The organism is Methylocella sp. CPCC 101449 (assembly GCF_031921685.1).
Taxonomy (GTDB): domain Bacteria; phylum Pseudomonadota; class Alphaproteobacteria; order Rhizobiales; family Beijerinckiaceae; genus Terripilifer.
Map to the genome: position 1 here is coordinate 449500 of NZ_JAPDHU010000004.1, position 164982 is coordinate 614481.

Sequence of the window (164982 nt, forward strand, 5' to 3'; positions counted from 1 at the left end):
AAGAGCGATCTGGCGCTGGCTGCCATCGGCTTCGCTTTCATCATCCTGATGGCGTTTCTCTATCAGCAGGTGTTTTCGGCGCGCGGCGCCTTCATCCACACCGGCGCTTTGATGGCGACGATGATGACCGGCAATGTCGCTTTGGTGATCATCCCCAATCAGTACAAGGTGATCGACTCGCTGATCAAAGGCGAGAAGCCCGATCCGGCGCTCGGCAAGACCGGCAAGCAGCGCTCCACCCACAACAACTACCTGACCCTGCCGGTGCTGTTCCTGATGATCTCAGGGCATTATCCGCTGTCCTACTCGAGCCCGCATGCCTATGTGGTCATCGGCCTCGTGCTCGTCGCTGGCGCGGTCGTGCGCCATTTCTACAACGAGCGTCACGCCGGTCGTGGCAATCACTGGTGGGCTTGGCTCGTCGCCGCGCTCGCCATGTGGACGGCGATCTGGATCAGCATGCCGCAGACCTCTGCCGGTCGCGAGACGTTGGGCCTCTCCGAGATGAAGCCCGATACGCCGGTCGCCGGCCTGCCCAAGGCGCCGGAAAAGATTGCTGACATCGTCAGCTCGCGCTGCGCCATGTGCCATGCCCAGCAACCTGTCTGGCCGGGCATTTCCATCGCGCCCAAAGGCATCCGTCTCGATCATCCCGAATTCGTCGAGCGCTATCGCGAGGAAATCCGTATGTTCGCTGGGATGACCCGTGCCATGCCGCCCAACAATCTCACCGGCATGACGGATGAGGAGCGGGCGCTGATCCGCGCATGGGGCCGCACGCGCGCCGCTCAAAGCGACTAGCAGCTTGCCTCCAGCGGTGGCGCTCGCCTACCTTCGCTGCAATGATGCGCGTCAAGGCATCGAAAGCGGAGGAAACCATGCTGCTGAATTTCGGCCAGCCGGTGGACGGCATTATCCAGATGGCTTTTGTCGTCGAGGATGTTCACGCTGCCATGCGCGAATTCACACGACTGACCGGTGCAGGTCCTTGGTTTCTACGCGAAGGCGGCAAGTTTCCGGTTCAGACCTATCGCGGCCAGCCGACCGATGTCGAACTCGCCATTGCCATGGGCTATTCCGGCTCCATGCAATATGAACTCATGCAACAGTTGAACGACGCGCCGTCGGTTTATACCGAGGTCATCGCGGCGCGCGGCTACGGCTTTCACCACTTCGGCATATCGGCGCCTGATTATGAGGCAGGCGTGGCGAAATATCGGGCCGAGGGATTCGACCTTGCTTATGAAGCCACCGTCCCGAGCGGTGCTCGCGTCGGCTATTTCGATACGGTGTCGCTGGTCGGGGGCATGGTGGAAGTCATCGAGATGACTCCGATCACCGAGCGTATGTTCACCCAGATGCAGCAAGCCTCCGTGGGGTGGGATGGTTCGAACCCGGTGCGGAGCCGCCCACCCATGAAGGCGTGACGTCAGTTTGCCAGTTCTGCCTGCTGAATCCGGCTGTCGCTCTCGGTGGCATGCTCGTTTTCGATCAATCCTCGCAACAGGCGGCGCGATTGTACGCCGCCGGCATCGGCGAGAATGTCGACGCTGGCAGGGTGATTGAATTGCACGATGGCTTTCTGTTGCAATTCGAGAATCGCCAGATCTTCGTCGAAGGTGCGTGAAATCTCGTCATGGATGAAGGCCGTCGCCTGCTCGCTGTCGACGTTGAAATCACGGCCGACGCCCCAGAAATAATGGGTCGTATGCTCATCGATGGGCGTCATCGCGTTCATGATCCAGAGGCCGACACCGCCTTGCCGATGGCCCTGGGGTGCGCCGGTGCCCGTCTCGACACTGCCGACATAGATGTTGACGTAACAGGGCGGCTCGAAATCGATGATCTGCCAGCGGTCGACGCCTTTGTCCGTCGGCACGAGGCCGGTCTTCGCATGGGTCGGCGGTGCCGGCACGTCGATCACCCATCGGGTGACGCGCACGCCTTGTTCGGAGCGATCCACCTTGATCACGCCTTTCTCGCCCATTTCGGTCGTGCCGATGGTTTCGCGATGGACGAAGCCGACATGGGAGAGATCCATGAGGTTGTCGGTGATCAATTCGTAATTGGCGCGCACCAGTTTCGTGCCGCCAGTCGATGCGAAGCCTTTGTCGGAGAGGCGGGAGAAGTCGGGCACTTTGGAGGCATCGGCCTCTTCCACCGCGCCCATCCAGATCCAGACCCAGCCGTAGCGCTCGACAATAGGATAGGCGCGCACCCGCGCCTTGCCAGGAACCCGCTCCTGCGAGGGCACGCGCGTGCAGATGCCGTCGCTGTTGTAGCGCAGGCCATGATAGGCGCATTCCACATCGTCGCCGGAGATGAACCCGGCGGAGAGCGGCACATGTCGATGGGCGCAACGATTCTCAAGCGCGGCGACCTCGCCATTGGACTTGCGATAAAGCAGAATGGATTGGCCGAGGAGGGTATGCGCGCTAAGCGACCTGTCGATGTCGCGCGACCAGGCGGCCACATACCAGCTGTTGTACATGTACATAGTTATGCTCCGCTTTATTGCTGCGCCAGGGGCGGTAGTTCGATCGCCTTGACCACGCGGCCCCAGGCTTCCCGTTCGGCGGCGATATAGTCGCCGGTTGTTGCCGGCGTGCCGGCGCCTTCGGTGAAGAAGCCCAGTTCGACGAGCCTGTCTTTCATGTCGGGCATGTCGAGGATGCGCGCGATCTCGCGATTGAGGCTCTGCACGACGGCGTTGGGCGTGCCGGCGGGTGCCATCATGGCGAACCAGCCGATCATGTCGACGCCGGGAAGCGTTTCGGCGATCGGAGCGATGTTTTCGAATTTCGGCATCGGCTTGATCGAACTCACCGCCAGTGGCCTGAGCTGTTTGGATTCGATGAAGGGAACGGCGGAAGTGATCGGCAGCGCGATCACCTGCACGCGACCTTCGATCGTGTCCTGAATACCTTGCGTGATCGATTGATACGGCACTTCCACGCTTTGCGTGCCGGCCAGCTTGTCGAGCCAGGCAATGAGAAGACCGCCGAAATAGCGCGGACCATCGGTGGCGACGGAGAATGTCCGTGGCGCGGCCTTCTGCAGGCTGATGAGTTCTGGCAGGGTTTTCGCAGGGACCGATGGATTGACCAGCAGGAAGAATGGGCCTTTCGCGATCATGGCGACAGGCACGAAATCCTTCACCGGATCGTAGGGCAGCGTGGCGAAGGTATGCGGATTGGTGGCCAGGCCGGCAGTAGTCGCGAACAGAAACGTATAGCCGTCCGGCGTTGACCGCGCGCCGGCCTGGGTGCCGAGGATATTCGCAGCGCCAGGCCGGTTTTCGATGACGAATTGCTGTTTCAACTGTGTGGTCAAGCGATCGGCGATAAGTCGCGCGATAATGTCGGGCGTGCTGCCGCCGCTCTGCGTGACGATGATCCTCACCGGGCGGTCGGGCCAAGTCTGTGCAGGTGAAGTCTGCGCCGTGACCATACCGGTCAGCGCCAGCAACACGGCAAGCGCGAAACGAAAATGCATGTTGTCCCCCTCCCAAGTGACAAACCAAGCGACAAACGGTCAGGCAGCTTTCCCCTCAGCGGCCATCGATCGAACGGGCGGAGGTTGACGAAGTTCATCTATCCAAGTCAAATATGAAAAATCACCATTTCCATAATCAAAATCTATGAATATCGAGCACCGTCAACTTCGTCATCTTCTGGCCATCGTCCGCAGCGGCTCGTTCAGCTTGGCGGCACGAGAGCTACGGATTTCGCAACCGGCTCTGTCGGCCAGTATCGCGCAGCTTGAAGCGAATATCGGTGGCAAGCTGCTCGAGCGTGGGCGCAACGGCGCCGTTGCCACCACCCTTGGTGCGGCGATGGTGCGGCATGCCGAAATTATCGACATGCAGATGCGACGCGCTGTCGAGGAGGCCGTCCACAGCCGCGCAGATGCGCAAGGCCCGCTCAATCTGGCGGTGACACCGGTCGCGGCCGCCCATGTGCTGCCGCGCGCCATTGCCGCCGTGAAAGCCGAATGGCCTGACGCCGCGATCCATATTCGCGAAACGGTTTTTGCCGATGCCATGCAGGGGCTTTTGCAGGGCAGTTTCGACATCAGCCTCGGCCCGATCGGTGTCTATCCGTCGTGGAAAGGCGTGATCGAGGAGCGATTGTCGAGCGATACGTTCTGTCTCATCGCTCGCGCCGGCAATGACATCCTTCAGAAGCGCAGCCAGTCTCTGCGCTCACTGGCGGACGCCCAGTGGGTTTTGCCAAGCGATCAAAGTGCCTATCGCCATCAATTGGAAGCTTTGTTCATCGTCGGCGGTGTGCCTTGGCCCGTGCGTGCCGTGCTGACGGATTCCATGGTCGTCATCAAGACGATCGTCATGCACAGCGATTGCATCGCCATCATGCCGCAACAACTCGTGCAGCTTGAGATCAAGGCAGGCGCGCTCCAGCGCAATGGCCTCAAGGAAGCCGGCACCGTGCGTGCACTCGGGCTCGCTTATGCCGCCGACCGGTCGCTGACGCCTCTGGCACAGCGCTTTATCGATATTTTACGCCAACACGCCCGCGCACCGATCTCGAACAAATCTAGCCGTCGTTGAGCGGTTCGGGCAGAGCGACACCGAGCCGACGGGCGAGCGCCGCCAATTCGTCCCAAAGCGCTGTTGGCAGCGGAATGCCGTCGCGCTGTCGCCGCATGGCTTCGCGATCGCCACGCTCGCCTGGCATCAAAATCTCGGCGAAACCGGCGGCGATCGGTTGATCCTTCACGCCGTCCACCAGCCGCTCGACCTCCCCGGCGAAGGCGCCAGGCGCTAGGAACAGTTCGGGATCAAGCGCGATACAGACGCCGTTCTGCACGTGCTCATGCCGGAGCGCTGGATCGTCGAAGGCCGTGTTCAACAGCGGCGCGCCGGCCAGGAGGCTTGCCAGGCATTCGATCATCAAAGCCATGCCGGCACCTTTCGGGCCACCGACGGGCAGAGGCGTTACGGCGCGCGTCGGATCGGTGGTGACATGTCCGGTGGCATCGAGCGCCACGCCTGCGGCCAGGGGCGTTCCGGAGAGGCGCGCCTGCGCCAAATTGCCAATGGTGATGGCGGCGTGAGCCATGTCGAGGACAAGGGCGCCGTTGCCCAGGCGCGGCACGCCGATTGCCAGCGGCGCGGTGCCGACGGTTGCCGCGCGGGTGCCGTGATAGGCCATCAGGGGACGGGACGACGAGAAGGCGATGCCGATCAAACCGGCCTCGGTTGCTTGTCGCACATAGAAGCCGAGTGGCCCGGTGTGGGTGCCGTTGCGCAGCGTCACCCAGCCGATGGCATGGTCGCGCGCCAAAGCGATGGCTTCTTCCATCGTCTTGCGCATGGCATAGAGCCCCGGCCCGCGATCGCCCTCGACGACGGCCAGAGCGCCTTTCTGAAAAAGGACCCGAATATCGGCATCGGGGCGGCGCAGCCCGTGGCGCATGCCGGCGACATAGCCCGGGACGCGCAGAACCCCGTGCGAGCCAAGGCCGCGCAGATCGGCCCAGACCAGAACTTCGGCTTCCATCTGCGCCCAGTCCCCCGGCAGGCCCGCCGCTTTAAAGATCGCAGCGGTCATGGTCTCCAGTTCGGCAGCCGCGATTCTGATAGCTTTTTGCAATCGGTTTCCTCGGTTTTCCAGCCGATAAGCTTGGTAGATCGACGGGACATCCGGCAAATGTGGTTAGTTGTGGGATACTGCGGTATTTAGATTTGTTCAGGCGATTAAGATGGCTTGACAGATGCCGTCCGTATGTTGAGCAATAAGCACCTGATCATACAGTATGATCAATGCCCCTCCGAACGGCTTGAGCTTCTCAAGGGGATAGCAAGCAAACCGTTGCCAGTAAGAGCGAATTTCCGTGCGGTAACCGTCCGGTAGTGAATCGGTCCTAGCGTTTAATCCCAGGTTTTATCGTTCCAATTTCCTCCGACGACGGCGGCCTGGTCTGCACGGGATACCGGTTGGCTGAGCAACGGACGGGAACAAGAAGAACGAGTGGCGTCTACAGCGTGATTGTCTCCGGTCAGGGAGCGCGACGTGACAAGAGTTGCCAGGGGCATCTTCGTTCCGGTTATCGGACTTTACGTGCTTGGCGCGCTCTACCTCCTTTTCACTGAATCGCAGCTTTCGGTCCCGGTTATCGCCCATATCTTGATGGGCTGCCTACTTCTGCTGGCCGTGTGGTGGACGGGCCGGGCAGCCATGGGGGAGCAGCCCGCAGCGGATCGGCCCCTGGACGCGGCGTTCAACGATATGCCCCAGGCTCTGGGTCTGTTTGATGCCGGCGGCAATCTGACGGTGTCCAACCGGGAATTTGCCGAGTTTTTCGACCTTCGCCATGGCCACCACCAACCGGCCGTCCCTTATAATGAGTTGGAGCGGCGGCTCTCTGACGATTTCAACATGCTGGGCATTCTGCGCCGGACGCGTGAACGCATGTTGGCGGGGGATGTCGACTACGCCTACGAGACCCGCGACGACGGGCGTGTCTTGTCGATCACCCATCGCCCGACCGAAGGCGGCGGGGCGATCGTGACGTTTCATGACATCACCGAGCGCCGCTTTGCCGATCTGCGCGTCGGCTTCCTGGCCTCTCACGACATGCTGACCGGCTTGCTGAACCGCCGGGCTTTTCGCGACAAGATCGAAGCCACTTTGATGGATACTGAAGCGGTAGCACCGGAAATTGCTGTCCTGTTCATGGACCTCAATGGCTTCAAGGCGATCAATGAGGAGCAAGGGCATCTGGCTGGCGATGCGTTGTTGTGCATGCTGGCCGGGCGGATCAAGACGGCTCTGCCCGACAATTGCACGGCCGCCCGCGTCGCGCCTGATGTTTTTGGCGTGTTGCAGGTGGGCACGGAGCAACCGTTGGGAATCTCGACGGTCGCCAAAACGTTGAGTGAGCGTATCGCGGCGCCGTTGGAGCTGGACGATACGGTGCTGCGCATGACGGCGTCTTGCGGCATTGCCCATCTCAAGGTCGCTCACGCCGATATCGATGCCGTCGAGGCGGATGATCTTTTCAAGATGGCCGAACTGGCGCTCAGCCATGCCAAGGATGAAGGGCGGGGCACGCTGCGCATTTTCGAACCGCAGATGGCGACGACGGCTGACAAACGCCGGCAGATGGAAATCGCGATCCGTGAAGCGATCGCGATGGATTTGTTCGAGGTCTACTATCAGCCCTATATGAACATCCGCCAGGGCGGCGTCGCCGGTTGCGAGGCCTTGCTGCGCATCCACCATCCCTCGCTCGGGCTGATCTCCCCGCTCGACTTCATTCCCGTGGCGGAAGAGATCGGTGCGATCGGTGAAGTCGGCGCCATGGTTCTGCGCCGCGCCTGTCAGGCGGCCGTAAATTGGCCACGCGACATCAAGCTTTCGGTCAACGTGTCACCGCTGCAATTCACAGGCCGCGACTTTCTGCATGACGTCAGCGACGCATTGGCGATGAGCGGTTTGTCCGCCAGCCGGCTCGATCTCGAAATCACCGAATCGGCCTTACTGGCCGATACCGAGCAAACGCTGACCCTCCTGCACAAACTGCATGCGTTGGGCGTGCGCATCTCGATGGATGATTTTGGCGTCGGCTATTCGTCGTTCAACTATCTGCGGCGTTTTCCCTTCGACCGGATCAAGATCGACAGGTCGTTCGTCCGCGATGTCGCCAGCCATGAAGATGCGATCGCCATCGTGCGGGCCGCAACGAGCGTCGCGGCGAGCCTTGGCATGATCGTGACGGCTGAGGGGATCGAGACCCAGGAGCAATTGGATCGGGTGCGGGCAGGCGGCTGCGCCGAAGCGCAAGGCTATTTCTTCTGCCCGCCGATCCGCGCGGAAAATCTGCCTGGCGTGCTACGAGAGCTTGCCCGCGATACCCGCGCGGTGGCGTGAGCTACCGCCGCTTATTTTGCCGCCGCGGCCGCCGGAGTGAAGAACTTCCCATAGCGGGCCGCATCGCTCGCCAGCAGTTTATCGAGGGCTTCCGGCGTGCTGCCCACAAGGTCAACGCCGAGCGTCGTGAAGCGCTTCCTCTGCTCCGGATCGGCGATCACCGTCGCGAGATCCTTGTTCAGTTTGGCGATGATCGGCTTGGGCGTCTGAACCGGCGCGAACACGCCGAACCAGCCGTCGAAGTCGACGTCCCCATAACCGGCTTCTTTCATCGTCGGCACATCAGGCATCACCGGCATGCGCTTGGGGGCGGTGACGGCGAGCGCGCGCATCTTGCCCGATTGCACCAGATCGCCGGATGCATTGTAGAAGCTCATGAAGATCGCCGTGTCGCCACGCATGATGCTGATGTTGGCTTCCGGCGTGCCGCGATAGGGAACATGCACCAGATTGACGCCGGCCACCTGTTTGAACAGTTCCGAGGCGATATTGCCGGCGCTGCCAACGCCCGCGGAGGCATAGTTGAACTGGCCCGGTTTGGATTTGGCGAGGTCGACAAGGTCTTTTACCGTCTTCGGGCCTTCGATCGGCGCGAGCATCACGACCGGCTGGGAAGCCACTTGCGTAATGCCGGCGAAATCCTTGATCGGATCGAAGTTGAGCGATTGATTGAGACTGCCGATGATCGAATGACCATTCGAGGTCAACATGATCGTATAGCCATCGGGCGCCGCCTTGGCGACGCTGGCGGTGCCAGGCAGGCCTGGACGATTTTCGATGACGACGGCTTGCTTCCACATGCCTTCGAGCTGCGCGCCGAACGCACGCGCAAGAAGGTCGGTGTTGCTGCCGGCGCTAAACGGCACGACGATTCGTACCGGTTGATTGGGGAAGGCTCCGCTTCCCTGAGCTGCAGCAGGTGCTGCAGCGAATGCACACATTGCAATGCCGATGCTGAACGTCAGCGCGCGGACCATATGTCCCTCCCTGGATACCGATCTCCCGATATCAAAGGTCGCACGGCGATGAAGTCTTTGGAAGAGTGGAGAGAATAAAAAATGCCCCGGCTGAGCGCCGGGGCATTGATCGCCAATATTGCTCCCAATACAGAACTGGTGCTCGGAAATGTGGTTGAAATACAGGGAGAAGCTGATGCCGTCGTGTGCGAAAAGTCACATACATGCGTGACCAAAGTCACTTGAGGTGCAATGTTTTGCAAATGCAATGATTTGCAGTTGTTCTTTGCCGCATCTTTGATAGGTGAATGCAGGCATGAGCGAAGCCACGACCGCACTCGCCATCGATAGTCTGCTGCGTGAAGATCTCATCGGTCTCGCCACACTCTCGGCTGATCTCGATGTCGTCTCCCGTCGCGGTCATCTCAGCGCATGGCTGCCCGTCGGCGGCTCTTGTCTGCAAAGCATGCCACTCTTCGGTCTTAAGGACGAGATGCTCGACATGCAGCGTACGGGATCGATCCTGTCTCTGCCGACATTGCATCTCGACGAAGTGAGTACCGAAAATCCGGTGGCGATTTCGATCCTGTGGGATGGCAGAGCCGGCGCTTACACCGTGTTGACCTTCCCCGATCGTGGCGCCGGTCAGATCGAGCAATTGCTCGAAGGCGAACGGCGCAGCAAGCAGGTTGCCGAAGAGCAGATGGCCGCCGAACGCCAAGCCGCCCGTCGCGGCGAGGCGCGCTATCGCGACATCGTCGAAACCAGTAGCGACTTCGTCGTCCGCCTCGACGACACCCTGGCCGTGACCTTTGCCAACCAGCGTCTGCGCGAATTTCTTGGACGCGATGAAGGCGCTCTGCTGGGCCGATCCATCGATCATCTGCTCGGCGGGGCGCAGGAGCCTGGATGGACGCGTCTCCTCGAAGCGGAGCGTCCACGTGACGAGGCCGTGTCTTTCGAAGCGGAGGCTCATTCCACGGCGGCCGCATCCGTCTGGATATGGTGGAGCGTCAATTGGCTGCCGGGGGAGGGGGCACCGGGAGAATTTCAGGCGATTGGCCGCGACGTGACGCTGCTGCGCCAGTTGCGCGCCCATGTGCAGAAGGCCCACGAGGAGGCGCGGTCGGTGGCGATCGTCCGCGAACGGCTGCGCATCGCCCGCGATCTGCACGACACGCTGGTGCAATCGATGGTGACGGTGCTGGCGCAGCTCCGTCTCGCCCGCCGGCTCGTTATCAGCCGCCCGGACGATCTGCCGGAGGAATTGGCCACCGCCGAGGCCGGCGTGGAGAAGGGGCTGAACGAGGCGCGCAATGCCCTCACCCAGGTCCGCCTGCAACTCGTCGACGAGGAGCGGCTGGGCGGCGCCCTGCAGCGCCTGAGCGAGCGGGTGGCGCGCCGCTCCGGCCTCGACTTCGCTTTGGCGGTCGATCCGGACTGCGCGGATATGGCCGGCCCTTCCGCGGAAGCCATTTTTCGGATCGCGGAGGAAGCGGCACGCAACGTGGAAATTCATGCCTGTGCGCGAAATCTGCGGATCGCGGTACGGCGTGAGAATGACGGGGTGGACGCGGCGGAGCGGATCCATGTCGAGATCGCCGATGACGGGATCGGCTTCGATCCGGCATTGGTACCGACCCGGCACTTCGGTATCATTGGCATGAAGGAACAGGTCGCCCTGCGCGGCGGAGAATTCGACATCTGGAGCAAACCGGGGCAGGGCGTGCGTCTGACCCTGTCCATTCCAGTCGACAGCAAAATGGAACGCTGAGATGAATGCCCAAACCTCGCGCATCCGCGTCATGTTGGTCGAGGACCAAACCTTGCTGCGGCGCGCCTTCGCGAAATTGCTGTCGCTGGAAGAGGACATCGAAATTGCAGCGGAAGCAGCCGATGGCGAAGAAGCCATTCGCATGGCGCGTGCCCATCGGCCTGACGTCATTCTGATGGATCTGCAGATGCCGCGCCTCGATGGCATCGCGGCGACCCGCCGGATCATCGCCGATTTGCCAGACACCCATGTGATCGTGTTGACGACGTTCGAAGATGACGAGCAAATCTTCAACGCGATCAACGCCGGCGCCGCCGGCTATCTGTTGAAGGATTCGCGCGAGGCGGAAATCATCGAAGCGATCCGCGTAGCGGCGAAGGGCGCGTCGGCGCTGTCGCCGCGCATTGCCCATAAGCTGCTGACCGCCTTCAAGACGATGAACGCGCCCGATCCGGATCAACCGGTCGTGGCCGACGGCAACGATCTGACTGATCGCGAGGCTGGTATTCTGGCTCTGCTCGTGGCCGGCAAGAGCAATCGCGAAATCGCCGACGAATTGTCCCTGGCGGAAGGGACGATCAAGAATTATGTCAGCCGCATCCTCTCCAAACATGATGCGCGCAGCCGCACGGAGCTGGTCGCCCGTTCGCTCCGTCGGCCGACACGTTAACGCAACCTGTCAAGCCGGTGGCGGCAGAAAGTGGATGTTGTATTGTGCTGCCAAGGCGATGACTTCGTCGGGCTTCTGTTCCTTCATGTTGTGAATGGCCCAGAACAGATCGTAAAGCCGTTGTGACGGCGTAACCCAGAACAGCGTTTTCGCCGTTTGTCCTGATTTGTTGAAAATGCCATGCGGCTTGCCGCGCGGCAGGCGTACGGTGTCGCCGGGCGTCGCGAATGCATCGCGGCCATCCAGCATGAAGTCGAGACGTCCTTCGAGAATATAGAGATATTCGTCCTGGTCGGGGTGAATATGCGGCGGCACGAACGTGCCGTCCGGAAAGGTTGCATGCCAGGAGAAGGAATCCTGCGTGTAGGATTTCGGCACATAGGTCTGGCCGAGAATATGCCAGCGAATATCCTGCAGACCATCGTTGGCGCGGGTGATGTCAGCGGTTTCAAGCGGGAACGTCATGGCCTGATCTCCTGTCGGCGGACCAAAAACCGAAATGAACGCGGCTCACCTGGCAAAGCCACATCAGCCACGAAAGTTTGTCAACCGAGGATCAGCACGTGCGGAATAGGGCGGTTGCCTTCCGTGCCGTCAGGGTTGATGGTGGCGATGAAAGCGAGCCAGGAGAGAGCCGATGAAGGCCATCATCGTTGGCGGCGGGATCGGCGGTCTGACCACCGCATTGATGCTGCATGCGCGCGGTATCGCCTGCGAAATCTATGAGCAATCCGAGAAAATCCAGGAACTTGGTGTTGGCATCAATACGTTGCCGCACGCAATCAAGGAACTCGCCGGTCTTGATCTGCTGGACCGCCTTGATGCGGTCGCCATTCGCACCGAGGAATTGTTTTACCTGACGCGTCACGGGCAACAGGTCTGGCATGAGAAGCGTGGCTTGAGCGCGGGTCATGACGTACCGCAGTTTTCAATCCATCGTGGTCGGCTGCAGGGCGTCATTCATGACGCGGTGATCGAGCGAGTGGGCGCCGCCGCCGTCCACACGGGCTGTCGGTTGGGCGCTTACCATCAAGACGAAGGCGGCGTGACGGCCTATTTCTTCAATCGCTCCGGTGTGCACGTGGCGAGTACGAAGGGAGATATTCTCATTGGTGCCGACGGCATCCATTCGAAGGTCCGTCAAACGCTGTTTCCGGAGGAAGGGCCGCCGTGCTGGAACGGTTTGATGCTTTGGCGCGGCGCGCATGACTGGCCGGCGTTTCTCACCGGCCGCTCGATGATCATCGCGGGCGGCTTGAACGCCAAGGCTGTCATTTATCCGATCGCGAAAGGCGGCTCCGGGCAGCAACTCACCAATTGGGCGATCATGGCGCGGATCGGCGATGGCTCGAAACCGCCACCACGCCGCGAAGATTGGTCGCGTGTCGGCCTGCGCGAGGAGCTACAGCCTTTCATCGACGGTTTCGCCATCCCGCAGGTTGATTTCGCCGCCTTAATCGACGCTACGCCGGAGTTTTGGGAATATCCCTGTTGCGATCGCGATCCCTTGCCCTATTGGTCAAGCGGTCGCGTCACTTTGCTCGGCGATGCCGCGCATCCGATGTATCCGGTCGGTTCCAACGGCGCTTCGCAGGCGATCCTCGATGCACGGGCGCTGGGCGATGCTCTGGTGCGGGCAGAACATCCACGGCAGGCTTTGGTCGCCTACGAGACGCAGCGCGTACCCATGACTGCCGACATCGTGGCGTCCAACCGTCGCGGCGGTCCCGAGGGCGTGATCGATGTAGTCGAAGAGCTTGCGCCGAAAGGGTTTGACGACATCGATACCGTCTTGAGCTTCAAAGACAGGGAAGCCATCGTCAGAGGCTATGCGGCGCGGGCTGGCTTCGCCGTGCGTTAGGCAATTATCGTTGCGCGCGCCGCCATAGATCCGTGCCGAGGCTCTGAAAGAGTTCGATAACACCGGCACCGGTCTTGGCGCTGGTCGCGAGCACCGATCCGTCGGCCAGGCCCGGTACGGTTGCGTCATCAACCTCCGGCGCAAGGTCGATCTTGTTGACGATGGCGCGGACAGGGCGGCCTGGAAAGCGTTCGTTGAAGGATGCGACGAGGCCGTTCATTTTCGTGACTGTGGTCGGACGCGTCGCGTCGCTGACGACGATGGCGCCCGATGCGCCGCCGATATAGGCGGTGTCGAAAATGCGCTGGCCGAATTCGCCATCCGTATCCCAGATGATCAGTTTCACTGGGCAATTGTCGCACTCCGGCGAAAGCGTGAATTCGTAGGTCATGATGTCGACGCCGATCGTCGTCTTATAGTCGGCCTCGAAACGGCCAAATACCATTCGCCGCGCCACGGACGATTTACCGACGCCGATATCTCCAAGCATCATGATTTTGGCGGTAATCACGCGGCGCTCACCTAGCTTCGTCGCTGGCGTTCAGCATTTCGAAGGAAACGCGCCGGTCCTGATCCTGCGCTTTGTCCGCTGCGATCGGGCTATAGGCACGCGACGCCAGGATCAACTGGCGCGAGGGAATGCCCGCTTGCTGGAAGAGTTTCGCGACAAACTCGGCCCGCTCCCGCGCGATGCGCCGGTTGATCGCAACCGTTCCCGTCTGATCGGCGTAGCCGACGACGCGAAGGCCGAGCCCTGTCTCGCGCAGGATCGGCGCGATTGCCGCGATGACATTGGCGGCATTCGGATCGTCCGTGGTCGCTTCACCTGTGTGGAAGAAGACCGCTCGGCCGGCGATGGCGGCAAACAGCCGGGCACGCGGCGTATTGAGCTGTGCCTTGATTGCCTCCAGCTCCTTGTCGGTCGCCGCGCTGGTGGTGGCCAGTCGCTGCGAGATCGACTGGCTGGTCTGGCTGGCGTTGCGGCTGGCTTCCTGCACAGTCGCTTGCACATCCGCCAGTTGCTTCTGCAGCGCGGCGATACGTTCGTCCGCTTTCACGCCTTCAGCCCGCAGGTGTTCGATCGTATTCTGACGTTGTTCGGACTGCGCCAGCGTGGTGACGGTCTGCACGTTAGTCGTCAGCTTGTAACTCGGCGCGGCGGCTTGCACGGCTTCAGCCAGTGTCTTCGTCGCCTGGGAATCATTGGAGAGGCCGCGCAGCGACATCGTGCCGGATGCGTGATCGAAAGTGAGATCGATCGGGAAAGCGCTTAATTGCGGCGTGCGAGCGATATTGTCTTCGAAAGCCGTTCGCGCGCCGCGTTCGATATTCCAATGCATCACCGAACGCATGCCAAAAAACAGCAGCAAAGCGCCGATCGCCGCCGCCAGAACCCAGAAGCCGAAGCCATTCCTGCGGGGTGTCGACGGGTCGTCGTGGAGAATGCTCAACGCGACCTGTTCAACCTGGCGGCCGGTCGTCGGCTCGCCCAGCCGCAGTTCATTCAGGTAGCGCACGAAGGCGGCATCGGCCTCGCGCTCATCGGCGGGGCTCATGACGCCCGTGACTTCGCCGGCGATGATAAAATTCGGCGACGCCCGCATGATGATCTGGCTGACACCGAGATCAAGCGTGCGCAACTCGCCATGCTGCGCTTCGAAGACGCTGGAAGCGAATTCGGTAATGGCCGCGATCAGACCGCTGACCAGGTCGGCATTCTGCATCTGGACGGGATCGCGCGCCCAGCTTCCCACTAGGACGCCGCTTTTGCGCTCCAGCAGCAGCAAGCGGCGCAGCATGGGGCGCGCCGTTTCAGCCAGCGCGATTTCACTGATCGGCCGCCCGCTCGTCCAGGATTTGAGCCGCCAGCGCCATTGGCGCGCGGACAGCATCGTGTCGATACGTTGATTGATCGAAGCGACAAGTTCGCGGAAGGCGTTCGCCACCGCCGCCGACACCAGCCGGCCGGTGATCGGATAGAGCGCCTCGACCATCATGTCGCGCGAATTGCGGATTTCCGATTGAATCGCGGCGACGACGACCGGCGCGATCGCTTGCGCCAATTCGCGATGACGCGCCACTTCGGCACGCCGAAGGGCTTCGACCAGAACATCCGCTGTTGCTTGTTCGAGCCGATCGGGCGAGCCAACTCGGCGATCGATACGCTCGTAGCCTTGCTCCAGCCGGTCGAGCCGGTTGGTTTCCGGCTCCAGCAGCAAGGCTTTCAGGCGTGCCAAATCACCCGTTTCGGGGTGTCCGTTCGCGCCTGCGTTAGCTGGACTTTCTTGAGGCACTGAGGTTCCTGACGGTAGCGCCCAGGTCGGTGATCGCCTTGCCAATATCGTCGATCGTGCTCAGGCGACGCTCTTCCGTGTCGCGTTGCAATTCATCGAGCCGTGTCTCGATCTGCTGCAAGCGCGCCAGAATTTCGGCGTGAAGCGCATCGACCTTCGCTTCTAACTTGCCGTCGAGCTGAGTGAGCCGCTGGTCGATGCCGCGGTTGCTCTCGCCAAACAGCAGTTCACGAACCTGGTCGATCGTCGTGGGAGCAGGTGCAGCGGCGCCGCCGTTCAACGCCTCGCCCTGAGCCTCTTTTCTCACCGCCATACCGCCTCCGAACTCAAATCAATAGCGCGCGTGCGCGACGCCGAGATGATGGGCGGCCAAACATCACCACCCATCCCTCAAAGTTATTTTATCCAGGTGAGAAAAGTCATGTTTTTATTCCCCAAGCAATGGCTTTTTGCGGCCATACACGTCGTTTGTCATTGTTTTTAACCGAACTTCCATTGCTGAAGCGGGGGCTGCTCCGTCTTTTACTCGTGCAAGGATGATGAAATCATTGTTGAATCTTAAGGGAATAAGGCTCTCTGATTAGGGCTTGCACGCGTGACGGCTGACGTGACACATGCAGGCCACCAACAACGATATAAAGGGGAGAGGAACGCATGGGCGTAGCGACAGCATTGGCGAAATCTCGCTGGTGGCCAGCGGTCGTCGTTTCGTTCTTGGCCTCGCCGGTCATCGCGCAGGACGTGCCAGCGGGGCGCCCGCTCGATATGTACATCGGCTATGCGGCCGGTGGCGGCTATGATGCCTATGGCCGGCTGGTCGCACGCTTCCTGGGTGATTTCCTGCCCGGCAAGCCGAAGCTTATTCCAAAGAACATGCCCGGCGGCGGCGGGCGGGTCCTGGCGGGTTTCATCTACAATGCGGCTCCGCGCGACGGCTCCGCGCTCGCCATGGCCGATCAGTCCCTGGTTCTGCAGCAAGCCATTGGCGATCCGACCATTCTCTTCGACACGACGAAGCTCAATTGGATCGGCAATCCGGCGGCCGACAACAACACCATCGCGGTCTGGCACGGTACGGGGGTGAAGACTTTCGAGGATGCGAGGCGGCGCGAGGTCGTCATTGGCGCGACGGGCCCGAACACGTCGTCGCAGATGGCGCAGCTCACCAACGCGCTGCTTGGCACCAAATTCAAAATCGTCACCGGCTATCCTGGCGGCAACGACATCAACCTCGCCATGGAAAACGGCGAGGTCGGCGGTCGCGCCAGCGCGCCCTGGGCGACATGGAAGGCGACACGCCCCGATTGGGTACGTGACGGCAAAATCGTCGTCATCGCGCAGATCGGCCTGAGCCGGGCTCCCGATCTACCAGACGTTCCCTTGCTGACCGATCTCGCCGGCAACGACGGAGACCGCGCCGTCGTCAAGCTCGTCTCGGCACCAGCGACCATCGGGCGCCCGGTGTTCACCGCGCCTGGCGTGCCGGCGCCTGTCGTGGCGACGTTGCGCAAGGCTTTCACGGCGATGGTGCAGGACAAAGTCTTTAACGAGGAAGCGGCTCGCGAAAAGCTCGACATCAATCCTGTGTCCGGCGAAGAATTACAAAAGATTGTCGACGATCTGGTCGCGACACCAAAGCCGGTCGCCGACCGTCTCGCCACCATCTTCAAGTCGCAATGATGGGTCGGCGTGTGGTGTCTCCCATTTCCGACAATCTGTTGCGCCGCCTTGCTGCTTTTGGCGAAGCCTGTCGCCACCGGCCATTGAGCGAACCTGAAACCGAGGCCATGGTCACGCGCCTCATCGATGCCATGGCCTGCGCCGTGATCGCTACGGGCAGCGCCGAATTTGCGCACCTGAAAGCCGCGTTTTCCGATGCCCAGCAGCCGTGCCACATCATCGGCGGCGGGCAGGCCTCGCTCGAACATGCGGCCTTTCTGAACAGCTTCCTCATACGCCAGCAGGATTGGAACGACACTTATATCGGCCGCAACGGCGGTCATCCGTCCGATCTGATCGGTGGTGTGCTGGCCGCCGGTGAGTATACGGGGAAATCCGGCGCCGAAGTGTTGCGCGCCATGGCCATTGGCCAGCATGTCATGCTCGATCTTTGCGACACGGGTGACCTCCTGGCGCGTGGCTGGGACCCCTCGACCTATCTCGGCATCGCCTCGGCGGTGGCTGTCGGTGTCGCGCTTGATCTGAGCGAAGCGCAGCTTGCTCAGGCAATTTCCATGACGGTGGTGTCAGGCAACATTCTGATGGGACGCACCGGCAAAGTGTCGTCCTGGAAGGCTTTGTCGTCGGCCGCCGCCGTGCGCAACAGCCTGTTCTACGGCGTGCTGGCCAAGAACAATATGACGGCGCCTGATCCCGTCTTCGAGGGACCTTACGGTTTCACGCGTCATATCTCGGGCGATCTCGATCTGGAACTGAATACGCGACGGGATCGGACCGGTGACAGCCATCTCAAGCTTTATCCCGCCGTCTACCACGCCCAAGGCCCCATCGAAGCGGCGATGAAGATTCATCGGCGCATGATCGAGGCGTTCGGCGAGACGTTGTTGCCGACGATCGAAAGCGCGCATCTCGATATTTATGAGTTCGCTTTACGCTACGCCGCCGATGCGCCGGACAAATGGGCTCCTGAGAACGTCGAGACCGCCGATCACAGCCTGCCGTTTCTGAGCGCCCATGTCCTTATGACGGGCGAATACGGGCCGGGCAGCATCGAGCGGACTTTGCATGATCCTAATGTGCGAGCTCTGGCCAAGAAGGTCACGGTGCGTGCTTCGCCTGATTTCAGCCAAGTCTGGCCGAAACAAACGGCGTCACGGCTTACCGTTGTCGCGGCGGGTCGGACATTCAGCGAGGAGATCGCTGCGATTATAGGTCATCCAATACGGCCGATGAGCCGGGAGACCGTGCTGGAGAAGTTCATGACCTGCGCTGGCGAGCCTTCGCGGGCAAAGCACTGGGCCGACTGTCTACTTGAATTTCCGCGCCTGGCATCGATCGCAGAGGCCGTAACCGGCCCCTGATCAGCGGACGAAAGCCGGCCAGTTCAGGTCTTGCGCGCCGATCACGGCGGGCTCAGCCGGCCAGTCGATGGCGAGCGTTGGATCGTCATAGCGCAAGCCGCGTGCCTGGCCGGGCACGTAAGGGCGACCCATCTGGTAGAGAACGTTCGAGCCGGGCTCCAGCGTCAGGAAGCCATGCGCGAGCCCTTCGGCGATGAACAGCGCATCGCCACGTTCCGCCGACAGTTCGAACGCCACCCATTGACCATAGGTGGCGCTGTCGCGGCGCAGATCGACGGCCACGTCATAAATCGCCCCCGTCATCGGCCGCACCACTTTCGCTTCCGCGTAGGGCGCATCCTGATAGTGCAACCCGCGCAACGTGTGGCGGGAGGCATTGTGCGACAGATTGATTTGCGTTGACGTGAAACCGATGCCGGCGGCGGAAAATTCTTCCGGGCAATAGATGCGGGCGAAAAAGCCGCGCTCGTCCTCGTGCGGTTCGAGCGTGATCAAGGTGACCCCGGCGATTTTCGTCGCGGCAAAGCGCATCAGAAAATCCCGATCTGTGGAATGGCGGTGACGAACTGGCCACCCCATCCTCTGATCTTCGCCATCTGTCCGGAAATCTCCGTCGCCAGATTCCACGGCAGGATCACGAGATAGTCCGGGCGCGTCTCGCCGATACGCTCAGGCGCCAAGATCGGAATATGACTGCCCGGCAGCAGATGATTCTGCTTCTCGCGGCTGCGATCATAGACGCAGACGATGTCGGCGTTGCTGACGCCGCAATGATTGAGGAACGTGTTGCCCTTGGCGGCGGCGCCATAGGCGGCGACCTTCTTGCCCTCGGCTTTTGCCTTGGCGAGGAACGCCAGGAATCCGCGCTTCACCTCGGCGACTTTCGGCGCGAAACCCTCGTAGCCGGCGAGACTGTCGAGATGCGCTGCCTTTTCCTCGGCTCGAAGATCGCGCAGCCGCTGCGTTTCCTCATGCTGTGCATCGGCGCGGCAGGCGAACAGGCGCAAGGACCCGCCATGGGTCGGCAGCTTCTCCACGTCGAAGACACGCAGGCCCGCTTCGGCGAAGACCTTCTCCACGGCGAAGAGCGAGAGATAGGAGAAATGCTCGTGATAGATCGTGTCGAACTGGATCTCGCGGATCAGGTTCAGCACGTGCGGAAATTCGAAGGTCGAGACGCCCTGTGGCTTCAGGATGGTCGCGAAGCCCCTGGCGAAATCGAGAATGTCGGGCACGTGCGCAAGCACATTGTTGGCGGCCGTCAGGTCGGCGCTGTGGCCGCGCCGAACCAGGTCTTGTGCGCAAGCTTCGCCAAAGAAGGCGACGTCCGTTGGCACATCGATGGCGATCGCAGCCTTGGCGACATTGGCGGCCGGCTCGACGCCGAGCACCGGAATACCGGCAGCAACGAAGTGCTTCAGGAGATAGCCATCGTTGGAGGCGACTTCGACCACGAGCGAATCCTTGCCGAGACCGAAACGCTCGGTCATCGCCTGCGCATAGCGCTTGGCATGCTCGACCCAGGAATCCGAATAGGACGAGAAATAAGCATAGTCGGAGAAGATCGCATCCGGTGGCACGGAATCATCGACCTGCACTAGAAAGCAGGACGGGCAAACGCGCGCATGCAGCGAGAACTTGCGATCCTTGCCGGCATCGACGTCGGCCTGGGTCACATAGGAATTGGCCAAGGGCGTCGGCCCCAGGTCAACGAACGTGTGGGTGAGGGGCGTCGCGCAGAAGCGGCAGTTCGGCACGGAGGAAATATCAGCAGACATGAATGATCAAAGGTCCGTATAGCGGTCGATTTGTTGCAGGGTGATGTCGCGCGCATCGGCATCCTGACTGATGGCGCGATACCAGGCGGTCGTCCATTCGAGCAGTCTGTCGCCGGTCAGCCGGTCGGACCAGCCGAGCGCTTGGCGCGCCTTGCTGGAATCGACAGCGAGCGTCGTCATTTCGATATTGCCATCGAGCGGCACATGCTCCCAGCGCGCTTCGCCGGTGAGCGAACGCAGCACCGTCTCGGCGATCGCGCCGACGGTGAGGTGCTGTTCCGCTTTCGGTCCGAAGTTGAGGGCACGGGGTAGGGCGTCGCGCTCTTCGACCAATTGTTGCGCGTAGACGAAGTAGCCGCACAGGCAGTCGAGCACGTGTTGCCAGGGCCGCGTCGCTTGCGGCATGCGCAAAACCAGTTTTTCGCCGCGCGTCGCCGCGCGCACGATATCGGGCACGATGCGGTCCATCGCATAGTCGCCGCCGCCGATCACATTGCCGCCGCGCGCCGTGGCGACCTTGACGCCATTCTTCTCGAAATAGCTCTTGGCGAAAGCCCGCGTGATCAGTTCTGCCGCGGCTTTCGAGGCGGAATAGGGGTCCTTGCCACCGAGCGCGTCCTGCTCGCCGAAGGCCAGGCCTTGATCGTCGTTGGCATAGACCTTGTCGGAGGTGACGACGAGAACGGCTTCAAGCCCTTCGACCGCGCGCAGGGCGTCAAGCACCATCGCGGTGCCCAGAACGTTGGTGGAGATCGTATCGACGGGCTCGGCGATCGCGCGCCGCACGATCGGCTGCGCCGCCAGATGCAAAACGATCTGCGGCTGCGCCCGGGCGACGACGCTTTCCACCATGGAACGGTCGCGCAGATCGCCAACGATCGAGGTGATTTCATCACCGACCTTGGCGAGGTCGAACAAGGATGGATCGGTGTCGGGCGGCAGCGCGAAGCCGGTAACCTTGGCGCCGAGCTTCGTCAGCCACAGCGCCGCCCAGCTTCCCTTGAAGCCGGTGTGGCCGGTCAGCAGAACGCGTTTGTTGCGCCAGAAGGCGGGATCGGGCAGCACGGATCGATCGGCGGCCATCACGCCCACACTTTCCACGGTGGCTTGCCGCTCGACCACAACGTCTCAAGTTGTGTCTTGTCGCGCAGCGTATCCATCGGCTGCCAGAAGCCGTGATGACGCCAGGCCATCAATTCGTTGGTCGCGGCGAGGGCTTCCAGCGGCTTGCCTTCCCACGCCATGGAATCCTCTGTAACGAGATCGACCACGTCGGGGTTGAGCACGAAGAAGCCGCCATTGATGAAGGCATTATCGCCCGGCGGCTTTTCGACGAATTCGGTTACCTGATCGCCGTTGAAGCGCAGCGCGCCGTAGCGGCCCGGCGGCACGACGGCGGTCAGCGTCGCGCGCTTGCCGTGCTGGCGATGGAAAGCCACCGTTTTGGCGATGTCGACATTGCCGACGCCATCACCATAGGTGAAGCAGAACGGTTCGTTCGGATCGAGGAAATGTGCCACCCGCTTCAGCCGTCCGCCGGTCATCGTCTGCTCGCCCGTATCGACCAGCGTCACGCTCCATGGCTCGGCCGTGGTCGAGTGATGGGTGATCGTATTGGCTCGGGCGTCGATGGTGATGTCGGAATTATGCAGCACGTAATTGGCGAAATATTCCTTGATCATATAGCCGCGGTAGCCAAGGCAGATGATGAAATCATTGATGCCATGATGCGAATAGATCTTCATGATGTGCCACAAGATCGGCCGTCCGCCGATCTCGATCATGGGCTTGGGGCGCAGGTGGGATTCCTCGGAAATCCGGGTGCCCATGCCGCCTGCGAGTATGACTGCCTTCATGTGTGCGAAAACTCGTTTGAAATTCGAGTTTGTCTATAGCGGCTTGCCCATGCCATTACAAACCGGGCAGGGCGTCAGCCGGCCGCGAGAGCTTAAGCTAACTGTCTGAATTCATGGCCGGAAAAAAGTCGGTATTACGTCGCACCCTGAATGCGCGCTGGCTCCGCTGGGCTGGCACACGGGCGCTCGTGCATATCGTGCCGCCCTTGGGGCGGGCTCTGTCCTTCCCGCTCGTCTCCCGCGCTGCTGTGGATAATGCCGCGCGCGTGATCGAGAATATCGCCGAACCCTTCGGTCTTTCGGCCACCCCTGTCGAGGTGGAAACCATCCTGCGGCCGGCCATGGCCAATGACCTGGGCGACACCTCCACCTATCCCGAAGGCCGCTCGACCCTGTTCACTCAGGCGGCGATTCTCGAAGGCTGCGACATCGCCGGCCACACAAACACGATCCTGCGCCGATCCGATACCGCTCTGATGCATTTTCGCGATGGCACGCCCGATTGGAATCTGGCCAAGCCCGTGCGTTTGCGCGAGCGCCATGTTTCGCCCGGCCTCTACACCGTATGTGAGAGCGGCAGCCATTATTTCCATTTCATCGCGAATGATGTGCTGCCGCTGCTGCATTATCTCGATCATTGGCATCCCAAGGGCGAGATCCTCAACGTCGTGCATTCCAGCGGCGAAGCGGCCTTCAAGCGCGAGGGATTGCGCGCTTTGGCCGCCGCGTATCCGGATATCCGTCTCGTCGAGATGGAGCGTGATGAAAAGCTCACCGGTGGTTCGGTGCTCTGGCTCATCCGCATCGCCGCAACCCATGAATGGTTGCCGGTCGATCGGGCGCAGGCGGACCGTTGGCGCGACATTCTCCTCGCACATTATCCGCAACGTGCGACGCCATCGGCCGTCAAGCGGCTCTTTGTTGGGCGGCAGGGCAGCAAGCTGCGGCGGTTGATCAACGAGGACGCGATTGCCGCCATGCTGGCGGCCGAGGGATTTGAAAGTTTCGCGCCCGATGCCAACGATCAGCGCGGCCAGATCGAGGCATTCCGGGATGCCGACGTCATCGTCGCCGTTCATGGCGCTGCGCTCACCAATCTGTTGTTTTGCCGGCCGGGCACGCGGGTGGTCGAAATCTTCCCCGAGAACTTCATTAAGAGCCCTTATTTTTGGCTGTCGCGGCGTTTAGGGCTCGAATATTCCGCCGTTTTCGGCGGCAAGGGCGACTATTGGCAGGCTTTTTCCGTCGATCCGGTGCGCCTTCAGGCCGAAATCCGGCAGATTCTCGCCGGTTTGCCTCCGGCGGGCGGGTTGAGTAAGGAACCGTCCGCAGCGGCGATGCCCCAAAGATCGAAATTCCCAGCAACGCCGCCGGATTGATGGATCATGGCTGCAATCACCATAGGCGTTCCCGTTTATAATGAGGAAGTTCTGCTGGAGCGGGCGCTGGAAGCGCTGCGCACCCAGCCGTTCACCGATATCGAAGTCCTCATTTATGACAACGCCTCCACCGATGCGACGCCGGAAATCGCTCAGCGTTTTGTTATCAGTGATTCGCGTTTTCGCTATTTTCGTCAGGCCGAAAACCGTGGCGCGCTTTTGAATTTCAATGACGTGCTCAACGCGGCAACGTCGCCTTATTTTCTATGGCGGGCCTGCGATGATCAGGTCGAGCCTGATTTCGTCGGCAAACTCCATGCGGCGCTCGAAGCCAACCCCGATAAGCTGATGGCGGGGGCGCGTGTCGTTTCCTGCGATCTCGATGGCGCCCATCCGCGCACGTTTCCCGTGCCGCAGGTCGGGCAGGGCACGGGGCCGCTGACGCGCTGGAAGTTACTCTTCCACTCGCACCCAAGCTGGATCTACTGCCTGTTCCGTCGCGAGCCTTTGGTGGAACGCATGCGCACGGTGGTGACGCGCTATCGCCATCAGTGGGCGGCCGATCATCTCACTTTGTTTCCCTATCTTTTCGACAATACGGCGCTGGGCGTCGATACGGTGACCTTCAATCAGGTTCTGCGGCGCGTCCGCCCCGGTGGAGCAAAACGTCGTCCACGTGTCGAAGCCGAATTGGCGCTGATGGAAGATTTGCGCGGCCGCTTTCTCGCGGTGCTGCGCGATGATCTGGCCGAGCGCAAGATCGGCGGCGTGTCCGGCCTGTTCTATCGCTGGATGCTGTGGGTCTACACGGGCAAACGCGTCTACAAGTTCCGCAAGGTGATCCGCCGCCGCTTCAAGCGCGATGTGCTGGGGATCGCCGAAAAGGGCGGGCTGGTTTCGCAATGAGCGCCGCCGACTTTACCGTTCTTGGCGCTTCGGGCTTCATTGGCAGCGCCCTGGTGCGCTATCTCAGCGATGAGGGCTATGGCGTGCGGGCGGTCGGACGCCATGATCACGGTGACGGACTGCCGCTCGATGAACCTCTTGGCCATGTCATCTACGCCATCGGGGTCACCGCCGATTTCCGCACGCGCCCCTTCGACACGATGGAAGCCCATGTGGCGCAGGTCCTCAAACTGTTGCGTCAAGGCACGTTCGCATCGCTGACCTATCTGTCATCGACGCGCGTTTACGAAAGCAACCAGCGGACGAACGAAGAGGCGGCGATTTCGGTGAGCCCGGCGTCCCCGAGCGCTCTTTACAATATCAGCAAGATTGCCGGCGAAAGCGTCTGTCTCAACAGCGGCCATCCGGCGGTGCGGATCGTTCGCCTGTCCAATGTGATCGGCGGAAATGGCAAGCAGGATTCGTTTCTCGACCAGTTGTTGCGCGAGGGATTGGACAGCGGCGCCATCGCCTTGCGCAGCCATCCGGACTCGGCCAAGGATTATATCGCTCTTGACGATGCGCTGGGCTTGATCGCTGCCATTTCCGAACGCGGCCGCCACGCCATCTATAATGTCGCCAGTGGCGTGCAGACGAGCCACCGCCAGGTGCTGGACGTGATCACGCGCCAAACCGGCTGGCCGATCAGAGTCGACACCAGCGCGGCCCCTACCGATTTCCCGCCGATCGATGTCTCGCGGATCACCACCGAGTTCGGATTTGTGCCGGCTCCTTTCACCGCTTATTTTTCGGATCATATCAAACGGACGTTGCAGTCCCGGAAGGATCAACAATGACCTATTTCGAAACCACGCCGGGCGCCCATGCCGACTATCGCGAGGAGAAGCGTCAGCGCATCGGCGCTCTCGCCAAGGATGAAGAATTCCGCCGCCTGTCGAACCAATGGCGGGCCATGGCGCTCGACCGCAAATATATGAACAACTTCTCCTGGTGGTCGCGTCCGCTGATCCAGCTTCCAGGCGACATGGTCGCCATGCAGGAGATCGTGCTGGCGGTTCAGCCTGACATTATCGTCGAATGCGGCATCGCCCATGGCGGCGCCGTGCTGATGTATGCCTCGCTCCTGGAAATGCTGGGCAAAGGCGAGGTGGTCGGTGTCGACGTGGACATCCGCGCCCATAACCGCCAGGCGATCGAGAGCCATCCGATGGCCAAGCGCGTCACCTTGATCGAAGGCTCGTCGACCGATGCGTCGACCGCCGCCAAGGTGAAGGAGCGGGTGGCCGGCAAGAAGACGGTGCTGGTCTGCCTCGATTCCAACCACACCCATGATCACGTCTTGAAGGAGCTGGAGCTTTACGCGCCGCTCGTCACCAGCGGCAGCTATTGCGTCGTCTTCGACACGTTCATCGAAGACATGCCCGACGATTTCGTCTGGACCGACCGGCCATGGAGCAAGGGCGACAATCCGAAGACGGCGATCCACGCCTATCTGAAAAGCCATCCGGAATTCGAGATCGACAAGTCGATCGAGGATAAGGTTCTGCTCACCTCGGCGCCGGACGGTTTCCTGCGTCGCAAGTAAAGCCGGACGGGCCCATGATCGAGATCGCCGCCACCGCCCGCGTTTCGCCGCTCGCCGATATCGAGGATTCGGTGCGCGGCACGCGGATAGTCATCGGCGATCATGCGGTCATCGATTCTTTTGTGAAGGTGAAGCCTGCCGGCGGGACGGGCGATCTCGTCATCGGGCCGCGCACGGTGATCAATTCCGGCTGCGTGCTCTATACCGGCAACGGCATCATCATTGGCGCCGATTGCGCGGTGGCTGCCAATTGCACCTTCGCACCGACCAATCATAACTATATCCGCCGCGATGTGCCGTTTAACCGGCAGGGCTTTCTGCAGTCGCGGGGCGGCATCGTTATCGAGGACGACGTCTGGATCGGCGCCAATTGCGTCTTGCTGGACGGAACGGTGATTCGGCAGGGTGCTGTGATCGGCGCCGGTTCCCTGGTGCGCGGCGAGGTTGAGGCCTACTCGATCATGGCGGGCAATCCGCTGCGGCGAATCGGTTGGCGCGGGAACTGAGGGAAGAAGCGGTCCCAAAGCGGGGCCGCGGGTTCGTTGGTTGGCGGGTGAACCACGCGGCCCCTTTGGCGGTGTTATGTCAGCGGGCTTTGGGGACGGGGTTGTTCCCGCTGACAGAGGCATCCTTGCACGGGGCCACCTAAGCGACGGTTGGGTCGACCTCGGGCGAGGCGTTAAGACCTGGCAATCTTAATAAGGGGTTAAAATGCTCGCCGGCAGGCGGGGCGGCCGGCTTTCGCAGGAAAGCTGCGACCTTCCAGCGCAGGCTCGGCCAAAAGTTAACAAAACCGGGTGCAAGTCACGCGATAAATTAACCACACTTGCTACCTTTAATCCGGTGTGTCCAAGTTAGGATTTCGGTAAGTATCGAAATTAACTAGATTTCTTCCGCAATATCCGACAGTGAAATGACGCTGGACCGTCGAATCCCGTCTGGCGCGTGACGAGTGTCAGTGTTAATGCAGGCGCGGTTAGTTTGAAGGGACTCATGAGAGTATTTGGTCTGCTTGTTGTAGCCGTCGCACTGGCGGGCTGCTCTTCTTCGAATCCAACCGCTGGCCCGAGCGCGGAGGAGGTCATGGCACAGTCCACGGCCCCCGTGTTGACCGCCGAAGGGCAGGTCTCTGGGCCAGTGACGCGTTATGAACTCGTCGATGTCAGCGACTCGGTGCTCGCCAGCTTGGCCCGCCGGGGTCCCGACAGCCTGCGCAGCAGTTTTGGCGATTACCGCCCCTCAGCCGAGCCGACGATCGGTGTTGGCGACTATATTTCCGTGACGATCTGGGAAGCGGCCCCCGGCGGTCTGTTCTCCGGTCCCGCGGTTCTGGGCCCGGTCAATGCCGGCTCCAAGAGCGCCACCATGCCGGATCAGCCGGTTGGCCGTGACGGCTCGATTACTGTCCCCTATGCCGGGCGCATTCATGTCGCCGGCCAGTTCCCCCGAAACGTCGAAAAGACCGTCGAGCGGGCGCTTGAAGGCAAGGCGATCCAGCCGCAGGTCATCGTCAACATTACCCGGCCGGTCAGCAGCTCCGTGACGATCACCGGCGAAGTCGCCGGTGGCGCCCGCGTGCCGCTGAGCGTGCGCGGCGACAAGATTCTCGACGTGATCGCCACGGCCGGCGGTCTGCGTGGCCCATCCTACGAGACGTTCGTGCAGTTGACCCGCGGCAGTCGCACGGCGCGCGTTCCGTTCACGCGCGTCATGAACGACCCGCGCGAGAACATTTATCTGCGCCCCGACGACGTGTTGGCCGTGCTGCGTGAACCGCAATACTTCATGGCGGTCGGCGCGACCGGTGCCAATGCGCAGGTTCCGTTCGAAGCCGGTGGCGTGACCTTGTCGCAGGCGATCGCCAAGGTCGGTGGTATTCAGGACTTCCGCGCCGATCCGAAAGGCGTGTTCGTCTTCCGCTACGAGCCGGATGCCGTTGCCCGTCTCATCCGTCCTGGCAGCCCGCTGCTGGGGCAGGGCGCGGTGCCGATCGTCTATCGAATCGACATGAGCGACGCCAACAACATCTTCCTGGCGCAGCGGTTCCGCATGTTCCATCGCGACGTGTTGTACATCTCGAACTCGCCGAACTACGACACCCGCAAGACGCTGGATATGATCAACGCGGCTCTGACGCCGGTGGCGAATATCGCCTCGGTCGCCTCGAGCGGTGCGGCGGTCTACAACATCACGCGCCGATAAGCGCGGTGGCGACCGGCCTGGGCCGGTCGCCTGTTCCAACGAAAGTAAAACGGCCGGCTTTCGCCGGCCGTTTTATTTTGTGAATGGATTGGGCGGCTAGCTGAAGGCGCGTGAACGCACGTCGGGCGTCTTGCTGGGGATTTTGCCGGGTGCCGCTTTACCCTTGTGGCGCAGATTGTCTGCCACCCGCGTCACGCCAGCCAGCAGGTCGTCTGTGACCATCGCCCAGCTGCGCACCTTGAAATTGCGGCGGACCATCTTGGTCCATTCCGCCAGATCGACACGATCCATGATGGCGCGCTCGATGGTGGTCTGCGCCGATTTGGTGTCGAACGGATCGATATAGCGCGCCAGCGCACCGCCGACTTCCGGCATCGAACTCTGTTTCGAGGTGATGCAGGGCTTGCCATAGGCCAGGCTTTCGCTCACCGGCAGGCCCCAACCCTCGACGAAGCTCGGAAACACGGTGAACAGGCAGTTGCGGTAGAGATGGGCGAGGCGGGCTTCCGAAATGCCGCCCATGACGACGATCTTGCCACCGACGAAGCCCGAATTTTCCAGCGCCCGGCGAAACGGTTTGATCTTCCAGCCCCATTTGCCGACGAGCACGAGGGTTGGAACCTTGCCGTTGTACTTGCGGTTGAGCGCCGTCCACACGTCGAGCAGCAGCATGTGATTCTTGCGAATCTCCAGGGTGCCGACGCTGAGCACATATTCCTTCGGCAATTTGGCGATGAATTCCGCATCCGCATCCGCCACGGCATGCGGCAGTTCCTGCGCCAACGGCACAGAAACCACCGGGACGGAGCGGTTCAATTTGCTCGACATCGCTTTTTTCAATTCGCTCGCCACGTAGCCCGAGGTCGCGCAAGCGAAGTCGATGATCGACATGACGCGATGGAACTGCACGCGATAGGCGATGGAATGAACGAAGACGAAATAGTCGGGATGGGTGAGTGGAATGACGTCGTGGACGAACACGCCGACCTTGACGCCCTGCGCCTTCAATTCGGCGATCGTCTTGGCGTAGGAGGTGAAGATCCAGAATACGCCGAGGGTCAGGAAAACGTCGCCGGGCTTCAGGCTGGTCTCGGGCGACTTTTCGGTGATCGCATGCAGCAGCTCGTTGAGCTTGCTGCGGGAAATTTTCGGATGGTTGATCTCGTCGATGAGATCGGAGAGCAGATCGAGCGGCACTGCATGGGCCGAGCCGATCTTGCGGCCGCAGAAGCCCATCTGCACGCCTTCGGCCATATGCGACTGCAACACCGAGACGATGATGCCGACCTGAACCCGCTGAATGCCCGTCAGGTTGAGATTGCGGCGCAGGAATCGCAGCACGTCGGAAATGTCGAGGAAGATCGTGTGCTCGCCATTGTCGCTCAGCGCCGCGCGCAGACTGTCGATGCTGTGGGCGACGCGCAGGCGTTCATCAGTGCTCAGTTCGATGCGTGGTTTCAGCGTCCTGGCCGTACGCCATTGATAGAGCGCACCGAGCCGGCGGCCATCGCGATCGAGCGCGCGCCCCAATTGCAGGCGGGCGCGGGCATCACTGGGGCGTAAGGCCACCGCCTTGCGCAGCATCTCCTGCGCACGCACGGGCTCGTCCAGATTGAGCCAGCATTCGCCGAGGCCCAGCCAGTTCTTGAAATTGTCGCCGTCCTTCTGGACGAGCTGTTCGAACGATTTCTTGGCCGCCGCCCATTTGCCGTTGGCGTGCGAGACCGTGGCCTCGCGACGCAACTGGGAGAGATCGTCAGTCCAGGAAACAGGCGCCTGCGGTTTGGCGACGGGCGAAACAGCCTTCATGGTGCAACCTTGGACAATGGCCGATCAGGCCAGTGTTGTGGGGTGAACGCTACTCTCCCGGTGCGGGCACCGGTGGTTGGTCCTCGTTGGCGATCTGCTTGGCCGTGCTGATGGCGCCCACGAAGACCGACACCACGCCAATAACAAACAGAAGTAAAGCTCCCATGTCGAAAATCGACAGGGGGCCGATCATCGGCACCTGATATTGTTTCGGGCCGACCGTATAGGCCACCACATGCATGCCGAGCATCAGGATGCGCAGTTCCGTGGGGCCGAAGCCGGCATAGGAAATCTGCATCACCCGCGTCGCCTGCATGCGGATGTAAGTGTAGACGGAAACCATCAGATAGGCGATCAGCACCAGGCAGGCGACGTCGAAACGCATGTAGATCGACAGGCCCAGGCCGAAAGAAACGACCATCTGCGAGAAGATATCGGACGTATGGTCGACGAAGAAACCGTAGCGCGGCCGTTCGATCCCGCGATAGCGCGCCAGATTGCCGTCGAGAGAGTCGCCGACCCAGTTGATGAACAGACCGAGGCTGGCGCCAATCAGAAACAATGGCGAAAAGACGGTGGCGGCATAACAGGCCCCGGTGAAGGCCGCGCCAGCGACGCCGAGCGCCGTCAGGTGATCGGGCATGATCCAGGCGGGCGTTCGCGCAGCCATTGCCTGCAACAGAGGCTTTTCCCAGCGACCCACGGCGCTATCGTGAATTCGGTTATAGCTCCGTGAGGCGGGGCCGGTTTTGTCAGTCATAAAGAATCGAGCCTTGTCCCGGTCGCCTATCGCACCCTGGGTTACGCGGCTTTCTAAATGCTTTCCCTCGCGATGGGAAACGCAAACCGACACTTTGCCGCTGCCTGTTAAATTGGCATGATTTGCCCTGAATCTACAGGAGAAAATGGCGGTTTAGCCTTCATTAAGCCTAACGAATGATGATCGCCTGTGAACGGTGATCACGAGTAGGCGGTCATGAGCGGTGTACTGGACGACGATTTGATGCGGATTTTCGCCTCGGAAGGCGCCGCACGGGGCCAGAAAGGCCCATTTAAGGCCAAGCTTCTACGGATGGACGGTGCGCCAGGCGCCGAGATCCCACCTTATGCCTTGGCGCAGCCCCCCGCGGCACGGTCGTGGTTGTGGCTATCCCTGCAGGTGGTGACGATCGCGGTGGCGGCTGCCGCTGGCTGGTATTCCGCCGGCGGCCGCGCCCAGGTTCCCGCCCATATCGCCACCGAGGCCGATGTGTCCCAATTGGGTTCCCGCCTGGCCGTGTTCGAACAGGAAGCGCGCGAACGCGAGGCGACCTTGCGCCAGCAGCACGCGACGGATCTGGCCGCGGTGCGCAAACTGGTCGAAGGGGTCGGCAAGGACATGGAGGCCTTGCGGAACGGCCAGCGCCTCGTCCAGGCCCAGCGCGACGAAACCAATCTGAAGCTGACCCAGCTCACCGAGCGGCTCGAAAAGCTCGAGGCCGCTCAGATGACGACTGGCACCATCCCGAATACAGCACCTCAGGCGCAGGCGCCGAGCGCGCCGCAGGCCGCGCGATCGGTGACCGCTAAGGCCATCCCGCCGGCTCCAGCGCCGCGGTCACGACCGAGCCCGCCACCGGGCGGCTATGTGTTGGGGGAGGTGCGCGAAGGCAGCGCCGTGGTTCACGGCCATCGCGGTCCTGTCGATGTGGCACCAGGCACTTTTTTGCCTGGAGCAGGGCGCGTACAGGCAATCCTGCGGCGTAACGGCCAGTGGGTGGTCACCACCACCAATGGCGAGATCGACGCTGAAGGCTACTGAAGTCTAGCTGCCAGTTTGCGCCGGAGCGGTTTCATCAGGCCGTAGCCGGCTCAGCAGGTTCAACAGCGAGCGATCGTGCAGCACGATCATGCGCTCACGCGGCTTCAGCCAATCCGCTGCTTCCGTGATCGTCTCCGCGTCGTTGAGCTTGGCTTCGGCAACCGCGCGATGCGGATCAATCACGCCGCGTTTATGACGATCGAGGCTCGGAAGCATCGATTCATGCAGGGCGCGGAACTTGCTGTCACCGTGCACGGCTTTGATGGAATCGACTTCGACCGTCTCATCGGGCGTGAGTTCCGCCGTCAGTTCACCGGCGCGCGTGGCGACCCGAGGCGGCGTTGTTTCTTCCGGCGTCACCAGAATGCCGAGGCGGCGCAAGGCCAGGCCGATCCACAGCTGGCCGCTGGCCCAGGAGATGAAGATCGCCAGGATCAAGCCGGCGATCGTCGGCGACATCCAGGCGACGAGCGAGGGGGAAATCAGATAACCGGCGATCAAAGTCAGAAAGCCCAGCGCCACATGGGAGCGGTGTCGCCGCACGATATGCAGAAACGGGATCGAGCCGTCGTCACGACGCTGCGGCTGCCAGCCGGTGTCGCGGCCTGACACGATCTGCAGGACCGCGCCCGTCTGGATGACCATCATGATCGGCGCGATCAGCGCCGAGAAAATCAGCTCGATGAAGAAAGAAGCGGTAAGACCGATCACGCCACCCGTTACACGTCGCGTCGGCGCGCGGAAAAGCGCGTAGAGCAGCCCCATGAATTTCGGCGCCAACAGCACCGCCATGGTCACGCCGAACAGCTTCAAGGCGCGTTCGTAGTCGAACACCGGCCAATCCGGGAACATGGCGAATTCATGGGTGAAATATTCGGGGCGGATGAAGCTTGCTTGCAGAACGAGCGCGATACCGACGAGCAGTTGTGCCATCCAGACCGGCGAGGACAGATAGCCCATGATGCCGGTGGCGAAATGTTGCCGGCTGGAGAGCTTGAGCTTCTTGGTCAAAAGCAGGCGGCTGTGCTGCAGATTGCCCTGGGCCCAGCGCCGGTCGCGTGCGGCGATGTCGATCAGCGACGGCGGGCTTTCTTCATAGCTGCCGCCGAGCGCCGGCAGCATGTAGACGGCATAGCCGGCGCGCACCAGCAGAGCCGCCTCGACGAAGTCGTGGCTCAGGATGTGGCCGCCGAAGGGCGGCTTGCCGCGCAGATTGGGCAGGCCGCAGCTGGCGGCGAAGGCCTTGGTGCGGATGATGGCGTTGTGGCCCCAGTAATTGCCCTTGCGGCCGGACCATAGCGCGAGACCTGCGGCGATGATCGGGCCGTAGATGCGGGCGGCGAACTGCTGCAACCGTGCCAAAAACGTGTTGCGGTTCATGATCAGCGGCAGCGTCTGGATGATGCCGGCATCGGGGTCGGCTTCCATGGCCGCCGCCAGAGCGACGATCGTCGAACCGGACATCAGGCTGTCGGCATCGAGCACGACCATATGTTCGTAATGGCCGCCCCAGCGGGTGACGAAGTCGGCGATATTGCCGGCTTTGCGCGCCGTATTGTTCTGCCGGTGCCGATAATAAACGTTGGCGCTCGTGCCGATCCGCGCGCGTAGCGCCTCGAAGGCCCGCTCCTCGGCGATCCACACATCGGGGTTGGTCGTATCGGACAGGAAGAACCAGTCGAAATGATCGCCGCGGCCGGTGCGCTGCACATCCTCGATCATCGCCTGCAAGGCGCCGAAAACGCGCTCCGGCGCTTCGTTGTAGATCGGCATGACGACGGCGGTGCGGGTCGACAGCGTGGGCGCGACGCCCGGCTTGTTGCGGCTATGCAGGAACAGCCAGATGAAGCCGCCGATCGCGCTCGTGAATGAGAGCGAGATCCAGGAAAAGTTGATGGTGAACAGCACCAGCAACGCCCATTTCAATGCGGTGATCGAGCCGACATTGACGACGCCGTACATTTCGTTGGCGCCATAGGCGGTGAGCGCCAGGCCGCCGCCGAACACCAACAAACGTGCCGCCCACGTGCTCCAGTCCTCGCCCTGCCGGGCCGGCTTGTGCGCGGTAGTTGAATCGAAGGTTGCCAGCGACTGTTGCGGCATGGCGAGGGGGGCTTCGGCCGGCATCGCCGGTTGCAAACGGGGATCTTGCACGCTGCTGCTGACTTGGTCCGTGGTCGTGGAAAGAGATTCGGTCACGGCGTCCATCTGAATAACCAGGTTTCGCTGACAGGCTTGCCGTTGGACTCAAGCAGCAGCCGCAGTTCGCACGATTGTTCGCTGCCGGCATCTACGTCGATGGTGACACGCGACGCTTTTTCATCGCGGGCGAGAACTTGGCGAACGGCGACGATTGAGCCGGTGGCGGCGGTGGCCTGCGGTGTCACGTTCGGCGAGGCTTTTTCGTCGCCGAGGATATCGCCAGTGAACTCGATTTGGAACCGCCGCCGGCGTGCATTGGCCGGAGTTCCCGGCGAACGGCCGGAGCGGGAACGTGCCGCAATGGCAAAGGGCGGCCGTTCGGGCGGCGTCCAGCACCAATATTGGCGGTAGGCGAACGAGGGTTCAGCGCCGGGCGCCAGGCTGTTACGGGAGCGCCAATAGGCGACAATGTTCTGATTGGTCTGCGCTTCCGCCGGAATCTCCAGCAGGGTGACGAAGCCCGGTCCCCAGTCGCCGATCGGCTCGATCCACAGGGAAGGACGCCGTTCCCAATGCTGGTCGTCATCCATGAAGGCGTCGAAATCGCGGTCGCGCTGCAACAGGCCGAACCCGCGCGGGTTTTCATCGACGAAGGCCGAAACCTGCAGCGTCTGCCGGTTGGACGCCGGCCGCCAGATCCATTCGCCCTTGCCCGAGAGCATCGACAGGCCGGAAATATCGTAGACGCCTGGACGCACATCGTCGCCGCGACGTCGGTCGATCGGCCCGTAAAGATAGGTTCCCTGCATCGTCGCCAGGCCATAGTGATCGACCGCGGCGCGCGGAAAGAGCGTGCATTCCGTGTCGATGATCGTCATCTCGCCCGGCCGGATCGTGAAGCGGTAGGCGCCGACGATGCTGTCTGAATCGAGGATGGCGTGAACGGTGATCAGATTGGCGGCCAGCACGGGCCGTTCGATCCAGGTCGCGACGAAATTGGGAAATTCCTCGGCCTTGGTTTCGGAGGTGCGGATCGAAAGGCCGCGCGCCGCGACGCCGGGAATCTGGCCACGGGCGATCGTCTGATAGAAGCCGGCGCTATAGAAAATCGCGGCCTCACGCGTGCCGTCGCTGCCGGTCTGGAGAATACGGAAACCGGCGAAGCCGAGATCGCGTTTCTCCGTCGGCGCCGTGTTCTTGCCAAAGGTGAAGTCCGACGGATCGTAATTGACGCGGACCGAATTGCCGTTTTCGACGACGAAGATTTGCATCGGCGCGGTGAAAATGAAGCCGCGGTGCAGGGGCTCAATGGCATAGCCGGTCTGGGCATTGGCCCAGATGTTGGAATCGGGCAGGCGCCGGATCTGGGCATATTGTTCGTAAGTGAGGTTCTGCAGGTTTTCCGGCAGCTCGATCGGCGTGCGCCGCATCGGCTGTTTCGACATCGCCCGCGCCAGGTCGATGACCTTGGCGGGATCGAACGGCCCGGTAGCGAGCAGCGCGGCGGCGGCTTCAACCCCGTTCTGGGTCTGGGCGGTGGCGGAAGCGGGAAGAAGCGCATGGGCGGGGAGGGCGGCCCCGGCGGCCAGTTTTAGAAAATCCCTACGCCGATACATGAATGCACTTCTATCCTAGTCGTCTGGCGATCCTGCACGCCTTGATCTCCATATATCAAATCGCTACGTCAATGCGACGACTTTTGACCGGCGAACCCTCGAATTAGGGTTCCCGCTGGGCTGGACGCGGTTCCCGCGGTAAATCTGCCCAGAATCTGTCGAGAATGTGTGGAGACGTGCCGCCGATGGCAACCGCCAGCGCCCAACGAACCTGCCTGTCCGTCGTTCTGGCGGCGGGTGAGGGAACCCGGATGAAGTCGGATCTACCGAAGGTCCTGCATCGGCTTGCCGGGCGGTCCATGCTGGGGCATGCGATCTCAGCCGTTCACCGCGCCGAGCCGGGCAATGCCCTGGCGGTGGTGATTGGGCCTGGTCGTGACGACGTGGCGGCCGAAGTGCGCCGCTCCGTCGAGGGCGCGGAGAGCTTCACCCAGAGCGAGCGGCGCGGCACGGCCCACGCGGTTTTGGCCGCGCGGCCGGCCCTGGAGCGCGGTTTCGACGATCTCATCGTCATGTTCGCCGATACGCCGCTGGTGCGGGCCGAGACCATCGACCGGATGCGGGCAGCGCTTGCCGAGGGTGCCGCCGTGGCCGTCATGGGGTTCGAGGCGCAGGACCCGAACGGCTACGGTCGGCTGATCGTCGAGAACGGCGAACTGGTCGCCATTCGCGAACAGAAAGATGCCAGCGAAGCGGAGCTCGCGGTCCGTCTGGCCAATGGCGGCATCATGGCACTCGACGGTCGCAAGGCCCTGGGCCTTCTCGACGCGATCGGCTGCAACAACGCGCAGAACGAATATTACTTGACCGACGCCGTGGCCGTGGCCCGTGCGCAAGGCCTGCACTGCGCCGTGGTGATGGCGGCTGCCGATGAAGTCATGGGCGTCAACGATCGCGTTCAGCTCGCGGCCGCCGAAGCCGTGATGCAGGATCGGCTGCGTGAAGCCGCCATGCGCGCTGGTGCGACCTTGGTGGCGCCACAGACCGTTTTCTTTTCTAGCGATACGCGTCTGGGCAAGGATGTGTTGGTTGAGCCGAATGTCTGGTTTGGCCCCGGCGTCTCCATCGCCGATGGCGTCGTCGTTCACGCCTTCTCTCATCTGGAAGGCGCGCAGATCGCAAGTGGCGTTCACGTCGGTCCATTTGCGCGACTGCGGCCTGGCACGAAATTGGGTGCCGATGCCAAGGTCGGCAATTTCGTCGAGGTGAAGGCCGCTGATGTCGGGCCTGGCGCCAAGATCAGTCACCTCAGCTATATCGGCGACGCCAAGGTCGGCGCCGAAGCCAACATTGGCGCGGGCACGATCACCTGCAATTACGATGGCTTCGACAAGGCGCTCACGGAGATCGGCGCCGGTGCTTTCATCGGCTCGAATTCGGCTTTGGTCGCACCCGTTAAAATCGGTGACGGGGCCTATGTCGGGTCGGGTTCGGTGATTACCGATGAGGTCGAGCCCGACGCTCTGGCTGTGGCCCGGGGCCGGCAGGCGGTGAAGCCCGGCTGGGCGGCGAAATTCCGGGCTGCGCGGGTCGGGCGGCCGAAAAAGCGTTAATTTCAACGTCATTCGACCGGCTCAGGCAATAAATGGTCACGTAATGTGACTTCGGCGCGGCCCGTTCCCTGCTTATTCAAGCACGGGCTTCAGAGGATCAGTCTCGATGTGCGGCATTGTGGGTATTATTGGCACAACTCCCGTCGCCGGGCAGATTGTCGAGGCGCTCAAGCGTCTCGAATATCGCGGTTACGATTCCGCTGGCATTGCCACCCTGGAAGGCGGTCAGCTTGAGCGTCGGCGTGCCGAAGGTAAATTGCGCAATCTGGAAACGCGTCTGGGCGAACAGCCGCTCAAGGGCGTGATCGGCATCGGTCACACCCGCTGGGCCACCCATGGCCGCCCCACCGAAAACAACGCCCATCCCCATGCCACTTCGAAAGTGGCGGTCGTGCATAACGGTATCATCGAAAACTTTCGTGAGCTGCGCGATGAGCTGGCTGCCCGTGGTCATGTCTTCGCCACCGAAACCGATACGGAAGTGGTGGCCCATCTCGTCACCGACGAAATGAACAAAGGCAAGTCGCCACGCGAGGCGGTGGCGGCGGCCTTGCCGCGTCTGCGGGGCGCCTTCGCGCTGGCTTTTCTCTTCAATGGCGAGAACGACATCCTGATCGGCGCCCGCCAAGGTGCGCCGCTGGCCGTTGGCTATGGCGACGGCGAAATGTTCCTGGGCTCGGACGCCCTGGCGCTCGCGCCGTTCACCGACACGATCACCTATCTGGAAGATGGCGACTGGGCGGTGCTGACCCGCTCGGGCGCGGAATTCTTCGATGCCGAAAATCGTCCGGTGCAGCGGGCACGGCAGAAGAGCCAAGCTTCGGCCTTCCTGATCGATAAGGGCAACCATCGCCACTTCATGGCGAAGGAAATTCACGAGCAGCCGGAAGTGGTCGGTCGGACGCTCGCCCATTATCTCGATATGTCGGCTGGCCGCGTGCGTCTGCCGTTTGAATTGCCTTTCGATCCGGCGAACCTGTCGCGCATCACCATCACCGCTTGCGGCACGGCCTATTACGCCGGGCTTACCGCGAAATACTGGTTCGAGAAATTCGCCCGCATTCCCGTCGAGATCGATGTCGCTTCGGAATTCCGCTATCGCGACGCGCCGATGCAAGAGGGCGGTCTCATGATCGTTGTCTCGCAATCGGGCGAGACGGCCGATACGCTGGCGTCGCTACGCTATGCCCGCGCCAACGGCCAGCATGTTCTCTCGGTGGTCAACGTCCCTACTTCGACCATCGCGCGTGAGAGTGATGTCGCCGCTCTGACCTTGGCTGGCCCTGAGATTGGCGTTGCCTCGACCAAAGCGTTCACCTGCCAGTTGTCGGTCCTTGCCTGTCTGGCGCTGGCTTTTGGCCGGGCGCGCGGCACCTTGCCCGAAGGGCTTGAGCAAAGGCTGGTCGCCGATCTCATCAACGTGCCGGGCTTGATGGCGGAGGCGATCAAACGCGAGGTCAAGCTGGAACAGCTCGCCGGCTCCTTGTCGAAGGCCAAGGACGTTCTCTATCTCGGCCGCGGCACCAGCTTCCCGCTGGCGCTCGAAGGCGCGCTCAAACTCAAGGAAATTTCCTACATTCATGCGGAAGGCTATGCAGCGGGCGAGTTGAAGCATGGTCCGATCGCTTTGATCGACGAGGACATGCCGGTCATCGTCATCGCGCCGCATGACACGGTCTATGAAAAGACCGTTTCCAACATGCAGGAAGTCGCCGCGCGCGGCGGCCGCATCGTTCTGATCGCCGATCAGCGTGCCGCCGAGGAGGCGGCCATCGTTTTCGAGGCGGTGGTGCCGATGCAGGCCATGCCGAGCGAATTCGCGCCCATCGTCTATGCGGTGCCTGTGCAGATGCTCGCCTATCATACGGCGGTCTTCATGGGCAAAGACGTCGACCAGCCCCGCAATCTGGCCAAGAGCGTTACCGTCGAATAGCTGTTTGCACCAACGACGCGAACGTCGTTGGTGCTTCAGCCGTTATTTCTTCCGATAGACGAGCAAGGTCTCGTACATGCCGACCTTCTCGACCGGACTTTCCTTTTCCCATTCGGCGACGATGCGCAGGGCCGCGTCGTAGGCGAAAGAGCCGCTGTAGAACAGGAGATAGCCGCCGGATTTGGTCTTCTGCGTGAACATGTCGAGGACCTGGCGATCGGTCAGCGCGCCATAGGCGTCGTTCTTTTCGGTGCGGAACTCGCAGAGGTGGAACAGGGTCACGACCTCGAATTGCGGCAGCAGCCGCGCGTCGAGCTGGTAGATATCGCCGAAGAAAGTCTTGTAGGTCTTCTCGACATCTGGCCGCTCGATGGCGAGTTGCACGAAGGTCTCGTATTCCTGCGGCGAAGCGGTGATGCCCATCACGGCATTGTTGCTGCCGTTTTCGGCGGTGCGGATGCCGACGATGTGGTGGCCGCCGGTGCCGAAGTGGAAGATCGCCGCATTGGTGATCTTTTCCTTCTCCAGCCAATCGCAAAATTGGACGTCGCACGGGCATTCGTCCACCCGCAGATCCCAATAGGCGTCCCAGATATGCAGTTTCGCTTCACCCGCCATTCAAAACTCCCTTTGGCTTTTCGGGTTTAGATTTGTCTCGCACCGCTGCTGACCACGGATAGCACGGCCGTTTCGGCTGTCGTCTCGCGTAGCATCATGCCGGCACCTGAATTGCCGATGAACAAATGCCGCTCGAAGCGGCGGGCGACGCCGCCATGGCCGCCGGTGTTGATGATGGTCGTATGGGGGCAACACGCGATCAAAGTATCGATAATCTCGACCTGACCGGCTTCATCGAACACGGACAGTGTATCGTCGAGAATGATGATGTCGGGCTGCTGCAGAATGATGCGGGTGAAGGCGATGCGTTGGCGCTCGCTGGCAGAAAGCGCCTGATCCCAGCGCGCGCTCTCATCGAGCCGCAAACGCAGATATTCGATGCCGCAGCTTGCCAGTGCTGCATCGAGGGCTTCGACGCTGATGTCGTTGGCCATGGCAGGAAAAGCGACGGCCTCGCGCAACGGACCGGTGGGCAAAAATGGCGTGGCGGGCAGGAATTGCACCCGTGCATTTTCGGGCAGCAGAATGGCGCCGGCACCCCAGGGCCAGAGGCCGGCAATGGCGCGCAGCAGCACGCTCTTGCCTGATCCTGCCTCGCCGGACAGCAAGATTCGGGAGCCTGCCGGAAGGACCGCTTCAGCCTGTTCGATAACGACGCGACCGTTGCGATCGGTCAGCCGCACACCGGCGAGATGCAAAGCGCCATCGGCGCCGACACCGCGCGAAACCAGCGGCATGCCGTTGGCGGTGACGAGATCCTGATCGTCGAAGGCATCGGCGAGCTCCATCACGCGGCGGGCGGAGGCGAACCATTCGGCTATGGCGCGGTAATTGTCGACCAGCCAGGCGATGGCGATCTGTACCTGCGCGAAGGCGGAGGCAAGCTGCATCACCTCGCCAAGGCTCAGTTGGCCCGACAGATATTTGGGCGCGGCCAGCAGCAGTGGCACCACGGGAATGAGGGCGCTATTGGCGTTCATCACCCAGGTGACGTTGCCGTGCTGGCGCACAAGCTGCAGCCATTGCCGCACTAGCCCGCCATAGGTTGTGTCCAGCCGTGCCCGTGCGGCCTTCTCGCCGCCGGCCATGATGACGCCTTCGGCATTTTCGCGCAGCCGGATCATTTCGAAGCGAAAGCGCGCTTCGGCTTCATTCTTTGCTGCCGCGACGCCGGCGAGTTTCCGTCCGACGATCGGAATGAGGGTCGAAACGGTGACGCCATAGAGCAGGGCGCCGAGAACCATGAAGGCGGGGATGCGATAGCTTTCGCCCGCGATCGTGACATCGAGCGAACCGCCGACCGACCAGAGAATGCTGAAGAAAGCCGCCGCCGCGAGGATCGCCGTGAACAGGCCGATGGCGAAGTCGGTCAACGGCTCGGTCGCCATGCGCACGTCGTCGGAAATGCGATATTCCGGATTGGGCATGCGTGTGCCCGTCGCCAGTCGGTAGAAGCGCTGCCGGCGCATCCAGCGATCAAGCAGGCGCTTGGTGCACCATTCGCGCCAGCGCACCTGCAAGGTCTCGCGGGTGATGACGATGCCGACACCGACGGCGGCGACGCAGCCGATCAGGCCGACGAAGGCCATCACGGCCAGCAGAGCCGAAGTGCCGTCGCGATGTTCCAGCGCATCGAAGAACCAGCGGTGCCAGCGATTGGTGGTGATGTCGACGCCAAGCTTGAGCACGAGGCAAAGCCCCAGTGCGAGCGTCCAGATCCAGGCGGTGCGCGCGGTGGCACCACGCCAGAAGCCGCCGGAGAAACGGGTGAAGCGGAGAGCGGTAGCCCGGTCAAACCCGGGATTAGGGTTGGACTGTCCTTGGGCGGGATCGGACATCCATCAAACCTGTTGTAAAATCCGTTGCATGCGCCGTCCCGTTTCGGGCCCCCCTATGACAGTGATCCATACACTGTCGGCGGCGGGTTCGGCAAACCCCGGGCCGATCACGACACCTTGCCCATGTTTGCAGCTTGAACGTTGATCGGCGCCGGGGCATGGTCGCGCCGCGGTCCGGCGCGTAGACCCGATGGTCCGGAACCAAATTGTGATGCGGATGACCGAAGAAGCCTCGCCGTCGCCTATTTTGCCTGATTCTACAGTTTTTCCGCCGCCTTTGCCGCAACCGGTAGCGCGGACCGGCTTCGGCGCCCGGGTTCGCAACTGGTTCCTCACCGGCCTCATCATCGCCGGCCCCTTGGCGGTCACGGCCTGGATCGTCTGGTGGTTCGTCCGCACCATCGATGGCTGGGTGAAGCCTCTGGTTCCCCAGGCCTTCTGGCCCGACACCTATATGCCGGTCGAAGTTCCCGGTGTCGGCGTCATCATGGCTTTCGTCGGCCTGACCTTGCTCGGATTCCTCACCGCCAATCTCGCTGGCCGCACCTTGCTGCGCATGGGCGAGCACATTCTCGACCGTATGCCGGTCGTGCGTGGCATCTACAAAAGCGTGAAGCAGATTTTCGAAACCGTATTCTCGCAGTCGGGAACCGGGTTCCGCAAAGTGGGCCTGGTGCAGTTCCCGGCCAAGGGCATGTGGTCGGTGGTGTTCATCTCGACACCACCGTCTTCCTCAGTTGCCGACAAGCTGGCGCCGGAGACGGAATATATTTCGGTGTTTCTGCCCTGTACGCCCAACCCGACCACCGGCTTCTATTTCTATCTGCCGGTGAGCGAAGTGATCGAAGTGCCGATGACGCCTGACGAGGCGGCGAAGCTGATCATGTCCGCGGGTCTGATCCAGCCCGAAGGCCAGGCCAAGCTGGCGGCGCTGGCCGTCGAGGGCAAGACGTTGGAATCGCTGCCGGGTTAACTGGCGCGATCCATTGCTTCCAGTGCTTCCGGGCCGGTCATCACGTCGCCGAACTGCTGGATGATCGTTTCAAGCGTGGCGCGGTGTTCGTCGTCGGAAAGGGCTGCACAGCAGTCCGACAGCATGACCACTTTGAAGTCGAGCATCATCGCGTCGCGCGCTGTCGACTCGCAGCAGACATTGGTCTTCGTGCCGGCGATCAGCACGGTGTCGATGTCGAGATTGCGCAGGATCCGCTCCAGGTTGGAGGCGTTGGAGATCAGCGCGCTGTAGCGGTTCTTGAACACGGTGATATCGTCGTTGGAGCGGTCGAGGCCGCGCCATACCTGCTGATGGCCGGGCGACAGGCTTTCGATGGTCTTCTGGCGCACGGCGCCATCGACCACGTGATTGAAGAACAGCTCCCAATCGCTACGTTCGCCGAATTGCGAATTGGCATGCAGGACGAAGACCACCTTACCGCCGCGTTCGCGCAAGCCCTTCGCCACGAGGTTGATCGGCGGAACGATGTCGCGCGATGCGGCGACTTCCGCCGGGCTGCCGGGCGCGCAAAATGTGTCCTGCATGTCGATGACGATCAGCGCGGTGCGCTTCGCATGAAGCGTGTCGAACCAGCGCAGACGGCCGCGGCGCGCTACAACCCGGTCGATGATTTCTTGACGAATGGACACGTGATGCATGGGCTTGAACCTTGTTTTTGGCGCTGTCGCTTGACCCAAGCTTTAGCATTGGCGCTGCCGGCGCAGCAATGCGTCAACCCGCCTTCATCAGGCCGATGGCTTCGTCGCGACCGAACAGATAGAGCAGGACGCGCAAGGCTTCGCCGCGCGGTGAGGTCAGTTCCGGATCGCGTGCGATGATGAGCCGCGCATCGTCGCGTGCCGCTTGCAGGAGTTCGCCATGAACCTCCGGCTGCGCGAGACGAAATCCCGGCATGCCCGATTGGCGCGTGCCGAGCACTTCGCCTTCGCCGCGCAGCCGTAGATCCTCCTCGGCGATCAGAAAACCATCCTCGGTCTGGCGCATGATCTCGATACGCGCCTTGGCGGTTTCGCCGAGCGGCGTCCTGTAGAGCAGCAGGCAGGAGGATTTGGCGCTGCCGCGCCCGACACGGCCGCGCAATTGATGGAGCTGCGCCAGGCCGAAACGTTCCGCATGTTCGATCACCATGATACTGGCTTCTGGCACGTCGACGCCCACTTCCACCACCGTGGTTGACACCAGAACCTGCGTTTCGCCGCTCTGGAAGCGCGCCATGGCTTCGTCCTTTTCACGCGGCTTCATCTTGCCGTGGATGAGACCGACGCGATCGCCGAAAATCTGCTGCAGGGTTTCGAAACGATCCTGTGCCGCCGCCACGTCGAGCTGTTCGCTTTCTTCGACCAGCGGGCAGATCCAATAGATGCGTTGGCCGTTTGCCAGCGCCCGGTGCAGGCCGTTCACCACATCGTCGATGCGATCGAGCGGCAAGGCACGCGTGTCGATCGGCGAGCGGCCCGCCGGCTTCTCACGCAGGGTCGATGTATCCATGTCGCCGAAATAGGTGAGCACGAGCGTGCGCGGGATCGGCGTCGCCGTCATCACCAGCATGTCGACGGCCTCGCCCTTGCGGCCGATCGCCAGGCGCTGATGCACACCGAAACGATGCTGCTCGTCGATGACCACCAGCGCCAGATCGCGAAACACCACATTCTCGCTGAACAGGGCATGGGTGCCGATGGCGATATCGATCTCGCCGGCTTCCAGCGCTTTCAGCGTGCGGTTGCGTTCGGAGGCCTTGTCGCGGCCGGTGAGAATACCGAGCCGTAAACCGGCGGCTTCCGCCAGCGGCGTCAGCCGCTCGTAATGTTGGCGGGCGAGGATTTCCGTCGGCGCCATCATCGCCGCCTGCCGGCCGGCCTCGACCACGTGGGCCATGGAGAGCAGCGCGACCAAGGTCTTGCCGGCGCCGACATCGCCTTGCAGCAGCCGCAGCATGCCCTTGTCCGACGACAGATCGGCGCGGATTTCCTCGATGCTGCGCTCTTGGGATGGTGTCAGCGAGAAAGGCAGCGCCGCGATGATGCGCTTGGCAAGTCGTCCGTCTCCGACACTGGCGCGGCCACGTGTTTCGCGCATGCGCGAGCGCACCAGGCCGAGCGCCACCTGGCTCGCCAGCAGTTCGTCATAGGCAAGCCGCATGCGGGCCGGCGAGGTCGGCTCGATGGCTTGCGGATTTTGCGGGTGATGGACGCTGCGCAGTGCCGTATCGAAGGACGGAAACTTGCGCGCCTTCATCCATTCCGGATCGTTCCACTCGGGCAGCGGCGGCAAGAGGTTCAAGGCGCCTTCGACAGCCTTCTGCACATTGCGCTGGAACAGCCCTTCGGTCAGCCCGTAGACCGGCTCGACCGGCGGCAGCTTGGCAAGCCCCGCCGCATCGAGCACGCGGTCGGGATGGACCATCTGGAGATGGCCCTCCCAAAGTTCGAGCTTGCCCGACACCCAACGCGTTTCGCCGAGCGGCAGCATGCGCTCGATCCATTGGTGATTGGCAAGGAAGAAGACGAGTTCGACATCGCCGGTCTCGTCCTCGACGATGACGCGATAGGGCGCTTTCGAATGGCGCCCGCCGGGCGCCCGGTGCTCGGCCACGCGCACTTCGAGGGTGACGACGCTGCCGGGTTCCGCCTCGCGGATCTTCGGCCGCGCGCGCCGGTCGATCGTACTGTGAGGCAAATGAAACAGGAGATCGGCGATACGCGCCTCGCCCTGGTCGTCGGCCAGGAGGCGGTCGAACAATTTGCCCGTTTTCGGCCCGATGCCGCTCAGGGAGCGGACCGGCACGAACAGCGGATTGAGCAGGGCGGGGCGCATCCTCCGGGTGTAGCCGCGCCCTTGAGCGTCGACAAGTTGGCAGGAGTGTTGGCTTCCCCAGGCGATTAGGACTGACATCCACGCCCCGAGGCTTTATATGACGGCAGCCGACCCGCGGTCCGTTTTGGAACCGGCGGGTGCTTGCGTTTGCCGAACCGCTTGTTTTGCAAACTATTTGAGGAGTGATCATGCCGGAGACCCAGCGCAGCAGCGCCGATCTCGACCCGCGTCGCCGCCGGGTCCTCTTCCGTTGCTGGCATCGGGGCATGCGCGAGGTCGACATTCTCATGGGCAGCTTCGCCGATGCTCATATCGCCGATCTGGAAGAGACCGAACTCGACGATCTCGAAGCCCTGATGGAATTGCCCGACCGGGATATTTTCGCCTGGTTCGTCGGCGAGCGCCCGGTGCCGGCCAATCTCGACACCGCTCTCTTCCGCAAGATGAAAATCTTTCACACCCACGACCGGCCGATCCATTCGTGATCGCTGGTCTGCTCGCCGTCTGTTGGAACTGATATGTCCGTTGCCCCCACGATCGCCGGTTTGAACCGCGCCGTTGCCGCGCTTGCCGGCGGTAAATCCATCACCCTCACCAGCGTCCCCGACGGGTTCGATGCCTTCGTCGCCGCCGATCTGGCGCGTGCCTTGGCAGCGACGGCGGGCGATACGTCAGCGGTGCTGGTGCATGTGGCGCGCGACGGCCAGCGATCCAGGGCCTTCATGGAGGCTCTGGCCTTCGCCGCGCCGCAAATCGAAGTGCTGGAATTCCCGGCCTGGGATTGCCAGCCCTATGACCGGGTGTCGCCCAACGCAGCCATCGCTGCACGACGGATGACGGTTCTGTCGCGTCTCACCCGTACCCGCTCGTCGGACGAGCACCCGCGTGTCATCTGCACGACGATCAACGCCCTGTTGCAGCGCGTGCCGCCGCTGCGCTGGCTCGCCACACAGAGTTTTTCCGCTGCGCCGGGCAATGCGGTGCCTATGGACTCGTTGGTCAATTGGCTTGAGATCAACGGTTTCGTTCGCTCGTCCACGGTGCGCGATACGGGCGAATATGCGGTGCGTGGCGGCATTCTCGATATGTGGCCGCCGGGCCAGCCCCTGCCGGTGCGTCTCGATTTCTTTGGCGACACGCTGGAATCGATCCGCGCTTTCGATGCGGAAAGCCAGCGCACCACGGGCCAGCTGCGCGCCCTCGATCTGGTGCCGATGAGCGAGGTGCAGCTCACCACCGATACGATGCGGGCCTTCCGTCAGGCCTATGTCGCTGCCTTCGGCGCGGCGACTCGCGATGATACGCTTTATGAAGCGGTGAGCGAGGGCCGGCGCCATCCAGGCATCGAGCATTGGATGCCGCTCTTCTATGGCGAAACGAGCACTTTGCTCGACTATGTGCCGGACGCGCCGCTGATGCTCGATTCGCTGATCGAGGATGCCGCCGGAGAACGGCTGGGCGAGATCAAGGATTATTACGACGCGCGCAAGGCGCAGCACGATCTCAATCCGCAGGAATCGCTCTATAAGCCACTGCCGCCAGACGCGCTCTATATGACGCCGGAGGAATGGCGCAGCCGTTTGAACAAATCGGCAGTGGCCCATGTTTCGCCCTTCGCCAGTCCGGAAGGCGGCGCGACGAACAATATCGACTGCTTTGGTCACGCCGGCCGGAATTTCGCGCCCGAGCGCGCCAATGAGGCCGTCAACGTCTTTGAAATCGCGGTTGCTCACATTCGCGAACTGCAAGGGCAGGGCCGCCGCGTCATCGTCGCGGCTTGGTCGGACGGGACGCGTGAGCGTTTGTCCGGCGTTCTTGCGGAACATGGTTTGAAGGCGACCGAGGTTGTCGCCAGTCTCGGCCAAGCCATGGCTTTGCCGCCTGAACGCGTGGCACTGGCGGTGATCGGCCTCGAAGCCGGCTTCGAAGCCGGTGACATAGCCGTCGTCGGCGAACAGGATATTCTTGGCGATCGCCTCGTGCGCAACCGCCGCCGCACCAAACGCGCCCAGGACTTCCTTACCGAAGTCGCCGCTTTGACGCCCGGCGATCTGGTCGTCCACGTCGATCACGGCATCGCGCGCTTCCACGGCCTGCAGGTGATCGAAGCGGCCGGTGCGCCGCACGATTGCCTAGAGCTGCATTACGCCGGCGGCGACAAACTGTTCCTGCCGGTCGAAAACCTCGAACTGTTGTCGCGCTACGGCTCGGAAGGCACCGACGTTCAGCTTGATAAGCTCGGCGGCGTCGGCTGGCAGACGCGCAAGGCGCGGATGAAGAAACGCATCCGCGAGATCGCCCACGAGCTGATCCGCATCGCGGCGGCGCGGACGATGCAGGAAGCGCCGAAACTGGCACCGCCCGAAGGCGTCTACGACGAATTCTGTGCTCGCTTCCCTTATGACGAGACCGAGGATCAGCAGAACGCCATCGATGCGGTGCTGGAAGATTTGGCGCGCGGCCGGCCGATGGATCGACTCGTCTGCGGCGACGTCGGTTTTGGCAAGACGGAAGTGGCGCTGCGCGCCGCTTTCGCTTCGGCGATCAACGGCAAGCAGGTGGCGGTGGTCGTGCCGACGACCCTGTTGGCCCGTCAGCACTATCGCAATTTCAGCCAGCGCTTCGCCGGCCTGCCGGTCAAAGTGGCGCAATTGTCGCGCATGGTTTCCACCGCCGATCAGCGCACCGCCAAACAGGGCCTGGCCGACGGTACGGTTGAAATCATCGTCGGCACCCATGCGGTGCTGGGCAAGACCGTGTCGTTCAAGGATCTGGGTCTCGTCATCATCGATGAGGAGCAGCATTTCGGCGTCAATCACAAGGAACGGTTGAAGTCGATGCGCGCCGAAGTGCATGTGCTGACACTGTCTGCGACGCCGATTCCGCGCACCTTGCAGCTCGCGCTGACGGGCGTGCGCGAACTCTCGATCATTGCCTCGCCGCCGGTCGATCGCCTGGCGGTGCGCACCTTCGTCACGCCGTTCGACGAACTGATCGTGCGCGAGGCCCTGTTGCGCGAGCGCTATCGCGGCGGCCAGTCCTTCTACGTCTGTCCGCGCATCGAGGACCTCGACGAGGCGGCGGCCTTCCTGCGCCAGCACGTGCCAGAAGCCAAGTTCGTCATCGCCCATGGCCAGATGGCGGCGACCGATCTCGAAGAACGCATGTCGGCCTTCTATGACGGCAAATACGATATCCTGGTGTCGACGGCGATCGTCGAATCCGGCCTCGATATTCCCACCGCCAATACGCTGATCGTGCACCGCGCCGACATGTTCGGCCTGGCGCAGCTCTATCAGCTTCGCGGCCGTGTCGGTCGTTCCAAAACCCGCGCCTACGCGCTGTTCACCGTGCCGGCGCGCCGCACGATGACGGTGCAGGCGGAGCGGCGGCTCAAGGTGTTGCAGTCGCTCGACACGCTCGGCGCCGGCTTCCAGCTTGCCAGCCACGATCTCGACATTCGCGGCGCCGGCAATCTGCTCGGCGACGAACAGTCCGGCCATATCAAGGAAGTCGGTTACGAACTCTATCAGCAAATGCTCGAAGAGGCGGTCGTCGCGCTCAAGGCTGGCATCGAGGCGCCGGTGGAAGAAGCCTGGTCGCCGACCATCAGTATCGGCACGCCGGTCACCATTCCCGAGCACTATATCGCCGACCTCACCTTGCGTTTGGGCATCTATCGCCGCCTGACCGGGCTTGAAACCGAGGAGGAGATCGAGACCTTCGCCGCCGAAATGATCGATCGCTTCGGTCCGTTGCCGGAAGAGGTCGAGCAACTCATGAAGCTCATCTCGATCAAGACCCTGTGCCGGCGTGCTCATGTGGAAAAGGTCGACGCGGGCCCGAAGGGCGTCATCATTGCCTTCCGCGACAATTCCTTTTCCAACCCGCAGGGGCTGGTGCGCTATGTGGCGGAGCAGGGATCGGACGCGAAAGTGCGGCCCGACATGCGCATCGTCTTCATGCGCGACTTCGACAATGCCAGCGAGCGGCTTGAAGGCACACGGCTCATCATGCGCACCCTGGTGGCCATTGCGGAAAAGGGCAAAAAGGCCGCTTAACAGAATGCATCATTGCGGGCGAAACGGTCGTTCGCCCGCAATGACAAAATCAAATGCTCAGGGCTTTGCCGGGCGCGTCGGGTCCTTGACCATGGGAATGGTCGCGAACTCGATATTCTGCATCTCACCATTCGCGGCGCGCTCGGTACGTCGGACATAAGCGTTCTGGATAAGATCACGCGTCGCCGGATCGAGCTTCACGGGGCCGCGCGGGCTCTCCCACTCAAGATCCATCATCGCTTGCAGATTTTTCGTGCCATCCGTGGAGCCGTTGGTTTTACGCAAGGCTTCGTAGATGAAATGCATGCCGTCATAGCCGGCGACGCCGACGATGTTGGGGCGAACATTGTTCTGTTTGCGGAAGGCCTCGACGAACTTTCTATTCTTGTCGCTGTCATGCGACGACGAATAGGCACCGATCGTCACCGCACCGATGGCGATGTCGCCCATGCTGTCGACCAGTTCGTCATCGACGATATTGGTTTCCGCGAACAGCTTTATGCCGTTCTCGACAAGGCCACGTTCCTTTATCTGTTTCATCAGGACGTTGGCGACACCGCCAGCGGGCACGAAGATGAACAGGGCGTCGGGCTTCTCATTGGCAACGCGTTGCAGGAATGGCGCGAAGTCGGGACTGGCAAGCGGCACGCGCAAATTGGCGACAACCTTGCCGCCACGCTCCTGAAAGCCTTGCGACAAGAACCCTTCATAGTCTTGTCCCGGCCCGTAATCGGCTACCAGCGTGATCAAAGTCTTGACCTGCTGTTCGGCGATCCAACGGCCATAGGGCACCGCGAACTGCGGCACGGAAAGATGCGAGCGCACGATAAACGGCGAGCGATCGGGAATGATCGATGTCGCGCCGACCATCACCACCATCGGCGTCTTGGACTGGGTGGCGATAGGAGCCGCCGCCAAAGCCGCCGGCGTCAGCGTGAAGCCGGCCAGGAACTGCACCTGTCCGCTCGCCGCCAATTCCTGCGCCTGCCGTCGTGCTTGATCGGCGACGCCTGCGTCGTCGCGCAGAACGATCTCGATCTTTTTGCCGGCGACGACATCGCCATGTTCCTGCATATAGAGGCGAATACCGGCCATCATCTGGCGACCGACCGCCGCGAACGGGCCGGTCTGCGAAGAAATGACACCGACCTTGATCACGTCCTGTTGCGCAAAAGCGGGACGTGCGATCAAAGCCGCCGCGCTGCTGGCCAGCACCGTCCGTCGAGTTACCTGCATCAATGCCCCCTCAATTAAAAGCGTGGTCGATATGACCAAAAGAGTGCCGCTCCGCAAGCGCGAAGAAGCATTCTATTTCAAGGATTGCGGCGCTGTGAATAGCGCGAATGGTGGGATGCCTTGGGCCGCGGCTCACACGAATCGTAACGCCGCAGGCGTTGGACGGCTCCCACGTTGAATGGAGAGCCGAGACTATTCCTGGGCACCAGGTTCTTGCGTCGCCTGACGCATGGCCGAGACCAACACTTCGGCCGGTTGCGCGCCAGAGACGGCAAGGCGACCGTTGAAGATGAAGAAGGGCACGCCGGTGACGCCGATCCGCTGCGCCGCTTCGATCTCGCTTTGCACTTCCGCTTCATCGGCGTTGCCCGCGAGCAGTCGTTTCACCACCTCACGGTCGAGCCCGTGTTGGGACGCGATATCGGCGAGAACATCCGGGTCGCCGATGTCCTTGCCCTCGACGAAATAGCCGCGGAACAGTTCTTCATCGACGGCGTCCTGGGTGCCGACGGTCTGCGCCCAATGCAGCAGACGATGGGCGTCGAGCGTGTTGGGCGAACGTTCGATCTTATCGAACGCGAAAGGAATGCCGACTTCGTAGCCCACCTCTTCAAGCCGTTCATGCATGCTCTCGGCGCGATCGGCGCCGAATTTGCGCTCCATATAGTCTTTGCGGCTGATGCCGCCTTTCGGGATCGTCGCGTCGAGCTGGAACGGCCGCCAGCGAATTTCGGCGTCGATATCGGTCGCCTGTTCCAGCGCTTCTTGCAGCCGTTTGCGGCCGACGAAACACCAGGGGCAGACCACATCGGCCACGACGTCGATGGTGACGGTCTTGCGGTCGCCGTCCGTACCGTTTGCTGACGTCATGACAAGCCCTTTCAACGAAGATAGCGCCCGCAGGGCGTTAGCAAGAAGCGGGCAGGATATGGCAACCATCCCCGCTTGGCAAAAAGCCTCAAATGGCGCTGCTGCGCCTTGAATCAAGGGGCGCAAAAGAAATCGGCTTGATCGATGGCCGCTCAGTGGATGGCATGATCAAAGGCGACGTCTCGCCGGGGCGACGTTTGGTGACGAGGGTTTGCTCGCCAAAGGCGAATAGATCGATGAGCGAAAGGGAATTCTTGCTCGCAATTTGCAAAGGCGGCCCGCTCACATTTTCTTTGTGTTCATTCTCCTCGCAGCGCGTCAGCGCGATGAGGGCGCCAATCTCCGGGCCATCGGTATATCCGGCATCAATCAGAGCTTGGGCGACAGCGCCGGGAATGACGACATTGGCTTGGCGCGTGGCGGAGAGAAGTTCGCGGAACGTCCCGCTGTCGAAAGGTCCGTGCAAAAAGGCTTGCGCACCCGACATGAAACCCGCCAGCGGTCCGGCGATGAAACCGGCCAAGGAGGCGATGGACAGCGTCGAGACCACCGGCTGGCGCATGCCGATGCGAGCTTCGGCGATGAAATCCACCGTCGCGGCCATCAGGGCATGTTGCGAATGGCTGTTGACGTCGCCATCGGGCGTGAGCGTGAGGATTGCACCTTTGCGCGCCACCATGGGCATGGAGGTATCGGTCGGCCGATTGGCAAGCGCCTTGACGTCGATTGCCACGGCACCGTCGATGGGCGCATCGGTCAACATCGCCACATAGCGAATTTTCGCCGAGGACGCTGCGGCGGAAAAAATGATGTCGGCGATCTCGATACCGCCATCGGCGACCTCGCCGCAGAGCGCGATCGCGCCCGTCGTTTCGGCGATGGCAACGAGTTCGGCGGCCAGGAGATGGCTGGGCGCCAGCACCACGTCGAAGCCTGCACGCAGGGCGCCTAAGGTCGCGATCACGGGCGCAACGCGCGCGCCGGCAACGATCAGCACGCGCGCGTCTTCCGGCATGGCAAGATCGCGCCAGAGCGCGGCGCAATGGGCGACCGCACTTTCCATCTGCGCGAAGGTCAGATTCAGCCCACCCGGCAGAGCGCTATCGCCGAGTGCTGGGCGATCGGGACGCAGTTTGGCCGCGCTGGCGATGAGCTTGGCGAAATCGAAGCCGGCCAGCGCATCGGCGACGGGCCTCGCCTGTGAAAGGTCTGAAGTCACGCGCCCGGCCTCCACCAGGTATCGAGGGTGGCGCCGAAGAGCGGCGACGCGAATTTCGGCAGACGTTCGGGATAAACAAGGTCCCGCGAATAGACGACCCATTGATCGGGCGCGTGATAGAGCGGGATGATGTAGAAACCCGACAGCAGTACGCGATCGAAAGCGCGCACGGCGGCGATGAAATCGGTCTTGCTTTTGGCGGCGAGGATTTTGCCGATCAACCCGTCGAGCGCCGGTTGCGACGCGCCGGCCAGATTGAAGGACGATTCCATCTTGGCGCTGGCCGAGGACCAGCGGTTGCGCTGTTCGTTGCCCGGCGAGTTCGATGCGGTCCACGTACCGATCATCATGTCGAAGTCGAATTTTTGCCGCCGCCGCTGATATTGCACTTCGTCGACCTGGCGCACCCGCGCCTCGACGCCGATGCGTTGCAGCGACTGCGCGAAATTCAAGGACAGCCGCTCCTGATTGCGGTCGGTGACCATGATTTCGAAGATGAAGGGGCGTCCGGCGCGTTTCAGTGCGCCATCTTGAACGCGCCATCCAGCCAGCGCGAACAAATCAAGTGCCTTACGGGCATTGGCGCGGTCGCGGCCGGAACCGTCGCTGCGCGGCGGCGTCCAGCGGCCTTCGAGAATGTCGTCGCGCACGCTGCCGGGCCATTGCGCCAGAAGAGCGCGTTCTTCGGCGCTTGCCGGCACGCCGCTGCTGCTCAATTCGCTTTCGTCGAAAAAGCTCTTGGTGCGACGATAGAGATCGCCGAAGAGATTGGCATTGATCCACTCGAAATCGAACATATAGCCAAGCGCTTCGCGCACGCGCACGTCGCCGAAAATCTCGCGCCGCGTATTGAAAGCAAAACCGATCATGCCTTTGGCGCCGCCCAGCGGCAGGCTGGCCTTCTTGATCTGGCCGCTGTGAATGGCAGGAAAATTATAGCCGCTGATCCAGCGCGTCGGATTGGTTTCCTCGCGATAGTCGAGCACGCCCGCTTTCACCGCCTCATAGAAACTGGTGCCGTCGCGAAAATATTCGATCCGGATTTCGTCGAAATTATACAGGCCACGATGAATGGGCAGATCCTTCGCCCAATAGTCGGGATTGCGCTTCAAGAGCAGCAGTTCGCCCGGCCGCAATTGATCGATGCGATAGGGGCCGGAGCCGGTGGGAATGTCGAGACTGGCATCGTCGAACTTGTCCGCGTCGGTGCGATGCTTGGCGAGCACCGGCATCAAAGCCAGGGTCAGCGGCAGCTCGCGATCGCCGATGCCGGTCAGATCGTAGCGGATCGTGCGCTCGTCCGGCACGTCGACGGATTTGACCAGCGAAAAGGCGGCGCGATGCTGCGGCCGGCCCTTGCGCTTCAGCAGGTCGAAAGAAAAGGCGAGGTCGGCCGAGGTAATGAGCTGGCCGTCAGAAAAGCGCGCCAGCGGATTGAGTCGGAAGGTGGCGAAGGAACGGTCGGCATCCGTCTCGATCGTCTCGGCGATCAGGCCGTAGAGCGTGAAGGGCTCGTCGGTTGAGCGGGTCATCAGGGTCTGGAAGATATTGGTGTTGAGACCCTGGGCGGTCGAACCGGCCTTCAGATTGAACGGATTGAGACTGTCGAATGTGCCCTGGAAGCCCATCGCCAGGCGGCCGCCCTTGGGCGCTGCCGGGTTGGCATAGGGCAGGTTGGGGAAATCTGGCGGCAGAGCCGGGGCGCCGTGCATGGCGAGACCATGCTGGGGTCCATTGGCGCCGGCGAGAGCCGGATGTCTGCCCAAAACAGGAGCAAATCCAGCCGCCGCCGCGAGGGCGAGAACGTCCCTGCGCCGCAATTGCGCGCCCGATGGCCGAATCGTTTGCCGTTTCATGGGAACAATCTATTGAATCAGGCGTTCGCCGTCATTCTGGGCTGCATTGCGGCCTTTCTGGGCCATACCATGTTTGGCGGATTTCGCCGCTGGCCTTGGCAAACGGAAACGGCTATGAGGCGCAGTCACCATCTCGCCGCATTCGCGGGCGAAGAGCCGACCGGGACGCGGGTTTCGCGTTCGGTTGGTATCAGGCCGCGACAGCGGCACGCCTGGCCGAACGCGCGACTGTTTAGCGAAAGGACCCTCTATGGCAATGTTTAACAGCCGCATCGGTGTGGCGGCGATGGCAGTCTGCGTGATGTTCGCTGGCGCTCAAGCGCTGGCGCAAGGTCAGCCGCAGCAGCGCCCGGCGCAGCGTCCCGCCCAGCCGGCCCCGGCGCAGCCGCAACAGCAGCAGCCTGCCCAGGCGCAGCAGGGCCAGCAGCCGGCGAGCAACCGGGTCGAACTCAAGGCGACCCAGCCGGAATGGACCAAGGTCTGCGGCAAGGATCAGGCCGCCGGCAAGGAAATCTGCTACACCACCCGCGATTTCGGCCAGGAAGCCGATCAGCAGCCGGTGTTGGCGGTGGCCGTCTACGACGTGAAGGGCGACGAGCAGCGCATCGTTCGTCTGCTTCTGCCCGTCGGCCTGCTGTTGAAGCCGGGCTTCCGCTTCTCGCTCGACAAGGGCGCGATGCTGGAAGGCACTTATGAAATCTGCTTCCCGAACGGCTGTTTCGCTGAATCGCGCATCGGCAAGGCGCAGCTCGACACGATGAAGAAGGCTTCGACCCTCAACATCGTCGTCAAGAACCAGATGAACAACGAAGTCGTGTTCGTCGTGCCCATGACCGATTTCGGCAAGGCTTTCGACGGTGCGGCGATCGATCCGAAGGTTCTGGAAGAGCAGCAGAAGCAGCTCCAGGACGAACTGCAGAAGCGCGCCGAGGAAGAGCGCAAGCGTCTGGAAGGCACCGGCGGCGCGACCGCGCCGGCGGCTCCGGCGCCAGCCGCCCCCGCGGCCCCGCGCTGAGACAAGCGGACACGATGAACAAAACGCGGAGCTTCGGCTCCGCGTTTTTGTTTGTGGTCGCTGATTTTGAAAGCTTAGCGGGGGGATTGCGAGCCGGCTCAGTTCGAGCGGCTGATTTTCATCTGGTAGTGGCCGTCATCGCGGCGCACGAACATTTCCGCCACTTGCGGATGGCGCGCGGGTTCGCCCGTCGTGTCGGGCAGCAGATTCTGCTCGCTGACGTAAGCGACATACTCGGTTTCGTCGTTTTCCGCATAAAGGTGGTAGAAAGGTTGGTCCTTGCTGGGCCGGACCTCTTCCGGGATCGACATCCACCATTCGTCCGTATTGGCGAAGACGGGATCGATATCGAACACCACCCCCCGGAAAGCATATTTCCGGTGGCGGACCACGTCGCCGATTCCAAATTTTGCGTAGCGGGTGGCCATTTGTCCTTCTCAACTGGGCGCCTGGGTACGCGCGGCCGGATAACCTGTCAATAATGTGAAATTCTGGCGAAATCCGTTCACCTTACCGTGGCAGAGGTACGGCCTTATATCCCACAGGCGATCATTGACCCGGCCCCGCCGTTAGCGCATGGTGGATCGACGAAGTTCACAGAAGGGGTGCGGGCGCGACAGGCCGCCGGCCAAACTAAATTCGTGTTCGAACTCATCATAGCGGTGGGGTTAATAGCCCTTAACGCACTGTTTTCCTTATCGGAATTCGCTATTGTCTCAGCGCGGAAGACGCGTTTGAAGACCTTGGCGGACATCGGCCGTTCCGGCGCCAGTCTGGCTCTGGAGCTGGCGGAAAATCCAGGGCGCTTTCTTTCGACGGTCCAGATCGGCATCACGCTGGTCGGCATCCTGGCGGGTGCCTTTTCTGGCGCGGCTCTTGGCGCCGAGGCCACGTTCTGGCTGCGTCAACATGGCGTCTGGGATGGGCTGGTCGAACCGCTCGGCTACGGGTTGGTGATCGGCACCATCACGTATTTATCGGTCGTCGTCGGCGAACTGGTGCCCAAGCAGATCGCGCTGCGCAATGCCGAGGGCATTGCCTGCACCATGGCGCCGGTCATGTATGGCCTGTCGAAATTGGCCGCTCCGCTGGTGTACCTGCTCGATGTTTCGACACGCGCCATCTTCAAAGTGTTCGGTGTCACCGAATTGCAGGAGACGGCGCCGACCGAAGAAGAGATCAAGACGCTGGTCGAGGAAGCGGCTGACGCGGGTGTCATCGAAAGCGATGAACAGCGCATGATCACCGGCGTGTTGCGGCTGGGTGATCGTCATGTCAGCGCGGTGATGACGCCGCGCACCGACGTCGAATGGCTCGATCTCGAACTCGACGACGATGAAATCCGCACCGTTCTCGCCAATACCAAACATTCGCGTTTGCCGGTGGGCGAGGGCTCGCCCGACCGCATGATCGGTGTGTTGCAGGTGCGCGAACTTTTGGCGCCGATGCTGACAGGTGCCGCGTTCGATCCGCGCGCCCATGTGCGCAAGGCGCCGGAGTTTCCCGACGTGCTCGATGCACTCGATGCCTTGCAAGCCTTGCGTCAGGCGGAAGTGCCGATGGCGCTGGTGCATGACGAACATGGTCACTTCGACGGAATCGTGACGCCGGCCGACATTCTGGATGCGATTGCCGGCGCTTTCCGTTCCGACGAGGGCTCGAACGATCCCGAGGCGGTGCTGCGTGAGGATGGTTCCTGGCTGCTCGCCGGCTGGATGCCGGCCGACGAGGCGGCTGAGCTTCTGCATATCGGGCTGCCTGAGCGGCGCGAATACGAGACCGTGGCCGGCCTCATCATCAGCGCTTTGCAACGTTTGCCGACGACGGGCGAATTCGTCGAAGCGCATGGCTGGCGTTTCGAAGTCGTCGATCTCGATGGCCGCCGCGTCGACAAGATTCTCGCCGCCAAATTGCCTGATCCGAGCGAACAGGAAGACGGCTAATCGGTCGTGTTTGGGTTGCCGCGTCACTAAACTCGTTTAGATTGTCAGGCTCGTAAAGGAGTCAGATCAACAGCGGGTGAAGCTTTGACCAAGGAAAACGTGCCGTCATCGCGTCCGAGACGCGCCGAAGCCTTGCGTCAGTTTCTGCGAAGCGAAGCAGCGGGTGGCGTCATTTTGATGATCGCGGCCGTGTTCGCCATGATCATCGCCAATTCTGCGTTGTCATCCACTTATTTTGATACGCTGGAGCGCAAGCTGGGCGGTCTCTCGGTTCTGCATTGGATCAACGATGCACTGATGGCCGTGTTCTTTCTGCTTGTCGGCCTCGAAATCAAACGCGAATTCGCCGGTGGAGAGTTGGCCACGTGGCCGCGACGTGCCTTGCCGGGCGTGGCGGCGGCTGGCGGCATGATCGTGCCGGCGCTGATCTATGTGGCGTTGAATTGGCATACGCCGGCCACGCTGCGCGGTTGGGCCATTCCGGCGGCCACCGACATTGCCTTCGCGCTCGGCGTGTTGGCTTTGCTCGGCACGCGCGCTCCGCCATCCTTGAAAATTTTTCTCGCTGCGCTCGCCATTCTCGACGATCTCGGCGCCGTGGTCATCATCGCGCTGTTCTATACGTCGCAGTTGGCGCTGTGGGCTCTGGCCGGCGTTGCGGTGACGATGGTTGTGCTGGCGGCGCTGAATTATTTCGGTGTCAAGCAATTGTGGGCTTATCTGTTGCTCGGCGTCATCCTTTGGGTGTTCATGCATGAATCGGGTGTGCATGCGACCTTGGCTGGCGTGCTGCTGGCACTGACCATTCCCGGCGGCGGTGAAGCAGGCGAAGAGCACACGCCGTTGCAGGAACTCGAACATCGCCTCCACGTGCCGGTGGCATTTTTCATCGTACCCTTGTTCGGCTTTGCCAACGCTGGCGTATCGTTGAGCGGCATCGGTTTCGATCAACTGTTCCATCCGGTCACGATCGGCATTGCGGCGGGCCTCTTCGTCGGCAAGCAGGTAGGCGTGTTCGCCGCGACCAAACTGGCGGTTTGGCTCAAACTCGCCGAGCCGCCGCAGAATGCCACAGTGATGCAGGTTTACGGTGTGAGCATTCTGTGCGGCATTGGGTTCACCATGAGCCTGTTCATCGGCCTGCTGGCTTTCCCAGGTGCGAGCGATCTTGAAGCGGCAGTCAAGATTGGCGTGCTTGTCGGTTCGATCGCTTCCGGCATTCTTGGCACTGTCGTCTTGATCACCGCCGCTAAACCGGCGCGGGCCGTCTGACATGTTTCCGATGGCGGCTGATCAGCTCGAACTGTTGACGCCGGACGAAATGGGACAGGCCGATCGCCTGACGATCGAAGCTGGCACGGCAGGCATCGTCTTGATGGAAGCGGCAGGTCGCGCCGTTGCCGATCAGGTAGGTCGGATGTTGGCGGCGGGCGAATGTCGCATCGTCATCCTCTGTGGGCCGGGTAACAATGGCGGTGACGGTTTCGTTGCCGCCCGTGTACTGCGTGAGGCCGGGCTCGACGTCACCGTCGGTTTGCTGGGCGATCGCGAGAAGCTGTCAGGCGATGCACGCCTGGCCGCCGAAGCGTGGACCGGGCGCTTGATGTCGGCTGCGTTGGTGAAGCTCGATGAAGCCGATCTCGTCGTCGATGCTTTGTTCGGCGCCGGTCTGTCGCGGGATCTCGATGGTCGCGCACGAGCTGTCGTTGAGCGGTTGAACGCCTGGCGTAGCGCGCATGGCCGTAAGGTGGTTGCTGTCGACGTCCCCTCCGGCATCGATGGCGCGACAGGCGCGGTGCGCGGCGTCGCTGTCGAAGCCGATGCCTCCGTGACATTCTTTCGGCTAAAGCCGGGTCATCTGTTATTGCCGGGGCGGACGCTGTGCGGCGAGGTGGTGCTGGCGCAGATCGGCATCGCGCCGCAGGTCTTGGCGACTGTGAAACCGGCCGCTTATGTCAATCAGCCCGCCTTGTGGCGTGCGGTTTTGCCGGTGTTGCAGGCGACGGGCCATAAATACACGCGCGGCCATGCCATTGCTTTCTCGGGCGCGCCTCATCGCACCGGCGCAGCGCGTTTGTCGGCGCGCGCAGCGCTGCGGGCCGGGGCAGGGCTTGTCACCTTGCTGTCGCCGCGCGCCTCTCTCGCGGTGAATGCCGCGCATCTTACGGCGGTGATGCTGGCCCCTTGCGACAATGTGCAGGAATGCCGCGAAATTCTAGCGGACCCTCGCATCAATGCCATGGTGCTGGGCCCGGCGATGGGCGTGACATCGCTGACACGCGATCTCGTGCTGACGGCGCTCACTGCCGCTGGCCGACGTGCCATCGTTCTTGATGCGGATGCGCTCACGGTGTTTGCGAGCGAACCCGATATTCTCTTCGCAGCGATTGCCGCTCACGATGGGCCGGTCGTGCTGACGCCGCACGAAGGCGAGTTTGCACGCTTGTTTGATGTCGGTGGCAGCAAGCTGGAACGGGCGCGGTTCGCCGCACGCCAAAGCAGCGCCGTCGTTCTTCTGAAAGGGGCAGATACGGTCGCCGCGCATCCCGATGGACGTGCCGCCATTGCCTGTGATCTGCCCCCGACGCTCGCCACCGCCGGCTCAGGCGATGTGCTGGCCGGCTTGATCTGTGGATTATTGGCGCAGGAGATGGCGCCATTCGACGCGACATGCGCGGCCGTGTGGTTGCATGGTGCTGCAGCGCGCACGGTGGGCCAAGGGCTGATCGCGGAGGATTTGCCCGAGGCCATGCCCGCTGTGTGGGACGCGCTCGGCCGCCTTTAGCCGATGGTCTTTTCCCAGCGCGCCAGGCGGACGTCATTGTAGACGCCGCTGATGACAAAGGGATCGGCGGCGCTGAAGGCTTCCACTTCGGCAAAGTCTTTGGCATCGAAAACGATCAATGCGCCGACACGCTCGCCGTCCGCCGCATAGATCGGTCCCGATTGCAGCAGCTTTGCCTTGCCAGAGCGTAAATGCGCCGAATGGGCAGCAAGGTTTTGCGCGCGTTCCTGGTCCTTGCCGGGCGCGTTGTAAGCAAGTCTCACGATGAGCATGTGTCCTCCCTGTTGAGTGCGGATTGCGGTGGCTATGTCACTTCGAACCAGCCGCCAAGGCCGGCCACCGCATGATCGAGAATGCCGCTGCCGAGCCGCCAGCGGCCCGGATTGTCGGCGACGAAGGCGATCCGCACCGTGCGGCCGGGCGCGACGATGACGCTGTCGCGCCAATAAGGTTCCCAGCCATCGTCAAGCAAATGCAACTGTCGCATCACATGCCCATAGAGGCGCATCACATGGGCGACGCTGGACTGGTTGAGAAAGCCCAGCGTCACCGGCGTGCCACGTTTGACGGAAAAGAGCGGCGGATCGCTGGCGCGCATGACTTTGCCGTTGAGTTTCCACAGCGTCATGTCGGATGTCAGGCATTGGGCGTTACGCGGTGCGGGGACCCGTTCGATGACGAGATCGAGCCGCTTGGCGTTTTGCAGCGGGATCACCGGGCGCACCAGCGGATTGGCTGGCGCCGATTTGATCGGCGGGCGCGATTTCGCTTTTTCGCCCTTCGACGCGAAGGTGATGATGGCTCTATCGGTCTCGCCCGCAAGGCCCAAAGTGCCGCCGCGCAGGATGACTTTCATCTCCTGGCCTTCGAGCGGCATGTCGAACATGATGTCGAAGCGCGCGCCGGGGCCGACCGGAATGCTGCGTTGAACCGGCTCGAATTCGTCGCAGTTCTGGCCATCGATGGCGGTGATGAAAGGCTGCGCGCCTTCGAAAGTCAGCGCCATCAGGCGCGCCGTGGTCGCGGCGGCAAGACGCAGCCAGACGCGTTCTCCCGGCGCGAAACTGTGTGCTTGCGGCGCTGGCTTGCCGTTGATGGTGATGAGTGCGCCGATGCGGCCTACACCGCCGGCTTCTTCGATCGACGTGAAAGCTTCCCGTCCCTTGGTCGTCGAACAGGCCGACAATTGCGCCGTGTTGTCGAGTTTCCAATCGGCGATGACGGCGACCACCTCGTGATCATGCTCGGGCGCATCGGGCTCGTCTACGATCAAGAGTCCGTGCAGGCCACGCGCCGTCTGTTCGGCGAAATTCGCATCTGCATGCGCATGATAAAGAAAGACGCCAGCATCGGGCGGCGTGAAGCGATAGTCGAACGACGCGCCCGGCGCGATAGCTTTTTGCGTCAGCGGGGCCACGCCATCGAAAGCATTGGGTCCTCGTATGCCACGAAAATGCAGCGAGGTCGGTGCGTTCAGTTTGTTGACGAGGCGTAGGCGCAATTCATCGCCACGTTTGAGACGCAGCAGCGGACCAGGCGATTGCCCATCGCCGCCAAGAATGTCCGTTTCGGCTGTCTCGGCGAGACGCAGCTTGCCGGTACGCGCTTCTAGGCTGCGAAACTCATCTTGCGCGCGTGCGCACACAGGCAGGAGAGCGCTTGACGTGGCGCCGAGGAGAACGTGTCGCCGGGTGAGAGTCATGTGTTCTCTATAGAAGAACAGGCGCGATGCGGCGAGCCCGTTGCTATCGGTCTTTGTGTTGGCCTGATCCGGGAGTATGAAAACGCAAAACAGAAATGAGGAGAGGAAACACCATGGCGATCTCAGTCAAGAAACTTCATCCGGTGATCGGCGCGGAAGTGCAGGGCGTCGATCTATCGAAACCTGTGGATGGAGAAACCGCCGCAGCGATTCGCCGAGCCTTCGAGGATCACGTGGTCCTGGTCTTCCGCGATCAGCAGCTCGACGAACCGGCGCAGCTCACAGCCGCCGGGCTTTTCGGCAAGGTCGCGATGCGCCGCCGCCCGATCAGCGGCGATGGGCCGGGAGGGAGTTTCGATACCCCCTTTATGCTCGTCACCAATATCGTCGAGGACGGCAAGGCAATCGGCGCCTTCGGCGATGGCGAAATGTGGTTCCACCACGACACCAGCTATTATCCCGAGCCGCACCGGGCGACCCTGCTTTATGCTCTCAAGCTCACCTCCTGGGGCGGCGAGACCAGCTTTTCCAACCTCTACCAGGCCTATGAAATGATTCCGCAGCCCCTGCGCGACCGGCTGGAGGGGCGTAAGGTGCTGCAAATTCACGATTACAAGCGGCGCGAGCGGCTCAATCTCGAGGCGGTCGATATTGCCAAGATCAGGCATATGGAGCAGCCGATTTTCATCACCCATCCGGCCACGGGGCGCAAAGCGCTCTATGTGTCCCGGCTGATGTCGGCACGGATCGAGGGACTGAGTCGGGCGGAGAGCGAAGAGGCTTTGGCCACTCTTTTCGACATTTCCGAGGATCCCTCGATCATTTACGAGCATAAATGGCGGCTGGGCGACCTGGTGATCTGGGATAATTGGTGCTCGATCCACGCCCGCAAGGATTTTCCTCGGGAAGAGCCCCGCCTGATGCGTCGTTTGACCATAGAGGGGCAGGCCATGAGATTTTAACTCGGAGATTTTAACTCGGAGATTTTAGCTTGGCGGTTTTAGCCGGGCGGCTTTGAGCGCTGATCGGCCGCGATTTTTCCCTCGCCTCCGGGCGGACCCATTGCTATAGAGCCGCCACCCGAACGGCGAAACTTTCGGGCCGTGAGGGCGCAGCCGCGTCCGGGGCGGGCGTGGCGGAACTGGTAGACGCAGTGGATTTAGGTTCCACCGCCGCAAGGCGTGGGGGTTCGAGTCCCTCCGCCCGCACCAAGCCGATTGGTCGCCGTTTCAAGAGAATTCCATCGACCGCGGGGAGGACAATCCCGGCCAGGTTGAAGTGTTAAGAAGGTATTTGAACATGCAGGTGACAGAAACCCTCTCCGAAGGCCTGAAGCGCGCCTACAAGGTCGTCCTTCCGGTCGACGATCTCGCCCGCCGGCTCGACAGCCAGCTCGTCGAGATGAAGGACAAGGTCCGCATCAACGGATTCCGTCCGGGCAAGGTGCCTGTGGACCACCTCAAGAAGATGTATGGCCGTCAGGTCATGGCCGACGTGTTGCAGGACGCCGTCAACGAGGTGAACCGCAAGATCGTCGAGGACCATAAGATTCGCCTCGCCGGCGAGCCGAAGATCGACATCGAAGGCGGCGACGAGGGCGTAAAAAAGGCCATCGAAGTTCAGGGCGACCTGGCCTTCACGGTCAATCTCGAAGTGCTGCCGAAGTTTGAAGTCGGCTCCTTCGACGACGTGGCCGTCGAGCGTCTGGTGGTCGAGCCGGGCGATGACGAGGTCAACGACGCCCTCAACCGCATGGCCGAGCAGAGCCGTCCGTTCGTCGCCAAGGAAGGCGCCGCCGCCAAGGGCGACAAGGTCACCATCGATTTCGTCGGCAAGCTCGATGGCGTGCCGTTCGAAGGTGGCGCTGGCACCGACACGCCGCTGACCTTGGGCTCGGGACAGTTCATTCCGGGCTTCGAGGATCAGCTCGAAGGCGCCGCCAAGGGTGATGAACGCGCCGTGACGGTGACGTTCCCGGCCGAATATCAGGCGCCGCATCTCGCCGGCAAGGAAGCCGTGTTCGACGTCACCGTGAAGGGTGTCGAAGCGCCGGGCGAGCTGAAGCTCGACGACGAATTCGCCAAGACCCTGGGCCTCGAGAGCCTCGACAAGCTCAAGGAAGCCATTCGCGACAACATCAAGCGCGAATTCGACCAGATTTCCCGTGAGAAACTGAAGCGCGAACTGCTCGACGCCCTCGACAAGAAATACAACTTCGAACTGCCGCCGGGCTTGGTCGAACAGGAATTCAACGGCATCTGGGGCCAGGTGAAGTCCGAACAGGAACGCACCAAGAAGACCTTCGAGGACGAAGGCACGACCGAAGAAGCGGCCAAGGCCGATTATCAGCGGATCGCCGAACGCCGCGTTCGCCTGGGTCTGGTGCTGGCGGAAGTCGGCGAGCAGGCCAAGGTGGAGGTTTCCAACGAGGAACTGTCGCAGGCGATCATCGAGCGCGCCCGCCAGTACCGCGGCCAGGAAAAGGCGATCTGGGACTACTACCAGAAGAACCCGGATGCCGTGGCCGCTCAGATTCGCGCGCCGCTGTTCGAGGAAAAGGTCATCGACGTGGTCGTTTCCAAGGCCAAGGTCACCGACAAGACCGTGTCCAAGGAAGAGCTGCTGAAGCCGATCGAGGACGACGCCAAGGCCTGACGCCTTCAAGCCGTCAGGCTCGGCGGCTGCGGCCGCAACCGGAAATTCACGCTGAATCAGAAAGGCCGGGGACCTGCGAACGCGGGCCCCGGCCTTCCCATTGCACCAGCAGCTTCGATGACTATGTTGGAAACCTGAGTTGATTCCCCCAGACAGAGAGCCACATGCTGCGCGATCCCGTCGACGTCTATAATTCGTTTGTCATTCCGAGCGTGGAGGAAGTCACCTCGCGCGGTTCGTATCGCTACGACATTTTTTCGCGCCTGCTGAAGGAGCGGATTATTTTCCTCGCCGGTCCGGTCGAGGATCAGGTGGCTACCCTGGTGGTGGCGCAGCTCCTTTATCTGGAAGCTGACAATCCCAAGAAGGACATTTCCTTCTATATCAATTCCCCCGGCGGGGTGGTGACGGCTGGCCTGTCGATCTACGACACCATGCAGTTCATCAAGCCGAAGGTCTCGACCCTGTGCATCGGCCAGGCGGCCTCCATGGGCTCGCTGCTGTTGTCGGCCGGCGAGCCCGGCATGCGCTTCAGCCTGCCGAATTCCCGCATCATGGTGCACCAGCCGTCCGGTGGCTTCCAAGGTCAGGCTTCGGACATTCAGCGCCACGCCGAAGACATACTCAAGGTTAAGCGTCGCCTGAATGAAATCTATGTCAAACACACCGGCCAGGATTATGATGCGATCGAGCGTGCACTTGACCGTGACAATTTCATGTCGGCGGAAGAGGCCAAGAATTTCGGTCTGATCGATCAGGTCTTCGACAAGCGTCCGGACGAGATCGACGCCAAATAATTGCCCCTGGCGCGGTTATTCCGATAATCGCGCCAGGTTCGGCCCCAGATTAGCCAGAATGAGCGAAAATTGTTGCAATCATGCGACACCCCCCTTGTTCCGGCAGTGATCGTGGCTTCATCGCTTGATCGATGGGCAATCGCATGATTGCATCGCAGCAATCGACGTTTTCTGCTTTGAGTCCGCATTTTGTGGACTTTTCGACCGGATTTTCGGTCATATATGAAGAAGTGTGCTCGGTTTCAGCCAGTTGCTGGCTACGCTTTGTTAGGACCGGCGCAGATATCGTTGACACTGGCCGAGTCGCGCGGAAACGGGCGCTGGCCTAACGGAGAACGAAATGAGCAAAGTCAGCGGCAGCGACTCGAAGAATACGCTCTACTGCTCTTTCTGCGGTAAGAGCCAACACGAGGTCCGCAAGCTGATCGCCGGCCCGACCGTCTTCATCTGTGATGAATGCGTCGAACTGTGCATGGACATCATCCGCGAGGAATCGAAATCCTCCCTGGTGAAGAGCCGCGAGGGCATTCCGACGCCGCGCGAAATCTGCAAGGTTCTTGATGACTATGTCATCGGCCAGGTGCAGGCCAAGCGCGTTCTGTCGGTGGCCGTCCACAACCATTACAAGCGGCTGAACCACTCCTCGAAGCACAACGACGTCGAGTTGGCGAAGTCGAACATCCTGCTGATCGGCCCGACCGGCTCCGGCAAGACGCTGTTGGCGCAGACCCTGGCGCGCATCCTCGATGTGCCGTTCACCATGGCCGATGCGACGACGCTGACGGAAGCCGGCTATGTCGGCGAGGATGTCGAAAACATCATCCTGAAGCTGCTGCAGGCCTCCGACTACAATGTGGAGCGGGCGCAGCGCGGCATCGTCTACATCGACGAAATCGACAAGATCAGCCGCAAGTCCGACAATCCGTCGATCACCCGCGACGTGTCGGGCGAGGGCGTGCAGCAGGCGCTTCTGAAGATCATGGAAGGCACGGTTGCCAGCGTTCCCCCGCAGGGCGGCCGCAAGCATCCGCAGCAGGAATTCCTGCAGGTCGACACCACGAACATCCTGTTCATCTGCGGTGGCGCCTTCGCCGGCCTCGAGAAGATCATTTCGCAGCGTGGCAAGAACACCTCGATCGGCTTTGCGGCGCGTGTCGAGGGGCCGGATGAGCGGCGCACGGGCGAAGTGTTCCGCAAGGTCGAGCCGGAAGATCTGCTGCGCTTCGGCCTGATCCCTGAATTCGTCGGCCGTCTGCCCGTCATCGCGACGCTCGAAGACCTCGACGAAGAAGCGCTGAAGAAAATCTTGTCCGAACCGCGCAATGCTTTGGTCAAGCAGTATCAGCGCCTGTTCGAAATGGAGAATGTCGATCTGACGTTCCAGGACGAAGCGTTGAACGTGATCGCCCGCAAGGCCATCGAGCGCAAGACAGGCGCGCGCGGTCTGCGCTCGATCATGGAAGGTATCTTGCTCGACACGATGTACGAATTGCCCGGCCTCGAAGGCGTCGAGCAGGTCGTCATCGGACCGGAGGTCGTGGATGGTCGCGCGCGGCCTCTCTACATCTATTCCGACCGAGCGGAAAAGGGCGCCACCGCCTGATTTCGCGGTGGTTTCGTACCTGCGTCCGGCGTTTTGGCGTGTGCCAATTGAGCTGTGGCGTGATCCCGGCGGCGGCTTGAAAGTCGCCGCCACAAGCGCCATCTCTTAACATAACGGAGGAGGGTGATTTTCGAATCATCCTTTCTCCCGATGCAAGAACAGCCGGAGCGCCAATGAAGGGCTCCAGGCGGGGACTTGGTCCCGATGAAGCGTTCGGCAACGAACTTGCTTCTCACCGGGAGAGGGTCCTGCAGAGGCCGCGGCCGTAAGGCGTGGCTTATGCGAGGAAAGGAATGATGAAATGAGCTCAGAAAAGCGTACCCCCGCGAAGCCCGGCGAAGTGCATACCTATCCGGTGTTGCCTCTCCGTGACATCGTCGTCTTTCCGCACATGATCGTTCCGCTTTTCGTGGGCCGCGAAAAATCCATTCGCGCTCTCGAAGAAGTGATGAAGAATGAGCGGTTCATTCTGCTGGCGACCCAAAAGAACGCCGCCGATGACGACCCGGCGACCGACGCCATCTTCACGACGGGTACTCTGGCGACCGTGCTGCAGTTGCTGAAATTGCCGGACGGTACCGTCAAGGTTCTGGTCGAGGGGCTGACACGCGCCCGCGTGAAGTCCTACTCCCACACCCAAGATTATTATGAGGCCGAGGCCGAAGCGCTGGCGGATGACATCTCCAGCAAGGTCGAGGTCGAAGCCCTCGCGCGCTCCGCCGTCTCGGAGTTCGAAGGCTACGTCAAGCTCAACAAGAAGGTCTCTTCGGAAGTCGTCGCTGCCGTGACGCAGATCGAGGATTTCTCCAAGCTCGCCGATACGATCGCCTCGCATCTCGCGGTGAAGATCAGCGACAAGCAGGAAATCCTTGAGATGGCCTCGGTCGCCAAGCGGCTTGAGAAGTGTCTGGGTCTGATGGAAAGCGAAGTCTCGGTCCTTCAGGTCGAGAAGCGCATCCGCTCGCGCGTCAAGCGCCAGATGGAGAAGACCCAGCGCGAGTATTATCTCAACGAGCAGATGAAGGCGATCCAGAAGGAGCTTGGTGACGGCGAAGACGGCCGTGACGAAGCCGCCGAACTGGAAGAGCGCATCAAGAAGACCAAGCTGACCAAGGAAGCCCGTGACAAGGCGATGGCGGAGCTCAAGAAGCTGCGTCAGATGTCGCCGATGTCGGCGGAGGCCACGGTCGTGCGCAACTATCTCGATTGGTTGCTGTCGATCCCGTGGAAGAAGCCGTCGAAGGTCAAGAAGGATCTGAAGCTCGCCGAGGACATTCTCGACGCCGATCACTTCGGCCTCGACAAGGTCAAGGAACGTATCGTCGAATATCTCGCCGTGCAGCAGCGTGCCAATAAGCTGACCGGTCCGATCCTGTGCCTCGTCGGCCCTCCGGGCGTCGGCAAGACCTCGCTCGGCCGTTCGATCGCCAAGGCGACGGGTCGTGACTTCGTGCGTATGTCGCTGGGCGGCGTGCGTGACGAGGCTGAGATCCGCGGTCACCGGCGCACTTATATCGGCTCGATGCCCGGCAAGATCATCCAGTCGATGCGCAAGGCCAAGACGTCCAATCCGCTCTTCCTGCTCGATGAGATCGACAAGATGGGCCAGGACTTCCGTGGCGATCCTTCGTCAGCTCTGCTCGAGGTGCTCGACCCCGAACAGAACTCGTCCTTCAACGATCACTATCTTGAGGTCGACTATGATCTCTCGAACGTGATGTTCGTGACGACCGCCAATACGCTGAACATCCCCGGTCCGCTGATGGACCGTATGGAGATCATCCGTATCGCCGGTTACACCGAGGACGAGAAGGTCGAGATCGCGCGCAAGCACCTGATCCCGGCGGCCGTCAAGAAGCACGGCCTGACGGATAAGGAATGGTCGATCGATGACGCGGCTCTGCTGACCCTCGTGCGGCGCTACACCCGCGAGGCCGGCGTCCGTAATCTTGAACGCGAGATTTCCAACCTCGTCCGTAAGGCGGTGAAGGAAATCCTCAAGACCAAGAAGAAGAAGGTTGTCGTCACCGACGCAACGGTCTCCGATTACCTGGGCGTGCCGAAGTATCGCTTCGGTCAGGCCGAGACGGAGGATCAGGTTGGTGCCGTCACAGGCTTGGCCTGGACCGAGGTGGGCGGCGAACTGCTGACCATCGAAGGCGTCATGATGCCCGGCAAGGGCCGCATGACCGTCACCGGCAACCTGAAGGACGTGATGAAGGAATCGATCTCGGCGGCGGCGTCCTACGTCCGCTCGCGGGCTGTCGATTTCGGCATCGAGCCGCCGACCTTCGAGCGTAAGGACATCCACGTCCACGTGCCCGAAGGTGCGACACCGAAGGACGGTCCGTCCGCCGGTATCGCCATGGCGACGGCCATCGTCTCGATCCTCACCGGCATTCCGGTGCGCGCCAACATCGCCATGACCGGCGAAGTGACCTTGCGCGGCCGCGTGTTGCCGATCGGTGGTCTGAAGGAGAAGCTGCTCGCGGCTCTGCGCGGTGGCCTCACCAAGGTGCTGATCCCGGAAGAGAACGCCAAGGACTTGGCGGACATTCCGGACAACGTGAAGAACGCGCTGGAGATCGTGCCAGTGTCGCGGATGGACGAAGTCCTCAAGCATGCGCTCGTGCGTCAGCCGACGCCGATCGAATGGGACGAGGAAAAGGCAGCCGCCGCTGCCCGGGGCGCCAAGGGCGAGGATTCGCCTGGCCTGGTCGCCCACTAATCGGACCTCCGCTTAACGGTTCGGGCCGCCTTCGGGCGGCCCGTTTCTTTTTATCCGCTGTTTTCCAGAGGGTTGGGGGAACCCCGTTTGCCAAGGGGCAGGCACCCTTGCGTCCCACCGCGCGGGTCCGTAGATAGGGGCGCCTTGAAGCTTTGGGGCGGTTAGCTCAGTTGGTAGAGCGCCTGCTTTACACGCAGGATGTCGGCGGTTCGAGCCCGTCACCGCCCACCATCATTTCCCTGTCAGGCTGATGGCAAATCCCCGCTGCACGCCCGGCCGCGCCATCATCGTCTCATACCAGCGTTTGACATGAGGGAAGGTGGCGAGGTCCACCTTGTGGCGCTCGTGCCGCCAAGCCCAGCCGAGAATGGCGAAGTCGGCGATCGAGACCGCATCGCCGGCAAAATAAGACACCTGCGCCAGCCGCCGATCCATCACGCCGTAAAGCCGTACCGTTTCCTTGCTGTAGCGTTCGAGGCCGTAGCGCCGATCCGCTTCATTCGCGACGGCAAGAAAGTGATGCACCTGTCCAGGCATCGGTCCGAAGCCGCCCATTTGGAACATCAGCCATTCGAGTGCTGCGATGCGCGCGGCACCGGCCTTTGGTAAAAACTGGCCGGTCTTCTCGCCGAGATAGATTAGGATCGCGCCGGATTCGAAAACGCTCACCGGCTTTCCTTCCGGCCCCTCGGGATCGACGATGGCTGGAATACGATTGTTCGGACTGATCTTCAGGAAGGCGGGATCGAACTGGCCTTTGTTGCTGATGTCGATTGGCTTCACCACATAGGGCAGGCCCATTTCCTCCAGCGCAATGCTGATCTTGCGGCCGTTCGGCGTGTCCCAAGCATGCAATTCGATCGTCATGAAAACCCCATCGTGTCATCCCCGACATCTGCTCAGCAGGTGAACGGGGAGCCAGAGCTAGCGGTAGAATGATTAGCACAGAAGTGGTTGTCCTGGATTCCCGCTCGCGTCCCGCGCATCGGGAATGACATTTAAAGGCTCAACCCCAGACCTCTCTTGCCGTATCGACCACCAGGCGCAGTTTCGCTTTCTCCTCATCGACGGTCAGCTTGTTGCCGCCGATCGTCGAAGCAAAGCCGCATTGTGGCGATAGGGCGAGACGTTCGAGTGGCACGTATTTGGATGCTTCATTGATCCGTCGTTTCAGCAGGTCCTTGCTTTCGAGCTGCGGCTTCTTGGATGTGACGAGGCCGAGAACGGCGGTCTTGTTCTTCGACATATGTTTCAAGGGCTCGAACGTGCCGGCGCGTTCTGTATCGTATTCGAGGAAGAAGGCATCGATGTCGAGCTCGCCGAAAGCCACTTCCGCAACGAAGTCGTAGGCGCCCGATGCCGCCCAGGCGCTTTCATGATTGCCCCGGCACATATGCATGGCGATGGTGAGGTCATCAGGCCGGTCTTTGGTGACGGCATTGATAAGATTTTTGTACTTCATTTGCAGTTTGACCGGGTCCTCGCCGATGCTGCGGACGTGGTCGTGCATATTGGGATCGCAGAGAAACGGAAAATTTGTCTCGTCGATCTGGATGTAACGACAGCCGGCGTCATAAAGCGCCTTGATCTCATCGCGGTAGACCTGCGCGAGGTCGTGATAATATTCGGCAATGTCGGGATAGGCTTTCTTGTCGACGCCGGGATCGCCGCTGCGGAAATGCACAAGGGTCGGCGAGGGAATCGGTTGCTTCGGCGTCAACCCGGCTTTGTCGGCTAATGGTTTGAGGTCCTTAAAGTCATCGACGGCGAGTGATCTCGTGCGCCGCAGCTTGCCGGTGGTGATGACTTTCGGCGGCGAGAATTCGATGAAACCCGCCTCGGTCTGAAAGCGTGTCGGCAAGCCGCCGGCGAAACCGACGCCATCGATCTTCTCGACGAAATCCACGAACCAATGACGACGATGATATTCGCCATCGGTGCAGACTTTGAGGCCAACATCTTTTTGCAAACCCACGGCTTCGTCGACACTGTCGGTTTCGATCTTCCAGACATCGTCGCGTGTGGCGGAGCCGGCGGCAAGTTTGGAGCGCGCTTCGTGGATTTTTGCAGGCCTGAGAAGACTGCCGACCACATCCGCCTTGAACGGGCCTCGCGACGCGTTTGCCACCATGACATCCTCCCTTTCAGCCGCAGCCGATGAGGGAAGATGCTAGGTTATTTGCATCAAAAGGCAAAAGCGAAAAGACTGCCCACTTTTGACGGACATAGGTGGGATGCGATCAGCGTGCGCTAATCTTCAGGCCCACGGCATCCAACAGTGGTTCGTAGCGCTTGCGTTCTTTCTGAAGCTCCACGAGATGGCCTTTTCCATCATAGCCGGCGGCTTCGGCGCCCACGACTTTCAAACGTTGAACGACATCGGGATCCTTGGCGATCGCGGCAATTTCCATGGCAATTCTGTCCAGGACGGCCTGCGGTGTTTGCGCATGACTGAACAGGCCGATGATTGCTTTGTAGTCGTAGTCCGGAATGACTTCGCTGATCGAAGGAAGGTTGGGTTCCAAGCTTGAACGCGTGCCGCTCGCCGTCGCAAGCAGATTGACCTGCTTGGCTTCGGCGGCCCCCGATAGAGAAGGATAGGCGGAGAAAAGAAGATCGACATGTCCGCCGAGCAGGGCGGGAACGGACTCACCGGTTCCCTTGAAGGGAACATGCGTCATGTTCAGTTTGAGGGCCGTCAGGAAAGCGACCATGGAGAGATGATGGGCACTGCCGACGCCGGATGAGCCGTAGTTCAATTGCCCTTGGTGTGCCTGTGCATAGGCGATCAGTTCCGGCAGAGTTTTAACGCCGACTTTCGGATGGGCCGCGAGAAAGAGTGGCGAGATGGCGAGCAATCCCGCCGGTTTGATGTCGCTTTCCTTGTAGGAAATATTGGCCTGAATAAGTGGATTGACCGAATAGACGGCGCCATCGGTAACCACGAAGGCATATCCATCCGGCGGATAGGACAACATGCTGTTGATGCCGATCGTACCATTACCGCCGCCGCGGTTTTCGATGATAATCGGCTGGCCAAGACGCAGTTCCAAGTGACGGCCATAGATGCGCGCCACCGTATCGGGCAGGCCACCCGCCGGATTGGTGACGATGAAGCGTATCGGTTGGTTTGGATAAGTCGATTGAGCTTGCGCCAACGATGTGAGGCCGATGCAACCCCAAAGCAGAGTCGCGCCAATCAACGCAGTTCTGATGCGAGGCCTATTCCCAAGCCACTTTGATGTCCAAGATTGAACAGGCACATATCCCTCCCGGTTTCGAAATGCGACGGGCGCGCTCGACCCCTCATCGAGCGCGCCCGTATGATGCTCTCTATTCAGCCGCGGCCGCGGAGATGCCGCGCAGCATGGATTCGATCAACCGTCTTCCCCGGACGGCGCCGGCATCGGCACGCAGCGTGATGGGGAAATGCGTGATCTTATGGTCGCCGAGCTTGCGTTGCTGCGCTTCCAGCACGAGTTTGTCTTCGTCGAATGTGCGCGCCACTTCGCTGCGGATATAGTCCGTCAGACCGACATTCTCGATGTCGTAACCGCGGGCGATACCCCAGAAGTAATGGGAGGACGTTTCTGTTTCGGGTGTGATGAGATTGAGGACGCGCCGTTCGCGCGCGATGCCTTTAGCACGCGCTTCCTCCTTCGGCATGCCCGCTGGCACTGATCCGTTCTTGATGACGAGGAAACCCGGCGGCGTGAAGATGGTCGTGTGCCACCGGTCGATCCGCGTCGAAAAGCCGGCGGCCTGCACGTAAAACGGCGGCGGTTCGCAGTCGAGAATATCGCGATGGGCGATCACCGTGCCTTCACCTTCGGAGACGGTGAGGGGTGATTCCGCCACGGCGTGATTGCCGATCGTATGCGGATGCACGAAGGTTTCGTGGGAGAGATCGAGCAGGTTGTCGTTGATCAGTTGATAGTGCGCGTCGATGTGATGATAGCCCTCACTTACCGCCCATTCCGGATTGGTCATCCAGTGGAAGTTGGGCACCTTGCTCTCATCAGCCTTGGCGGCATCGCCGAGCCAGATCCAGATGAAGCCGTAGCGCTCGACCACCGGAAAGATCTTGACCTTCGCCGTCGAGGGAATGCGGTCCTGGCCGGGGATTTTCACGCAGTCGCCGTGATGATCGAAGCACAGCCCGTGATAGCCGCACTGAACGACATCGCCTGACAGCTTGCCCATGGATAGAGGCAGGAAGCGATGCGGGCAGGCGTCGAGCATGGCGACCGGCGTGCCTGCGCTGGTGCGGTACAAAATCACCGCTTCGCCCGCCAAGGAGCGGGGCAGGATTTCGCGGCCGACTTCCTTGGCGAAAGCCGCCACCTGCCAAACGTCTTTCAGGAACATCGGTGCCCTCCCTTGATCTTGATGATCAGCAGCATAGGCGCGCTAATTTGCATTAGTCAATATAAATTGCCATATGCAAATTAACGACAAAGCCTGACGTTGAGGCGGCCTTGTGTTTCAGCTAACGTCGCAACCTGTCAGGAAGGGGTAGATGGCTGATAAGCAAAGAAAAAAGCCTGCCGAGGTGCGAGGGATCCAATCCGTCGAAACGGCATTCCGGGTGATCGAGCCGTTTCTCGTCTCTCCGGGCCCCTTCACCTTGCGCTATTTGGCTGAGAAGTCGGGGATGAGCCCGACAAGCTTGCATTTCTATCTCGTGAGCCTGGTGCGCGTCGGCCTCCTGGCCCGCAGCGAAACCGGCAACACGTTCGCGCTTGGCCCCACCGCCATTCATCTTGGGCTTGCCGCTCTGGCGAATATCGACGTCGTGCAGGCCGCGCGCGAACCGATGCAATATCTGCGGGACGAATTGGGCGCGCCGGTCTGCCTGTCGGTCTGGTCCGACAAGGGGCCGATCATCGTGCTGCATCTGCCGGGATTGCGCACCAGCTATTGGGCGCTTCAGGTCGGGGCCGTGTTGCCGCCCTTGAGCGCGGCCGGCCGTGCCATCCTCGCTTACTTTCCAACGCCCCTGCAGAAGGAGATCGTCGAGCGCGCATTGCAGGCTTCGCTGCCGGAAGACCCATGGTACGGCTCTTCGCTCGATCAGATCCTCGATGTCCTTAAGGAAATCCGCCGAACGGGCTTGAGCCCGCGCAGTGGCGCGGTCGTGCCAGGCTTTCCGAGCATTGCCTCACCGATCTTGAATTCGGAAGGCGCTGCAGTGGCCGCCCTGACGGTGATGGCGAATACACGCGCTTTCGACGACAGCCTCAAAGGGCGCAACGCCGAGGTCGTGTTGCAGGTCGCGCAACAGATTTCGCATAACCTCGGCGCCTCAGCCGAGAGGCATTTTCAGCGCCCGTGAGGCTGCCGAAAGAATTTAGCCACCATCGTGAGATGGTGGCTAAAGCAATCGTCAGATCGCAGTGCGTTGGATGCGTTATTCGGCGGCCGTGGTGGTCGGCGCCGATAAACCGCGCAGATCGAGCTCTTCCTGCGTTAGCCCGGCAATGCGCCAATCGGTCGTCTTCGGCGCAACGCCTTCGAAAGAGCGCAGCTTGTTGAGGGGGATATGCGGTGCGGTCCGTCCGATCACCGTTCCGTCGGCTTGATAAGTGCGTGCGGCTTCGACCATCTGTCGGCGAAACTCGACGATGGCGAGATCGCTCTGGCCGAGAACTTCCTTCGTCCGGTCGGTGATCTTGCCCATGGTGAGCCACATCACATAATCCTGGTTGGGAATGCCAGGAATGCCGGTGAAGTTGCCGAGCTTCATCGCTTGCCGGTCCTGCTTGAACTTGTTCTCGAAGGTCCGGTAGCTGCGATAATTCTCATCGACATCTATGCCGACCTGGGCGTGCAGGAACTTGCGCCATTCTTCCGTGCCCGGCGTCGTCGCATTGTCGCCGAAGGCCAGGAAATAGAAGTCTGTGTTCTCGTCATCGATCGGCACATGCATGATGACGACTTTGTAGTTGTTGTTAGGCGGGATCAGTACCGTATAGGGCGCGACGAACAGGGTCGTGCGGATATAGTCGTGACTCTGCGCGTTCTGGATCGGCCGACGCACGGCGGCATAACGGAAGCCGAACGGCGTGCGCTGCGAATACAGCCGTGGCGATTTGTCGGTCGAAGGACGCAGCCAGAGCTGTTCATTGGCCTGGGCGCCGGCGACGCGGGCCGGCACCATGTCGGAGGAATGCAGGGTCGAAGAATGCGATGAGTCGATCGCCCCTTCGAGAATCTGCGCCCAGTTCACCGGCACTTTATACTTGGCGATGGAGATGCGTGTCTCCGGCGTTGGTTGACACACCGGCGGTTCAAATTCGGGCATGCTCTCGATCGGGCCGAGATAGCACCATACGAAACCCGCAGCTTCGCGCACCGGATAGGAACGCGTCTTCATCTTCTTGAGCAGGCCGGTCTCGACGGGCTCGGAGTTCATCTCCATGGCATTGCCATTCACGTCGAATTTCCAGCCGTGATAAAGACAGCGCAGGCCGCAGTCTTCATTGCGGCCATAGGCCAGCGATGCACGGCGGTGCGGGCACAGCTCGTCGAGCATGCCGACCTGACCGTTGGTGTCGCGGAACACCACATAGTCTTCGCCGCACAGGCGTACCTTCAAGGGATCGCAATCGGGCTCGGCCACTTCTTCGATCATGCAGGCGGGCAGCCAATGCTGGCGCATGATGTGGCCCATCGGCGCGTCGCCCTCGACGCGGCACAAGAGATCGTTTTCTTCCGGTGTCAGCATGGCGCCTTCTCCTCCAACCGGCTCCGGGGGCCAGTTCCCAATTAATTAGGTCTCTAAGAATTTACACCGTTCCGCCCCTCTTGTCGAGAGGTGGAGGGATTCTAAATCGACCAAAAGTTTCCGAACAGGTAGGGGAGAAGGGAGATGTCGCCGGACCGGGTTGAAATCAGATAATTAGACGTCTAAGTATTTTGGGAGGGGCGGCCGCCCCGGGGAAAGGCCAGGGACTTTACGATGGATTTGCGCGTCACCAGCGCCGGGCAGATTGCCGATGGCATATTTGGGTTCGAGCTGCGGGCACCAGACGGTGGTGAACTGCCGCCCTTCACCAGCGGCAGCCATATCATCGTGCGCACGCCTGGCGGCGAGGAGCGCAAATATTCGCTCAGCAACGATCCGGCTGAACGCGATCGTTATGTCATCGCCGTCAAACGCGAGGCCAACGGCCGTGGCGGCTCGATCAGCATGGCCGATCAACTGCACGAAGGCGGTACGATCTCGGTCTCAGAGCCGCACAACGATTTTCCACTGGTGCCATCCTCGGCCGGTTATGTGTTGATTGCCGGCGGCATCGGCATCACGCCGGTTCTGTCCATGGCGCGCCATCTGTTGAGCGAGGGCAAAGGTTTCCGTCTCTACTATCTGACGCGCGATGCCGGCTCGACCGCTTTCCTCGAAGATCTCAAGACGCCCGAGTTCACCGGCAAGGTGATCATCCATCATGACGGCGGTGATCCGGACAAGGGTTATGATCTCTGGCCGGTGCTCGAAAAGCCCAAGGGGCACGTCTATTGCTGCGGCCCACGCGGTCTCATGGACGCTGTGCGCGACATGACCGGCCACTGGTCGTCGAGCGCCGTGCATTTCGAAGCTTTCGTCGATGGCTCGCAGCCGCAACCCAATGATGAGCCTTTCACTGTCCGTATCGTGGACACGAATGAAGTGCTCGACGTGCCCGTTGGGACGAGTATTCTCGAAGTCCTGCGCCAAGCAGGCCATGAGGTGCCATTCTCCTGTCAGAGCGGTTCGTGCGGCTCTTGCCGTACCAAACTTGTTTCCGGCGATGTGGAACATCGTGATTTCGTGCTGACACCCGACGAATATGCGACCAACATCATGGTGTGTGTCTCGCGCGGGCGGGGCGGGGAAGTGGTGATCGATCTGTGAGTGCTCAATGACCGTTCGTAAACTGCGCCTAGGAATTGCCGGCCTCGGCCGGGCTTTCAGTTTGATGTTGCCGACTTTGGTGCAGGACGAACGGATCGAGATCGTCGCGGGCGCCGATCCGCGCTCGGAAGCGCGTGAACGTTTCGCCCAGGATTTTGCCGGACGCGCTTATGAGAGCGTCGAGCAGATGTGCGCTGATCCGGCGGTCGAGGCGGTCTATGTCTCGACGCCGCATCAATATCATCGCGACAATGTTCTGGCGGCAGCGAAGGCTGGCCGCCATATCCTCTGCGAAAAGCCGATGGCATTGTCGGTGGAGGATAGCCTGGCGATGATCGCTGCGGCGCGCGAGGCTGGCGTGGCGCTCGTCGTCGGCCATAGCCATTCTTTCGATGCACCGGTGCGCCGTACGCGCGAGCTCATCGAAAGCGGTGCTTTCGGGCCGCTGCATATGATGAGCGCACTCAACTACACCGACTTCATCTACCGGCCGCGCCGGCCCGAAGAACTTGATACGTCAAAGGGTGGCGGCGTCATCTTCAACCAGGCGCCGCACCAGGTCGACAACCTGCGCTTCATCGGGGGAGGCATGGTCAAGTCCGTGCGCGCGGCGACGGCGGTCATCGACCCTGCACGTCGGACGGAGGGGGCCTATACCGCCTTTCTGACTTTCGACAGCGGCGTGGTCGCGACCATGATCTATAGCGGCTATGCCCATTTTGATTCGGACGAATTGGTCGATTGGATCAACGAGGGCGGATTGCCCAAAAATCCGGATGATTATGGTGCCGTCCGGCGGACGCTGAAGGGGGCCAGCGAGGCCGACGAATTGGCGATCAAAGCCCAATCCAACTACGGCGGCGCACGTTACGGACAGGGGGATAGCCGGCTGTCGACCAAGCCGCAGACACGCTGGCACCAGAATTTCGGTCTCCTGGTTGCCTCATGCAGCCATGCCGATTTGCGCCCGACCTCAAAAGGCGTGATGATCTACGCCGATGACGAACGTCGTCTTGAGGATGTGCCGGTACGTGCGGTGCCGCGCATGGAGGTGATCGACGAACTGTATGCGGCCGTCGTCGATGGCGTGCCGCCGGTTCACGATGGAGTGTGGGGCCTGGCAACGATGGAAGTGTGCTTCGCGATTCTGCAATCCGCCCGGGAAGGGCGGGACGTGACGTTGCGCTATCAAGTGCCGACGCCGGCCCTGTCGCGGAGCGCATGATGTCGAACCGGCAAGGAGCATCCGAGAACCAGGCCATCTTGCGTCGCTGGCGCGATGCGGTGCCCAACGATCGCCTCGCCCATCTGGTCCGCGATGCTGCGCGCGGCCTCACCCGCATGATGCAGATCAGTCTGGCGCGCCATAACGTCTCCTTCGGCCACTGGGTGTTTCTGCGCATCCTGTGGGAGCGCGAAGGGCTCACCCAGCGCGAGTTGAGCGAAGAAGCGGGGCTGATGGAGCCGACGACCTTCTCGGCGCTGACCGCGATGGAGAAGTTCGGCTATATCGAACGTCGCAAACTGCCGCACAGCCGCAAAAACGTTTACGTGTTTCTCACGCCAGAAGGGCGGGCGCTGAAGGAAAAGCTCGTGCCCATTGCCGAGCACATCAATCTCGTCGCCGTGCGCGGCGTAACCGGCGCCGAAGTGGCGACGGCTCGCAAAGTTCTCCTGGCAATCATCGAGAACATGGCGCGCGAAGAAAGCGAAACGACGCAACAGGACGACTGACGCGGCTGTCAATGACAGTCGGGTGCATCTTGTTCGAGATAGGCCTCGAAATCGACTTCCGTCACCCAGGCCTTGGCCCACGATTGCCAGTTTTTTTGGCGCTGCCAGCCGTCGGCGATGCGTTGCAACTGACGGGTCGACAAGCGATCTCCCGGTGCCGCTACGAACACCAGTTGCGAGAGATCGCGCGCCGGCAAAGTGGCATTGAACTTCTTCCATCGTTCCAGCGGCGCGAAATATGTAGCCAGCGTCGAAGCGACGATCGCTGCATCGCATTCGCCAGCCCGCATCGCCGCCAGCGCCTTAGCGGGGTCGGCGTAGGTCAGGGGCGTGCCACCGGCGCGGTGGATGAAAGCCCGCGCGGCGTCATTGCCGATGACGACGCACGTTGAGCGCTGCGCCGCATCATTCCAGGAACGGATCGTCGTGTCGCTGCGCATCAGATAGGTGAGGCCGCTTTCATAGCCCGTGCGCACGATCGCCTCGCTCGTGTCGGTTGACGCTGGACGATGGACGAGCAGGGCATCGACGCGCCGCTGCGTCAGTGCTGTTTCCTGTTCTTCGGCTTTCAGCGGGATCAATTCGACCTGCACCTTGAGGCGGCGCTGCAGATCGTCTCGCAGCACGACCTCGAAGCCCTCCTCGCGACGGGTTTGGTAATCGGTGGGCCGTGGTGCGCGCGGAAGGCGTTCGACACCGAGTTTGAGGACACCTTTTTGGATGGCCGCGGGAACGGCCGCTTCCACACCTGGCGCATTGGCCGTCCATTCACTCGAGAGTGTCAGAGTGGCGGCTCCGGCTCCCAACAAGAAAATTCCCAACGTCGCCATCACGAGCGCGCGGCCAGGGCGGGCATCCGCCAAGAGCACGGCATGTGGGTCGGCCAAAATCCAATGGCGATGGAACAATTCGCTTGACGGCCACATTGGCTTCTCCATAGAATAGTAAATCTATAGATTATATGTAAATAAAAGCCAACCTGTCTTGAGCCAAGTCGCAGAGGAGACACGTCGATGCCTGTTCAGAAAATCCGCGCTACGTGGCGCAATGCCAGCCTTGGGCTTGGGGCGCTCGCGGTTCTGGCAGCCGCACCAGCGCAGGCCGAAGAGGTTTTGAAGGCCATCAATCTGCCGCTCGCGGCCTGGACGACCGTCGCCCTCAAGAAAGGCATTCTGAAAGAAGAATTCGACAAGATCGGCACGACGGAAATTCGCCTGCTCAACCCGGGTACGTCCGAACTCTCCGGTGCCGAAGCGGCCATGCTCGATCGCGGCGGCCTCGCAATTGCTCAGCGCATGATGTATCCGGCGGCCGTTCACCGAGCCAATGGGCTCGATGCGGTCATCGTCTGGATGTCGGTTCCTTCCGATGAGAACCGCACGCCCATCCTGGCGCTGAAGAACTCGCCCTTCGAGAATTTGCAGGATCTAAAGGGGCAGGCGCTCGGCTCAAGCCGCGTCGGCTGCGGCTGGACCTCGCCGAAGGAAGCTTTGGATGCCGCTGGCGTACCGCTGGCGACGCGCATCCGCGAAGGCGCGGTCCGGCATGAGACGATCACCTCGTCTGCCACCGTCAATGCCGCGCTGCTCAGCGGCCGCATCGCCGCGACGGCCACTCATACCGCGCTTCCGGCCGCTGCCGCGCTCGTCACCACGGGGCAAGTCAAAGTGATCGGCCGCAGCCCGAAAGACGGTGTCTATGTGAATGCGGCCGGCCGCGTCTCCTATTTCGCCATGCGTGAATTCGTCGACAAATATCCAAGCGCCGTGCGCGCCTTTCTCGTCGCGCATGAGCGTACCAAGGCCTGGATCAAGGACAACGTCGACGAAGCGGCCGAGATCGTCGCCAAGGAACTGCGCATGCCGGTGAACATCGCCAAATTCGGCATCACCGACCCGTCGTCCTTCGAATATATGGCCGGCGAGACCAATGCGGGCCTAGCTAAGGAATCGATCGAGAAGTTTCAGAAATACTATGTCGACCATGGCGACGAGATTCTGAAGGAGCGTTCGCTTTCGCCCGAGATGATCAATGCCTTCGTCGACAAGCGCTTCTTCGCTGGCGGCGAATATTCCATCTACAACTGATCGACGATGCGCGGCACCAAAGTGCTGCGCCCACTTCCCCAGGATCATCCGATGACCATCGCAAACGTCGACCCAATCGGCGCGGCCCCCGTGCGCGCCCAAAACCGGGGATCAAAAGGCAAGGGGAAAGGCAATCGCCGAACGGCCGTCGGGCTCGCTTTGGGTTTGATCCTGCCGCTATCGATTCTGCTGCTTTGGCAATTCGCCGCGCAACAGCGCTGGGTGTCTGAGGTTTTTCTGCCGTTGCCGCTGAAGACCTTCTATTCCTTCTTCGACATGGTGTGGCGTCAGGATTTCGAGAAAGATTTCCTGTCCAGCATCTCGATCGTCAGCCAAGCCTTTCTCTATGGCTCGCTCGCAGGTGTCGGTCTTGGCCTCGCGGCCGGTCTGTCGCCGGCCGTCGAGCGCTTTTTCGGGCCGACCCTGGATGGCATTCGCCATATTCCCGGCATCGCTTGGCTGCCGTTGATCGTTCTGTGGATCGGCATCGGTTCGCCCGCCAAGATCGTCGTGATCGCCAAGTCGGTTTTCTTCCCGGTCTTTCTGAACACGCTTCAGGGCATTCGCGGTGTCGATCGCAACTATGTCGAACTGGCGCGGGTTCTCACGTTGACACGCAGCCAGCTCGTGCGCCGCGTCATCATTCCCGGCGCCATGCCGAGCATCCTCGTCGGCCTGCGCTATGGCGCGAGCCTCGCCTGGGCCCTGGTTGTCGTCGCCGAAGGCCTGAGCGGCATGGAGGGGATCGGCTTCCTCATCTTCCGTGCGCAAGCGCTGCTGATGACCGACCAATTGCTCGTCTGCATGGTTGTGATCGGTGTCGTGGGCTTCCTCATCGATCGATCCATGCACTACTTGCAGCGCTATCTGCTGCGCTGGAAACAAGGCTTCGAAGGCTGATCGCTTAATCGCAAACTGCGAAAGGAGAACAACATGGGTGTTGTCACATCGCTGGCTGATGATCTGAAGAATGCCACGCCACTGCGCGAACTGCTTTATACGATCTGTCCGGTTCTCGTGGCGTCCAATGTCGCGCTCGAACTGGGCTGGATCGACGATGAGTTGAAGCGCGTCGGAGCCACGGCGACCTACCTGCGCTCGCTCAACGATCCGGCAGCGTGGAAATGGCACTATGATCATGGGTCGGATCGGTTGATCCGTGACGGCGGCAACAGCCCGGCTATCTGGGCGCGTGCCGATCTGCAAGACACAATTCTACTTGGCCTCACTCAGGCCCAGCCTGGCGGCAAGGTCATCGTGCGGGCCCGCGATCCGATCTATCGCGTCGCCGATCTCAAAGGGCGCCGCTTCGGCATCTATCGCAGCCAGCAGAGCGGCAAGATCGATCATCGCCGCGCCACGACGGAACACGGCATCCTGGCAGTTCTCGCCCTGCACGGCCTGTGGCGCGACGATATCGAATGGGTCGACATCACCGAAGGCGATGCGCATAACGAACATCCGGCCCGCACGCCGGCAGGTATCTGGTCGCAGATCGAATATGAGCCCGAAGTGCGCACGATCGAAGCGCGGGCGCTTCTGGAAGGGCGCATTGACGCCATCTACGACTACTCGATTGGCACGGCCGAACTATTGGAGCGGACCGGCAAGTTCAAGATCATCGACGATCTCGACCTTTACCCCGACTGGACTTTGCGCATCGCGAACGCGCCGCGCACCATCTCGGTCTCCAGAGCTTTCGCCGAGCAGAATCGCGATGTGATCGTCGCCTATCTGCGTGCGGCGGTGCGCGCCGGCCGTTGGATCAATGCCAATCCGGCTGCGGCTGCGGCGATCTTTCATCGCACGACCATCTATCCGGATGAAGCGGCGATCGCCAAGGCCCTGCGCCAATACGATCTGGAAGCCAATCTCTCGGCGCAGAACCTCGCGGGTCTCGCCGTCGAAAAGGATTTCCTTCTGCAGCGCGGTTACATCGAGAACGACTTCGACGTGCGGGCCTGGGCCGATGCCAGCTATCTCGATGAAGCCGTTCATTCCTTGCGCTGAGGCCGCAGTATTCCACCGCCATTCAAACTCTGGAGTTTACCATGACCACCCGTCTGCCCACCGTTCGTACGTCCAAGCGCGTGAAAATTGGTGCGCGTGAAGCCTATTACACCATCTGCCCGGTCTTCGTCGCTTCGCATATCGCGGTCGAATTTGGTTGGCTTGAGGAAGAGTTCATCCGCATCGGCGCCAAATTGTCGTATCTGCGCGGCCTCGATCCGTCCGTCGGTTGGTTGCCGCACTTCAATCATACGCTCGATCATCTTTTTCGCGATGGCGGCAACATTCCATCGATTTCGGCGCGGGCCGATGTGACTGACACTTTGTTGATCGGTCTGACGGCGGGGCACCATGGCGGTTCCATCCTAGTGCGTCAGAATGCTGACATCCATCGCGTTGCCGATCTGGCCGGCAAGAAGTTCGGCCTCTATCGCAGCCTCAACAAATACAAAGTCGATTGGTGGCGGGCCACGGGCCATCGCGGCCTCGATCTGGCGCTGAATCTCGCGGGCCTGTCAAAAAGGGATATCCAGGTCGTCGATATCGAAACCCAGGAGCAAGCGGTCGGCGGGGCTCGCCGTCCGTCGGAACTGTGGTCGGATAGCCGTCGTGCCGAAATCGCTTTCACCCCGGAAGTGAAAGCCCTGGCGGAAGGCAAGGTCGATGCGGTCTACACCAGCGAGGGCCGCGCTTTGCGTTTGCAGCGCACCGGCGCCTTCAAGGTGATCGAGGATTTCTCACGCTATCCCGACTGGACCTTGCAGGTGGCCAATAGCCCCTATGCGATCACCGTCAATGCCGATTTCGTTCAGAAGAACCGCGACATCATCGTTGCCTTTCTGCGCGCGACTGTGCGGGCCGGCCATTGGGCCAATGCCAATCGCGATGCCGCCGCCAGCATTCTGGCACGCGTCACCTATTATCCCACGATCGAGGATATCGCGACGGCGATCCGCCATGTGGATTTCGTGCCCAATCTGTCGCCGCTCAATCTCGCGGCAGTCGATGTGCAGAAGGCCTTCCTTGTGCAGGAGGGCTATATCCAGAACGATTTCGCCGTTGCCGATTGGGCCGATGCGAGCTTCCTGGAAGAGGCGCATGCCATGCCCAACCTGCATGTCGCGGCCTGAGGACGCGTGATGACTTCGAACAAGGCCGGTAAACTGAGCCTGCGGTACGTCGGCAAATCTTACGATGTCGATGGCCGCGAGCTGAAGGTTCTCGATAATGTTGATCTGACAATCGCGCCCGGCGAATTCACCAGCATCGTCGGGCCGAGCGGTTGCGGAAAGTCGACATTGCTTCGTCTGATCGTCGGCCTCGACGACGATTATGAGGGCGACATCCAGCTCGATGACGAGCGGATCGTCGGCACGAGCCTGAAGCGCGGCATCGTCTTTCAGGACCATCGCCTGCTGCCGTGGCTGACGCTCGAGCGCAATATCGAGCTGGGGCTGGAGAACTCCGATGTGCCTAAGGCCGCACGGCGTGAGGCGGTGGCGGGTCTGCTCGATCTCGTCGGTCTGAAAGGCTTCGAGACGGTCTATCCCTATCAACTTTCAGGTGGCATGGCACAGCGCGCCGCTATCGCGCGCGGGCTCGTCACCAAGCCGGAAGTGCTGTTGCTCGATGAACCTCTTGGTGCTCTCGATGCTTTGACGCGCCAACGGTTGCAGGAAGAGTTACTGACCATATGGGAGGCGGAGCAGGTGACGATGGTGCTCGTTACCCACGATGTCGAAGAAGCGATCTATCTGAGCAACCGAGTGATCGTGATGCATCCGAACCCCGGTCGCATCGCCGCCGATATCGCGATCGATCTGCCATATCCGCGTGATCGTGCCAGTGAAGAGTTCGCGCACATGCGCCGGACCGTTCTCGACGCCATGGGCGCCTCGACGCTCAAGATCATTCCGCGGCGGGCGAAGCCGGCACCCGTGGTGGATGCCGGTGTTGCGATCGGTAGAATTTGAAGACAGATCGCGGTTCGATAGAAACGCGATTTGTCTGCTATCTTTCCCAAATCACAGGAGGGCGATGGCGCCAGCCCTATCAACCGATCTCGATGTCGAGGCCGAGATCCAGGATCGGCGCCGAATTGGTGAGGGCGCCCAACGACAGCATATCGACGCCGCTTTCCGCGACCGCCTTCGCGGTATCGGCGGAAATGCCGCCGGAAGCTTCGGTCTTCATGCGGCCAGCGATCATCTTCACGCCCTCGGCCATTTGCGCCGGGGTCATGTTGTCCAACAACACCACGTCGGCGCCTTCCTCGATCACCTCTTTGAGCTGATCCAGGTTGTCGACTTCGATTTCGATCTTCACCATATGACCGACGGAGGCTTTGGCGGCGCGCAGCGCCGGCTTGATGCCGCCGCAGACGGCGATGTGATTGTCTTTGATCAGCACGGCATCGTCGAGGCCGAAGCGGTGGTTCATGCCACCGCCGCAGCGGATGGCATATTTCCCGAAGGCTCGCAGGTTCGGGATCGTCTTGCGCGTGCAGATCACCTTCGCCTTGGTGTGCTTCGTCAGCGCGACGAGCTTAGCGGTCATCGTGGCGATGCCGGACATGTGGCAGATGAAATTGAGCGCCGTCCGCTCGGCGGTGAGAATGGAGCGGGCATCGCCGGTGATGCGCGCCACCGGCGCGCGCGGCACGGTGATCTCGTCGCCGTCCTTGGCCAGATATTCATATTTGACCGTGGGGTCGGTGATCTTGAAGGCGGCTTCCGCCACCGACAGGCCGCAGATCGTGCCGGGTTTGCGCGGCGCCAGGACGGCGCGGGCTTGGGTGCCCTCGGGGATACAGGCCTGGGAGGTGATGTCGCCGGCGCGGCCGAAATCTTCCTCCAGGGCGGCACGCACGACCTTGTCGATGAGAAGGGGATTCAGGAACAAGCTGGTCATGGATGCCTCGGCCGATCTCTTAATTGGCAATTGCTTGCCGGATAGTCAGGATGGTTTCAGGTGGGCGTTTTAAAGGGGCTATTCCCCCCTGTCGAGGAGCCTGGCAGGCTGTTTGCATTCCTTAACGACCGGCCGCGATAGCCGTCGCCAAGCCAGTTGGAAATGTGTAGCCTTTGTGTCGAAATGGATCGGAGCATCCAGAGTGGGAGTGGAGAAGCAGATGGTAGGTCGAGCGGTATTGCGTGTCGTCGCCCTGGCCGGTGCTGTGGCCAGTGCTTTTTTTATGACAGCGGGCGCGGCTTCTGCCGCGATGTCATTTCGTTTCGCCCAAGCGGGCGATGCCCAGACTTGCGGCGCCAAATGTCCGCAGATCATCGTTGCCGAAGGCGAGATCGTCGAGCAGACGCCCCGCGATTTTATCGACTTTTTGCGCTCCCAAAAGCTTGGCAATAACGTCTACGCCGTCGTTTTGATCAACTCGCCCGGTGGGCGGGTGGTCGCTTCGATGGAATTCGGCCGCCTGCTGCGCCGTGCCGGCGCTGCCGTCATCGTCGCCAAGCCGGTCGAAGCGGGTGGCGAAATGCGATTCGCCGCCGGGCGCTGCTATTCCGCCTGTGTCTATGCCCTGATGGGTGCGAAAAAGCGCGTCGTCCCGCCGCAGAGCCGGGTCGGTATCCACCGCATGTTTCTTTATGAGCGGGTTGGTCAGCTCGACGGCACGACCAAGCTGACGAAGACCTTCGCGCAGAACGAAATGGTCAATAAACTGGGTGATTACGCCGGTATGATGGGCGTGAGCCGCGAGCTGGTCTACACGGCGGAGAAGACGCCATCGGAGACTTTCCGGCTTCTGACACCCTCGGAAATCCGCCGCTGGCATTTGGCTTCGGAGAAGTTTTGAGAAGTGGCGAGATGTCCTTGACTTAGATGTGGCCGTGTCCTATCCGGACGCTCTCCGCAGCGGCGCCTAGCGCCTGACGGTTTGCGGGGGTGTAGCTCAGTTGGTTAGAGCGTCGGCCTGTCACGCCGAAGGTCGCGGGTTCGAGTCCCGTCACTCTCGCCATTTCTTCAATGGCATAGTTAAGACTTTGCCACCGGCGGCCATGGGCGCTGGACGGTGGAATCTGGGCCACGGCCCGGGTTTTGGGGAACCGATTTCGCAGGCGCTGGCTTTCAATCGCTGAACGACACTCAGAAATGTCCTACGAAAGGGCGATAGGAATTTTATCGTATTGAGAATTAATCCGGTTTTTCTGACTTCATTTAAAGTTCTTAGAGGGTTTTCACCCTAGTAGTTTTACCGCTTTCGGATCGTCGAAGGCGAAACCGCTGGGGACCATTGATGAAAAAGCTGTCTCAATTTCTGCGTCATGAAAAAGGTGCGACCGCCATTGAATATGGCTTGATCGCGGGTCTGATCGCCGTCGTGCTCATCGGCGCTCTGACATTTACGGGCTCGCAGATTTCCGCCCAGTTCAACAATATCGCCAATCACCTGAACGCCTCTTAATCGGGCGGACCGTCGAAGGCTGCCCGATCCGCGAATAGACGCACGGTCCCGCTTGGCCTGAGCCGTGCGGCGGGCAAAGCCTGGTCGTGGCTAAGCACGCGGGCGAGGATCGGGCGCTTATCGGCGCCCGCCACCAGAAAAACCGTCTCCCGGCTGCTTTCGAGCAGGGGATAAGTCAGGGTGATTCGGTCGGAGCCGTCAGGGGCCATGCTCGGCCACGCCCAGGCGTGCCGCTCGTCCAGGGCCGGACTGCCGGGAAAGAGCGATGCCGTGTGCCCGTCGGTGCCCAGGCCAAGCAATGTCACGTCGAAAAATGGTTGGCTCGGGTCGAGGTGATCGGACCCGTAAAAAGCCTGTAATTCCCCTGCGTAGCGTGCAGCGGCCTGTGCGGCGCTAGCTGCATCGGTCGGCACCGGATGGAGGTTCTCCGGTGGGATGAAACGGGCTGCCTCGATCGCTTCGGCAAACATCCGATAATTGCTGGCCGGGCTCGTCGGTGGCACAAACCGCTCGTCGCCGAAGAACCAATGGATGCGCTCCCAAGGCAGGCGGGCTTGATAGGGCGGTGTCGCAAGACAGTGGTAAAAAGCCTTTGGCGTCGAACCGCCGGCTACCGCCACGACAATCCGTCCACTTTTGGTCTCCAGGGTCTCCACGAACCAATCGGCCAAGGCTCGGGCCAAAGCCTGTGGGTCATCGGCGATGGTTGTGGATGGCGCCTGCGCCATTCTTCTCTCCTTCAAGCCCGTGAGAATAGCCGCGACGATCTCCTGCGGCGCCCCTGAGATGGGGACCCAAATCGCGCGCTCATTCGGCGCCGGTTCCTCCAGAATCTCGAACTGGCTCGCTAGCAATTGGTCCGGCATGAAATGACCAGATCGCACCGCCAGCCGATCGGCGATGGCGGCCTTTGCGCCCTGAAGATACACGAAGGTGACGTCATCTCGTCCACCTCGAATGACATCGCGATAAGATCGTTTCAGTGCCGAGCAGGTGATGACGCCAGCCTGTCCTTGGCGTCGCCAGTCGTCGATCTTTTCCGCCACGCGTGCGAGCCAGGGCTGTCGATCCTCGTCGCTCAGTGGTTGGCCGCGCCGCATCTTCTCGAGACTGGCCGGCGCATGCAGATCGTCCGCATCGGCGAACGGACAGTGCAGATGAACGGCGAGGAGACGGCCAACCGTCGTCTTGCCAGCGCCGGATACGCCCATGACGACGATGAGCAACGGCGCCCTTGTCGGTGTCGGCATGCTAGCCCTTCGGCGATTTCAGCGGCTCGACCGGTCGCCACTGACGTCCACCGTCACGGCCGATCAACTCGTCCGAGGCCGCCGGGCCTTCGCTGCCGGCCTCATAGTTCGGGAAGTCCGGTGGCGGGCTCTCCCAGGCGTTAAGGACGGGCTGCACGATGCGCCAGGCATGTTCGATCATGTCGGCACGCATGAACAATGTCGGATCGCCGATCATCACGTCATAAAGCAGGGTCTCATAGCCGACATGCGGCTCCTTGGCGAACCAATCGGCATATTTGAATTCCATCCGCACCGCCGACAGATCGACCACCGGGCCAGGGCGCTTGACCTCGAATTGCAGCGAGATGCCTTCTTCTGGCGCAATCGACAGCACCAGCCAATTCGGCCGCAGCGCGTCCACCGGTGTATCCTGAAAGGCGAGATAGGGCGCTTGTTTGAATTGAATGGCGATTTCCGTATTGCGACGCGACAGGCGCTTGCCGGTCCGGCAATAGAACGGCACGCCCGCCCAGCGCCAATTGTCGATCTCCAGTTTCAGGGCGGCGAAGGTTTCAATATTCGAGGCCGGATCGACATTCGGTTCGCTGCGATAAGCAACGACATCTTTGCTCAGCACGGTGCCGGCACCATATTGTCCGCGTACGGCCCAGGCGGGATCGAGCGGCGGCATGGCCGCGAAGACATCGGCCTTCTTGTTGCGGATCGATGTGGCATCGAAACCCGTCGGCGCCTCCATAGCGACCATGGAGAGCAGCGAGAAGACATGGTTGGGCACCATGTCGCGCAGCGCACCTGTCTGTTCGTAGAAGCGGCCACGCCCTTCGACGCCGATCGTCTCAGCCACGGTGATCTGAACATGGTCGATTCGATCGCGATTCCAAATCGGTTCGAACAGGCCGTTGGCGAAGCGAAACGCCGTGATCGCCTGCACCGTGTCCTTGCCGAGGAAGTGATCGATGCGAAAGATCTGATCTTCGTTGAGCGACGTCAGAATCCGCTCATTCAGGTCGCGCGCCGATTTGAGATCGTGGCCGAATGGCTTTTCGATCACCACGCGCCGCCAGCATTTGGGCGCCCCTTCGTCGGTTCGTGTCTGCTTGACCAGACCGGCCGCTCCGAGGCGGTCGATGATGGGCCCGAAGAAACGGTCGGCAACGGCGAGATAGAAAATCGCATTGCCTTGCGTTTGGCCGTCGTGCTCACAGGATTTCAACTGTGAGGCCAACTGTTGATAGAGCGCTGGATCATTGAAATCGCCGCGCAGGTAGGACATGCGTTCGCTGAGAAAGGACCAGGCGTTTTCGTTGATCCTGTGCGCTTCGAAGGCGGCCGCCTTGTCGTTGGCCATGCTTTTGATTTTGTCGAACAGGGAAGCGCGCCAGCCATCCGTGGTGTTTTCGCCATGGTCGATGCCGATCAGGCGAAAATCCTCCGGCAGCATTTTCTCGCGGAAGAGATTGTAGAGCGCCGGCACGACGAGGCGATGGGTGAGGTCGCCGCGCGCTCCGAAAATCACCATCGTGCAGGGCGCAGGCTGGATGGGACGGCGCCGTGGCGGCGCCTCGATGATCTGAACCGGCTGTTGCGAAATATTCATGCCTTCAGCCTTCCTTCTTGCCGGCTGGTTTCGTCTCCACATGTCCGCCGAAGCCGAGACGCATGGCGGAGAGCAGTTTGTCGGCATAGGATTTGTGTCGCGAGCGGAAGCGCGCGAACAGAGAAGCAGACAGCACGTTGGCGGGCGTGGCCTGTTCGATGGCCGTCTCGATGGTCCATCGTCCCTCGCCGGAATCGGCCACTTCGCCGCTGAAGCTCTTAAGGTCCGGATCGCGGATCAGAGCGGTGGCGCTCAGATCGAGCAGCCAGGATGTGACGACACTGCCGCGACGCCACACTTCGGCGATGTCGGGCAGATTTAGGTCGTAGCGCTCGCCCTCCGGAATATCCGACGAGGCGCGGCCGCGCAGGATGTCGAACCCTTCAGCATAGGCCTGCATCAGACCATATTCGATACCGTTGTGAATCATCTTGACGAAATGGCCGGCGCCCGTCGGTCCCGCATGGATATAGCCTTGTTCGGCCTGGCTCGGTTCACCCTCGCGGCCAGGCGTGCGTGGAATATCGCCAAGGCCGGGCGCCAACGCACGAAAGATCGGATCGAGATGGGTGACGGCGTCTTTCGGTCCGCCGATCATCAGGCAATAACCGCGCTCGGCGCCCCAGATCCCACCGGATGTGCCGCAGTCGACATAACGGATCTGCTTGGGCGCCAGCTCGTTGGCCCGGCGGATATCATCCTTGAAATGGGTATTGCCGCCGTCGATGAGAATGTCGCCAGGGGACAGCAGTTCGGCTAATGTCGTGATCGCTGCATCGGTGATGCGTCCCGCTGGCAACATCAGCCAGATGACGCGCGGCGATTGATCGAAGGCTTTGACCAGTTCGGCGAGTGAAGCAGCGCCCGCGGCACCTTCACCCCGCGCGGTCGTCACCGCACCGGCATTCACGTCGAAAGCAAGACATTGGTGGCCGGCCTTCATCAGCCGGCGCGTGATATTGAGGCCCATTCGGCCCAGACCGACGACGCCTATCTGCATCGAGAACGACTCCAGGATTGAAGGATTCAGGCAAGATAGCCGACACTATCGGCCTAATCGCGTCGCAACTATGACTTTCACGCATATTCGCTTTGGTTTTTGACAAGCGCAATGAATAAGGGCCGGCATAGGCCGGCCCTTATGGTGGGAGTGCGAAGTGAGTCAGGCGGTTGCGGCGTTGGCCTGGGGATTGTTGAGATCGGCCTGGCTCAAAAAGGCGTCGGCGAAGAAACTGTCTTCCGCCAATCCGCAATCCTGGATGAAATTGCGGCGCGCCGCCTCCACCATCACAGGAGCGCCGCAGGCATAGACTTCGATATCCTGCATCGACGGGAAGTCTTGCATCACCGCGCGGTGCACGAAGCCGGTGCGGCCGCTCCAGGCGCAGGCCGGCGTCGCTTCCGAGAGCACTGGGATGAAATGGAAGCCCGGGAATTCCTTGGTCCAGCTCTCCGCCAAGTCGGCGTGATAGAGATCTTGGCGCGTGCGCCCGCCCCAGTATAGATGGATCGGTCGCTTGCTGTGGATGTTGCGACCGAACGCCTGTTCGGCCATGGCCTTGATGGCGGAAAAGCCCGTACCGCTGGCCAGGAAGACGATCGGCTTAGTCGAATCTTCGCGCAGTGCAAAGGTTCCCAATGGCCCCTCGAAGCGCATCAATTCGCGCTCTTTCAGTTTGGGCAGCATGCCGTCGGTGAAAAGCCCGCCTTGCATGCGGCGAATATGCAGCTCAAGGGCGGTGACGCCGTCGACATTCGGTTTGGTGGCGATGGAATAACAGCGGCGCACATCACCCGGCAGGATGAGTTCGATATGCTGGCCGGCAACGAACATCATGTTTTCGTTCATCGGCAAGCGCAGATGCACGATAGTGACATCGGGTGCTGCTTGTTCGAGCCGTGAAATGCGGCATGGCACCTTGCGCACCTTGACGCCGGCAAGCCCTTCGAGTTCGCGGATCTCGACCGTGACATCCGACAAGGCACTGGCTTGACACAAATGCGCATAACCGGCTGCGCGATCGGCTTCGTTCAAATAAGCGGGATGAACTTCACCAAGATCGACCTGGCCTTCGACGATCTTGCCGCGACAGGTGCTGCACACGCCCTGGCGGCAGCTAAAAGGAATGGCGAACCCCGCCGCCTGGCCGGCACGCAAGATCGATTCACCGGGCTCGACTTCGAACGTATGGCCGCTGGGCTGCAATGTGACCGTGTGTTTCATGGCGGATGGCTCGCTCCCTAGAGTCTCTCACCGCTTCATTGAAATGGTGAGAGACTTCAGACTCTTGTCTCGACGCGTTTTCTTCACGCGAACAGGTATCCACCCGCTCGAAAACGCTTTAGGCGACGCGGGCCTGAGCCCGCGTCGCTCGACCCTTACTGCTTCTGATACGGATAGATGATATCAGCAGATTTGTGCTCCGGCGGCCAGACGATCGTCCAATTGGCGAGATTATTGAGCTGATCGAGCGAATTGCCGGTGAGATTGCGCCATTGCGTCATAATGGAGCGCGGTTTCGCCCATTCGCCATTCTTGCCGAAACGGAACTCGCCGACGACGGTCGAAAAGCTGTTGTTGCGCATGTAGTCGGCGATCTTGGCGTGATCGAGGGATTTCGTGCCTTCGACTGCCTGGGCCAACACCTGGCCGGCCGCATAGCCGAAGGGCACGAAGCCATAGCCGAACGGGTCGATACCCTGGCCCTTGGCGCGCTTCTGATATTCCTTCAGCAATGCATCGACGCCGGGGAAGTTGAAGCTCGGTGCCGGGATGAACATTTCCGCATTGTTGACGTAGCCGTTCATCAGCGGCCCCATCTGCATTTTGAGCGGTGTCGCCAACAGGCCGATCATCGCACCGCCCATCATTTTCGCCGACAGCCCGGCTTCCGCCGCAGCGCGCACGAACAGCACCGTGTCGGTCGGGTAGGAGGCCACATAGACGATGTCGGGATTGAGCGCCTTGATGGCGCGCACGACGGGCGTCAGATCCGCGGTGGTCGGCGGATAGCGTTGGTCATAGACAATCTTGAGGCCAGCCGCCTTGGCATTGGTGCGGGCGCCGTCGGTGGAGTTCTTGCCGAATTCGGCATCCGCGCCGACGATGGCGATGGTCTGCGGCTTGGGATTTTGCGCCATGGCCACTTCGAAGAAGCCGCGCGAGAATTCGCGGATTGGATTCTCGCCGAGCGAAATCATCGAGAAATAGTTTTTGTATTGAACTTCGTGATTGGCGGCGGTGCCGAGAATGCCGATGGTCGTCAGATTACGCTGCGCCAAAACGGGTAGGGCAGCTGTGATCTGATTGGTGCCATATGGACCAAGCAAAAGATCGACCTTATCGACGTTGATCAGCTTGGTGTAGATCGGCGCTTCGTTCGGCGGCGAGGTCTGATCGTCGTAATAGACCAGTTCCACCTGGCGTCCGAGCAAGCCGCCCTTGGCATTGATGTCGTCACGCCAGATTTCCAGCGCCACCAGGAGTTGTTTGCCGTTGGGGCCGTTGGCGCCGGTCAGGGCGATGCTGAAGCCGACTTTGATCGGGTCGGCGGCCATGGCTGTCGTCGCGACGGCTGCGAAAGCAGCGGCTGCGACCAGTGTTCTGGCCATGCGCCGGGCATATGCAATGCCTTGCACTATCATGTCCTCTCCCTCCTCTATGCAGTGCCTCGTCGGACACTGATCTCTTCAGCTCTTCGTTGGACTACTCCCTATTGGCTCGGCAAAGCGAAAGCCATGCGTCAGCGCGGCGTCCACGGCCTGAGCCGTCTTCTCGTAATGCTCGGTCAAAGCCGCGACGGCGCGCTCGGCATCGCGCGCCATCACCGCATCGAAAATCGTCTGATGTTCGGCCTGAATGTCGCGCACCAAGGTGTCTTCCGGCGTGATGCTGGTACGCACGATGCGATGGCGTTCGGCCTGGTCGAACAAGAGGCCGGCGAATTCGAGCTGCCAGCGTGAACCGCAGGCCGAAATCAGCGTCATGTGAAATTCGCGATGGAAATATTGCCAGCTCGCGCCGTCGTCGGCGGGGGAGGGCAGCGAGTGGCGTGCCAGCCCGTGGAAGGCGGCAACGACGGCCATCTCCCAATGAACGTCGCCTTTCTCGATCGATTGGCGCAGCGCCTCGCGCTCGATCACCAGCCGCGTCGCGGCCGTGTCGAGAACGTCTGCATTGGTGAGGCTGGCGACCCGGAACCCCTTTTGGCCGACGGAGGTGACGAGACGTTCGCTGGCCAGGCGTGTCAGCGCCTCGCGCAGCGGACTGATGCCGATGTCATAGCGTTTGCGCAATTCATCGAACCGCAGCGGCAGATCCGGCGGCAGGCGGCCCCACTGAATGTCGTCGCGGATCATCCAATAGGCCTGTTCGGCCACCGTGCGCGGTGTCGGGCGTCGATAATCGCCAATCGCCTCCGTGCCCAGCGCGCGCTTCATGTCCCCAGTCCTTCAACGAACGGCGCTTGACGCCTGCCCGAATTCAAATATCTTAAATCCAGATTTTGGAAATTAAAAGATTAATTCCAAAGCTTAACGATTCCGGAGGGAGGCATCGCGGTTTCCGCGATGGTCCGGCGCAGGGGAGGGCGATCGGCACATGAGCGTCGAATTCCTGGTCAATGCCCTGGCTGCGGGCCTGTTGATTGGCTGTTTCTACGCGGCGGTGACGATCGGGATTTCGATCTCTTTCGGCTTTCTCGACATTGCTAATATCTCGCACCCGGCCTTTGTCATTGCCGGATCCTATGCCGCTTACCTGCTGAACCAGGGCGCTGGGATCGATCCGCTGCTCAGCGGCCTGTTGCTGACGATCCCGTTCTTCCTGCTCGGCTGCCTGTTCTACGACATCTATTTCCACGCCTTCGAACAGCATGGACGTGAAGGTTTGAGCGGCCTCGCCTTCTTCTTCGGTCTGATGTTCATCATCGAAGTGGTGCTGATCATGATCTTCGGCGTCGACTTCCGTTATGTTGAAGCCGGCTATCTCAATTCGACATGGCGCCTGGGCTTTCTCGATCTGCCGTTACGGCTTCTGATCCCAAGTCTCGTCGCCGTTCTGCTTTTCGTCGCGCTACAGCTCTTCCTGTCGACGACGTTTCAGGGCCGCGCCATCATCGCCGTCTCGCAGGATCCGTCCGCCTTGTCGCTGCTGAGCATCCGGCCGCGCCGGATCAAGCGGCTGGCATTCGGTCTGTCGGTCGCGAGTGCCGGGCTCGCGGGCGCCTTGCTCATCATGATCCAGCCCGTCGAGCCGTCGATCGGGCGCGAATATATTGGTCGTGTCTTCGCCATCTGCGTGCTCGGCGGTATGGGCAGTCTACCGGGCACGTTGATCGCGGCTTTGCTGCTCGGCGTCATCGAAAGCCTGACATCCTCCTATTATGGTCCTGCTTGGGCGCCGGCGGTTTCTTTTACTTTCCTGCTGGCGACGCTGACGCTGCGCCCGCGCGGCCTGTTGGGGCGCTGATATGCGGATGCCGCTCTTCTCGCTTCTGGCGCTAATCGTTGCCGCCGCGCTGTTCGCGGCCTTTCTAGCCATTGGCAATGAATATCTGTTCTTCGCCGGTTATGTCGTCGTGCAATATGTGGTCATCGCCACCGCCTGGAATATTTTGGGCGGCTATTGCGGCTATGTGAATTTCGGCACCGGCGCTTTTTTTGCCGTCGGTGCCTATGCAACCGTGGCGCTGCATAAATTGCCGAACTATAGTGAGAACAATTTTCCGCCCGTCGTGGCGGAGATGATCGCGGCGATTTTTCCGCTGCCCATTCCCATATTGATCCTCGTTGGCGGTCTGCTGTCGGGCATTATCGGTCTGTTGATGGGCTATCTGACCCTGCGTCTGCGTGGCGTTTTCTTCGCCATCGCCACTTTGGCGCTGGCGGTGGTGTTGCAGACCCTGGTGGTCAATTGGGATTATGTCGGCGGCTCGCGCGGCGCCACCATTTTGCGGCCGCAAACGACTAGCCTCTTCGGTATGGACTACATCCATTATCTCTTTGGCCTCATGCTGTTGCTGGCGGCGATCGGCATCATCATCGCGCGCGGTATTGAACGCTCCACTTTCGGCTATGGACTGGCGAGCATTCGCGACGATGAACTGGCGGCGGAAGCCGCCGGCGTGCCGACCTTGCGTCTCAAACTGGCTTGCACGGCAATCAGCGGCGCCTTGATGGGCATGGCTGGCGCGCCGTTCCCCTATTATGTCGGCTATGTCGAGCCCAATTCGACCTTCAGCCTGATATACGCGGTCAATGCCATCGCTATGCCGATGGTCGGTGGCACTGCCGGTTGGCTGGGGCCGCTGCTCGGCAGCCTGACGCTTGGCACGCTGCAGCAGATCGCGTCGGTGACCATCTCGTCGGAAGCAAGCCTGCTGTTGATCGGCGTGATCCTCGTCGCCTTCGTCGTGCTGGCGCCACGCGGCATGCTGGGTTGGTTCGATCGCTTGCGCCCACGGCGCAGGGGCATGGTGGCCGCCGGAGGAGGGCACTGATGACTGCCTTTCTCGAAATCGACGCCATCACCAAAAAATTTGGCGGCTTCACGGCGCTCGACAACATCACCATTTCGGTCGGCCGAGGCGAGCGCGTCGGCCTGATCGGTCCCAATGGCTCGGGCAAGAGCACGGTGGTCAATTGCCTGAGCGGTGTCTTCACGCCGGAACTGGGCGCGATCCGTTTTCGCGATCAAGATCTGCGGGGATTGCGGGCCTTCGAGCGCACGCGCCTCGGCATCGCCCGCAGCTTCCAACTGCCAAAACCATTTCGCTCGCTGACCGTGGCCGAAAATGTCCGCGTGCCGCTGCTCTATGCGGGGCGCGGCCGATCCAAGGCGATCGACGAGCGGTGCTACGATCTTCTGACGCGCGTGGCGCTGCACGACAAAGCCGACTGGCTGCCCGGGGCGCTGACGCAGGTGGAATTGCGCAAGCTCGAACTCATTCGCGCCGTGGCGACGGAACCCGAGCTCTTGCTGGCGGACGAAGCCATGGCGGGCCTGTCCGGCTCCGAGGTCGCCGAGATCGTCGCCTTCCTGCGTCAGCTCAGCGACGATGGTGTGACGATCATCATGATCGAACACATCATGTCGGCGGTGATGAGCTTTTCCAATCGCCTGGTGGTCCTCGTCTCCGGCAAGAAAGTGGCCGATGGCGATCCGCAGATGGTGGTGAAGGATCCGATTGTAGAGAGTGCCTACCTTGGACAATAGGATCGCCATTCGAAATCTTTTCGCAGGATACGGCTCGGTCCGTGTCCTGGAGGACGTATCGCTCGATGTTGCCTCGGGGCAGACGGCGGTGCTGCTTGGCGTCAATGGCAATGGCAAGAGCACCCTCATCAAATGCATCATGGGCATGTGCAAGCCGAGCGCCGGTGCGATCGAAGCCCATATCGACGGCCAGCCGCATGACCTTTTGAAACTGACGACGGAGGAGATCGTCGATCTCGGCATTGGTCTCGTGCCGGAAGGCCGCCGGCTGTTTCCGAAGCTGACAGTCGAAGAAAATCTGCTGCTCGGCGCCTATCGTCCTGCCGCCCGCGTCAAGCGTCTCGCCAATCTCGATTTTGTCTTCGAGACTTTTCCGCGCCTGGCTGAGCGGCGCCGTCAGCCGGTTGCCTTGATGAGCGGTGGCGAGCAACAGATGGTGGCGCTCGGCCGCGCTTTGATGCTGGAGCCGAAAATCCTCATCGTCGATGAACCCTCGGTGGGATTGGCGCCGATCTTCGTCGCGCGCACCATCGATGTGATCGATCAGCTCAAACGCGTGAAGAATCTCACCGTCTTGATGGCGGAACAAAACTTCAATCAGGCGATCCGTGTTGCCGATACCGGCTATGTCATCGTCCACGGTCAGATCGCCTTTACCGGGCGCAGCCGTGACGAACTCAACAACAGCGAATTGATCCGCCGGCTTTACCTCGGCGCATAAAGGAACCTGTCATGGCCGACGTGATTGATGTCATCGCCTTTCCAGGCGGGTTCAACCTGCCGATCTGGGCGGCGATCGACAACGGCAACTTTGCCAAGCGCGATCTCTATGTGCGTCTGCATTACACGGCCAGTTCGGTGGAGCAGGTGACGGCTCTGGTCGCCGGCAAATGCCAGATCGGCCTGACCGGCTTCGACAATATCGTCGCCTATCAGGAGGGGCAGGGCGAGGCGCAACTCGATCGGGCGCCAGATCTCTTCGCCTTCATGGGGGGCGACAATGCATTCCTGAGTCTGGTGACAACGGGCGACATCGCCTCCTATGCCGATCTCAAAGGCAGCAAGATCGCGGTCGACGCGATGACCACGGGCTTTGCTTTCGTCCTGCGCGAAATGCTCGAGCGCAACGGCATTGCCGCCTCCGACGTGACCTTCGAGCGCGCCGGTGGCGTGGTGGAGCGTTTCCAGGGACTGAAGGAAGGCCGTTTCGCCGCGACCCTGGTGCTGACACCCTTCGATCTGATGGCGCAAGCCGCCGGCTGCCGCGTCCTGCAAAGCGCCGCTTCGCTGATTCCCCACTATCAGGGCGTGGTCGGCTGCGCCGGCCGGGCCTGGGCCAGCGCGCATCGCACCGAGCTTGAGCTGTTCATCGCGGGCTATCGGGAGGCCCTGGATTGGTTGTTTGGCGAAGGTGGCATGCAAGGCGCGCATGGCTTGTTACAATCGCGCCTGCCGCAAATGCCCGCAGCCATTGCTGCTGCGACCTGCGGCAAGCTTCTGGCTGATGATGGCGGCTTTGAGCGCTGTGCCAAGCTCGATCCGCAAGGCATGGATATGGTGCTGAGATTGCGCAGCAAATTCGCCATGCCGCCGAAGCAGATCAGTGATCACGGCAAGTTTATCGACGAAAGCTACTACCGGAACGCTGTATCCGCCTGACGCGAATGGGCGTTAACCGGCGGGCGGAGTGGGATTCGACTTCCCGCGAATCTGGGCTAGAGGAAGCGCACCCGCCGAACTGGATTCCTCCCGTGCAGCCCGATCAGCCCCCGTCCGACCGCATCATTCCTCTGGGGGAATTGTTCGTCGGCTTCATGCTCATCGGTCTTTTGGGCTTCGGCGGCATCGCCGCCAGCGCCAATTATGTGATCGTCGAGCGTAACCGCTGGATGACCCAGAAAGAATTCGTGGAATTGTTCGGCATTTCCTCGATTCTGCCCGGCGGCAATATTCTCAATGCCTCGGTGATGGTCGGCGACCGTCACCACGGCATTCTGGGCTCAGCGGTGTGCTTGTTTTCGCTGCTGTTGATGCCGCTGATCATTCTTCTCATAATTGCAACGACTTACGATCATTTCTCTTACCTGCCCGACGTGCAGGCGGCGATCGCCGGCGGCGCCTCAGCAGTGGCCGGCCTGATCATTGGCACGGGCCTGAAAATGGCGCGTTCCGTCGATCGCACCGTGGCGGCGGCGATCTTCGGTCTGGCTACGTTCCTGGCCATCGGCATTTTCCGTCTGCCCCTGGCGAGCGTGGTGCTCACCATCGTGCCGCTATCGGTGGCGACGGCGCTTTATATGCTGCGCCGGAACCAGTCAGGGAGGCGGCCATGAGCGCGGGGCTCGTCTGGCAGGTTGCTTTCACCTTCGTCAGTGTCGCCTTTCTGTCGATTGGCGGCGGCAGCACCCTGATTCCCGAGTTTCACCGCCAGATCGTCGAAGTGCATGGTTGGCTCAGCAATGCCGATTTCGCCCATGTGGTCACTTTGGCGCAGATCGCGCCCGGGCCGAACATGCTGGTTGTCAGCCTTCTGGGGCTGAAAATCGCTGGAATCAGTGGGCTTTTAGCCTCCACGGTGGCCATTGTCGGGCCGCCCAGCGTCCTGGCCCTGTTCGTTGGCCGCATGGCCGAGCGGCTGCGTGAGACCCAGTGGCTGGGGGCCGTCAAACGGGCGCTGGCGCCCTGTGTCGTCGGTTTGACACTCGCGTCGGGTCTCATCACGGCCCAAGTGGCGGACCATGATTGGGTGGGTATTTTGATCACCGCCGCAGCGGCCATGTTCATGTTTTTCCTGAAGCGTAATCCTTTGTGGGTCATCGCCGGCGGCGCCCTGGCCGGAATTGCCGCTCATCGCCTGGGAGTCATGTCCATTGTCTGATGGAAATCCAGCGGGTTGCGCACCGATTTGCCGCTGTTTGGATGTCATGTTCATCTTGCGCCGCAACGAAGGCTGGGATAGTCCTCCGCCCGTATTACCGGTGAGGCGTGCGTGGGGCCGCACGTCGGGCGATGCGGCAAGCGTCGCGCCGGCCCCTGGCGCCCCTGGACAGACCGATGTCTGAACTGATCAACGCCTATCTACCCTTGGTCGTTTTCATCGCCGTCGCGGCCGTGATCGCCGGTGCGCTGCTGATCGCGCCGTTCCTGGTGGCCTATAAGTCGCCGGACCCGGAAAAGCTGTCGGCTTACGAATGCGGGTTCAACGCCTTCGACGACGCCCGCATGAAATTCGACGTCCGTTTCTATCTCGTCTCGCTGCTGTTCATCGTCTTCGATCTGGAAGTCGCCTTCCTGTTTCCCTGGGCGGTCGCCTTCAAGGAAGTCGGCGTATTCGGCTTCTGGTCGATGATGATCTTCTTGGGCGTCCTGACGATCGGCTTCGTCTACGAATGGACCAAGGGCGCGTTGGAGTGGGATTAATGGCCAACCAGACCCTCGTTGCACAAAGCCCTAAGGGCATCATCGACCCCGCGACCGGCCAGCCCGTCGGCTCGCGCGATCCGTTCTTCACTGAAATCAACGATCAGCTCGCCGATAAGGGCTTCATCGTCACGGCGAGCGATGACCTCATCCAATGGGCCCGCACCGGCTCGTTGATGTGGATGACTTTTGGCCTGGCCTGCTGCGCCGTCGAGATGATGCAGGTGTCGATGCCGCGCTATGACGTCGAGCGCTTCGGCTTTGCGCCCCGCGCCAGCCCGCGTCAGTCCGACGTGATGATCGTGGCCGGTACGCTGACCAACAAAATGGCCCCAGCGCTGCGCAAGGTCTACGACCAGATGCCGGAGCCGCGTTACGTTATCTCTATGGGATCGTGCGCAAACGGCGGCGGCTATTATCATTATTCTTATTCAGTTGTGCGCGGCTGCGACCGTGTGGTGCCGGTGGACATCTATGTTCCCGGCTGCCCGCCCTCGGCCGAGGCACTGCTCTATGGCGTGCTGCTTCTGCAAAAGAAGATCCGGCGCGTCGGAACGATTGAACGCTGAGGCTGCGCCTGCCCCTGCGGGCGTAAACCGGAGCTGGTTATGGACGATGGTTTGAAATCTCTCGGCGACAGCATCGCCGCCGCGCTGCCTGGCGCCGTCGAGCATGTCTCGGTCGATTTCGGTGAGTTGAACGTGGTTGCCAATGCGGCGCGGATTCTCGATGTCTTGAAACATCTGCGTGATGCGCCCGACTGCCTGTTCGTCAATCTGATCGACATCACCGGCGTCGACTATCCGCAGCGCGAGAAGCGTTTCGATGTCGTCTATCACGCACTGTCGCCGCGCCATAACAAGCGCATCCGCGTCAAGGCCGCCGTCGGCGAGGACGAAACGATCGCCTCCGCCATTCCGGTCTGGCCGTCGGCCAACTGGTTCGAGCGCGAAGCCTACGACATGTTCGGCATTCTCTTTGCCGATCATCCGGATCTGCGCCGCCTGTTGACCGACTATGGTTTCGACGGTCATCCGCTGCGCAAGGATTTTCCGATGACCGGCTATGTCGAGGTTCGCTACGACGATGCGCAGAAGCGCGTGGTCAACGAGCCGGTCAAACTGACCCAGGAATTCCGCCAGTTTGACTTCCTGTCGCCTTGGGAAGGCCAGCCGGACTATGTGCTGCCCGGCGACGAAAAGGCGAAGGGATGAGCGGCGCCATGAGCGATCAGACTATGAACGATCAGGTGACGGCGAACGACCCGGCCGTCCGCAACTTCTCCATCAACTTCGGTCCGCAGCATCCAGCCGCCCACGGCGTGCTGCGCCTCGTGCTGGAGCTCGACGGCGAAATCGTCGAGCGTGTCGATCCGCATATCGGCCTGCTGCATCGCGGCACCGAAAAGCTGATGGAAGCGCGCACCTATCTGCAGAACGTGCCTTACTTCGATCGGCTCGACTATGTCGCGCCGATGAACCAGGAGCACGCCTTCTGTCTGGCGATCGAGAAGTTGCTCGGCATCGAAGTGCCGTATCGTGCACAGCTCATCCGCGTGCTCTTCAGCGAAATCGGCCGTCTGCTCTCGCATCTGCTTAATCTGACGACCCAGGCGATGGACGTCGGCGCGCTCACCCCGCCGCTGTGGGGCTTCGAAGAGCGCGAGAAGCTGATGGTGTTCTATGAGCGCGCATCCGGCGCGCGCATGCACGCCAATTACTTCCGTCCGGGCGGCATTGCCCGCGATTGCCCGCCGGAATTGATCGAGGATATCGGCAAATTCTGCGATCCGTTCCTGAAGGTCTGCGACGACCTGACGGCGCTCTTCCTCGACAACCGCATCTTCAAGCAGCGCAACGTCGACATCGGCGTCGTCACTCTGGAAGAGTGCTGGAAGTGGGGTTTCTCCGGCGTGATGGTGCGCGGCTCGGGCGCGCCGTGGGATCTGCGCAAGTCGCAGCCCTATGAATGCTACGAGGAGATGGAATTCGACATTCCCATCGGGCGCAACGGCGACAACTACGATCGCCAGGTCATCCGCATGGAAGAGATGCGCCAGTCGGTCCGCATCATGAAGCAATGCGTCGAGCGGCTGATGAGCCCGCAAGGGCAAGGGCCGATTGCGGCCGTCGATCACAAGATCGTCGCGCCGACGCGCCCCGAAATGAAGCGCTCGATGGAATCGCTGATCCATCATTTCAAGCTCTTCACCGAAGGCTTCCATGTGCCGGCCGGCGAAGTCTATGCCGCCGTCGAAGCCCCGAAGGGCGAATTCGGCGTCTATCTCGTCGCCGACGGCACCAACAAGCCTTACCGCTGCAAGATCCGCGCGCCGGGTTTTGCCCACCTGCAGGCGATGGACTTCATGTGCCGCAAGCACATGCTGGCCGACGTCAGCGCCATCCTTGGGTCTCTCGACATCGTGTTCGGGGAGGTGGACCGCTGATCGGTCCAGAAAAGCCATGACAGTCCGCCGTCTTGCAGAACAGCAACCCGACAGCTTCGAATTCACGCCGGAAAACCGCGCGTGGTGCGACGCTCAGATTTCCAAATACCCGCTTGGTCGCCAGGCTTCGGCCGTCATTCCGCTTTTGTGGAAGGCGCAGGCGCAGAACAATTACTGGCTGCCGCAGAAAGCGATCGAAAAGGTCGCTGACATGCTGGCCATGCCTTATATCCGCGTGCTCGAAATCGCCACCTTCTATTCGATGTTCAATCTCGAACCGGTCGGCCGTCATTTCGTTCAGCTCTGCGGCACGACGCCATGTGCCCTGCGCGGCGCCAACGACATCAAGGCTGTGCTTGAAAAGCGCATCGGCGAGCAACGTCACGTCTCCGCCGATGGCAAGTTCGCCTGGCTGGAAGTCGAATGCCTGGGTGCCTGCTGCAACGCGCCGATGGTGCAGATCAACGATGATTATTTCGAGGATCTGACGCCGGAATTGATGGAAAAGCTGCTCGACGATCTCGCCGCCGGCCGTCCGGTGAAGACCGGATCGCAGATCGGCCGTATCGGCTCCGAGCCGGAACCCGGCAAGAGCGACACGCTGACGGACGCGACATTGTATGACGGCTCGGTCGTCGGGAGCTGGAAGGCGCGTTTCGACGAAGCAAGAGCTGCCGAGAAGCTTGCTGCCGAAAAGGCTGCCGCCGAGAAAGCCGCCGCCGAAGTGGCGAACAAGAGTTGAAGGTGAACCATGCTCGCTGACAAGGATCGCATCTTCACCAATCTTTTCGGCTTCCATTCGCCCTCTCTGAAAGAGGCGCGGATGCGCGGCGCATGGGATGGCACCAAGACGCTCATCGATCAGGGCGCCGGCTGGATCATCAATGAGATGAAAGCCTCGGGCCTGCGTGGGCGTGGCGGCGCCGGCTTCCCGACCGGCCTGAAATGGTCGTTCATGCCCAAGCCCGATCCGATGCGGCCCTCCTATCTCGTCGTCAATGCCGACGAGTCGGAGCCTGGCACCTGCAAGGATCGCGAGATCATGCGCAACGATCCGCATCTGCTGATCGAGGGCTGCCTGATCGCCTCCTTCGCCATGGGCGCGCACGCCTGCTACATCTACATTCGCGGCGAATATATTGCCGAGCGCGAAGCGCTCCAGCGTGCCGTCGATGAGGCCTATGCGGCCAATCTGATTGGACCGAACAACGTTCACGGCTGGCCGTTCGACCTCTACGTCCATCACGGCGCCGGCGCTTATATCTGCGGCGAAGAAACCGCGCTGCTCGAAAGCCTCGAAGGCAAGAAGGGCATGCCGCGCATGAAGCCGCCGTTCCCGGCGAACATGGGTCTCTATGGCTGCCCGACGACGGTGAACAACGTCGAGTCGATCGCGGTTGCGCCGACCATTCTGCGCCGTGGCGCCAACTGGTTCCTCGGCTTCGGCCAGAAGAACAATGCCGGCACCAAGCTGTTCTGCGTCTCCGGCCACGTCAACAAGCCGTGTAACGTCGAAGAGGCGATGAGCATTCCGTTCCGCGAACTCATCGACAAGCATTGCGGCGGCATCCGTGGCGGCTGGGACAATCTCCTAGCGGTCATCCCCGGCGGCTCGTCGGTGCGGTGCGTGCCGGCCGATCAGATCATCGATTGCCCGATGGACTTCGACAGCCTGTCGAAGCTGCGCTCCGGCCTCGGCACCGCGGCGGTGATCGTGATGGACAAGTCGACCGACATCGTCCGTGCCATCGCCCGCATCTCCTATTTTTACAAGCACGAGAGCTGCGGCCAGTGCACGCCGTGCCGTGAAGGCACCGGCTGGATGTGGCGCGTCGTCAACCGCATGGCCGAAGGCCGCGCCCAGAAGCGCGAAATCGACATGCTGCTCGATGTGTCGAAACAGATCGAAGGCCATACCATCTGCGCGCTCGGCGACGCGGCGGCTTGGCCGATCCAGGGTCTCATCACCCATTTCCGGCATGAAATCGAAAAGCGCATCGACGATTATTCCGCCAATCCGCACAGCGACCCTGTGCGCATGGCCGCGGAATAAGAAACGGGTTTTGGCATTCGCACCGTGGATGACTGCGGCGTGAAACTTGAAAGAGACAGGAAGACACGATGACCAAGATCATCGTTGACGGTTCGGAAGTCGACGTCCCGGCGGAGTACACACTCCTGCAGGCGTGCGAAGCTGCGGGCGCGGAAGTGCCGCGTTTCTGCTTCCACGAACGTTTGTCGATCGCCGGCAACTGCCGCATGTGCCTGGTCGAGGTGAAGGGCGGTCCGCCCAAGCCTGCGGCCTCCTGCGCCATGGCGGTGCGCGATCTGCGCCCGGGCCCGAATGGCGAACCGCCGCAGGTTTTCACCAATACTCCGATGGTGAAGAAGGCGCGCGAAGGCGTGATGGAGTTCCTGCTCATCAACCATCCGCTCGACTGCCCGATCTGCGATCAGGGCGGCGAATGCGATTTGCAGGACCAGGCCATGGGTTTCGGCCTCGATTCCTCGCGCTATGCCGAAAACAAGCGCGCGGTCGAGGACAAATACATCGGTCCGCTGGTCAAGACCTCGATGAACCGCTGCATCCATTGCACGCGCTGCGTCCGCTTCACGGCGGAAGTGGCCGGCACCGGCGACATGGGCGCCATCGGCCGCGGCGAGGATATGGAGATCACCACCTATCTCGAAACGGCGATGACGTCCGAATTGCAAGGCAATGTCGCTGACCTCTGCCCGGTCGGCGCGCTGCTGCCCAAGCCGCAGAATTTCAAGGCGCGGCCGTGGGAAATGCAGAAGACGGAATCGGTCGACGTGATGGACGCGCTGGGTTCGGCGATCCGCGTCGATACGCGCGGCCGCGAGGTCATGCGCATTCTGCCGCGCGTCAATGACGCGGTGAACGAGGAATGGATTTCCGACAAGACGCGCCAGATCGTCGACGGTCTGCGCACCCAGCGTCTCGATCGCCCTTATCTGCGTGAGAACGGCAAGCTGCGTCCGGCAAGCTGGCAGGAAGCTTTCGCCGCGATCGCCACGAAAGTGAAAGCGACCAGCCCCGCGAAGATCGGCGCCATCGCCGGCGATCTTTCCGCCGTCGAGGAAATCTATGCGCTCAAAGCGCTGATGCAGAAGCTCGGCTCGAGCAATATCGACTGCCGCCAGGATGGCGCCAAGCTCGATCCGAAGTTCGGCCGCGGCTCCTATCTGTTCAATGCGACGGTTGCCGGCATCGAGGAAGCCGACTCGATCCTCATCGTCGGCGCCAACCCGCGCAAGGAAGCGCCGGTGCTCAACGCCCGCATCCGCAAGCGCTGGCTGCGGGGCGGTCTCAAGATCAGCGTCATCGGCGAGCGCGCCGATCTGACTTACGTCTACGACTATCAGGGCGCCGGTCCGGAATCCCTGGCCAATCTGGTCGAATATCCGCCGCAGGCTGGCGAGAGGCCGATGATCATCATCGGGCAGGGCGCCTTGGCGCGTCCTGATGGCGGGACCATCCTCGCCATGGCCGCAAAATATGCGCAGGCTGTTGGTGCGGTGAAGGACGGTTGGAACGGCTTCTGCGTGCTGCATACGGCGGCCGCGCGTGTCGGCGGTCTCGATCTCGGTTTCGTGCCTGGTGAGGGCGGTCTCGATGCAGCAACCATGGCTAATGGCGGCGTCGACGTGCTGTTCAACCTCGGTGCCGATGAAATCGACATCAAGCCGGGTGTGTTCGTGATCTATCAGGGGTCGCACGGCGATCGTGGCGCCCATCGCGCCGACGTCATCCTGCCGGGCGCGGCCTATACCGAAAAGTTCGGTACCTATGTGAACACGGAAGGCCGTGTGCAGATGGGCGCGCGCGCCGCATTCCCGCCGGGCGATGCCCGCGAGGACTGGGCGATACTGCGGGCACTGTCGGATGTGCTCGGCCAGCGCCTGCCGTTCGACTCGTTCGCGGCGCTCCGCAAGGCGCTCTACGGCGAATATCCGCATTTCGCCCGCATCGAGCAGATCGCGCCGGGCGCGACGTTGAACGTCACCGCGACGGGCAATGCTGGCAAAGAGGCCTTCGCCTCCACCATCGCGGATTTTTATATGACGAACCCGATCGCGCGCGCTTCCTCGGTCATGGCTGAATGTTCAGCCCTGGCACGCGGGCGCATGCAGCAGGCGGCGGAGTAGGGATATGGATTGGGTTCTGCCTCTTCTCATCATCGTCGGCAAAAGCCTGCTGCTGGCCGTCGCGCTGCTGATCTATGTCGCTTTCGTCCTCTATGGTGATCGTAAGGTGTGGGCGGCGGTGCAGTTACGTCGCGGCCCCAACGTCGTGGGTCCGTGGGGGCTACTGCAGTCCTTCGCCGACTTGCTGAAGTTCGTCTTCAAGGAGCCGGTCATTCCGGCGGGCGCCAACAAAGGCGTGTTCCTGCTGGCGCCCTTCGTCACCGGCCTTCTGGCCCTGTCGACCTGGGCGGTCATTCCTTTGGCCGATGGCTGGGCCATTGCCGACCTGAACGTCGGCATTCTCTACGTCTTCGCCATCTCTTCGCTCGGTGTCTACGGCATTATCATGGGTGGCTGGGCATCGAACTCGAAATACCCATTTCTCTCGGCGCTGCGCTCGGCCGCGCAGATGGTGAGCTACGAAGTCTCGATCGGCTTCGTTATCATCACCGTGCTGCTCTGCGCCGGTTCGCTCAATCTCAACGACATCGTCAAGGCGCAGGATACGTCCTACGGCCTGCTCGGCTGGTATTGGCTGCCGCTGTTCCCGATGTTCATCATCTTCTTCATTTCGGCTCTGGCGGAAACCAACCGCCCGCCGTTCGATCTGGTGGAAGCTGAATCCGAACTCGTCGCCGGCTTCATGGTCGAATATTCCTCGACGCCGTATCTGTTGTTCATGCTCGGCGAATATGTCGCCATCGTCGGCATGTGCGCGATGACGACCGTACTGTTCCTCGGTGGCTGGCTGTCGCCGTTGCCGTTCGCGCCCTTCACCTGGGTGCCGGGCATCATCTGGTTCATCCTCAAGGCCACTCTGGTCTTCTTCATGTTCGCCATGGTGAAGGCGTTCGTGCCGCGCTACCGCTATGACCAGCTCATGCGTCTGGGCTGGAAAGTGTTCCTGCCGATCTCGCTGTTCATGGTGGTCCTGGTTGCCGCCGTCTTGCAGTTCACCGGATGGGGAGGGCGCGTATGAACGTCGATCTTTCCAATGCCGGTCTGGTCGGCGCGCTGCTCGGCCTCGCTTTCGGTCTGTTTCAGTTCTCGCTGATCCAGCGCGTCATCAGACGCATGCTGACGAACGAGGCGAAGCAGGAACAGCCGGCACCGGAAGCCATCGCCCATGTCGAACGCTTGATGAAGCCGATCCGCTACGCCCTGCTGGTCGCCGCGCTCATCATCTATCCCCTGGCCGGCTATATCGTGGGCGCGCCCTACGCCACGCAAAGCAGATGAGTTAAGTCATGAAACTCGATCGCGCCGCAAAAGCCCTGTTCCTCTCCGAGTTCGTCGGAGCCTTCGTGCTGTCGATGCGCTATTTCTTCAAGCCGAAGGCGACGCTCAACTACCCGCACGAGCGTAATCCGCAATCGCCGCGTTATCGCGGTGAGCACGCGCTGCGCCGCTATCCCAACGGCGAAGAGCGTTGCATTGCCTGCAAGCTCTGCGAAGCCATCTGCCCGGCGCAGGCCATTACCATCGAGGCTGGCCCGCGCGGCAACGACGGCACCCGCCGCACCACCCGTTACGACATCGACATGGTGAAATGCATCTACTGCGGCTTCTGCCAGGAAGCCTGCCCGGTGGACGCCATCGTCGAGGGGCCGAACGCCGAATTCGCGGTCGAAACCCGCGAAGAGCTCTACTACGACAAGCAGCGTCTGCTCGATAACGGCGCACGCTGGGAACGCGAGATCGCGCGCAATATCGCGATGGACGCACCCTATAGGTAATTGCTCTTTCCGCTCGCGGAAGGATTGATGAGGACGAAACGATGACCGTGGCTGCCGCCTTCTTCTATCTGTTCTCGATTATCATGCTCGCCTCTGCGTTCATGGTGATCGCGGCGCGCAATCCCGTTCACTCGGTGCTGTTTCTCATCCTGGCCTTCGTCAATGCGGCGGGCCTGTTCATTCTGGCAGGCGCCGAATTCCTGGCGATGATCCTGGTGGTCGTCTATGTCGGCGCGGTGGCGGTGCTCTTCCTCTTCGTCGTCATGATGCTCGACGTCGATTTCGCCGAATTGAAGCAGGGCTTCCTGCAATATCTGCCGCTGGGCGCGCTCATCGGCATCGTCGTTGCCATCGAGCTGATCATGGTGCTCGGCGGTTGGACGGCCGCGCCGGGCATCAAGGCGACCAACGCGCCGCAGATCACCGCACTGAGCAATACCGAGGCGCTCGGCCTCGTGCTCTACACGCGCCACGTCTATTTCTTCCAGGCCGCCGGTCTCGTTCTGCTGACCGCCATGATCGGCGCGATCGTCCTGACCCTGCAGCACAAGCCCGGCGTCAAGCGCCAGGACATTTCACAACAGAATGCGCGCACGCGCGAGGAAGCCGTCGAGGTCCGCAAGGTTCCCTCGCGGACCGGCGTCTGACAGAGGATCGCATGGAAATCGGTCTCACCCACTATCTGATCGTCGCTGCGATCCTATTCACCATCGGGATCGCCGGCATCATCCTCAACCGCAAGAACATCATCATCATCCTGATGTCGGTGGAGTTGATCCTCCTGTCGGTGAACATCAACCTGGTCGCCTTCTCGACCTTCCTGGGCGATCTCACCGGCCAGGTGTTCTCCTTGTTCATCCTGACGGTCGCAGCCGCCGAGGCGGCGATCGGTCTGGCCATTCTGGTGACCTATTTCCGCAACCGCGGCTCCATCGCGGTTGAAGACATCAATATGATGAAGGGCTGAGGGCGCATGTATACCGCGATCGTCTTTCTGCCCCTCGTCGGGTTCCTGATTGCTGGCATATTCGGCCGGCAGCTCGGCCCGCGCCCGTCCGAACTCGTCACCACGATCCTCCTGTTCGTGGCAGCCATCCTATCGTGGATCGCTTTCATCAGCGTCGGTTTCAACAACGCCGGCACCAGCGTGCCCGTTCTCGGCAACTGGATCACCTCCGGCGGCCTGAAGATCGATTGGGCGCTGCGGATCGACACGCTCACTGTCGTCATGCTGGTGGTCGTCAACACCGTGTCGGCGCTCGTCCATCTCTATTCCATGGGCTATATGAACGAGGATCCGCATCGCCCGCGGTTCTTCGCCTATCTGTCGCTGTTCACCTTCGCCATGCTGATGCTGGTGACCGCGGACAACCTGGTGCAGATGTTCTTTGGCTGGGAAGGTGTCGGTCTTGCCTCCTATCTGCTGATCGGCTTCTGGTACGAGAGGCCGTCGGCCAATGCCGCCGCCATCAAGGCCTTCGTCGTCAACCGCGTCGGCGACTTCGGCTTTTCGCTCGGTATCTTCCTCCTGTTCGCGCTGACCGGCTCCGTCGCGCTTGATCAGGTTTTCGCCGCCGCGCCGGGCCTTGCTGGCAAGACGCTGCATATCTTCGGTCTTAACGTCGATCCGATGACGCTGGTCTGCCTGCTCTTGTTCGTGGGCGCCTGCGGCAAGTCGGCCCAGTTCCTGCTGCACACCTGGTTGCCGGACGCGATGGAAGGTCCGACGCCGGTGTCGGCGCTCATCCATGCCGCCACCATGGTCACCGCCGGCGTCTTCATGATCGCCCGCATGTCACCGCTGTTCGAATATGCGCCGGTGGCCCTGTCGGTCGTCACCATTATCGGCGCGACCACGGCGTTTTTCGCCGCCACGGTCGGCCTCGTGCAAAACGACATCAAGCGCGTCATCGCCTATTCGACCTGTTCGCAGCTCGGCTATATGTTCGTGGCGCTCGGTGTCGGCGCCTATAATCTGGCGATCTTCCACCTGTTCACCCACGCCTTCTTCAAGGCGCTGCTCTTCTTGGGCGCGGGCTCGGTCATCCACGCGATGCACCATGAGCAGGACATGCGGAAGATGGGCGGCTTGGCCAAGCACATCCCCGTCACCTTCTGGATGATGACCATCGGCACCTTCGCGCTGACCGGCCTGCCGCTGACCGCCGGCTTCTTCTCGAAGGACGCGATCATCGAAGCGGCCTTCGCGTCGCAGCGCCCGGGCGCGCTCTATGCCTTCCTGTTGGTCGTCATCGCCGCTGGCCTGACCTCTTTCTATTCCTGGCGTCTGGTGTTCATGACCTTCTTCGGCAAAGAGCGCTGGGCTGCGGACGCGCACGATGATCACGGTCACGCGCCGGCCGCCGCTCATGGTCACGACGATCATGGTCATGACGACCATGCGCATGACGATCACGGTCATGGTCCGCTGCAGCCTCATGAATCGCCGCAGATCATGCTGATCCCGCTCTACGTGCTCGCCGCCGGCGCGCTGTTTGCGGGTCTTCTGTTCCGCGATGCCTTCATGGGCGAGGGCTTCGAAGGCTTCTGGAAGAAGGCGCTGTTCTTCGGACCCGACAACCACATCCTGCACGACATGCACAATGTGCCGGAATTCGTCGCGCATGTGGCGACCTATATGATGCTTGGCGGCTTTATCGTCGCGACGCTCATGTATGTCTTCTACACCGACGCACCGCGCAAACTGGCCGAGCGCCATGGCATGCTCTACCGGTTCCTGCTCAACAAGTGGTACTTCGACGAGCTCTATGATCGGATCTTCGTTCGCCCGGCCTTCTGGCTCGGCCGCGTCTTCTGGAAGGAGGGCGATGGACGGATCATCGACGGTCTCGGACCCGATGGCATTTCGGCGCGCGTCATCGATGCCGCCGGCCGGGTCGTCAAATTGCAGACCGGTTATGTCTACCACTACGCCTTCGCCATGCTCATCGGCGTCGCCGCGTTCATCACCTGGTATTTGCTGGGCGGAGTGCACAACTGATGTTCGGCTTCGGTCTTCTCTCCGGCCTGATTTTCCTGCCGCTCGTCGGCGCGGCCTTCATTTTGCTGCTGCGTGGCGAAAGTGAAGCGACGCTCAGCAACGTCCGCTGGGCGGCGCTGCTGACGACGGTCGTCACCTTCCTTCTGTCGCTCTATGCCTGGAGCCTGTTCGATACAAATTCGTCGGCCTTCCAGCTCGTCGAGGAAAAGAGCTGGCTTGGCAGCGGTCTGATCTACAAGCTCGGCGTCGATGGCATGTCCATGCCCTTCGTCCTGCTGACCACCTTCCTGATGCCGTTCTGCATCCTGGCGTCGTGGGAATCGATCACCTTCCGCGTCAAAGAATATATGATCGCCTTCCTGGTGCTCGAAACGCTGATGATCGGCGTCTTCTGCGCCCTCGATCTGGTGCTGTTCTATCTGTTCTTTGAAGGCGGCCTGATCCCGATGTTCCTCATCATCGGCATCTGGGGTGGCAAGCGCCGCATCTACGCGAGCTTCAAGTTCTTCCTGTACACGCTGCTCGGTTCGCTCCTGATGCTGCTCGCCATCATGGCGATGTATGGTGTCGCCGGCACGACCGACATCACAGTTCTGCTGAAGACGACATTCCCGTCGTCGATGCAGAAGTGGCTGTGGCTCGCCTTCTTCGCCTCTTTCGCGGTGAAGATGCCGATGTGGCCGGTGCACACCTGGTTGCCCGATGCGCACGTCGAGGCGCCGACGGCGGGTTCGGTCATTCTGGCCGGCATCCTTCTGAAGATGGGCGGTTACGGTTTCATCCGTTTCTCGCTGCCGATGTTCCCGGAAGCGTCGCAATATTTCGCGCCGTTCGTGTGGACCCTGTCGGTCATCGCCATCGTCTACACGTCGCTCGTGGCGCTGGTGCAGGAGGACATGAAGAAGCTCATCGCCTATTCGTCCGTGGCGCATATGGGCTTCGTCACCATGGGCCTCTTCGCCATGAACCAGCAGGGCGTGCAGGGTGCCATCTATCAGATGATCAGCCACGGCCTGGTCTCGGGTGCGCTCTTCCTTTGTGTCGGCGTCGTCTATGACCGGCTGCATACCCGCGAGATCGCCGCTTACGGTGGTCTGGTGCGCAACATGCCGCTCTATGCAGTGGCCTTCATGATTTTCACCATGGCCAATGTCGGCCTGCCGGGCACCTCGGGCTTCGTCGGTGAGTTCCTGACGTTGATTGGCACCTTCTTCGCCAATGCCTGGGTCGGTCTCATCGCCACCACCGGCGTTATCCTTTCGGCCGCTTACGCGCTTTATCTCTATCGCCGGGTGATTTTCGGCGTGCTTGATAAGCCGTCGCTGATGAAGATGCAGGATCTGAACGCCCGCGAGATCGCCTGTCTCGCGCCGCTCGCGCTGCTGGTCATCTATTATGGGGTCCAGCCGGGGCCGATCCTGAGCGCATGCGCGGCCTCTGTTGACCTGCTCATCAAGAACTATCAGACGGCGCTCGGCCTGACCAAGGCCGCCACGCTGGCGCTGCACTGAGGATATGGACATGACCCCGCTTTCCTTCGCGCTGGCTCACTCGCTGCCGGAGATCGTTCTGGCGATCGGCGCGCTCGTTCTGTTGATGCTCGGCGCTCTGCGCCGCCTGTCAGGCGATTGGATCATCAGCGAATGCGCCATCGTGCTCCTCGGCCTCGCTGCGCTCAGCATGCTCTTCCAGGTCGGTCCGACGGCCATCATCTGGGATGGCGCCTTCATCGACGATGCCTTCGCCCGGTTCATGAAATTCCTGGCGCTGGGCGGCGCCATGGTGTCACTCATCCTGTCGCGCGAATTCATGGCACGTGAGCGCATCGACTTCTTCGAATTTCCGGTGCTGATCCTGCTCGCTACGCTTGGCATGCTCATGCTGATCTCGGCGCAGAGCCTGATCGCGCTCTATCTCGGCCTCGAGCTGATGAGCTTGGCGCTTTATGTCATCGCCGCTTTCCACCGCACCAATCTGCGCGCGTCGGAAGCTGGCCTGAAATATTTCGTCCTCGGCGCGCTCTCGTCGGGCATGCTGCTCTATGGCGCCTCGCTGCTCTATGGTTTCGCCGGCACCGTGTCCTTCACCGGCATTGGCGAAGCTCTTAAGGGCGGCCCGTCGATCGGCGTCGTCTTCGGCCTCGTCTTCGTGATGGCTGGCCTCGCGTTCAAAATGTCGGTCGTGCCGTTCCACATGTGGACGCCGGACGTTTATGAGGGCGCACCGACCCCTGTGACGACTTTCTTCGCTTCGGCGGCGAAAATGGCGGCCGTCGCCATCACCGTGCGCATTGTCATGACCGCTTTCCCGGGCATGAAGCTGCAATGGCAGCAGATCGTCGTCTTCATCTCGATTCTGTCCATGGCCATCGGTGCCTTCGGCGCCATCGGCCAGACCAACATCAAGCGACTGATGGCCTATTCGTCGATCGGTCACATGGGCTTCGCACTGGTCGGCCTCGCCGCCGGTACGGAGCAGGGCGTGTTCGGCGTGCTGGTTTATATGGCGATCTATCTCGCCATGACGCTCGGCACTTTCGCCGTCATCCTGTCGATGCGGGTCGGCAACACCTATGTCGAGAACATCGGTGATCTCGCCGGTCTGTCGCGCAATCACAAGTTCATGGCCTTCGTGATGGCGATGATGATGTTCTCGCTGGCCGGCATTCCGCCGCTCGCGGGCTTCTTCGCCAAATGGTACGTCTTCCTGGCCGCCATCAAGGCGAATCTCTACTGGCTCGCTGTCATCGGCATGCTCGCCAGCGTCGTTTCGGCGTTCTACTATCTGCGCGTCATCAAGATCATGTATCTCGACGAGCCGGCGCGGCCCTTCGAAAAGGCCAACTGGGAAGTCAGCGCGATCGTCGCGCTCGGCGGCCTGTTCGTTGTCCTCTTCTGGGTCTATCCGGCGCCGTTGGTGAATGCCGCGAGCCTCGCCGCCAAATCCCTGTTCTGATCCAAAGCTCATCATTGTCCATCGCCGCATTCCGTTTCGAACATTTCTCCGAAATCGCTTCGACGAATGATGCGGCGATGGCGCGGGCACGCAGCGGCGATGCCGGCCACCTTTGGCTCTCGGCCGATGTGCAGACGTCCGGCCGCGGCCGTCACAATCGGCCCTGGACCTCGCCGTCGGGCAATCTCTACGCCAGCCTGCTGCTGATCGATCCTTCGGTTCCAGCCAAGGCGCCGCAGCTTGGTTTCGTCACCGGTGTCGCGCTCGTCGATGCGCTGCGCGACTTCGCGCCCGACATCAAATTCGCCCTGAAATGGCCAAACGACATTCTCGTCGGCCAGGCGAAGCTCGCCGGCATTCTGCTCGAAGGCTCGTCCTTGCCCGATCGGCGATTTGCTTGCGTGCTTGGTTGCGGCGTCAATTGCGTCAACCATCCCGACGGCCTTGCCTATGCCGCCACCGATCTGAAAGCATTGGGCCTTGAAGTGGCGCCCTCCATGCTTCTCCAGGCCCTTGCGATCACCTTCGCGCGCTGGCTCGATGTGTGGGCGGCGGGGGAGGGGTTTGCCTTCATCCGTGCAGCCTGGCTCGAACGGGCCGCGGGCTTTGGCGGTCCCGTGCGGGTCAATCTCGGTGGGCAAATGCACGAAGGCCGCTTCGCCGATATGGATGCGGCCGGCCGTCTTATTCTCGATAAGCCGGATGGGCGCGTGACAATCGACGCGGGCGATGTATTCCTGGGATCGGTCAATCGGCCGCCACATGTAAACGGACAGCCATAGGAGCGCCCGGCAGATGACCGACAGCAACACCGATCTGGTTTTCGCCCCGCTTGGCGGCCTTGGCGAGATCGGCATGAATGCGGCGCTCTACGGCTTTGGCCCCAAGGGGCGGCGCAAATGGCTGATGGTCGATCTCGGCGTCGCCTTCGCCGGCCCAGAGTTGCCGGGCATCGATCTCATCTTGCCGGACCTCGCCTTCATTGAACGGAACCGCAAGGATCTGGTCGGTCTGGTCATCACCCATGCCCACGAGGATCATATCGGCGCGGTCGCGCGCCTGTGGCCACGCATCGGCTGCCCACTCTACGCGACGCGCTTTGCCGCAGGCCTGCTCGAAGTCCGCCGGCTGGGGGAAGACGGCGCGCCAAAAGTGCCGATTCACATTGTTGCTCCCGGTGTGCGCATCGATCTCGCACCCTTCAGCGTCGAGATGATTCCCGTTGCCCATTCGATTCCCGAGAGCACGGCGCTCGCCATTCGCACGCCGCTCGGCACGGTTCTGCATTCGGGCGACTGGAAGATCGATCCCACCCCTGTCGCCGGTTGGGCGACCGACGAAGCACGCCTGCGCGCTATCGGCGATGAAGGCGTGCTGGCGCTGATCAGCGATTCCACCAACATCCTGCGCGACGGCGAAAGCCCGTCCGAAGCCGATGTCGCCGCCAATCTCGAAAATCTCATCGCCGACGCGCCGAACCGCGTTTTGGTGACGACCTTCGCCTCCAATGTCGCGCGCATGCGCGCCGTGGCGCTGGCCGCCGCGCGCGCCGGACGCCATGTCGTCGTCGCGGGCCGTGCCATGGACCGGGTGTCGGAAGTGGCGCGCGAATGCGGCTATCTCGACGGCGTGCCGGATTTCCTGCCGGCCGAGAGCTTTGCCAATCTGCCGCGCAACAAGATCGTCATCATGGCGACCGGCAGCCAGGGCGAGGGCAGGGCGGCCATGGCCCGCATCGCCAACGACGATCATCCGCAGGTGCATCTGGCGTCCGGCGATCGCGTCATCTTTTCGTCGCGGCCGATCCCTGGCAACGAGCGCGCCATCAACGACATTATCAACGGCCTGGTGCGCCAGGGCATCGAGGTCATCACCGACCGTACCGATCTCGTCCACGTCTCCGGCCATCCGCGCCGCAGCGAAGTGAAACATCTTTACGAATGGATCCGCCCTCGCATCGCTATTCCGGCTCATGGCGAGGCCTTGCATCTGAGCGAACACGCGCGCTTTGCCCGCGCGCAGGGCGTCGCCGAAACGCTCGTCGTCAACAATGGCGATCTCGTTCATCTGGCACCAGGCGTTGCTGGTATCATCGATCAGGTCGATCACGGCCGTCTCTATACCGACGGCGATCTGATCGTCCCCTCGGATGACGAGGCGCTGCGCGAACGTCGCGGTCTCTCCTTCGCCGGCATTATTTCGGTCGGTGTGGCCATGACGGCCAAGGGCGAACTGGCTGGTGATCCCGATGTGGTGATCTCGGGCATTCCCCAGCGCACGCGCGATGGCCGCGCCATGGATGCGATCATCGACAAAGCGGTGTTCGAAGTTTTGGAGGGCCTGCCGCGTGCGCGCCGGCGCGATCCCGATGCGGTGGAGTCGGCGGTGGAACGGGCCGTACGCAGCGCCGTACGCGCGGTCTGGGGCAAACGGCCGACGGTGCATGTGCTGGTGATGGAGGTGTAGGTGATCGGACGGCTCAACCATGTCGCCATCGCAGTGCCCGATCTCACAGCCGCCGCGCGGACCTATCGCGACACGCTCGGCGCCAAGGTGTCGGAGCCGCAAGCTTTGCCGGAACATGGCGTCACGGTCGTCTTCGTCGAACTGCCGAATACCAAGATCGAATTGCTTGAGCCGCTCGGCGCGTCGTCGCCCATCGCCAAATTTCTGGAGAACAATCCATCCGGGGGCATGCATCACGTCTGCTACGAGGTGGATGACATTCTCGCGGCCCGCGACCGCTTGAAGGCGGCGGGCGCCCGCGTGCTGGGGGATGGCGAGCCCAAGATCGGCGCCCACGGCAAGCCGGTGCTCTTCCTGCATCCCAAGGACTTCTGCGGCACCCTGGTCGAGATCGAGCAGGTTTAGCGGGACAACCCGCCGCCTTGATGCGCTGGCCAGGTCGTGTCACCTCTTGGCTTGAAGTCAGCGAGGGGCGGACATGGATAGTGTGGCTGTGGCATGCGGTTGGGCCGGTACGGCACTCGCCGTCGCGGCGTTCTGGCCGAAGACGATCATGCCGTTGCGCTGGCTGATGGTGGCCGCCAGCCTGTTCGCGATCGTCTATTTCGCCTGGGAGCGGAACTGGCCGCCTCTTGGCGCTAATGTGCTGATCCTGCTCCTCAACCTGTGGCGCCTGCAGGAAATGCGCAAGCTGATCGCCGATGCCGAAAAGGCCAATCGCGAGGAGCTGAATTTCGACTGGCTCACGCCGCATATGCAGGCGGTCTCGTTCGAGGCCGGTGAAACCCTGTTCAACAAAGGCGACGAGGCCGATGCGGTCTATGTGGTCGCCGAAGGCCAGCTCAATCTACCGGAACTGGGTATTATCATCGGCCCTGGGGCCATGATTGGCGAAATGGGCCTGTTCTCGGTGGGTAACCGCCGCCTGTCCGGAGCCCGGGCCATGGGGCCGGTACGGGCTTACCGCATGGCCTATCGCGATTTTGAGCAGCATTATTTCCAGAATCCGCAATTCGGCCTTTATCTGGTCCGCCTGATGGTGCGCCGGCTGGAAAGCAATCTGTCGCGCTATTCGGGGGGCAAGGCCGGGCCGGTGGCGGCCGCCGCGCCCCCAGGTCTAAACAGTTAAGGTCAAGAAAGAAGGACACGAAAGCCCATTATGTCGATACCGCTCTCAATCGCGCTCTTCATCACCATCTGGTGGACGGTTCTGTTTGCCGTACTGCCCTTTGGCGTGCGTTCCCAGCACGAGCAGGGCAATATGGTCGCCGGAACCGACCCCGGCGCCCCGGTGGCGCCCCGCCTGCTGATCAAGGCGCTTTGGACCACCGTCATTTCGGCGATCATTTTCTGCGGCTTTCTGGCCTATGTCGAATATGCCTGAGCGCATCTGACTTTTAATCAAGAGGTCCTGAATTTACCTGCCTGAAACGGGGATGGGGCACCTCAGGCTATTGACCCCAGGGGCCCCGGCGGATACTCAGGCCCCGCCTCGTTCATTCGAGGCCCCGCCTCGGCCCTTGGCCACGGGAGCGCGTAGCTCAGCCGGTAGAGCATCTGACTTTTAATCAGAGGGTCATGGGTTCGAGTCCCATCGCGCTCACCACTTAAAAACAATGACTTATGGTCTTATTTTTAGGTCGGTGTTTCCCAAAACTGGAAATCTGGAAGCAGCTGGGAAGCTCAAAAGCGTATATTTGAGGCGCCGCTGCTGCGTGAGACACGCGCACGTCGATCCTGCGCCATTCCCCGTGTCGCGTGCCAATAGCGTCATTAGCGCCAATAGCCTTGGCGATGACATCTCCGGACCCTGTGCCAATAGTGTCATTAGTGCCAATAACCCTGGTAGCAGGTTTGGTGCGCTCAGCCCGGTAACCATTCTCTTCCGGCAAGGCTGGACTGCATTGACGCGCGACGAACATGCTGGTCTTCGAAGCGCAAGTGGCTGTAAGCTTAGGTCGCACATGGAAATGCGAGATTGACGAGGCGCTCATATGAAAGCAGCGCATGGAAAGCAGATCACCTGCTCGCTGGGACATGGGAAGAACGTCCACAGAGCTAAACCCATTGTGGAAGATGACTTCGTTGTCTTTGGCGACCTGGACGTCGGCCCCCGCTGGGTCTGTCGGCGGTGTAATTCGGCCGTGGCCGAGATGAGAACCTTCGATCAAACTTGGCGAGCCCATACCCAAGAGGGCTGGATCCAGTAGCAATGCAGATGGTTAGGTGCTGGGCGCAATTCTGCGCGGAGTGGCGCCGCCCGATATTTCGCTAACTTCGCTAAATATGACGCGCCAAGGGATCGCTCTGTGCCATTTGCCAGTGGTTCCATTAGCCCCGGTAGCGAGTCACGACGCTCTTCCAGGCGGTCGTCGACGCTTATGAAGAGAAGCTTAACTAAGGGGCGATCTCAAAGAAGAAGAGGAAGTCAATGTGCCCCTGTAATTCGAGAGCTCGAGACCCCATATGACGAAGACTTCGATTGACGCGGCATTCATAAGCATCACCTAAAGATGCCAGAAGTTGACATTTTGGCCAGTTGATTGCGAGCCTTCTCTAAACAGAACTGGCAACGACTGTGTCCGCCAAAGAAATCCGATTTTCGACAGATGCGCGTAGCCGAATGTTGCGCGGCGTCGAGCTCCTCAACAATGCTGTCAAGGTGACGCTGGGGCCTAAAGGGCGCAATGTCGTCATTGACAGGGCCTTCGGGAAGCCCCTCATAACTAAGGATGGAGTGACAGTCGCTACAGCAATCGAGCTTGCCGATAAGTTTGAAAATATGGGCGCTCAGATGATACGTGAGGTGGCTTCGAAGACCAATGATGTCGCTGGCGACGGTACCACCACTGCTACCATTCTTGCGGCTTCGATTCTGCGCGAGGGGGCTAAGTTTGTCGCTGCGGGCATGAACCCAATGGATATCAAACGCGGCATTTCTATAGGCATAGCAGCTGTCGTCAAAGATATTCAGGGGCGCGCCAGGAAGGTTAGGTCTTCTGATGAGATCGCACAAATTGGCATGATCGCCGCGAATGGAGATATCGCGATCGGTAAGATGGTTGCTAACGCCATGGAAAAAGTTGGCAACGCCGGCATCATCACCGTCGAGGAAGGCCAAACCGCAGAAACACTACTCGATGTTGTCGAAGGAATGCAGTTCGATCGCGGGTATGTTTCTCCTTATTTCATCACCAATGCTGCGAAAATGCGCGTGGAATTGGAGGATCCATACATTCTTCTCTATGAGAAGAAGCTTAGTAATCTCCAACCGATCTTGCCAATTCTCGAAGCCATTGTTCAGAGCGGGAAGTCATTATTGGTCATCTGCGAAGATGTAGAAGGCGAAGCGCTGGCGACACTGGTTATCAATAGGTTACGGGCCGGACTAAGGGTCGCCGCCGTCAAAGCCCCAGGGTTTGGCGATCGCCGCCAGGCAATTCTGGAAGACATTGCCGTGCTGACCTCTGGCCAATTGTTATCGGAAGATATGGGCGTCAAACTCGACAACGTCACCCTCAACATGCTCGGACGGGCCAAGCGTGTGCTGATCGAAGCGGACACGACTACTATTGTCGACGGCGCTGGCGATAAAGCGGCGATCGCGTCGCGGATCGCTCAGATCAAGATGCAGATCGAGGAAACAACCTCCGATTATGACCGCGAGAAGTTTCAAGAACGCCTCGCTAAGCTGGTCGGCGGGGTCGCCATTATTCGCGCCGGTGGCGCAACCGAGATTGAGGTTAGGGAAAAGAAGGATCGCATCGATGACGCGATTAACGCAACGCGTGCGGCCATCGAAGAAGGCATTGTACCGGGGGGCGGCGTGGCGCTGCTTCGTGCTAAGCCTGTTCTGCTATCGTTGATAGGTGATAACGGTGACGTAAAGGCCGGGATATCGATCATCATGAAGGCATTAGAGGCCCCAATTCGGCAGATTGCTGAAAATGCGGGCATCGAAGGCTCAATCGTAGTCGGAACGCTTACAGATAGTTTGGATCAGAATCAGGGCTTTGATGCCCAAGCGGAAACTTATGTCGATATGATCAAAGCTGGTATAGTTGATCCGGCAAAGGTGGTGCGTATCGCCCTGGAAGATGCAGGTTCAGTCGCATCCCTTCTAATTACCGCTGAAGTCATGATCGCGGACATCTCGGCAATATAAAGTCTTCCGAGATTGATCAGTATGAATCGTAGGTTGGCTTACGTGTACCGGCGCCTTCGAGGGCTGCCGAATGACCCATTAGCTCACGTTACGTCTTCTAATAAGATTGCCTATACTGGCTAAAAAGTGAGTTTCCATCAATGGATATCATTATTAAATCAAATGCCGACGGAACCTCTTGGGAGATGTCCGATTTGCTCGGGCGGTCAATGGGCCAAATTGTTCGCGTAGATCAGCTTTTCAGAATACAACCGGCGGGGCATGCCATCGAAACCATGGGTATCTTGAACCGAGCAACGTTTCATTCTCTTGATAAGATTCTGGAGGCGATAGAAACCCACACACGGGGTATTTGTCAGATCGACGGGGATCGTTAGTGCCGTCGCAATTGTGAGCTATTATCTTGAACGCCAAAAAACATAAAGCAGTGGCATAAAGGTAGTTTGAATGTGGTGGCTACTCGCGCTGCTGGAGCATGTTGATGCTCAACAACCATAATCCACTGAAGGGGTTTCGTTCGGATTCTCGGGGCTCTGCAAAAGCGCAATGGTTCGCTTTCGAGATCGACGATATTCAGCGACGCTTATCCTAACTGGCACGACGTAGCTACACAAACGAGGATAACGGCCATGGGCAAGTTCGAAATAAATTCAGAAAACATGATGCGCTGGATTTTCGTTGCAGCATCTGCCTTGTTAGTGGTGCTAGTTTATTTTGTGCACCAGCAATTCTAAATTCTATTTGGTTCGACGACCATCATTGGTAATTAAGTGGTTGTCTCGATCTAAGCTTTCAGCGGTTGTCGCATTCGATAGAGCTTGGAGTTCTCGTTGCAAATTGGCAATCGACTCCGCTGCAATCATCATGCGTAATTCATGTATGATCTGCCTCGTCGATGGAAGAACGATGCGCTTTCCAAAGCGGAACTCATTTCTCATGGCGTGACCCCTCGACGAAAAGAGCTTCCTTCGACTTTTCGATTCTTCTCACTCTGCGATAAGAGAATTGCTGCTCTCCGAGAGCAAGTTAGCGACTGTCCGGGTTTGGCAAGCAGCTTGCTTAAGGATAATTGCTGCTGTCTGTAAACGAGGCGAGATATGGTTTTACCCAAATAGCGCCATCAACAAGTGTGCTGAGTTCGGCATATTTCCAGTCATTTTGATTTGCGATAGCTCCATCTCCCATCCGTTTAAGCTTTTCGGGCGTTGCGAATCCAGCAATCTCATACCTTTTTAGAAATGGGCAGAATATGCTGAATTCGCGAACCAAGCGGTAGTCGCCATATAAACTAGTCATCGGTGATCTCCCTTGAGTTCTATTCTCATTGCTCTGGTCTCAGAAGAGAGATTGAGCGCAAATAGAAGCTTTTCAAAGGCGTTAATAATCAATGGCCTTATGATTCTTCGAAAGAGGGTCGCGGACTGTCGTTTGGGATACGATTCTACTTGCTGCTGGCCGCTCCCTCACGCCAACGCGGACCAGTCCGCCAAATCGAGCAAGAGGGATGTTTCGATGGCGATGTACGGGCAGCCTCCGCCGTCACGGTCGATCTCCCGCGCCCATTTCGCTCTTGCCTTGGATTGCTGCCCGTATTGTGAGGCCAGGACAGTCAGCTTGAGGCGCACGCCATCAAGGTCCGTGGCCTTAACGCCGGAAATGGCCCGCTCAATTGCCGAGCACCTATCGTCTGCCGCGACATAGGCCGCTTCCGTTTCCTTCGGGGAGATGGCAGCGATAAGCTTCTGATGCTCTGCATCCCATGCATTCAAGGCATTGGTGGCCTCGATTGGATCTTGGAATGCCTCCGGTTTGGGTTTCTTCTTCCGATGTTCAATCATCAGGTCTTCCACCTTGTTCCAGGCGGCTTGTGCAACAGCCCTGGAGCGGATGGCGAGACGCCATTGCATGAACAGCCTTCCAAGCTTGTCGGGGCTGCGACGTGGACGCGATTGCGGGTCGATGACGTTGCTCATTGCGTGGTCACTCCCTTGGGATTTGCAAGAAAATCCCAATCGGCCAGATCAAGGATGAGAGAAGCCAGAAACGCATCGCCATCGTCGCGGTTATCGATGCTTTCGCGTAGATGACGTATAGCGTCATCTTTGCAGCCGTCGTAGCGGAGGGCTTCGACGGTTCCCTTGACACGCAAGCCAGTTAGACTTTGTGTAGGAATGGCGGCAATCTGGAATTCAAGGCGGGCGCAAGCGCCGTTGGACTTATTGAGCGCCGTTTCCAGCGCTTCCATTTGAGGATTATCGCTCGCCACGCCCTTCATGGCGGTCATGATTTGATGAACATCCGTGTAAGATTCCCGCCACTGTGCATAGAGACGCAACAGCTTCGCATCATTGGCGGCATTGGCGCGCAACAGGCGACCAGCATCGATTGCCGCAACAGTTTTCGGCATTGTGGTTCCTCGTAGAAATTAAGCGTTGTCTAGTGAAGCGTGCGAGGCGGCTTCAAAGCCGTTGAATCGCAACCTGGGCATTCGCCACAAAGGGAAGATCGGGCAGGTGCATGAGTGCCGGCAATCGCTTCAAGGCGATGTAGAGTTCTGGCCTGACTATCACGAAAAGAAATCGGATCATTCGCCCGCCAAATTCGAAGGCCGCAAATTGCTTTACGCATCCAGTTTGCCGCGCGTTTCTCGAACTCTGACACGGGGTCATGTGGCTTTCTCATGGCCGCCTCCGTCGATGCCGGCCAGCCACGCGATATCCGCTGCAATCGTGTCTGCGGCCAGTTCATCAATGTTGAGGATGAGGACCGTTTTCAGATGCAACGCCTCCAATGTGGCGGGCTTGATCTTGAACAACGCAGCGTGAGCGGCTTGACCTTTCTTTTCGGCCTTCATGACCTCAGCCCATAACTTTTTGAGACGGCCCGGATCGGCGCCGTTTTCCTGCGCCTCACGATATCGATCGTTGATTTCATGCTCGGCTTCGCAAAGCTCGGCGTATGCATCGAATGCAGCCTGAATTTCTCCCGTGTTCATGCCGCCAGAGCGCATATGCTGGAGACGGCGCAGCGAGCGCAGAATGGTATCGATCAGGACCATGGAGTGGGGTCGCCCGTTGGCATCCTGACCCTCTTGCAATTCATTGTCGGCGGCTAATGCAAATTCAATGAGAGCGATCAGTCCGCCCAAAGTGGCCGGCGATGCTTTGATAAGGTCTCTGAAAGCCTCGCATTCCGCATGCGTGAGCTTGTTGAATTCTGCATCAGGCAAGCCGTCGTTGGCCGCGTTGGTGACTTGAACCGCAGAGGAATAATTCTGCATCAGCTTGGATAGGGTCGGTTCGGGTGCTATCATCGGTTTTGCTCCCTATAATAAAGCTCAACGATTTCCGCCGCTCGCTCTTTGAAAATCCCAATGAGAAGGCACAGGGCCTCTAAATCGGCTTCGTCGCGGCTCGCGCTAAGAGGCATCATCAGATGAGCCATGCGGGGCATATCGCGAACGGCCGCCTCCTGGCAGCGCGAACGCCTGATCTTGCGGGCTGATTTAGCCATGTCGGTTCCTCCGCTTGTCCTTCGCGGGGCCCGGTAAGAAAGCCTTGAGCGCACTGCCGAGGTTTTTGATCAGGAGAACCGCGTCGCGATCATCGTAGTAGCCGAGGCCGGCTTTAGGCCGAGCCTTCAATGCATAATCGAGCAATGCGATTGCGCCCTCAATCGTCGTTGGTCGCGTCGTCATCACTTGAGAAAATGCGCGCCCCTCTGACGAGGCGACACCTTCAAATCCGGCATCGTCTGCTGAATGGTCTTCCATCCGCGCGTTGATCGCAGCGTGGCGGCGGATCGCCTCAAAGACTGGATCGGGTTGCGGTTGAACTGTTTGCCGTGGGGCGTGACGATTGAGCATTTCGCCCCCCCCTTAATGAAACGCGAGACTGGGTTGCGATACGGTCGTCGGCCACTGCATCGGCCGGATGACGCGGAACTGATCATCGCGGTAGCAATATTCAGTGCCACCGTAAGGCGCAGTCATGCCGTTTTTGATCTCCTGTAGGAGAACTTTGTATTTTGACTTGCCGGCCGGCCTGGGCGTGTTTTTGGTGATTGAGCGCAGGGTATAGATTTGCCCGACAATCAGAGGATGCCAGTTACCCGTTTTTTCCGGGTCATAGACCGTTTCGACACAGATCAGCATGGAGCCCGGCGGGGTTTTCACGTCCAACTTTTTCAGCTGATTTTTCGAGAAAGATTTCGTGATCTTGGACATGTGCGATCTCCTTCGGCAGACGCCACAGCGCCGCCGTTGAATGTCTGAAATCTGAGAAGGAGGGGGCCGCTACGCAGCTACAGTTGCTACACTTGCAACGACGGCCCCGATGGCGATCAGGCCGCGAGAGCGAGAGCCGGGGAAGGCTTCACCCGGATCACGTTCGAAATGCTGGGCACTTCGAATTTGCAGGTGTCGGCGCCCAAGAATTTGCGCACGGCGTCAGTATCGAGACGGGCGGCAATCTGCTCGGAGCAGGTGATCAGGTATTTCGCACCGGCCATGCTGGCCAAGCCGCGCTTCTGGAATTCCGCCTTGTGCGCATCGAGTTCGGCCTTTGCGGCCTTCATGATCGCATCGGCCGCGCCGAGCATGTCGGCAAGAGCGGCGTCGGAGACATTGTGGAAACGGTTGATGGTGGTATTCGAGACGGTAGCCATGGCGAATGGTTCCTTTCGCTTTGGTCAGGGCTGCCTTGGTGCGTCCAACACCTTGGCGGCCCGCTCTACATGACATCTATGTTTTATCCATGATGTTATGTATAAGACATAATTAACTACACCCTATGCCCTGTCAATAGGGTTGTGGATGATCCATTGAAAAAATGATGAGCCATAGGTAAGCTTTTTCGATTGGATTTTATCGAAGGGGTTCCCCGCTTGGCCATTCAGATGACACCTGACCTTTGCCGCGCATCTCGCGCCCTTGTGAAGTGGCGGCAGGCCGACCTTGCAAAGCAATCGGGCGTGCCCGAGCCGACAATTCAGGCTTTCGAAAACGGCGATCCGGGCCGGCGAATGGCGACAATGAACAACAAAGCCATCGTGGAAGCCTTTGAGGCGGCCGGGCTCCAGTTCATCCCCGAGAACGGTGGCGGACTTGGCGTCCGCTATGCCAAGCCGGGCAAGAGCTGGGCTCACGAGGGCGTTAATGCCATTGCCGAGCGTCTCAAGGTGTCAGTCCAGGACGCGCAGGACGCTATTGATGCTGGCGCTCTAAAGGTGATCCGAGGCCTGGATAGTCCCTCGATCACCGAAGCAGAGGCAGCGCGATACGAGGAAGTAATTAGATCCGGACGGTGAAGGCTGAGGCGCCGGCACTGAGCGCAATTTTGCGCCCAATGGGTGGTGCGCAATCGGGCTTGAATTCCGCCTTTCGCGATTCCTTTCAGATGGTCGAGGTGTTGCGCTCGATCTCTGGAGAGCGCGATCATCGAGCGTCGGGTTGACTCGGCCCACAAAACCTATCGCTGAAAGCAGAGATAGCGGTGAATTATGGGGAGGAACTAAGCAGCCAACAGCAGATAGCCAAGCTGTTCCGGTTAGTGTCAAAGACAATTTAAGCCACTTCGGAGGACGGCATGCCGACAGCCTCTAACGGTCGCTACAGCCGGCGAGATCATTTTTTTGCCCGCAACCCGGATTGGACAGAGCGGGAAGACAACTTTATCCGCGAAAATTATCCTGACTATGAAAAGCTCACGAAAAAATTGTCGGGCCGATCTTACAACGCCATCCGCAATCGTTGTCGAGTTATCGGCGTGTCTCGGCGGCTAGAGTCGTGGACGGCAGCGGAAAAGCTTCGATTGAGAAAGCTTTGGCCAAAAGGCTCAAAGCGCGATTTGGGGAATGCGTTCCCAAACCGGACTCATAGTGCGATCAGATCTATGGCGCAGGCGATGAAGCTAACGAAACGCCTGGACCTATTTAGAACCAATGTTCCGCTCGTCGACGATATTCGGCAAAGAGCGCGTTCGTTGGGATACACAATGAGCGAGTTAGATACATTGGCACGATCCGGGCGGTTCTTTGCGGCTGGCTGCATCAAAGGCTCTGTTCCTCGTCCGCAGTATATCGAAGCTGCCGTCCGTCGATTGGGGGGCAGATTGACAGTGGTATGGAAGGAGTCCTGAAAGTAAGTGAGACGGCGCCGGGCTATGTTCTGTCGGCTCCGGTCGGCGCGTCACCATGAGCATTCGCAGCGCCCGAGCAATCTTCGTCATGCCGCAGCGAGCATAGACCTTCGCCCTACGGGGCAAGCCGCTGGCAGGCCGGTCGTCTGCCACCTTCCCAGACTGGCCCCACTTGCCCCGTCTCCGGCTCGCCGGGGCGGGGCTTTTTTGCGTTTTAGCGATCAGCGCATATTCTAGCGATGCGGCGTCGAATCGGTTGGGGGGCAGATGACGATTGCAGCATGCTATGTGTCGCCTGAGGGCTTGGTCTTAGGTGCCGACAGTACAGCGACCTATTTCACCCCGTCAGGTGAAGCCCATTTTTACAATCATGCTCAAAAGCTTTTTCAGATCGGCGAAGGGCCGACCAGCCTTGCTGCGGTCACTTGGGGCATGGGTGGGTTGGAGGTCAGCAGTTATCGGAGGATGTTTGCCCGATTGGGCGATGCCTTTAAGACTGCGCCGCCGGCAGATGTGAAAGACGCAGCTGATCGCTGGGTACAAATGTTTTGGGCCGAGTATCAAGCCGCCCCGGACTATATTTATTATCAAGGCTTAGCTGCGAAAACAGCCTATCAAGCGGGCGATCCTAATGACCGCTCTGAACTAGAGGAGAGGCAATTCAAAAACCTTGGCCATAATCTGGTTGTGGGATTTTGCTTAGGCGGTCAAACTGAACCTGACCGGTCGCCGACGGCTTTCGTGATGCTATTCGACCCCGCGGCTCCTTGCCCGGTGCCCTTTCAAATGGCTTCTGGATATTTCAATTTCTGGGGCGCTCCGAATGTTGTGCAGCGGCTGTTTTTGGGCTGGGATGACGGCATTTCAGGGGATGTTCTGAATTCTCCACATTGGACCGGCAATCAACAAGACTTGGCAGATATTATTGATAAACATAGGCTTCTGCCGCCAACCGCATTAATTCCTATCAGAGACGCAGTAGATTTCGTACATTTCGGGATATTCAGCACAATTAAGGCATTAAAGTTTAGTAATTTTTCACAAACCTGTGGCGGTCCTATCGAGATTGCGGTTATTACCGCCGACCGGCCATTCCGTTGGGTGCGTCACAAAGAGTGGAATTCGGCTATCATCGATGGAGCGCCGTGATGCTGAACAATCATATCAAGGGTGCGTTTGTGTCAAGCGCCAAGCAGGGCCGCCAACGAAGCTATACAACCGATCACGCCCCCGCAGCGGGATATATCGGCGGCAAAACAGCTTCCTCTTCTGATGATGTACGACGTGTATTGGGCGACCAACGCAAGGGCGTTGAGGTCAAGCCAGCAGAAAAGCAGAAGCGCTAGCACGAGCAATCGCTGTAGAAGTGCATTTTGGCGCACGCGATGTGCGGCCGCTTCTCGCAAGCCTACACCTGGGAAGAGGTCTATGCTTTCAGCTCGGGCCTGACCGATGCGCGGCCGGCCGGCGCCGGCAATCAGCAGCCGCGCTACAACATCGCCCCGACAACTGACGTCCAGATCATCCGCCGCGCTGCCGACGGCGGCTGCGAACTGATCATGGCGCGCTGGGGCCTGGTCCCTGGCTGGTGGAAGAAGCCGCTTAAAGGCATGCCGTCGACGTTCAATGCGCGTGTCGAGACGGTCGAATCCGCGGCCATGTTTCGCGAGGCATTCAAAAAACGCCGGTGCATCATCCCGGCGTCGGGCTTCTTCGAATGGACGGGGCCAAAGGCCGATCGGACGCCGCATTATTTCACCGGTCGCGATGGACAGATCCTCGCTTTCGCCGGCCTATGGGACCGCTGGAAAGACGAGAGCGGGATCGAAATAATTTCCTGCACGATCATCGTTCGCGAGGCCGACGAGTGGACCGCGAAATATCATGACCGTATGCCGGCGATGCTTCATCCCGAAGACTTCGACGCTTGGCTGAGTGGCGAGGGCGGAAAAGAGTTTCTGCAAAAGCCGCCGCGCGCGCTGCGGGAATGGATCGTCGACAAACGCGTAAATAAGTCGGGCGTCGGCGACGATGATCCCGAGACGATCAAGCCGGTGTAGGAAAATTCGATGCGCGACATGGCGTTGATGATTGATTAGAGCGGATCGCGCGTGACCCGCGAGAGCAAAGCGCGATCCTGGCCAAGCGTCATTGGGCAGTCGGCTTGGTTGCGTTAAATATATCGCCTGAAGAGCAGATGTAAAACGGGTCGCGCGTGGGGCTGGGGGGCTTTAGCGCGACCCTGGCCAAGAGCCGATGCTGGCGGCCCTGGTTGCGCTGAATTTAACAATTCACAGATGTCGAGAATAGATGACGATCGTCATTTCCGGTCTGACTCTACCTCTGACGAGGTAAATTTCGCAATCCATCCCCACGATATGCTTGCGGGCTCGCCATTAAAATGGCCGATGCTATTCCACGCGAAGTTTGACCATCAGATCACGCGCACGTCGCTTCACGGCGTGATCTGTCCTAGGCTCCGGCTGCGCAGTAAATTGCCGGATCATCTGCCGATCGGCCCACAGAGAGGCAGCGGTTCTGGAATGGAGCTTCAAAACCGCCTCGGCTTTTTCGAACGCTTCTTCATCAGTCGAGGCGTCAATGATGATCTCGCCTTTGACGTCGAAGCCATTTTCGTTGGTTAGATAAAGTGCATATACAGGGGGAGTTTTTTGCACGGTCTCTCTCCGCTGTTTGAGGACAGGCGAAAGCGAGCCACGCTAACAGTCGTCAGGGCCTGGATAGATTTCGTCCGACGATGTTTGCAAAATAGGCTCAATCGAACTGGTGTCCAATTATTTCTGGTGATTGCTCTTTGCTTATCGTGATGATCACTCGCTTCAAACTTCGGCCGGTTAGAGGGCGATAGTCGACTGCATCGCAGTGCACGCATTCGAATTTGAGCCAGAATCCGCTGCCTATGAAACGCACGGACGCAGTGCGATCCACCGGCAGAGTCCTTGCTGCACCACAGACAGCGCAAATGGTATCGTGTGAAGAATGGTCCATTCTTCGCACCGCTTTAAGCCCCGATGACGAAGATATTGGAAAACTGTAACTAAAACATGAGCGTCATTTGCTCAATTGCGGTCGATTTAGTCCGCATCAGGCTTCGCGACGCACTTCTTGTGGGCACTTATCGTTGCGTATGCCAACATAACTTGCTGCTCTTAAGAGGCCTTCTTTATCCCAAGTCATATAGTTCACTTCGGCAACGAGCTTCGGTTTGATCCAATGTGTTGTTGCTGGCCGCAGAGGTTTTCCGCGTCCTGTGATCTTCGGCAGTTTTGCGAGTGGCATCTTCTTCACTGCAAGAGGCTTTAGCTGCTTGAGAATGGAGATTAGACTCTTATCGTCGAAGCCTGTGCCGACGCGCCCGGCAAATTGAAGCTTGCCGTCATCATCGTAATATCCCAGCAGTAGAGCGCCGAAGCCAACGCGCGATCCTTCGGGGTCTGTCCAGCCGACGACGATGAACTCTTGACGCTTTGTGCATTTGACCTTGATCCATGAACCGGATCGGTCGTTGGTCATGTAGCCGGCTGTCGTACGCTTCGCGACGACTCCCTCTAATCCAATTTTGCAGGAAGCCGCCAAAAAATCGGCGCCGGGTCCGCCAAAATGTTGGTTGAAATGCAGTCCGTTCTTTCGAGCGATAAGCGGCGGCAGGAGCTGCTTGCGTTTCAGCAGAGGCAGGGGCCGAAGATCCTCGCCGTTCAGATGCAGCAGATCGAACGCGTAGTAGATGAGATTCGCCTCGCCAACATGGGCATTCTGCATCAGATTGAAGTTGGGCAATCCATCCTCATCGACTGCGCAAAGCTCGCCATCGATATAAGCGGCCTTGGCATTTATCTTCGAGAGAGCCTGGACGGCAGCTGGATATTTCGATGACCAGTCCAGACCTGTGCGCGTGAGAAGCTGAATGTTCTTGCCGTCGATCCGCGCCGCGATGCGGTAGCCATCCAGTTTTGGCTCATATACCCAGCCGTCGCCTTCGGGGGCGGCTGCCGCCAGCTTCGCGAGCTGCGGCTTCACGAATTTGGGCAGCGGTGCGTCCGGTCCGAGCTTTGCACGTTTTGCCGACATAGAACGCTCACGGCCACAAAAGAGCCCGCCAGTGGCACAGCCATGTCACTGGCGGGGGAAAAGTGTCTGGAACAGGAGCTAGACGGTTGGTGGGGGCAGCTCCTATCGGAATAACGATACGGAATTCGTCAGGTTCCACTATGACGAGAGAAATTTCGTAATCCACACGCCCGCAACGATCACGGCCACAACCACAGCCCAGAACAGAAACCGCTCAAGCGAGTAGGGGCGGGTGAGGCGGCTCATTGAAGCTGACTGGGGCCGATGCGCCATAGTTTGATCTGATTTTCAGAAAATTCGTTAAAGGCTATCGTTATATACCCTGTGGTGAAGTGAATAGCCTTTAGGATTGCCGTATCTATGAAGTGGCCGTGGTTGAGGGAAGTCCTGATTTTCCTGCTGGTCGTTGGCTTTGGTGTTTTTGCATGCGCCCAAGTTTACTATGCCATAACCAACGGCGTCATTTGCGGCAGGGCAAAGAATTGCTTCACTTTTGAGGCTAACCCGGTCTGGTTTTCATTGTTAATTGGTATTTGGTCCGTGATTTCCGTAAGTATCTTTGGCTTCCTTTCGGTCATGGTTTGGCTATACCGAGGCAGGCTTTTTAGCGAAGATGTTCTTCCCGTTAGAGCGCCTATAGATGGTGCCGTTCGACGCGATGTAAATGAGCGTTGATATCTCTGCCGTTTAGAGTCCGCTCATTCTGGCGGCCCACTGTCATAGTTGTTGCGGATCAGCGCGTCGTAATCTCCCTGAACAGCACATTGCGCAATTTCGAGCGATTGGTTGAGCGCGCACAGTCCGACATATGCCGGGGTGTGTAGCGGCATTTGGGACATCCAGATGCGGACGTGCTGTTGAAATTCTTTGCTGGTGGCAAGCATGCGCTGGGCGTCGGCTTCACCAAAGCGGCGTTTGGTCCGTTGGGTCATGTTCGTTTCCTCCTTATTGCGTCCATGTCGCGGCCATAGCCGCTGCCGAGGGCTCGCTCGATTTCCAAGAGGAGCTTGCGCACCTCTTCCGGCGCGAACAGAAGCCGCTCCGGTGTTGGGCCGCCGATGTTGAGGGCGATCAGATCATTCTCACGCTCAACCGAAAACTCGCGCCGTGGTGGTTCTGGATCGGCACGCTCGGTCACGGCAGCAATTCCCCTACGGCGCGCACCGGCTGCACTCGCTTTCGCAGCAGCTCTTTCCCCTCGACATTCTGAATGCTGATCTCGTCGGCGATGTCAGGGCGCGAGCGATGCATGGCAAGGATCAGCGCGCATTGGGGGTCGCGCGCTTCGACGGTGCCTAATTCAATCGGCCGGCCGGACCAGCAAAATTCAATAACGAAACGTGGCAATTTGGTTTTCATCGATGGCATCTCAGGGTGTTGCTTTTCGGGTTCTTCGTGCTGGGACTTCTTCGGGCTTGTCGGTCTTGCCGCCCTTGATCAGGCGCAGTTTGGCGTGGCCTGGCGGTAGATCAGGTGGCGTTGGCGGGCCCCGCAGATCGGGCAGATACGCGTGGCAGGCACGATGCCGGCGGCCATATCGGCCACGGCGGCGCTCGTCGTGATAGCCGCAATCCTCGGTCAGCAGCTCCAACACGCTTTGCATGTGGATCTCGGGACCAAACTTATGTGCGAGCCGCGCAAGTCGATACTGGCCTTCACGGCCGCAGGAATTGCACCGCAGCCGCACGATCACGAACGGATAGTTCGACAGCTTGTCCGACATTGCCGAGGCGGGTGGTCATCAGTTCTTGTAGTTCTGAAGCAGCACCGTGCCGGCCTTTTCGGCCACATGGTCCGAGACGATATATTGCGTCCAACCATAGGAAGGATCGCGGATCGCGATGGCTTTCTGTCCGCACGATTCCTCATAGCCGACCACCATGTTGGCCTCACGGATCGCGCGCATTGGCTTCGTGAGGTCGACCCGCTCGGGCACCTCATCGTTCAGGCGGGCGCGGGCGTCGCCGCATAGCTCAATCAGGTGATCGAGTTGAGCGGCGGTCATGGGGATACCCAAGATGGCCTCGCCTTCGACAACCATTCCCAGAATGGCGCCGTTTCGATCTGGCGTGGCCTCGACGGTGAATTCAACGGGAAGCGTAGACTCGCCCATAGTCTCTACTCTCATGCTCTCGATACGATCCCCGAAAAGATGAGAACATTAGGAGAACAAAAGAGTCAATGGGGCCCCTTCCTGTCGGCCTCCTCGTCAGACAGAATTGCTAGAAAATCCAGGGAGATAAAAAATTCTCCGTTGCCGGGACGATGGCCCTTGGATTAATTCACCTGGGTTTCGCACCCTCGATCTCCAGTCGCCGCCTTGGCGCGCGCTTACTGATCCGCTGTGCCTCGAATTCAAAGCCCTCGCTGGAGACATCGGCGCGCAGATCGCCGATGATCGCTGAACTGCCGTCACCGTTGAGGCGACTACGGGTTTCCGGCCAGGCGCGCTGAACGGCATCGAACTTATAGACCTTGCCTTGCGCATACCGCTGCGCGATTTCCTCGGCGACCTCGGGCGAGATTGAACGAATGACTTCGAACTGCTGGTCGACCGGGGGTAGGGGGCGATTGGCATAACCCTTGTTATCGAGAACAGTCAGCGTGCGCTGCATCTCCATGACGGCCAATGTCTTGATCTGATCAATCAACTGACCGCGCACGTCAGGGGCAATGGTCATGCGATCGCCCGTCAGCTTTTGCGTCTGCCGGTTGAACCGCAGGTCACCGGCCAGACCTGTCAGGATGCGAGCTGCCTCTCCGCCACGAACGGCCGGATGCAATCGGCGGTCATCGGCGGTGAATGACTGGCGTCCGGTATCAGGATTGATGGCGCTCGACAGAGTGACGAAGGCGCGCTCATTCGTGTTCAGGGTGTTCAAATAGTTCTTAGCCTCCTGATCCCTGAACCTGGCCACAAGCGCCTCGTAATGGGTCTTGGCGCCAGCATATTCGCCGGTCTGCATGGCAGCCACGTCCCAGAACTTCCGGGTCGTATCGCGGGCGGTCATTTCCGATTTCACGAAGCGTCGGGCGGCCACCGTGTCCTCCCAGCCAGGCGTTGCGGCTTCGTCGATCTTGCTTTCGACCATTTTGGATGCCGCCATGAGATCGCGGCCATAAAGCCCGAACATAGATCCCGCGATGTGGTCGACCTGGAGGGGAGAGATCACGCCCTTCTCCGAGAAAGCGCCGGCCGTGGCATTGACACCGCGGGCAATGGCCTTGGCGATCGGCGAGGTCTGATCCATATATTGCTCGTTCTTCGGAATGTTCTTCATCGGCTGGGGAACGATATCGCGGCCCGTGAAGGCATTTCGGTTGAGCGCAAGCTCATAGGCGGTTTTGACGCCCGGAACGCCCATCAGCATCCGAGCTGGATTGAACGGCTGGAGAAGCTGCTCGCTCAAAGCCTCGGTCAGGCGATCGACGGCGCGTGGATCGTTCTGGACGAAGCGAGCATAGGCTTCCTCGCCGAGATTGAAGCCGAGCCCAACTTCGAACGGTTTCGGGACAACGGCGACCTTGCCGGCGCCGAGAGGCAGGACCAGATGCGTGGCCTTCAATGTGGCGTCGGCATCCCGGTAGGCATCGCGGTCGCCGAACATCCACGCCCATAAGAAGCCCATGGCTTGATAGACGACGCCAGCTTTGATCCAAGCAAGCGCGGCATTTCGCAGGGCTTGCTGATCCTGCACGGTGTTGATGTCACCGGTCGCTGCCCGTAATAGCGGGGCGACCATGGTGCGGGATGCCTTATCAAGGCCAACGATCGAAGCGCGGAAGAACGGTACCAACCGGGTCCAGACATTCATCTTGGAGCCATGACGGCTAAAATCCATCGTGTCGGTTGCTTCCCATGCGGCGGCGATCAGAGCCTCAGCTGGCGAACGGCCGGCGGCCAACTCCCGGCTATAGACCCGATCATAGACGCCGATACGGGTGCCCGTTTCGGTGACGCCGGCCAGCTCAAGCGCGCCGTGAAAGGAAGTCAGGCGGTTAACCAAATAGCCTTTCTTCGCCAGCGCCTGGATGTCACCCTCGATGATCTTGTCGACCGAACCGACTGCTGCGCCGGGAGTGACGCCGCCGGCCGCCGCATAGAGCAGGGCGGCATCGGACTGAGCGACCTCCTTCACTGTGCCGCGTAGACCATCCAGGAACGGGATGAAATCCGGACGCATGACAAAGACGGTGCCCTGGTCGCGGATGTAGTTCGTCGCCACGAATACGGGGTTGGATACGACGCCGCTGCGCAGTAGCTGAGATCCGGCGCCGATCACATTGACGATCAGGTCGCTCGCCACATTCGGCAGTTGGGCAAAGCTCTCATAGAGGGCAAGACCCTCCTTGGAATCTGCGAAACGGACCGCCTTGAGTTCGCCGCCCTCCCGATAAAACAGGATCGGCTCGCCACGCTTGCCGGCAATTTCTGGCCGATAGATGGTCGCCATCAGGGGATCATCGCCGAATACGTCGGTGAGTGCCCCGGTCAGCACTTCCATGTCGTCGGGATCGACGCCATGTTTCTTGCCGGCGGCGCGCAGGCCTTCGGCAACGTCGAAAGTCTTGCCCTTCATTTCCTTGGAAGGAACGCGCTCAACCCATCGGCCGGCGGCCGGACCGGCCTGATCGGCGAGGCGAACCACGGCGCGGATGGCGTCATTATGAGCAATGGTTCGGTTGACCAGGAACGTCTGCGTCATCAACCCCTGAATGGGTGAGATGATATCTCGATCACTACCGCGCATGCGCTTGATCGTGTCGACTACGCCCGGTCCGTCGCGACCGCTGCGCTTACCGACGCCCGAACCGCCTCCGGCTTGGGGTTTGTCGGTCATGTCGCGGAACAGCGGGACATAAAACGGTTCCGCTGCCAGCTTGTCGAATAAGTCTTTGGTGATTTGTCCGGATTCGTACTGCTTCGTGAGCATGGCGCGGGTGTAGGAATGGACGCCCACGGCGGCCTCTGCCCATGTCGGATTGGCAGCCTCAGCCGCCGCGATATGCGCCTCAAGATCGGCGCGAGACATTGCCATGGGGCGATTGGACAGGGTGCCGGCATCATATTTATCGTAGAGGACGATGCCGCGTTTCGCGACGAGATAGTCCTCGAAGGCTTTGACCTTGGCATCATCCCATTTTCCGAAGCGAGGATCGCCAACAGCGGTGCTGATCGCCGAATAGAGCGACGGTCCAATTTCGAGGGAGCCGTAAGCCCGAACGCCATGCTGCATGTCGAAGGCCGCGCCCTGATGCGCGCGCTCCGCCAGGCGCAGCAGGATATCGGGGTTATCCGCATGCTTCAGGTCCATGACCTTGCCAGTCTGTTCCTTGATGGCACGGGTCATCATACGGACCATGTTGGTCACAGGCGATTTATCGTCGACCGTAGCCCGGTAGGCCGCTGAGAGACCAAGGCGTACGGTTTCCGCTAAGCCCTCTTCATGGATCGATTTGCCGATGCCATCGGTTTCCTGCCGGATAACCATGGCGTCGAGCTTTTCGCCGGTCGGCGCATTCACCCATGTCTGATAGGCCAATTGCGCCGTGTCGAGCTTTTGGAGCAATTCGGGCTGCTTGATCGCCATGAAATCGCGGAAGTCGCGATAGAAGTTCGGCGCCATATGCTTCGCGGCAGCCGGGCCCGTCAGATACAGGCGCGTGAATTCGGCAAAGCCTTCTGAAGGGCGCATCTGGCTGGGATCATAGTCCAAGCGGCCGAGTTCGGTGGCATGCCGCTGGATCAGCGCTGACATATCCGCACCGATCTTCTGTTCAAGAAAGTGACCGCTTTCATGGGCGACGGTTTCGAAGTCGGCGACATTGCGAACGCGGGCGACGCCCTGCTTCATGTCATATTGGCCGAGGGCGGATGACTTGGCGAGGCGGCCTTGGCGCAAGGGATGATCGAGGGCATCGGCCAGATCGAACGCCTGCTGCTGGAGCGAACGGACAGCGGCATCGATCGGCCGCTCTCCGGGCACGGCGGCGGATTCCGGCCGCGCGGGCGGGTTGTTGAACTGAATGCCGGACTTGCCTGCCTCACGGAACTGCAAACCTGGACGAGGTGCGGCAGGTGGAGGGGCGTTCATCAAGGTCGCCAAGCGTTCCATCTGCCCCGTTACAACCTCGACACCATCCGCCGATTTGCCGTAGCGGCTGAAACGTTCCTCAAAAGCATCCTTCAGCAGTGTCATGGCATCGCCGCCACGGGCTTCTTCGGACTGAATGGCCTGACGGATGACGGCGATGGAATTCCGTTCCGTTACTGTCATAGCTTTGGGCTCGATATTGTTGGGGAGGCTGCGAACCTCAGACGCTATGACGCTCACTGCCCCCTCACGTGAGGTCGTGGCCTCGTCCAGCTTGCCCGCGAGCTCGTTCCAACCTTTCGGATCCGCCGTATCGGATTCTCCGACACCATAAAGACGGTCGCGATCGGCTGGAGACAGGCGGTCCTCTATCTTGCCGATGCGCTGCTCAATCTGGGCTGCCTTTTTATCGTCTGCGCTGTTGGCTGCTCGATCCATCTGCCGTTGCAGCTTACGCCATTCATCAGCTTCGGGACCAAGAATTTGGGTTTCGGTATCGCGTGCCGATGTCCCGACTTCTTTGCCGATTGCGCGGGCGCGGTCCGGGGTAAGCTCACCACGAGCTGCTAGTTCTAGCGCATCGGGTAGGGCAGGAGATGCAGGGCGAGCAGCGGGTTGAGGCTCGGCAGGTAAGGGCGTAACTGCCGGGACGTTCTCCGCCTGCGGTGGTATCATTGCATCGCCGGGACGCCGGGCCAGCGGATCCTCGATGAAAACGGATTGAGGGGCCGGGTCGGTTGGGGCAGGAGCGCCGGGACGAAACCGTTCTCGGACGGCACGGGCTGCGGCCGGAACCGCAGCAAGTCCGCCGCCGATGGCTCCGCCGACGATTGGCGCGAGAGCCGTTTGAACGGGATCGTAATGATCGCGGATGCCGCCAGCGATATTGAGGCCTTGGGCGATCGGATCGGTCGCGGTGTTGACGGCCGCGTTGGTGATCGCAGCCTCGGCAATATGCGATGCCGTCGTGGCGCCAGTTCCGATAAAGCGACCGAGGCCCGGAATTCGGGTGATGATTGCTTCGGGCGAGGTCATGCCGCCGGCAAGCTGGCCGGCGAGAGCTACAGCATTTTCCATGATGCCCGAGGCCGCTGGCATGGCTTCATACCGAGCGAGTTCGCCGCGGAGCTCCGCATTGCGCTCGGTGAGGCTCTGGATCGGTACGCCGCGCTCATCACGGCGGAAAGCGGCCCGGGAGCGAGCTTGTGCCTGGAGAGGGGTTTCTCCTTCCATCGGCGTCGGGTCAGAGTTGCGATAGGCCTCTGCCTCTTCCTGCGACTGGCGAGCTAGATCAGGAGCGTTTCGCTCGACATAGGCAGATGCCGCTTGGCCGGCGGCGCCGAAGAGCGTTCCACCAACGCGAGAGGAGAGGGCATTACCGCTGAAGCGCTCGCCTAAGGTGGGGGCAGCCGGTTCCTCAGCATCAAATTTGTCAAATGGGTTGGGAAGATCGTCCATTACTGTCCTTCTGGAAGACGGATGCCCGAGCCGCGCATCTGGCCTTCGGGCTTAGATTGGAGCAGTTCACCCAAGCCCAGCTTCTCGATGACGCGGGCGGCCGTGCCCTGGCCGTATTCCTTACGGCCATATTTCCGCATGAAGTCGGCAGCCAGAGCCGGGTTTTCCTGCAACTTGCTGATCGCGCCTGCCGGGATTTGCTTGGCTTGAGGCTCCTGCGGCGCTGGCGCTGCCTGATCCTGTAAGGGCGAATAGACTGGCGTGCCGGAAGGCAGGACCGGATTCGAGGCAACATTGCTGGCAGCCTTTTCGGCGGCGGCGCTGGCCTGACTCTCTTCTAAAGCTTGCTCTTCCTGTCGGGTGGGCTTTTGACCGAGGCCGATCTTGCGAAGCATCGCTCCGGCGAGTTCTGCCGATTGCTTATCGAGGTCGGCCGACATGATCGCGCTAGCGAAGGCTCGGGGCGCATATTCGCCGAAAAGCTGATCGAACTGCTGGGCTACCTTGCGCAGTTCCTGAGCCTGCATATTGGCAGGCGCATTGAGAACGGGCGCAAACAGGCTCTTTGCCTCCGCGACGGTAACGGGAGACTGGTTTGCATCGGAAATCCCCAGCTGCCGCTGCGCATCGAGCCGAGCCCGAACGAGCGGAACAATGGTGGAGGCATCGTTCCAATCAGCTGATTGCGCGGCTTGCTGGACGGCAGGGAAGGATGACACGGCGTCCGCCGGATCATCCTGACGCTTTTTGATGACTTCTTGAGCGCGTTTTTGCGCCCAATCATAATATTGTTGCTGCCGGACATAGCCATCGCTGCCGGGCGTCGGCGCCAAGGTGGCGACGCGACTGGCGATTTCGCCATTCGGGATCAAGGCGAAGTCATTGGTTTGTGCATAGGTGCGCGTGGCAAGGCGGCGCTCCTCCCGGAAATCTGCCTCAGCCTGCGGTCCATATGATGCCGAAACGCGATCAGGCGTCAGGCTATCGAGCGGCTTACCGGTGGCTAGGATGCTGGCATTGTCATCGGCCATGAGGCCTTTGACTGCCGTTGCTTCTGTCTTCCGGTTGAAGTCATTCTGACGTTCACGCTGGAGAATCTCAGTCTCAGCACGATCTGCGATATCCTGGCGCTGGGCTTCCGAAAGCACGCTTCCGAAAAACTTGCTGTCCTCTTTCGTGGATGTGCCGCCGCCAGCGTAATAGGCCTTTGCCGCCCGAAGGCGATTGAGGCCGTTGGAGGCTGTGTTCAGGCCACCTTCCCAGCCTTTCGGTCGTTCGAAGCTGAGGAAGGCTGTGGTCGCTTCGTCGATCGATTTGGCATTGCGAAGTTTGTCGCCAGCCGAGCTTTCAGAGGTCCGCAACTCGTGGTCGATGAACTCCAGCTGAGTTTCAAGGTCGTTGACAGGCTTTCCGCGCGCCGCTGCGAAGGCTTTGAAGGCTCTGGCTCTCCCTGCATTCCATTGTGCAACGCCGATGGAATCGCTGCCGTCGGCACCATCGCCCTTGTTCGTTGCGCCAGGATTGAAGGTTGACTCCACATAGAGGTGCCCGGCGATGGCCGCCGCCTGTTCGGGTGACCACCCCTTGGCCTTAAAGAAGTCGACAATCTGACCGCCCGTCTTGTTCACGTCGACGGGTCGAACAGCTTCTAGCCGCTGCTCCGGCGTCATGGCCTTGAGCAGATTGACTGCTGAGCCTTCCGCCCATTTCTTCCTGAGATCACGTGCGTTGACAGGATCCAGATAGCCAGCCTTTTCCTGGCCGGCGAAGATGGCCGCTCCGGCCTGATAAATCTGCTGGCGCTGTTCGTCCGTCGTGGCGCGCTGAAGATCGTCAGATAGATGATCGAGACGGTCTTGGTCGGCTGCCATGGCCGTGCTGCGACCTATCTTCCAAACGCGATCATCTGCCGAAGCCTTTGCTTTCGCCATGACAGGTGAGTAATCGACCATAAAGCGAGAGCGCTGTCCCTCGTTTGAAATATTCTGGCCAGCTGCCGCGATCGATCGGTCAAAATCTCCCCGCAGACGCTCGATCGTTTTCGGATCGTTCGTCTTGGATAGTTCCTCCTCATACCGGATTTGGGCACTAGCTGCGTCCGCTTTTGCACGAGCGCCCTGCAGGTCCTCCGTCTGCTTGTTCTGGGTTCTGGCCATATAGCCGAGACCAGTGCCAAGATTGGAAATGCCTTGGCCAAAGGATTCCATGCCTCGGGCAACAGAGGTTGTGTCAACGCTCGAAACGGGTCGATCGGAATTGCCGCTTGGTAGACCGCCAAGGTCTTCTGCAGTAGGAAGCCGCGGCATTAGATCGTGTATCCTGAGCGAGCGTTCCAATCCCAATCGTCATCGTTACCAGTTCCGCCCTTCTTTCCAGGCCACAGATCGCCACCATACTTCGCAGCCATAGATCCAAAGCCAGAAGCCAGCGTTCCTGCCGCTTTCCAGTATGATCCCTTCTGCGCCGCCTGACCGGAGACATGCGCGGCACTCGCTGCATCTTCCAAGCCGCGCGCGCGGTTTTCGCCTTGGTACAACGACATCAGTTCTTGGTATTTTCCACGGCCGGCGATGTCTTCGCCGAGCCGGATTACGTCAGGATCCGTCGCTCCTGCACCGGAAGCGGCGGCTCGGGCTTGAAGCGTCGACCCCGCCAGATCTGTTTTTCTCTGAAACTCCATTGCTTGTCGCTGAGAAGCCGCACGCGACTCCTGCGCCTGCTGGGCTAGCTGACGAGCTTTGTAATCCGCGTCGCTCGCAGCCTGATTTCCGGCCGCAATCGTGCTTGCTGCGCCGATGCCGGTTCCAACTGCCGACAGGGCAAGTGCAGCCGGCAGCATCAACGGAGCATGCGCTGCGCCGGAATAATCCAGATGCCAAAGTGCAGGGGTACGATGCAGCATCGTCTATGCAGCCTCCTCGGTGTCATCCCCCTCAATTGGAAAGAAATCGGCCAACGTCATTTCGTGTCTGATCCAGAGATCGGAGCGTGCTAGCTGCGGTAGGTCGAAAGCCGTCATAGATAATGAGCTAGTCCCGAGCCGCCGGCAGAGATCTGGGACCAATCCATCCAGTTTGCGACGGAGGTCCAGAAACGCGGCCTTATCACCGGGCCGCAATGGTCCGCTATTCGGCAGAATATTGAACTCGGTCCAGCGGTCTCTATGGAGTTCGCCTTCTCGACAAAGAACGACCGTATCGCGCGCGCACGTGCTATCGGGATCAAACGTCGAGAAGTCGACCACCTCGCGGACGAGGGTGAAGCTGACCGGCAATACGAGCTGGGGTAAAAGCTGGTTGAATATCTCGCGAAGGCCAGCCGGCGGATCAAACGTCCAGGTACTACCAGAATGACGGCGCGCAACCTGCCACTGATCCTGATCAGAAAGGGGGCTCACCACGATTTCCAAAGTCGGATATGCGATCTCTTGTCGAGCCGCCGCTGCGTCGGGGGTAGCCGTCGACTTGCTGGTAGAGGTTTTTGCCATGAGAGTTAGTTCTCCAGCACGCCGGTTGAGAAGAAGTCGCTGAGCGCTAGATCATGCCTGATCCAAAGATCGGCACGGGCGAGAAGAGGCAGATCGAACGCGGTGCGTCGCGGATCGGGGCAGGTAGGTGCGTACATGTTGGGAAGCATCGATCGAAGCTTGCCTTTGAGGTCGAAAAACGTCGATCCGGTAGCAGGCCGGACCGGGCCTCTATCGGGCGTGAGGCAGAACTCAACCCAAAGGCGGCGGTTTTCACCGCCTTCCTTGCACAGCACATAGGTCAGCCGATGGCTTGGGATTTCCGGATCGAAAGTTTCTATGTCGAGCGGCTGGCGAACGAGCGACAAGCTCTCGACATGCGCAAGGTCTTTGATCCGTACATCTAGCGCTTTTTCAAGCGATGCCGCTGGATCGAACATCCACTGTTTGCCGTTCCTGACGCGAGTCGCGACTTGCCAGAGATCGGAATCCGGAAGGGGAGAGATGAGCATCTGCTCGATGGCATTCCACTTTCGGGAGGATGGCGATTGAGTGAGGTCGACGGCGTTAAGCAATATAGCGATCCCCTTCGGTCGATACTTCTCCCTCGATAGCAGCCGGTTCTTCCTCCTCCGCCGACTGGCGGGCCGCTAGCATTTCGTGGATGAGCGAGAACAGTTCGCCTCGCGCATCGGGCGGCGTTACGCTGGTTACCAAGTCTAGCTGACGGATGAAACGATTGGTCGTGCCCATCGTCCAGGCTGCCTGGTCCAATGCGATGGCGAGGCAGGCGATAGCCGCTGCCGTTTCATGACGCAGCTTCTTGATGGAGTCAGGAGCAGGGGATGTCATTGGCTTATGGTTTCCTTCCGTTGGCTTCGTCCGCGGCGACGGTCGCAAGCGCTATCGGTCCGCAGGTATGTCCTGGCAGCACGACGAACGAGAACCGAGATAGGTTCCCGCTCTTCGGCTGCCTTGGCCTGCAAGGCTCGTAGCAATTCGCCATCGCAGCGGATCTGGAGAGTTTCATCGAGGCGCACGACTAGGCCGCCGCTGCCTGGATTTTCTCGAAGTCCTTGGCTTCAGCTCGGGCCGCTTCCTCCGTCAAACCTTCCTTCATGACCTTGCCATCGGCCTTGCGCATGACGGTCCACTTGGAATGTGGGCCACGATACTTGGCCTCGTATTTCGAATAGTCGCCATCGGCCTTGGCGCCAGAGAGGTCATAGCGATGGAGGACGATGACGTTGGCGAATGCGGGCCCGCTGCTGGTCACCATGAGGTCGACACGTAGCGGGCGATCCTCGAAGAACACGCGAATTTCGCTGAACTGCGAAAGCTGACGAGCCATGTGGCTCCAGTAGACGGGATCGAGAATATCCTCCTCCGAGGTGCCAGCTTCCGGCACAACGAAGTAGGTCAGCTGCTTATGTTCCGCAAAGCTGGCGCGGTTTGGATGAATAGGATTGGCCATGGGGGCTCCGAACGAGATTGTCGACACCCATGAATCTAAGTTCAAGGCCAATAATTATCAAATAAATCAATATGATATATGTCGTTCCGTGTCTGGTCATGTCCAGACATCAGTCATAACGTTGTGGATACAATGTCGCGACAGATCGCCGGCAGCTTGGGTAACGAATAGCCGTGGAGGGATTCCCTGACGCTTCCCATCCGTCCGCCTGAAAGCTCAATCAAACATTCGACAATGAAAAAAGCCAATCTAAACTGAGCTGTTTCAACTGGCCGTTGACGCCAGGGCTTCTGATTGCTGATCAGATGGTATCTTAAAGGGCGGTACGCTCTGGAGCTGCTGGGGGAATATCTCTCGCCAAACGGATGCCGGCGTTTCTGCTCTGCCGCGCTTAGCGGACACTTGAGGAGCGGCCGTGGCTGGCTGGGCATCCCAATGATGCGCCAACTGCTGGAGCTCTGTATCTTCCGGCGTTGGAGGCCGCTGTAGGCGACGTTGCGCCGGCCGATAATGCGGCTATCCCAAGCGCCAGAACCATCCTGCTATCCATGCTCACCACCTCAACTCACTGTTGAGAATCGAAAAAGGTGGAATTTGAGCATCGTTGCACACCACCTTCACTGAGCGCAATTTTGCGCTCAACGCTGTTCCTTTGCCTCGTCACTGCCCGCCAAGGCCTCTGAAGCCCGAAGACCATCTGAAAGGAGGAATGCGAAGCGCCGGGCAAAATCGCGCTTCTCCGGAAGGGACATGTTGGACCAGCCGACGGCCTCGATAGGGCCACCATCCTTGCCGGTCAGCTCATGCTTTTCGATGAACATGCCGCGATATTTGGCGAGAGAGTTCAGGGCCGCCATCTTATCGTGCATCTTGATCTTGATACCCGTCTGGGTCAGCGACACTTCGGAAACCGCAGCAGCCGTATTCTCGTCGATCGTTTCGCTCGGAACCAGCTCTACGGGATAGATGCGCAACCCGTTCGGATCGGCATTGTCCGAGGTTTGGTCGACAGGGCTTTTGCCCCACTGAACGGCCTTTCGGATATCGGAGAAAGCGATCTTGGAAAGTTCGGCTGCGATGCGTTCGGCGGTGGCGCCGGCAGCTTGAGCGGCCACCTCCAACAGCTCCGCTATCCTTAACTTCACCTTAACGTCACTTAACAACCGAGAGGCGGCCGCGTCGACAACGGTATCGGCTCCGGCCTCGTAGCCGGCGCTCTTATAAGCCTCCCGCTGAGAGGCGCCTTTGGCGATGGCTTGAGCAAAAAGCTCGTGCCGGGGATTGTCTAAAACAGGCATTCGATTTCCTTTTCTTACGCTGTTCCCTGAGGCGGGCGCTGCTGCATTTCGTAACGGAGGAGGGCGTTCACTCCGTCCTGAAGGTACTCCATGGCGTTGAGGCCGGCCTGGAGGGCATTGTCGGGGTCTTCGATGGAGAGGATCAGGGCCGTCCGGAGCTGGCTGCTCGCCTCCAGGAAGGCTGAGCGCGCGAGATTCACGTCCGGGCTTTTGTGATCCGGCTCGTAGAGGTGCTTGAGGGATAGGGCTTCCAGATCGCTCATGGTGCATTTCCCTCGATCAGGTCCAGAACGGCCCCGGCGATTCCAGCTGCTGTCCCGTCAGCCTCGCGGGTCACCGCCTCTCGGATGGCTTGAGCTGGGACGCCATGCTGAAAGGCAATCGACAATGCCACGGCAGCATCTCGGGCGTCGGCGCCGAGGGGGCTGGTCGCCTTGGAGCAGTCGATAAAGACTTCGGACACGCGGCCATCTGGATAACGGGATAGGCCGACGACATAGGCCAAGCCACGGAATTCGAAGTCAATGAGTTCTGATGAGCGGCGGTTGGGGAGGCGGGCGCGATTCATTGGCTGTCCCTCAGGGGCCGATAGAAGGACGTGGACCCATTGCCAAGACGCGCCTGCTTGGCGTCCATGGCAAATATGTGATGACCGTCCATCAGGAATGCCAGACCAAGACGGTCGATACGCGACCATGGTTGGGACGGATCGGAGCCGAAAAAATCATCAGGGCTCCAACCGAGAGAGGCCGCGATATCCGACCACTCCGAGCAGAGCAGGGGACCATCTCGGAGGAATGCCCGCCAACGATGAGGGGGCATGTCCTGGAACGGGCCCTTACTGGCCACATCATGAAAGGCGGCGACAAATGACGGATTTCCAGTGGGAGCTATGACCGGTGGTCGCACGCTTTTGGCACTAATGGCACTATTGGCACGCGATGTAGAGTTGCCGTTTGGTGCACTTTGGGGCTCCAGTCCATGTCCGCCTACTGTGCCAATAGTGCCATTAGTGCCGATAGACGGGCCTTCTGGCACTAATGACACTATTGGCACACTGCGGAGAGAATCCGGTTCCGGGTGTGCAGCCTCAACCGAGGCGAGTGCAAGCGTGAGCCATTTGCTCATTGCTTCCCTCCGAAGACAGTCGGGTTGACGATGAAGTTTTTGGCGCGTTTGCCATATGTGCCGCCGGCGCGGGAGAACGCCTCCCGGATCAAGCCGCCCTCAACCAGCACGTCGCATGCCGCATCCATCGCTGCTGGTTCGCGTAGGCTTCCACCAACGGTCCGACGCACTTCGCGGGCATTGAACCGGTGCAGGCCCTCGGCTCGGATATGCTTGGCCAGGGTCATGGCAAGCCTATCGCCTTTGGGAATTGCGGCGTCCCCGAAGGCCCGCTGCGCCATCGGAAGGAAATAGCCGTCGATTAAACCCGCTGCGCTTTTTACCGCCATTTCCGAGATGCAGGTTGGTTCAGCCTTTTCCGAGGATGCCGACCAGATCAGATATTCGAGAACAGCCGAAAGGCGCAGGCAATGTCCACGGGCCTTGCCGATGGCGCCGGCAAAGGGACCGGTGGCGTTTTCGGCCCGAGCCTGCATGTCCTGCGCAAATATCTCCAGAGCAGCTTCCGCCGCGTTGGAAAGCGGAACGATACGAGGCTGCACGTGGCCATCCTGGTCCACATTCATAGCCAGGGATGCTAGTCGACCGAACGCGGCCTGAGCGCCTGAATTGTTGGCGTGGTCGCGCGACAGGCGAAAGGAGGGGATGGCGTCCGGCCACAGCCAGAGGAACCGGCTGACAAGTCCATCGTCGGGTGTATCGAGTACATCCGTCAGTTTGTCGGGCTGGATGCCCCCGACGATGCCGATGCTGAGATGGGAAATGCGAATGGGCTCAGGTGAACGACGCCGGTCAATGACGTAGCTCCGTCCGCCGTAGCTCTCCAAGGCAAAGGCCCGATCCGATCCGCCGCCGCCGTAGCGATCGAACGCGCCAAACCATCCTGAAAGCTCGTCGCGAACGAGCAGCAGACCACGCGGCAACCCAGCGGCGAGAACACCAAGGCTTTCCGTCGTGGCATCGGCAACGCGAACACGGGGTCGCAATGGTTCATCAGGATCTTCGGCATCGTCGGGCATGGGCGGCGGCGGAATGTTCCCTTTCCGGGCCTCCGAAACTTCTTTCTCCCAAATCTCTCGACTGGCCCGCGCCACCTGCTTTTTCAGTTCGTATTCGCGCTTGTCGAGATCGAAACCCGCCGCAAGCAGTTCTTCGGCGTATTGGAGCAGATCATAAGAAGCGTCGATCGCGGGACTTTTGCCAGAAGACGGACTGCCGACGACAGCAAGCCACAGACAGGGCGGCTCCTTCCATTCGGCACCGGCAGAGGGCCAGCGGACATTGCCGAGTAAGGCCGCGACGTTGGCGAGGAGACCGGCCGCAACATAGTCGACTGGGGCTGACACATTTACGGCAGCCTGCTGGGCCCATGTCGACCAGAACGATCCGAGCAGCTTCACGGGGAAGGGCTGAGCGGGCCGGCGGCCGTTACCCAAGAGAGACATATCGGGATCAGGCCACCGATCTCTGCCCGGCAGTTGCTGACTGGAGAGGCCGTTGAACGGATGGATTTCATCATGGGGAGGGGGATCGTTGTAAAAAGCCATATCAGGCGGCTTCCTTCCGGGAAGGTTGAATGTTGATGTGAGGGGTGAGAGAGGCGAAGGCGCGCCGCAGATGGCGAGCCTGCTGCCTGGAATGAACCGCGAGGGCTCCAGCGTCACGAAGTGCGATGGCGGCACCAGCCATGTCGATAACAAGTACGCCGTGTCGCTCGGCCTTGAGCCAATCGGCAGGATCCGAAAAGACGGGCAGGGGCTCCCCGAGTCGCGGAGCGAAAATGTTCTGCAATCCGGCCATCGGGACATGGCGCCGCCATGCTGCGATGACATGTTCCTTGGGCCGCCATGCGACGACGTCGACGACTTCGCCACTTTCATCACGCGCTGGCAGGACAAAGGCCGACGCGGCGGCCGTGTCCGGTAATTCAGATGCGAAGGAGAAAGAGCCACCGTCGTCATCGAACACGACAAGGGCACGACTCAAGAGAAAGCCGCACTCTTCCGGATCATGAGCAATAGATGCGGTGCTGATGCCCTGTGCTCGCAACCAGTCCAGATCGGACTGACGCAGAGGAGAGGTGTTTGCCCAGAAGGCTACCATGATCTCATTCATGGGCGGCCTCCAAAGTCTTGACGATAATCTTTACAGCGTCATCAGGTGCGGGAAAGTTCGGCGTCCATTCGCGATGCGCGTAGCCCGCGTGCTCAGCAAGCAAGCGTACCGTAGCGAGACCCATCTGCGGGTAGCGGCTGAAGAGCCAATTTTCAAAGCTACCGCCACGAGGAGTGACCCGGTGGCCGATATGAGAAATATGCGACTTCTGCTTCACATTTAAACCCTCATGGTTGAGGGCCGGCGTTTCGATGTTGCGCCTTATCGAACAATCACCTACAACAGCGTTGTCAGACAGCTTTTGCAGACGATTTTTCGGCCAGCGCTCTTATCGAGCTGCTGGCCGTTTCTATTTTTTCTTCCCGGACGCGCTACCAGAATGGCTGTTGGTCCAATCAACCAGGCCACCAAATTTCCAATACTTCCTGCGGCCGATGGTGATCGGTGGCGGCACGACGCCAGAAGCGGATAGGCGGTCTAAATGACGCTCAGAGATGCCTAAAAATTCGGAGGTACGCGCCTTGCTCAATAGACGATTGTGCTCGAAAGTCGAAGCGCCGTCGACTGCTTGACCTCCTTCCTTATACTCAATTGCCATATGCATTCCGCGCTCCATTCTTTTGCTCGAAAACACCGCCGAGGCCCTCGGCAAATATGTCGAGACCTGTCTCGACATTTCATGAGACAGAGAATGATGCTGGGGGAACGCGAACAAAAGAAACGCGATCACGCTTATAATGGGCGATAAATAGACGATAAATTCTATTTAACGCTTTGCCGAAAACATTTAGCGCTTTCCCCAGGGGCTGGCGCGCCCTTTATAATGTCGGGTAATGGCGTCTATGACGGACTTTGTTTTCCCCGGTACATGCGTCAGTCCATTGTCCGCCGCCCATATAAGCAATGCATCGGCTTGCTGGGTAAGTGTCTTCTCTATCTGGCCGGACTGCACCCTGCTGTCGAGCTCAGCCAACATCTCACGCATGGCCGAAGGGCGCCCGGCTACACGGGGGAGATCGTCATTCTCCGGCGGCGGCGGCACATTTTGGGGCTCTGTATCAATGCGGTAGCCTGCCAGATGAGCTTCGAAGCTCGTGGCAGCGATAAGTATGTCGCCCGAGAGACAGCGATTTCCATCGATATATTCGAGATGACCGCTGTCTATTGAATCCACGGCTGAGGACGGTCGCCAAACTTCAGCAGGAAGCTTGCGGGACACCTTGCCCGTTTTGAGCAGCAAAAAGGCCTTTAAGATATCTTGTACCAGAAGCGATCGAATTTCCCTTCGTTCGGCTTCGTAGGAACGATCATAATCACCGTAGATATAGTTCACCGCGCCTGGGAACAGGTCGGAGCCGTTTTCGACGCCTCTCAAGACTTCGTCCATCCGCTCGCCATAGTCCGGATCAGCCCATGTGATGCCACCGGGATAATGTAGAGGCCCAGTGGTGGATGGGCGTTTCTTCGTCTTGAACGCGCGTAGGCGCTCTACAGCATCTTGCAACGACAGGTAGCCGTGCGGCGCGATGACTGTCATTCTGCCGCCTCCGCAGCAGCGGGCGGCGTCACAAGAGCCGTCACATGATCGGCCCAAGCCTGGAGCGCTTCCCGCTTTTCTTTGTCGTAACGAGAATAATTGTATGTGCCGGCCACGCCTGCTCGATGGCCGGATACGTGGTTCAATATCTCCTCAACCACGTGCGGCAAGATGCCGATGTTGTTCATTCCGGTTGATACGGATCGGCGAATATCATGGATGCGCCACGAGGCCATCTTGAAACCGGCTTTCTTTATCCGTTTGTCTAAAGCTTCCTTTGCATTCGAAAAGCCGGAAAATCCGCCCTCTCCATAGCCGAACACAAAATCTCTATTGTCTCTGATCGGTTGCTTATCGATGATGTTCTGTGCTGCGGCGGGCAAAGGCAGCGATAGCGGCAAGGCGTTTTTCGTTCGGTGTCCAGGAACCACCCACGAACCGCTGGCGGATATCTCGCTCCTGCCCATGCAGGCGACCTCATCACGTCGCGACGCAAGAAGTATTAAGAGCTTCACAATCGAACCGAAATGATCGTCGCCAGAATACCGCCAGATCAGCACCAACTCATTGTCAGAAAGAACACGATCGCGCTTCTGTTCTTTTGTCGCCTTGTTGGAGCCGGCGACTGGATTGCCGTTCGCCAAACCCTCTCCGATGGCCCAGCTGTATAGCGAATGGAGAGAGGCTCGAGCTCGGTTTGCGGTGTAACCGCCTTTTTCATCCGCAATCGTACGAATCCGAGCGGCGACGTGGGCCAGCTTGATCTCATTGATTTCGGATTGCTTCAGCGGCGCCCATAGGGTCTTTAAGTGATACTCCAATGCCGCCGCCGACGATTTTCGGAGATCCTTGCTAACAGCAGCAATGTATTTTTTAGCAACGATCTCCAGCGTCACCAATTTCTTGGCGGCATCAAGCTTATCTTTCTGCTTTTCGGCTTGAGGATCGACGCCGAGCCTCACCTGTGCCCGCGCCGTATCGGCTAGATCGTAGGCGGGGCCAAACGTATCAGCGAGATTTTCGCCCGCATCAACGGACAGAAGGATATACCGACGTTGTTTCCCTCTAAACCTGTACTGATAGATCCAGGTTCTACTAACAGCCGGCCGGCGGCCACTTCCCGCCCTCAAGCGCAGGCCAAACCCAGAGAAGCCATCATCGAAATAGATCACCTCCGTCTTACCTGGCGGCAGCGCCAATCTGGAAACAGTTGCCTTGGTGAACTTCATCGTCGATCGCTGTTATGTTTAAGCAGGGAAGCAATGGGGAAGCATGAGTCTGTCTTATTATGTCACGAACCGTCCGGACAAGTCAGAGGGTACCCATGCAATATCAAGGGAAAAGCTGTGATTAAATCGGACCTGTCTAGCCCTGGCTAAATTGAGCATCTGACTTTTAATCAGAGGGTCATGGGTTCGAGTCCCATCGCGCTCACCACTTAAAGTGGTTATTTTATTAGAGAAAGTGGCTGGATCCTGGAGGCGCGGGGCCGCTAGAACGCGCGTGGTGACCAAATGGTGATCAGCAGATAGGGGTCTGTGGGGACATGCAATATCCGCCAGAGGAGCGTCTCAATGACGCTGCTGAGGAGAGGCGCGCTGTGAGGCGTCCACCGAGTGTGTTGGGTCGTCCCCTTCGTCGTCAATCAAGGTTCGTGGTGGGCGAGCAGCTTTTCGAGAAGCGAGTCGCTGTACAGCGCGACCACAGATGAGGGTCCTTATCCACTTCGAGAAGGCTTCGATGATAGGCTCCCACGGCATTATTATACTCGCCGGCAAGAGCGGATGCGTGCTCGTCGCGACGCCATGTGCAACTAGCTGATAGCTTGTTGAATTTCAGCATTCTGTTGCCCGACGAGAAGGTGGAATTCATCCTCCGATCCGTTCTCGAACTGGCGTGCGGCGCATCGAACTATGTGCCGATGTATGCCTGCGACACGCGGCGCGCGATCTTCTCTCCGAAAGAGGATACGTCGCTCGTCAGTCTGGCTTCCTAAGCGAGCGGCGCCTGATAGGCTTCAGTGGCTGATCATCCAGGGTCGTTCTGATGGGAAAGATTTGCCGCCATCGGCCCTGAAAACAGCCTTTGATTGACGTTGCCCGCTGCAGCAGGCGCAGCCGGCTCGATGTTTCTTGCCGGCCGTTTCCGAGTGACCAGAGAGCTTTGGCTCGTGGCGGCTTCGTTCGTTGGTGGCGAAGGCGCCCCGTCTCGCAGCATCCATTCCGAGCACTTGGGGCGCGGTCAGAATCGCACGTTCGGAAGCAACACCGCAGGACGGACAATCGCAGGGGTCGGCCGACAACACCATGGGACGTATCTCGGTGAAGGAACCGCATTGGGTGCACAGATATTCATAAACCGGCATGGTATTTGACCTGATGGTTGTCGATCGGTGGAACGCTCCGCATGGGAGCGTTCCATTTTTGGGGTTCACTTATCTAGTGAGAGAGGCACGTCGATCGAGCCGTCGAGGAATTTGGTCGGGCCGGCGGCCGACGGCTTGATATCGAAATCGAAGATTTCGGTTGGCAGCCATAAGGTGGCGCAGGCATTGGGAATGTCGACGACGCCCGAGATATGTCCTTGCACCGGTGCGGTGCCGAGAATCGCATAGGCCTGTGCCTTCGTGTAACCGAACTTGGTGAGATATTCGATGGCGTTGAGGCAGGCTTGGCGATAAGCAACATGCACGTCGAGATAGTGCTGCTTGCCCCACTCATCGACGGAAATGCCTTCGAAAATCAGGTAATCGCGATAGTTGGGCGTGATCGGGCTCGGCTTGAAGAGCGGGTTCTTGATGCCGTATTTCGCGACACCATCCTTAATCACGTCGACTTTCAGATGCAGCCAGCCTGCCATTTCGATGGCGCCACAGAAGGTGATTTCGCCATCGCCCTGGCTGAAGTGCAGATCGCCCATCGAAAGTCCGCCGCCTTCCACATAGACGGGGAAATAGATCTTCGAACCGCGCGACAGATCCTTGATGTCGCAATTGCCGCCATGTTCGCGAGGCGGTACGGTACGCGCGCCCGTGGCTGCTGCCTTGTCGCGCGCCTCGCCTTTCAAGCGGCCCATATGGGCGGTGGGCGCGAAGGGCGGGTTGGCCAAAGGTGGCACGCGGGTTGGATTGGTGGCGATGAAATCGATTTCGCGTTCATTCCATGTATCGAGCAGCTTGTGATCGGGCAGGCAGCCGATCAAGCCCGGATGGATCAGGCCCGCGAAGTTTACGCCCGGCACATGGCGCGATTTGGTGAACATGCCTTGAAAGTCCCAGATCGATTTCTGGGCGAGGGGGAAGTGATCGGTGAGGAAGCCGCCGCCATTCTTCTTGGAAAAGAAGCCATTGAAACCCCATTGATTGTTCGGCATTGCGCCGACGTCGAGCAGGTCGACGACGAGAAGATCGCCAGGCTCGGCCCCCTTCACACCAATCGGGCCGGATAGAAAATGAACGATCGACAGATCGATGTCGCGAACGTCATCGGCGGAGTTGTTGTTTTTGATGAAGCCGCCAGTCCAATCGTAGGTCTCGATGATAAAGTCATCGCCGGGCTTGACCCAGGCTACCATCGGAATGTCCGGGTGCCAGCGGTTGTGGATCATATCGTTCTCATAGGGCGACTGAGTGAGATCGACCTTGACGATGGTATCGGGCATAATTTGCTCCTCCAGTTCCATTGCAGTTGACAGGATTGTGGATGGCGCTCGCTCAGACCGAGAGAAAGCTGGCCACTTTTGCTTCGTCGATATTGGCGCGCTCGTCCTCATGGACGATCTCACCGTTCTCCAGCACCAAAACGCGATCGGCGATGTCGAGTGCGAACGAAAGGACCTGTTCAGAAACGATGATCGACAGGCCCTTTTCATCGCGGATGCGTTTGAGAGTGCGTGCCATCTCGCGGATGATGGAGGGCTGAATCCCTTCCGTTGGTTCGTCCAGCAGCAAGACTTTTGGGTTGCTCGCCAGGGCACGGGCGATCGCAAGCTGCTGCTGCTGGCCACCAGAGAGATTGCCGCCGCGCCGATGACGCATTTCCAGCAAAACCGGAAAGAGTTCATAGATGTCTTCGGGAACGTCGCTACGGCCGGTCACCGTCAAGCCAGTCTCGATGTTCTCCTGCACGGTCATGGTGGAGAAGATCATTCGGCCCTGCGGCACATAAGCGAGGCCCTTGGCCACGCGCTCGAAACTCTTCAGCCCGGCAATTTCGCTGTCATCGATGGCGATCCGTCCGCTCGCTGTCGGCACCACGCCCATCAGCGCTTTCATCAAGGTCGTCTTACCCATGCCGTTGCGGCCCATGATGGCGACGATTTCGTCCGGCTTAACCGTGAAGTTCAGGCCGTGTAGGACTTCGCTTTGACCATAGGCAACGTGTAGATCGGTCACGCTCAGCATGCTCGTTCCCCTAATGACCGAGATAGACTTCGACGACCTTCGGGTCGTTTTTGACATGCTCCATGCGGCCTTCCGACAAGACCTTGCCTTGGTGCAGGACGGTGACCCGGTGGGCGATGTCCTCGACGAATTTCATGTCGTGTTCGATGACGATCACCGAGCGGCCAACAATGATCTTGTGAAGTAACTCCGCCGTTTTCTTGCGCTCGGACACGCTCATGCCCGCGACGGGCTCGTCGAGCATCAGAAGCTCTGGGTCTTGAATCAGCAGCATGCCGATTTCGAGCCATTGCTTCTGGCCGTGGCTCAGGAATTCGCCGCGTTCGTCGAGCCTGTCCTTTAAAAAAATCATCTCCGCGATTTCATGAATGCGGTCGCGGACCTCGGCATCGCGGCGGAAGGTCAGAGCGCCCAAGACGGAGCGGCCACGCGGGTAGGAAATTTCAAGGTTCTCGAAGACGGTCAGATCGTCATAGATGGATGGTGTCTGGAATTTTCGGCCAACGCCGGCCTGCACGATCTTGTTTTCGCTGAGCCTGGTTAGTTCGGTGCCCTTGAATTTGATCGAGCCAGCCGTCGCCTTGGTGCGTCCACAGATCAGATCGAGGACCGTCGTCTTGCCGGCGCCATTCGGGCCGATGATGACGCGGATCTCGTTTGCATCGACATAGAGCGAGAGGTCGTTGACGGCCTTGAAGCCGTCGAAGGAGACCGTCAATGCTTCCACGGTGAGTAGGAAGTCGGGCGCCATGGCATCGGAAAGAGGAGCGGGGGTGACGTTCATGGCGTTGGCTTTCTTGGGCTTTCCTGACGTTGGCTCGTTCATTCCGCGGCCGCACCGCGCGGGGTTGGCGGATCGGCGTCGGCGATGGTCTTGCCGCGTTTCAGGAGGCGGCCGAGGCGCGGTGCGATATAGCTTTCGTAAATTCCGGCCAGACCGTTGGGGAAGGCCAGCACGACGGCGATGAAAAGGCCACCAAGACCGAGCAGCCAAAGTTCCGGAAAGCTCTCAGAAAAGGCTGTCTTTGCCCAATTGACCAGCAAGGTGCCGTAGACCGCGCCAAAGAGCGACAGCCGGCCGCCGACGGCCGTGTAAATCACCATTTCGATCGATGGGATGATACCGACGAAGGAGGGCGACATGAAACCGACTTGCAAGGTGAACATGGCGCCGCCAAGTGCCGATAGGGCCGCCGCCAGGCAGAAGACAAAGGTTTTGAAGCTGGCGACGCTGTAACCGGAGAAACGAACCCGGTCCTCCTTGTCGCGCATCGCCACGAGAATGCGCCCGAGCTTGGATTGCCGTACGAGGAAACCGAGCAGAATGCAGGCGAGGAGAAGCAACGCATTGGCGAAATAGAGAATGTATTTCGCGTGATCGGTGCGAATATCCCAGCCGAGCATGGTGCGCAGGTCGGTGATGCCATTGATGCCGCCGGTATAACCCTGTTGCCCGATGATCAGAATGGTCAGGATCGCGGCGATGGCCTGCGTAATGATGGCGAAATAAACACCGCCGACGCGGCGTCTGAACATGGCCGTTCCGATGACGTAGGCAAGAGCCGTTGGGACCACGACGACTGCGATCAACGCAAGAGGCAGGCTGGTAAACGGTTTCCAGAACCATGGAAGTTCGGTGAGTTGATTCCAATCCATGAAGTCGGGAATGCCGGGGGTCGACTGGATCTTGGTGTTTTGGACACTTGAGGCTTCCAGCTTCAAGAACATGGCCATGCAATAGCCGCCGAGCCCGAAGAATATGCCTTGTCCCAGGCTGAGAATGCCGGCGTGCCCCCAACACAAGACAAGGCCGATGGCGACGAAGGCATAGGTCAGATATTTGCCGATCAGATTGAGTCGAAAGATATCCACTGCGAGCGGGAGGACGATCAGGATCAAGAGAGCGAGAAGGACGAAGCCGATCGCTTCCGAACCGGACAGAAAGCCGAACTTGAAATGGCTCTTGGTAGACCCGTTGTTGTTCATTGAGGCCTCAGCGACGAACCTTGAGAGTGAACAGTCCCTGTGGACGCAGCATCAGAATGGCCACGACACTGAGCAGGGTGAGAACTTTGGCGATCGAGCCGGAGAGGAAGAATTCCAGGGTCGATTGCGCTTGGGAGATGGAGAGCGCGGACAGGATCGTGCCGAGCAGGCTTTGCGCGCCGCCAAACACCACGACGAGGAAGGTATCGACGATATAAAGCTGGCCGGCCGTGGGCCCGGTGGAGCCGATCATGGTGAAGGCGGAACCGGCGACGCCCGCGATGCCACAGCCGATGCCGAAGGTGTAGCGGTCGACCTTTTCCGTATTGATGCCGACGGCGCCTGCCATTGCTCGATTTTGCACCACGGCGCGGACCTGTTTGCCCCAGCGGGAGCGAAACATCATGAGGCCGACGATGGTGGTGATGACCAATGTCAAAGTCATCACGAAGAGCCCGTTGATCTGGACCTCGATCGTATCGGTGAGCTGCAAGGAACCCATCATCCAGGATGGCAATTCAACGCCGACTTCGCGTGGGCCAAAGACTGAGCGATAGACTTGCTGCAGAATAAGGCTCAGTCCCCAGGTGGCGAGAAGCGTGTCAAGTGGGCGCCGGTAGAGATGGCGGATCAACGCCCATTCCACCAATATGCCGAGACTGCCCGAGGCCACGAAGGCAAGTGCCATGGCGATGAAGAAATAAGCGGGAAACAGGCTGGGCAGATAGGTGATGAAGAGCTGTGAGCATAGATAGGTCACGTAGGCGCCCAGGATCATGAATTCGCCGTGGGCCATGTTGATGACGCCCATCTGGCCGAAGATGATAGCCAGTCCTAGGGCCATAAGGAGATAGACCGAGAACAGGATCAGGCCGGCGAAGCCCTGCATCACGAAAATCGAGCCGAGCTCGCTCAGCGTGTAGCTTTCGAACATGGAATGCTCCCGTCGCGGAAATGCGCGATGGCCGTCGGGGCTTGCCCGCTTGGTCGAACGAAAGGAAAAGGGGCGCGGCGAGAGCGCCGCGCCCTCCGTTTATTGGTAGCCCTTGGGAAACGGATCGGGCTCCATCAGATCGGCCGTTTCGTAGACTACCTCATATTGTCCATCGGTCTTGGCGCGGCCGACGCGGGTCTTCGACCAGAGATGATGGTTGGGGTGAATTTTCACATAGCCTTCGGGGGCGCCCTTGAATTCGATATCGGGTGAGGCCTCCGCAACCTTGTCGATATCGAAAGAACCGGCTTTTTCGACCGTGAGTTTCCACAGCCACGGACCGAGATAAGCAGCCTGCGTGACGTCGCCGATGACAGTTTTTTCGCCCCACATCTTTTTAAATTCCGAGACGAAGGCTTTATTGTTCGGATTGTCGAGCGATTGGAAATATTTCATGCAGGCATAGGCGCCGGCGATATTTTCGCCGCCAATGCCATCAATCTCATCTTCCGTGACCGAAATGGTCATCAGCGTCTGTTTGGTGAGATCAATGCCTGCCGCCTTGAGCTGTTTGTAGAACGCGACGTTCGAACCGCCGACGATGATGGCGTAGATCACGTCCGGCTTGGTCAGCTTGATCTTGTTGATGACCGAGTTGAACTGGGTATGGCCGAGCGGGAAATATTCCTCGCCGACGACCTTCGTCTTGAGCTTGTTCTCGATATGCTTGCGCGCGATCTTGTTAGAGGTGCGCGGCCAGATATAATCCGAGCCCAGGAGATAGAAAGTTTTCGCGCCTTTCTCCTTCGCCACCCAGTCGAGACCCGCCAGAATCTGCTGGGTCGCTTCCTGGCCGGTGTAGATGACGTTCTTCGATTGCTCCAATCCTTCATAGAAGGTCGGATAGTAGAGCATGCCGTTGTATTGTTCGAAGACCGGCAGAACCGCCTTGCGCGAGGCCGAGGTCCAGCAGCCCATCACCGCCGCGCATTTGTCGTTCACCAACAGTTTCTTGGCCTTCTCGGCGAAGGTCGGCCAGTCGCTGGCGCCGTCCTCCTGGATGAACTTGATCTTGCGTCCCAGAACGCCGCCGGAGGCGTTGATCTGTTCGATGGCGAGCTTCTCGGCTTGAACCGAGCCGGTTTCGGAAATCGCCATCGTGCCGGTCACCGAATGCAGGATGCCGACGGTGACTTCCGTATCAGTGACGGCGAGCCCGGTTGTGTTGACCACGGAGGTCGCCGGAGCCTGAGCGAAAGCCGATCTCGGAAGTAATCCAAGGAAGGGCACACTCGCCATTCCCATCAAGAGTTTACGTCTCAGTGCGGAAGGAAGCTTGGGATCGTCCTGGTTGTTCAACATGCTTGACCTGCTCGGCGAGAGGTTCTGGCTTGCACGGGATCGTCAGCCGATGCGGGCATGCTGGTCGATTTTATTGCGCCGCAGCAATACGTCGTATGAGGGCGCGCGTTACGTCGTTTACTGCCGCCTGATTACGTCGAACGACGTAATGGCGCGGTGCGGTGCCGGATCGCGCCTCCCAACCGGTCCGTCGCCGCACGATCATGCGCAGGAAGTGGCAAGGAAAATGCATTGATTTTCATGGGTGGCCGGTAGCTTAACCGGAACGGGAACACATGGGTTTCCGGGTCCCAGGGACAGGAACGCGCTCAAACAAGCGTGGGTAGAAGGAGGTTGTGAGCTGGAGCGCGCGGGCATGGGGGCACATCAGAAAATCCTGAGAGTCCGGCGGGATTACAACCAATGGGTCGCCAATCAGACTCTCGAGGACTATGCGCTCCGCTTCACGGCCAAGAAGGCGCGGCGCTGGTCGGCCTTTCGCGTCGCCAATACCGCCATCGGCAGTATTTCGTTTCTAGCCCTTGAAGCGATCGGCGGCGCGATCACGCTCACTTATGGATTCAGCAACGCCATGGCGGCCATTCTCGTCGTCGGCGCGCTTATCTTTCTGACTGGTTTTCCGATCAGCTATTACGCCGCCAAACATGGCGTCGATATCGATCTGCTGACACGCGGCGCGGGCTTTGGTTATTTGGGCTCGACGATCACTTCGCTGATCTACGCTTCCTTCACCTTCATTTTCTTCGCGCTCGAAGCGGCCATCATGGCCAAGGCGTTGGAAATGAGTACAGGGCTGCCGGTCGTCTATGGCTATCTGGTGAGCTCGCTGATCGTGATCCCTTTGGTGACCTACGGTTTCACCTTCATCAGTCGTTTCCAACTTTGGACCCAGCCGCTCTGGATCTTGCTGCATATCCTGCCGTTCGCGTTCATCGCGGTCTACGATAGCGGCACCAGCGAAGGTTGGATGCGTTATACGGGTCGCCTTGGCCATGTTGATGGATCCTTCGATCTCTTGTTGTTTGGTGCCGCTGCCGGCGTGGTTTTTTCACTGGTCGCGCAGATTGGCGAACAGGTCGACTTTCTGCGGTTCCTGCCGCGTCAGCGTCGCGGCAACCGATTGAGCTGGTGGGTTGCATTGATCGCTACCGGACCGGGCTGGATCATACTCGGGACGATCAAGCTGATCGCCGGCTCGTTTCTTGCCTATCTGGCCTTCCGCTACGGAATACCTCCGGCCGATGCGTCTGAGCCGACGCATATGTATTTCGTGGCTTTCACCTATGTCGTTCAAGATCCGCGCGTTGCTTTGGCGATCGCGGCGATTTTCGTGATCATTTCGCAGCTCAAGATCAACGTCACCAATTCCTACGCCGGCTCTATAGCCTGGTCTAACTTCTTCTCTCGGTTGACGCATAGTCATCCTGGCCGAGTTGTCTGGCTTGTTTTCAATGTCGTGATCGCCCTGCTCCTGATGGAGTTAGGCATCTACAAGAGCTTGGAACATACCTTGGGGCTATACGCGCATGTCGCGGTCGCTTGGGTTGGAACGCTCGTCGCCGATCTTGTCATCAACAAGCCCCTGGGCTTGAGCCCGCGCAATATCGAGTTCAAACGCGCCCATCTCTACGACATCAATCCTGTCGGCTTCGGCAGCATGCTGATCGCCAGCCTCGTATCGATTTGTGCCTATATGGGGCTGTTGGGCGATATCGCGGGTGCGCTTTCTTGTTTCATCGGTCTAGCCGTGGCCTTCGTCATGGCCCCCTTGATTGCCTATCTGACCAAGGGGCGTTTTTACATCGCGCGCGCGGCGCCGAGCGACTGGGCAAAATTCAGCGAAATCCGCTGCTGTATCTGCGAACACCATTTCGAGACGGAGGATATGACCAACTGCCCGGCTTATGCTGGGCCGATCTGCTCGTTGTGCTGTACGCTCGACGCGCGCTGCAACGATCAGTGCAAGGAGAAGAGCCGGCTTTCAGATCAGATTTTGGCGGGTTTGTCGGCTTTCTTGCCTGATGCCGTTCTCAAGAAATTGAATTCGAATCTCGGCCACTATCTTGGCCTGCTTATACTGGTCAGCGGAACCATTGGTGCGGTCCTGGCGCTGGTCTATTGGCAAACGCTTTTGGAAACGGGTCCGCCTCACGCGCTTATCGGTGCCGCCATGCTGAAAGCCTTCCTCGGCTTGGCGCTGATTGCTGGTATTGTCTGTTGGCTATTCGTGTTGGCGCACGAGAGCCAGGCCGTCGCGCAAGAGGAGTCGGTGCGCCAGACCAGTCTTTTGATGCAGGAAATCGAAGCTCACGAGCGCACCGATCGCGAATTGCAGAAGGCCAAGGAAGCTGCGGAGGCAGCCAATTTAGCCAAGAGCCGCTATCTGGTCGGCATCAGTCATGAATTTCGAACGCCCCTCAACGCCATTCTGGGCTATGCGCAACTGATCGATCGTGACGGATTTCTGCCGCCCAATCGGACCAATGCGCTGCGCACTATCAGGCGCAGCGGCGAGCATCTCGCCGGCCTTGTCGAAGGGCTGCTCGATATCGCCAAAATCGAAGCAGGAAAGCTGGAGCTTCAACGCGATACCGTCCGGCTTTATGATTTTCTCGAACAAATCGTCGACATGTTCAGTCTGCAAGCCGAAATGAAGGGCATTGGCTTCAGCTTCAAGAGTGTCGACAATCTGCCAGAATATATTCGAACCGACGAGAAGCGCTTGCGTCAGGTTCTGATCAATTTGCTCTCGAACGCCATTAAATTTACCGCCTCGGGCGAGGTCCGTTTTGTCGTGCGTTGCCGTAACGACGTTGCCGAATTCGCGATCGAGGATACGGGCATTGGTATTGCCCCGGACAATCTCGATCGCATTTTCATGCCGTTCGAACGTATCGAAAATCCCAATACCCCTTGGATACCTGGGACAGGGTTGGGGTTGACGATCACCAAATTGATGACCGAGGTGATGGGGGGCAAGATTTCGGTGACTAGCCGGCTGGGTGCGGGCAGCCGCTTTACCGTGCGCTTGCATCTGTCGGTCACTAAGGGGCCGACCACGCCGGCCGACCAAGCGGCCGCGATTACGGGTTATCTCGGCCCCAGGCTTTCCGTGGTCGTGGTCGACGATGAGATGAGCCATCGACAATTGCTTGCCGACATTTTGACTCCGCTCGATATAGCGGTTTTCCTGGCCGAGGATGGCCCGTCCTGCCTGCGGCTTGTTGAAGAAGTGCGGCCACAACTCATTCTGCTCGATATCACATTGCCGGGGATGAATGGCTGGGAGCTTGCCCGTCGGATTCGCGATGATGTCGGCAGTAGTGGCGCCATTATCATGGTGTCGGCGGAGGCCCAAGAAAGTAGGCGTGACGCTGGTATGCTCAACTATCACGACGACTATATCGGAAAGCCTTTCGACGTCGGCATTTTGTTGGATAAGATCGGCCTGGCAATCGGCCTCATCTGGACGCGAGAAGGCGTTCCGCTTCGCCCCGAACGGTCAGCCAGTCCGCGGTTCCCCCGCGAGGAGCTGCCGCCGCGGGGCGACCTCCTCGATCTGGTGGCTCTGGGGCACATCGGCTTCATCCGGGCGATTTCCGATCGTCTCAAGGAGATCGCCGAACGTGAGCCGCAATCATCGGCTTTCGTCAATCATCTGGGCGAACTCGTTGCCGACGTTCAGCTCGATTCTTTCCTCGCCGCGCTAGAGATGGCCCTCGATGACAGCGATGCAGCAACTGTTGCGTAATATCGTACTGGTGGTGGATGATTCCCCGCAGACGGTCGCCATGTTGGCTGAGGTACTTGAAAGTACCGGCGCCACCGCGCTCGTTGCGTTGCGGGGAGAGAAAGCGATCGCCATCGCGCGACAGGTTACACCTGATGTGATCTTGCTGGATGCGATCATGCCGGGCATGGACGGTTTTGAAACCTGTCGTCGGATCAAGCGCGACGAAGCGCTTAGCCACGTGCCTGTGATTTTCATGACGGGATTGACCGATACGGACCATATCGTTCGCGGTCTTGAAGCGGGTGGCGTCGACTACATTGCCAAGCCGATTGATCCCAAGGAACTTCTCGCACGCATTCACGTGCATCTGGTGAACGCGCGTATCGCCAGATCGGCGCAAAATGCGCTCGATACGGCAGGTCATCACCTGATGGCCATGGATGATACGGGAAGGCTATTGTGGTGGACACCGCAAGCGGGCAGATTGATCGCAGCCTTGTTGGCGGATGGGCTCGTTGTTGGAGCGATGTTGCCGGAGCCGTTGCATGCTCTGGTTGCCAAAGGCGCCGAGCCCATTACGGAAGTCACAATTGCGTCCCCCCATCAACCTTTGGAAGTCAGGGTGGGGCTGCTCGGCAAATCCGGGTCGAATGAGTATCTGCTGCGTCTCGTTGAAGAAGTGACCGGCAGCGTCGAGCGCATTTTAAGCGAAAGATTGCAGATTTCGCTCCGTGAAGCGCAAGTGCTGCTGTGGCTTGCGCAAGGCAAATCCAACCGTGACATTGCCGAGATTCTCAATCTAAGCCCTCGCACGGTCAACAAGCATCTGGAACGTATGTTCAAGAAAATGGGTGTCGAAAACCGCACTTCAGCCGCAGCCATAGCTCTGAAATTTGTGAATTGAGGCTATTCAGCTTCCACGACCGCCTTGCTTCCGAACCTATTGGCGAATCTTTCTATACAGGCTCGATGATCATGTTACCGAGCGTGTCGACGCGGGCCTGAAGCGCGGGTTCGACGAAGATAGTCGTATCCTGTTGTTCGAGGATCGCCGCGCCTGACAAGGTAGCGGCGACCAGAAGCTGATGGCGAGCATAGATTGTCGTCTCGTGCCACTGGCCATCCACGTAGACCGGACGTACGCCTTGTTTCGCGCTGTCGATACTGCCACCGGATGGTGCCATGACGGTGAGATCAAGCTTTGGGCGGCGACCGATCAAGGCGACGTGCAGATTGAGCACCCGGATCGCAATGCTATCCAGCAGCCGGCCGTAGGTTTCACGATATTTTTGCTCGAAAGCCTGGCGTATCGCGGCTCGATCGAGCGTTAGGCCTTTCTTCCAGTGAATTGGG

General features: G+C 60.2%; 156 protein-coding genes, 4 tRNA genes and 2 pseudogenes (1 of these 162 only partly in view). 82 read left to right on the forward strand and 80 right to left on the reverse strand.

The window, feature by feature from the left end:
* Together OIM99_RS26790 and OIM99_RS26795 are read left to right on the forward strand one after the other, a co-directional pair.
* Window positions 1–801, forward strand: the 3' portion of a protein-coding gene (locus OIM99_RS26790) for a urate hydroxylase PuuD (protein WP_311853581.1). Its footprint begins 432 nt before the window's first position; the window shows 801 of its 1233 coding nt (coding positions 433–1233); its start codon lies off the left edge, out of view; the stop codon is at window positions 799–801.
* Between the two features lie 77 nt (window positions 802–878).
* Window positions 879–1427, forward strand: coding sequence for a VOC family protein (locus OIM99_RS26795; protein WP_311853582.1), 549 nt, complete (start codon window positions 879–881; stop codon window positions 1425–1427).
* A gap of 2 nt (window positions 1428–1429) precedes the next feature.
* On the opposite strand, the gene OIM99_RS26800 is transcribed toward OIM99_RS26795, so the two are convergent.
* Entirely contained in the window at window positions 1430–2497 is a 1068-nt protein-coding gene (locus tag OIM99_RS26800; protein ID WP_311853583.1) for an aromatic ring-hydroxylating dioxygenase subunit alpha, read from the reverse strand.
* Window positions 2498–2511: 14 nt separating this feature from the next.
* The gene (locus tag OIM99_RS26805) at window positions 2512–3495 is read right to left on the reverse strand and encodes a tripartite tricarboxylate transporter substrate-binding protein (protein WP_311853584.1); all 984 of its coding nucleotides are present in this window, start codon (window positions 3493–3495) and stop codon (window positions 2512–2514) included.
* A gap of 145 nt (window positions 3496–3640) precedes the next feature.
* Between OIM99_RS26805 and OIM99_RS26810 the strand changes: the two genes are divergently transcribed.
* Window positions 3641–4570 (forward strand): LysR family transcriptional regulator, encoded by a 930-nt coding sequence (locus OIM99_RS26810; RefSeq protein ID WP_311853585.1) that lies wholly within the window; start codon window positions 3641–3643, stop codon window positions 4568–4570.
* Here OIM99_RS26810 and OIM99_RS26815 read toward each other — a convergent pair.
* The gene (locus OIM99_RS26815) at window positions 4557–5672 is read right to left on the reverse strand and encodes an Ldh family oxidoreductase (RefSeq protein ID WP_311853586.1); all 1116 of its coding nucleotides are present in this window, start codon (window positions 5670–5672) and stop codon (window positions 4557–4559) included. The genes OIM99_RS26810 and OIM99_RS26815 overlap by 14 nt on opposite strands.
* A 363-nt stretch (window positions 5673–6035) precedes the next feature.
* Between OIM99_RS26815 and OIM99_RS26820 the strand changes: the two genes are divergently transcribed.
* Window positions 6036–7895 carry an EAL domain-containing protein gene (locus OIM99_RS26820; RefSeq protein ID WP_311853587.1) on the forward strand — a complete coding sequence of 620 codons (1860 nt, stop codon included), beginning with the start codon at window positions 6036–6038 and terminating at the stop codon, window positions 7893–7895.
* 11 nt (window positions 7896–7906) lie between these two features.
* Here the strand turns inward: OIM99_RS26820 and OIM99_RS26825 are convergent, their stop codons facing one another.
* Window positions 7907–8761 carry a tripartite tricarboxylate transporter substrate-binding protein gene (locus tag OIM99_RS26825; RefSeq protein ID WP_311853588.1) on the reverse strand — a complete coding sequence of 285 codons (855 nt, stop codon included), beginning with the start codon at window positions 8759–8761 and terminating at the stop codon, window positions 7907–7909.
* A gap of 406 nt (window positions 8762–9167) precedes the next feature.
* Here OIM99_RS26825 and OIM99_RS26830 point away from each other — a divergent pair, with 406 nt between their 5' ends.
* Entirely contained in the window at window positions 9168–10625 is a 1458-nt protein-coding gene (locus OIM99_RS26830) for a histidine kinase (RefSeq protein WP_311853589.1), read from the forward strand.
* Window position 10626: 1 nt separating this feature from the next.
* The gene (locus OIM99_RS26835; protein WP_311853590.1) at window positions 10627–11295 is read left to right on the forward strand and encodes a response regulator transcription factor; all 669 of its coding nucleotides are present in this window, start codon (window positions 10627–10629) and stop codon (window positions 11293–11295) included.
* 9 nt (window positions 11296–11304) lie between these two features.
* Here OIM99_RS26835 and OIM99_RS26840 read toward each other — a convergent pair whose 3' ends face one another.
* Window positions 11305–11760 (reverse strand): cupin domain-containing protein, encoded by a 456-nt coding sequence (locus tag OIM99_RS26840; protein WP_311853591.1) that lies wholly within the window; start codon window positions 11758–11760, stop codon window positions 11305–11307.
* Between the two features lie 172 nt (window positions 11761–11932).
* Between OIM99_RS26840 and OIM99_RS26845 the strand changes: the two genes are divergently transcribed.
* Entirely contained in the window at window positions 11933–13156 is a 1224-nt protein-coding gene (locus tag OIM99_RS26845) for a flavin-dependent oxidoreductase (RefSeq protein WP_311853592.1), read from the forward strand.
* 4 nt (window positions 13157–13160) lie between these two features.
* On the opposite strand, the gene OIM99_RS26850 is transcribed toward OIM99_RS26845, so the two are convergent.
* The 3 genes from OIM99_RS26850 to OIM99_RS26860 are packed head-to-tail and all read right to left on the reverse strand — an operon-like array spanning window position 13161 to window position 15763.
* Complete coding sequence (locus OIM99_RS26850; protein ID WP_311853593.1) at window positions 13161–13667, reverse strand: Rab family GTPase; 507 nt, start codon at window positions 13665–13667, stop codon at window positions 13161–13163.
* A gap of 7 nt (window positions 13668–13674) precedes the next feature.
* Window positions 13675–15393, reverse strand: coding sequence for an OmpA family protein (locus tag OIM99_RS26855; protein ID WP_311853594.1), 1719 nt, complete (start codon window positions 15391–15393; stop codon window positions 13675–13677).
* Window positions 15394–15427: 34 nt separating this feature from the next.
* Window positions 15428–15763 carry a hypothetical protein gene (locus OIM99_RS26860; protein ID WP_311853595.1) on the reverse strand — a complete coding sequence of 112 codons (336 nt, stop codon included), beginning with the start codon at window positions 15761–15763 and terminating at the stop codon, window positions 15428–15430.
* A 341-nt stretch (window positions 15764–16104) separates the two neighbouring features.
* On the opposite strand from OIM99_RS26860, the gene OIM99_RS26865 reads away from it, so the two are divergent.
* Together OIM99_RS26865 and OIM99_RS26870 are read left to right on the forward strand one after the other, a co-directional pair.
* Window positions 16105–17130 (forward strand): hypothetical protein, encoded by a 1026-nt coding sequence (locus OIM99_RS26865; protein WP_311853596.1) that lies wholly within the window; start codon window positions 16105–16107, stop codon window positions 17128–17130.
* A complete protein-coding gene (locus OIM99_RS26870) occupies window positions 17127–18491 on the forward strand; it encodes an MmgE/PrpD family protein (RefSeq protein ID WP_311853598.1) in 1365 nt (454 codons plus the stop codon). Before OIM99_RS26865 ends, OIM99_RS26870 begins: the two co-directional genes overlap by 4 nt.
* On the opposite strand, the gene rfbC is transcribed toward OIM99_RS26870, so the two are convergent.
* Genes rfbC through rfbF form a run of 4 tightly spaced genes read right to left on the reverse strand, consistent with a single transcriptional unit; the run spans window position 18492 to window position 22125 of the window.
* Entirely contained in the window at window positions 18492–19022 is a 531-nt protein-coding gene (rfbC, locus tag OIM99_RS26875) for a dTDP-4-dehydrorhamnose 3,5-epimerase (protein ID WP_311853599.1), read from the reverse strand.
* A complete protein-coding gene (locus OIM99_RS26880; RefSeq protein WP_311853600.1) occupies window positions 19022–20269 on the reverse strand; it encodes a class I SAM-dependent methyltransferase in 1248 nt (415 codons plus the stop codon). Before OIM99_RS26880 ends, rfbC begins: the two co-directional genes overlap by 1 nt.
* A gap of 6 nt (window positions 20270–20275) precedes the next feature.
* Complete coding sequence (gene rfbG, locus OIM99_RS26885; RefSeq protein WP_311853601.1) at window positions 20276–21352, reverse strand: CDP-glucose 4,6-dehydratase; 1077 nt, start codon at window positions 21350–21352, stop codon at window positions 20276–20278.
* Window positions 21352–22125 (reverse strand): glucose-1-phosphate cytidylyltransferase, encoded by a 774-nt coding sequence (rfbF, locus tag OIM99_RS26890; protein WP_311853602.1) that lies wholly within the window; start codon window positions 22123–22125, stop codon window positions 21352–21354. The genes rfbG and rfbF overlap by 1 nt, the downstream gene beginning before the upstream one ends.
* Window positions 22126–22238: 113 nt before the next feature.
* Here rfbF and OIM99_RS26895 point away from each other — a divergent pair, with 113 nt between their 5' ends.
* The 6 genes from OIM99_RS26895 to OIM99_RS26920 all read left to right on the forward strand — a co-directional run bounded on the left by OIM99_RS26895 (window position 22239) and on the right by OIM99_RS26920 (window position 28197).
* Window positions 22239–23504 carry a glycosyltransferase family 61 protein gene (locus OIM99_RS26895; protein WP_311853603.1) on the forward strand — a complete coding sequence of 422 codons (1266 nt, stop codon included), beginning with the start codon at window positions 22239–22241 and terminating at the stop codon, window positions 23502–23504.
* Between the two features lie 6 nt (window positions 23505–23510).
* Entirely contained in the window at window positions 23511–24410 is a 900-nt protein-coding gene (locus OIM99_RS26900) for a glycosyltransferase family 2 protein (RefSeq protein ID WP_311853604.1), read from the forward strand.
* Window positions 24407–25246, forward strand: a complete 840-nt coding sequence (locus OIM99_RS26905; RefSeq protein WP_311853605.1) for an NAD(P)-dependent oxidoreductase — start codon at window positions 24407–24409, stop codon at window positions 25244–25246. Before OIM99_RS26900 ends, OIM99_RS26905 begins: the two co-directional genes overlap by 4 nt.
* Window positions 25243–25995 carry a cephalosporin hydroxylase family protein gene (locus OIM99_RS26910; RefSeq protein ID WP_311853606.1) on the forward strand — a complete coding sequence of 251 codons (753 nt, stop codon included), beginning with the start codon at window positions 25243–25245 and terminating at the stop codon, window positions 25993–25995. The genes OIM99_RS26905 and OIM99_RS26910 overlap by 4 nt, the downstream gene beginning before the upstream one ends.
* A 14-nt stretch (window positions 25996–26009) precedes the next feature.
* Window positions 26010–26501, forward strand: a complete 492-nt coding sequence (locus OIM99_RS26915) for an acyltransferase (RefSeq protein ID WP_311853607.1) — start codon at window positions 26010–26012, stop codon at window positions 26499–26501.
* Between the two features lie 487 nt (window positions 26502–26988).
* A complete protein-coding gene (locus tag OIM99_RS26920) occupies window positions 26989–28197 on the forward strand; it encodes a polysaccharide biosynthesis/export family protein (protein WP_409371571.1) in 1209 nt (402 codons plus the stop codon).
* A gap of 96 nt (window positions 28198–28293) precedes the next feature.
* On the opposite strand, the gene OIM99_RS26925 is transcribed toward OIM99_RS26920, so the two are convergent.
* Entirely contained in the window at window positions 28294–30006 is a 1713-nt protein-coding gene (locus tag OIM99_RS26925; RefSeq protein WP_311853609.1) for a glycosyltransferase, read from the reverse strand.
* 49 nt (window positions 30007–30055) lie between these two features.
* A complete protein-coding gene (locus OIM99_RS26930; protein WP_311853610.1) occupies window positions 30056–30676 on the reverse strand; it encodes a CDP-alcohol phosphatidyltransferase family protein in 621 nt (206 codons plus the stop codon).
* A 306-nt stretch (window positions 30677–30982) separates the two neighbouring features.
* Between OIM99_RS26930 and OIM99_RS26935 the strand changes: the two genes are divergently transcribed.
* The gene (locus tag OIM99_RS26935; RefSeq protein WP_311853611.1) at window positions 30983–31807 is read left to right on the forward strand and encodes a hypothetical protein; all 825 of its coding nucleotides are present in this window, start codon (window positions 30983–30985) and stop codon (window positions 31805–31807) included.
* A gap of 3 nt (window positions 31808–31810) precedes the next feature.
* On the opposite strand, the gene mdoH is transcribed toward OIM99_RS26935, so the two are convergent.
* Window positions 31811–34015: a glucans biosynthesis glucosyltransferase MdoH gene (mdoH, locus tag OIM99_RS26940; protein WP_409371572.1), complete on the reverse strand. Its 2205-nt coding sequence runs from the start codon at window positions 34013–34015 to the stop codon at window positions 31811–31813.
* Complete coding sequence (locus tag OIM99_RS26945) at window positions 34003–35565, reverse strand: glucan biosynthesis protein (protein ID WP_311853612.1); 1563 nt, start codon at window positions 35563–35565, stop codon at window positions 34003–34005. The genes mdoH and OIM99_RS26945 overlap by 13 nt, the downstream gene beginning before the upstream one ends.
* A 185-nt stretch (window positions 35566–35750) precedes the next feature.
* On the opposite strand from OIM99_RS26945, the gene glmU reads away from it, so the two are divergent.
* Window positions 35751–37118, forward strand: a complete 1368-nt coding sequence (gene glmU, locus OIM99_RS26950) for a bifunctional UDP-N-acetylglucosamine diphosphorylase/glucosamine-1-phosphate N-acetyltransferase GlmU (RefSeq protein ID WP_311853613.1) — start codon at window positions 35751–35753, stop codon at window positions 37116–37118.
* A gap of 106 nt (window positions 37119–37224) precedes the next feature.
* A complete protein-coding gene (glmS, locus tag OIM99_RS26955; protein ID WP_311853614.1) occupies window positions 37225–39051 on the forward strand; it encodes a glutamine--fructose-6-phosphate transaminase (isomerizing) in 1827 nt (608 codons plus the stop codon).
* Between the two features lie 42 nt (window positions 39052–39093).
* On the opposite strand, the gene OIM99_RS26960 is transcribed toward glmS, so the two are convergent.
* Window positions 39094–39669, reverse strand: a complete 576-nt coding sequence (locus OIM99_RS26960) for a hypothetical protein (RefSeq protein WP_311853615.1) — start codon at window positions 39667–39669, stop codon at window positions 39094–39096.
* Window positions 39670–39695: 26 nt separating this feature from the next.
* Window positions 39696–41507: an SbmA/BacA-like family transporter gene (locus OIM99_RS26965; protein ID WP_311853616.1), complete on the reverse strand. Its 1812-nt coding sequence runs from the start codon at window positions 41505–41507 to the stop codon at window positions 39696–39698.
* A 211-nt stretch (window positions 41508–41718) separates the two neighbouring features.
* Between OIM99_RS26965 and OIM99_RS26970 the strand changes: the two genes are divergently transcribed.
* Window positions 41719–42480, forward strand: a complete 762-nt coding sequence (locus OIM99_RS26970) for a DUF502 domain-containing protein (RefSeq protein ID WP_311853617.1) — start codon at window positions 41719–41721, stop codon at window positions 42478–42480.
* On the opposite strand, the gene OIM99_RS26975 is transcribed toward OIM99_RS26970, so the two are convergent.
* Window positions 42477–43160 (reverse strand): cysteine hydrolase, encoded by a 684-nt coding sequence (locus OIM99_RS26975; protein ID WP_311853618.1) that lies wholly within the window; start codon window positions 43158–43160, stop codon window positions 42477–42479. The two genes, OIM99_RS26970 and OIM99_RS26975, sit on opposite strands and share 4 nt — an antisense overlap.
* 73 nt (window positions 43161–43233) lie before the next feature.
* A complete protein-coding gene (recG, locus tag OIM99_RS26980; RefSeq protein ID WP_311853619.1) occupies window positions 43234–45336 on the reverse strand; it encodes an ATP-dependent DNA helicase RecG in 2103 nt (700 codons plus the stop codon).
* A gap of 188 nt (window positions 45337–45524) precedes the next feature.
* Between recG and OIM99_RS26985 the strand changes: the two genes are divergently transcribed.
* Complete coding sequence (locus OIM99_RS26985; RefSeq protein WP_311853620.1) at window positions 45525–45821, forward strand: succinate dehydrogenase assembly factor 2; 297 nt, start codon at window positions 45525–45527, stop codon at window positions 45819–45821.
* Between the two features lie 33 nt (window positions 45822–45854).
* Window positions 45855–49397: a transcription-repair coupling factor gene (mfd, locus tag OIM99_RS26990; RefSeq protein WP_311853621.1), complete on the forward strand. Its 3543-nt coding sequence runs from the start codon at window positions 45855–45857 to the stop codon at window positions 49395–49397.
* 57 nt (window positions 49398–49454) lie between these two features.
* Here the strand turns inward: mfd and OIM99_RS26995 are convergent, their stop codons facing one another.
* The 4 genes from OIM99_RS26995 to OIM99_RS27010 form a co-directional block, all read right to left on the reverse strand.
* A complete protein-coding gene (locus OIM99_RS26995; RefSeq protein WP_311853622.1) occupies window positions 49455–50633 on the reverse strand; it encodes an ABC transporter substrate-binding protein in 1179 nt (392 codons plus the stop codon).
* A gap of 192 nt (window positions 50634–50825) precedes the next feature.
* Window positions 50826–51503: a DsbA family oxidoreductase gene (locus OIM99_RS27000; protein WP_311853623.1), complete on the reverse strand. Its 678-nt coding sequence runs from the start codon at window positions 51501–51503 to the stop codon at window positions 50826–50828.
* Window positions 51504–51591: 88 nt separating this feature from the next.
* Window positions 51592–52722, reverse strand: coding sequence for an AMP-binding protein (locus OIM99_RS27005; RefSeq protein WP_311853624.1), 1131 nt, complete (start codon window positions 52720–52722; stop codon window positions 51592–51594).
* A complete protein-coding gene (locus OIM99_RS27010; protein WP_311853625.1) occupies window positions 52719–54578 on the reverse strand; it encodes an extracellular solute-binding protein in 1860 nt (619 codons plus the stop codon). Before OIM99_RS27010 ends, OIM99_RS27005 begins: the two co-directional genes overlap by 4 nt.
* Before the next feature lie 250 nt (window positions 54579–54828).
* On the opposite strand from OIM99_RS27010, the gene OIM99_RS27015 reads away from it, so the two are divergent.
* Window positions 54829–55593, forward strand: a complete 765-nt coding sequence (locus OIM99_RS27015) for an invasion associated locus B family protein (protein ID WP_311853626.1) — start codon at window positions 54829–54831, stop codon at window positions 55591–55593.
* Between the two features lie 98 nt (window positions 55594–55691).
* Here the strand turns inward: OIM99_RS27015 and hspQ are convergent, their stop codons facing one another.
* Window positions 55692–56021, reverse strand: coding sequence for a heat shock protein HspQ (gene hspQ, locus OIM99_RS27020; protein WP_311853627.1), 330 nt, complete (start codon window positions 56019–56021; stop codon window positions 55692–55694).
* A 213-nt stretch (window positions 56022–56234) separates the two neighbouring features.
* Between hspQ and OIM99_RS27025 the strand changes: the two genes are divergently transcribed.
* The 3 genes from OIM99_RS27025 to OIM99_RS27035 all read left to right on the forward strand — a co-directional run bounded on the left by OIM99_RS27025 (window position 56235) and on the right by OIM99_RS27035 (window position 60321).
* Entirely contained in the window at window positions 56235–57536 is a 1302-nt protein-coding gene (locus OIM99_RS27025) for a hemolysin family protein (RefSeq protein ID WP_311853628.1), read from the forward strand.
* 84 nt (window positions 57537–57620) lie between these two features.
* Entirely contained in the window at window positions 57621–58808 is a 1188-nt protein-coding gene (gene nhaA, locus OIM99_RS27030; protein ID WP_311853629.1) for a Na+/H+ antiporter NhaA, read from the forward strand.
* A 10-nt stretch (window positions 58809–58818) separates the two neighbouring features.
* On the forward strand, window positions 58819–60321 hold the full coding sequence (locus tag OIM99_RS27035) for an NAD(P)H-hydrate dehydratase (protein ID WP_311853630.1): 1503 nt from the start codon (window positions 58819–58821) through the stop codon (window positions 60319–60321).
* Here OIM99_RS27035 and OIM99_RS27040 read toward each other — a convergent pair.
* Both OIM99_RS27040 and OIM99_RS27045 read right to left on the reverse strand, forming a co-directional pair.
* Complete coding sequence (locus OIM99_RS27040; protein WP_311853631.1) at window positions 60318–60593, reverse strand: YciI family protein; 276 nt, start codon at window positions 60591–60593, stop codon at window positions 60318–60320. The genes OIM99_RS27035 and OIM99_RS27040 overlap by 4 nt on opposite strands.
* Window positions 60594–60625: 32 nt before the next feature.
* Entirely contained in the window at window positions 60626–62023 is a 1398-nt protein-coding gene (locus OIM99_RS27045; protein WP_311853632.1) for a multicopper oxidase family protein, read from the reverse strand.
* Window positions 62024–62136: 113 nt separating this feature from the next.
* Here OIM99_RS27045 and OIM99_RS27050 point away from each other — a divergent pair, with 113 nt between their 5' ends.
* From OIM99_RS27050 to OIM99_RS27080, 7 genes are all read left to right on the forward strand, one after another.
* Complete coding sequence (locus OIM99_RS27050; RefSeq protein ID WP_311853633.1) at window positions 62137–62985, forward strand: TauD/TfdA family dioxygenase; 849 nt, start codon at window positions 62137–62139, stop codon at window positions 62983–62985.
* 164 nt (window positions 62986–63149) lie between these two features.
* Window positions 63150–63234 (forward strand) — tRNA-Leu (locus OIM99_RS27055).
* Window positions 63235–63322: 88 nt separating this feature from the next.
* A complete protein-coding gene (tig, locus tag OIM99_RS27060; protein ID WP_311853634.1) occupies window positions 63323–64678 on the forward strand; it encodes a trigger factor in 1356 nt (451 codons plus the stop codon).
* Window positions 64679–64845: 167 nt separating this feature from the next.
* Complete coding sequence (locus OIM99_RS27065) at window positions 64846–65475, forward strand: ATP-dependent Clp protease proteolytic subunit (protein ID WP_311853748.1); 630 nt, start codon at window positions 64846–64848, stop codon at window positions 65473–65475.
* A gap of 340 nt (window positions 65476–65815) precedes the next feature.
* Window positions 65816–67078 (forward strand): ATP-dependent Clp protease ATP-binding subunit ClpX, encoded by a 1263-nt coding sequence (gene clpX / locus OIM99_RS27070; protein WP_311853635.1) that lies wholly within the window; start codon window positions 65816–65818, stop codon window positions 67076–67078.
* A 301-nt stretch (window positions 67079–67379) separates the two neighbouring features.
* Window positions 67380–69806, forward strand: coding sequence for an endopeptidase La (gene lon, locus OIM99_RS27075; RefSeq protein ID WP_311853636.1), 2427 nt, complete (start codon window positions 67380–67382; stop codon window positions 69804–69806).
* A 155-nt stretch (window positions 69807–69961) separates the two neighbouring features.
* Window positions 69962–70037: transfer RNA gene (locus OIM99_RS27080), tRNA-Val, on the forward strand.
* Here OIM99_RS27080 and OIM99_RS27085 read toward each other — a convergent pair.
* The 4 genes from OIM99_RS27085 to OIM99_RS27100 form a co-directional block, all read right to left on the reverse strand.
* Window positions 70038–70673 carry a glutathione S-transferase family protein gene (locus tag OIM99_RS27085; RefSeq protein WP_311853637.1) on the reverse strand — a complete coding sequence of 212 codons (636 nt, stop codon included), beginning with the start codon at window positions 70671–70673 and terminating at the stop codon, window positions 70038–70040.
* 139 nt (window positions 70674–70812) lie between these two features.
* A complete protein-coding gene (locus OIM99_RS27090) occupies window positions 70813–71937 on the reverse strand; it encodes a 5-methyltetrahydropteroyltriglutamate--homocysteine S-methyltransferase (RefSeq protein ID WP_311853638.1) in 1125 nt (374 codons plus the stop codon).
* 109 nt (window positions 71938–72046) lie between these two features.
* The gene (locus tag OIM99_RS27095) at window positions 72047–72883 is read right to left on the reverse strand and encodes a tripartite tricarboxylate transporter substrate binding protein (protein ID WP_311853639.1); all 837 of its coding nucleotides are present in this window, start codon (window positions 72881–72883) and stop codon (window positions 72047–72049) included.
* A gap of 256 nt (window positions 72884–73139) precedes the next feature.
* Window positions 73140–74174 carry an aromatic ring-hydroxylating dioxygenase subunit alpha gene (locus tag OIM99_RS27100; RefSeq protein ID WP_311853640.1) on the reverse strand — a complete coding sequence of 345 codons (1035 nt, stop codon included), beginning with the start codon at window positions 74172–74174 and terminating at the stop codon, window positions 73140–73142.
* Between the two features lie 151 nt (window positions 74175–74325).
* Here OIM99_RS27100 and OIM99_RS27105 point away from each other — a divergent pair, with 151 nt between their 5' ends.
* Window positions 74326–75141 (forward strand): IclR family transcriptional regulator, encoded by an 816-nt coding sequence (locus OIM99_RS27105; RefSeq protein WP_311853641.1) that lies wholly within the window; start codon window positions 74326–74328, stop codon window positions 75139–75141.
* A gap of 75 nt (window positions 75142–75216) precedes the next feature.
* Here the strand turns inward: OIM99_RS27105 and OIM99_RS27110 are convergent, their stop codons facing one another.
* Complete coding sequence (locus OIM99_RS27110) at window positions 75217–76533, reverse strand: Rieske 2Fe-2S domain-containing protein (RefSeq protein WP_311853642.1); 1317 nt, start codon at window positions 76531–76533, stop codon at window positions 75217–75219.
* Between the two features lie 234 nt (window positions 76534–76767).
* Here OIM99_RS27110 and OIM99_RS27115 point away from each other — a divergent pair, with 234 nt between their 5' ends.
* Genes OIM99_RS27115 through OIM99_RS27125 form a run of 3 tightly spaced genes read left to right on the forward strand, consistent with a single transcriptional unit; the run spans window position 76768 to window position 79434 of the window.
* On the forward strand, window positions 76768–77700 hold the full coding sequence (locus OIM99_RS27115) for a PDR/VanB family oxidoreductase (RefSeq protein ID WP_311853643.1): 933 nt from the start codon (window positions 76768–76770) through the stop codon (window positions 77698–77700).
* Window positions 77701–77707: 7 nt separating this feature from the next.
* Complete coding sequence (locus OIM99_RS27120; protein WP_311853644.1) at window positions 77708–78925, forward strand: Gfo/Idh/MocA family oxidoreductase; 1218 nt, start codon at window positions 77708–77710, stop codon at window positions 78923–78925.
* On the forward strand, window positions 78925–79434 hold the full coding sequence (locus OIM99_RS27125) for a MarR family transcriptional regulator (protein WP_311853645.1): 510 nt from the start codon (window positions 78925–78927) through the stop codon (window positions 79432–79434). Before OIM99_RS27120 ends, OIM99_RS27125 begins: the two co-directional genes overlap by 1 nt.
* Before the next feature lie 8 nt (window positions 79435–79442).
* Here OIM99_RS27125 and OIM99_RS27130 read toward each other — a convergent pair whose 3' ends face one another.
* Window positions 79443–80360: a transporter substrate-binding domain-containing protein gene (locus tag OIM99_RS27130; protein WP_311853646.1), complete on the reverse strand. Its 918-nt coding sequence runs from the start codon at window positions 80358–80360 to the stop codon at window positions 79443–79445.
* A gap of 87 nt (window positions 80361–80447) precedes the next feature.
* On the opposite strand from OIM99_RS27130, the gene OIM99_RS27135 reads away from it, so the two are divergent.
* From OIM99_RS27135 to OIM99_RS27155, 5 genes are read left to right on the forward strand one after another with little or no spacing between them, the layout of a single operon-like run.
* Complete coding sequence (locus OIM99_RS27135; RefSeq protein WP_311853647.1) at window positions 80448–81521, forward strand: ABC transporter substrate-binding protein; 1074 nt, start codon at window positions 80448–80450, stop codon at window positions 81519–81521.
* Between the two features lie 51 nt (window positions 81522–81572).
* Window positions 81573–82421 carry an ABC transporter permease gene (locus OIM99_RS27140; RefSeq protein WP_311853648.1) on the forward strand — a complete coding sequence of 283 codons (849 nt, stop codon included), beginning with the start codon at window positions 81573–81575 and terminating at the stop codon, window positions 82419–82421.
* 33 nt (window positions 82422–82454) lie between these two features.
* Window positions 82455–83531 carry an ABC transporter substrate-binding protein gene (locus tag OIM99_RS27145; protein WP_311853649.1) on the forward strand — a complete coding sequence of 359 codons (1077 nt, stop codon included), beginning with the start codon at window positions 82455–82457 and terminating at the stop codon, window positions 83529–83531.
* Window positions 83532–83572: 41 nt separating this feature from the next.
* Window positions 83573–84661 (forward strand): ABC transporter substrate-binding protein, encoded by a 1089-nt coding sequence (locus OIM99_RS27150; RefSeq protein WP_311853650.1) that lies wholly within the window; start codon window positions 83573–83575, stop codon window positions 84659–84661.
* A 9-nt stretch (window positions 84662–84670) separates the two neighbouring features.
* Complete coding sequence (locus OIM99_RS27155; protein ID WP_311853651.1) at window positions 84671–85504, forward strand: ABC transporter ATP-binding protein; 834 nt, start codon at window positions 84671–84673, stop codon at window positions 85502–85504.
* Window positions 85505–85583: 79 nt separating this feature from the next.
* Here the strand turns inward: OIM99_RS27155 and nadC are convergent, their stop codons facing one another.
* The gene (gene nadC, locus OIM99_RS27160; RefSeq protein ID WP_311853652.1) at window positions 85584–86441 is read right to left on the reverse strand and encodes a carboxylating nicotinate-nucleotide diphosphorylase; all 858 of its coding nucleotides are present in this window, start codon (window positions 86439–86441) and stop codon (window positions 85584–85586) included.
* 220 nt (window positions 86442–86661) lie between these two features.
* Between nadC and OIM99_RS27165 the strand changes: the two genes are divergently transcribed.
* The 3 genes from OIM99_RS27165 to OIM99_RS27175 all read left to right on the forward strand — a co-directional run bounded on the left by OIM99_RS27165 (window position 86662) and on the right by OIM99_RS27175 (window position 87951).
* Window positions 86662–87342 (forward strand): hypothetical protein, encoded by a 681-nt coding sequence (locus OIM99_RS27165; RefSeq protein ID WP_311853653.1) that lies wholly within the window; start codon window positions 86662–86664, stop codon window positions 87340–87342.
* An 85-nt stretch (window positions 87343–87427) separates the two neighbouring features.
* Window positions 87428–87504 (forward strand) — tRNA-Asp (locus OIM99_RS27170).
* Window positions 87505–87780: 276 nt separating this feature from the next.
* Window positions 87781–87951 (forward strand): Flp family type IVb pilin, encoded by a 171-nt coding sequence (locus OIM99_RS27175; RefSeq protein ID WP_311853654.1) that lies wholly within the window; start codon window positions 87781–87783, stop codon window positions 87949–87951.
* On the opposite strand, the gene pgl is transcribed toward OIM99_RS27175, so the two are convergent.
* The 6 genes from pgl to OIM99_RS27205 form a co-directional block, all read right to left on the reverse strand.
* Window positions 87948–89201, reverse strand: a complete 1254-nt coding sequence (pgl, locus tag OIM99_RS27180; RefSeq protein WP_311853655.1) for a 6-phosphogluconolactonase — start codon at window positions 89199–89201, stop codon at window positions 87948–87950. The two genes, OIM99_RS27175 and pgl, sit on opposite strands and share 4 nt — an antisense overlap.
* Window position 89202: 1 nt before the next feature.
* Window positions 89203–90801: a glucose-6-phosphate dehydrogenase gene (gene zwf, locus OIM99_RS27185; protein ID WP_409371573.1), complete on the reverse strand. Its 1599-nt coding sequence runs from the start codon at window positions 90799–90801 to the stop codon at window positions 89203–89205.
* A gap of 4 nt (window positions 90802–90805) precedes the next feature.
* Window positions 90806–91801, reverse strand: coding sequence for a phosphogluconate dehydrogenase (NAD(+)-dependent, decarboxylating) (gnd, locus tag OIM99_RS27190; protein ID WP_311853656.1), 996 nt, complete (start codon window positions 91799–91801; stop codon window positions 90806–90808).
* A gap of 162 nt (window positions 91802–91963) precedes the next feature.
* Window positions 91964–93025, reverse strand: a complete 1062-nt coding sequence (locus tag OIM99_RS27195) for a CDP-6-deoxy-delta-3,4-glucoseen reductase (protein WP_311853657.1) — start codon at window positions 93023–93025, stop codon at window positions 91964–91966.
* A 155-nt stretch (window positions 93026–93180) separates the two neighbouring features.
* On the reverse strand, window positions 93181–94440 hold the full coding sequence (locus tag OIM99_RS27200; RefSeq protein ID WP_311853658.1) for an amino acid ABC transporter substrate-binding protein: 1260 nt from the start codon (window positions 94438–94440) through the stop codon (window positions 93181–93183).
* A gap of 51 nt (window positions 94441–94491) precedes the next feature.
* Window positions 94492–95241, reverse strand: a complete 750-nt coding sequence (locus OIM99_RS27205; protein ID WP_311853659.1) for an FCD domain-containing protein — start codon at window positions 95239–95241, stop codon at window positions 94492–94494.
* Between the two features lie 160 nt (window positions 95242–95401).
* Between OIM99_RS27205 and OIM99_RS27210 the strand changes: the two genes are divergently transcribed.
* The 30 genes and pseudogenes from OIM99_RS27210 (at window position 95402) to OIM99_RS27355 (ending at window position 122792) form a co-directional block, all read left to right on the forward strand.
* Window positions 95402–96271 carry a branched-chain amino acid ABC transporter permease gene (locus OIM99_RS27210; protein WP_311853660.1) on the forward strand — a complete coding sequence of 290 codons (870 nt, stop codon included), beginning with the start codon at window positions 95402–95404 and terminating at the stop codon, window positions 96269–96271.
* 1 nt (window position 96272) lies between these two features.
* Window positions 96273–97301, forward strand: a complete 1029-nt coding sequence (locus OIM99_RS27215; protein WP_311853661.1) for a branched-chain amino acid ABC transporter permease — start codon at window positions 96273–96275, stop codon at window positions 97299–97301.
* Window positions 97301–98017: an ABC transporter ATP-binding protein gene (locus OIM99_RS27220; protein WP_311853662.1), complete on the forward strand. Its 717-nt coding sequence runs from the start codon at window positions 97301–97303 to the stop codon at window positions 98015–98017. Before OIM99_RS27215 ends, OIM99_RS27220 begins: the two co-directional genes overlap by 1 nt.
* The gene (locus OIM99_RS27225; protein WP_311853663.1) at window positions 98007–98738 is read left to right on the forward strand and encodes an ABC transporter ATP-binding protein; all 732 of its coding nucleotides are present in this window, start codon (window positions 98007–98009) and stop codon (window positions 98736–98738) included. The genes OIM99_RS27220 and OIM99_RS27225 overlap by 11 nt, the downstream gene beginning before the upstream one ends.
* An 11-nt stretch (window positions 98739–98749) precedes the next feature.
* A complete protein-coding gene (locus OIM99_RS27230) occupies window positions 98750–99676 on the forward strand; it encodes an ABC transporter substrate-binding protein (protein ID WP_311853664.1) in 927 nt (308 codons plus the stop codon).
* Between the two features lie 92 nt (window positions 99677–99768).
* Complete coding sequence (locus OIM99_RS27235; protein WP_311853665.1) at window positions 99769–100350, forward strand: chromate transporter; 582 nt, start codon at window positions 99769–99771, stop codon at window positions 100348–100350.
* The gene (locus tag OIM99_RS27240; protein ID WP_311853666.1) at window positions 100347–100895 is read left to right on the forward strand and encodes a chromate transporter; all 549 of its coding nucleotides are present in this window, start codon (window positions 100347–100349) and stop codon (window positions 100893–100895) included. Before OIM99_RS27235 ends, OIM99_RS27240 begins: the two co-directional genes overlap by 4 nt.
* 176 nt (window positions 100896–101071) lie before the next feature.
* Entirely contained in the window at window positions 101072–101437 is a 366-nt protein-coding gene (locus OIM99_RS27245; protein WP_311853667.1) for an NADH-quinone oxidoreductase subunit A, read from the forward strand.
* The gene (locus OIM99_RS27250) at window positions 101437–102006 is read left to right on the forward strand and encodes a NuoB/complex I 20 kDa subunit family protein (RefSeq protein ID WP_409371575.1); all 570 of its coding nucleotides are present in this window, start codon (window positions 101437–101439) and stop codon (window positions 102004–102006) included. The genes OIM99_RS27245 and OIM99_RS27250 overlap by 1 nt, the downstream gene beginning before the upstream one ends.
* 39 nt (window positions 102007–102045) lie before the next feature.
* On the forward strand, window positions 102046–102651 hold the full coding sequence (locus OIM99_RS27255; protein WP_311853669.1) for an NADH-quinone oxidoreductase subunit C: 606 nt from the start codon (window positions 102046–102048) through the stop codon (window positions 102649–102651).
* A 23-nt stretch (window positions 102652–102674) separates the two neighbouring features.
* Entirely contained in the window at window positions 102675–103883 is a 1209-nt protein-coding gene (locus OIM99_RS27260; protein ID WP_311853750.1) for an NADH-quinone oxidoreductase subunit D, read from the forward strand.
* 16 nt (window positions 103884–103899) lie between these two features.
* Window positions 103900–104613, forward strand: a pseudogene (gene nuoE, locus OIM99_RS27265) (NADH-quinone oxidoreductase subunit NuoE); the annotation flags it as partial.
* Window positions 104614–104634: 21 nt separating this feature from the next.
* Window positions 104635–105936, forward strand: coding sequence for an NADH-quinone oxidoreductase subunit NuoF (gene nuoF / locus OIM99_RS27270; protein ID WP_311853670.1), 1302 nt, complete (start codon window positions 104635–104637; stop codon window positions 105934–105936).
* A 68-nt stretch (window positions 105937–106004) separates the two neighbouring features.
* Complete coding sequence (nuoG, locus tag OIM99_RS27275) at window positions 106005–108053, forward strand: NADH-quinone oxidoreductase subunit NuoG (protein ID WP_311853671.1); 2049 nt, start codon at window positions 106005–106007, stop codon at window positions 108051–108053.
* A gap of 4 nt (window positions 108054–108057) precedes the next feature.
* The gene (gene nuoH, locus OIM99_RS27280; RefSeq protein WP_311853672.1) at window positions 108058–109071 is read left to right on the forward strand and encodes an NADH-quinone oxidoreductase subunit NuoH; all 1014 of its coding nucleotides are present in this window, start codon (window positions 108058–108060) and stop codon (window positions 109069–109071) included.
* Window positions 109068–109331 carry a hypothetical protein gene (locus OIM99_RS27285; protein ID WP_311853673.1) on the forward strand — a complete coding sequence of 88 codons (264 nt, stop codon included), beginning with the start codon at window positions 109068–109070 and terminating at the stop codon, window positions 109329–109331. The genes nuoH and OIM99_RS27285 overlap by 4 nt, the downstream gene beginning before the upstream one ends.
* An 8-nt stretch (window positions 109332–109339) precedes the next feature.
* Window positions 109340–109828, forward strand: a complete 489-nt coding sequence (nuoI, locus tag OIM99_RS27290; RefSeq protein ID WP_311853674.1) for an NADH-quinone oxidoreductase subunit NuoI — start codon at window positions 109340–109342, stop codon at window positions 109826–109828.
* A 41-nt stretch (window positions 109829–109869) separates the two neighbouring features.
* Window positions 109870–110475, forward strand: coding sequence for an NADH-quinone oxidoreductase subunit J (locus tag OIM99_RS27295; RefSeq protein WP_311853675.1), 606 nt, complete (start codon window positions 109870–109872; stop codon window positions 110473–110475).
* A gap of 11 nt (window positions 110476–110486) precedes the next feature.
* Window positions 110487–110795 carry an NADH-quinone oxidoreductase subunit NuoK gene (gene nuoK / locus OIM99_RS27300; protein WP_311853676.1) on the forward strand — a complete coding sequence of 103 codons (309 nt, stop codon included), beginning with the start codon at window positions 110487–110489 and terminating at the stop codon, window positions 110793–110795.
* 6 nt (window positions 110796–110801) lie between these two features.
* Window positions 110802–112829: an NADH-quinone oxidoreductase subunit L gene (gene nuoL, locus OIM99_RS27305; protein ID WP_311853677.1), complete on the forward strand. Its 2028-nt coding sequence runs from the start codon at window positions 110802–110804 to the stop codon at window positions 112827–112829.
* Window positions 112829–114340, forward strand: a complete 1512-nt coding sequence (locus OIM99_RS27310) for an NADH-quinone oxidoreductase subunit M (protein WP_311853678.1) — start codon at window positions 112829–112831, stop codon at window positions 114338–114340. The genes nuoL and OIM99_RS27310 overlap by 1 nt, the downstream gene beginning before the upstream one ends.
* A 10-nt stretch (window positions 114341–114350) precedes the next feature.
* A complete protein-coding gene (gene nuoN / locus OIM99_RS27315) occupies window positions 114351–115784 on the forward strand; it encodes an NADH-quinone oxidoreductase subunit NuoN (protein ID WP_311853679.1) in 1434 nt (477 codons plus the stop codon).
* Between the two features lie 14 nt (window positions 115785–115798).
* Window positions 115799–116566, forward strand: coding sequence for a biotin--[acetyl-CoA-carboxylase] ligase (locus OIM99_RS27320; protein WP_311853680.1), 768 nt, complete (start codon window positions 115799–115801; stop codon window positions 116564–116566).
* A gap of 13 nt (window positions 116567–116579) precedes the next feature.
* Window positions 116580–118250 (forward strand): ribonuclease J, encoded by a 1671-nt coding sequence (locus OIM99_RS27325; RefSeq protein WP_311853681.1) that lies wholly within the window; start codon window positions 116580–116582, stop codon window positions 118248–118250.
* Window positions 118251–118655 carry a methylmalonyl-CoA epimerase gene (gene mce / locus OIM99_RS27330; protein ID WP_311853682.1) on the forward strand — a complete coding sequence of 135 codons (405 nt, stop codon included), beginning with the start codon at window positions 118251–118253 and terminating at the stop codon, window positions 118653–118655.
* 73 nt (window positions 118656–118728) lie between these two features.
* Window positions 118729–119379 (forward strand): cyclic nucleotide-binding domain-containing protein, encoded by a 651-nt coding sequence (locus OIM99_RS27335; protein ID WP_311853683.1) that lies wholly within the window; start codon window positions 118729–118731, stop codon window positions 119377–119379.
* A gap of 30 nt (window positions 119380–119409) precedes the next feature.
* Window positions 119410–119634, forward strand: a complete 225-nt coding sequence (locus tag OIM99_RS27340) for a DUF1467 family protein (protein WP_311853684.1) — start codon at window positions 119410–119412, stop codon at window positions 119632–119634.
* Window positions 119635–119780: 146 nt separating this feature from the next.
* A tRNA-Lys gene (locus OIM99_RS27345) sits at window positions 119781–119856 on the forward strand.
* A gap of 972 nt (window positions 119857–120828) precedes the next feature.
* Window positions 120829–122415: a chaperonin GroEL gene (gene groL / locus OIM99_RS27350; RefSeq protein ID WP_311853685.1), complete on the forward strand. Its 1587-nt coding sequence runs from the start codon at window positions 120829–120831 to the stop codon at window positions 122413–122415.
* A gap of 140 nt (window positions 122416–122555) precedes the next feature.
* The gene (locus OIM99_RS27355) at window positions 122556–122792 is read left to right on the forward strand and encodes a hypothetical protein (protein ID WP_311853686.1); all 237 of its coding nucleotides are present in this window, start codon (window positions 122556–122558) and stop codon (window positions 122790–122792) included.
* Between the two features lie 682 nt (window positions 122793–123474).
* Here OIM99_RS27355 and OIM99_RS27360 read toward each other — a convergent pair.
* From OIM99_RS27360 to OIM99_RS27395, 8 genes are all read right to left on the reverse strand, one after another.
* Window positions 123475–123711 (reverse strand): hypothetical protein, encoded by a 237-nt coding sequence (locus OIM99_RS27360; protein WP_311853687.1) that lies wholly within the window; start codon window positions 123709–123711, stop codon window positions 123475–123477.
* Between the two features lie 167 nt (window positions 123712–123878).
* Complete coding sequence (locus OIM99_RS27365) at window positions 123879–124388, reverse strand: hypothetical protein (protein ID WP_311853688.1); 510 nt, start codon at window positions 124386–124388, stop codon at window positions 123879–123881.
* Window positions 124385–124822 (reverse strand): hypothetical protein, encoded by a 438-nt coding sequence (locus OIM99_RS27370; protein ID WP_311853689.1) that lies wholly within the window; start codon window positions 124820–124822, stop codon window positions 124385–124387. The genes OIM99_RS27365 and OIM99_RS27370 overlap by 4 nt, the downstream gene beginning before the upstream one ends.
* A gap of 258 nt (window positions 124823–125080) precedes the next feature.
* On the reverse strand, window positions 125081–125728 hold the full coding sequence (locus OIM99_RS27375) for a hypothetical protein (RefSeq protein ID WP_311853690.1): 648 nt from the start codon (window positions 125726–125728) through the stop codon (window positions 125081–125083).
* Window positions 125725–125928 (reverse strand): hypothetical protein, encoded by a 204-nt coding sequence (locus OIM99_RS27380; RefSeq protein WP_311853691.1) that lies wholly within the window; start codon window positions 125926–125928, stop codon window positions 125725–125727. The genes OIM99_RS27375 and OIM99_RS27380 overlap by 4 nt, the downstream gene beginning before the upstream one ends.
* Window positions 125921–126280, reverse strand: a complete 360-nt coding sequence (locus OIM99_RS27385; protein ID WP_311853692.1) for a hypothetical protein — start codon at window positions 126278–126280, stop codon at window positions 125921–125923. The genes OIM99_RS27380 and OIM99_RS27385 overlap by 8 nt, the downstream gene beginning before the upstream one ends.
* Window positions 126281–126292: 12 nt before the next feature.
* The gene (locus OIM99_RS27390) at window positions 126293–126640 is read right to left on the reverse strand and encodes a hypothetical protein (protein WP_311853693.1); all 348 of its coding nucleotides are present in this window, start codon (window positions 126638–126640) and stop codon (window positions 126293–126295) included.
* 116 nt (window positions 126641–126756) lie between these two features.
* Window positions 126757–127080 carry a hypothetical protein gene (locus OIM99_RS27395; RefSeq protein WP_311853694.1) on the reverse strand — a complete coding sequence of 108 codons (324 nt, stop codon included), beginning with the start codon at window positions 127078–127080 and terminating at the stop codon, window positions 126757–126759.
* 219 nt (window positions 127081–127299) lie between these two features.
* Between OIM99_RS27395 and OIM99_RS27400 the strand changes: the two genes are divergently transcribed.
* The 5 genes from OIM99_RS27400 (at window position 127300) to OIM99_RS27420 (ending at window position 130612) form a co-directional block, all read left to right on the forward strand.
* On the forward strand, window positions 127300–127722 hold the full coding sequence (locus tag OIM99_RS27400) for a helix-turn-helix transcriptional regulator (protein ID WP_311853695.1): 423 nt from the start codon (window positions 127300–127302) through the stop codon (window positions 127720–127722).
* Window positions 127723–128000: 278 nt separating this feature from the next.
* Window positions 128001–128552 carry a hypothetical protein gene (locus OIM99_RS27405; protein WP_311853696.1) on the forward strand — a complete coding sequence of 184 codons (552 nt, stop codon included), beginning with the start codon at window positions 128001–128003 and terminating at the stop codon, window positions 128550–128552.
* 267 nt (window positions 128553–128819) lie between these two features.
* The gene (locus tag OIM99_RS27410) at window positions 128820–129701 is read left to right on the forward strand and encodes a hypothetical protein (protein ID WP_311853697.1); all 882 of its coding nucleotides are present in this window, start codon (window positions 128820–128822) and stop codon (window positions 129699–129701) included.
* Window positions 129701–129898, forward strand: coding sequence for a hypothetical protein (locus OIM99_RS27415; protein WP_311853698.1), 198 nt, complete (start codon window positions 129701–129703; stop codon window positions 129896–129898). Before OIM99_RS27410 ends, OIM99_RS27415 begins: the two co-directional genes overlap by 1 nt.
* A 27-nt stretch (window positions 129899–129925) precedes the next feature.
* Window positions 129926–130612 carry an SOS response-associated peptidase gene (locus OIM99_RS27420; RefSeq protein ID WP_311853699.1) on the forward strand — a complete coding sequence of 229 codons (687 nt, stop codon included), beginning with the start codon at window positions 129926–129928 and terminating at the stop codon, window positions 130610–130612.
* 351 nt (window positions 130613–130963) lie between these two features.
* On the opposite strand, the gene OIM99_RS27425 is transcribed toward OIM99_RS27420, so the two are convergent.
* From OIM99_RS27425 to OIM99_RS27535, 24 genes are all read right to left on the reverse strand, one after another.
* Complete coding sequence (locus tag OIM99_RS27425; protein WP_311853700.1) at window positions 130964–131230, reverse strand: hypothetical protein; 267 nt, start codon at window positions 131228–131230, stop codon at window positions 130964–130966.
* A gap of 427 nt (window positions 131231–131657) precedes the next feature.
* Complete coding sequence (gene ligD / locus OIM99_RS27430; RefSeq protein WP_311853701.1) at window positions 131658–132641, reverse strand: non-homologous end-joining DNA ligase; 984 nt, start codon at window positions 132639–132641, stop codon at window positions 131658–131660.
* A 698-nt stretch (window positions 132642–133339) separates the two neighbouring features.
* Window positions 133340–133573, reverse strand: coding sequence for a hypothetical protein (locus tag OIM99_RS27435; protein ID WP_311853702.1), 234 nt, complete (start codon window positions 133571–133573; stop codon window positions 133340–133342).
* Window positions 133570–133779 carry a hypothetical protein gene (locus OIM99_RS27440; RefSeq protein ID WP_311853703.1) on the reverse strand — a complete coding sequence of 70 codons (210 nt, stop codon included), beginning with the start codon at window positions 133777–133779 and terminating at the stop codon, window positions 133570–133572. The genes OIM99_RS27435 and OIM99_RS27440 overlap by 4 nt, the downstream gene beginning before the upstream one ends.
* Complete coding sequence (locus tag OIM99_RS27445) at window positions 133776–134000, reverse strand: hypothetical protein (protein WP_311853704.1); 225 nt, start codon at window positions 133998–134000, stop codon at window positions 133776–133778. Before OIM99_RS27445 ends, OIM99_RS27440 begins: the two co-directional genes overlap by 4 nt.
* A 10-nt stretch (window positions 134001–134010) precedes the next feature.
* Window positions 134011–134364 (reverse strand): hypothetical protein, encoded by a 354-nt coding sequence (locus tag OIM99_RS27450; protein ID WP_311853705.1) that lies wholly within the window; start codon window positions 134362–134364, stop codon window positions 134011–134013.
* Between the two features lie 18 nt (window positions 134365–134382).
* Window positions 134383–134754, reverse strand: coding sequence for a hypothetical protein (locus OIM99_RS27455; protein ID WP_311853706.1), 372 nt, complete (start codon window positions 134752–134754; stop codon window positions 134383–134385).
* A 169-nt stretch (window positions 134755–134923) separates the two neighbouring features.
* Window positions 134924–140194, reverse strand: coding sequence for an LPD38 domain-containing protein (locus OIM99_RS27460; RefSeq protein WP_311853707.1), 5271 nt, complete (start codon window positions 140192–140194; stop codon window positions 134924–134926).
* On the reverse strand, window positions 140194–142401 hold the full coding sequence (locus OIM99_RS27465) for a phage tail tip lysozyme (RefSeq protein ID WP_311853708.1): 2208 nt from the start codon (window positions 142399–142401) through the stop codon (window positions 140194–140196). Before OIM99_RS27465 ends, OIM99_RS27460 begins: the two co-directional genes overlap by 1 nt.
* Before the next feature lie 98 nt (window positions 142402–142499).
* Entirely contained in the window at window positions 142500–143096 is a 597-nt protein-coding gene (locus tag OIM99_RS27470; protein WP_311853709.1) for a hypothetical protein, read from the reverse strand.
* A gap of 3 nt (window positions 143097–143099) precedes the next feature.
* The gene (locus tag OIM99_RS27475) at window positions 143100–143681 is read right to left on the reverse strand and encodes a hypothetical protein (RefSeq protein ID WP_311853710.1); all 582 of its coding nucleotides are present in this window, start codon (window positions 143679–143681) and stop codon (window positions 143100–143102) included.
* 5 nt (window positions 143682–143686) lie between these two features.
* On the reverse strand, window positions 143687–144235 hold the full coding sequence (locus OIM99_RS27480) for a hypothetical protein (RefSeq protein WP_311853711.1): 549 nt from the start codon (window positions 144233–144235) through the stop codon (window positions 143687–143689).
* The gene (locus OIM99_RS27485; RefSeq protein WP_311853712.1) at window positions 144228–144512 is read right to left on the reverse strand and encodes a hypothetical protein; all 285 of its coding nucleotides are present in this window, start codon (window positions 144510–144512) and stop codon (window positions 144228–144230) included. The genes OIM99_RS27480 and OIM99_RS27485 overlap by 8 nt, the downstream gene beginning before the upstream one ends.
* Entirely contained in the window at window positions 144509–144700 is a 192-nt protein-coding gene (locus OIM99_RS27910) for a ribbon-helix-helix protein, CopG family (RefSeq protein WP_409371576.1), read from the reverse strand. The genes OIM99_RS27485 and OIM99_RS27910 overlap by 4 nt, the downstream gene beginning before the upstream one ends.
* Window positions 144701–144702: 2 nt before the next feature.
* Entirely contained in the window at window positions 144703–145134 is a 432-nt protein-coding gene (locus tag OIM99_RS27490; protein ID WP_311853713.1) for a hypothetical protein, read from the reverse strand.
* Between the two features lie 638 nt (window positions 145135–145772).
* Window positions 145773–146432 (reverse strand): terminase small subunit, encoded by a 660-nt coding sequence (locus OIM99_RS27495; RefSeq protein WP_311853714.1) that lies wholly within the window; start codon window positions 146430–146432, stop codon window positions 145773–145775.
* 14 nt (window positions 146433–146446) lie between these two features.
* Entirely contained in the window at window positions 146447–146695 is a 249-nt protein-coding gene (locus OIM99_RS27500; protein WP_311853715.1) for a hypothetical protein, read from the reverse strand.
* Complete coding sequence (locus OIM99_RS27505; protein ID WP_311853716.1) at window positions 146692–147000, reverse strand: hypothetical protein; 309 nt, start codon at window positions 146998–147000, stop codon at window positions 146692–146694. The genes OIM99_RS27500 and OIM99_RS27505 overlap by 4 nt, the downstream gene beginning before the upstream one ends.
* A gap of 556 nt (window positions 147001–147556) precedes the next feature.
* Complete coding sequence (locus tag OIM99_RS27510; RefSeq protein ID WP_311853717.1) at window positions 147557–149107, reverse strand: DUF3987 domain-containing protein; 1551 nt, start codon at window positions 149105–149107, stop codon at window positions 147557–147559.
* Between the two features lies 1 nt (window position 149108).
* The gene (locus OIM99_RS27515) at window positions 149109–149675 is read right to left on the reverse strand and encodes a hypothetical protein (protein WP_311853718.1); all 567 of its coding nucleotides are present in this window, start codon (window positions 149673–149675) and stop codon (window positions 149109–149111) included.
* Window positions 149668–149892, reverse strand: a complete 225-nt coding sequence (locus OIM99_RS27520) for a hypothetical protein (protein WP_311853719.1) — start codon at window positions 149890–149892, stop codon at window positions 149668–149670. The genes OIM99_RS27515 and OIM99_RS27520 overlap by 8 nt, the downstream gene beginning before the upstream one ends.
* Before the next feature lie 132 nt (window positions 149893–150024).
* Window positions 150025–150279, reverse strand: coding sequence for a hypothetical protein (locus OIM99_RS27525; protein ID WP_311853720.1), 255 nt, complete (start codon window positions 150277–150279; stop codon window positions 150025–150027).
* A 183-nt stretch (window positions 150280–150462) separates the two neighbouring features.
* Window positions 150463–151212, reverse strand: a complete 750-nt coding sequence (locus tag OIM99_RS27530) for a hypothetical protein (RefSeq protein ID WP_311853721.1) — start codon at window positions 151210–151212, stop codon at window positions 150463–150465.
* Window positions 151209–152441 (reverse strand): phage integrase central domain-containing protein, encoded by a 1233-nt coding sequence (locus OIM99_RS27535; protein WP_311853722.1) that lies wholly within the window; start codon window positions 152439–152441, stop codon window positions 151209–151211. Before OIM99_RS27535 ends, OIM99_RS27530 begins: the two co-directional genes overlap by 4 nt.
* 599 nt (window positions 152442–153040) lie before the next feature.
* On the opposite strand from OIM99_RS27535, the gene OIM99_RS27540 reads away from it, so the two are divergent.
* The gene (locus tag OIM99_RS27540) at window positions 153041–153208 is read left to right on the forward strand and encodes a hypothetical protein (protein WP_311853723.1); all 168 of its coding nucleotides are present in this window, start codon (window positions 153041–153043) and stop codon (window positions 153206–153208) included.
* Between the two features lie 21 nt (window positions 153209–153229).
* Here the strand turns inward: OIM99_RS27540 and OIM99_RS27545 are convergent, their stop codons facing one another.
* The 7 genes from OIM99_RS27545 to urtA all read right to left on the reverse strand — a co-directional run bounded on the left by OIM99_RS27545 (window position 153230) and on the right by urtA (window position 159839).
* Window positions 153230–153577, reverse strand: coding sequence for a zinc ribbon domain-containing protein (locus OIM99_RS27545; RefSeq protein WP_311853724.1), 348 nt, complete (start codon window positions 153575–153577; stop codon window positions 153230–153232).
* Window positions 153578–153642: 65 nt separating this feature from the next.
* Window positions 153643–154872, reverse strand: coding sequence for a formamidase (fmdA, locus tag OIM99_RS27550; protein ID WP_311853725.1), 1230 nt, complete (start codon window positions 154870–154872; stop codon window positions 153643–153645).
* 52 nt (window positions 154873–154924) lie between these two features.
* On the reverse strand, window positions 154925–155614 hold the full coding sequence (urtE, locus tag OIM99_RS27555) for an urea ABC transporter ATP-binding subunit UrtE (protein ID WP_311853726.1): 690 nt from the start codon (window positions 155612–155614) through the stop codon (window positions 154925–154927).
* A gap of 10 nt (window positions 155615–155624) precedes the next feature.
* A complete protein-coding gene (gene urtD, locus OIM99_RS27560; RefSeq protein WP_311853727.1) occupies window positions 155625–156398 on the reverse strand; it encodes an urea ABC transporter ATP-binding protein UrtD in 774 nt (257 codons plus the stop codon).
* A 38-nt stretch (window positions 156399–156436) separates the two neighbouring features.
* On the reverse strand, window positions 156437–157600 hold the full coding sequence (urtC, locus tag OIM99_RS27565) for an urea ABC transporter permease subunit UrtC (protein WP_311853728.1): 1164 nt from the start codon (window positions 157598–157600) through the stop codon (window positions 156437–156439).
* Window positions 157601–157607: 7 nt separating this feature from the next.
* Window positions 157608–158534, reverse strand: a complete 927-nt coding sequence (gene urtB / locus OIM99_RS27570; RefSeq protein ID WP_311853729.1) for an urea ABC transporter permease subunit UrtB — start codon at window positions 158532–158534, stop codon at window positions 157608–157610.
* 99 nt (window positions 158535–158633) lie between these two features.
* Complete coding sequence (gene urtA / locus OIM99_RS27575; RefSeq protein WP_409371585.1) at window positions 158634–159839, reverse strand: urea ABC transporter substrate-binding protein; 1206 nt, start codon at window positions 159837–159839, stop codon at window positions 158634–158636.
* 412 nt (window positions 159840–160251) lie between these two features.
* On the opposite strand from urtA, the gene OIM99_RS27585 reads away from it, so the two are divergent.
* Both OIM99_RS27585 and OIM99_RS27590 read left to right on the forward strand, forming a co-directional pair.
* Window positions 160252–163647, forward strand: a complete 3396-nt coding sequence (locus OIM99_RS27585) for an ATP-binding protein (RefSeq protein ID WP_409371577.1) — start codon at window positions 160252–160254, stop codon at window positions 163645–163647.
* The gene (locus OIM99_RS27590; protein ID WP_409371578.1) at window positions 163619–164533 is read left to right on the forward strand and encodes a response regulator; all 915 of its coding nucleotides are present in this window, start codon (window positions 163619–163621) and stop codon (window positions 164531–164533) included. The genes OIM99_RS27585 and OIM99_RS27590 overlap by 29 nt, the downstream gene beginning before the upstream one ends.
* A gap of 52 nt (window positions 164534–164585) precedes the next feature.
* Here OIM99_RS27590 and OIM99_RS27595 read toward each other — a convergent pair.
* Window positions 164586–164982, reverse strand: a pseudogene (locus OIM99_RS27595) (hydantoinase/oxoprolinase family protein); the annotation flags it as partial.

What these genes read in the sequence shown, in the direction of transcription:
- OIM99_RS26795 (WP_311853582.1), top strand. Translation starts at nt 879, where the DNA reads ATGCTGCTGAATTTCGGCCAGCCGGTGGACGGCATTATCCAGATGGCT.
- OIM99_RS26800 (WP_311853583.1), bottom strand. Translation starts at nt 2,497, where the DNA reads ATGTACATGTACAACAGCTGGTATGTGGCCGCCTGGTCGCGCGACATC.
- OIM99_RS26805 (WP_311853584.1), bottom strand. Translation starts at nt 3,495, where the DNA reads ATGCATTTTCGTTTCGCGCTTGCCGTGTTGCTGGCGCTGACCGGTATG.
- OIM99_RS26810 (WP_311853585.1), top strand. Translation starts at nt 3,641, where the DNA reads ATGAATATCGAGCACCGTCAACTTCGTCATCTTCTGGCCATCGTCCGC.
- OIM99_RS26830 (WP_311853589.1), top strand. Translation starts at nt 9,168, where the DNA reads ATGAGCGAAGCCACGACCGCACTCGCCATCGATAGTCTGCTGCGTGAA.
- OIM99_RS26835 (WP_311853590.1), top strand. Translation starts at nt 10,627, where the DNA reads ATGAATGCCCAAACCTCGCGCATCCGCGTCATGTTGGTCGAGGACCAA.
- OIM99_RS26840 (WP_311853591.1), bottom strand. Translation starts at nt 11,760, where the DNA reads ATGACGTTCCCGCTTGAAACCGCTGACATCACCCGCGCCAACGATGGT.
- OIM99_RS26845 (WP_311853592.1), top strand. Translation starts at nt 11,933, where the DNA reads ATGAAGGCCATCATCGTTGGCGGCGGGATCGGCGGTCTGACCACCGCA.
- OIM99_RS26860 (WP_311853595.1), bottom strand. Translation starts at nt 15,763, where the DNA reads ATGGCGGTGAGAAAAGAGGCTCAGGGCGAGGCGTTGAACGGCGGCGCC.
- OIM99_RS26865 (WP_311853596.1), top strand. Translation starts at nt 16,105, where the DNA reads ATGGGCGTAGCGACAGCATTGGCGAAATCTCGCTGGTGGCCAGCGGTC.
- OIM99_RS26870 (WP_311853598.1), top strand. Translation starts at nt 17,127, where the DNA reads ATGATGGGTCGGCGTGTGGTGTCTCCCATTTCCGACAATCTGTTGCGC.
- rfbC (WP_311853599.1), bottom strand. Translation starts at nt 19,022, where the DNA reads ATGCGCTTTGCCGCGACGAAAATCGCCGGGGTCACCTTGATCACGCTC.
- OIM99_RS26880 (WP_311853600.1), bottom strand. Translation starts at nt 20,269, where the DNA reads ATGTCTGCTGATATTTCCTCCGTGCCGAACTGCCGCTTCTGCGCGACG.
- rfbG (WP_311853601.1), bottom strand. Translation starts at nt 21,352, where the DNA reads ATGGCCGCCGATCGATCCGTGCTGCCCGATCCCGCCTTCTGGCGCAAC.
- rfbF (WP_311853602.1), bottom strand. Translation starts at nt 22,125, where the DNA reads ATGAAGGCAGTCATACTCGCAGGCGGCATGGGCACCCGGATTTCCGAG.
- OIM99_RS26895 (WP_311853603.1), top strand. Translation starts at nt 22,239, where the DNA reads ATGGCCGGAAAAAAGTCGGTATTACGTCGCACCCTGAATGCGCGCTGG.
- OIM99_RS26900 (WP_311853604.1), top strand. Translation starts at nt 23,511, where the DNA reads ATGGCTGCAATCACCATAGGCGTTCCCGTTTATAATGAGGAAGTTCTG.
- OIM99_RS26905 (WP_311853605.1), top strand. Translation starts at nt 24,407, where the DNA reads ATGAGCGCCGCCGACTTTACCGTTCTTGGCGCTTCGGGCTTCATTGGC.
- OIM99_RS26910 (WP_311853606.1), top strand. Translation starts at nt 25,243, where the DNA reads ATGACCTATTTCGAAACCACGCCGGGCGCCCATGCCGACTATCGCGAG.
- OIM99_RS26915 (WP_311853607.1), top strand. Translation starts at nt 26,010, where the DNA reads ATGATCGAGATCGCCGCCACCGCCCGCGTTTCGCCGCTCGCCGATATC.
- OIM99_RS26920 (WP_409371571.1), top strand. Translation starts at nt 26,989, where the DNA reads ATGAGAGTATTTGGTCTGCTTGTTGTAGCCGTCGCACTGGCGGGCTGC.
- OIM99_RS26925 (WP_311853609.1), bottom strand. Translation starts at nt 30,006, where the DNA reads ATGAAGGCTGTTTCGCCCGTCGCCAAACCGCAGGCGCCTGTTTCCTGG.
- OIM99_RS26930 (WP_311853610.1), bottom strand. Translation starts at nt 30,676, where the DNA reads ATGGCTGCGCGAACGCCCGCCTGGATCATGCCCGATCACCTGACGGCG.
- OIM99_RS26935 (WP_311853611.1), top strand. Translation starts at nt 30,983, where the DNA reads ATGAGCGGTGTACTGGACGACGATTTGATGCGGATTTTCGCCTCGGAA.
- mdoH (WP_409371572.1), bottom strand. Translation starts at nt 34,015, where the DNA reads ATGGACGCCGTGACCGAATCTCTTTCCACGACCACGGACCAAGTCAGC.
- OIM99_RS26945 (WP_311853612.1), bottom strand. Translation starts at nt 35,565, where the DNA reads ATGTATCGGCGTAGGGATTTTCTAAAACTGGCCGCCGGGGCCGCCCTC.
- glmU (WP_311853613.1), top strand. Translation starts at nt 35,751, where the DNA reads ATGGCAACCGCCAGCGCCCAACGAACCTGCCTGTCCGTCGTTCTGGCG.
- glmS (WP_311853614.1), top strand. Translation starts at nt 37,225, where the DNA reads ATGTGCGGCATTGTGGGTATTATTGGCACAACTCCCGTCGCCGGGCAG.
- OIM99_RS26960 (WP_311853615.1), bottom strand. Translation starts at nt 39,669, where the DNA reads ATGGCGGGTGAAGCGAAACTGCATATCTGGGACGCCTATTGGGATCTG.
- OIM99_RS26965 (WP_311853616.1), bottom strand. Translation starts at nt 41,507, where the DNA reads ATGTCCGATCCCGCCCAAGGACAGTCCAACCCTAATCCCGGGTTTGAC.
- OIM99_RS26970 (WP_311853617.1), top strand. Translation starts at nt 41,719, where the DNA reads ATGCGGATGACCGAAGAAGCCTCGCCGTCGCCTATTTTGCCTGATTCT.
- OIM99_RS26975 (WP_311853618.1), bottom strand. Translation starts at nt 43,160, where the DNA reads ATGCATCACGTGTCCATTCGTCAAGAAATCATCGACCGGGTTGTAGCG.
- recG (WP_311853619.1), bottom strand. Translation starts at nt 45,336, where the DNA reads ATGCGCCCCGCCCTGCTCAATCCGCTGTTCGTGCCGGTCCGCTCCCTG.
- OIM99_RS26985 (WP_311853620.1), top strand. Translation starts at nt 45,525, where the DNA reads ATGCCGGAGACCCAGCGCAGCAGCGCCGATCTCGACCCGCGTCGCCGC.
- mfd (WP_311853621.1), top strand. Translation starts at nt 45,855, where the DNA reads ATGTCCGTTGCCCCCACGATCGCCGGTTTGAACCGCGCCGTTGCCGCG.
- OIM99_RS26995 (WP_311853622.1), bottom strand. Translation starts at nt 50,633, where the DNA reads ATGCAGGTAACTCGACGGACGGTGCTGGCCAGCAGCGCGGCGGCTTTG.
- OIM99_RS27000 (WP_311853623.1), bottom strand. Translation starts at nt 51,503, where the DNA reads ATGACGTCAGCAAACGGTACGGACGGCGACCGCAAGACCGTCACCATC.
- OIM99_RS27010 (WP_311853625.1), bottom strand. Translation starts at nt 54,578, where the DNA reads ATGAAACGGCAAACGATTCGGCCATCGGGCGCGCAATTGCGGCGCAGG.
- OIM99_RS27015 (WP_311853626.1), top strand. Translation starts at nt 54,829, where the DNA reads ATGGCAATGTTTAACAGCCGCATCGGTGTGGCGGCGATGGCAGTCTGC.
- hspQ (WP_311853627.1), bottom strand. Translation starts at nt 56,021, where the DNA reads ATGGCCACCCGCTACGCAAAATTTGGAATCGGCGACGTGGTCCGCCAC.
- OIM99_RS27035 (WP_311853630.1), top strand. Translation starts at nt 58,819, where the DNA reads ATGGCGGCTGATCAGCTCGAACTGTTGACGCCGGACGAAATGGGACAG.
- OIM99_RS27040 (WP_311853631.1), bottom strand. Translation starts at nt 60,593, where the DNA reads ATGCTCATCGTGAGACTTGCTTACAACGCGCCCGGCAAGGACCAGGAA.
- OIM99_RS27045 (WP_311853632.1), bottom strand. Translation starts at nt 62,023, where the DNA reads ATGACTCTCACCCGGCGACACGTTCTCCTCGGCGCCACGTCAAGCGCT.
- OIM99_RS27050 (WP_311853633.1), top strand. Translation starts at nt 62,137, where the DNA reads ATGGCGATCTCAGTCAAGAAACTTCATCCGGTGATCGGCGCGGAAGTG.
- tig (WP_311853634.1), top strand. Translation starts at nt 63,323, where the DNA reads ATGCAGGTGACAGAAACCCTCTCCGAAGGCCTGAAGCGCGCCTACAAG.
- clpX (WP_311853635.1), top strand. Translation starts at nt 65,816, where the DNA reads ATGAGCAAAGTCAGCGGCAGCGACTCGAAGAATACGCTCTACTGCTCT.
- lon (WP_311853636.1), top strand. Translation starts at nt 67,380, where the DNA reads ATGAGCTCAGAAAAGCGTACCCCCGCGAAGCCCGGCGAAGTGCATACC.
- OIM99_RS27085 (WP_311853637.1), bottom strand. Translation starts at nt 70,673, where the DNA reads ATGACGATCGAATTGCATGCTTGGGACACGCCGAACGGCCGCAAGATC.
- OIM99_RS27090 (WP_311853638.1), bottom strand. Translation starts at nt 71,937, where the DNA reads ATGGTGGCAAACGCGTCGCGAGGCCCGTTCAAGGCGGATGTGGTCGGC.
- OIM99_RS27100 (WP_311853640.1), bottom strand. Translation starts at nt 74,174, where the DNA reads ATGTTCCTGAAAGACGTTTGGCAGGTGGCGGCTTTCGCCAAGGAAGTC.
- OIM99_RS27105 (WP_311853641.1), top strand. Translation starts at nt 74,326, where the DNA reads ATGGCTGATAAGCAAAGAAAAAAGCCTGCCGAGGTGCGAGGGATCCAA.
- OIM99_RS27110 (WP_311853642.1), bottom strand. Translation starts at nt 76,533, where the DNA reads ATGCTGACACCGGAAGAAAACGATCTCTTGTGCCGCGTCGAGGGCGAC.
- OIM99_RS27115 (WP_311853643.1), top strand. Translation starts at nt 76,768, where the DNA reads ATGGATTTGCGCGTCACCAGCGCCGGGCAGATTGCCGATGGCATATTT.
- OIM99_RS27120 (WP_311853644.1), top strand. Translation starts at nt 77,708, where the DNA reads ATGACCGTTCGTAAACTGCGCCTAGGAATTGCCGGCCTCGGCCGGGCT.
- OIM99_RS27125 (WP_311853645.1), top strand. Translation starts at nt 78,925, where the DNA reads ATGTCGAACCGGCAAGGAGCATCCGAGAACCAGGCCATCTTGCGTCGC.
- OIM99_RS27130 (WP_311853646.1), bottom strand. Translation starts at nt 80,360, where the DNA reads ATGTGGCCGTCAAGCGAATTGTTCCATCGCCATTGGATTTTGGCCGAC.
- OIM99_RS27135 (WP_311853647.1), top strand. Translation starts at nt 80,448, where the DNA reads ATGCCTGTTCAGAAAATCCGCGCTACGTGGCGCAATGCCAGCCTTGGG.
- OIM99_RS27140 (WP_311853648.1), top strand. Translation starts at nt 81,573, where the DNA reads ATGACCATCGCAAACGTCGACCCAATCGGCGCGGCCCCCGTGCGCGCC.
- OIM99_RS27145 (WP_311853649.1), top strand. Translation starts at nt 82,455, where the DNA reads ATGGGTGTTGTCACATCGCTGGCTGATGATCTGAAGAATGCCACGCCA.
- OIM99_RS27150 (WP_311853650.1), top strand. Translation starts at nt 83,573, where the DNA reads ATGACCACCCGTCTGCCCACCGTTCGTACGTCCAAGCGCGTGAAAATT.
- OIM99_RS27155 (WP_311853651.1), top strand. Translation starts at nt 84,671, where the DNA reads ATGACTTCGAACAAGGCCGGTAAACTGAGCCTGCGGTACGTCGGCAAA.
- nadC (WP_311853652.1), bottom strand. Translation starts at nt 86,441, where the DNA reads ATGACCAGCTTGTTCCTGAATCCCCTTCTCATCGACAAGGTCGTGCGT.
- OIM99_RS27165 (WP_311853653.1), top strand. Translation starts at nt 86,662, where the DNA reads ATGGTAGGTCGAGCGGTATTGCGTGTCGTCGCCCTGGCCGGTGCTGTG.
- pgl (WP_311853655.1), bottom strand. Translation starts at nt 89,201, where the DNA reads ATGCCGACACCGACAAGGGCGCCGTTGCTCATCGTCGTCATGGGCGTA.
- zwf (WP_409371573.1), bottom strand. Translation starts at nt 90,801, where the DNA reads ATGAATATTTCGCAACAGCCGGTTCAGATCATCGAGGCGCCGCCACGG.
- gnd (WP_311853656.1), bottom strand. Translation starts at nt 91,801, where the DNA reads ATGCAGATAGGCGTCGTCGGTCTGGGCCGAATGGGCCTCAATATCACG.
- OIM99_RS27195 (WP_311853657.1), bottom strand. Translation starts at nt 93,025, where the DNA reads ATGAAACACACGGTCACATTGCAGCCCAGCGGCCATACGTTCGAAGTC.
- OIM99_RS27205 (WP_311853659.1), bottom strand. Translation starts at nt 95,241, where the DNA reads ATGAAGCGCGCGCTGGGCACGGAGGCGATTGGCGATTATCGACGCCCG.
- OIM99_RS27210 (WP_311853660.1), top strand. Translation starts at nt 95,402, where the DNA reads ATGAGCGTCGAATTCCTGGTCAATGCCCTGGCTGCGGGCCTGTTGATT.
- OIM99_RS27215 (WP_311853661.1), top strand. Translation starts at nt 96,273, where the DNA reads ATGCGGATGCCGCTCTTCTCGCTTCTGGCGCTAATCGTTGCCGCCGCG.
- OIM99_RS27220 (WP_311853662.1), top strand. Translation starts at nt 97,301, where the DNA reads ATGACTGCCTTTCTCGAAATCGACGCCATCACCAAAAAATTTGGCGGC.
- OIM99_RS27230 (WP_311853664.1), top strand. Translation starts at nt 98,750, where the DNA reads ATGGCCGACGTGATTGATGTCATCGCCTTTCCAGGCGGGTTCAACCTG.
- OIM99_RS27240 (WP_311853666.1), top strand. Translation starts at nt 100,347, where the DNA reads ATGAGCGCGGGGCTCGTCTGGCAGGTTGCTTTCACCTTCGTCAGTGTC.
- OIM99_RS27245 (WP_311853667.1), top strand. Translation starts at nt 101,072, where the DNA reads ATGTCTGAACTGATCAACGCCTATCTACCCTTGGTCGTTTTCATCGCC.
- OIM99_RS27250 (WP_409371575.1), top strand. Translation starts at nt 101,437, where the DNA reads ATGGCCAACCAGACCCTCGTTGCACAAAGCCCTAAGGGCATCATCGAC.
- OIM99_RS27255 (WP_311853669.1), top strand. Translation starts at nt 102,046, where the DNA reads ATGGACGATGGTTTGAAATCTCTCGGCGACAGCATCGCCGCCGCGCTG.
- OIM99_RS27260 (WP_311853750.1), top strand. Translation starts at nt 102,675, where the DNA reads ATGAACGATCAGGTGACGGCGAACGACCCGGCCGTCCGCAACTTCTCC.
- nuoF (WP_311853670.1), top strand. Translation starts at nt 104,635, where the DNA reads ATGCTCGCTGACAAGGATCGCATCTTCACCAATCTTTTCGGCTTCCAT.
- nuoG (WP_311853671.1), top strand. Translation starts at nt 106,005, where the DNA reads ATGACCAAGATCATCGTTGACGGTTCGGAAGTCGACGTCCCGGCGGAG.
- nuoH (WP_311853672.1), top strand. Translation starts at nt 108,058, where the DNA reads ATGGATTGGGTTCTGCCTCTTCTCATCATCGTCGGCAAAAGCCTGCTG.
- OIM99_RS27285 (WP_311853673.1), top strand. Translation starts at nt 109,068, where the DNA reads ATGAACGTCGATCTTTCCAATGCCGGTCTGGTCGGCGCGCTGCTCGGC.
- nuoI (WP_311853674.1), top strand. Translation starts at nt 109,340, where the DNA reads ATGAAACTCGATCGCGCCGCAAAAGCCCTGTTCCTCTCCGAGTTCGTC.
- OIM99_RS27295 (WP_311853675.1), top strand. Translation starts at nt 109,870, where the DNA reads ATGACCGTGGCTGCCGCCTTCTTCTATCTGTTCTCGATTATCATGCTC.
- nuoK (WP_311853676.1), top strand. Translation starts at nt 110,487, where the DNA reads ATGGAAATCGGTCTCACCCACTATCTGATCGTCGCTGCGATCCTATTC.
- nuoL (WP_311853677.1), top strand. Translation starts at nt 110,802, where the DNA reads ATGTATACCGCGATCGTCTTTCTGCCCCTCGTCGGGTTCCTGATTGCT.
- OIM99_RS27310 (WP_311853678.1), top strand. Translation starts at nt 112,829, where the DNA reads ATGTTCGGCTTCGGTCTTCTCTCCGGCCTGATTTTCCTGCCGCTCGTC.
- nuoN (WP_311853679.1), top strand. Translation starts at nt 114,351, where the DNA reads ATGACCCCGCTTTCCTTCGCGCTGGCTCACTCGCTGCCGGAGATCGTT.
- OIM99_RS27325 (WP_311853681.1), top strand. Translation starts at nt 116,580, where the DNA reads ATGACCGACAGCAACACCGATCTGGTTTTCGCCCCGCTTGGCGGCCTT.
- OIM99_RS27335 (WP_311853683.1), top strand. Translation starts at nt 118,729, where the DNA reads ATGGATAGTGTGGCTGTGGCATGCGGTTGGGCCGGTACGGCACTCGCC.
- OIM99_RS27340 (WP_311853684.1), top strand. Translation starts at nt 119,410, where the DNA reads ATGTCGATACCGCTCTCAATCGCGCTCTTCATCACCATCTGGTGGACG.
- OIM99_RS27355 (WP_311853686.1), top strand. Translation starts at nt 122,556, where the DNA reads ATGGATATCATTATTAAATCAAATGCCGACGGAACCTCTTGGGAGATG.
- OIM99_RS27360 (WP_311853687.1), bottom strand. Translation starts at nt 123,711, where the DNA reads ATGACTAGTTTATATGGCGACTACCGCTTGGTTCGCGAATTCAGCATA.
- OIM99_RS27365 (WP_311853688.1), bottom strand. Translation starts at nt 124,388, where the DNA reads ATGAGCAACGTCATCGACCCGCAATCGCGTCCACGTCGCAGCCCCGAC.
- OIM99_RS27370 (WP_311853689.1), bottom strand. Translation starts at nt 124,822, where the DNA reads ATGCCGAAAACTGTTGCGGCAATCGATGCTGGTCGCCTGTTGCGCGCC.
- OIM99_RS27375 (WP_311853690.1), bottom strand. Translation starts at nt 125,728, where the DNA reads ATGATAGCACCCGAACCGACCCTATCCAAGCTGATGCAGAATTATTCC.
- OIM99_RS27380 (WP_311853691.1), bottom strand. Translation starts at nt 125,928, where the DNA reads ATGGCTAAATCAGCCCGCAAGATCAGGCGTTCGCGCTGCCAGGAGGCG.
- OIM99_RS27385 (WP_311853692.1), bottom strand. Translation starts at nt 126,280, where the DNA reads ATGCTCAATCGTCACGCCCCACGGCAAACAGTTCAACCGCAACCCGAT.
- OIM99_RS27390 (WP_311853693.1), bottom strand. Translation starts at nt 126,640, where the DNA reads ATGTCCAAGATCACGAAATCTTTCTCGAAAAATCAGCTGAAAAAGTTG.
- OIM99_RS27395 (WP_311853694.1), bottom strand. Translation starts at nt 127,080, where the DNA reads ATGGCTACCGTCTCGAATACCACCATCAACCGTTTCCACAATGTCTCC.
- OIM99_RS27405 (WP_311853696.1), top strand. Translation starts at nt 128,001, where the DNA reads ATGCCGACAGCCTCTAACGGTCGCTACAGCCGGCGAGATCATTTTTTT.
- OIM99_RS27410 (WP_311853697.1), top strand. Translation starts at nt 128,820, where the DNA reads ATGACGATTGCAGCATGCTATGTGTCGCCTGAGGGCTTGGTCTTAGGT.
- OIM99_RS27415 (WP_311853698.1), top strand. Translation starts at nt 129,701, where the DNA reads ATGCTGAACAATCATATCAAGGGTGCGTTTGTGTCAAGCGCCAAGCAG.
- ligD (WP_311853701.1), bottom strand. Translation starts at nt 132,641, where the DNA reads ATGTCGGCAAAACGTGCAAAGCTCGGACCGGACGCACCGCTGCCCAAA.
- OIM99_RS27435 (WP_311853702.1), bottom strand. Translation starts at nt 133,573, where the DNA reads ATGACCCAACGGACCAAACGCCGCTTTGGTGAAGCCGACGCCCAGCGC.
- OIM99_RS27445 (WP_311853704.1), bottom strand. Translation starts at nt 134,000, where the DNA reads ATGAAAACCAAATTGCCACGTTTCGTTATTGAATTTTGCTGGTCCGGC.
- OIM99_RS27450 (WP_311853705.1), bottom strand. Translation starts at nt 134,364, where the DNA reads ATGTCGGACAAGCTGTCGAACTATCCGTTCGTGATCGTGCGGCTGCGG.
- OIM99_RS27455 (WP_311853706.1), bottom strand. Translation starts at nt 134,754, where the DNA reads ATGGGCGAGTCTACGCTTCCCGTTGAATTCACCGTCGAGGCCACGCCA.
- OIM99_RS27460 (WP_311853707.1), bottom strand. Translation starts at nt 140,194, where the DNA reads ATGGACGATCTTCCCAACCCATTTGACAAATTTGATGCTGAGGAACCG.
- OIM99_RS27465 (WP_311853708.1), bottom strand. Translation starts at nt 142,401, where the DNA reads ATGGAATCCTTTGGCCAAGGCATTTCCAATCTTGGCACTGGTCTCGGC.
- OIM99_RS27470 (WP_311853709.1), bottom strand. Translation starts at nt 143,096, where the DNA reads ATGCTGCATCGTACCCCTGCACTTTGGCATCTGGATTATTCCGGCGCA.
- OIM99_RS27475 (WP_311853710.1), bottom strand. Translation starts at nt 143,681, where the DNA reads ATGGCAAAAACCTCTACCAGCAAGTCGACGGCTACCCCCGACGCAGCG.
- OIM99_RS27485 (WP_311853712.1), bottom strand. Translation starts at nt 144,512, where the DNA reads ATGACATCCCCTGCTCCTGACTCCATCAAGAAGCTGCGTCATGAAACG.
- OIM99_RS27490 (WP_311853713.1), bottom strand. Translation starts at nt 145,134, where the DNA reads ATGGCCAATCCTATTCATCCAAACCGCGCCAGCTTTGCGGAACATAAG.
- OIM99_RS27495 (WP_311853714.1), bottom strand. Translation starts at nt 146,432, where the DNA reads ATGCCTGTTTTAGACAATCCCCGGCACGAGCTTTTTGCTCAAGCCATC.
- OIM99_RS27500 (WP_311853715.1), bottom strand. Translation starts at nt 146,695, where the DNA reads ATGAGCGATCTGGAAGCCCTATCCCTCAAGCACCTCTACGAGCCGGAT.
- OIM99_RS27505 (WP_311853716.1), bottom strand. Translation starts at nt 147,000, where the DNA reads ATGAATCGCGCCCGCCTCCCCAACCGCCGCTCATCAGAACTCATTGAC.
- OIM99_RS27510 (WP_311853717.1), bottom strand. Translation starts at nt 149,107, where the DNA reads ATGGCTTTTTACAACGATCCCCCTCCCCATGATGAAATCCATCCGTTC.
- OIM99_RS27515 (WP_311853718.1), bottom strand. Translation starts at nt 149,675, where the DNA reads ATGAATGAGATCATGGTAGCCTTCTGGGCAAACACCTCTCCTCTGCGT.
- OIM99_RS27525 (WP_311853720.1), bottom strand. Translation starts at nt 150,279, where the DNA reads ATGCATATGGCAATTGAGTATAAGGAAGGAGGTCAAGCAGTCGACGGC.
- OIM99_RS27530 (WP_311853721.1), bottom strand. Translation starts at nt 151,212, where the DNA reads ATGACAGTCATCGCGCCGCACGGCTACCTGTCGTTGCAAGATGCTGTA.
- OIM99_RS27535 (WP_311853722.1), bottom strand. Translation starts at nt 152,441, where the DNA reads ATGAAGTTCACCAAGGCAACTGTTTCCAGATTGGCGCTGCCGCCAGGT.
- OIM99_RS27545 (WP_311853724.1), bottom strand. Translation starts at nt 153,577, where the DNA reads ATGCCGGTTTATGAATATCTGTGCACCCAATGCGGTTCCTTCACCGAG.
- fmdA (WP_311853725.1), bottom strand. Translation starts at nt 154,872, where the DNA reads ATGCCCGATACCATCGTCAAGGTCGATCTCACTCAGTCGCCCTATGAG.
- urtE (WP_311853726.1), bottom strand. Translation starts at nt 155,614, where the DNA reads ATGCTGAGCGTGACCGATCTACACGTTGCCTATGGTCAAAGCGAAGTC.
- urtD (WP_311853727.1), bottom strand. Translation starts at nt 156,398, where the DNA reads ATGAACGTCACCCCCGCTCCTCTTTCCGATGCCATGGCGCCCGACTTC.
- urtC (WP_311853728.1), bottom strand. Translation starts at nt 157,600, where the DNA reads ATGAACAACAACGGGTCTACCAAGAGCCATTTCAAGTTCGGCTTTCTG.
- urtB (WP_311853729.1), bottom strand. Translation starts at nt 158,534, where the DNA reads ATGTTCGAAAGCTACACGCTGAGCGAGCTCGGCTCGATTTTCGTGATG.
- urtA (WP_409371585.1), bottom strand. Translation starts at nt 159,839, where the DNA reads ATGGGAATGGCGAGTGTGCCCTTCCTTGGATTACTTCCGAGATCGGCT.
- OIM99_RS27585 (WP_409371577.1), top strand. Translation starts at nt 160,252, where the DNA reads ATGGGGGCACATCAGAAAATCCTGAGAGTCCGGCGGGATTACAACCAA.
- OIM99_RS27590 (WP_409371578.1), top strand. Translation starts at nt 163,619, where the DNA reads ATGACAGCGATGCAGCAACTGTTGCGTAATATCGTACTGGTGGTGGAT.